This window comes from Kribbella sp. NPDC058245, assembly GCF_042882005.1.
Lineage (GTDB): Bacteria > Actinomycetota > Actinomycetes > Propionibacteriales > Kribbellaceae > Kribbella.
Genome location: NZ_JBHVWY010000003.1, coordinates 1 through 226801 on the forward strand (window position 1 = coordinate 1; position 226801 = coordinate 226801).

The 226801-nt window shown below is 67.5% G+C and carries 210 protein-coding genes, 1 pseudogene and 1 riboswitch (1 of these 212 cut by a window edge); of the genes and pseudogenes, 101 read left to right on the plus strand and 110 right to left on the minus strand.

Annotation, left to right across the window (positions count from 1 at the left end; translation table 11 throughout):
* Positions 1 to 393 (plus strand): annotated as a pseudogene (locus ACFVWG_RS06575) (transposase); the annotation flags it as partial.
* 198 nt (positions 394 to 591) lie between these two features.
* On the opposite strand, the gene ACFVWG_RS06580 reads toward ACFVWG_RS06575, so the two are convergent.
* From ACFVWG_RS06580 to ACFVWG_RS06600, 5 genes are all read right to left on the minus strand, one after another.
* Entirely contained in the window at positions 592 to 1602 is a 1011-nt protein-coding gene (locus tag ACFVWG_RS06580) for a hypothetical protein (protein ID WP_391542147.1), read from the minus strand.
* Positions 1603 to 1651: 49 nt separating this feature from the next.
* Positions 1652 to 2272, minus strand: a complete 621-nt coding sequence (locus ACFVWG_RS06585) for a class I SAM-dependent methyltransferase (RefSeq protein ID WP_391542148.1) — start codon at positions 2270 to 2272, stop codon at positions 1652 to 1654.
* Positions 2273 to 2448: 176 nt separating this feature from the next.
* Positions 2449 to 3756, minus strand: a complete 1308-nt coding sequence (locus ACFVWG_RS06590; RefSeq protein WP_391542149.1) for an MFS transporter — start codon at positions 3754 to 3756, stop codon at positions 2449 to 2451.
* 178 nt (positions 3757 to 3934) lie between these two features.
* Positions 3935 to 4315, minus strand: coding sequence for a hypothetical protein (locus ACFVWG_RS06595; RefSeq protein WP_391542150.1), 381 nt, complete (start codon positions 4313 to 4315; stop codon positions 3935 to 3937).
* Between the two features lie 55 nt (positions 4316 to 4370).
* A complete protein-coding gene (locus ACFVWG_RS06600; RefSeq protein WP_391542151.1) occupies positions 4371 to 4805 on the minus strand; it encodes a VOC family protein in 435 nt (144 codons plus the stop codon).
* Positions 4806 to 4981: 176 nt separating this feature from the next.
* Between ACFVWG_RS06600 and ACFVWG_RS06605 the strand changes: the two genes are divergently transcribed.
* Entirely contained in the window at positions 4982 to 6718 is a 1737-nt protein-coding gene (locus tag ACFVWG_RS06605; protein ID WP_391542152.1) for a BCCT family transporter, read from the plus strand.
* Here ACFVWG_RS06605 and ACFVWG_RS06610 read toward each other — a convergent pair.
* Together ACFVWG_RS06610 and ACFVWG_RS06615 are read right to left on the minus strand one after the other, a co-directional pair.
* The gene (locus ACFVWG_RS06610; RefSeq protein ID WP_391542153.1) at positions 6705 to 7274 is read right to left on the minus strand and encodes a GNAT family N-acetyltransferase; all 570 of its coding nucleotides are present in this window, start codon (positions 7272 to 7274) and stop codon (positions 6705 to 6707) included. The two genes, ACFVWG_RS06605 and ACFVWG_RS06610, sit on opposite strands and share 14 nt — an antisense overlap.
* The gene (locus tag ACFVWG_RS06615) at positions 7275 to 7946 is read right to left on the minus strand and encodes a TetR/AcrR family transcriptional regulator (protein WP_391542154.1); all 672 of its coding nucleotides are present in this window, start codon (positions 7944 to 7946) and stop codon (positions 7275 to 7277) included.
* A gap of 107 nt (positions 7947 to 8053) precedes the next feature.
* Between ACFVWG_RS06615 and ACFVWG_RS06620 the strand changes: the two genes are divergently transcribed.
* Positions 8054 to 8857, plus strand: a complete 804-nt coding sequence (locus ACFVWG_RS06620) for an alpha/beta fold hydrolase (RefSeq protein ID WP_391542155.1) — start codon at positions 8054 to 8056, stop codon at positions 8855 to 8857.
* An 808-nt stretch (positions 8858 to 9665) separates the two neighbouring features.
* On the opposite strand, the gene ACFVWG_RS06625 is transcribed toward ACFVWG_RS06620, so the two are convergent.
* Positions 9666 to 10010: a ClpX C4-type zinc finger protein gene (locus ACFVWG_RS06625; protein WP_391542156.1), complete on the minus strand. Its 345-nt coding sequence runs from the start codon at positions 10008 to 10010 to the stop codon at positions 9666 to 9668.
* Between the two features lie 228 nt (positions 10011 to 10238).
* On the opposite strand from ACFVWG_RS06625, the gene ACFVWG_RS06630 reads away from it, so the two are divergent.
* Entirely contained in the window at positions 10239 to 12449 is a 2211-nt protein-coding gene (locus ACFVWG_RS06630) for a carbohydrate-binding protein (protein WP_391542157.1), read from the plus strand.
* Positions 12450 to 12521: 72 nt separating this feature from the next.
* Here ACFVWG_RS06630 and ACFVWG_RS06635 read toward each other — a convergent pair whose 3' ends face one another.
* The 7 genes from ACFVWG_RS06635 to ACFVWG_RS06665 all read right to left on the minus strand — a co-directional run bounded on the left by ACFVWG_RS06635 (position 12522) and on the right by ACFVWG_RS06665 (position 21908).
* On the minus strand, positions 12522 to 13307 hold the full coding sequence (locus ACFVWG_RS06635; protein ID WP_391542158.1) for an NPP1 family protein: 786 nt from the start codon (positions 13305 to 13307) through the stop codon (positions 12522 to 12524).
* 94 nt (positions 13308 to 13401) lie between these two features.
* Entirely contained in the window at positions 13402 to 14199 is a 798-nt protein-coding gene (locus ACFVWG_RS06640; protein WP_391542159.1) for an NPP1 family protein, read from the minus strand.
* An 83-nt stretch (positions 14200 to 14282) separates the two neighbouring features.
* Positions 14283 to 17168, minus strand: a complete 2886-nt coding sequence (locus tag ACFVWG_RS06645) for a carbohydrate-binding protein (protein WP_391542160.1) — start codon at positions 17166 to 17168, stop codon at positions 14283 to 14285.
* Between the two features lie 47 nt (positions 17169 to 17215).
* Positions 17216 to 18091, minus strand: coding sequence for a carbohydrate ABC transporter permease (locus tag ACFVWG_RS06650; protein WP_391542161.1), 876 nt, complete (start codon positions 18089 to 18091; stop codon positions 17216 to 17218).
* Positions 18088 to 18975 (minus strand): carbohydrate ABC transporter permease, encoded by an 888-nt coding sequence (locus tag ACFVWG_RS06655; protein WP_391542162.1) that lies wholly within the window; start codon positions 18973 to 18975, stop codon positions 18088 to 18090. Before ACFVWG_RS06655 ends, ACFVWG_RS06650 begins: the two co-directional genes overlap by 4 nt.
* Positions 18976 to 18978: 3 nt before the next feature.
* Complete coding sequence (locus tag ACFVWG_RS06660; protein ID WP_391542163.1) at positions 18979 to 20328, minus strand: ABC transporter substrate-binding protein; 1350 nt, start codon at positions 20326 to 20328, stop codon at positions 18979 to 18981.
* A 2-nt stretch (positions 20329 to 20330) separates the two neighbouring features.
* Positions 20331 to 21908: a glycoside hydrolase family 13 protein gene (locus tag ACFVWG_RS06665; RefSeq protein WP_391542164.1), complete on the minus strand. Its 1578-nt coding sequence runs from the start codon at positions 21906 to 21908 to the stop codon at positions 20331 to 20333.
* Positions 21909 to 22005: 97 nt separating this feature from the next.
* On the opposite strand from ACFVWG_RS06665, the gene ACFVWG_RS06670 reads away from it, so the two are divergent.
* Entirely contained in the window at positions 22006 to 23031 is a 1026-nt protein-coding gene (locus ACFVWG_RS06670; protein ID WP_391542165.1) for a LacI family DNA-binding transcriptional regulator, read from the plus strand.
* Positions 23032 to 23959: 928 nt separating this feature from the next.
* Here ACFVWG_RS06670 and ACFVWG_RS06675 read toward each other — a convergent pair.
* The 3 genes from ACFVWG_RS06675 to ACFVWG_RS06685 all read right to left on the minus strand — a co-directional run bounded on the left by ACFVWG_RS06675 (position 23960) and on the right by ACFVWG_RS06685 (position 27019).
* A complete protein-coding gene (locus tag ACFVWG_RS06675) occupies positions 23960 to 25240 on the minus strand; it encodes an ABC transporter ATP-binding protein (RefSeq protein WP_391542166.1) in 1281 nt (426 codons plus the stop codon).
* Between the two features lie 135 nt (positions 25241 to 25375).
* On the minus strand, positions 25376 to 26278 hold the full coding sequence (locus ACFVWG_RS06680) for a GTP-binding protein LepA (protein ID WP_391542167.1): 903 nt from the start codon (positions 26276 to 26278) through the stop codon (positions 25376 to 25378).
* A gap of 414 nt (positions 26279 to 26692) precedes the next feature.
* Positions 26693 to 27019 (minus strand): hypothetical protein, encoded by a 327-nt coding sequence (locus ACFVWG_RS06685; RefSeq protein WP_391542168.1) that lies wholly within the window; start codon positions 27017 to 27019, stop codon positions 26693 to 26695.
* A gap of 240 nt (positions 27020 to 27259) precedes the next feature.
* Here ACFVWG_RS06685 and ACFVWG_RS06690 point away from each other — a divergent pair, with 240 nt between their 5' ends.
* From ACFVWG_RS06690 to ACFVWG_RS06700, 3 genes are all read left to right on the plus strand, one after another.
* A complete protein-coding gene (locus ACFVWG_RS06690) occupies positions 27260 to 30292 on the plus strand; it encodes a PQQ-dependent sugar dehydrogenase (RefSeq protein WP_391542169.1) in 3033 nt (1010 codons plus the stop codon).
* Positions 30293 to 31355: 1063 nt separating this feature from the next.
* The gene (locus ACFVWG_RS06695; protein WP_391542170.1) at positions 31356 to 32663 is read left to right on the plus strand and encodes an esterase-like activity of phytase family protein; all 1308 of its coding nucleotides are present in this window, start codon (positions 31356 to 31358) and stop codon (positions 32661 to 32663) included.
* 66 nt (positions 32664 to 32729) lie between these two features.
* A complete protein-coding gene (locus ACFVWG_RS06700; RefSeq protein WP_391542171.1) occupies positions 32730 to 34064 on the plus strand; it encodes an FAD-binding oxidoreductase in 1335 nt (444 codons plus the stop codon).
* 32 nt (positions 34065 to 34096) lie between these two features.
* Here the strand turns inward: ACFVWG_RS06700 and ACFVWG_RS06705 are convergent, their stop codons facing one another.
* The 4 genes from ACFVWG_RS06705 to ACFVWG_RS06720 all read right to left on the minus strand — a co-directional run bounded on the left by ACFVWG_RS06705 (position 34097) and on the right by ACFVWG_RS06720 (position 37499).
* The gene (locus ACFVWG_RS06705) at positions 34097 to 34459 is read right to left on the minus strand and encodes a cupin domain-containing protein (RefSeq protein ID WP_391542172.1); all 363 of its coding nucleotides are present in this window, start codon (positions 34457 to 34459) and stop codon (positions 34097 to 34099) included.
* 187 nt (positions 34460 to 34646) lie between these two features.
* Complete coding sequence (locus ACFVWG_RS06710) at positions 34647 to 35168, minus strand: gamma carbonic anhydrase family protein (RefSeq protein WP_391542173.1); 522 nt, start codon at positions 35166 to 35168, stop codon at positions 34647 to 34649.
* A 10-nt stretch (positions 35169 to 35178) separates the two neighbouring features.
* Positions 35179 to 35841 carry a response regulator gene (locus ACFVWG_RS06715; RefSeq protein WP_391542174.1) on the minus strand — a complete coding sequence of 221 codons (663 nt, stop codon included), beginning with the start codon at positions 35839 to 35841 and terminating at the stop codon, positions 35179 to 35181.
* Entirely contained in the window at positions 35838 to 37499 is a 1662-nt protein-coding gene (locus tag ACFVWG_RS06720; protein WP_391542175.1) for an ATP-binding protein, read from the minus strand. The genes ACFVWG_RS06715 and ACFVWG_RS06720 overlap by 4 nt, the downstream gene beginning before the upstream one ends.
* 296 nt (positions 37500 to 37795) lie before the next feature.
* On the opposite strand from ACFVWG_RS06720, the gene ACFVWG_RS06725 reads away from it, so the two are divergent.
* From ACFVWG_RS06725 to ACFVWG_RS06755, 7 genes are all read left to right on the plus strand, one after another.
* Positions 37796 to 38800 carry a Bug family tripartite tricarboxylate transporter substrate binding protein gene (locus ACFVWG_RS06725; RefSeq protein WP_391542176.1) on the plus strand — a complete coding sequence of 335 codons (1005 nt, stop codon included), beginning with the start codon at positions 37796 to 37798 and terminating at the stop codon, positions 38798 to 38800.
* Positions 38797 to 39309: a tripartite tricarboxylate transporter TctB family protein gene (locus ACFVWG_RS06730; RefSeq protein ID WP_391542177.1), complete on the plus strand. Its 513-nt coding sequence runs from the start codon at positions 38797 to 38799 to the stop codon at positions 39307 to 39309. Before ACFVWG_RS06725 ends, ACFVWG_RS06730 begins: the two co-directional genes overlap by 4 nt.
* Positions 39309 to 40805: a tripartite tricarboxylate transporter permease gene (locus ACFVWG_RS06735; RefSeq protein WP_391542178.1), complete on the plus strand. Its 1497-nt coding sequence runs from the start codon at positions 39309 to 39311 to the stop codon at positions 40803 to 40805. Before ACFVWG_RS06730 ends, ACFVWG_RS06735 begins: the two co-directional genes overlap by 1 nt.
* A 10-nt stretch (positions 40806 to 40815) precedes the next feature.
* The gene (locus ACFVWG_RS06740; protein WP_391542179.1) at positions 40816 to 41256 is read left to right on the plus strand and encodes an EVE domain-containing protein; all 441 of its coding nucleotides are present in this window, start codon (positions 40816 to 40818) and stop codon (positions 41254 to 41256) included.
* A gap of 112 nt (positions 41257 to 41368) precedes the next feature.
* Positions 41369 to 41641 carry a hypothetical protein gene (locus ACFVWG_RS06745; protein WP_391542180.1) on the plus strand — a complete coding sequence of 91 codons (273 nt, stop codon included), beginning with the start codon at positions 41369 to 41371 and terminating at the stop codon, positions 41639 to 41641.
* A 126-nt stretch (positions 41642 to 41767) separates the two neighbouring features.
* Complete coding sequence (locus tag ACFVWG_RS06750) at positions 41768 to 42337, plus strand: hypothetical protein (protein WP_391542181.1); 570 nt, start codon at positions 41768 to 41770, stop codon at positions 42335 to 42337.
* 19 nt (positions 42338 to 42356) lie between these two features.
* A complete protein-coding gene (locus tag ACFVWG_RS06755; RefSeq protein WP_391542182.1) occupies positions 42357 to 43634 on the plus strand; it encodes a winged helix-turn-helix domain-containing protein in 1278 nt (425 codons plus the stop codon).
* 105 nt (positions 43635 to 43739) lie between these two features.
* Here ACFVWG_RS06755 and ACFVWG_RS06760 read toward each other — a convergent pair whose 3' ends face one another.
* From ACFVWG_RS06760 to ACFVWG_RS06780, 5 genes are all read right to left on the minus strand, one after another.
* Complete coding sequence (locus tag ACFVWG_RS06760; protein WP_391542184.1) at positions 43740 to 43892, minus strand: hypothetical protein; 153 nt, start codon at positions 43890 to 43892, stop codon at positions 43740 to 43742.
* A gap of 160 nt (positions 43893 to 44052) precedes the next feature.
* Positions 44053 to 45267: an MFS transporter gene (locus tag ACFVWG_RS06765; RefSeq protein ID WP_391542185.1), complete on the minus strand. Its 1215-nt coding sequence runs from the start codon at positions 45265 to 45267 to the stop codon at positions 44053 to 44055.
* On the minus strand, positions 45267 to 46625 hold the full coding sequence (locus ACFVWG_RS06770; protein WP_391542186.1) for a GH1 family beta-glucosidase: 1359 nt from the start codon (positions 46623 to 46625) through the stop codon (positions 45267 to 45269). The genes ACFVWG_RS06765 and ACFVWG_RS06770 overlap by 1 nt, the downstream gene beginning before the upstream one ends.
* Positions 46615 to 47187, minus strand: a complete 573-nt coding sequence (locus tag ACFVWG_RS06775; RefSeq protein WP_391542187.1) for a YbjQ family protein — start codon at positions 47185 to 47187, stop codon at positions 46615 to 46617. The genes ACFVWG_RS06770 and ACFVWG_RS06775 overlap by 11 nt, the downstream gene beginning before the upstream one ends.
* A 15-nt stretch (positions 47188 to 47202) precedes the next feature.
* The gene (locus tag ACFVWG_RS06780; RefSeq protein WP_391542188.1) at positions 47203 to 50364 is read right to left on the minus strand and encodes a penicillin acylase family protein; all 3162 of its coding nucleotides are present in this window, start codon (positions 50362 to 50364) and stop codon (positions 47203 to 47205) included.
* A 126-nt stretch (positions 50365 to 50490) separates the two neighbouring features.
* On the opposite strand from ACFVWG_RS06780, the gene ACFVWG_RS06785 reads away from it, so the two are divergent.
* Complete coding sequence (locus ACFVWG_RS06785) at positions 50491 to 51579, plus strand: aminotransferase class V-fold PLP-dependent enzyme (RefSeq protein WP_391542189.1); 1089 nt, start codon at positions 50491 to 50493, stop codon at positions 51577 to 51579.
* 49 nt (positions 51580 to 51628) lie between these two features.
* On the opposite strand, the gene ACFVWG_RS06790 is transcribed toward ACFVWG_RS06785, so the two are convergent.
* On the minus strand, positions 51629 to 53674 hold the full coding sequence (locus tag ACFVWG_RS06790; protein ID WP_391542190.1) for a DEAD/DEAH box helicase: 2046 nt from the start codon (positions 53672 to 53674) through the stop codon (positions 51629 to 51631).
* A gap of 396 nt (positions 53675 to 54070) precedes the next feature.
* On the opposite strand from ACFVWG_RS06790, the gene soxR reads away from it, so the two are divergent.
* Positions 54071 to 54544: a redox-sensitive transcriptional activator SoxR gene (soxR, locus tag ACFVWG_RS06795; RefSeq protein ID WP_391542191.1), complete on the plus strand. Its 474-nt coding sequence runs from the start codon at positions 54071 to 54073 to the stop codon at positions 54542 to 54544.
* On the opposite strand, the gene ACFVWG_RS06800 is transcribed toward soxR, so the two are convergent.
* A complete protein-coding gene (locus ACFVWG_RS06800; RefSeq protein WP_391542192.1) occupies positions 54519 to 55028 on the minus strand; it encodes a hypothetical protein in 510 nt (169 codons plus the stop codon). The genes soxR and ACFVWG_RS06800 overlap by 26 nt on opposite strands.
* 209 nt (positions 55029 to 55237) lie before the next feature.
* Here ACFVWG_RS06800 and snpA point away from each other — a divergent pair, with 209 nt between their 5' ends.
* Complete coding sequence (snpA, locus tag ACFVWG_RS06805) at positions 55238 to 55906, plus strand: snapalysin (protein WP_391542193.1); 669 nt, start codon at positions 55238 to 55240, stop codon at positions 55904 to 55906.
* 120 nt (positions 55907 to 56026) lie between these two features.
* Positions 56027 to 56548: a hypothetical protein gene (locus tag ACFVWG_RS06810; RefSeq protein ID WP_391542194.1), complete on the plus strand. Its 522-nt coding sequence runs from the start codon at positions 56027 to 56029 to the stop codon at positions 56546 to 56548.
* On the opposite strand, the gene ACFVWG_RS06815 is transcribed toward ACFVWG_RS06810, so the two are convergent.
* On the minus strand, positions 56545 to 57564 hold the full coding sequence (locus ACFVWG_RS06815; protein ID WP_391542195.1) for a LacI family DNA-binding transcriptional regulator: 1020 nt from the start codon (positions 57562 to 57564) through the stop codon (positions 56545 to 56547). The two genes, ACFVWG_RS06810 and ACFVWG_RS06815, sit on opposite strands and share 4 nt — an antisense overlap.
* A 300-nt stretch (positions 57565 to 57864) precedes the next feature.
* Here ACFVWG_RS06815 and ACFVWG_RS06820 point away from each other — a divergent pair, with 300 nt between their 5' ends.
* Entirely contained in the window at positions 57865 to 58944 is a 1080-nt protein-coding gene (locus ACFVWG_RS06820; protein ID WP_391542196.1) for an ABC transporter ATP-binding protein, read from the plus strand.
* Positions 58945 to 59268: 324 nt separating this feature from the next.
* Here the strand turns inward: ACFVWG_RS06820 and ACFVWG_RS06825 are convergent, their stop codons facing one another.
* Both ACFVWG_RS06825 and ACFVWG_RS06830 read right to left on the minus strand, forming a co-directional pair.
* On the minus strand, positions 59269 to 60249 hold the full coding sequence (locus ACFVWG_RS06825; protein WP_391542197.1) for an ABC transporter permease subunit: 981 nt from the start codon (positions 60247 to 60249) through the stop codon (positions 59269 to 59271).
* On the minus strand, positions 60246 to 61169 hold the full coding sequence (locus ACFVWG_RS06830) for an ABC transporter ATP-binding protein (RefSeq protein ID WP_391542198.1): 924 nt from the start codon (positions 61167 to 61169) through the stop codon (positions 60246 to 60248). Before ACFVWG_RS06830 ends, ACFVWG_RS06825 begins: the two co-directional genes overlap by 4 nt.
* Positions 61170 to 61316: 147 nt before the next feature.
* Here ACFVWG_RS06830 and ACFVWG_RS06835 point away from each other — a divergent pair, with 147 nt between their 5' ends.
* The 5 genes from ACFVWG_RS06835 (at position 61317) to ACFVWG_RS06855 (ending at position 65692) form a co-directional block, all read left to right on the plus strand.
* Entirely contained in the window at positions 61317 to 61787 is a 471-nt protein-coding gene (locus ACFVWG_RS06835) for a DUF1348 family protein (RefSeq protein WP_391542199.1), read from the plus strand.
* 170 nt (positions 61788 to 61957) lie between these two features.
* Positions 61958 to 62269 (plus strand): metal-sensitive transcriptional regulator, encoded by a 312-nt coding sequence (locus tag ACFVWG_RS06840; RefSeq protein ID WP_391542200.1) that lies wholly within the window; start codon positions 61958 to 61960, stop codon positions 62267 to 62269.
* 26 nt (positions 62270 to 62295) lie between these two features.
* Positions 62296 to 62514 (plus strand): heavy-metal-associated domain-containing protein, encoded by a 219-nt coding sequence (locus ACFVWG_RS06845; RefSeq protein ID WP_391542201.1) that lies wholly within the window; start codon positions 62296 to 62298, stop codon positions 62512 to 62514.
* Positions 62511 to 63479 (plus strand): hypothetical protein, encoded by a 969-nt coding sequence (locus ACFVWG_RS06850; protein WP_391542202.1) that lies wholly within the window; start codon positions 62511 to 62513, stop codon positions 63477 to 63479. The genes ACFVWG_RS06845 and ACFVWG_RS06850 overlap by 4 nt, the downstream gene beginning before the upstream one ends.
* Complete coding sequence (locus ACFVWG_RS06855; protein ID WP_391542203.1) at positions 63476 to 65692, plus strand: heavy metal translocating P-type ATPase; 2217 nt, start codon at positions 63476 to 63478, stop codon at positions 65690 to 65692. Before ACFVWG_RS06850 ends, ACFVWG_RS06855 begins: the two co-directional genes overlap by 4 nt.
* Before the next feature lie 142 nt (positions 65693 to 65834).
* On the opposite strand, the gene ACFVWG_RS06860 is transcribed toward ACFVWG_RS06855, so the two are convergent.
* From ACFVWG_RS06860 to ACFVWG_RS06880, 5 genes are all read right to left on the minus strand, one after another.
* Entirely contained in the window at positions 65835 to 67379 is a 1545-nt protein-coding gene (locus ACFVWG_RS06860; protein ID WP_391542204.1) for a glycoside hydrolase family 13 protein, read from the minus strand.
* Positions 67380 to 67388: 9 nt separating this feature from the next.
* A complete protein-coding gene (locus ACFVWG_RS06865) occupies positions 67389 to 68258 on the minus strand; it encodes a carbohydrate ABC transporter permease (RefSeq protein ID WP_391542205.1) in 870 nt (289 codons plus the stop codon).
* Positions 68255 to 69205: a carbohydrate ABC transporter permease gene (locus ACFVWG_RS06870; RefSeq protein WP_391542206.1), complete on the minus strand. Its 951-nt coding sequence runs from the start codon at positions 69203 to 69205 to the stop codon at positions 68255 to 68257. Before ACFVWG_RS06870 ends, ACFVWG_RS06865 begins: the two co-directional genes overlap by 4 nt.
* Positions 69205 to 70578, minus strand: coding sequence for an ABC transporter substrate-binding protein (locus tag ACFVWG_RS06875; RefSeq protein ID WP_391542207.1), 1374 nt, complete (start codon positions 70576 to 70578; stop codon positions 69205 to 69207). The genes ACFVWG_RS06870 and ACFVWG_RS06875 overlap by 1 nt, the downstream gene beginning before the upstream one ends.
* A 176-nt stretch (positions 70579 to 70754) precedes the next feature.
* Positions 70755 to 71753, minus strand: coding sequence for a LacI family DNA-binding transcriptional regulator (locus tag ACFVWG_RS06880; RefSeq protein ID WP_391542208.1), 999 nt, complete (start codon positions 71751 to 71753; stop codon positions 70755 to 70757).
* A 66-nt stretch (positions 71754 to 71819) separates the two neighbouring features.
* Here ACFVWG_RS06880 and ACFVWG_RS06885 point away from each other — a divergent pair, with 66 nt between their 5' ends.
* Positions 71820 to 73085 carry a DUF4032 domain-containing protein gene (locus ACFVWG_RS06885; RefSeq protein ID WP_391542681.1) on the plus strand — a complete coding sequence of 422 codons (1266 nt, stop codon included), beginning with the start codon at positions 71820 to 71822 and terminating at the stop codon, positions 73083 to 73085.
* Positions 73086 to 74292: 1207 nt separating this feature from the next.
* Here ACFVWG_RS06885 and ACFVWG_RS06890 read toward each other — a convergent pair.
* Positions 74293 to 75060 (minus strand): SDR family NAD(P)-dependent oxidoreductase, encoded by a 768-nt coding sequence (locus tag ACFVWG_RS06890; RefSeq protein WP_391542209.1) that lies wholly within the window; start codon positions 75058 to 75060, stop codon positions 74293 to 74295.
* Positions 75061 to 75174: 114 nt separating this feature from the next.
* Complete coding sequence (locus ACFVWG_RS06895; RefSeq protein WP_391542210.1) at positions 75175 to 76374, minus strand: acyl-CoA dehydrogenase family protein; 1200 nt, start codon at positions 76372 to 76374, stop codon at positions 75175 to 75177.
* Between the two features lie 85 nt (positions 76375 to 76459).
* On the opposite strand from ACFVWG_RS06895, the gene ACFVWG_RS06900 reads away from it, so the two are divergent.
* The 4 genes from ACFVWG_RS06900 to ACFVWG_RS06915 all read left to right on the plus strand — a co-directional run bounded on the left by ACFVWG_RS06900 (position 76460) and on the right by ACFVWG_RS06915 (position 80689).
* Positions 76460 to 77044 (plus strand): TetR/AcrR family transcriptional regulator, encoded by a 585-nt coding sequence (locus ACFVWG_RS06900; protein WP_391542211.1) that lies wholly within the window; start codon positions 76460 to 76462, stop codon positions 77042 to 77044.
* Between the two features lie 17 nt (positions 77045 to 77061).
* Entirely contained in the window at positions 77062 to 78699 is a 1638-nt protein-coding gene (locus ACFVWG_RS06905; RefSeq protein ID WP_391542212.1) for an alkaline phosphatase D family protein, read from the plus strand.
* Between the two features lie 89 nt (positions 78700 to 78788).
* On the plus strand, positions 78789 to 79670 hold the full coding sequence (locus ACFVWG_RS06910; RefSeq protein WP_391542213.1) for a S1 family peptidase: 882 nt from the start codon (positions 78789 to 78791) through the stop codon (positions 79668 to 79670).
* A 143-nt stretch (positions 79671 to 79813) separates the two neighbouring features.
* Complete coding sequence (locus ACFVWG_RS06915) at positions 79814 to 80689, plus strand: S1 family peptidase (RefSeq protein ID WP_391542214.1); 876 nt, start codon at positions 79814 to 79816, stop codon at positions 80687 to 80689.
* A gap of 477 nt (positions 80690 to 81166) precedes the next feature.
* Here the strand turns inward: ACFVWG_RS06915 and ACFVWG_RS06920 are convergent, their stop codons facing one another.
* The 3 genes from ACFVWG_RS06920 to cysS form a co-directional block, all read right to left on the minus strand.
* Positions 81167 to 81622, minus strand: a complete 456-nt coding sequence (locus ACFVWG_RS06920) for a hypothetical protein (protein ID WP_391542215.1) — start codon at positions 81620 to 81622, stop codon at positions 81167 to 81169.
* Positions 81623 to 81684: 62 nt separating this feature from the next.
* Complete coding sequence (rlmB, locus tag ACFVWG_RS06925) at positions 81685 to 82644, minus strand: 23S rRNA (guanosine(2251)-2'-O)-methyltransferase RlmB (RefSeq protein ID WP_391542216.1); 960 nt, start codon at positions 82642 to 82644, stop codon at positions 81685 to 81687.
* 1 nt (position 82645) lies between these two features.
* A complete protein-coding gene (gene cysS, locus ACFVWG_RS06930) occupies positions 82646 to 84079 on the minus strand; it encodes a cysteine--tRNA ligase (protein ID WP_391542217.1) in 1434 nt (477 codons plus the stop codon).
* Positions 84080 to 84097: 18 nt separating this feature from the next.
* Here cysS and ACFVWG_RS06935 point away from each other — a divergent pair, with 18 nt between their 5' ends.
* The 4 genes from ACFVWG_RS06935 to ACFVWG_RS06950 all read left to right on the plus strand — a co-directional run bounded on the left by ACFVWG_RS06935 (position 84098) and on the right by ACFVWG_RS06950 (position 88216).
* A complete protein-coding gene (locus ACFVWG_RS06935; RefSeq protein WP_391542218.1) occupies positions 84098 to 85318 on the plus strand; it encodes a neutral zinc metallopeptidase in 1221 nt (406 codons plus the stop codon).
* 100 nt (positions 85319 to 85418) lie between these two features.
* Positions 85419 to 86252, plus strand: a complete 834-nt coding sequence (locus ACFVWG_RS06940) for a lysozyme (protein ID WP_391542219.1) — start codon at positions 85419 to 85421, stop codon at positions 86250 to 86252.
* Between the two features lie 39 nt (positions 86253 to 86291).
* Positions 86292 to 86849 carry a GNAT family N-acetyltransferase gene (locus tag ACFVWG_RS06945; protein WP_391542220.1) on the plus strand — a complete coding sequence of 186 codons (558 nt, stop codon included), beginning with the start codon at positions 86292 to 86294 and terminating at the stop codon, positions 86847 to 86849.
* Positions 86850 to 86926: 77 nt separating this feature from the next.
* Complete coding sequence (locus ACFVWG_RS06950) at positions 86927 to 88216, plus strand: peptidase C39 family protein (RefSeq protein ID WP_391542221.1); 1290 nt, start codon at positions 86927 to 86929, stop codon at positions 88214 to 88216.
* A 3-nt stretch (positions 88217 to 88219) separates the two neighbouring features.
* Here ACFVWG_RS06950 and ACFVWG_RS06955 read toward each other — a convergent pair whose 3' ends face one another.
* Positions 88220 to 89899: a DUF2207 family protein gene (locus ACFVWG_RS06955; RefSeq protein ID WP_391542222.1), complete on the minus strand. Its 1680-nt coding sequence runs from the start codon at positions 89897 to 89899 to the stop codon at positions 88220 to 88222.
* Between the two features lie 117 nt (positions 89900 to 90016).
* On the opposite strand from ACFVWG_RS06955, the gene ACFVWG_RS06960 reads away from it, so the two are divergent.
* Together ACFVWG_RS06960 and ACFVWG_RS06965 are read left to right on the plus strand one after the other, a co-directional pair.
* Entirely contained in the window at positions 90017 to 91237 is a 1221-nt protein-coding gene (locus ACFVWG_RS06960; protein ID WP_391542223.1) for a neutral zinc metallopeptidase, read from the plus strand.
* Positions 91238 to 91411: 174 nt separating this feature from the next.
* Positions 91412 to 93073, plus strand: a complete 1662-nt coding sequence (locus ACFVWG_RS06965; RefSeq protein ID WP_391542224.1) for a neutral zinc metallopeptidase — start codon at positions 91412 to 91414, stop codon at positions 93071 to 93073.
* Here ACFVWG_RS06965 and ACFVWG_RS06970 read toward each other — a convergent pair whose 3' ends face one another.
* From ACFVWG_RS06970 to ACFVWG_RS06990, 5 genes are read right to left on the minus strand one after another with little or no spacing between them, the layout of a single operon-like run.
* The gene (locus ACFVWG_RS06970; RefSeq protein ID WP_391542225.1) at positions 93074 to 94684 is read right to left on the minus strand and encodes an ABC transporter substrate-binding protein; all 1611 of its coding nucleotides are present in this window, start codon (positions 94682 to 94684) and stop codon (positions 93074 to 93076) included.
* Positions 94685 to 94714: 30 nt separating this feature from the next.
* Entirely contained in the window at positions 94715 to 95632 is a 918-nt protein-coding gene (opp4C, locus tag ACFVWG_RS06975) for an oligopeptide ABC transporter permease (RefSeq protein ID WP_391542226.1), read from the minus strand.
* Between the two features lie 15 nt (positions 95633 to 95647).
* Positions 95648 to 96598 (minus strand): ABC transporter permease, encoded by a 951-nt coding sequence (locus tag ACFVWG_RS06980; RefSeq protein WP_391542227.1) that lies wholly within the window; start codon positions 96596 to 96598, stop codon positions 95648 to 95650.
* Positions 96598 to 97596, minus strand: coding sequence for an ABC transporter ATP-binding protein (locus ACFVWG_RS06985; protein ID WP_391542228.1), 999 nt, complete (start codon positions 97594 to 97596; stop codon positions 96598 to 96600). Before ACFVWG_RS06985 ends, ACFVWG_RS06980 begins: the two co-directional genes overlap by 1 nt.
* A complete protein-coding gene (locus ACFVWG_RS06990) occupies positions 97593 to 98600 on the minus strand; it encodes an ABC transporter ATP-binding protein (RefSeq protein ID WP_391542229.1) in 1008 nt (335 codons plus the stop codon). Before ACFVWG_RS06990 ends, ACFVWG_RS06985 begins: the two co-directional genes overlap by 4 nt.
* A 131-nt stretch (positions 98601 to 98731) precedes the next feature.
* Here ACFVWG_RS06990 and ACFVWG_RS06995 point away from each other — a divergent pair, with 131 nt between their 5' ends.
* Positions 98732 to 99766 (plus strand): Lrp/AsnC family transcriptional regulator, encoded by a 1035-nt coding sequence (locus ACFVWG_RS06995; RefSeq protein ID WP_391542230.1) that lies wholly within the window; start codon positions 98732 to 98734, stop codon positions 99764 to 99766.
* A gap of 680 nt (positions 99767 to 100446) precedes the next feature.
* Here ACFVWG_RS06995 and ACFVWG_RS07000 read toward each other — a convergent pair.
* Positions 100447 to 102132, minus strand: a complete 1686-nt coding sequence (locus ACFVWG_RS07000) for a DUF2207 domain-containing protein (RefSeq protein WP_391542231.1) — start codon at positions 102130 to 102132, stop codon at positions 100447 to 100449.
* A 55-nt stretch (positions 102133 to 102187) separates the two neighbouring features.
* Here ACFVWG_RS07000 and ACFVWG_RS07005 point away from each other — a divergent pair, with 55 nt between their 5' ends.
* The 4 genes from ACFVWG_RS07005 to ACFVWG_RS07020 are packed head-to-tail and all read left to right on the plus strand — an operon-like array spanning position 102188 to position 109284.
* Complete coding sequence (locus ACFVWG_RS07005) at positions 102188 to 103267, plus strand: neutral zinc metallopeptidase (protein WP_391542232.1); 1080 nt, start codon at positions 102188 to 102190, stop codon at positions 103265 to 103267.
* Positions 103268 to 103322: 55 nt separating this feature from the next.
* Positions 103323 to 107261, plus strand: coding sequence for a Pls/PosA family non-ribosomal peptide synthetase (locus ACFVWG_RS07010; protein WP_391542233.1), 3939 nt, complete (start codon positions 103323 to 103325; stop codon positions 107259 to 107261).
* Positions 107261 to 108619: a M1 family metallopeptidase gene (locus tag ACFVWG_RS07015; protein ID WP_391542234.1), complete on the plus strand. Its 1359-nt coding sequence runs from the start codon at positions 107261 to 107263 to the stop codon at positions 108617 to 108619. The genes ACFVWG_RS07010 and ACFVWG_RS07015 overlap by 1 nt, the downstream gene beginning before the upstream one ends.
* Positions 108616 to 109284 (plus strand): hypothetical protein, encoded by a 669-nt coding sequence (locus tag ACFVWG_RS07020; RefSeq protein ID WP_391542235.1) that lies wholly within the window; start codon positions 108616 to 108618, stop codon positions 109282 to 109284. Before ACFVWG_RS07015 ends, ACFVWG_RS07020 begins: the two co-directional genes overlap by 4 nt.
* A gap of 270 nt (positions 109285 to 109554) precedes the next feature.
* Here ACFVWG_RS07020 and ACFVWG_RS07025 read toward each other — a convergent pair whose 3' ends face one another.
* The 4 genes from ACFVWG_RS07025 to ACFVWG_RS07040 all read right to left on the minus strand — a co-directional run bounded on the left by ACFVWG_RS07025 (position 109555) and on the right by ACFVWG_RS07040 (position 112217).
* Positions 109555 to 110421: a LysR family transcriptional regulator gene (locus tag ACFVWG_RS07025; RefSeq protein WP_391542236.1), complete on the minus strand. Its 867-nt coding sequence runs from the start codon at positions 110419 to 110421 to the stop codon at positions 109555 to 109557.
* A gap of 96 nt (positions 110422 to 110517) precedes the next feature.
* Positions 110518 to 110988 (minus strand): 2-C-methyl-D-erythritol 2,4-cyclodiphosphate synthase, encoded by a 471-nt coding sequence (ispF, locus tag ACFVWG_RS07030; RefSeq protein WP_391542237.1) that lies wholly within the window; start codon positions 110986 to 110988, stop codon positions 110518 to 110520.
* The gene (gene ispD / locus ACFVWG_RS07035) at positions 110985 to 111680 is read right to left on the minus strand and encodes a 2-C-methyl-D-erythritol 4-phosphate cytidylyltransferase (protein WP_391542238.1); all 696 of its coding nucleotides are present in this window, start codon (positions 111678 to 111680) and stop codon (positions 110985 to 110987) included. Before ispD ends, ispF begins: the two co-directional genes overlap by 4 nt.
* A 51-nt stretch (positions 111681 to 111731) precedes the next feature.
* Positions 111732 to 112217 (minus strand): CarD family transcriptional regulator, encoded by a 486-nt coding sequence (locus ACFVWG_RS07040; protein WP_012918679.1) that lies wholly within the window; start codon positions 112215 to 112217, stop codon positions 111732 to 111734.
* A 265-nt stretch (positions 112218 to 112482) separates the two neighbouring features.
* Between ACFVWG_RS07040 and ACFVWG_RS07045 the strand changes: the two genes are divergently transcribed.
* A complete protein-coding gene (locus ACFVWG_RS07045) occupies positions 112483 to 113127 on the plus strand; it encodes a hypothetical protein (protein WP_391542239.1) in 645 nt (214 codons plus the stop codon).
* Positions 113128 to 113226: 99 nt separating this feature from the next.
* Here the strand turns inward: ACFVWG_RS07045 and ACFVWG_RS07050 are convergent, their stop codons facing one another.
* The 3 genes from ACFVWG_RS07050 to ACFVWG_RS07060 all read right to left on the minus strand — a co-directional run bounded on the left by ACFVWG_RS07050 (position 113227) and on the right by ACFVWG_RS07060 (position 116249).
* On the minus strand, positions 113227 to 114261 hold the full coding sequence (locus ACFVWG_RS07050; RefSeq protein WP_391542240.1) for an iron-siderophore ABC transporter substrate-binding protein: 1035 nt from the start codon (positions 114259 to 114261) through the stop codon (positions 113227 to 113229).
* A gap of 96 nt (positions 114262 to 114357) precedes the next feature.
* Positions 114358 to 115035, minus strand: coding sequence for a winged helix-turn-helix domain-containing protein (locus ACFVWG_RS07055; RefSeq protein ID WP_391542241.1), 678 nt, complete (start codon positions 115033 to 115035; stop codon positions 114358 to 114360).
* A complete protein-coding gene (locus tag ACFVWG_RS07060; protein WP_391542242.1) occupies positions 115032 to 116249 on the minus strand; it encodes a sensor histidine kinase in 1218 nt (405 codons plus the stop codon). Before ACFVWG_RS07060 ends, ACFVWG_RS07055 begins: the two co-directional genes overlap by 4 nt.
* A gap of 196 nt (positions 116250 to 116445) precedes the next feature.
* Here ACFVWG_RS07060 and phoU point away from each other — a divergent pair, with 196 nt between their 5' ends.
* Both phoU and ACFVWG_RS07070 read left to right on the plus strand, forming a co-directional pair.
* Positions 116446 to 117156, plus strand: a complete 711-nt coding sequence (phoU, locus tag ACFVWG_RS07065; RefSeq protein WP_391542243.1) for a phosphate signaling complex protein PhoU — start codon at positions 116446 to 116448, stop codon at positions 117154 to 117156.
* Between the two features lie 541 nt (positions 117157 to 117697).
* Positions 117698 to 117946, plus strand: a complete 249-nt coding sequence (locus ACFVWG_RS07070) for a hypothetical protein (protein ID WP_391542244.1) — start codon at positions 117698 to 117700, stop codon at positions 117944 to 117946.
* On the opposite strand, the gene ACFVWG_RS07075 is transcribed toward ACFVWG_RS07070, so the two are convergent.
* Genes ACFVWG_RS07075 through mshA form a run of 3 tightly spaced genes read right to left on the minus strand, consistent with a single transcriptional unit; the run spans position 117927 to position 120408 of the window.
* Positions 117927 to 118673 carry a phosphoglyceromutase gene (locus tag ACFVWG_RS07075; RefSeq protein WP_391542245.1) on the minus strand — a complete coding sequence of 249 codons (747 nt, stop codon included), beginning with the start codon at positions 118671 to 118673 and terminating at the stop codon, positions 117927 to 117929. The genes ACFVWG_RS07070 and ACFVWG_RS07075 overlap by 20 nt on opposite strands.
* A gap of 10 nt (positions 118674 to 118683) precedes the next feature.
* A complete protein-coding gene (locus ACFVWG_RS07080; protein WP_391542246.1) occupies positions 118684 to 119172 on the minus strand; it encodes a YbjN domain-containing protein in 489 nt (162 codons plus the stop codon).
* Positions 119173 to 120408 (minus strand): D-inositol-3-phosphate glycosyltransferase, encoded by a 1236-nt coding sequence (gene mshA / locus ACFVWG_RS07085; RefSeq protein WP_391542682.1) that lies wholly within the window; start codon positions 120406 to 120408, stop codon positions 119173 to 119175.
* A 139-nt stretch (positions 120409 to 120547) separates the two neighbouring features.
* Here mshA and ACFVWG_RS07090 point away from each other — a divergent pair, with 139 nt between their 5' ends.
* From ACFVWG_RS07090 to ACFVWG_RS07105, 4 genes are all read left to right on the plus strand, one after another.
* Positions 120548 to 121531, plus strand: a complete 984-nt coding sequence (locus ACFVWG_RS07090; RefSeq protein WP_391542247.1) for a hypothetical protein — start codon at positions 120548 to 120550, stop codon at positions 121529 to 121531.
* A gap of 417 nt (positions 121532 to 121948) precedes the next feature.
* On the plus strand, positions 121949 to 122695 hold the full coding sequence (locus ACFVWG_RS07095) for an SDR family NAD(P)-dependent oxidoreductase (RefSeq protein WP_391542248.1): 747 nt from the start codon (positions 121949 to 121951) through the stop codon (positions 122693 to 122695).
* A 190-nt stretch (positions 122696 to 122885) separates the two neighbouring features.
* Entirely contained in the window at positions 122886 to 124748 is a 1863-nt protein-coding gene (gene typA, locus ACFVWG_RS07100; protein WP_391542249.1) for a translational GTPase TypA, read from the plus strand.
* 184 nt (positions 124749 to 124932) lie between these two features.
* Positions 124933 to 125472, plus strand: a complete 540-nt coding sequence (locus ACFVWG_RS07105) for a L,D-transpeptidase (protein ID WP_391542250.1) — start codon at positions 124933 to 124935, stop codon at positions 125470 to 125472.
* Positions 125473 to 125500: 28 nt separating this feature from the next.
* Here the strand turns inward: ACFVWG_RS07105 and ACFVWG_RS07110 are convergent, their stop codons facing one another.
* Positions 125501 to 126004 carry a macro domain-containing protein gene (locus ACFVWG_RS07110; protein ID WP_391542251.1) on the minus strand — a complete coding sequence of 168 codons (504 nt, stop codon included), beginning with the start codon at positions 126002 to 126004 and terminating at the stop codon, positions 125501 to 125503.
* A gap of 134 nt (positions 126005 to 126138) precedes the next feature.
* On the opposite strand from ACFVWG_RS07110, the gene ACFVWG_RS07115 reads away from it, so the two are divergent.
* The gene (locus ACFVWG_RS07115) at positions 126139 to 126930 is read left to right on the plus strand and encodes a L,D-transpeptidase family protein (RefSeq protein WP_391542252.1); all 792 of its coding nucleotides are present in this window, start codon (positions 126139 to 126141) and stop codon (positions 126928 to 126930) included.
* Between the two features lie 7 nt (positions 126931 to 126937).
* Here the strand turns inward: ACFVWG_RS07115 and ACFVWG_RS07120 are convergent, their stop codons facing one another.
* The 5 genes from ACFVWG_RS07120 to ACFVWG_RS07140 form a co-directional block, all read right to left on the minus strand.
* Entirely contained in the window at positions 126938 to 127288 is a 351-nt protein-coding gene (locus tag ACFVWG_RS07120; protein WP_391542253.1) for a DUF2516 family protein, read from the minus strand.
* A 101-nt stretch (positions 127289 to 127389) separates the two neighbouring features.
* The gene (locus tag ACFVWG_RS07125; protein ID WP_391542254.1) at positions 127390 to 127944 is read right to left on the minus strand and encodes a hypothetical protein; all 555 of its coding nucleotides are present in this window, start codon (positions 127942 to 127944) and stop codon (positions 127390 to 127392) included.
* A complete protein-coding gene (locus ACFVWG_RS07130) occupies positions 127944 to 128444 on the minus strand; it encodes a helix-turn-helix domain-containing protein (protein ID WP_391542255.1) in 501 nt (166 codons plus the stop codon). Before ACFVWG_RS07130 ends, ACFVWG_RS07125 begins: the two co-directional genes overlap by 1 nt.
* Positions 128445 to 128523: 79 nt before the next feature.
* Positions 128524 to 129480, minus strand: a complete 957-nt coding sequence (locus tag ACFVWG_RS07135; RefSeq protein ID WP_391542256.1) for an asparaginase — start codon at positions 129478 to 129480, stop codon at positions 128524 to 128526.
* Between the two features lie 59 nt (positions 129481 to 129539).
* Positions 129540 to 130532 carry a YgfZ/GcvT domain-containing protein gene (locus ACFVWG_RS07140; protein WP_391542257.1) on the minus strand — a complete coding sequence of 331 codons (993 nt, stop codon included), beginning with the start codon at positions 130530 to 130532 and terminating at the stop codon, positions 129540 to 129542.
* 109 nt (positions 130533 to 130641) lie between these two features.
* Between ACFVWG_RS07140 and ACFVWG_RS07145 the strand changes: the two genes are divergently transcribed.
* Positions 130642 to 131463 carry an LLM class flavin-dependent oxidoreductase gene (locus ACFVWG_RS07145; RefSeq protein WP_391542258.1) on the plus strand — a complete coding sequence of 274 codons (822 nt, stop codon included), beginning with the start codon at positions 130642 to 130644 and terminating at the stop codon, positions 131461 to 131463.
* 572 nt (positions 131464 to 132035) lie between these two features.
* Here the strand turns inward: ACFVWG_RS07145 and ACFVWG_RS07150 are convergent.
* Positions 132036 to 133394, minus strand: coding sequence for a cation:dicarboxylate symporter family transporter (locus tag ACFVWG_RS07150; RefSeq protein WP_391542259.1), 1359 nt, complete (start codon positions 133392 to 133394; stop codon positions 132036 to 132038).
* 133 nt (positions 133395 to 133527) lie between these two features.
* Here ACFVWG_RS07150 and ACFVWG_RS07155 point away from each other — a divergent pair, with 133 nt between their 5' ends.
* Complete coding sequence (locus ACFVWG_RS07155; protein ID WP_391542260.1) at positions 133528 to 134784, plus strand: sensor histidine kinase; 1257 nt, start codon at positions 133528 to 133530, stop codon at positions 134782 to 134784.
* Positions 134777 to 135454 (plus strand): response regulator, encoded by a 678-nt coding sequence (locus tag ACFVWG_RS07160; protein ID WP_391542261.1) that lies wholly within the window; start codon positions 134777 to 134779, stop codon positions 135452 to 135454. The genes ACFVWG_RS07155 and ACFVWG_RS07160 overlap by 8 nt, the downstream gene beginning before the upstream one ends.
* Before the next feature lie 237 nt (positions 135455 to 135691).
* On the opposite strand, the gene ACFVWG_RS07165 is transcribed toward ACFVWG_RS07160, so the two are convergent.
* Positions 135692 to 136186, minus strand: coding sequence for an FABP family protein (locus tag ACFVWG_RS07165; protein ID WP_391542262.1), 495 nt, complete (start codon positions 136184 to 136186; stop codon positions 135692 to 135694).
* A 166-nt stretch (positions 136187 to 136352) separates the two neighbouring features.
* On the opposite strand from ACFVWG_RS07165, the gene ACFVWG_RS07170 reads away from it, so the two are divergent.
* Entirely contained in the window at positions 136353 to 136715 is a 363-nt protein-coding gene (locus ACFVWG_RS07170; protein ID WP_391542263.1) for a DsrE family protein, read from the plus strand.
* An 8-nt stretch (positions 136716 to 136723) separates the two neighbouring features.
* Here the strand turns inward: ACFVWG_RS07170 and ACFVWG_RS07175 are convergent, their stop codons facing one another.
* Entirely contained in the window at positions 136724 to 138352 is a 1629-nt protein-coding gene (locus ACFVWG_RS07175) for a hypothetical protein (RefSeq protein WP_391542264.1), read from the minus strand.
* Positions 138352 to 138909, minus strand: coding sequence for a hypothetical protein (locus ACFVWG_RS07180; protein ID WP_391542265.1), 558 nt, complete (start codon positions 138907 to 138909; stop codon positions 138352 to 138354). Before ACFVWG_RS07180 ends, ACFVWG_RS07175 begins: the two co-directional genes overlap by 1 nt.
* A 208-nt stretch (positions 138910 to 139117) precedes the next feature.
* Between ACFVWG_RS07180 and ACFVWG_RS07185 the strand changes: the two genes are divergently transcribed.
* Together ACFVWG_RS07185 and ACFVWG_RS07190 are read left to right on the plus strand one after the other, a co-directional pair.
* Positions 139118 to 140188: a molybdopterin-dependent oxidoreductase gene (locus tag ACFVWG_RS07185; protein WP_391542266.1), complete on the plus strand. Its 1071-nt coding sequence runs from the start codon at positions 139118 to 139120 to the stop codon at positions 140186 to 140188.
* On the plus strand, positions 140185 to 140640 hold the full coding sequence (locus ACFVWG_RS07190; RefSeq protein WP_391542267.1) for a hypothetical protein: 456 nt from the start codon (positions 140185 to 140187) through the stop codon (positions 140638 to 140640). Before ACFVWG_RS07185 ends, ACFVWG_RS07190 begins: the two co-directional genes overlap by 4 nt.
* Here ACFVWG_RS07190 and ACFVWG_RS07195 read toward each other — a convergent pair.
* Positions 140577 to 141407 carry a 3-keto-5-aminohexanoate cleavage protein gene (locus tag ACFVWG_RS07195; protein WP_391542268.1) on the minus strand — a complete coding sequence of 277 codons (831 nt, stop codon included), beginning with the start codon at positions 141405 to 141407 and terminating at the stop codon, positions 140577 to 140579. The two genes, ACFVWG_RS07190 and ACFVWG_RS07195, sit on opposite strands and share 64 nt — an antisense overlap.
* Before the next feature lie 95 nt (positions 141408 to 141502).
* Between ACFVWG_RS07195 and dtd the strand changes: the two genes are divergently transcribed.
* Both dtd and ACFVWG_RS07205 read left to right on the plus strand, forming a co-directional pair.
* Entirely contained in the window at positions 141503 to 141928 is a 426-nt protein-coding gene (dtd, locus tag ACFVWG_RS07200) for a D-aminoacyl-tRNA deacylase (protein ID WP_391542269.1), read from the plus strand.
* Between the two features lies 1 nt (position 141929).
* Positions 141930 to 142820, plus strand: a complete 891-nt coding sequence (locus ACFVWG_RS07205; protein WP_391542270.1) for a GIY-YIG nuclease family protein — start codon at positions 141930 to 141932, stop codon at positions 142818 to 142820.
* 100 nt (positions 142821 to 142920) lie between these two features.
* Here ACFVWG_RS07205 and ACFVWG_RS07210 read toward each other — a convergent pair whose 3' ends face one another.
* The 7 genes from ACFVWG_RS07210 to arfB form a co-directional block, all read right to left on the minus strand.
* Positions 142921 to 144144 (minus strand): choice-of-anchor P family protein, encoded by a 1224-nt coding sequence (locus tag ACFVWG_RS07210; RefSeq protein ID WP_391542271.1) that lies wholly within the window; start codon positions 144142 to 144144, stop codon positions 142921 to 142923.
* Between the two features lie 291 nt (positions 144145 to 144435).
* Positions 144436 to 144732, minus strand: a complete 297-nt coding sequence (locus ACFVWG_RS07215) for a DUF1416 domain-containing protein (protein ID WP_344159514.1) — start codon at positions 144730 to 144732, stop codon at positions 144436 to 144438.
* Position 144733: 1 nt separating this feature from the next.
* The gene (locus ACFVWG_RS07220; RefSeq protein ID WP_391542272.1) at positions 144734 to 145582 is read right to left on the minus strand and encodes a sulfurtransferase; all 849 of its coding nucleotides are present in this window, start codon (positions 145580 to 145582) and stop codon (positions 144734 to 144736) included.
* Between the two features lie 14 nt (positions 145583 to 145596).
* Positions 145597 to 146052 (minus strand): DUF4395 domain-containing protein, encoded by a 456-nt coding sequence (locus ACFVWG_RS07225; protein ID WP_391542273.1) that lies wholly within the window; start codon positions 146050 to 146052, stop codon positions 145597 to 145599.
* A 277-nt stretch (positions 146053 to 146329) separates the two neighbouring features.
* Positions 146330 to 147262 carry an RDD family protein gene (locus ACFVWG_RS07230; RefSeq protein ID WP_391542274.1) on the minus strand — a complete coding sequence of 311 codons (933 nt, stop codon included), beginning with the start codon at positions 147260 to 147262 and terminating at the stop codon, positions 146330 to 146332.
* 50 nt (positions 147263 to 147312) lie between these two features.
* A complete protein-coding gene (locus ACFVWG_RS07235) occupies positions 147313 to 147741 on the minus strand; it encodes a TlpA family protein disulfide reductase (RefSeq protein WP_391542275.1) in 429 nt (142 codons plus the stop codon).
* Between the two features lie 60 nt (positions 147742 to 147801).
* Positions 147802 to 148230 carry an alternative ribosome rescue aminoacyl-tRNA hydrolase ArfB gene (gene arfB, locus ACFVWG_RS07240; protein WP_391542276.1) on the minus strand — a complete coding sequence of 143 codons (429 nt, stop codon included), beginning with the start codon at positions 148228 to 148230 and terminating at the stop codon, positions 147802 to 147804.
* A gap of 46 nt (positions 148231 to 148276) precedes the next feature.
* Between arfB and ACFVWG_RS07245 the strand changes: the two genes are divergently transcribed.
* Genes ACFVWG_RS07245 through ACFVWG_RS07255 form a run of 3 tightly spaced genes read left to right on the plus strand, consistent with a single transcriptional unit; the run spans position 148277 to position 150077 of the window.
* Complete coding sequence (locus ACFVWG_RS07245; protein ID WP_391542277.1) at positions 148277 to 148906, plus strand: hypothetical protein; 630 nt, start codon at positions 148277 to 148279, stop codon at positions 148904 to 148906.
* On the plus strand, positions 148903 to 149469 hold the full coding sequence (locus ACFVWG_RS07250) for a hypothetical protein (protein WP_391542278.1): 567 nt from the start codon (positions 148903 to 148905) through the stop codon (positions 149467 to 149469). The genes ACFVWG_RS07245 and ACFVWG_RS07250 overlap by 4 nt, the downstream gene beginning before the upstream one ends.
* Positions 149466 to 150077: a hypothetical protein gene (locus ACFVWG_RS07255; RefSeq protein ID WP_391542279.1), complete on the plus strand. Its 612-nt coding sequence runs from the start codon at positions 149466 to 149468 to the stop codon at positions 150075 to 150077. The genes ACFVWG_RS07250 and ACFVWG_RS07255 overlap by 4 nt, the downstream gene beginning before the upstream one ends.
* On the opposite strand, the gene ACFVWG_RS07260 is transcribed toward ACFVWG_RS07255, so the two are convergent.
* Positions 150040 to 151410, minus strand: a complete 1371-nt coding sequence (locus tag ACFVWG_RS07260; protein ID WP_391542683.1) for a hypothetical protein — start codon at positions 151408 to 151410, stop codon at positions 150040 to 150042. The two genes, ACFVWG_RS07255 and ACFVWG_RS07260, sit on opposite strands and share 38 nt — an antisense overlap.
* A gap of 44 nt (positions 151411 to 151454) precedes the next feature.
* A complete protein-coding gene (locus tag ACFVWG_RS07265; protein WP_391542280.1) occupies positions 151455 to 152168 on the minus strand; it encodes a winged helix-turn-helix domain-containing protein in 714 nt (237 codons plus the stop codon).
* Positions 152169 to 152299: 131 nt separating this feature from the next.
* Between ACFVWG_RS07265 and ACFVWG_RS07270 the strand changes: the two genes are divergently transcribed.
* Both ACFVWG_RS07270 and ACFVWG_RS07275 read left to right on the plus strand, forming a co-directional pair.
* A complete protein-coding gene (locus tag ACFVWG_RS07270; RefSeq protein ID WP_391542281.1) occupies positions 152300 to 152539 on the plus strand; it encodes a MoaD/ThiS family protein in 240 nt (79 codons plus the stop codon).
* 144 nt (positions 152540 to 152683) lie between these two features.
* The gene (locus tag ACFVWG_RS07275; protein WP_391542282.1) at positions 152684 to 152989 is read left to right on the plus strand and encodes a hypothetical protein; all 306 of its coding nucleotides are present in this window, start codon (positions 152684 to 152686) and stop codon (positions 152987 to 152989) included.
* A gap of 55 nt (positions 152990 to 153044) precedes the next feature.
* On the opposite strand, the gene ACFVWG_RS07280 is transcribed toward ACFVWG_RS07275, so the two are convergent.
* Entirely contained in the window at positions 153045 to 154802 is a 1758-nt protein-coding gene (locus ACFVWG_RS07280) for a bifunctional metallophosphatase/5'-nucleotidase (RefSeq protein ID WP_391542283.1), read from the minus strand.
* 145 nt (positions 154803 to 154947) lie between these two features.
* Here ACFVWG_RS07280 and mshD point away from each other — a divergent pair, with 145 nt between their 5' ends.
* Positions 154948 to 155880, plus strand: coding sequence for a mycothiol synthase (gene mshD, locus ACFVWG_RS07285; RefSeq protein ID WP_391542284.1), 933 nt, complete (start codon positions 154948 to 154950; stop codon positions 155878 to 155880).
* 430 nt (positions 155881 to 156310) lie between these two features.
* Here mshD and ACFVWG_RS07290 read toward each other — a convergent pair whose 3' ends face one another.
* Entirely contained in the window at positions 156311 to 157366 is a 1056-nt protein-coding gene (locus ACFVWG_RS07290) for an alpha/beta hydrolase (RefSeq protein WP_391542285.1), read from the minus strand.
* A 76-nt stretch (positions 157367 to 157442) separates the two neighbouring features.
* Between ACFVWG_RS07290 and ACFVWG_RS07295 the strand changes: the two genes are divergently transcribed.
* The 16 genes from ACFVWG_RS07295 to ACFVWG_RS07370 all read left to right on the plus strand — a co-directional run bounded on the left by ACFVWG_RS07295 (position 157443) and on the right by ACFVWG_RS07370 (position 176892).
* Positions 157443 to 159602, plus strand: a complete 2160-nt coding sequence (locus tag ACFVWG_RS07295; RefSeq protein ID WP_391542286.1) for an RNA degradosome polyphosphate kinase — start codon at positions 157443 to 157445, stop codon at positions 159600 to 159602.
* A gap of 9 nt (positions 159603 to 159611) precedes the next feature.
* Positions 159612 to 160490, plus strand: coding sequence for an NUDIX domain-containing protein (locus ACFVWG_RS07300; protein ID WP_391542287.1), 879 nt, complete (start codon positions 159612 to 159614; stop codon positions 160488 to 160490).
* A gap of 150 nt (positions 160491 to 160640) precedes the next feature.
* Positions 160641 to 161105 carry a bifunctional nuclease family protein gene (locus ACFVWG_RS07305; RefSeq protein WP_391542288.1) on the plus strand — a complete coding sequence of 155 codons (465 nt, stop codon included), beginning with the start codon at positions 160641 to 160643 and terminating at the stop codon, positions 161103 to 161105.
* Between the two features lie 109 nt (positions 161106 to 161214).
* Positions 161215 to 162483, plus strand: a complete 1269-nt coding sequence (locus ACFVWG_RS07310) for a hypothetical protein (RefSeq protein ID WP_391542289.1) — start codon at positions 161215 to 161217, stop codon at positions 162481 to 162483.
* A gap of 114 nt (positions 162484 to 162597) precedes the next feature.
* Complete coding sequence (locus ACFVWG_RS07315) at positions 162598 to 163866, plus strand: hypothetical protein (protein ID WP_391542290.1); 1269 nt, start codon at positions 162598 to 162600, stop codon at positions 163864 to 163866.
* Between the two features lie 137 nt (positions 163867 to 164003).
* The gene (locus tag ACFVWG_RS07320) at positions 164004 to 165284 is read left to right on the plus strand and encodes a hypothetical protein (RefSeq protein ID WP_391542291.1); all 1281 of its coding nucleotides are present in this window, start codon (positions 164004 to 164006) and stop codon (positions 165282 to 165284) included.
* Between the two features lie 68 nt (positions 165285 to 165352).
* Positions 165353 to 166615: a hypothetical protein gene (locus tag ACFVWG_RS07325; RefSeq protein ID WP_391542292.1), complete on the plus strand. Its 1263-nt coding sequence runs from the start codon at positions 165353 to 165355 to the stop codon at positions 166613 to 166615.
* A gap of 112 nt (positions 166616 to 166727) precedes the next feature.
* Positions 166728 to 168014 carry a hypothetical protein gene (locus ACFVWG_RS07330; RefSeq protein WP_391542293.1) on the plus strand — a complete coding sequence of 429 codons (1287 nt, stop codon included), beginning with the start codon at positions 166728 to 166730 and terminating at the stop codon, positions 168012 to 168014.
* Between the two features lie 11 nt (positions 168015 to 168025).
* Positions 168026 to 169294, plus strand: a complete 1269-nt coding sequence (locus ACFVWG_RS07335) for a hypothetical protein (RefSeq protein ID WP_391542294.1) — start codon at positions 168026 to 168028, stop codon at positions 169292 to 169294.
* A gap of 1 nt (position 169295) precedes the next feature.
* Positions 169296 to 170552: a hypothetical protein gene (locus ACFVWG_RS07340; protein WP_391542295.1), complete on the plus strand. Its 1257-nt coding sequence runs from the start codon at positions 169296 to 169298 to the stop codon at positions 170550 to 170552.
* An 18-nt stretch (positions 170553 to 170570) separates the two neighbouring features.
* Positions 170571 to 171851 carry a hypothetical protein gene (locus ACFVWG_RS07345; protein WP_391542296.1) on the plus strand — a complete coding sequence of 427 codons (1281 nt, stop codon included), beginning with the start codon at positions 170571 to 170573 and terminating at the stop codon, positions 171849 to 171851.
* A 225-nt stretch (positions 171852 to 172076) separates the two neighbouring features.
* Positions 172077 to 173207 carry a phosphate ABC transporter substrate-binding protein PstS gene (gene pstS, locus ACFVWG_RS07350; protein WP_391542297.1) on the plus strand — a complete coding sequence of 377 codons (1131 nt, stop codon included), beginning with the start codon at positions 172077 to 172079 and terminating at the stop codon, positions 173205 to 173207.
* A 129-nt stretch (positions 173208 to 173336) separates the two neighbouring features.
* Entirely contained in the window at positions 173337 to 174503 is a 1167-nt protein-coding gene (pstC, locus tag ACFVWG_RS07355; RefSeq protein WP_391542298.1) for a phosphate ABC transporter permease subunit PstC, read from the plus strand.
* Positions 174500 to 175420, plus strand: a complete 921-nt coding sequence (gene pstA / locus ACFVWG_RS07360; protein WP_391542299.1) for a phosphate ABC transporter permease PstA — start codon at positions 174500 to 174502, stop codon at positions 175418 to 175420. Before pstC ends, pstA begins: the two co-directional genes overlap by 4 nt.
* 21 nt (positions 175421 to 175441) lie before the next feature.
* Positions 175442 to 176218, plus strand: a complete 777-nt coding sequence (pstB, locus tag ACFVWG_RS07365; RefSeq protein ID WP_391542300.1) for a phosphate ABC transporter ATP-binding protein PstB — start codon at positions 175442 to 175444, stop codon at positions 176216 to 176218.
* Positions 176219 to 176322: 104 nt separating this feature from the next.
* Complete coding sequence (locus ACFVWG_RS07370) at positions 176323 to 176892, plus strand: hypothetical protein (RefSeq protein WP_391542301.1); 570 nt, start codon at positions 176323 to 176325, stop codon at positions 176890 to 176892.
* A 65-nt stretch (positions 176893 to 176957) separates the two neighbouring features.
* Here the strand turns inward: ACFVWG_RS07370 and ACFVWG_RS07375 are convergent, their stop codons facing one another.
* Entirely contained in the window at positions 176958 to 177386 is a 429-nt protein-coding gene (locus ACFVWG_RS07375; protein ID WP_391542302.1) for a DUF2752 domain-containing protein, read from the minus strand.
* Positions 177387 to 177441: 55 nt separating this feature from the next.
* Between ACFVWG_RS07375 and ACFVWG_RS07380 the strand changes: the two genes are divergently transcribed.
* Together ACFVWG_RS07380 and ACFVWG_RS07385 are read left to right on the plus strand one after the other, a co-directional pair.
* On the plus strand, positions 177442 to 178083 hold the full coding sequence (locus tag ACFVWG_RS07380; protein ID WP_391542303.1) for an RDD family protein: 642 nt from the start codon (positions 177442 to 177444) through the stop codon (positions 178081 to 178083).
* Positions 178080 to 178574, plus strand: coding sequence for an RDD family protein (locus ACFVWG_RS07385; protein WP_391542304.1), 495 nt, complete (start codon positions 178080 to 178082; stop codon positions 178572 to 178574). Before ACFVWG_RS07380 ends, ACFVWG_RS07385 begins: the two co-directional genes overlap by 4 nt.
* On the opposite strand, the gene ACFVWG_RS07390 is transcribed toward ACFVWG_RS07385, so the two are convergent.
* Complete coding sequence (locus ACFVWG_RS07390) at positions 178539 to 179093, minus strand: hypothetical protein (RefSeq protein WP_391542305.1); 555 nt, start codon at positions 179091 to 179093, stop codon at positions 178539 to 178541. The two genes, ACFVWG_RS07385 and ACFVWG_RS07390, sit on opposite strands and share 36 nt — an antisense overlap.
* Complete coding sequence (locus ACFVWG_RS07395; protein WP_391542306.1) at positions 179090 to 179692, minus strand: transposase; 603 nt, start codon at positions 179690 to 179692, stop codon at positions 179090 to 179092. The genes ACFVWG_RS07390 and ACFVWG_RS07395 overlap by 4 nt, the downstream gene beginning before the upstream one ends.
* Before the next feature lie 262 nt (positions 179693 to 179954).
* Between ACFVWG_RS07395 and ACFVWG_RS07400 the strand changes: the two genes are divergently transcribed.
* Positions 179955 to 180938, plus strand: coding sequence for an alpha/beta hydrolase (locus tag ACFVWG_RS07400; RefSeq protein WP_391542307.1), 984 nt, complete (start codon positions 179955 to 179957; stop codon positions 180936 to 180938).
* Here ACFVWG_RS07400 and thiC read toward each other — a convergent pair.
* Positions 180917 to 182539, minus strand: a complete 1623-nt coding sequence (gene thiC, locus ACFVWG_RS07405; RefSeq protein ID WP_391542308.1) for a phosphomethylpyrimidine synthase ThiC — start codon at positions 182537 to 182539, stop codon at positions 180917 to 180919. The genes ACFVWG_RS07400 and thiC overlap by 22 nt on opposite strands.
* Positions 182532 to 182651, minus strand: a riboswitch (TPP riboswitch). It overlaps the preceding gene by 8 nt.
* A gap of 29 nt (positions 182652 to 182680) precedes the next feature.
* Between thiC and ACFVWG_RS07410 the strand changes: the two genes are divergently transcribed.
* Both ACFVWG_RS07410 and ACFVWG_RS07415 read left to right on the plus strand, forming a co-directional pair.
* Positions 182681 to 183427, plus strand: a complete 747-nt coding sequence (locus tag ACFVWG_RS07410) for a lysophospholipid acyltransferase family protein (protein ID WP_391542309.1) — start codon at positions 182681 to 182683, stop codon at positions 183425 to 183427.
* Between the two features lie 102 nt (positions 183428 to 183529).
* Positions 183530 to 184054: a hypothetical protein gene (locus ACFVWG_RS07415; RefSeq protein WP_391542310.1), complete on the plus strand. Its 525-nt coding sequence runs from the start codon at positions 183530 to 183532 to the stop codon at positions 184052 to 184054.
* A gap of 21 nt (positions 184055 to 184075) precedes the next feature.
* On the opposite strand, the gene ACFVWG_RS07420 is transcribed toward ACFVWG_RS07415, so the two are convergent.
* From ACFVWG_RS07420 to ACFVWG_RS07460, 9 genes are all read right to left on the minus strand, one after another.
* Positions 184076 to 184309, minus strand: a complete 234-nt coding sequence (locus tag ACFVWG_RS07420) for a hypothetical protein (protein ID WP_391542311.1) — start codon at positions 184307 to 184309, stop codon at positions 184076 to 184078.
* 13 nt (positions 184310 to 184322) lie between these two features.
* Entirely contained in the window at positions 184323 to 185459 is a 1137-nt protein-coding gene (locus ACFVWG_RS07425) for an anion permease (RefSeq protein WP_391542312.1), read from the minus strand.
* A gap of 89 nt (positions 185460 to 185548) precedes the next feature.
* A complete protein-coding gene (locus tag ACFVWG_RS07430) occupies positions 185549 to 186547 on the minus strand; it encodes an anion permease (protein WP_391542313.1) in 999 nt (332 codons plus the stop codon).
* A 2-nt stretch (positions 186548 to 186549) separates the two neighbouring features.
* Entirely contained in the window at positions 186550 to 187182 is a 633-nt protein-coding gene (locus tag ACFVWG_RS07435; protein ID WP_391542314.1) for a DUF47 domain-containing protein, read from the minus strand.
* A 140-nt stretch (positions 187183 to 187322) separates the two neighbouring features.
* Complete coding sequence (locus tag ACFVWG_RS07440) at positions 187323 to 187631, minus strand: DUF202 domain-containing protein (RefSeq protein ID WP_391542315.1); 309 nt, start codon at positions 187629 to 187631, stop codon at positions 187323 to 187325.
* A complete protein-coding gene (locus ACFVWG_RS07445; RefSeq protein ID WP_391542316.1) occupies positions 187628 to 187963 on the minus strand; it encodes a YidH family protein in 336 nt (111 codons plus the stop codon). Before ACFVWG_RS07445 ends, ACFVWG_RS07440 begins: the two co-directional genes overlap by 4 nt.
* The gene (locus tag ACFVWG_RS07450) at positions 187963 to 189186 is read right to left on the minus strand and encodes a glycoside hydrolase family 3 N-terminal domain-containing protein (protein WP_391542318.1); all 1224 of its coding nucleotides are present in this window, start codon (positions 189184 to 189186) and stop codon (positions 187963 to 187965) included. Before ACFVWG_RS07450 ends, ACFVWG_RS07445 begins: the two co-directional genes overlap by 1 nt.
* On the minus strand, positions 189186 to 189647 hold the full coding sequence (locus tag ACFVWG_RS07455) for a MarR family winged helix-turn-helix transcriptional regulator (protein WP_391542319.1): 462 nt from the start codon (positions 189645 to 189647) through the stop codon (positions 189186 to 189188). Before ACFVWG_RS07455 ends, ACFVWG_RS07450 begins: the two co-directional genes overlap by 1 nt.
* Positions 189626 to 190549 (minus strand): DMT family transporter, encoded by a 924-nt coding sequence (locus tag ACFVWG_RS07460; protein ID WP_391542320.1) that lies wholly within the window; start codon positions 190547 to 190549, stop codon positions 189626 to 189628. The genes ACFVWG_RS07455 and ACFVWG_RS07460 overlap by 22 nt, the downstream gene beginning before the upstream one ends.
* A gap of 38 nt (positions 190550 to 190587) precedes the next feature.
* Between ACFVWG_RS07460 and ACFVWG_RS07465 the strand changes: the two genes are divergently transcribed.
* Positions 190588 to 191232, plus strand: coding sequence for a TetR/AcrR family transcriptional regulator (locus ACFVWG_RS07465; protein WP_391542321.1), 645 nt, complete (start codon positions 190588 to 190590; stop codon positions 191230 to 191232).
* On the opposite strand, the gene ACFVWG_RS07470 is transcribed toward ACFVWG_RS07465, so the two are convergent.
* Entirely contained in the window at positions 191229 to 191615 is a 387-nt protein-coding gene (locus ACFVWG_RS07470; RefSeq protein WP_391542322.1) for a potassium channel family protein, read from the minus strand. The genes ACFVWG_RS07465 and ACFVWG_RS07470 overlap by 4 nt on opposite strands.
* A gap of 17 nt (positions 191616 to 191632) precedes the next feature.
* Here ACFVWG_RS07470 and ACFVWG_RS07475 point away from each other — a divergent pair, with 17 nt between their 5' ends.
* Positions 191633 to 191812, plus strand: a complete 180-nt coding sequence (locus ACFVWG_RS07475) for a hypothetical protein (protein WP_391542323.1) — start codon at positions 191633 to 191635, stop codon at positions 191810 to 191812.
* A gap of 70 nt (positions 191813 to 191882) precedes the next feature.
* Here ACFVWG_RS07475 and ACFVWG_RS07480 read toward each other — a convergent pair whose 3' ends face one another.
* Complete coding sequence (locus ACFVWG_RS07480) at positions 191883 to 192401, minus strand: acyl-CoA thioesterase (RefSeq protein WP_391542324.1); 519 nt, start codon at positions 192399 to 192401, stop codon at positions 191883 to 191885.
* Positions 192402 to 192529: 128 nt separating this feature from the next.
* Between ACFVWG_RS07480 and ACFVWG_RS07485 the strand changes: the two genes are divergently transcribed.
* Positions 192530 to 193462: a hypothetical protein gene (locus ACFVWG_RS07485; RefSeq protein ID WP_391542325.1), complete on the plus strand. Its 933-nt coding sequence runs from the start codon at positions 192530 to 192532 to the stop codon at positions 193460 to 193462.
* On the opposite strand, the gene ACFVWG_RS07490 is transcribed toward ACFVWG_RS07485, so the two are convergent.
* On the minus strand, positions 193455 to 194327 hold the full coding sequence (locus tag ACFVWG_RS07490) for a phosphotransferase family protein (RefSeq protein ID WP_391542326.1): 873 nt from the start codon (positions 194325 to 194327) through the stop codon (positions 193455 to 193457). The genes ACFVWG_RS07485 and ACFVWG_RS07490 overlap by 8 nt on opposite strands.
* A 67-nt stretch (positions 194328 to 194394) precedes the next feature.
* Here ACFVWG_RS07490 and ACFVWG_RS07495 point away from each other — a divergent pair, with 67 nt between their 5' ends.
* The 3 genes from ACFVWG_RS07495 (at position 194395) to ACFVWG_RS07505 (ending at position 196900) form a co-directional block, all read left to right on the plus strand.
* Positions 194395 to 195018 carry a flavin reductase family protein gene (locus tag ACFVWG_RS07495; RefSeq protein WP_391542327.1) on the plus strand — a complete coding sequence of 208 codons (624 nt, stop codon included), beginning with the start codon at positions 194395 to 194397 and terminating at the stop codon, positions 195016 to 195018.
* Positions 195019 to 195128: 110 nt separating this feature from the next.
* Complete coding sequence (gene mgrA / locus ACFVWG_RS07500) at positions 195129 to 196163, plus strand: L-glyceraldehyde 3-phosphate reductase (protein ID WP_391542328.1); 1035 nt, start codon at positions 195129 to 195131, stop codon at positions 196161 to 196163.
* Between the two features lie 89 nt (positions 196164 to 196252).
* Positions 196253 to 196900, plus strand: a complete 648-nt coding sequence (locus tag ACFVWG_RS07505; protein WP_391542329.1) for a hypothetical protein — start codon at positions 196253 to 196255, stop codon at positions 196898 to 196900.
* A 175-nt stretch (positions 196901 to 197075) separates the two neighbouring features.
* Here ACFVWG_RS07505 and ACFVWG_RS07510 read toward each other — a convergent pair whose 3' ends face one another.
* Together ACFVWG_RS07510 and ACFVWG_RS07515 are read right to left on the minus strand one after the other, a co-directional pair.
* Positions 197076 to 198053, minus strand: coding sequence for a TAXI family TRAP transporter solute-binding subunit (locus ACFVWG_RS07510; RefSeq protein ID WP_391542330.1), 978 nt, complete (start codon positions 198051 to 198053; stop codon positions 197076 to 197078).
* Positions 198050 to 200044 carry a TRAP transporter permease gene (locus ACFVWG_RS07515; RefSeq protein WP_391542331.1) on the minus strand — a complete coding sequence of 665 codons (1995 nt, stop codon included), beginning with the start codon at positions 200042 to 200044 and terminating at the stop codon, positions 198050 to 198052. The genes ACFVWG_RS07510 and ACFVWG_RS07515 overlap by 4 nt, the downstream gene beginning before the upstream one ends.
* Positions 200045 to 200192: 148 nt before the next feature.
* Between ACFVWG_RS07515 and ACFVWG_RS07520 the strand changes: the two genes are divergently transcribed.
* Together ACFVWG_RS07520 and ACFVWG_RS07525 are read left to right on the plus strand one after the other, a co-directional pair.
* Positions 200193 to 200858 carry a response regulator transcription factor gene (locus ACFVWG_RS07520; protein ID WP_132414253.1) on the plus strand — a complete coding sequence of 222 codons (666 nt, stop codon included), beginning with the start codon at positions 200193 to 200195 and terminating at the stop codon, positions 200856 to 200858.
* A 36-nt stretch (positions 200859 to 200894) separates the two neighbouring features.
* On the plus strand, positions 200895 to 202238 hold the full coding sequence (locus ACFVWG_RS07525) for a sensor histidine kinase (protein WP_391542332.1): 1344 nt from the start codon (positions 200895 to 200897) through the stop codon (positions 202236 to 202238).
* Between the two features lie 33 nt (positions 202239 to 202271).
* Here the strand turns inward: ACFVWG_RS07525 and ACFVWG_RS07530 are convergent, their stop codons facing one another.
* A complete protein-coding gene (locus ACFVWG_RS07530; RefSeq protein WP_391542333.1) occupies positions 202272 to 203318 on the minus strand; it encodes a TAXI family TRAP transporter solute-binding subunit in 1047 nt (348 codons plus the stop codon).
* Between the two features lie 204 nt (positions 203319 to 203522).
* On the opposite strand from ACFVWG_RS07530, the gene ACFVWG_RS07535 reads away from it, so the two are divergent.
* A complete protein-coding gene (locus ACFVWG_RS07535) occupies positions 203523 to 206543 on the plus strand; it encodes an alpha-mannosidase (RefSeq protein WP_391542334.1) in 3021 nt (1006 codons plus the stop codon).
* A gap of 264 nt (positions 206544 to 206807) precedes the next feature.
* Here ACFVWG_RS07535 and ACFVWG_RS07540 read toward each other — a convergent pair whose 3' ends face one another.
* Entirely contained in the window at positions 206808 to 207641 is an 834-nt protein-coding gene (locus ACFVWG_RS07540) for an SGNH/GDSL hydrolase family protein (RefSeq protein ID WP_391542335.1), read from the minus strand.
* Between the two features lie 99 nt (positions 207642 to 207740).
* On the opposite strand from ACFVWG_RS07540, the gene ACFVWG_RS07545 reads away from it, so the two are divergent.
* Positions 207741 to 208958, plus strand: a complete 1218-nt coding sequence (locus ACFVWG_RS07545; protein WP_391542336.1) for a PucR family transcriptional regulator — start codon at positions 207741 to 207743, stop codon at positions 208956 to 208958.
* A 14-nt stretch (positions 208959 to 208972) separates the two neighbouring features.
* Positions 208973 to 210298 carry a cytochrome P450 gene (locus ACFVWG_RS07550; RefSeq protein ID WP_391542337.1) on the plus strand — a complete coding sequence of 442 codons (1326 nt, stop codon included), beginning with the start codon at positions 208973 to 208975 and terminating at the stop codon, positions 210296 to 210298.
* Between the two features lie 111 nt (positions 210299 to 210409).
* On the opposite strand, the gene ACFVWG_RS07555 is transcribed toward ACFVWG_RS07550, so the two are convergent.
* Positions 210410 to 210913 carry a DUF5709 domain-containing protein gene (locus ACFVWG_RS07555; protein ID WP_391542338.1) on the minus strand — a complete coding sequence of 168 codons (504 nt, stop codon included), beginning with the start codon at positions 210911 to 210913 and terminating at the stop codon, positions 210410 to 210412.
* Positions 210914 to 211047: 134 nt separating this feature from the next.
* Here ACFVWG_RS07555 and ACFVWG_RS07560 point away from each other — a divergent pair, with 134 nt between their 5' ends.
* Positions 211048 to 212232 carry an aromatic acid exporter family protein gene (locus tag ACFVWG_RS07560; RefSeq protein ID WP_391542339.1) on the plus strand — a complete coding sequence of 395 codons (1185 nt, stop codon included), beginning with the start codon at positions 211048 to 211050 and terminating at the stop codon, positions 212230 to 212232.
* A gap of 419 nt (positions 212233 to 212651) precedes the next feature.
* Here the strand turns inward: ACFVWG_RS07560 and ACFVWG_RS07565 are convergent, their stop codons facing one another.
* Together ACFVWG_RS07565 and ACFVWG_RS07570 are read right to left on the minus strand one after the other, a co-directional pair.
* Positions 212652 to 213095 carry an OsmC family protein gene (locus tag ACFVWG_RS07565; RefSeq protein ID WP_391542340.1) on the minus strand — a complete coding sequence of 148 codons (444 nt, stop codon included), beginning with the start codon at positions 213093 to 213095 and terminating at the stop codon, positions 212652 to 212654.
* A gap of 7 nt (positions 213096 to 213102) precedes the next feature.
* On the minus strand, positions 213103 to 214257 hold the full coding sequence (locus ACFVWG_RS07570) for a phosphatidylinositol-specific phospholipase C1-like protein (protein WP_391542341.1): 1155 nt from the start codon (positions 214255 to 214257) through the stop codon (positions 213103 to 213105).
* A 100-nt stretch (positions 214258 to 214357) separates the two neighbouring features.
* On the opposite strand from ACFVWG_RS07570, the gene ACFVWG_RS07575 reads away from it, so the two are divergent.
* Positions 214358 to 214975: a TetR/AcrR family transcriptional regulator gene (locus ACFVWG_RS07575; protein WP_391542342.1), complete on the plus strand. Its 618-nt coding sequence runs from the start codon at positions 214358 to 214360 to the stop codon at positions 214973 to 214975.
* A gap of 53 nt (positions 214976 to 215028) precedes the next feature.
* On the opposite strand, the gene ACFVWG_RS07580 is transcribed toward ACFVWG_RS07575, so the two are convergent.
* On the minus strand, positions 215029 to 215451 hold the full coding sequence (locus ACFVWG_RS07580; RefSeq protein WP_391542343.1) for a DUF3592 domain-containing protein: 423 nt from the start codon (positions 215449 to 215451) through the stop codon (positions 215029 to 215031).
* Positions 215452 to 215582: 131 nt separating this feature from the next.
* Positions 215583 to 217427, minus strand: a complete 1845-nt coding sequence (locus ACFVWG_RS07585) for a DUF5107 domain-containing protein (protein WP_391542344.1) — start codon at positions 217425 to 217427, stop codon at positions 215583 to 215585.
* 78 nt (positions 217428 to 217505) lie between these two features.
* On the opposite strand from ACFVWG_RS07585, the gene ACFVWG_RS07590 reads away from it, so the two are divergent.
* Entirely contained in the window at positions 217506 to 219161 is a 1656-nt protein-coding gene (locus tag ACFVWG_RS07590; protein ID WP_391542345.1) for an FAD-binding dehydrogenase, read from the plus strand.
* 10 nt (positions 219162 to 219171) lie between these two features.
* Here ACFVWG_RS07590 and ACFVWG_RS07595 read toward each other — a convergent pair whose 3' ends face one another.
* Positions 219172 to 220047 (minus strand): serine protein kinase RIO, encoded by an 876-nt coding sequence (locus tag ACFVWG_RS07595; RefSeq protein WP_391542346.1) that lies wholly within the window; start codon positions 220045 to 220047, stop codon positions 219172 to 219174.
* An 827-nt stretch (positions 220048 to 220874) separates the two neighbouring features.
* Positions 220875 to 221456 (minus strand): NIPSNAP family protein, encoded by a 582-nt coding sequence (locus ACFVWG_RS07600; protein ID WP_391542347.1) that lies wholly within the window; start codon positions 221454 to 221456, stop codon positions 220875 to 220877.
* Between the two features lie 60 nt (positions 221457 to 221516).
* On the opposite strand from ACFVWG_RS07600, the gene ACFVWG_RS07605 reads away from it, so the two are divergent.
* On the plus strand, positions 221517 to 222380 hold the full coding sequence (locus ACFVWG_RS07605; protein WP_391542348.1) for a hypothetical protein: 864 nt from the start codon (positions 221517 to 221519) through the stop codon (positions 222378 to 222380).
* 18 nt (positions 222381 to 222398) lie between these two features.
* The gene (locus tag ACFVWG_RS07610) at positions 222399 to 223262 is read left to right on the plus strand and encodes a Ku protein (RefSeq protein ID WP_391542349.1); all 864 of its coding nucleotides are present in this window, start codon (positions 222399 to 222401) and stop codon (positions 223260 to 223262) included.
* On the opposite strand, the gene ACFVWG_RS07615 is transcribed toward ACFVWG_RS07610, so the two are convergent.
* Together ACFVWG_RS07615 and ACFVWG_RS07620 are read right to left on the minus strand one after the other, a co-directional pair.
* Positions 223259 to 223891: a hypothetical protein gene (locus ACFVWG_RS07615; RefSeq protein WP_391542350.1), complete on the minus strand. Its 633-nt coding sequence runs from the start codon at positions 223889 to 223891 to the stop codon at positions 223259 to 223261. The genes ACFVWG_RS07610 and ACFVWG_RS07615 overlap by 4 nt on opposite strands.
* A 122-nt stretch (positions 223892 to 224013) precedes the next feature.
* Entirely contained in the window at positions 224014 to 225297 is a 1284-nt protein-coding gene (locus ACFVWG_RS07620; protein WP_391542351.1) for an MFS transporter, read from the minus strand.
* Between the two features lie 135 nt (positions 225298 to 225432).
* Between ACFVWG_RS07620 and ACFVWG_RS07625 the strand changes: the two genes are divergently transcribed.
* Positions 225433 to 226801: the 5' portion of a thiamine pyrophosphate-dependent enzyme gene (locus ACFVWG_RS07625; protein WP_391542352.1), read on the plus strand. The gene runs 737 nt beyond the window's last position; 1369 of the gene's 2106 nt are visible here — the first part of the coding sequence; it begins with the start codon at positions 225433 to 225435; the stop codon falls past the right edge of the window.

Below are 226801 nucleotides of genomic sequence, written 5' to 3' on the forward strand. Positions count from 1 at the left end.
CACCGCGCCTACCTCCTCAAAGAAGGCCTCCGCCACGTCTTCAAACTCGGCGGCGACGACGGCAAACACGCCCTCAAAGCATGGCTGGCCTGGGCAGCCGCTGCCGCATCGACGTCTTCGTCCAACTCGCCCGCAGAATCCGCCGCCACCTGCCCGCCATCCACGCCACCCTCGAGCACGGCCTCTCGAATGCCCGGATCGAATCGGTCAACACCAAGATCCGCCTCATCACCCGCATCGCCTACGGCTTCAAAGACCCCCACGCCCTCATCGCCCTAGCCATGCTCACCCTTGGCGGATACCGACCACCCCTCCCCGGCCGAAACTGACCCACACATCAGTCAGGAGAGCCGGATATCCCTTCAAGTGGCCGGTTCTCTGCTCAAAATTTGAAGGGAGAACCAGCGACTTGAGGGGAGATCCCCTCATTTTCCGCGCGGCGTCCACCGCCGGAAGCTCGGGCCTGGCCCGGCGACACGAGGCTTGGTCACCACGGTTAACGTCCGAAGGATCGGAGAGCGTGTCTTCGGTTTTTCGGACGTTAGCTTCGCGACGGTGGGATGACTCGGCCACTCGGCTTGGGGGGTGGGGTTAGTAGGTTTGGTAGTAGATGAGTTGGCCGGATTCGCCGGGGGCGGCGCCTTCGCTGGGGATGAAGAGGGTGATGACGAAGGCGTTCTGGCCGTTGGGGGCTTTCAGGGCGGTGATGCTGGGGTTGGCGAACGCCGTACTGCCGCCGTTGGTGCGGATCGTCGTACGGTCGGCGTTGCCGGTCTGGTAGTCGTAGACGAAGGTGCGCCAAGAGCCGAAGTCGCCCTTGGTGTACTGGCCTTCGATCAGGCCGAAGCTGTAGCCGCGGAAGGTGGTCTGGTCGCGGTCACCGATGTTGCCGCCGACGTTCCAGTAGAGGAGGGCGTTGTCGAAGTTCGGCTGGGCAGCGGTGGTCCAGGAGTTGAAGTTCTTCACGGTGCCGCGTTGCTGGCGGTCGCGGTCGCAGTTCCACCAGTAGTGGCCGCCGATGTCGATCGTCGAGTGATCGATGTCGGGTGACAGCGTGACGCTGTAGATGTTCGGCGTACCTTCGGCGCAGGACGACAGGCGGCGAGGTGCGTCGAAGGAGCGATTCACCTTGCCTGCCAGGAGATCTGCCCGGTTGGCGAAGTATCGGAAGGCGAGATGGTTGTTGCCGCCACCGGGCTGCTCCTGCTCCCAGGCCAGCACGAAACCGCCGTTCGACGCCTGCACGATCGTGGGCTGCGAGGCCGGTCCGGTGTTGCTGCCGGCGAGCTCGCGCACCCAGTGCCAGTTGAGCAGATCGGTCGAGGTCGCCAGGTTCACCCGGAAATGGCCGTCACTGGCCATGTGGTGGGAGACGGCGAGGTATCCGCCGGTGCTGTCCTGGATGATCTTCACCGTGTCCATCACGTGGCCGGCGTCGTCCTTGGCGCTGTAGCGCTTCCCGGTCGCACCGGCCACGTTCTCGACGATCCCCCGTAGCTCGGCGCGGGCTGGATCCGATGCGGCGGTCGTGGTCGCGGTCGCCGTACCGGCGCTCAGCACGGCGAGTGTGGCGGCGAGCAGGACAGCAAGAGCTCTGGGCATGGGCGGCACCCTTCGCAGTCAGTTGTGCAAGGCCCTCAGGCTAGCGAGGTCAGGGCCGCCCTGCCCAGATCAGCGTGTGCCCGCTGTCCGCTTCCGGAACGAATTCCGCCCGCTCCACGACCAGCCCGGCCGCCTCGATCCACGCCCGGGTGGCGTCGGCGTCCGCGTGGCTCCACCACATCGGTACGTCGCCGCCCAACCAGTTCTCCTCCGCACCAGTCCACGCGGCAGATCCGACCGTCGCCACGAACATCCCGCCCGGTCGCAACCACGTGCCGATCCTTTGCAGCAAAGCCTCCTGCTCATCCACCGGAATGTGGATCAGCGCGTAGAACGACAGCACCGCATCGAACTCACCCGCCGGCAACTCCAGTGTCGTCACATCAGCTTGCAGGAACGTCGCGCCCGGTACGCGCTCCCTCGCTCGCGCAACTTGCACCTCGCTGATATCCACGCCGGTCACCTGATGTCCGGAATCGGCCAGCACCTTTGCCACCGGCACGCCCGCTCCACACCCGAGATCAAGCACCCGGGACCGCTCGGGAAGCCGAGTCAGCAGCTCACTCAGCCAGTCGCCGTACTTGGTGTCGCTGCCGAACGCCTCGTCGTACTGCACCGACAAAGCGTCATACCCCCGCCGTACCAGCTCCTTGGCTTCCGCACTGTCCATCCCGCCACCCTAGGCACCCGCCACCCACCCCGCGACCGAATACCCCCGTGGGCCAACCCTCCAACTCGGTGGATATCCCCTCACCTGGAGGGTTGCCCCCTCACATTTCAAGGGGGCAACCCCCCAACTCGATGGATAACCCCTCAGGTGGAGGGTTGTGCGGCGGGTGGGGTGGGTTAGCGAGAGGGGCGACGGGCGTGGTGGAGGGTGGCGGCGGAGAGGAGGCAGACGGCGGCGGGTACTAGGAGGGCTGCGGTGGGGGTGAGGAGGGTGGCGGCTCCGGTGGCGGCGGCGAGGGTGAGGGTTTCGACGGTCATGCGGGTCGTGCTGAAGAGGGCAGCGCCGGCGCCGCCTCGGTGGGCGGGGACGTGTTTGAGGGCTTGGCCGTCGGGGACGCCTTCGGTGAGACCCAGACAGACGCCGAGGACACCGGCCCCGATGAACAAGACCAGCGGAGCGTCGGTGAGTTGGAGGGCCAACCCCGTGGCGGCGCAGACGACTAGCGCGGTTGTCACGAGCGGAGCTGCCCAGCGGCGGGCGATGCGGGAGGCGACGAGTGGCAGCAAGGTCGAGGGGATGGTGAGCAGGCTCAGGAGGAGGCCGACTTGCCCCGCGCCGAGGTGGGCGCCGAGTTGGGGCAGGACGGTCAGTCCGACGACCAGGACTCCCATGAAGGCACCCGTGCCGAGGGCATAGGCCCGGTACGCCGGGATGCGCAGCAGGTCGAGCGGAATCGCCGGATCCGCCGTACGGCGTTCCACCCGGACAAGCAACGTGAACCCGCCAGCGGCGCTGAGCAGCAACCCGACTGTCGCCCAGACCGGTAGCGCGAATCCGAAGGCGGTGACCGCGGCGGCGATCGTGAATCCGAAGATCACCGCACCGGCGAGGTCGAAGTCCTTTGGCAGCTCATTGGTACGAAGGCTTGGCAGACCGATGGTCGCCAGTACGGCGATCCCCGCGACCGCGGCCGGTACGACGAAGACCATCGGCCAACCGCCGACCGCCATCAGGCCCTGTGCTGCGAACGGGCCGAGGGCGAGGCTCGTGCCTAGTACGGCGCCGACGTACCCGTAGACGCGGTGGCGATCCTCGGGTGGATAGACGGCGAGCACCATCGCCGAACCACCGGCGGCACACATCGCCGCGCCGACGCCGGCCAGCACGCGGAGGGCGACCAAGGTGCCGAGGTCGGGAGCCAACGCGGACAGTACGCCGGCGACGGCGACCACGATGTTGCCTAGAGCAAAGAACTTCGTGCGTGAGGTGCGATCGGCCAGGACACCCGCCAGCAGCAACGCGGCGGCGAAGAGACCGTTGTACCCGACAACGATCCAGGGGCCGAGTGCGTGCGACCCCGAGAGGTCGGCGGTCGCCGCGGGGACGACGGCGGTCGAGCCGGTGATCGCCAGCGGGAAGACCGCGGTGGAGATGAGGTCGGCGACGAGGATGCGTCGACGATGACGGACAGACAGATGAAACACGGTATGCGCTCCGGAGTCAGCAGATTCCGAGCGCCACGAGGGCGCTCCCGACATGAGGCCGGGAACGACGGCGAGTACTGGTTGCTATGCGCCGCCGCTCTCAGCGACGGCGCACCGTGTCTGTCTTGGGCACGCGCCGAGGGTAGCAACGGGCGGTCCGGAAAGGCGCGGGGTTTTCTTACCAGAGTGAGCCGGTGGCGTCCCAATGCCCTTGCGGGCGGTCATCCGTGAACGGCACCAGCCACTCGATCGGTACGGTCAACGTCTGCACGCGCGGCAGCACGATCGGCGTACCGTCCGCGGTTCTGAGGTTGCCGATGATCTCGTACACGCCCTCCGGCAACCCCAGCTCGAGGCACTGCTCAGCGGTCAACGTGATCGCCGTCGTCGGGCTCAGCACCGACCGGATCCCCTCGACCTCGGTCCCCTCCAGCGTCGTCACCGTCAGCGGAAACGTCGCCCCACGCAGCGCACCAAAGGTCAGCCGATGGTCCGCTTCCAGCACATGGGGGACCTCGACCAAATACGTCGTACCGACCTCGACCTCACCACTGCGCACCCCACCAGGCTCCGCGCTCCGCCCCCGATTTGTCCAGCGAAAGACCATCCTGTGGTTACTCGCGGCCGGGGAGGCGGGTGGTGATTTCCTGGAGGATCCAGGTGTTGTTGTCGGGGTCGGGGAAGGTGGCTCGGGTGCTGTAGGTGGCGCGGTGGGGGTCGAGGCCGGGGGTGAAGCCCTCGGGGGTGCGGTGGAAGTAGTCGGTGACCGGGACGCCGGCGGCGACGAGGGCTTCGCGGGCGGCGACGATGTCGGCGACGACGAGGTACGCCGTGGAGGAGCCGGGGGCGGCGGGAGTGAGGGCGGGGCCGAACTGGACGGAGGTGGCGGAGCCGGGCGGGGTGAGCTGGACCACCCAGGGCGGGGTGACGTCGAGGCGCCAGCCGAGGCGGACGTAGAAGTCGCGGGAGCGATCGACGTCGGAGACCGGGATGACCAGTACCTCGATGCGCTGGTCGAAGTCGCCGAGGCCGGAGGCGTCAGTAGGCATGTGCCTAGCGTCGGGCGGCTGCCTGGGGTTCGCACCAGGGAAAGTCACTGGAGCGGACGCCGGTGTGGCCGAGACCACGATAGTTGCGTTTCGCCACGATCTCCGGAAAGGTCGAAGGGCATCCCTGCGACCCGAGTAGAAGATGGAGGCGCGCCGAAGCGAGGCGTGATTCAGCTGTGGCGATCGATTTCGACAGCCAGCAAGCAAACCCCGACCACGCAACCGAGCATCCCGCGCTCGCGGCACCGCCACCGCCCGGCAGCCGAAGTTCCGGCTCCGGCCTCGACCGAGTCGTCTTCGGTGTCACCGCTGTGATCGCCTTGGCCTTTGTGGTCTGGGGATTCGTCGGGGCAACAAGCCTCGGTACGGCGTCGACGTCGGCGCTGACGTGGGTCGAGACCAACACGGGCTGGCTGTTCGTGTTGCTCGCCTCGGGATTCGTCGTGTACGTGTTGTGGCTGGCGGCCGGGCGGTACGGGCGGATCCCGCTCGGGGCGGACGACGAGGAGCCTGAGTTCAAGACGGTCTCGTGGGTCGCGATGATGTTCAGCGCGGGCATGGGAATCGGGCTGATGTTCTACGGCGTGAGCGAGCCGTTGTCGCACTTCATGAAGCCGCCGCCGGGCACGGTCGAGGGCGGTACCGATGCGGCACTGCAGACGGCGATGGCCACGACGCTGTTCCACTGGACGTTGCACCCGTGGGCGATCTACGCCGTCGTCGGCATAGCGATTGCCTATGGCACCTTTCGGCGTGGTCGTTCGCAGCTGATCAGCTCGGCGTTCGCGCCACTGCTCGGCAAGCGGACCGAAGGACCGATCGGCAAGGTGATCGACAGCCTGGCGATCTTCGCGACTCTGTTCGGCTCGGCGGCCTCGCTCGGCCTCGGCGCGCTCCAGATCGGATCCGGGGTGCGGATCCTCGGCTGGCTCGACAAGACCGGGAACGCCGTACTGGTCGGGATCATCGCCGTACTGACCGCGGCCTTCGTCGCGTCGGCCGTGTCGGGTGTTGCCAAGGGCATCCAATGGCTGTCGAACATCAACATGGTGCTCGCGGTGGTGCTGGCCGCGTTCGTCTTCGTCGTCGGGCCGACCGTACTGATCCTGAACCTGGTACCGACCGCGATCGGCGACTACCTGCGCGACATCGCCGACATGGCGGCCCGGACCGAGGCCAGCGGTGGGGACACGATGGCCACCTGGCTGTCCAGCTGGACGGTCTTCTACTGGGCATGGTGGATTTCGTGGACGCCGTTCGTCGGCATGTTCATCGCGCGGATCAGCCGCGGCCGGACGATCCGGCAGTTCGTCACCGGTGTGCTGCTGGTGCCGTCAATGGTCAGCCTGGTCTGGTTCTGCATCTTCGGCGGCGCCGCGATCGACACCCAGCGCCACGGCGTCGACATCGCCGGCCAGTCCACCACCGAGGGCCAGCTCTTCGGCCTGCTCGACTCCTACCCGCTGGCGTCGGTCACCACGATCCTGGTCGTCGTACTGGTCGCGATCTTCTTCGTCTCCGGAGCGGATGCCGCCTCGATCGTGATGGGCACGCTGTCGCAACGCGGCGCGATCGAACCCCGCAAACCGCTGGTCGTGTTCTGGGGTGTGTTGACCGGAGCGGTCGCCGCGGTAATGTTGCTCGTCGGCGGAGGTGGCGCGAAAGCCTTGCAGGGCTTGCAGAATCTGACCATCGTCGCCGCACTCCCCTTCGCGTTGGTGATGGTCGGCCTGGCCGTTGCCCTCGCCAAGGATCTGCGCACCGATCCGCTCATGCTGCGTAAGGCGATGGGCACCGAGGCCATGGAGGCCGCGGTCATTGAAGGCGTGAGCACCCACGGGGAAGACTTCAGCCTCGTCGTCACCGGCACCGTCACCGGCAACGGAGAGGATTCGCCGGTCAGGAAGGTCTGACCGTGCGGGTCACCACCCAGCGGTGGGGTGCGATCGGGCGCGTGCGCTCGAATCCGTGGAGCTCGAAGGCTGCCATCGGCCCGGTGTGCAGGAACGAGCCGGAGACCTTGCGGTCGTCGGTCTCCTCGGGATAGCCCTCGACCACGCCCCCGCCGTACTGGGCGATCTGTTCGAGGGCACCGGCCAGGGCCGCGTTGGCGACGCCCTGGCCGCGGTAGCCCTTGCCGGTGAAGAAGCAGGTGATGCGCCAGTCGGGCAGGCCGGTCAGGCCCTTGTCGTACAGGCGCTTGCTCTTGATCTCCGGGAGCTCGTCCGGGCTGCCGAACTGGCACCAGCCCACACATTGGTCGCCGTCGAAGACCAGTGCGTTGTGCGTGGTGCCGTCGTGGGCCCGACGCTCCTTCTCGGCGCGGTTCTCGGCCGCAGTACGGCCCTTGAGCTTCAGATGGAAGCCCACGCACCAGCAGCCGCCCCACACGCCGTTGTTCGCCTCGACCAGCGCCGCGAACGCTGGCCAGGTGTCGGCATCCAACGGCCGAACGCTCAGCTCACTCATTCAGTCAGTATGGCCACGCCAACCGACAAGTCGCAGTGCATACGTCGCGTACGTCGTCTTGAGGTCCTCGATCGAGCGAGATTTCCCCATCCAGCTCTGGACCTCGGCGGCGTAACCGTCGTCCGCGTCGGCGGTGTCGTCCGGCGGGCGGTACCAGACCGCGAGCCGGATGCCGAAGCCGGCGATGGCCGCGATCGCGGTCCAGGGATCGGGGCAGTCGAAGCTGCCGAGGTCGTTGCCGCGATCGATGACGGCTCGCATCAGGTCGATCGCCTCCTTGCGGCTGGCGGTGACGTGGTGCAGCGCGGACTCGGTGAGCATGGCGAAGTCGTTGTGCGCGATCGTCGCGAACAGCGGGTACGTCGTGTGGAACTCGACGTTCGCGTGGACGAGCGCGGCCAACTGCGCGTCGGGCCGCGGATCGCTCGCGAGCAGCTCGGAGCGCATCCGGTTCCGGATCTCCTCGTTGGCCAGGAACACCAGCTCGCTGAACAGGTCGGCCTTCGAGGCGTACTTCGCGTACAGCGAGCTCGGTTGGACGCCGAGATGCGCGGTCAGATCCCGGACGGAGACGCCGTGATACCCCCGGGCCGCGAACAACTCGACCGCCGCCTCCAGCAGCCGCCCCTTCGCGCCATCGGCCGCCAGTTGCGGTGGCAGCAGTGAATCCATCTCACCTTCCTTAGAACGATCGATCCATAAGCTAGCAGAATTTGCGCTTGACATCAGCTCGATGGATGCTCAGAGTAATGTAACGAGCGTTCCACTGGAGGGGTTGGATGCGCACATCGGCAGGAATCTGGTGGGAGAGCACCGGCGCGGGGGCGCCGGTGCTCCTGATCAACGGATTGGGGTCAACATCAACGTCATGGTTCCGACTGCTCCCGGAGCTGCACGACTTCCGGGTCATCACCTTCGACAACCGCGGTGTGGGGCGTACCGGGTCTTCCCCGGAACCGTTCGACCTCGCCACGATGGCAGCCGACGCGGTCGCCGTCCTCGATGCAGCACAGGTCGACCGAGCACACACCCTCGGCCTTAGCCTCGGCGGTCTGATCGCCCAGGAACTGGCCCTCAGCTACCCCGACCGCACCGAGTCCCTGATGCTGGTCAGCACCCACGCCGGCATCCCACATCTGACGGTCGCAGCCTCAGCCGTGGCCACGGTCGCCGCGCTGCCGCCCGGGGAACGCAGTCGGGCCCTCGCCCCGATTCTGTACGCCAAGCAGACGCCGGCTGCCGAGATCGCCCGCGACGAGGAAACCGCGAGCGTGATCCCGACCACCCCGGAAGGGCTTCGGAGCCAGTTGCTCGCCAGCACCACGTGGGACCGGTACGCCGATCTCCACCAACTCGCCGTACCAACTCTCGTCCTGCATGGCCGTGAAGACCGCCTAGTGCCCCTGTCCGCCGGCGAGAAACTAGCGGCCGCCATCCCTCACGCCGACCTCGTCATCATCGACAACGCCGGCCACCGACTCTTCACCGACCAAACCACCACCTCAGCCGCCGCCCTCAAGTCGTTCCTAGCCCAAACCACCTTGAGCACGGCTCAACCACCTCAGCCCCCGCCACGTGGTTGATCGGCGCACAAAGTTCTCGCCACATCAGCCGGTACGACGTTGTGCACCGCTCAGCCATCTACCCGGCCGGAAAATGGTTGACGGGTGCACAAGGTGAACCGGCGCCGCGACCTTGAGCACGGTTCAACCGTTTTGGCGGGCGTGATGTGGTTGACGGGTGCACAAGGTGACCCACGGCCTTGGTCGGAGTGGTTGGGGTTGCTGGGTGCGTTAGTGGTGAGTTTTTCGGCGCCTGGACCCGAAAAACTCACCGATAGCGCAAGGCCGAGCCTCACGTGCCTCCGCCACAGCCCGTCAGCCCCAGGCAACGTGCGCCTCGGTCGCCGACCGAACCATCCCCCTCAGCCACCTGTTCGGTGCACCCGAAGGTTTCAGTCGAACGCCGGAGGCGGTTGAGTGGCACGGCGGCCAGGTCTAAGACTCGGCCGGAAGGCGTCGCGCTGTGGCTGAGGTCGGCTGCGGCCGATCAAAGACGGACGGCTGAGCAGGGCGGTAGCTGAGGGGGATGGCGAGGTCGGCGACCGAGGCACACATTGCCTGGGGCTGACGGGCTGTGGTTGCGGTCAGTAGCGAGGTGGCTGAGGGGGATGGCGAGGTCGGCGACCGAGGCGCACGTTGCTTGGGGCTGACGGGATGTGGTTGCGGTCGGTAGCGAGGAGGCCTGGAAGGAGACTCGTTGCGGTGGGTTACAGCGGAGGAGGCTGGTTGGGGTTCGCTAGTTGGTGGATTTTCGTCACCGAGTCCCTAAAAGTCGGCAATTAGCGCGGCCAACCCCGGAAGCCCGGCCGACCGCCGGAGGCGGTGGGGGTCACTCTTCGCCGGAGAAGCGTTCCCAGGCGGATTGGCGGCTCATGTTGAGGGCTTCGCCGATTCTGGCCCAGGTGACGGAGCGGGAGCGGAGGTGCTGGACGCGGTCGCGGACGGCGGTCTCGACCTGGCCGCGGGAGAGGTTGAGGCGGGCTACGTCGGCGAGCAGTTCGTCGTCGGTTTTGCCGTCCAGGGGTGGGAAGGACGAGGTGGGCCGGCCGCTGAGGATTTCCGCACTGAGGCCGACGCATTCGTTGCAGATGAAGACGCCGGGACCGGCGATGAGCCGTTCCACCTCACTCTTGTCCTTCGCGCAGAACGAGCACCGCATCGCTGTTTCCGGCATCGCCAACCTCCAGTCTGTCAGGCGCTTCCTGACATACCCGTCAGGCTATGCCTGACAAGCGCGGGGGTCAAGGCAGCAAAACCAGTCATGGCTGGCGGCATGACGCGGTCGGCCTGCGCGGCCTCGAGGCCTAGGAAGTTCCGGAACCGGCGAGGGGGTGTGCATGCGCATTCCGGCGCGTAGGGTTCGCGGCTAGTAAGCGCTTTCCTGGGATGCTGGGAGGATTTTGTGAGGCGAAGTGTTGGGGTGGCGGTCACGGTCGGGGCGTTGGGCGTCGGGCTGCTGACGGCGGGTGCACCGGCGAGTGCTGGGCGGCCGGACCATGGGGCGGTGGTGACGGGGACGTACTCCAGTGGGTCGGTGCAGAAGTGGCAGCCGTTGCCTTCGGCGTATGTCGGGAACGATCGCGGTACGACGCCGGACGCGACCGTGGTGGTCGACCCGAGCACGTTGCGGCAGAAGTATTCGGGGGTTGGGTTCTCGCTGGACGAGACCAGTGTTTCGAACCTCTGGAAGCTCACCCCGGCCGAGCGGGACAAGGCGATCCGGTTGCTCGTCGACCCGAAGAGCGGCGCGGGGCTGAACCGGTTCCGGTTGACGATCGGCAGCCCGGACCTGATCGAACACCTGCCGTTCTGGTCGTACGACGAACTCCCGGCCGGTGTCACCGAGGACTTCGGGCTGAAGTATTTCTCGATCAAGCGTGATGTGGACGCGCACATCGTCGACACGGTCAAGCTGATCCAGCACTACAACCCGAAGGCGACGTTCTTCGCCTCCGCGTGGAGTGCGCCGGCGTGGATGAAGACCAACAACCGGTTCACCGGTGAGGTCGCGCTCAAGCCCGGCAGCACCACGTCGTACTACCAGGTGGGCAAGCTGCGCGACGACTGCATCGATGTCTTCGCGCGCTACTACGTCAAGTACGTCGAGGCTTTCGCCAAGCAGGGCATCAAGGTTGACGCACTCACGCTGCTCAACGAGCCCGGCATCGACGTGGTGTACCCGGCGATGGACATCAGCGTCGAACAGCAGCAGAAGCTCGCGATCGCCGTGAAGCGGGAGGTACGGCGGGCCGGCCTGCCGACCCAGCTCTACGTGCACGACTTCAACTTCTGGGACTGGCGCGACCCGAACAGCACCGCGACCAAGAACTACTACCGGATCTTCAACGACCCCGCCACGAAGAACGCGAGCGACGCGATCGCGTTCCACCCCTACTGGGGCGACCCGACCGTCATGCGGGACGCGTACGAGCAGACCGGCAAGCCGGTGCACATGACCGAGACCAGCGACCTCAACCCGGCCACGATCCTGAGCTACTTCCGGCTGGACGCGTCGTCGTACGTGATGTGGGCGCAGACGACGGATCAGGACGGCGGCACGCTGCACTGGACACCGGCGCGAGACAACAACCTCGACTGGGACGAGGTCGGCCGGACGACGAAGTGGCCGAACCGTCTCGTCAAGGTCGACACCACCGCGCGCACCTTCACGGTCCGGGACGAGCTGTACGCGATGGGCCAGTTCGCGAAGTACCTCACCCCGGAGCACACGCGCGTCGAGTCCGGTACGACGGCCAACGGGATCAGCAATGTGGTCTTCAAGGACCGCGGCGACAACTTCGTCGCCATCGTCGGCAACTCGAACGCCACCTCGAGCCAGGTGCGCGTGTTGATGGCCGGCAAGTCGTTCACGGTGACGGTTCCGGCGAAGTCGTTCGCGACGTACCGCTGGCACGGTGATGTCCCTTCACAGCATGGCAATCACGCGCCCGTGCTGAACGACGTACCGGATGTGGTTGCTGACCAGTACGGCGTCGCCCAGGTCCAGCTCAAGGCGACAGATCGGGATCGTGACCAACTCGCGTACTACGCCACTGACCTACCGGGTGGGGTCAGCCTCGACGCCAAGACGGGGCTGCTCACGCTGCGCCCGACCACTGCCGGGGCGCAGACCGTCAAGGTTCGCGTCACTGATGGCGCGGCCAGCGACGAGACAACGATCAAGATCACGGTGACGCCGCACGGTACGCCGGTTGGCCAGAACATCGAGGCGGAGTCGTACGTCGGCCAGAGCGGCTGGACCGAGGGCGGCGCGAACTTCGTCGAGTCCAACCCTTCGGCCAGTGGCGGCAAGAACATCGGCTGGACCGACAAGGGCAAGTGGCTGCAGTACCGCGTCGACCTCACCAAGGCCGCGACCTACAACCTCGAACTGCGGGTGGCCAACGGCACCGGCGCGGTCGCTCCGGACGCGATCTCGATCCGGGACGCGTCGGGCGCCGTACTGACGAAGGTCTCGGTGCCGGACACCACCGGGTGGGCGACGTACCAGTCGGTCAACACCCAGGTGACGCTGCCGGCCGGCGATCAGATCATCACGGTGTACTGCGAGAGCGGTGGCTTCAACCTGGACTACTTGAAGCTCACCGAATGACCGGGATGGGGAGGAGCCGGCGGGGCTCCTCCCCATCTCTCTTCAATCAGCGGAAGTCAACCAGCGAAAGCCTTAGGCCCAGGGGTCGAACGGGATGCCGCCCGGCTTGGACGCGTTCAGCAGGTTGCGGAAGCGGTCGTCCTTGTCGGTGATCTTGATCGTGGCCGAACCGAAGTTCGCGTTCATCAGGATGTCGCGCAGGCCCGTGCTCGGGTAGCCGTCCCAGCCGACGAGCGGCGGGTAACGCCAGTTGTGGTAGTGGTTTTCCGGCGGTTCGTCGTTGTTGTTGGCGAGCCGGTAGAAGTGCGTGCTCGCTCCGTCTTTGTGGTAAACGACCTTCGGGTGCGAGCCGTCGAACCGCACCTGCGAGCGCGGGTAGGTGACCTGGCTGGAGTGCTGCGTCGTGGTCACGTACTCGACCTGGTTGGACGACTGGTTGATCCACGAGATGACGTGTTCCCAGTCGTGCCGGTGGCCGCCGAGGCCGCTGCCGGCCACGGCCTGGTCCTTCTCGAAGTAGCCGGCGTAAACGACCGCACACCAGCCGTTGTTGCACTTCGAGCGTGAGTAGGTCTGGGAGTTGTCGAGGTCGGACTGGTCACGGCAACTGCCGTTGACCGCGCCGGTGGTGTTGAGGCCCGGGTTCAAGGTGCCGTCGGCACCGATCGCCGGTACTTGGTAGCAGCCGTCACCGTCATAGTCGAAGGCCGGGGAGAAGGACTGCTCGTAGCCGTTCGCGTTCTGCGGAAGACTCGGCGGCGGCGCTGCGAAGGCGGCAACCGTGGTGGCCACCAGCAGCGTCGCCGTACCAAGCGCCACACCGATCAACCGTCGGCGGGCGCGGGAATGATCTGTCATCGTCACTCCTTCGGGGCGGAAGAACAACGTTCCCGACGATGACAGGTCATCCCCATGTGCGTACATACTTCACCGGCGAAAAAATGAGCAAACTTCAGGCGTACGCGTCGAACGGGATTCCACTTGGTTTGGACACGTTGAGCAGGTAACGGAACCGGTCGTCCTTGTCGGTGATCTTGATGGTGGCCGACCCGAAGTCGGCGTTCATCAGCGTGTCGCGCAGACCGGTGCTCGGGTAGCCGTCCCAGCCGACGATCGGCGGGTAACGCCAGTTGTGGTAGTGGTTCTCGGGCGGTTCGTCGTTGCTGTTGGCGAGCCGGAAGAAGTGCGTTCCGACGCCGTCCTTGTGGTAGACGGCCTTCGGGTGCGAGCCCTCGAACAGGACCTGCGAGCGCGGGTAGGTGACCTGACTGGCGTGCTGGGTCGTGGTCACGTACTCGACCTGGTTGGACGACTGGTTGATCCACGAGATGACGTGCTCGAAGTCGTGCCGGTGACCACCGAGGCCGCTGCCGTCGACAGCCTGGTCCTTCTCGAAGTAGCTCGCGTAGACGACGGCACACCAGCCGTTGTTGCACTTCGAGCGTGCGTAGGTCTGAGAGTTGTCGAGGTCGGACTGGTCGTGGCAGTTGCCGTTCACGGCACCTGTCGTGTTGAGACCGGGATTGAGGGTTCCGGTCGGGCTGATCGCGGCGACCGGGTAACAGCCGTCGGTGTCGTAGTCGTAGGCGGGCGAGAAGGACTGCTCGTAGCCGTTGGCGTTCTGCGGCAACGTGGGGAGTTGGTCGGCGTAGGCCGTGACCGCGGTGCTCACCAGGAGCGTCGCGGTCACGAGGGCGACGCCGAGGAGGCGGCGTCTGGTCCGAGGGGCGGGCGGAAGCAGATCTGTCATGGTTGCTCCTTCAGGCGGATGACAACGCCCGAACCGTGACAGATCCACCCCCCTCTGGTAAATACTTCACAGGATAAAGTTTTCTAGAAACCTGAGTTTCCCGCACCCCGGTTGAGAGTGAAGCCGAGGGTGTTGTTCAGGCCGCCCGACGGCGTCCCGCTGACCGTGACGTAGGTGAAGGTGCCGCTGCCGGCGACCTGTACGTCGATCCCGTATGTGCCCGTGTTCTGCACCTTGACGTGATCGAAGGTGATGCCGCTGACCGTCTTCTGCCAGGTCATCAGGATGCCTTGATAGGTGCTGTCGATGATGTCGACGTCCTTGATCAGGATCGGCGCGGTGATCTCCCGCGCCTCGGCGTAGATCCACAGTCCGCCCTGACTGCTGTTCCAGTCGGTGTTGAAGCCGCCGGCCCTGGTGATCGTGTTTCGCTGGACGACCGTCGTACCGGCGAATGGTTGGGCCGAGTGCCAGGTACTGAGCGTGATGCCGGAGGCCGTGTAGACCGTGTCGGACAACAGGTTGTCCTCGATGCGGTTGTTCGCGCCGCCGTAGATCGCCGCCGTGTTCGCCAGTGTGGGAAGCGTTGCGGTGTTGAAGGTGAAGGCACAGTCGGAGACCGCGCTGTTGAAGGACCACATCGCCATCGCGTCGTCGCCGGTGTTCCGGAACACGCTCTGGTCGACGCGGGTGTTGCGGACCGGGCTGCCGTCACCGCTGAAGGTGTTCAGGTTGAGGCCGTCGGCAAACATGTCGCGGACGCGAACGCCGACGACGTACAGGCCATTGGTGCCGCTGTTGGCCCAGATACCGGTCTTCGAGTGTTCGATCCAGACGTTGTGGATGAGCGAGCCAGTGCCGAAGTTGCCTTCGATCGCGGAGTCCGTGGTGACTGAGCCGTCGGGATCGCGGTACCGGACGTCCGCCGCCAAGGTGAAGTCGGCCAGTTGCACGTTGTTGCCGGTAGCAAAGAAACCACCGCGACCGGCATTGCCACGGATCGTCGAGTACCACATGCCGGCGCCACGGATCGTGACGTTGTCGACGTTCACCCGGGCGGTCAGGTCGAAGGTCCCACTCGGAATCCACAGTGTCTTGCCCGCCGACTTCGCCGCGGCGACCGCCGAGTTGAACGCTGACGTGTCGTCACCGCCGCCGGAGACTGCCCCGTACGACGTGAGGTCGACCGAGTTCGCGGGGATCGGGTACGCCGGGGCAACCGTCTCGGTGTCGATCAGGTCGATCGTGATCGGCGTGGACGTGTCGTTCTGCAGGCGCAGGACGGTTCCGGCCGCGTACGACGGGAGCGTCGTACGGGCTTCGTCGTAGAACCGGTGTCCCCCGCCCAGTCCCGGGTCGTTCGGGAACGGGTAGCTGCCGTAGACCCAGCTGTACGCCGAGGTGAGGGACAGGTCCTTGACCTTCGAGCCGCCGGTGTAGATGCCGAGCGGCGCGGTGATGCCCGTACCGGCCGCGTTGTCGGGGATCGAGTAGCGGACGACGATCGAGTTGGCCGGCTTGGTCAGCGTGAAGTCGACGTACTTGCCGGCGTTGTCGAGGCGGACGGCGCGACGGCCGGAGGACTCGGAGGCGACGGTCTTGTAGGTTCGATCAGGACCCAGTACGACGCCATTGGTGCTGGCGTTCTCTGCTTCGTACTCGGTGTAGGAGACCGTGGCGCCGCGGGTCGCGAGATTGGCCGAGCCCGTGACGGTGAGGTCGTCTAGCTCCACGTTGCCGCTGTCGCCGGCGTCGTACTGGTAGCCGATCAGGTTGAGGCCGGCTCGGAGGGTCAGGGATTGTTGCGTGGTGGCCCAGCCGGTGGTTGCGGGGAGGGAGAGTTGGCCGGCCTTGATGCCGTTCGCGTAGGTGCTGAGGGTCTTGGTGCTGCCTGTCGAGTTGTTGTAGCGAAGGGTTGTGGTGGCCGCGCCAGCCGCGATGATGTTGACGGTGCGGATCGCGCGGGCGCCTACGGCGGTGAAGCCGGTGACGTAGCCGGTGCCTGCGTAACCGGCGATGGCAGCAGCGGCGGTGGTGCCGCCAGAGAGGAAGGCGTTCTCGAGGGCGGGACCGCCTGATGGCGGCGGTTCGGTGACGTCGGAGACCGTGACGTTGTCGACGTTCACGTTGCCGGAGTCGGTGGTGTCGAACTTGTAGGCGACGGTGTTGCTACCGGCAACGAGCGTCACTGCTTCGGAGGCGGTTCCCCAAGTATCCCAGTTTGCCGTTGCGGGGAGGGTGATCTGGCGCAGTCTGGTACCCGCGACGTACAGGGAGAGCGTCATGGCTGTGCCAGTGCCGTTGGCGTAGCGCAGGGCCAGGGACTTCGAGCCAGCGGTCGCGGTGATGGCGTAGGTGATGCCGGCATTGCCTTTGTTGGCGTCGGTGAGACCGCCGACGAAGCCGCTGCCGGTGTAGCCGGGGTGATCCGATTGGGCGACCGCTCCACCAGAGAGGCTCGCCGATTCGGCTTCGTAGACACCGGTTGTGGGGGCAGGGGCAGAGTCGACGACGACGCGGTCCAGGTTGACGTTGCCGGAGTCGGTGCTGTCGAAGCGGTAGGAGATGCTGTTGCTACCAGCAACAAGCGTGACCGCCTCGACGGTTGTTCCCCACGTGTCCCAGTTGGCCGTGGGCGGCAGGCTCAGCTGTCGGAGTTTCGAGCCGCCGAGGTAGAGCGAGAGGGTCTTGGCCGAGCCGGTGCCGTTGGCGTAGCGGAGGGTGAGAGTGGAGGAGCCGGCGGCGGCCGAGACCGTAGTGGTGACGGCCGCGGCGCCCTTGTTGGCGTCGGTGAATCCGCCGACGAAGCCGGAGCCGGAGTAGCCAGGGTGGTCGGTCTCGACGACGGCACCACCAGCGCGCGTGCCGTTCTCGAGCTCGTAGGTGACGGGGGCGGCGGAGGCCGGGGCGACGAACAGCGTGGCGATCGCCGTGAGGACAGCGAGGAGAGCGAGGCGGGATCTGGACATGGCGGGCCCTTCTACTGGGCAAGCGGGGCGGGAAAGGCGGGCCGGGGTCAGCCCTTGACAGCGCCTTGGAGGGCACCTGACTTCAGGAAGAAGCGTTGAAACACTGCGAACAGCACCACGGGGATGACCGTGGAGATCGCCAGCGCGGCAAGGAAGACGTCCAGTTCGACGAAGCGTTGCAGGGCGGGCAGCCGGACCGACAGCGGTTGCAGATCAGGATCCGGCAGGACGAGCATCGGCCAGAGGAAGTCCTTCCAGGCCGCGATGATCGCGAACACCGACACGACCCCGAGGATCGGCCGGGACATCGGCAGCACGACCGACCAGAACAGCCGGAACGGACCGGCACCATCGACCCGCGCCGCCTCGAAGACCTCGCGGGGCAGGTTGTCGAAGAATCGCTGCACCAGCAGGATGTTGAACGCGTTCGCGCCGGCCGGCAACCAGACCGCCCAGAACGAGTTGATCAGCGAGACCTTCAGCAACGGCGGGTCAACAATCGTGAGGTAGAGCGGCACCAGCAACACGACCGACGGTACGAAGAGTGTCGCCAGCACGACACCCGTGATCACCTTCCCGTACCGAGGCCGCAGTACAGATAGAGCGAAGCCAGCCGTCGTTGCCACCAGCAACTGCACCAGCCAGGAGCCGGCTGCAAGGGCGACGGTGTTCAGGAAGTACTTGTCCACCTCGACACGAGTCCAGGCCGTCGCGAGATTGGCCCAGTCCATGCCGTGCGGCCACAGCGCCAGCGGCGACCGCAGCGTGTCCTGGGTCGGCGTGATGGCCGCCTTCGCCAGCCACAACATCGGCCCGAGGCCAATGACGAACAACAGCGCCAGCAGTACGGCGTGCAACCCGCGGGTCGTCCGCCGGATGCCCGGGCGAATCCATTCACTCGGCGAGAGGATGCCCCGACTCATGCTTTGCTCCAACCACGCGTCAACCGGAAGTACACCGCGGAGAGCAACCCCAGGACGACGGCCAGCATGATGCTCAACGCCGTGGCCATCCCGTACTGGCCGCCGAGGCTGTTCGCGAAGGCGTAGTCGTAGATCAGCAGCAACAAGGTGGTGGTCGAGTTCGCGGGACCGCCGCCGGTGAAGAGGAACGGCTCCAGGAAGACCTGCGCCGTACCGACGATCTGCAGGATGAACGTGATCAGCAGAATCCCCCGCAGTTGCGGCAGCGTGACGTGCCAGACCTTCCGCCAGATCGAGGCACGATCGATCTCGGCGGCCTCATACAGATCTGTTGACACACCTGTGAGCGCTGCCAGGTAGATGATCACCGTTCCACCCGCTGCCGCCCAGGTAGCCTCCAGAACCAGTGACGGCATCACGATCGACGAGTCCTGCAGCCAGGCGACCGGCCCGATCCCCACCACTCCGAGGATCGTGTTGAAGACCCCGGTCGGCCCGGCGTCGTAGAAGAACTTCCACAGCAGTACGGCAACCACCGGCGGAATGACGACCGGTAGATAGGCCAACGCGCTGTACAACCCTTTGAACCGCCGAACCTCACTCATCAGCACCGCCGCCAGCAGCGGCACCGGATAACCGAAGAGCAGGGCGAGGAACGCGAAGTACAGGGTGTTCTTGATCGCCGTCCAGAGCAGCGGATCAGCCAGGACATCGCGGAAGTTCTGCGGCCCGACGAAGGTGGACGGCGTGACCAGGTTCGTCTCCTGGAAACTCATCACGACCGCCCGCCCGATCGGGATCCAGGAGAAGATCCCGAAGACGAGCAGCAGTGGCAGCAGGAAGACGAGCGTGCTCAGCCCGCCGCCACGGATACGAGAGGCCATCGGTCAGTTCCGGTCCAGCAATGCCTGCGCCTCGGCGTCGGCGTTCTTGAGCAGCTTGGCGATGTCCGCGTTCTTGTCGGTCAGCACCGACTGCACGACCGGGTCGAGCAGCTTGTAAACCTCCTGGGTCGACCGCACCGGCTCGGTCACCAACTGCTGGTCGAACATCTTGTCCGTGTAGGGCTTGAACTGCTCCAGCGGCACGTTCACGTACTGCTTCACCCAGCCGAGAGATTCGTCGTACGTCGCCCTGTCGAACACCGGCAGTTGCGGAGCGCCGACCGGCTGCTTCGAGGCCGCCGTGGTCTTCGCATCCAATGCGGCAGCGTTCTTGTCCGTGAGCTTGTTCAGATAGAAGAAATCGATCCACTTCACCGCTGCTGCTTTCACAGCCTCGTTGGCTTTCGCACTGACGGTGGCCAACGTCCCACCACCCAGTACGCCGGCCTCCGGCTTGTCTGCGAGCGGAAGCACCGTGACGCCGTAGTCGGCCGGCTTCAACGCGTTCTGCGTGACCAGCGAGCCGTAGTTCCCACCACCCGACACGTACATGCCAACCTGGCCGGAGGCGAACGCCTGGTTGATGCCACCCCAGTCGTAGAGGAAGTTCGAGCCCATGCTGTTATCGGTCCAGCGCAGATCCTTCAACCACTGCAGGACGGACGCGAGCTCCGGAGTGTCGAGCTCTGCAGTCGCCTTGTCACCCTCGAGCTTCTCGGTGCGACCGCCGTACGCATAATCCAACGTGGTGAGGATCCAGCCGCCGGTGTTGTCCGTGGTCAGCTGCGCATATCCGGCCTTGCCGGTCTTGTCCGCGATCTGCTTGGCATCAGCCCGTACGTCGTCCCACGTGGCCGGCGGCTTGTCCGGATCGAGACCGGCTTGCTTGAACAGCGCCCGATTGTAGTGCAGAGCTTGCCCGTACGCCGCGATCGGGACGGCCCACATCTTGCCGTCCTCGGCCTTCCCGGCCTTGGCCACGTTCTCATTGAACTTGCTTGCGTACGGCAACGTGGAGACCAGGCCACTGATGTCGGCGATCTGCTTGCGCTCGATCAGCCCACGCCCATCGGTGAACGGGACCGTGAACACGTCGGGCAGCGTGCCACCAGCAAGCTGCGCGGTGAAGGTCGTCGCGGTCCAGTTGTACTCCTGCGGCGCGATGTCGATCCCCGGGTTCGCCTTCTCGAACTGGGCAACCCGCTCGTCGAACGCCGCGATCGCCCCCTTGTCGAGACCAGGGTCCCGAGCAACCTTCAACGTCACCGGACCGTCGGCTTTGGGCTGTTCACTTGAGCCGGAACACGCGGTCAAACCCGCCGCCAGAGCTAACACCACTGCGATGGTTTTCATGGTCATTCTCCTTGCAGCCGCACCCACGCGGCGGTGTCGGTGGGCAGATCGCCCGTCAGGGGAGAGCTGGCGAGCAGGACGGTGGAGCCGGTCGGCAGCGGCCGAGGGGCACCGAAGTTCACCAGGCAGAGCACATCGCCGCGAGTGAAGGCGAGCAGATCCTCGCCGTTCAGCGGATGCCAGGCGAAGGACTCGTCCAGGTCCTTGCGCGCGGCAAGCATCGATCGGTAGAGCGAGAGCATCGAGTCCGGGTCGCCGGCCTGTGCCTCGACCGACCGAGACCCCCAGTCCGCCGGTTGCGGCAGCCACGGTCCGAAGCCGTGCGAGTTGAAGCCGAAGGTCGAGCCAATTGTTGTCCAGGGCAACGGCACACGGCAGCCGTCGCGCCCTGGGTCGGTTCCTTCGGACCGATAGAAGATCGGGTCCTGCAGAGCAGCCGTCGGAAGGTCTTCCACCTCAGGCAGGCCGAGCTCATCACCTTGATAGATGTAGAGCGAGCCAGGCAGCGCCCCGGTGAGCAGCGCCGCAGCCCGCGCCCGGCGAGTACCAAGGTCAAGATCAGTCGGTACGCCGAAACGCTTCGTCTCGAAGGAGAAGGACGTATCCGCTCGTCCGTACCGGGTGACCGGGCGGGTCACGTCGTGATTCGACAGCACCCACGTCGCCGGCGCATCAACAGGTGCGTGCGCGGCGAGCGTCGTACGGATTGATTCTCGGAGTGCGGAGGCGTTCCACGGGCGACCCATCAGGTCGAAGTTGAACGCGGTGTGCAGCTCATCGGGACGTAGGTAGCGCGCGAAGCGCTCGGGGTCCGCGAGCCAGATCTCGCCGACGAGCATCCGCGGCGGATCGTAGGAGTCGGCGACCGTCCGCCAGCCTGCGTAGATCTCGTGCAGGCCGTCGCGGTCGACGAACGGGTGGTCGGTCGTCGTACCGAGGTCGGGGAACGAAGGGTCCTTGACCGGCATCGTCGCGCTGTCGATCCGGACCCCGGCCACCCCGCGATCGAACCAGAACCGCAGTACCTCCTCGTGCTCCCGCCGTACGTCGGGGTGGTTCCAGTTGAGGTCGGGCTGCTCAGGTGTGAACAGGTGCAGGTACCACTCGCCCGGCGTACCGTCCGGGTTCTTGGTGCGGGTCCAGGTCTCGCCGGAAAAGCTGGAGATCCAGTTGGTCGGCAACTCCTCGCCGCCGCGGAACCAGAACCGCTCGCGCTCCGGCGAACCCGGGCCGGCCGCGAGCGCGGCCTTGAACCACTCGTGCTCGCTGGAGACATGGTTCGGGACGATGTCGACGATCGTGCGAATGCCCAGGGCGGTGGCCTCCGCGATCAGCTGCTCGGCCTCCTCCACCGTCCCGAAGGCCGGGTCGATGGTGCGGTAGTCGGCCACGTCGTACCCGCCGTCGGCCAGCGGGGACAGGTACCACGGCGTGAACCAGAGCGCGTCGACGCCGAGCTCCCGCAGGTACTTCAGGCGCGATCGAACCCCGGCCAGATCGCCGGTCCCGTCACCGTTGCCGTCCGCGAAACTGCGCGGATAGACCTGGTAGATCACCGCGTCCCGCCACCACTGATCCATCCCGGAATCCCCTGCTCTCATGGTAGGTTTAGCGCTCCACCTTCACCGGAAGGTAATCTCCGGGAAACGGAACTGTCAACAGGTCAGGGGAGGCTGCGTGCGGGTCACGCTGAAGGACATCGCGGACGAGGCCGGCGTCAGCATCATGACGGTCTCGAACGTCGTGAACGGCAACCGGGCCCGCGTCTCGGCCGAGACGATCGAGCGGATCCAGCGCATCGTCGCGGCCCGCGGGTACGTGCCCAGCGCGTCGGCGCGCAGCCTCGCCGCGAAGTCATCGCGGATGATCGGGCTACTGGTCCCGGCCGCCGACGAGGACAGCCTGATGATCAGCCCGCACAACGTGGCGATCCTCGGCCAGATCGAGCGGCAGTTGCGCAAGAGCGGCTACCACCTGCTGCTGCGCGGGATCGCTCAACCGAGCGAGGTCGGCGAGGCGCTCAAATCGTGGAGCCTCGACGGCGCCGTCCTGCTCGGCTTCCTCGACGAGGACGTCGACCGCCTCACACCAGGTGCCGTCGGCAACGTTTCGCTGCTCGCCGTCGACAGCTACTCGGACAACCCGCTCACCACTGGCGTCCGCTCCGACGACTACACCGGCGCGCTCCTGGCCGCCCGCCACCTGATCGGCCTCGGCCACCGCGAGATCGTCTTCGCCGGTCCGCCGTTCACCGGCGCGGGCGTCGTCCATCAGCGGTACGACGGCTTCCGCGCCGCGTTCACCGAAGCCGGCCTGACCTGGACCGAGCGCGTGGTCACCGTCGAGACCACCACTCACAGCACCGGCCGCGACCTCGGCCGCCGCATCCCCACCGACCACCCCGACGCCACCGCAGTCTTCGCCACCGCCGACATCCTCGCCATCGGCATCATGGAAGGCCTCGCCGACACCGGCCACCCGGTCCCCGACCGGTTCTCCGTCGTCGGGTTCGACAACCTCGACTTGAGCGAGTACGTCACGCCCAAACTCACCACCGTCGCCCAAGACATCCCCCAAAAGGCCGCCCTCGCGGTCGAGCGCCTACTCGCCACCATCGAGAAGCAGCAGCACCCCGACTCCCCCATCACCCTCGACGTCCAACTGATCGAACGAGCCTCCACCGCCCCAGCCCACACCGCCTGACTCGGTACGACGTTGAGCACGGCCCAGCCATCTCCCCGCCCCAAAAGTGGTTGACCGGTGCTCAAGGTGGACGGACCGTCGGACTTTGAGCACGGCTCAACCACTCCAGCGGGCGTCGCGTGGTTGATCGGTGCACAAAGTGAGTCCACTGGGTTGTCGGCCGCGTCATCCACAGGCAACGCAAAGCGCGGTCGGTGAGTGCGAGGGTCTTTGCGGGAGTCGGTACGACGTTGAGCACGGCTCAGCCATTTCCCCGCCCCAAAACTCGTTGACCGGTGCTCAAGGTGGACTGACCGCCGGACGTTGAGCACGGCTCAGCCACTCCAGCGGGCGTCGCGTGGTTGAACGGTGCACAAAGTGAGTCCACTGGGCTGTCGGCCGCGTCATCCACAGGCAACGCAAAGCGCGGTCGGTGAGTGCGAGGATCTCCGCGTGAGTCGGTACGACGTTGAGCACGGCCCAGCCATCTCCCCGCCCCACAAGTGGTTGACCGGTGCTCAAGGTGGACTGACCGCCGGACTTTGAGCACGGCTCAACCATTTCGAAGACCGCTCGGTGGTTGAGGGGTGCACAAGGTGATTCGGGACGAGGCGGCCCCTCCCCACACGAACGCCAAGCACACCCCAAAGCCCGTTGGGCAAGGGGTCGGCGTCATCACGCTGCCGCGGTGCCTAACGTCCGAACGATCGGAGACGGGGTGTGCGGTTGTTCGGACGTTAAGACGGCGGCGCTCTAACGTCCGAACGATCGGAGACATGGCGTGCGAGTCCTTCGGACGTTACGGACGGCGGCGCTCTAACGTCCGAAGGACCGCTGACGTGGTCTTCGGTTGTTCGGACGTTACGGACGCCAGACCCCTAACGTCCGAAGGACTGCAGACGTGGTCTTCGGTTGTTCGGACGTTAGGGACGGGGTACGGCGGGGGTGGTTAGCGGGTTACGCGGTCGATGCGGAGGCCGTGGCGGTCGAAGAGGTAGACCCGGTTCATGTCGACGGCGAAGCTGACCTGATCGCCCGGAACGTGCGGCGTACTGGAGTGCAGTTCGACGACGAGGTCGGCGCGACGGTGGGTCGGTGTGGAGATCTCGGCCATGGCCTGCTGGGCGAAGCTGCGGCGGTGCAGGAGGCCGGAACGCTTCGTGGCCCGACCGGCCCGGCGCCAGAACGACCGCCGGGAATGGTTGCTGAGGCGTTCGGGCTTGTGGCGGCCGATCAGGTCAGGGTTGACCATGTCGATCCCGGCCTCGACATAAGCGATCCACTGGTGGCCGTGGTATTCGAGCGTCCGCAGCCTGCCGGAGAGCCGGTTCGCCGATTCACCGTCGAGGGTGAGCGCGTCGCTGCGGACGCCGATGATGATCTCCTCACCACCGCGACGGAGCAGCAGCGTCGTACGGCGATCGTCCGGGTCGAGGTGGAGCGCCTGGCCGCCGCCGAGCACCAGGCTGACCCGGCCGTTGTCGGCGCGGACCGAGCTGGACAGCAGGTTGATCCGCGGTACGCCGAGGAATCCGGCCACGAACGCGGTGGCGGGGTCGTCGAAAACCTCGGCCGGGGTGCCGACATCCTCCAGCCGGCCGTCGCGCATGACGGCGATCCGGTCGGCGAGGGTCAGCGCCTCGACCTGATCGTGCGTGACGTAGACGGTGGTGATGCCCAGGTCACGAGTCATCGCGCCGATCTCCTGGCGGAGCTCGGTCCGCATCGCAGCGTCCAGGTTCGACAGCGGTTCGTCCATCAGGAACGCCGAGGGCTGCCGCACGATCGCGCGCCCGATCGCGACCCGCTGCCGCTGACCGCCGGACAGCGTCTGCGGCAAGCGATTCAGCGTCTGCTGGATCCCCAGGACACCGGCCAACTGATGGGCCTTCTCGTTGGCTTCCTCGGGTTTCTCGCCGGCCATCTGCAGCGGAAAGGTGATGTTCCCGCGGACCGTCTTGTTCGGGTACAAGGCGCCGTTCTGGAAAACCATCGCGACGCCGCGATCTCCCGGCGCCATCCAGTTCGCGTGCTCCTCGCCGAAGTACAGGTCCCCGGCAGTGATCTGCTCCAGCCCGGCCATCATCCGCAGGACGGTCGACTTCCCGCACCCCGACGGCCCGAGCAGGACCATGAACTCCCCATCGGCCACGCTCAGCGACAATTTGCTGACGGCAAGGTGTTCCCCGTCGTACGACTTCGTGATCGAGTCGAGGCGGATCGAGCTCATCAACGAACTCCAGTGGGGGCGGCAGCTTAACGGGGGCCTAACGTATAGCTGAGCCTCCACCCACTGTCCAGAGCAAAGCAAGCGATTCGCCGGGACCACTCCGCTACGCAACGGAGTCGAAACAGTCCGTACTGATCAGCTGCGGCGGTAGAGCCGGAAGGCGCTGCGGAACGAGTCGAGGACATAGCTCGGCAGCCGCAGTCCCTGGCGCTGCGCGAAGAGCAGCTCGAGCTCGACCTGGCCGACCTGCTGCGCATACTTCCGGATGCCTTCGTCACCCTCGGCGGTGATCCCCAGGTCCTCCATCACGCCGCCGAACTCGGCCCGCTGGCGCTTGTTGTACGCACCGACGACCTCGAACGACTGTTTGCGCAAGAGCCGGGTCAGCCACTTCTGCCACGGGGCCATCTCTTCCCACAGGCCGCGGGCGGCGATCTTGTAGTACGCGAAGTGACCGGGCTCCTGGCGACGGATCGGCGCGATGATCGTCGACGCGACCGCGCGCTCGTCAAGATCCAGCAGCCCCTTGTGGAGCAGGTTGTAGGCCAGGATCGCGGACTTCTCGGTGGCGACGCCGGTCAGGTAATAGAGCATCCGGCTGATGTCCTGGATCACCGGCAGATGCGCGAGCGCACCCAGGAACCGCAGCTGGAACGAGATCTTGTCGACGTTCGGCGCCGAGACCGGCAGGCCGGCCAAGGTCTGCAACCGGTCCAGCAGCAGGCCGTGGTGGATCTCCTGCGGCGACCAGACGTCGGCATAGAAGAGCTTGTCGACCGGCGGCGGGTCCGGGAGCAGCAGGTTCAGCTCGAGCACATTGCGCTCGACCTCGAGCTCGACCCGGGTCATGTAGGCCAGCACACCACCGAACCTGCTGGCCAACAGGTCTGGTCGTTTCATGCTGAAGTCCGCGCTGTCCAACGGGATCGGCGGATGCTCGTCACCCAACCGGTTGACATGCTCGAGCAGCCGCGCCTCGACGGTCTCCGCCCGGCGCGGGCGCCGGTACCGGACCCGCGAGGTCTCCGCGGCGGTCATCGGGTGTCCACTGCGCCAGCCGGCTCTTGCCAGCCGCAACATCCGTTGTTGTCCCGGCCATTCACCACGACGGATCCCCACCCCTTCGGGCCACAGCCACTGCTCGGTCAACGACGTCCCTGTCCAGGCTAACCGCGCCGGGCCCGGGATCGACTGCCCTTACGAACAAACCTCGTGTGGCCTTGACCTCACAAGGCGGCGCCGGTGTCCGGGAAGTGCAGCCAGCTTCAGCGTACCGGCAACGGCGGACAGAATGCCGTGCTGCGCAGCACGCAACGAGTCGCCAACGGTCAGATCGATCCACAACCTCCCTTCGGCGCCGACCCGTCGCCGGATGGCCGCAGCTCGGAAAGTCACAGCGAGTAACCGACTGCGGTCGCCCTCAGCCCGGTCGACCTGCTCCGGCGTACCGGGTCATAAGTTGCCTGAGGCAACACTGGCAGTACGGATACCGGCGGCCGGATCGCCTTCGTGGTAGACCCGTTCGCTGGGCTCGATGTTGTCGAGGAACTTCTGGTAGAGCACCGCGCCGTAGAGCGGCGCGATCACCGCCATCGGGGCCAACGCGCGCAGCGGATCGCTGTCGCGGAGGTGGCGCTTCCAGGCGGCTGCCCAGACGGTGGCGACGTGGTCGCGCTTCTCCGGTGGCAACCAGTCGTAAAGGCGGCGCAGGTCGGCTGCGGGATGACCGACGAAAGCGTCGGCCAGTCGACGATCGTTCGGGTCGTCCCGTCCGAGCACCCAGTTGCCGGGTGGAAGTCACCACACCCGATCCACCGTCGAGGGAAGCGACGTACCGACGTACCGATCCCCCACGGTCACCACCGCGACAACAGTCTTCGTCTCCACGTCCACATTCTCCTGACGTCAACGCTGAGCGGACCGGTTCGGCGATACCCCCTTGCGCAGTTCGGACCTGAGGCCGCATTCTGACGGGGCTCACGGGGGCGTGGGGATTAGTGTGCACTGGGGGCTTTTGTTATGCGTTTTTCCGCCGATGCGCTGCGGCGGGTGCTGGCTGTGATCTGTGTGTCACTGCTGGTGCCGCTGGTGGCGACAGGGTCGGCGCGTGCCGTGGCCGCGCCGAGTGGGTTCAGCGAGCAGACCGTGTTCAGTGGGCTGAGCAACCCGACGAACGTCGCGTTCTCGCCGGACGGCCGGGTGTTCGTGGCCGAGAAGAGCGGGCTGATCAAGGTCTTCGACTCGCTCGACGACCCGACGCCGAGCGTGTACGCCGATCTGCGGACCGAGGTCTACAACTTCTGGGACCGCGGTCTGCTCGGGCTCGCGCTGCACCCGAACTTCCCGGCGGACCCACGGATCTACGTGCTGTACACGCACGACGCACTGATCGGCGGGCAGGCACCCAAGTGGGGTACGGCGGACGCGACCGACGACCCGTGTCCGTCGCCGCCCGGTCCGACCAGCGATGGTTGTCAGGCGAGTGCGCGGCTGGCGGTGCTGACGCAGACCGGGTCGACGGTCTCCGAGCAGGTGCTGGTCGAGGACTGGTGCCAGGTCTTCCCCAGCCACTCGATCGGCACGATCGAGTTCGGTCCCGACGGCATGCTGTACGCCGGTGGCGGTGACGGCGCGAGCTTCATCTACGCCGACTACGGCCAAGACGGCGATGAGACGGCCGACGCGACCCCGGACAACCCTTGCGGCGACGGGCCCGCGCCAGTCGGCGCCACCCTCACGCCTCCCACCGCGGAAGGCGGTTCGCTCCGGGCTCAGGACCTCCGCACCAGCGGCGACCCGGTCACGCTCGACGGCTCGATCATCCGGATCAACCCTGACAACGGCCAGGCCGCACCCGGCAACCCATTGCTGTCCAGCCCCGACCTGAACGCCCGTCGGATCGTCGCCGAGGGTTTGCGCAACCCGATGCGGTTCACCTTCCGTCCCGGCACCAACGAACTGTGGGCCGGCGATGTCGGATACCAGGTCTGGGAGGAGATCAACCGGATCACCGTCCCGACCGCCGGCGTCACGAACTTCGGCTGGCCTTGCTACGAGGGCGCTGGGCGGCTGAAGTCCTTCGACGCGGCCAATCTCAACATCTGCGAGAACCTGTACGCCGCCGGCCCGGCCGCGGTCGCCGCGCCGTACTACGCCTACAACCACTCGGCGCACGTCGTACCGGATGAGACCTGCACGGTTGGCAGTTCCTCGCTCACCGGCCTGGCGTTCTATGCCGGAGGCAACTATCCGGCCGAGTACAAGGGCGCCCTGTTCTTCGGCGACTACAGCCGGCGATGTGTCTGGGCGATGCTCGCGGGCAGCAACGGCCTGCCGGATCCGGCGCACATCGTGCAGTTCGCGTCCGGCTACGGATCGACCCGGCTGGTCACCGGCCCGGGTGGCGACCTGTTCGCGGTCGACTACGACAACGGTGCGATCAAGCGGTACGTCTACAGCGCGACGAACAACCCGCCCACCGCGATGATCCAGTCCGACCGAACCAGTGGGAACGCGCCGCTGCAAGTCACCTTCGACGGCACCGCCTCCAGCGACGCCGACAACGATCCGCTCACCTATGCGTGGGACCTCGACGGCGACGGCCAGTACGACGACTCCACCGCCGCGAAGCCGCAGTACACCTACCCGAGCAACGGTCCCGTGACTGTTCGGCTGAAGGTGAGTGACGGCAAGGGCGGTACGACGACAACGTCGACCCAGATCAACGTCGGCAACACGGCACCGACCGCCTCGATCACGTCCCCCGGCCCAGCGCTCACCTGGAAGGTCGGTGACACGATCTCGTTCTCCGGCTCGGCATCGGATGCGGAACAGGGGTCACTGCCGGGTTCCGCGCTGACCTGGTCACTGATCATGCATCACTGTCCAAGTGATTGCCATGAGCACCAAATCACCTCGACGACCGGTCTGAGCGGTTCCTTCGCAGCACCGGATCACGAGTATCCGTCGTACCTGGAGCTGCGGCTGACCGCGAAGGACGCCGGTGGGCTGACCGATGTGAAGAGCGTCCGGCTGGACCCGAAGACGACCAAGCTCAACTTCGCGACCCAGCCGACCGGACTGCAGGTCACCTATCTGGACAAGAACCTGAAGGCCCCGGCGACCGCGACCACGATCACCGGGTCGAGCGGTTCGGTGTCGGCGGATCCGGTGCAGCTGGTGGGCCCGGGTCTGTCCAAGTTCGCTTCTTGGTCTGACGGCGGCGCTCGGAACCACAACTTCCTCGCGCCCGAGGCGGAGTCGACGTACACGGCGACGTACGTGCCGAAGCGGAACCTGGCGTTGAACCGCCCGGTGACGACTTCGAGCGTCTACGGCAATCGGCCCGGATCACTCGCGGTCGATGGCAACGCGGCGACCTTCTGGTCGAGCGCGCGCAGCGATCCGCAGTGGTTGCGGGTCGACCTCGGACGGGTCCAGGTGGTCAACCGGGTACTCCTGAACTGGCTGTCGACGTCGTACGCGAAGGCGTACACGATCCAGGTGCTCGAGAGCGGCCGGACCTGGAAGACGGTCTACTCGACCAAGACCGGCGACGGCTTCGTCGACAGCCTCGGCTTCACCTCGGTGAAAGCCCGGTTCGTGCAGATCAACATCACCGCGCGAGGCGTGGCCGGCAGCTACAACGGCCTGTGGGAGATGGGCGTCTACACCGACGAGGGCGACGTGACCGGCATCGCCGGCAAGTGCACCGACGTACCGCAATCACAAACCGCGGACGGAACCCAGGTCCAACTGTGGGCCTGCAACGGTACGACGGCTCAGCGCTGGCTCGTCCTCGACAACGGCACCATGCGCTCATCCCTCGGCAAGTGCCTCGACGCCCGCAGTACGGCGCCCAACAGCCCAGCCGTGCTGTGGACCTGCGACAACAATCCCGGCCAGAAGTGGACACCCCGAGCCGACGGCACCCTCCTCAACGTCCGCTCCGGCCTGTGCCTGGAACCCGCCGACGGCAAGTCCACCGACGGCACCAAACTAGTCATCAACGCCTGCAACGCCCTACCGATCCAGAAGTTCCTGCTGCCGTAAACGGCCCTCCCCGGCCGCCGCTCGGCTGCGGCCGAGGACGTCCACGGTGGTTGATCGCCGCTGCGGCCGATTTGCTGACAGCAGTGTGGCGGAGGCGGTCTGTGGTTGAGGGGGATGGTGCGGTCGGCGACCGCGGTTCCCGTTGCTTGAGGTACCGGGCTGTGGCTGAGGTCGGTGGTGCGGAGGCCGCCTAGCTGACCGCCCGGGTGGTTTGCGTGGGTGGTTCGGTAGGGGCCGGGGTGCGGTACTGACCTGTATCGACAGGCAAATGTCCCCAGCCTTCTGCGACGGTCACCTATCCAGCGACGGCACCACTACCTCAGCCACAGCCCGTCAGACCCAGGCATCGTGAACGCGATCGCCAACCGCACCACCCGGCTCAGCCACAAGCCGCCGCAACCCGAAGGCTTCAGTCGGCCGCCGCAGGTGGCCGAGCCGCCCGCACACCCTTTGCGTGGAGTTACTGCCAAATAGCGGCAGCAATCATCCGCAAACCCAGCACAATCGCGCCCAGCGCCGCTAACGTCCGAAGGACCGGAGACGGGCCCTCCGATCGTTCGGACGTTAGCGCAGCGTTCCTCGCAACGTCCGAAGAACCGGAGACGGGCCCTCCGAACGTTCGGACGTTAGCGCAGCGTTCCTCGCAACGTCCGAAGAACCGGAGACGGGCCCTCCGAACGTTCGGACGTTAGCGCAGCGTTCCTCACAACGTCCGAAGAACCGAAGACGGGCCCTCCGATCGTTCGGACGTTAGCGCTGTGCCCCTCGTAACGTCCGAAGGACCGGAGACGGGCCCTCCGATCGTTCGGACGTTAGCGCTGGTAGCGGGTGAACCCCGAGGCCGCGCTGCTGATCCGGCAGCATTTGGGCGGATATCCCTTGAAATGCACCCTTTTCCCCTCAAATTTTCAGGGGAGAAGGGTCGAGATCAGGGGATAACCGTTCGAATGTCTGGCGCGAATCGGTTGGTGAGCGCGCTGAAGGAGTGCCTGGGCTGACGGATTTCGTCCAGGTTCACCACCAGGCCAACCGGTGTTCACCGGTTGCGGCGAGGGTCTGGCTCATGTTGAGTCGGATCGCGTGGGTGGGGGCTGCGGCGTTGACCGCGGCGACGTTGGTGGCAAGCGGGGCGCAAGCGCATGAGCGGCCGCCGGTACAGGCCAAGGTGGTGGGGACGGCGACGCTGCCGGACATCAGCCTCGGGGCGTTCTCCAACTCGTTGATCCGGCACTCGGTCGGCAACGACCGCAAGGTCGACCTCGGCGGGATCGGCAGCGACATCTTCCCGGCCGGCCGGCCCGGTGAGTTCTGGACCATCACCGACCGCGGACCGAACGGCCAGATCAAGATCGACGGCGCCAACCGTCGCACGTTCCCGGTGCCCGGGTTCGACCCGGCGATCGTCCGGGTCAAGGTCGACGGCACCAAGCTTCGGGTGCTGTCGGCGATCCCGATCACCACGCGCCACGGCGACCCGGTCACCGGGCTCTCCAACCAGGAGAGCCGCGACGAACTGCCTTACACGTACGACGCCTCGACCCGGCTGGCCGTCAACCCGAACGGGCTGGACACCGAGGGCATCGTCCGCGCGAACGACGGCACCTTCTGGCTGGTCGACGAGTACGGGCCGTCGCTGGTGCACATCTCGTCCCGCGGCCGGGTGCTCGCACGGTACGTGCCGAAGGGCCTGAACCTGACCGGGACCGACTACCCGGTGATCGAGGCGTTGCCCGCGATCTTCCTGACCCGCAAGATCAACCGCGGCTTCGAGGGTCTGGCCCAGCTGCCCGGCGGAGATCTGGTGCTGGCGCTGCAGAGCCCGTTGCTCAACCCGAGCAAGAAGATCGGCGAGGCGTCTCTCACCACGCGGCTGGTCCGGTTCTCACCGCACCGCGGCAAGGTCACCGCTGAGTACGTCTACCGCTTCGACCCGGTCGGCGTCGTCGACCCCGGCGAGGACAAGACCACCGAGCTGAAGATCTCCTCGGTGATCGCGGTCGGCCACGAGACCCTGCTCGTCCAGGAGCGCACCGACAACGCGGCTCGCCTGCACCGCGTCGTACTGCGTGATCGCGACAACGTGCTCGGCACCAAGTGGGACGACACCGCGACCGCGCCTTCGCTGGAAGCACTCGCCGACCCGGTTGCGTCCGGCGTACCGGTGTTGGCGAAGAAGCTCTTCCTGGACCTGAACACGGTCGCTGGTGCTCCGAAGAAGATCGAGGGTGTCGCGCTGACCTCGAAGCACACGCTCGTGGTCATCAACGACAACGACTTCGGGATGACCGACGGCCCGGCCGCCTTCGACGCTGCCTGCAACCTCGTCGACAGCAACATCGAGACGACGTTGGTGACGATCCGCCTCCCCTGACCTGGATGTGCGCTGGGTCACATCGCGAGGTTGTCACACGGATCGTCTCGCCGGCGTCACGTGGGCATGACATTTGATGAGCTACGGCGTGAGTTCGGTGGGGAGATTGTTGAGGCGGGTTCGGCCGAGTACGACGCGGCCAGCCGGACCGTGTTCGGGACCGGCCGACCGGTTGGCGTGGTGCGGCCCCGGAGCGTGGCGGACGTCCAGGCGGTAGTGCGGTTCGCGGTGGACACGGGGCTGGCGTTGGCGGTGCGCGGCGGCGGGCACGCGTTCGCGGGATTCGGTACGAACGATGATGGCGTCGTACTGGATCTCAGCGGGCTGGCCGATGTGCTGGTGCTCGACGAACGGCTGGTGCGGATCGGCGGTGGCGCGACCTGGGGGCAGGTGGCGGATGCGCTGGCGCCGTACGGGCTGGCGATCTCGTCGGGTGACACGCGGAGTGTGGGCGTCGGCGGGCTGACGCTGAGTGGCGGGATCGGGTGGAAGGTCCGGAAGTACGGGCTCGCGCTCGACCAGTTGGTGGCCGCGGAGGTGGTGACGGCCGACGGGGACGTCGTACGGGCGTCGGCCGACGAGCATCCGGAGCTGCTCTGGGGGTTGCGCGGTGGCGGGGGCAACTTTGGAGTGGTGACGGCGTTCGAGTTCGCGGCGCATCCGACGACCGAGGTTCTGCACGGGAAGATCGCGTTCCCGGCGGCTGAGGCGGCGAGCGTGCTGCAGGGCTGGGCGGACTACGTTCGTACGGCGCCGGACGAGCTCACGTCGATCGCGACCTTCGCCAATCCCTTCCTGGGTGGGCCGAACGCGCCGGTCGAGATTCAGGTCACCTGGGACGGTGATGACGCGACGGCGCTCGACCCGATCCGCGCGCTCGGCACGGTGATCGCGGATGACGTCACACTGACGCCGTACGCGGAGATCCTGGTGGCTGGCCAGACACCGCCGCCTGGCATCGAGTTCGTGACCCGAAGCGCCTTTGTGGACAAGGAGTCCGTCTCCGAGGTGCTCAGGATCCTGGCCGAGTCCGGGGCGACCGCGGGTTCACCGATCATCGCCGTACGGAGTGTGGGTGGTGCGGTCGCGCGCGTTGCCGCCGACGCCACGGCGTACCCGTATCGGCAGGCTGAGTTGATGTTCGTGACCACGAACATCGGACCGGCCTCAGCGATCGCGGCCGCACGGCCGGCGCTGGACGCGCTCTGGGAACGGCTCGCGCCGCACAGCACCGGCGCCTACGCGAACTTCTTGTCCACGATCGAGGTCGATGCGGTCTACCCGGCGCAGACCTACGAGAAGCTCGCCGCGCTGAAGCGACAGTACGATCCCGGCAACCTGTTCCGCGGCAACCACAACATCGACCCGGACTACGATCGGCCAGGTGACGCTGGAAGATGAGATCCGGGCCGCCGCCTTCACCCTGGGCTGAGCTACTCCAGCCAGGTGGTTTCGAAGGTGGCGTTGGCGTGGATGTGCAGCGCCTCGTAGCCGCCAGGACCCGTGCGGAACTTGTGCGGGGTCTCGGCCGGTACGACGAGGATCTGGCCGGCGTGGGCGACCACCTGCTGGTCAGCGACCGTGAAGGTGGCCGATCCGCGCCGGATGATGAACGTTTCGGCGTACGGGTGCAGGTGCAGGCGAGGGCCGGCACCTTCCTTGGTGGTGGATTCGAGAATCAGTGACACACCGGCACCACCCGGTAGCTCGGTGTAGTTTTCTTCCCAGCCGTCACCGTCGTCCCGCCCGTCGGCGCGATCGACGACGAAGGCCCCGGTGTTCGCGATCTCGGTCATGGAACCCCTCCCTCGGTTGTCTCGACACCGTAGCTTCGCGGGAGGTTCTTTCAGAGTGCTTTCACAGCAGGGTGCTTTTCAAAAGCAAGGCCGTGGGTACCTGAGTTTTGACGGGTTGAGCAGCCAGCCCACGGTGGGGCCCTCGGGGCGCTGACGCATCGCGCCCCGAGGGCCCACCGACCAAAGGTCAGTCGACTTGTACGGCGGTCTCCGCGTGCCGGCGGGCCAGATCGTGGTACACGGTCGCGTTGTGATCGACGAAGAATTTGGCCGTCCCCTCCAGCGGGACGATCTTCTTCGCCGGGCTCCCCATCGCCACCGACTCCGGCGGGATCACCGCTCCCGGAGTGACGGTCGCCCCGGCCGCGATCAACGTGCGGGCGCCGACGACGGCGCCGTCCAGCACGATCGCGCCGTTCCCGACGAGGGCCTGCTCGCCGATCACGCAGTCGTGCACGAGGCACAGGTGCCCGACCGTCGCGTTCACCCCGACCTCACACCCGGTGTGCCCGGCGTGAATCACGGTGTTGTCCTGGATGTTCGCCCCGGCCCGGATCGTGATCGTGGCCAGGTCGGCCCGGATCACCACGCCGTACCAGATCGACGCCCCGGCCTCGACGACCACATCACCCACCAGCGTCGCGGTCGGCGCGACCCATGCCTCCGGGTGCACGGTCGGACTCTTACCTTCGAACGAGAACATCGGCATGCCAGGCACTCTATGTGTGCCAGCGATAGCGGCGTTCCGGACGGCCCGTCGAACCGTACCGGAGGGCAACGACCGCCTGGTTCCGTGTGCAGAAGAACTCAAGGTAGCGGCGGGCGCTGACCCTGGACAATCCGACCTGCTCAGCACACTCCGCCGCGGACAGGCTGTCGGCGGCCTTGAGCGCGGTGGACACCAGCTCGGCTGTCTCCTGGCTGAGTCCCTTCGGCAGCCGATTGCCGGCCGGTCTCGTCGGCGTGAGCACCCGATCGACGTCCGCCTGGCTGGTCACCTGATCGGGCACGCTGGCCCGCTGCCGCGCATACTGCTGCAGGCGCGACCGCAGATCCTCGAAGCCGAAGGGTTTCAGCAGGTAGTTCACCACGCCCTGCCGAACAGCACCCCGTACGGCGTCCGCCTCGCGCGCCGCGGTGATCACCAGGATGTCGCAGTCCGGCTGCGCGGATCGCAACTGGGCGATCAGGTCGATGCCGAACGTGTCCGGCAGGTAGAGGTCGAGCAGCACGAGATCCGGGCGGAGCTCGCGGATCGCGGTCAACGCCTGCTCGCCGGAGTTCGCCGTACCGACGACCTCGAAACCGTCCACGCGCTCCACGAAGCCGCGATGGATCCGGGCCACCATGAAATCGTCGTCGACCACCAGCACCGTGATCATCGGGCTCCCTCCGGCAACGGCTGCACGGACATCCGGGCCACGAACGCGGCACCGCCGTCGTCGAGGTTGGTGACCGCGACCTCGCCGCCGCGGCGCCGGCAGATCAGCCGGATCATCGCGAGCCCGATCCCACGCTCACCTTCAGCCGCGGCCTTGGTGGTGAATCCGTGCGCGAACACCTCCTGGGCCAGCTCCGGCGCGATCCCGGGGCCGGAGTCGCGGACCTCGATCTCGATACTGGCGGCATCCTGCCGCAGCTCGACCTCGACCCAGGCCGGCGACAGCGGCGTCCCGGACTGGGCGGCGGCATCGACCGCGTTGTCGACGAGGTTGCCGACCACGGTCGCGATATCGGCCGACAGCTCCGGTGCGAGCCGCTGCACCGTGGTCCGTTCGGAGACGCGGAGCTCGACGCGGCGTTCGGCAGCGACCGAGGACTTCGCCATCAGCAGCGCGGCGACCGCGGTGTCGTGGACCCGGCGGGTGAGCGTCAGGTCGAGTGACTCGCGGTAGCGATTGAGCGCACCGACGTACGCGACCACCTCGTCGTACTCACCGATCTGGATCAGTCCGGAGATCGTGTGCAACTGGTTGGCGAACTCGTGGGTCTGGGCGCGGAGCAGTTCGGCCGAGCTGCGGAACGAGCCGAGTTCACGCTCCAGCTGGGCCAGTTCGGTCCGGTCGCGCAGTGTGGTGACCGAGCCGAGCGAGCGGCCGTCCTTGGCGACGTCCATCCGGTTCATCACCAGCACGCGCCCGCGCCGGACGACGACCGCGTCGCGAGCGGCATCGCCGTCCTGCTCACCGGCCAGCACCTCGCGCAGCCGGCCCTCGATGCCCAGCTCACGCAGGCTGCGGCCGACCGCGTCGGCCGGCAGGTCGAGCAGCCGCCGGCCGACGTCGTTCACCAGCGTCACCCGCAAGTGGGGGTCGAGGGCAACGACTCCCTCGGCGAGGCCGTAGAGCATCGCCTCGCGGTGTTCGGCCAGGCCGACGATCTCGCGCGGTTCGAGGCCGAGCGTCTGGCGCTTGATCCGGCGCGCGAGCAACCACGAACCGAGTAGGCCCAGCAGACAAGCGATCCCGAGATAGATCGCCAGGTACGACGATGCCCCGCGCAGCCGTTCCAGGACCGATGGCACGCGTTCGCCGACCATCACCGTGCCGATCCGCTCGCCCAGTGAACCGTCCGGCAGATTGTTCGCGTCCACTCCCTGACTGAGCACCGGGACCTGGGAGACGAGCTCCTGCTCGTCGTCGATGCGCAGCTCACCGGACCAGCCGCGACCATCCGCGACCCCCGGATCACCCAACGTCATCGCGCCATCGATGGTGGTCAGGTTGGTGGCCGCGATGATCCGGCCGTCCGCAGCCGCGACGGTGATCGAGGTGACGCCGGACTGCGTGAGCGTGGTCGTCAGCAGCGGGGCGAGTACTTCGGCCGGTACGGGGTGCCGGATTCCGAACCGCAGCGTCTGGTTGCCGGCCAGCTGCTCGGCCAGCGCGGTCACCCGGCGGCCCTCGACCCGGTTGAAGGTGGCGGCCGACTGGGCGAGCGAGACCGCGGCGACGGCGACCAGCACCACCACCACGATCGCCAGCTGCAGCACCAGCAGCTGGCCGGCCAGGGTCGGCCGCTTCCCGATTCGCAACGCCACGGCCGCATGATCACTGGTGGAACCCCGTGAAGGCCACCCTTCAGCCCGGATCGAGTCGTGACCACAATGAACTCAACCACCGCTGCGGTCACAACGCAGACGCCGTACCGTCCCTCCCCCCACCATCAACCCCAAGCGCGCCCCCTCTCCCCGACCCCCATTTCGCTGGCTAGGCACCGAGATTGGGGGTTCTGCACCGATATTCAGGGTGGAGAACCCCCGATCTGCGTGGCTAGGCAGTCAAATGGGGCGGGTGGGTGGGCGCGGTGGCTGGTGGTTCGGGAAGGGAATGGGCGATGCGGGCGAAGATTTGGGTGACGGCCGGTGCGGCGCTGGTGCTGCTGGCCGGTACGGCGTGTGGGGCGACGGCGGAGAAGAAGGATTCGGCGGCGCCTGGCGGTGGGAAGCCGGTGAGCGGGTTGCGGCTGATGGTGCCGAACACGGCCGGTGGTGGGTACGACACGACGGCGCGGGTGGCCGCGAAGGTGATGGACGACGCGAAGATCACGTCCGGCCTGCAGGTCTTCAACCTGCCGGGTGCCGGTGGGACGGTCGGGCTGCAGCGGACCGTCAACGAGAAGGGGAACGGCAAGCTCGCGCTCCAGATGGGGCTCGGGGTGGTCGGGGCGACGTACACGTCGAAGTCCAAGGCGACGCTCACCCAGACGACCCCGCTGGCGAAGCTGATCGAGGAGGCCGGGGCGATCGTGGTCCCGAAGAACTCGCCGTACCGGACGATCGGTGACCTGGTCGCGGCCTGGAAGGCGAACCCGAAGCAGTTCCCGGTCGGTGGCGGATCGTCGGCCGGCGGACCGGACCACCTGCTGCCGATGCAGCTCGCGCAAGCGGTCGGGATCGACCCCAAGCAGGTCAACTACATCTCGTACGACGGCGGCGGCGAGCTGCTGCCGGCGTTGCTGGGCAGCAAGATCTCCTTCGGGGCGAGCGGGTTCGGCGAATTCCTGGACCAGGTCGAGAGCGGGCAGGTGCGGGTACTGGCGGTGACGAGTGAGCAGCCGGTGGATGCGCTGAAGGACGTGCCGACGCTGAAGGGATCGGGGATCGATCTGGTCTTCACCAACTGGCGCGGGATCGTCGCACCGCCGGAGATCAGTACCGCCGACAAGCAGGTCTGGATCGACGCGCTCACCCGGATGCACGACTCGGCCGAATGGAAGGCCGAACTGACCAAGCATGGCTGGACCGATGCCTTCCTGACCGGCGACGCTTTCGGCGCCTTCCTGGCCGAGCAGGACAAGGCGGTCGCGGACGTCCTGACCAAGCTGGGCCTCGGGGCATGACGGTGGTCGACGCGACCGTTGGACGCCGTACGGACAAGGCGCAGTACGGCGTTTGCGGGTTTCTGGCGGCGGTCGGCGGCCTGGTGATCGTCGATGCGCTCCGGATCCAGCACATTGCCAACAGCAACGATCCGATCGGGCCCAAGCCGGTGCCGGTCGTGCTCGGGGTGCTGCTGCTGGTGATCGCGGTCCTGTACGCCGTCGACGTGGCGCGCGGGGGAACCGGCGAGGCGGAAGGTGGTGAGGACGTCGACCCCACCTCCGCGGTGGACTGGAAGACCGTGCTGCTGCTGATCGCGTCGTTCGTGGTGAACCTCGTGCTGATCGAGCCGGCCGGCTGGGTGATCAGCGGGGCGGTGCTGTTCTGGGGTTCGGCTTACGCCCTGGGCAGCCGGCACTACCTGCGGAACCTGCTGATCGCGGTCGCACTGTCGCTGATCACGTTCTACCTGTTCGCGATCGGGCTCGGTGTGAACCTCCCGGCCGGCGTACTGCAAGGGATCTTGTGATGGGGAACCTCGCGAATCTCCTGACCGGGTTCGGTGACGTGCTGACCCCGATGAACCTGCTGCTCGCGTTGCTCGGGGTGACCGTCGGTACGGCGGTCGGCGTGCTCCCGGGGATCGGGCCGGCGATGACGGTCGCGTTGCTGCTGCCGATCACGTACGGGCTGGAGCCGGTCCAGGCGTTCATCCTCTTCGCCGGGATCTTCTACGGCGGCATGTACGGCGGCTCGACGACGTCGATCCTGCTGAATACGCCGGGCGAATCGGCGTCGGTGGTGACGGCGATCGAAGGCAACAAGATGGCCCGGTCCGGCCGGGCCGCGCAGGCCTTGGCGACCGCCGCGATCGGGTCCTTCGTCGCCGGGACGATCGGGACGTTGCTCCTGGCCCTCGTCGCGCCGCAGGTGGTGAAGTTCGCGATCAGCCTGGGTGCGCCGGACTATCTGGCGATCATGCTGCTGGCCTTCGCCGGGGCGACGTCCGTGCTGGGCTCGTCACGGATCCGTGGCTTCGCGTCATTGCTGCTCGGACTGGTGATCGGGCTGGTCGGCATCGACAAGGTGACCGGTCAGCAGCGGCTGACCTTCGGCATCCCCCAGCTTGCCGACGGCATCGATGTGGTGGTGGTTGCCGTGGGCATCTTCGCGGTCGGCGAGGCGTTGTGGGTGGCCGCGCATCTGCGGCGTACGCCGGGAACGGTGATCCCGGTCGGCCGGCCGTGGATGGGCCGGTCGGACTGGCGACGATCGTGGAAACCCTGGTTGCGGGGGACTGCGTTCGGGTTCCCGATCGGGGCCCTGCCGGCCGGCGGCGCGGAGATTCCGACCTTCCTGTCGTACGCGACCGAGAAGAGGCTGTCGAAGCACCCGGAGGAGTTCGGGCACGGCGCGATCGAGGGTGTGGCCGGGCCAGAGGCGGCGAACAACGCGTCGGCGGCCGGGACCTTGGTACCGATGCTGGCGCTCGGCCTGCCCACCAACGCGACCGCCGCGGTCATGCTCGCGGCCTTCACGTCGTACGGGATCCAGCCGGGGCCGCTGCTGTTCCAGCGCGAGTCGCGCCTGGTCTGGGCGCTCATCGCCAGCCTGTTCATCGGCAATCTGATGCTTCTGCTGCTGAATCTCCCGCTGGCTCCCGCCTGGGCCAAGCTGCTGCAGATCCCCCGCCCCTATCTCTACGCGGGCATCATCTTCTTCGCCTCCATGGGCGCGTACGCCGTGAATGCCCAGCCGCTCGACCTCCTGCTCCTGCTGCTGCTCGGGCTGCTCGGCTTCGGCATGCGCCGCTTCGGACTCCCGGTGCTCCCGCTGATCATCGGCGTCATCCTCGGCCCGATCGCCGAACGGCAGGCGCGGATGTCGCTGCAACTGTCCAACGGTGAACTCCACGGTCTGGTCGGCGGCCCCGTCTCGTACGTCATCTACGCCGTCCTGCTGCTGCTCCTGGGCTGGCCGCTGATCTCCAGATATATGACGAAACGTGTCACCTATTCGTCGTGACACTGAGGTCATGACAACAATCGACAGGGCCTGGCTGGGTGTCGTCTCCGCCGACCACACGCGACGTGCGGTCGCCGGCGGCTTCATCCAGCTCAACCACGGCAAACGCCCCGGCGTAGCGCGGCTCCGACGAGGCGACGGCTTCGTCATCTACTCCCCCACCGACCTGTACGGCGACAAGACCCCACTGCGCGCCTTCACCGCCCTCGGCATCGTCGCCGACACCGAGCCCTACCAAGCCGCCCCGATGGACATGGGCTCCCACGGCACCGTCCAACCCTGGCGCCGCCACATCACCTTCGCCGAGGTCGTCCCCGTCGCCCTCACCGAAGTCAAAGACGCCCTCCACCTCACCACGCAGGCGAACTGGGGCTACCAGCTCCGCCGCGGCCTCGTCCCCCTGACCCCCCAAGACTTCACCACCCTCCAAAGGTTCATGGATCGTCCGTAGAACAGGAGGTAGTCGCCTACGCATACCGCCCAACACGCTCACTCCAGGCCGACAGCAGCGCCGATTCCCCGACACCTCCTGTCCTTCGAGCGAACCGACCTAGCATTGGGTGATGGACGAGATGAGGGGCCCGAGGCTGCGTCGCATCGCCTCAGCGGGGAACACCGTCGTACCGGCAGTGCTCGCACTGGAAGCCGCCGGGTTTCGGATCAACGAGTTGAGTGGCGGTCTGCTGGAGGCGGTGTCGTCCGAGGAGCGTTATGTCGCCCAGGATCCGGTGGAGCTGCTCGGGCTCATCAAGCTGATCGAACTGCGGGGCTGGTCGTGGCGGGCCACGGACGCGCAGATCGACGAGGTGCTGGAACGGTTCGGTTGGGGCGATTGACGCATCGCTCGGCTAGCTTCGGTGTGCCCTTTTGGGTGGGTGATTTCTGGAGCCAACTTTTGTCGGGAGGCGTGCGTCTTAGCTCGCGTCAGGCCAACTGGGGCCGGCACGTGAGGGGGTAGGACGATGAAGAAGAACGTGATGGCTCGGGTTCTGGCCAGCGCCGCGGTGGTTGGGGTTGCGGGGGTGCTCGCTGGGGTGATGCCCAGTGACGCGGCGGCGCCGAGCTACGCGTACAAGTGCTGGGGGACTTCGGCGGATCACTGCAACGTGGCGGTTCAGGCGCCGAAGGGGTGGAAGTTCACGCAGCTCGACAAGTTCCAGGCGAAGTTCACCAAGTCCAACGAGATGCTGCGCATCGACGGCATCTACGCGAAGGTGAGCCCGAAGGCTCAGGTCGCGCGGAAGACCGCTGAGCTGAAGAAGGTGCCGGGGCTCAAGATCCTGTCGCAGTCCAACGGGGTCACGCCGTCGGAGATCCAGTGGAACAACAAGAAGGTCGTCTTCTACGACGTGAAGTACACCTACACCGACGGCGCCCGGGGGCAGCGCGTCGTCACCACCCGGTACGCCGACACGCTCGACGGGGGCAAGCGGGCATACCTCGAGCTGACCGTGGGTGGGAGCGCGAAGGACCAGGCCGAGCTCGACGCGGTGCTGCGCAAGGCGACGCAGTCGGTGACGCTTGTCGGCTGAGGCCGGTAGCTTCTGATTCATGAAGCTTGCGGGGGACGACGTACCGGTCGCTGCGGCTCGACGGATCGCGCTGGGGGCGCAAGGGTTCGCGAGCGGGCGACCGGTAGGTCGGATCGATGTACGGCGGATGCGGGCGGCGATCCGGGATGCCGGCGTACTGCAGGTTGATGCGGTGAACGTGTTGACCCGCGCGCACTATCTGCCGTTGTTCTCGCGACTGGGGGGCTATTCGCGAGACCGGCTTGACGATTTGAGCTGGGGGCCGAAGCGCGAGCTCTTCGAGTACTTCTGGGCGCACAAGGCTGCATTGCTGCCGGTGGAGTACTTCCCGCTGCTCAAGCATCGGATGCGGGCGGCTGAGCAACAGGACTGGAGTGCCGAGCTCGCGCCGGAGATCACTGCGCCCTGGGCGGTGGTGGTGGGGATGCGGCGGTTGCAGGCCGAGCGGCCCGGGTTCGTCGACCAGGTGCTGACGACCATTGCCGAGCGGGGACCGCTGGGCGCCGGCGAGATCAGTCCGGACGAGGTACGGCGGAAGCGCACCGACCCGGATCCGGACCCGAGCACGGGCACGATGTGGAACTGGCAGGATGCCAAGATCGCGGTCGAGTACCTGTACTGCGCCGGCCTGGTGACCATCGCGGGCCGCCGGAACTTCGAGCGGCTCTACGACCTCACCGAGCGCGTGCTACCGGCCGCCGTACTGGCTGCTCCGGAGCCCGACGATCCGCAGCGCGAGCTGGTCCGGGTCGCCGCACGTGGGGTCGGGATCGGTACGGCGGCCGACTTCTGCGGCACGCGCGGTCACTACAAGTTGCCCACCGCAACGGCTCGCCGGATCATCGCGGAGCTCGTCGAGGCCGGTGAACTCATCCCGGTCCAGGTCGAGGGCATCAAGAAACAGAGCTACCGCTGGCACGAGGCCGTGGATCGCCCGGTCGACGCGCGAGCCCTCCTGTCGCCGTTCGGTCCACTGATCTGGAACCGCGACCGCACTCACCAGTACTTCGACTTCTTCTACCGGATCAGCATCTACACCCCCGCCGCCGAACGCATCCACGGCTACTACGTGCTCCCGTTCCTCCTCGGTGATGCGCTGGTCGCCCGCGTGGACCTCAAGGCCGAGCGCTCCACCTCGACCCTCCTGGTCCCCACCATCACCCCCGAACCCGGCGCTCCCGACCTCACCGAGCCCCTCCTCGCCGAACTCCGCCTCATCACGACCTGGCTCGGCCTCACCAACCTCCGCATCACCGCCACCACCCCCCTCGCCCGCTCCCTAACCGCCGCCGGCTGACAACCGCACCTCCACCCTCATCCGGCGGCCCCCATCTGATGGGTTCACCCATCAGGTTGTGGGTTCCCCCACCGCATGCGGGTCAGGAACCCACAACGCGCTGGGTCAACCCATCAAACGCCGCGGGTCACGACACCCGCCGTACAGGTGCACGCGCGCGGCAGCCCGCGTCGCCGTACAGGTGCACACGCCCGGCAGGCCGCGTCGCCGTACAGGTGCACGCGCGCGGCAGGCCGCGTCGCCGTACTCGAGCACCACGGGCCAGCACCTTGAGCACCCATCAACCGCGTAACGCCCGCAGGGATGGTTGAACCGTGCTCAAGGTCGAAGGGGCCGCACACCTTGAGCACCCCTCAACCACATTTGGGGCGAGCAGATGGCTGAGCCGTGCTCAATGTCGTAGGGGGTCGTCGGGTGGTTAGCGGACTGAGCGGACTTTGCTGACTAGTACGCCGGCCAGGGCTGTGACTACTGCGGAGAGGAGGTAGAGGACTGGGTAGCCGCCGAAGTGCTTGACGATGGGAGCGGCGACGACGGGGGCGAGGACTTGGGGGAAGGAGTTGGCGATGTTGATGACGCCGAGGTCCTTGGCGCGGTCGCGGGCGTTGGGGAGGACTTCGGTGATGAGGGCGAAGTCGACGGAGAGGTAGACGCCGAAGCCGATGCCGAGGACGATCGCGCCGGTGATCGCGCCCGGCCAGGTGGGCCAGAACGCGAGGATCACGCCGGCGACGGCCATCACCAGACCCGAGCAGATCACGAAGATCTTGCGGCGGCCGGTGCGGTCGGACCAACTGCCGAAGGCGATCGCGGTGGTCAGCGTGCAGACGCTGTAGATCGCGGTCAGGATCAGTACGGCGGTCGCCGCGTCAGGAACGCCGACCTCGTCCTGCAGGTAGTAGAAGAGATACAGCAGACCGATCGAGTTCCCCACGTTGAACAGGAACCGCGTCAGCCACGCCCACCCGAAGTCCGGGTAGCGCCGCGGGCTGATCCAGAAGCCGCGCAGGAACTCGCGCAGTACGAACGGCGGCGGTTGCACGGACAGGGGCGCGTCATGGGCACGCACCGCGTACGGTACGACGGACAGCACCATGAAGACGGCACAAGCGCCGTACCCGAGGGTGATGCCACCGGCGATCGTCGCGAGCGCGGTGCCGACCAGTGCGCCAGGGACCTGGGCGACGGCGACCCATCCGCCGACGACGCCGCGTTGGGCGACCGGCACCCGATCCGGGACCGTCGCGGTCTGAGCAGCCAGTACGGCGTTGCCGAACAACTGCACGAGGCACCAGCCCACGAGCATCAGCGCGACACCCTGTGCGCCGGACAGGACCAACAGGCCGGCGGCGGCACCGAGTGCACCGCCGAGCGTCCACGGCATCCGGCGGCCGAACCGCGAGGTGGTCCGGTCCGAGACAGCGCCGAAGACCGGCGCCGCGACCACCGAGACCGCCGCACCGATCCCGGTGACCAGTCCGAAGACGAACTCTTTGTTGCCAGGAGCAACCGCCTCGGACTGCTTGGCCAGCAGCACCTGGATCGGGCCGAACCAGGCGGCGAACACCCCAACGTTCGCGAGCACCACGGCGGCGGTCCAGGCTGGCCTGACCCGCACCGTGGGCTCGGTCATCATTTCTTGGCGATCACGTCGCGATACCAGTGGTACGACGCCTTGGGCGTCCGCTCGAGGGTCTCGAAGTCGACGTGCACCAGCCCGAACCGCTGCGAGTAGCCGGCCGCCCACTCGAAGTTGTCCAGCAACGACCACTGGAAGTACCCGCGCACGTCCACGCCGTCATCGATTGCCGACCGCAACGACCGCAGATACCCATCCAGGTAAGCGATCCGGCGCTGGTCGTCCACCACCCCGTCAACCGGTCCGTCGTTGATCGCGCACCCGTTCTCGGTAATGTAGATCGGGGGCAGGCGATCGCCGTACCGGTCCTTGAAGGTGCGCAGGACCTCCCCGAACGCGTCCGGCACGATCGGCCAGCCGAAGTCGGTCTTCTCGTACCCCTCGGTCGCCCGCGGCTCGAACGGCAGCCCCGGCGGCAGCGGAATACCGTCGGTCGCACCAACATCCGCGCGGCCAGTCGCCGCTCCGACCGTCACCGGTGCGTAGTGGTTGAGCCCGAACCAGTCGAGCGGGGTCGAGATGATCTTCAGGTCGTCCTCGACCGGACCCGGCATCGCGGCCTCGTACCCGGCCGGATACTTCCCGAGCAGGACAGGGTCGGCGAACAGCCGGTTGATCAGGTTGTCGTAGAGCTCGGCGGCCTCGACATCCTCGGCGCTATCGCTGGCCGGCCAGGTCGGCGCGTGGTTGCTGGCGATGCCGATGTTGACCGCACCGCCCGCCCGCAGAGCCTGTACGGCGCGACCGTGCGCGAGCAGCTGGTGATGCGCGACCGGCAACGCGTCGAACATCAACTCCTTGCCCGGGGCATGCGCACCGAGCGAGTAGCCCATCAGCGTGAGCACCATCGGCTCGTTGATGGTCATCCACATCGGCACCCGGTCCGCGAAGTGCCCGGCCAGCACCGACGCGTAGTCGGCGAACCGGTCGGTGATGTCGCGCGACAACCAACCGCCCGCGTCCTCCAGCGCCTGTGGGGTGTCCCAGTGGAACAGCGTCGGCGCCGGCTGGATCCCGGCGCCGAGCAATGTGTCGATCAGCCGGTCGTAGAAGTCCAGACCGGCCGCGTTCCCCGGCCCGGTCCCGTCGGGCTGGATCCGCGGCCAGGAGAACGAGAACCGGTAGGTGTCGACCCCGAGCTCACGCATCAGCGCGACATCCTCGGCGTACCGGTGGTAGTGGTCGCACGCGACCGCCCCGGTCTCGCCGTTCAGAATCTTGCCGGGTTCGGCGCAGAAGGTGTCCCAGGTCGAAGGACCGCGGCCACCCTCGGCCACGGCGCCTTCGATCTGGTACGCCGAGGTGGAGACACCCCAGCGGAATCCGGGCGGGAAGTTCAGGTCAGCTGTCACTCACATCATCCTCGTCGGGAGTGGTCTCAACCTTGTGGACGATCACCGCGGTGCCGTAGGCCGCGACCTCGCTCATCGTCTGCGCGATCTCGTTGCAGTCGAACCGCATCGCGAGGATCGCGTTGGCGCCCATCTGCTGCGCCATCTGGCACATTCGCATCACGGCGACGTGCCGCGACTCGGCCAGCATCTGGGTGTACTCCGGCACCTCACCGCCGCCGAGGGACCGGAAGCTGGCGGTGAAGTTCGACCCGAAGTCGCGGCTCCGCACGGTGAGGCCGAAGACCTCACCGAAGACGGTGTCCGCGACGTACCCGGGCAGGTCGTTCATGGTCGAGACCAGCACCGGGTACGGCGATCCCTGCGGTACGACGCGCGGCGCGTTCTGCGGCGCCGGCGGCGCTGGTGCGTACCCCGGACCCGGCTGGCCGTAGCCCTGCGGCGGCGGCCCCTGCTGATACCCAGGCGGCGGGGGCTGGTAGCCGGGCGGCGGGCCCTGCTGGTACCCCTGCTGCTGCGGCGGGTAGGGCTGGTTCGGGTTCGGGGGATAGTTCTGCGTCATGCACTCATCCTGACATCACTGCCGAAATGCCTGCAGCTCATACAGCGAATACCCGTACGACGTCGCCCGCTGAGTGCCCGTCACCTTCACATATCGCGCTTGGGCAGCCGGGAACCGCACCACGTCTTCACTGCCGTTCCCAGCCGTCGTGGCATACACCTGTTTCCACGTAGACCCGTCCGTGGAGACCTCGACGCGGTAGCCCTTCGCGTACGCCGCCTCCCAGTTCAGCACCACCCGGCCGACCTGCTGGGCGCTGCCGAGGTCGACCGACAACCACTGCGGATCCGACCAGTCACTGGCCCACCGCGTGCTCGGGTTGCCGTCGACCGCGTTCTGCGGCGGCGAGTTGTACAGGCCCGTCTCGTGGCTGCTCGCCGTCGCCGTCTTGCCCTGGGCAACGTTGCTCACGTCGTCGCCCCGGTGCGCCGGGAACTCGACCACCTGCTGGTATGTCGGCCGGTTGACCCATGCGATCCGGTCCTGCGTGATGCCGCCCATCGGCTGGTGCTCGATCTGGTCGGCGCAGAACTGGTCACCCGCCGCACATCCTGCGGTCGCCGGGTACGTCGTCGTCGCGGGCACCTTGGTGGCCGCCAGCAAGGAGTCGGTGAGCACCGAGCGGCAGGCCGCCAGCGCACCACTCCCGCAGTACGTCACCGGCTGGGCGGCCTTGACCGGGTCGCCGAGCACCTTGCGGAGGTCGCGCTGGACGAAGCCCCACCAGCCGCTCTGGAACGACGAGCCCTGTGCACTCGGCCGCTCGTCGATCTTCAGGTTCGCGACCAGAGCGCCGTACAGGTCGGGGCCAAGGTCCTTGAACTGCGCGGGGACGAGGATCGGCCACCACGCGTCGAGGATCCGGATCGCCTCGGCGTTGTCATAGGTCTTCGAGGATGCGTTCGGTGTCTTGCGATGACTGCCGGACTGCTGCCAGGCGGTCAGCTTGGCGACCGCGTCCGCAACTGCCGGGTCGGTGATCGGCGCGCTCTTCAACACGCGGAGCAGATACGGCAGCACGTAGTCGGCGCGCAGGTCGACCGTGGCCGCGCTCTCCATCGCCTCCACCAATTCGCCGCGGGTGAACTTCCCACCGCCGTTGATGACCGCCTTGATCCGGTCGTCGAGCGGCTGGTTGCGGTAGATCCCGTTGTAGCCCCACTGGCCGTCCGCGGCGGAGAAGCCGGGCGCCTGCTTGTTGTTCCAGCTGGTCAGGTAGTCCTGATTGACGACCTGCGGATGCTCGGCCGGCGGCGTGTACGTCGCCCGGTTGGTGGCCGAGTTCCAGCCCTTCCACTCGTAGGTGCTCCAGGTCGGCAGGTTCGGGTCGGCCCCGGCCGCGCGGACCGGGTTGTCACCGGAGTTGTAGTACGCGATCGAGTTCTTGTCGGTGTAGAACCAGTTGAAGGTGTAGCCGATGCTGGCCGCCGCCTTCTTGAAGTCGGCCGCGGACTTCATCTTCTCCGGGTCGTTGAACTGCATGAACCCGAGCGCCGAGCCCGCGTCGTTGCCGTAGGTCGACCGGTTCTTGGTGAACAGCACCGGTTTGCCGCCGACCGTGCCGCGATGCGTGACGATGCCGAACTTGGTGCGCAGGGCAACCAATGTGTACGAGCCCGCCGGTTCGGAGGACCCGAGGCTGGAGTACCACGCGTTGTTCCGCTCGAGCCGTTCGATCGGCGTGCACTCACCCCGGAAGACGTAGTACGACGAGCTCTTCGTCGGCGTACCGCCGTTCGGCTCGCAGAGCGGGACCGCGAAGGTGTCGGTGATGTCCTGGCCGGCCGACGTCGCGCTCCAGGAGTAGTCCGGTCCGCGGCCGATCAGCGTGTAGAAGTTGAGGCCGGAGAACGCGATGCCGCGAGTGCTGACGCCGGGGCCCTGAAGCTCTTGCCGCATCAGGAGCTGCGGTGCGAAGTAGCCGGTCTGCGGGCCGTAGACCGCGACCGGGTTGCCGCTCTCGGTGTGCGCGCCGGAGACCAGCAGCGCGTTCGACATCGCCTTCTTGCCGTAGCCCTCGGGGAAGACGCCACCGTTGAAGATGCCCTTGAGACTCTCGGAGCCCTTCGGTGCTGCCTTGGGTGCCGCCGTCTTGTTGACGGTCTGGTTGATCACCTCGGGCTCCGGCGTGACCGAACCGCGGTCAGGCATCGCGCGGCCGGCCGGGTTGGGACCGGTCGTGCCGTACGGGAAGGACGTGCCGTCGTGCACCGTCGTACTGGCTTCGGGGTCGTTCTGCGAGCGGAAGGACTCCCAGACTTTGGTGCCCTGGGCAACGCCGTACTTGGCCTGGGCTTCCAGCAGGGCAAGGGCGGAGGTGACCTCCGAGCCGCCGCCGGTGCCGAAGATGCCGGCCACCACGGCCGCGGTGGCGACCACGTCGGTCACCTTCCACGGACTCGTCGGCCACTGCAGACCGAGCGCCACGTATTCACCGGGGTACGCGATGCCGATCGTGTTGATGTAGTGGTTGACCCCGTCGACCCAGGCCTGGATGTCCTGCTGCATCTTCACGCCTTCGGCGCCGTACAGCTCGTCGGCGTCGTCGAACTGACGCTGCAGGTCGGCCTCCGTGTACGGCGCGGTCCGCCAGAACTCCTGCTCGAACGCGCGGTTGGCCGCCGCGCCACCAGCGAACGGCGTCAACTGGCCACGACCGAGGTGCCGGAACACGTCCATCACGAACAAGCGGTCCTGCGCACCGGCGAAGCCGGCCCCGAACATGGTGCCGAGGCGTGTCGTACCGGTGATGTGCGGGATCCCGCGCGACTTGTCCCGGACGATCGTGACGTCCGCGCGCGGCTGGATCGTGCTCGCGACATCATCCGGCTGCACGCCGAACGAGGCGTCGTCGAAGTACGGCGCGAGGCCGTCGTCCTGGATGCCCTGGGAGTTCCAGACCAGGTCCTGGTAGGGCTTCACGGTGTCGCTGAAATGCGGCGGCCGGATCCCTAACGCCTTGAAACCAAGGAGATCCGTGAAGGTCGCGTTGCCGTTCTGTCCGGGCGGCAGGATGTCGCGGCACTGGTTCGCGCAATAGTCCACCGGTGCGGCAGCGGGCGCTGCCTGCGGGACAGCTTGGGTCGTCGGCACGGGCAGAGCGGCCAGTACGGCGGTAGTCGCCGCGACTGCGATCGCTGTCCGAAGGGTGCGGGTCCTGGCTGCGGGGCGGGGCACGGAGTCCTCCCTTGGTCGAAGAAAATGAGAATGACTCACTAGTAGCTTCGGGTCAAGACTTCGGAGAATAGGGTGGGGTCGTGCACTGTTCAAGCACGGACAGTGACCACTACTGTGTCGATCACCATGAGCATTCATGACCGTTATCGGCTGAGTGCGGTGATCAACGCCAGGGGCACGTACACGCCGCTAGGGGTGTCGCGGAGCTCCGACGGGGTGGCGGACGCCGTCGCACAGGCACTACCCGAGTTCTTCGTGATGGCCGAACTCGGTGACCGGGCGAGCGAGACGATCGCCCAGGTCACCGGCGCCCAGGCCGGCGCCGTCGCGCACTGCACCGCGGCCGGACTCACGCTCGCCGTCGCGGCCACCATGACCGGTATCGACCCGCGCCGGATCGCCTCGTTGCCGGACGCAACGGACATGCACAGCCGGGTGGTGATGCCAGCCTGTCACGTGGTCGACTACGGCCACTCCAACCTGCAGGGCATCCGGCTGTCCGGTGCCCAGGTCGACCTCGCGGGCGCCGAAAACCGTTGCAGCATTGAAGATCTCGAGGCCGAGCTCGACGGACCGGACGTTTGTTGCCTGGTCCTCGTATCGTCCCGGCTGACCGATGGTCCCCCGATCGACCTGGTGGCGGCGGTCCGCGCCGCGCACCGTCGCGGCGTACCGGCAATCATCGACGGGGCCGCGCAGTTCCCGCGGGTGGCCGATCTGATCGCCACCGGTGCGGACCTGGTACTGGTGAGCGGGCAGAAATATCTCGCGTCGCCCACTGCTGGTCTGATCGCGGGGACCTGGCCGTTGGTGCAGGCGGTTCGCGCCCAGGAGAAGGGCATCGGGCGCGGCATGAAGCCGACCAAGGAAGCGATCATCGGAGTGATCGCCGCCCTTGAAGAATGGCAGGCCCGCGACCGGATGAAGTGGGAGGCCGACGAGCTGTCGAAGGTGACCGCCTTCGCCGAGGCGGCAGCGCGAATCCCTGGCGTGACGGCGGACGTCGTACCGGATCCGACTGGTCTGCCGGTTTCGCGTGTGGTGCTGACCGTGCCCGACGCCCACCACGTCGCTACCGAACTCGAAGCCGGCAGCCCGTCCATCTACGTGATGACCGATCAACTGGCCGACGACCAACTGATCCTCGAACTCGTCCCACTCGGCAAGGACGAGGTGGCCACGATCCTGGCGAGGCTTTGGTCCTTGCTGACATAGCAAAAGCCCCGACCTCCTTCGCAGGAGATCGGGGCTCTTCGCTTTTATGTCAGTGCTGGTACGACTTGCGGGGACCGCTGCTGCTGTCCCGACGGGGGCCGCTGCTGTCGCGACGCGGGCCGCTGTTGCCACGGCGCGGGCCGCTGCTGCCGCCGCCGAAGCGACGACCGCCACCACCGCTGCCGCGCTGCGGCTTCGGGGCCGGGAGGCGGACCGGGTAGCCGGACGGCGTCTTGCCGCCGGTCAGCTCGGTGACCAGCTCGTCGCCCGGACGGGCGCGGACCGGCTTGGCCTCGACACCGGCGGTCTCGGCCATCCGGATCATGCCCCGACGCTGGTGCGGCAGGAGCAGGGTGACAACCGCACCCTTGCCACCGGCGCGAGCCGTCCGGCCGGCGCGGTGCAGGTAGTCCTTGTGCTCGGCCGGCGGGTCAGCCTGAACGACCAGGCCGACGTCGTCGACGTGGATACCGCGCGCGGCGACATCCGTTGCCACGAGCACCGGAACCGAACCGTCCTTGAACTGGTCCAGGGTGCGGTTACGCGCGCCCTGGGTCAGGCCGCCGTGCAGCGCCGCGGCCATCACGCCACGGTCGCGCAGCTGGGTGGCGACGCGGTCGGCGCCCAGCTTGGTGCGGACGAAGACGATGGTGCGGCCGTCGCGGCTGGCCAGCTCGGCCGTCAGCGACTGCTTGTGACCCGGCTCGATGACGAGCAGGTGGTGCTCCATCGTGCTGACCGAGGCCTGGCCGGACTCGGTCGAGTGCTGTACCGGGTCCTTCAGGTAGGTCTTGACGATCTTGTCGACGTCGTTGTCCAGCGTCGCCGAGAACAGCAGCCGCTGACCGGTGGCCGGCGTCATGTCCAGCAACGTGGTGACGGCGGGCATGAAGCCCATGTCGCACATGTGGTCGGCCTCGTCGAGGACCGCGACCTCCACCGCACCGAGGTCGGCAGCGCCCTGCTCACACAGGTCGATCAGCCGGCCGGGGGTGGCGATCAGCAGGTCGACGCCGCGGCGCAGCGACTCGATCTGCTTCGGGTAGGGCAGCCCACCCGCGATCAGCTTGAGCGTCACACCCATCACGTGGGCGAGCGGCTCGAGCGCGTCGTGCACCTGCATCGCGAGCTCACGCGTCGGGACCAGGATCATGCCGCGCGGACGACGCGACTCGGTGTGGCCACCGGCCAGCCGCATCAGGGTCGGCAGACCGAAGCCCAGCGTCTTGCCGGAACCGGTCTGGCCGCGGCCGAGCACGTCGCGACCGGCCAGGGCGTCCGGGATGGTCGCTTCCTGGATCGGGAACGGCGCGGTGATGCCGTCGCGGGCCAGCCGCTGGACGAGCCGCGGCGCGAGACCGAGCGCGGCGAACTTGTTGTCCTCGGCAACGGTGCCCAGGTCTTCCGGCACCACTTCCTGGCTGCGGTTGTCCTGGTAGGCGGGGCGTTCACGATTCACGTAGGGCTTGTCCTCACGGCGCTGCTGGAACGAGGGGCGCTCGTCACGCTGCTGGTACGACGGCTTGTCGTCCCGGCGCTGGTACGACGAACGATCGTCGCGCTGCTGGTACTGCGGGCGGTCGCCGCCGCGGGCGCGGTCATCGCGCTGCGGGTAGGACGGCCGGTCATCACGCTTCTGGTACGACGGACGCTCGTCACGCTGCTGGTAAGCAGGCCGGTCGTCACGACGCTGGTACGACGGCTTGTCGTCCCGCTTCTGGTACGACGGACGCTCGTCACGCTGCTGGTACGCAGGCCGGTCGTCACGCTTCTGGTACGACGGACGCTCGTCACGCTGCTGGTACGCAGGCTTGTCATCACGACGCTGGTACGACGGGCGGTCGTCGCGGCGGGGCGCCGTACTCCGGTCGGAGCGGTAGCCCTTGGCCGGCGGACGGCTGTCGCCACGGCCGGCGCCATCGCGCTGCCCACGGTCGGAGTACTGCGAAGGTCCGCCACGACGCTCGGGGCGGTCGTCACGTGCTACCGGCGCGGTCGAAGGGGTGTCACCCATCCGCTCGCCGAACGACTGGTTCTGGAATTTCTTGTGCCGCGGCTTCTTCGAACCCGCGTCGTCAGGGTGGTGCTGAGTCACAATCTCTCTCTCGAAAATCGCGGACGACACCCCGAGTGGCCCGCACGCAGTGCCGGGCAGCATTTTGCTGACCGGACTGAACGAACAGGCAGGAGATAGGCATCGACCTGCGGGTGCTATCGCGTTGCACCCTCGGCGCCGGACATTTCAGCGGGTGCTGAAACCGACGGGTCGGAGCGCCTGGAAAGTACTCTGGTGACGCGACTCGCGCACCGACACCTGACAAGTGTACAGGAAACGGGCCCTACCCCTGACCATGAGACCGATCACCAGACCAGTAACGCAACTGGGCTCTCGTGAACGCCACCCTCCGCACGGCAGGTCACGGGGCCCCCCGTAACAGGACCGTACTTCAAGCGAGCTTGAGTTCTTGGAGTGCGGTTCTAGGGTGGCGGTATGGCGGAGGAGAACGTCCCGAGCAAGGACCACTGGCTGTCCATCGGGGAGATTGCTCATCGGTCCGGGGTAGCGGCATCGGCGTTGCGGTTCTACGAGGACCAGGGCCTGATCGACTCCCGGCGGACGGCGGGCAACCAGCGGCAGTACCAGCGCAGCACGCTGCGGCGGATCGCGTTCGTGCAGGCGGCCCAGCGGGTCGGCCTGGCGTTGGCCGAGATCCGCGAGGCTCTCGACTCGCTCCCCGACGACCGCACCCCGACCCGGTCGGACTGGAGCCGGCTGTCGAAGGGCTGGCGCAGCCGGCTCGACGAGCGGATCACCGAGCTCGAGCGGCTCCGCGACGACCTGGACGGCTGCATCGGCTGCGGCTGCCTCAGCCTCCAGCGCTGCAACCTCTACAACAAGTCCGACCGCCTCGCCGAGCGCGGTCCGGGCGCCCGCATCCTCAACGTAGGTATCCCCGGCGAATAGGCGGCCGGTTCAGGCGCGGCCGGATGAACAGGTAGTACGTCGGCGGCGCCGCCACGATCAATCCAGCCACCCCCATCTTCCAGCCGTAGAACCAAGGATGCTGCGGCCGCTGGTCCAGCGGAATCGTGGCCACCACCGAGTCGACGTACTGCTGAATCACCGCTCTGTCGGAGGTGTCTATCCCGTCGGCTCCCAGTTGTTCGGCCGACTTCACCAGGTGGTCGTCCTGCTCCTCGGTGAACCCCGGCAGCTTCTGGTGACTCCCGCCGTACCCGCAGGTGAGCGGTGCGCCGGAGTCGACACTGAAGGCGACCTTGTTGTTGCCACACTGGTCCCCAGGATGCTTGAACCCGACCTTGTACGTGTAACTGTCGGCGTACTGGCTGACGAACCCCCAGAACGCGAGCGTGATGCCGCCACCGAACCAGGCCATCACCGCGAGGATGCCGATGAGAAACAGCAGGAACTTCCCCAGCCACCGCATGGAGGCAGCCTATGACGGGCGGCCGGGACCAGTCCCGGCCATAGGCGCGGGGTTATGGACGGCATACGACCGGGAGCGGGTTTCGCGGGTTAACCCCCGAGTATTTCCCGAACAGGTGCGGAAAAAGAGCGGGCGGGGCAGGCTCCGGTCTGTAGCGATCCGTAGCCCACTGGTCGCTTTCCGCCACTGATCCGGAGTGAGGCCCTCCCATGTCGCATCGCCGTATCCTGTCCGCTCTCGCAGGACTCGCCGCCGCCGCACTCGCCGTACCGGCCCTTGCCGCCGCAGCCCCCGCCGCCGCCCCCGTGAACGTGTCGACCGAGGCCTCGCGGGCCGCCTACATCGGTTCGCCGCAGGACGAGGCAGCCACCAAGGCGTTCTACGACGCGGTCATGAAGTCCGTGCGCGCCAAGCAGGCCAAGGCCAAGGCGGCCGGCCAGAAGCTCGACGCCGTCACCGTCACCTACGCCGTCGATGCCCCGACCTTCGCCGGCCAGATCAGCTCCAGCACCCAGATCTGGAACTCGTCGGTGAGCAACGTCCAGCTCGTCGAGGGCAGCAACTACGACTTCTACTACACCGAGGGCAACGACTCCCGCGGTTCGTACGCCTCCACCGACGGCCACGGCAGCGGCTACGTCTTCATCGACTACGCCCAGGCCCAGCAGTACGACAAGACCAGGATCGTCGCCCACGAGACCGGCCACGTCCTCGGCCTCCCGGACCACTACTCCGGCCCCTGCTCCGAACTGATGTCCGGCGGTGGCCCCGGCCCGTCCTGCACCAACCCCAACCCGGACGCCAACGAGCGCTCCCAGGTCAACTCCCTGTGGGCCAACGGCAAGGCGGACACCACCGCCTTCCACATCGCCCGCTGACCCACTCCCATCTCTCCGGCTCGACCTTCCCGGCAGGGGCAAGGTCGAGCCGGAGTGTCTTTTGTTGCACGAAGTGGCAACGGGCCCCACCCAGCCACGTCAGCGCCGTACGCTGACGAAATGCGGAGATGGGTGGGGATCTTTCTCGCGGTGAGCCTGGGGGTAGGGGCGCTGACGGGTTGTGGTGTGCCGGCCGGTGGGGTGTTCGGAATGCTGGCCGACGGGACTGCCGTCGTACAGATGTGTGAGGGGCAGATCGACGGGGCCACCCTGTATCTGCCGGACCCGCACGTCTCTGAGGGCGAGGAGCCGCACGACGAGACCATCGGCAAGTGGATCGCGGATCCGGCTGTCTCCGGGTTCTCGCAGTTCAGCCTGGCGAAAGGCGGGAACGGCTGGACGCCGAACGGTCGGCTGAAGCCACGCGATCCGAAGAAGCGCTACTCGATCTACGGCTGGTCCTACGACAACAAGTGGTCGGCGGCCGGTATCGACTTCAGCCTGGAGGAGCTGGCGAAGCTGAAGCCCGGCGAGTTGGTCAGCCTGCCGACCGACATCCCGGAGGAAGACGTCGACGTGCCGAACCGGGTCTGGACGTTGACGGACTTCAAAGCCAACGCCTGCAAGGCGTACGGCTACTAGCGCGCCGGTCCGGTCGTGTTGCGGACGACCAGCTCGGGGCGGAACAGGAACTCCGTTTTGGGAGTCGCGTGACCTCGAACCTCTTCGAGCAGCGACTGTACGGCGGCCAGTGCCATCGACTGGACCGGCTGGCGAATCGTGGTCATCGGCGGATCGGTGAACTCCATCATCGGAGCGTCGTCGTAGCCGACCACCGACAGATCGGCCGGGACCGTGAGACCGCGTTGACGGGCCGCGCGGATGACGCCGAGCGCCATCATGTCGGAGCCGCAGACGATGGCGCTGGCGCCGGCATCCAGGAGCGGTTGGGCGGCAGCCTGGCCGCCTTCGACGCCGAACATGCTCAACGAGACGAACGGGTCCAGGTCCTCGTCGGTGACGCCGAGCTGGGCCTTCATGGACGTGCGGTAGCCGGCGAGTTTGCGCTGGACGACGATGAACCGCTCCGGACCGGAGGCGAAGCCGATCCGACGGTGGCCGAGGGCAACCAAATGCGAGACGGCGAGCTCCATCGCGGCGTTGTCGTCCGAGGAGACGAAAGGCGCCTGGACCTCCGGCAGCCAGCCGTTCACGAACACCACCGGTAGGTGTCGCTCGACCAGCGACTGATAGCGCTCGTGGTCCGCGCCGGTGTCCGCATGGAGACCCGACACGAAGATGATCCCGGAGACACCGCGCTCGAGCAGCATCTCGACGTACTCCTCCTCCGTTGCGCCGGAGGGAGACTGCGTGCACAGGACCGGTGTGAAGCCGCGCTGCGACAGCGCCGACTCGATCACCTGGGCGAACGCCGGGAAGATCGGGTTGATCAGCTCCGGCATGACAAGTCCGATCAGGCCCGCCGACCGGCGCCGCAACCGGGTCGGACGCTCGAAGCCCAGCACGTCGAGTGCCGTCAGTACCGACTGTTTCGTGTCCTCCGCAACCCCCGGCTTGCCGTTCAGTACCCGAGAGACCGTCGCCTCACTGACCCCCGCCTTGGCCGCGATATCCGCCAGCCTTGCTCTCGTGCTCATTCCTCCGCCTCGCTTCGCTCAGCTCCGGATCGAGCAAAGACGCTGTGTTGTCTGGTTCGCTCGCTCCGCTCGCTCACGCGGGCACGATACAGACCGTCTCCTGACATTGCAGCAAGAAGTTGCAAGAAATTGCAGGCTGAGACTGCGCGGGAGTGTCCGGTTGGTGAACAGAATGGACACGTCACACCCCGCATCCCTTGTCAGGAGGAGCCAGCCGGGCGAGGATGAGCGCACCCCCGCCCGGGGGCCTTTACTCGGATCGTCCGGCACGTTCCTGCCGGTGAAGGGATGTACCCAGTCATGGCTACTGTGTCTTTCAAGGCCGCCACCCGGATCTACCCCGGTGGTGACACCCCCGCCGTCGACAAGCTCAACCTCGAGATCGAGGACGGCGAGTTCATGGTTCTCGTCGGCCCGTCCGGATGTGGCAAGTCCACCTCCCTGCGGATGCTGGCCGGCCTCGAAGAGGTCAACGAGGGCTCGATCTACATCGGCGACCGCGACGTCACGCACCGGCCGCCGAAAGAGCGCGACATCGCGATGGTGTTCCAGAACTACGCCCTGTACCCGCACATGTCGGTCGCGGACAACATGGGCTTCGCGCTGAAGATGCAGGGTGTCTCCAAGGAGGACCGCGCCAAGCGCGTCCTGGAGGCCGCCAAGCTGCTGGGCCTCGAGGAGTACCTGGACCGCAAGCCGAAGGCCCTGTCCGGTGGTCAGCGTCAGCGCGTCGCCATGGGCCGCGCCATCGTGCGTAACCCGCAGGTCTTCCTGATGGACGAGCCGCTGTCGAACCTCGACGCCAAGCTCCGCGTCCAGACCCGCACCCAGATCGCCGAACTGCAGCAGCGCCTCGGGGTCACGACCGTGTACGTCACACACGACCAGGTCGAGGCCATGACGATGGGCGACCGCGTCGCCGTACTGAAGGACGGCCTGCTCCAGCAGGTCGACACCCCGCTGAACCTGTACGACAACCCGAAGAACCTGTTCGTGGCCGGCTTCATCGGCTCCCCCGCGATGAACCTGCTCAAGGGCGACCTGGTCGAGGGTGGCGTCAAGCTGGGCGACTACACGATCCCGGTCGCGCGCGACATCCTGGCCAAGGCCGGTAGCGACAAGACCGTCTCGATCGGCGTCCGTCCGGAGGCCTTCAAGGTCTCCGACAACGGCCTGCCGGTGAAGGTCGCCGTCATCGAGGAGCTCGGCGCCGACGCCTTCCTCTACGGCACCGCCGAGCACGACGGCAACCACCAGCAGATCGTCGCCAAGATCGGCGCCCGGATGAACGTCGAGAAGGGCTCCCTGATCCACCTCGAAGCCCAGACCGACAAGCTGCACCTCTTCTCCTCCTCCACCGAAGAGCGCCTCACCGCCTGACCCACCAGCCCTACCGAAAGGCCCCGGAGCTTCCGCTCCGGGGCCTTTTGCCTGCAACGGTTCGCTACGGGCTGCGGCCGGGGTCGTCCGGCGGTGGCTGGTCGCCGCTGCGGCCGTCCTATGGGTGAGTTTTTCGGGTCCAGACGCCGAAAAACTCACCCAGAGCGAGCAGACCGACCGCGGATCTGGTGGGTTACCCCATGAGATTGTGGGTTCTGGACCCACATGCGGGTGCAGAACCCACAACCTGATGGGTGAACCCATCAGATGCGGACGCATCGGAGCGCTCCGGAGGTGGCGATCCGGAGTGTGCGGGTGGGGCTGTTAGTTGACGTCTCGGCGTTGGAAGACCAGGGCGCCGATGGTGATGAAGACGAGGGTGAGGATGCCTAGGTACCAGGCACCGTGTTCGAAGGTGAGGGTCTTCTCCAGTTGGTCGCAGATGTAGTTGCCGTCGGACTGCGTGGTGCATTTGTTGACGTTGTAGGTGGTGTCGTGGAGGACGAAGGCGTCGAAGTTCTTGCCGAGCAGCCATGGTTGGGCGCTTTGGAGGAAGCTGCCGAAGACGCCTTCTACCAGGACGATGTAGCCCATGACGAGACCGATCGCGGCGGCGGTGTGGCGGAGGACCAGGCCTACGATCGCGCCGAGTACTGCGCCCATTGCGGTGGTGACGACGACGCGGACCGCCGTACCGATGATGTGGCTCCAATCGGTGCCTGCGGTTGAGCCGAGTTGGGCGGCGACCACGTAGGTGCCGAGGGTTACCGCGGCGGTGATCACCACGCCGAGTGGGACGAACCAGAGGCCGGCGGCGGCGATCTTGCTGCCGTACACGCGCATCCGGCGTGGTTCGAAGGTCAGCCAGTTGCCGATGGCACCTGAACTGAACTCGGCCGCGACGAAGCTGGCACCGATCAGGAACGCGGCGAAGAGCAGGAAGTACGACGAGCCCTGCAACAGGTTCGGGATGAGTTGGGCGAAGACCGCCTGTGGTTTGCCGAACTCGGAGGCCTTGGGCTCGGGGTAGCCGCAGACCTCGTTGACGTTCGCGCCGGGGTTGGCGTTCGGGTCCCAGCTCTCGCGGCAGTCGGCCTCGTTCTGGACGTGGTGCGCGACCCAGTCCTTGTGCGCACTCTCGAACTGCAGTTGGGACTGCTGCTGCTCGACCGCCGAGAGCGGCCGGGCCTCGCGCCAGCTGACGAACAGCAGGAAGGCCGTGATCAGTACGACGCCGGCCACGCCGATCAACGTGATCCGGCGCGCCGTCAGCCGGCGTAGTTCCACTCCGGTCAGGCGGATCACGCCAGCCCCTCCCCTGCGGTCAGCTCCAGGAACACCGACTCCAGGTCGGCCCGGATCGGGACCAGTTCGTTCACGTACAACTGCGCGTCGGCCAGCCGCTTGGTCAGCTCCGCGGGATGTTCGACCCCGTCCACGAGCAGATAGTTGCCATCGGCCCGTACGGCGAGTCCGGCCGCGGTCAGCACCCGGGATGCTTTCTCAAGATCAGTCACACCGACCTTCACCGTGGTCGTCGTACCGCCACCGATCACTTCGGCGACCGTGCCGGAGGCGAGCAGTCGGCCGTGGCCGATGATCGAGACGGTGTCCGCGACCTGCTCGACCTCGGCCAGGATGTGGCTGCTGACCAGGACCGTCTTGCCTTGGTCACCGAGCCCGCGCATGGTCTCGCGGATCTCCCGGATACCGGCCGGGTCGAGGCCGTTGGTCGGCTCGTCGAAGATCAGCAGGTCGGGATCCTTGAGCAGGGTGGCGGCGATCGCGAGCCGCTGCTTCATGCCGAGCGAGTAGCCCTTGAAGCGGTCCTTGCCACGCTCGGCCAGCGACGTCTGCTCGAGCACCTCGGCGACCCGCTGCTTCGGGGCCCCGATCGCCGCGGCGAGCAGCTCGAGGTTCTTGCGGCCGGTGAACGCCGGGAAGAACTTCGGCGACTCGACGATCGCACCAACCCGCCCGACCACCTCGGGAAGTCTCGCTGGTACCGGCCGGTCGAAGACCGTCATGGTGCCGGCGTCGGCGCGGATCAGCCCCAGCAGCATCCGGATCGAGGTGGTCTTCCCCGAACCGTTGGGACCGAGGAAGCCGTGCACACCTCCGACCGGAACATCCAGGTCGAGTCCCTGCACCGCAACCACGGTCCGGCCGCGCCGGGTCCGGTACGTCTTGCGCAGACCGCGCGTACTGATCGCCAGGTCAGGCATGCCACCCCTCTCACGTCGTCCCCTGGGCCAGGGGACGAACATCCTTGCAGAGAGAGACTCCGCCCACGGGTGTTTGGTTGATTCCTCGCCGTGGTTGCCGGTTTGATGCAGGATTGAACGGATACAGTCGACGCCTCGAGGAGCCCCGTGAACCCCCGACCTCCACTGCCGCCGTTCACCGCGGAGACCGCCGTACAGAAGGTCCGTGCCGCGGAGAACGCCTGGAACAACCAGAATCCCGAGGCGGTCTCGCTCGCCTACACGCCGGATACGTACTGGCGGAACCGGGACACGTTCGTGAACGGCCGCGAGGAGGTCGTTGCCTTCCTCACCCAGAAATGGGCGCGCGAACTGGACTACCGGCTGATCAAGGAACTGTGGGCGTTCACCGGCGACCGGATCGCGGTCCGGTTCGTCTACGAGTGCCGCGATGCCGACGGACAGTGGTACCGCTCGCACGGCAACGAGAACTGGGAGTTCGACGAGAACGGGCTGATGCGGGTCCGCCGGGCCAGCATCAACGACCAGCGGATCGAGGAGTCCGAGCGGCTGTTCCACTGGGACGCCCCCGGACCGCGTCCGGACGATCACCCGGGGCTGACCGACCTCGGCCTCTGACCCAACGTCCGAAGACCCGCCGTACCTGGTCGGCGTGTTTTCGGACGTTAGCGGTAGGGATACCCCCTCTAGGTATTGATGCGGACTTGCATTGGATACCGGGAGGGGGTACTTTTTTGCCTGTCGACATACCCCATAGGGGTAGCAGTTCGTGAGAGAGGGCCACCGCCATGACCGAAGAGCACACCGCCGACGGACACGTTCACGGGTACACCTCGGAGAAGTCCAGCCACCTGAAGCGGCTGCGCCGGATCGAGGGCCAGATCCGCGGTCTGCAGCGGATGGTCGAGGAGGACAAGTACTGCATCGACATCCTGACCCAGGTGTCAGCGGCTACCAAGGCGCTGCAGTCGTTCTCGCTCGAACTGCTTGACGAGCACCTGTCCCACTGCGTGGTCGAGGCCGCGCAGAAGGGTGGCGCGGAGGCCGAGGAGAAGGTCCGCGAGGCCTCCGACGCGATCGCCCGCCTGGTTCGTAGCTAACACATCTCTGTTTCGAGGAGCCACATATGACCACCACGACCTACTCCGTCAACGGCATGACCTGCGGGCACTGCACGTCGGCCGTCACCGAGGAGCTCACCAAACTGGACGGCGTCACCGAGGTGACCATCGACCTGAACGCCGGCGGCACCTCCGCCGTGCACGTGACCAGCGAGACCGCTCTCGACGAGACCGCCGTACGCGAGGCTGTCGACGAGGCGGGCTACGAACTGGCCGCGTCGTGACCCGGGCCGTCGCGCTCCGGCTCGGCGTGTTCGCCGGTGCGCTGGCGCTCGCCTTCGGGGCGGCGTTCGCGATCGGCTCCGCCGTCGACCCGGTCGCGGCGGCCGATCCGGCCCCCCAGCCCGACGGTATGGCGGACATGGGCGGCATGGGTGCACACAGCGCGGCCGGTGGACAACTGCCCGGGCTCGCGGTCTCCGATGCCGGCTACACGTTCGCACCCGCGACAACGTTCTTCACCGCCGGCGCCAAGACTGTGCTGCGGTTCCAGATCAAGGGTCCGGACGGGAAGCCGGTCACCGGCTACACCCCGACCCACGAGAAGGAACTGCACCTGATCGTCGTACGGCGGGATCTGTCCGGCTTCCATCACGTGCACCCGACGCGGGACGCCACTGGCACGTGGTCGATTCCGTTCACGTTCACCGCCGGTGGGACATGGCGCCTGTACGCCGACTTCCAGCCGGCCGGCCTCGACCGCAACCTGACACTGGGGACTGACGTCAACGTGTCCGGGCTGTATGTCCCGGTCCCGCTGAACGAGCCGGCCAGCAGCTACAGCGTGCACGCCTACGACGTGACGCTGGCCGGGAATCCCGTTGCAGGGAAGGAATCCGAGCTCACGTTCAAGGTCAGCAGTGGCGGCAAGCCCGTCACCGACCTGCAGCCGTATCTCGGGGCGTTCGGGCACCTGGTGTCGTTGCGCAGCGGCGATCTCGCCTACCTGCACAACCATCCGGCTCAGCACGCCGAGGTGGGGATGAAGGGCGGGCCGGAGATCAAGTTCGCGACCACCTTCCCGACGAACGGGACGTACCGGCTGTTCCTGGACTTCCAGCACGCGGGTGCGGTTCACACGGCCGAATTCACCGTGGAGGTCGGCAGCGACGGAACGCAGATCGTGCCGACCGCACCTCCGGTCGAAGAGACCCCGCATAGCCACGGAGAGGAGACGCAACACTCATGAGCGAATCCGTTGAACTTGTCATCGGCGGCATGACCTGCGCCTCCTGTGCGATGCGGGTCGAGAAGAAGCTGAACCGGATGGACGGCGTGACCGCGACGGTCAACTACGCCACCGAGAAGGCCAAGGTGACGTACGACGACGGTGTCACGACCGATGATCTGGTCGCCACCGTGGAGAAGACCGGGTACACCGCTGCCCTTCCCACTCCGACTGTTGCTTCGGGCAACGAGATCGAGGTGGACGAGCTGCGGCCACTGCGCGAGCGATTGATCGTAAGCGCCGTACTGGCTGCGCCGGTGATTGCCTTCGGCATGATTCCGGCCCTGCAGTTCAACTTCTGGCAGTGGGCGTCGTTGACACTCGCGTTCCCGGTCGTGACATGGGCGGCTTGGCCGTTCCACAAGGCGGCCTGGACGAATCTGCGGCACGCGGCCGCAACGATGGACACGCTGATCTCGGTCGGCGTGCTGAGCGCCTTCGGCTGGTCGCTGTACGCCCTGTTCCTCGGCTCGGCCGGTGCGCCGGGGATGAAGATGCCGTTCACGCTCATCCCGTCGCGGGGTGGTGGCGCCGAGGAGATCTACCTCGAGGTCGCGGCCGGTGTCACGACGTTCATCCTGGCCGGCCGGTACTTCGAGGCGCGGGCCAAGCGGCGGTCTGGCGCTGCCCTGCGTGCACTGCTTGAGCTGGGCGCGAAAGACGTTGCTGTACTGCGGAATGGGGTCGAGACCCGGATCCCGGCCGAGCAGCTGATGGTTGGCGACGAGTTCGTCGTCCGGCCGGGCGAGAAGATCGCCACCGACGGCGTGGTCGTGACCGGGAGCAGCGCGGTCGACGCGTCGATGCTGACGGGTGAATCGGTGCCGGTCGAGGTCGGTGCGGGTGATGCTGTTGTCGGCGCCACCGTGAATGCGGGCGGGCGGCTCGCGGTCCGGGCGACGCGGGTCGGCGGAGATACCCAGCTGGCGCAGATGGCGCGGCTGGTCGAGGACGCTCAGAACGGTAAGGCCGCCGTACAGAGGCTTGCGGATCAGGTGTCCGGGGTATTCGTCCCGGTCGTGATCGGGTTGGCCCTTGCCACGTTGGGCTTCTGGCTCGGCAACGGTTCGCCGGTCGAGGTCGCGTTCACGGCGGCGGTCGCCGTGCTGATCATTGCCTGCCCGTGCGCGCTCGGGCTGGCCACGCCGACCGCCTTGCTGGTCGGTACTGGGCGCGGCGCTCAGCTCGGCATCCTGATCAAGGGTCCCGAGGTGCTCGAATCCACGCGTCGCGTCGACACAGTGGTCCTCGACAAGACCGGCACCGTGACCACGGGCCGGATGGAACTGGTCGACGTACTGCTGGCTCCTGGTCAGGATCGCGGTGAGGTACTGCGGCTGGCCGGAGCGCTGGAGCACTCGAGTGAGCACCCGATCGCACAGGCCGTCGCCCGCGCCGCTTCGGCCGCGGGCAAACTGCCCGAGGTCGAGGACTTCGGCAACGTCGAAGGCCTAGGCGTCCAAGGCATCGTCGACGGTCACGCGGTCCTGGTCGGCCGCACCCAGCTCCTGGAGGAGTGGAGCCAGCACCTCCCCGAAGACCTGGCCCATGCCAAAGAACACGCCGAAGCCGAAGGCAGTACGGCGGTCGCCGTCGGCTGGGACGGCAAAGCCCGAGCCGTCCTCGTGGTCGCCGACACCGTCAAGCCGACCTCAGTGCAAGCCATCAAGGACCTGAAGGCACTGGGCCTTCGCCCGGTCCTGCTGACCGGCGACAACGAAGCTGTTGCACAGAAGGTCGCGGCGGAGGTTGGGATCACCGAGGTCATCGCCGAGGTCCTTCCCGCCGGCAAGGTCGACGCCATCAAGCAACTGCAAGGCGAAGGGCGCGTCGTCGCCATGGTCGGTGACGGCGTGAACGACGCAGCTGCGCTGGCCCAAGCAGACCTAGGGCTCAGCATGGGGACGGGCACAGACGTGGCGATCGAGGCCAGTGATCTCACGTTGGTCCGTGGTGATCTGCGGGCGGCAGCGGACGCGATCCGACTGTCCCGCAGCACCCTCCGAACCATCCGAGGCAACCTCTTCTGGGCCTTCGCCTACAACGTGGCGGCCCTGCCGCTAGCCGCCGCCGGCCTCCTCAACCCCATGCTCGCCGGCGCCGCCATGGCCCTCAGCTCCGTCTTCGTCGTCTCCAACAGCCTCCGCCTCCGCCGCTTCCGCGCCCTCAGCTGATCCCCATTTGGTGGGCTGACCCATCCGCTTGTGGGAGGGCCAACCGCACGCGGTTGGCCCTCCCACAACCCCGTGGGCGGGCCCACCAAATGGGGACGGGCGGACGGGCGGACGGGCGGACGGGCGGGGGACGGGTGGGTGGTTAGCGGAGCCAGGCTGTGGTGTCTGGGGGGAGTTGGCCGTTGTCGAGGGGGCTGCTCGTCAGGAGGAGTTCTGTGTGGGGTGGGAGGGGTATGGGGGACGCGGACAGGTTGGTGATGTTGGTCAGGTGTTCGCGTTGGAAGACCAGTACGCCGGGTTCGGACGGTTGCCAAGTGAGGGATCCGTCGCCCAGGTGGTGGCGGCGGAGCGCTAGGCCGTTGCGGTAGAGGGCGAGCATGGAGTTCTGGTCGGCTTGCTGGGACTCGACCGTCAGGTTCTTCCAGTCGGCCGGTTGCGGGAGCCACGGCGTACCGGATCCGAAGCCGAAGGGGGGTTCCTTGCCTGACCAGGGCAGGGGGACCCGGCAGCCGTCGCGGCCGCGGTCGGCGCCCAGCGAGCGGGCGAAGATGGGGTCCTGGAGAAGCGCGTCGGGCAGGTCTTCTACCTCGGGGAGGCCTAGTTCTTCGCCTTGGTAGACGTAGACGGCGCCGGGCAGGGCCATCGCCAGCAATGCGGCCGCGCGGGCTCGGCGTTCGCCGAGGACCAGGTCGGTGTGCATGCCGTGCTTGCGGTCCTGGTGCGAGAACGACGTGTCCGGGCGGCCGTACTTGGTGACCGGGCGGGTGACGTCGTGGTTGGAGAGGACCCAGGTGGGCGGGGCGCCGATCGGGACGTGGGTGGCGAGGGTGAGGTCGATGGAGGCCTTGAGCTCGTCGGCTTCCCAGGGGCGGGAGAGGAAGTCGAAGTTGAAGGCGGTCTGCATCTCGTCGGGGCGCAGGTAGAGGGCGAACCGTTCCTGGTCCGGCATCCAGATCTCGCCGACCAGCATCCGGTCGCCGTCGTACGTGTCGGTGATGCGGCGCCAGTCGCGGTAGACGTCGTGCAGCTCGTCGTGGTCGGTGTAGGACTCCTCGACGCTGTCCAGGTCCTTGAACAGTACGGCGGCGCTGTCGATCCGGATGCCGTCGACGCCGCGGTCCAGCCAGAAGCGGAGGATGTCGTGGAACTCCTCGACCACCTCCGGGTTGCGCCAGTTGAAGTCGGGCTGCTCGGGGGCGAACAGGTGCAGGTACCACTCCCCGTCCGGTACCTGCGTCCATGCCGGGCCGGCGAAGATCGACTGCCAGTCATTCGGCGGCAGGTCGCCGCGCCCCGGGCGGAAGATGAAGCGCTCGCGCTCCGGCGAACCCGGACCGGCCTGCAGGGCCTGGACGAACCAGTCCTGCTGGTCCGACCCGTGGTTCGGGACGATGTCGATGATGGTGCGGATGTTCAGCGCGTGCGCCTCGGCGATGTACGCCTCGGCCTCGGCCAGCGTGCCGAACGCCGGATCGATCGCGCGGTAGTCGGCGACGTCGTACCCGCCGTCGGCCATCGGCGACGGGTACCACGGGTTGAGCCAGATCGCATCGACGCCGAGCTCCGCCAGGTACGGCAGCTTGGCGCGGAGACCGGCGAGGTCACCGATCCCGTCACCGTTGCCGTCGGCAAAGCTGCGCAGGTAGACCTGGTAGATCGCTGCGCCACGCCACCATTCGTCGGCCATCGAAGCTCCTTAACCTTTGAGGGAACCGGCCGTGAGGCCGGCCATGATGCTGCGCTGGAACACGAAGAAAACAAGGATTGTCGGCAGGCTGGCGATCACCAGCGACGCGATCAGCACGTTCTGCGGCATCTGCGCGGACAGCGACGCGATGCCGACGCTGATCGACATCTTGTCGGTCTCCGGCAGTACCAGCAGCGGCCAGACGAAGTCCTTCCAGACCGTTACCACGGACAGGATCGAGACCACGCCGAGGATCGGCCGCGACACCGGCAGCACGATCGACCAGAGGATCCGCATCGGCGACGCACCGTCGATCTCGGCCGCCTCCAGCAGCTCCTTCGGGATCGAGTCGAAGAACCGCTTGAGCAGGAACACGAAGAACCCGTTCGCTGCCGCCGGCAACCAGATCGCCCAGGGGGTGTTGAGCAGGTCGAGGTGGAAGATCGGCAGATCCTTGGCCACCAGGTACGTCGGTAGCAGGAGCACCATCGGCGGGATCATCAACGTCGCCAGCATCAGCGCGAGCACGACCTTGCCGAACATCGGCCGCAGCTTCGACAACGAGTACGCCGCGGTCACGTCGACGGCGAGGGTGAACAGCCACGCGCCCCCGGCGTACAGGGCGGTGTTCTTCAGGAAGACGCCGAGCTGGAGCTGGTTCCAGGCCTCGGCGTAGACGCCGAAGTCGAAGCTCTTGGGGAAGAAGCTCGGCGGGATCTGGGCCAGCTCGTCGGGTGACTTCAGGGCGCCGGTGATCATCCAGTACAGCGGGAAGACGAAGGCGCCGGTGAAGCCGACCACGGTGATCACGAGGATCGTCCAGTAGAGGGCCTTGCCGCGCGGGTTCTGCAGGGACAGCGGGGACACCAGGGTTCTCATCGCTCCGCCTCCCGGGAGACTCGCAGGTAGATCGTGGAGAACACCATCAGCACGATCATCAGCATCAGGCCCAGGGCGCTACCGCCACCGAAGTCACCGAAGTTGAAGGCGTACTGGTACATCAGGTAGGCGACCGTGACGGTCGCGTTCTCCGGACCGCCGCCGGTCAGCAGGTACGGCTCGATGAAGACCTGCATGGTGGCGACGACCTGCAGGAGCAGCATCACCAGCAGGATCAGCTTGGTCTGCGGGATCGTCACGTGCCAGACCCGCCGGAACAGGCCGGCACCGTCGAGCTCGGCGGACTCGTAGAGATCGCCGGGGATGCTCTGCAGCGCGGCCAGGTAGATGAGGGTGCCGGTACCGAGGTTCATCCAGGTCGACACGAGCACGAGGCTGATGAGCGCCGTACTGGTCGAATCCAGCCAGCTCAGTGTCGGCAGGCCGACGGAGTCCAGCACCTGGTTGAACAGGCCCGCGCCCGGGTCGTAGAACCACTTGAACAGCAGTACGGCGACCGCCGGCGGCAGCATCACCGGCAGGTACACGACGAACCGCAGGTAGGCCTTCGCGTGCTTGAGCTCGTTCAGCACGATCGCGAGTACGAACGGAACGGCGTACCCGACGACAAGCGCCAAGCCGCTGAACACCGCGGTGTTCAGCCAGGCCTGCCGGAACGCGGGATCCTCGATGACGTTGCGGAAGTTGTCGAACCCGACCCACTTCCCCGGGTCCACGAAGTTGTTCTCCTGGAAGCTGAGAACGACCTCCCGGATCATCGGGTACCAGGAGAACAAGGCGAAACAGATCAGTGCGCCGCACAGGAATCCGTACGCCGTGAGGTTCCGCCCGACCGCGCGTTTCAAGGCGCCGCGGGGGTCCTCGTCCGGGCGCGGGCCCGCCGCCCTCGACTGAGGACGGCGTACCCGCTCTTGGGTGACAGTCATTACGTGTTCTTTGCCAGGATCTTGTTGGCCTTGGACTCGGCGTCACTGAGCAGCTTGTCGATGTCGGCGTCCTGACGAGTCAGTACGGCGGACATCGCGACGTCGAGGACGGCGTACAGCTCCTGGGCCTTCGGCGGCTCGAGCTTGTTGGTGATGCTCGCCTGAGCCGTCACGTACGGCGTGAAGTGGTCGACCGGGACCGTGGCGTACTGCTTGCGCAGGGCAACGATTTCCTTCCCGGGGGCGGAGTCGCCGTACAGGTCCGGGATCGGCAGCCCGACCGGGCGGCCCTGTTCCTTGGCGCGCTGGTAGTTGAACTGGCCCTGACCCGGCGTCAGCTCGTGGTACTCCAGCCAGAGCAGACCGGCCTTGATCTTCTCCGGGGTCGCCTTCGGGTTGAACATGTAGCCGTCACCACCGCTCAGCGACGACTTGCCCTCGGACTCCGGTACGGCGGTCACTCCGTAGTCGTCGAACTTGCCCTGGAAGTCGTTGTTCACCGACTGCACCACGTCCGGTGCGCCGATCATCATGCCGAGCTTGCCGGAACCCATCATGCGCATCAGATCTTCCCACTGCAGCAACTGCTTGCTGCCCATGGAGTTGTCGTTCCAGCGCATCGCCTTCAGGTTCTCGAGCACCGCCTTGCCCTCGGGGCTGTTGAACGCGGCGGTCTTGCCGTCGTCGCCGACCATCGAGCCGCCGCGGGCGTAGAGCGACGCGGCGAAGTGCCAGCCGCCGGTGTTGCCTGCGGAGTACTCACCGAAGCCGACGTACCCGGCGCCCAGACCGGCGATCTTCTTCGCCGCCGCCTGCACCTCGGCCCACGTCTTCGGCGGGCTGTCCGGGTTCAGACCGGCCTGGGTGAACAGCTTGCGGTTGTAGACCAGGCCCATGTTGTAGTTGTTGCGGGGCAGGCCGTAGGTCTTGTCGCCGTCCTTGAAGACGCCCTGGACATCGGGGCGCAGGTCCTTGGTCGCCTTCACCGAGCCGACGTACTGGCTGATGTCGGCGGCCTGGCGGGCCTTGATGATCTTCTGCACGTCGGTGTAGTAGACGTAGAACACGTCCTCCTGGGAACCGCCGGCCAGCTTCGCCTGGAAGGTGTCCGGGTTGATGCAGGGGAACGCGTCCTTGCTCTGGATCGTGATGTTCGGGTGCAGTTTCTGGAACGCGACGACGTCGGCGTCCCAGCCTTCGCGTTCCTTCGCGTTGCTCTTCGGCGGCTGACAGCCGACCGTGATCGTCACCGGTCCGTCCGCTCCGCCGGAGCCCTGGGCCCCTGGCTTGTCGTCCCCCGACCCGCAGGACGCGGCCACCAGCCCGAGTCCCATCACCAGCAACAGGCTGAGCCCGCGGCGCCTTGTCGTCATTGTTGAACCCTCTCCCTCGACTCTGCGCCACACCGTAGGGTTGTCGACACATGAGCGCAATACTTCAAGAGAAGATTGCAAAAACGTGACTTACTTCAGAATCTACCCCGCCTGAACGCACGAATGCCCCGTTCACCTGGGGGTGAACGGGGCATTACAGGCAGTGAGCTAGGCCACTAGGGACGCGGGCGGGCCCTGGCGGTCGAAGCCCGGACGACGAGCTCCGGCTCGAAGAGGAGTTCGTCAGCGGCGACAGCGGCGCGCTCGATCAGCGCCATCAGCATCTCGACGGCCGCGCGGCCCATGGCGTCGATGGGCTGGCGAACGGTGGTGAGAGGCGGGTCGGTGCAGTTCATCATCGCGGAATCGTCGTACCCGATCACCGAGACATCACCCGGTACGTCGAGTCCGGCCCGGCGGACCGCGCGGATGGCCCCGAGGGCGAGGATGTCGCTGGCGCAGACGATGCCGGTGACGCCGGCGGCGACCAATCGGGTGGCGGCTGCATGACCGCCCTCGAGCGAGAACATCGTGTGCTCGACCAGCTTCGGATCCGCCTCCTCGGAGGCGAGGAACGCGTCGAGCTTGCGCCGCGACGGGATGTGGTCGCGCGGCCCGAGAACCATGCCGATCCGCTTGTGACCGAGCGTGCGCAGGTGCCCGATCGCCATCTCCGCGGCGACATGGTCGTCCGACGACACCTGCGGGAAGCCGAGGTGATCGACCGCCGCGTTCACCAGGACGGTCGGCAGCTTCCGCTCCTGGATCAGCTCGTAATGGGCATGCGGCGCATCCGCCTGCGAGTAGAACCCACCGGCGAAAACGACCCCGGAAACCTGCTGCTGGAGGAGGAGGTCGACGTAGTCCGCCTCGGACACACCACCGACCGTCCGGGTGCAGAGCAAGGACGTGAAACCTTGCTGCGCCAACGCTCCCCCGACGACCTCGGCGAACGCCGGGAAGATCGGGTTCTGCAACTCCGGCAACACCAGACCGACCAGCCGGGCACGGTCTCCCCGCAGCTGCGTCGGACGCTCATAACCCAGGACGTCGAGCGCCGTGAGCACCGCTTCCCGGGTCGCCTCGGAAACTCCGGGCTTGCCGTTCAGCACCCGGCTCACGGTGGCCTCGCTGACGCCGACCTTCTTGGCCACCTCTGCAAGTCGTCGAGTCATAACGCAAACTCTACGCCTATCTACGCAATTTCTTGCAAGGACTTGCGTGCTCGCTGAAGTCTCAACATTCCTGACAGACTGTCGGTCGTGCCTCGCTTCGTCGCCACTCGTCCGGACACCGGTCTGCTGTCGCTCCCGTGGGACGTCCCGCTGGAGGACTGGCCCGAGGAGCAGCTGGTCGCGCTGCCCCGCGGTATCTCGCGGCACGTGGTCCGGTTCGTCCGGGTCAACGGCACGGTCTACGCGATCAAGGAGGTGCTCGAGCACCTCGCGCTGCACGAGTACCGGCTGCTCCGCGACCTCGAGCGGCTGGAGTCGCCCTCGGTCGAGCCGGTGGGCGTCATCACCGACCGCATCGACCGCAACGGCGAGCCGATCGACTCGATCCTGATCACGCGGCACCTGCAGTTCTCACTGCCCTACCGCGCGTTGTTCTCCAGCACGCTGCGACCGGACACGGTCAACCGGCTGATCGACGCATTGGTCGCGCTGATCGTCCGGATGCATCTCCTCGGCTTCTTCTGGGGCGACTGCTCGCTGTCCAACACGTTGTTCCGACGAGACGCCGGCGCGTTCGCGGCGTACCTGGTGGACGCCGAGACCGGCGAGCTGCACCAGGAGATCTCCAGCGGCCAGCGCGCCCACGACCTCTACACCGCCGAGATCAACCTCTTCGGCGAGCTGTCCGATCTGGAGGCCGGCGGCCTCCTCGACGAGTCGCTCGACCCGCAGGAGATCGTGCAGACGATCCAGGACCGGTACGAGGCGCTCTGGGCGGAACTGACTGCCCCCGAGGAGTTCGCCACCGACGAGATGCACCGGCTGGACTCGCGGATCCGGCGGCTCAACGAGCTCGGCTTCGACGTCGCCGAGATCGACATCATCACCGACTGGGACGGCAGCCAGGTCCGCATCCAGCCGAAGGTCGTGGACGCCGGTCATCACACCCGCCGCCTGATCCGGCTCACCGGGCTCGACGTCGAGGAGAACCAGGCCCGCCGCCTGCTCAACGACCTCGACTCGTACGCCGCCGCCACCGACCAGCAGAACGAGGACGAGGAGATCGTCGCCCACGAATGGCTGACCGACGTCTTCGAACCGGTCGTCCGCTCCGTCCCGCGTGATCTGAAGCGCAAGCTGGAGCCGGCCGAGGTCTTCCACGAGGTCCTCGAACACCGCTGGTTCCTGTCCGAACAGGCCGGCCACGAGGTCGACACCATGGAAGCGGCCCGCTCGTACGTCGAGAACGTCCTGAGCGCCAAGCCCGACGAGAAGCTGGCGCTGCCGCCCGCCCCACTCCCCGGCAGCACCCTCGACCCGGATCTCGACTGAGCCAGGCTGGACATCCTCAGGAGCGGACCGCACAGCCCCACCGACCCGGGCCAAATGTCCTTACCGCCCTATGAGGTCATCCCTCCGCAGCGCTAGCGGCCCACCTTGCCTGATATCTGGCAAGCTGCCTGACGATGGCGAGATCGCCTTTGTGGTAACAAGTTTCCCGTGGGCGCACTTTTGTTTCCACAAAGCGATCAGACCCGCGATCCACCCGCGATCACCCCGGCTAACGTCCGAAAGATCGGAGGCGTGGTCGCCGGATCGTCGGACGTTGACTGCTCGCGGGTCCCCATTTGGGGCTCTTCTGACTCACTCGTGGGTGGTGCGGCGTACCGGTCTCTTCCCCGTGTGGTGGGGCAGTTGACCGGCGTGCTGGTGGGCTGGCTGGGCGCTGTTTCACCATGGGCAGTAGGTGACCTGGTTGCAGTTGCTAGGGGTGTGGACAGGAAACGGGGACTGTGAACAAGGCATAGCTTGTTCAAGGTCCCCGCGGGGTGTGCGCACCCCCGGGATATATCCGGCGCTCCCCGGATATCGGACCTGTGCCACCGTCTAACCTGCCGCGCGGCTGCTCGTGCAGGTGATGCTGAGCGTGAAGTGTCCGAGCCGCGCAGAGTTAGACGGTGCTGGCGGTCCGCCCCCGGCCACCCCACACCAACTCTCCCCGCATCCTCCGCCCCCCGGGCGAGCACGGTGGGTTCAGTCGGCGTGCAGAAACAGCGGTCCGACGTCGAGTGGAGGGAGATTGCCGCCAGAAATCGATGTCAGCAGCACGGTGCGTCCAGTCGGCGACGCACCCCCCACTCGCCGATCGCATCGCCTGAGACCCTGCGATCGGACGGCAACCCGCCGGTCCGACAACGCGCGAACCACCCACACCTACGTCACAAGCGCCACTTTTTGGGGTTCTCGCGCTCAATGTGGTGACCCGGCGTTGCCGGGGCTGCGGCCGCTCCGGCGCCTGTGATGGATCCGCCGGTTTGCGTACACACCGACTGTTAATACGCTTACCAGCAGCCCTCTTCGGCGCCTGCGTCACCCTGCAGCACGCCCGCTCCGCCGCCTACCAACAGTCGGTCTGTACAGCCCGATCACCCCCCCGCCCCCATTTGGCTGGCTGGGCACTGGGGTTGGGGGTTATGCACCCGTATTAACGGTGCTTAACCCCCGATTTGCCTGGCTAGCCAGGCAAATGGGCGAAGTGTTAGCGCGGGGGCATGCGGAGGGCGCCGTCGAGGCGGATGACCTCGCCGTTGAGGAGTTGGTTGTCGAGGATGTGGGCGACCAGGGCGGCGTATTCGGAGGGGCGGCCCAGGCGGGAGGGGTGCGGGACCTGGGCCTCGAGGACGGTGCGGGTCTCCTCCGGGAGGCCCGCGAGCATGGGGGTCTCCATGGTGCCGGGGGCGATCGTCATCACGCGGATTCCCTTGTCGGCAAGGTCTCTCGCGGCGGAGAGGGTGAGGCCGACGATGCCGCCCTTGCTGGCTGCGTACGCCGCTTGGCCGACCTGGCCGTCGTACGCGGCGATCGAGGCGGTCATCACGATGACGCCGCGGTCGCCGGCGTCGGCGGCGTCGAGGGCGATCATTCGCTCGGCGGCCAGGCGCATGACGTTGAAGCTGCCGATCAGGTTGACCTCGATCACCTGACGGAAGGTTGCTAGCGGCAACGGTCCTTTGCGGCCGACGACGCGGCCGGGGGTGGCGATGCCGGCGCAGGTGACGACCACGCGCAGGTCGCCGAGCGATGCCGCCGCGTCGAGGGCTGCGGTGACGGCGGCTTCGTCGGTGACGTCGGCCGGGGCGAAGACGACCCGGTCGCCGAGCTCGTCCGCGACCGCCTTGCCGGCGGACGACGGGAGGTCGACGATGACGACCCCGAGACCATCCGCGGCCAAGCGCCGTACCGTCGCTTCTCCGAGCCCGGAACCGCCACCGGTGACGAGTGCGACATCGGACGGGCTGAACTTCATGAAGCGCTCCTTGGTGGTGTGGATCGTCGGGTGCTTGAGTGCTGGTGGTGTCCAGGTGGGTGCAGCGCAAGGCAGAGGAGGTGCCTCGATGCGGTGTTCATCGTGGCATCTCCTCTAACGCAGCGATGTGCCCGCCTGGGCGCCGCCAGCGCCAAGCAATCGGCGATCCACACCACCTAGCAAATCGCGGCTGATCACCAGTCGCTGGATCTGGTTGGTTCCTTCGAAGATCTGGGTCACCTTGGCCTCGCGCATGTAGCGCTCGGCCGGGAACTCCCGCGTGTAACCGTAGCCGCCGAGGACCTGGACGGCGTCCGTGGTGACCTTCATGGCGGCGTCGGTGCAGATGAGCTTGGCGATCGCGGCCTGCTGGGTGAAGGGACGGCCGAGGTCGCGGCGACGGGCGGCCTGCAGGTACGTCGATCGGCCGGACTCGACCGCGGCCGCCATGTCGGCGAGCAGGAACTGGATGCCCTGGAAGTCCGCGATCGCGTGGCCGAACTGCTCCCGCTGCTTCGCGTACGACGCTGCTACGTCGAGCGCGGCCTGAGCCAGCCCGATCGCACAGGCGGCGATGCCGAGGCGGCCGGAGTCGAGCGCGGACAGAGCGATGCGCATCCCGTCGCCCTCGGCGCCGATCAGATTCTCGGCGGGGATCCGGACCTGGTCGAAGTTCACCAGCGTCGTGGTCGAACCGGTCAGGCCCATCTTCCGCTCGGGCGCGCCGAAGCTCAGGCCCTCGGCAGGCGCCGGCACGTGGAAGGCGGAGATGCCGCGCTTCGGGTCGGGCGACGTACGGGCGAAGGTCGTGTAGAAGTCGGCGTGCGAGCCGTGGGTGATCCAGGACTTGGTCCCGGTGAGCACGTAGGAGTCGCCGTCGCGGACCGCCTTGGTGGTCATCCCGCTGATGTCGGAACCGGCTTGCGGCTCGGAGAGCGCGTAGGCGCCGAGCAGGTCGCCGTCGACCACGTCGGGCAGCAGGCGGGCCCGCTGCTCCTCGGTTCCGAAGGTCGCCAGGGCGTAGCTGGCCATGGTGTGGACGGACATCCCGACGCCGACCGACATCCAGGCGGCCGCGATCTCCTCGAGCATCTGGAGATACACCTCGTACGGCTGCGCAGCACCGCCGTACTGCTCCGGGTAGGGCAGGCCGAGCAGGCCCGCCTTGCCGATCGTGCGGAACGCGTCCCGCGGGAACGACTCGGTCTCCTCGGCCTTGGCGGCGAACGGCGCGAGCTCGTGCTCGCACAGGTCACGGACCAGGGCGAGCAGATCAGTGGATTCCTCGGTCGGCAACGGGCGATCGACGCTCATCAGGCACCCCTCCCCGGGTCTGCCGAAATGATACCAGCAATGATACTGACGGCCATACTTCAGTATCGTTCTATGCTATCTCGTTATGACGACAGTCGTGCCGGGGCGCCGCACGCGCAGGCAGAGCGAACTGCTCGACCGCCTCCTGTCCCTCTTCCTCGACCAGGGCTTCAGCCGGTTCACCCTGGACGACCTGGCCGCCGAGCTGCGCTGCAGCAAGACGACCCTGTACGCGCTCGCGCCGAGCAAGGAACAGCTCGCCGTCGAGGTGGTGAAGCACTACTTCAAGAACGCCACCGCGCAGGTCGAGTCCGCGGTCGCCCGGCAGACCCGGCACGACCGCCGGATCGCGGCGTACCTGAACGCGGTCGCCGACGCGCTGCGGCCGGCCAGCCGGACCTTCCTGGACGACGTCGCGACCTTCGCCCCGGCCCGCTCGGTCTACGAGCGGAACACCCGGATCGCCGCCGACCGGGTCCGGACGCTGATCGAGGACGGCATCAACAGCAAGACCTTCCGGCAGGTCGACATCGCGTTCGCCGCCGAGATGATCGCGCACACGATGCAGGCCATCCAGCGCGGTGACATCGCCCGCCGTACCGGCCTGAACGACGCCGAGGCCTACCGGGAGCTGGCGTCCTTCGTACTGCATTCGCTGCGGTTGGACTGAGTCGGTAGGTTTTCTGGGTGGAACTCAGGCTGGGCCCGTTGCTGCGGTACGTCGACGAGACGCGGGCGACCGTCTGGGTGGAGACCTCCTCGCCGTGCTCGGTCGAGGTGCTGGGTCATACGGCGCAGACCTGGTCGGTGCACGGGCATCACTACGCGCTGGTGCTGATTGACGGGCTGGAGCCGGACAGCGTGACCCCGTACGACGTGCGGCTGGACGGTGCGGTGGTTTGGCCGCTCGCTGACTCGTCGTTCGGGCCGAGCGTGATCCGGACGCCGCGGGCGGACGGGACGTTCCGGATGACGTTCGGGTCGTGCCGGCGGTCGGCGCCGTTCACAGCCGAGGGGTTCAAGCAGTTCGGGCCGGATGCGTTGGTGGCGCTGGCCAACGGCTTGGAGGAGTTGCCCGATGCGCTGCTGCTGCTCGGGGACCAGGTGTACGCCGACGACCCGTCTGACGCCGTACTGGAGCGGCTGCGGGACGCGCATGGCGGGCGGCAGGGCTCTGAGGTGGCCGACGAGATCGGGAACTTCGAGGAGTACACCTGGCTGTACGACGACGCCTGGCTGAACCCCGCTGTGCGGTGGCTGTTCTCGACCGTGCCGCTGTGCATGCTGCTCGACGACCACGACCTGCGCGACGACTGGAACACGTCACTGACCTGGCGTCGCTGGGTGACCGCGCAGCCGTGGTGGCGGGACCGCGTGGTGGGCGCCTACGCGTCGTACTGGGTCTATCAGCACCTGGGGAACCTGTCGCCGGAGCAGCTCGCCGAAGACTCGACGTACAAGGCGATGCTGACGCTGCCTGATGATGCGGAGCGGACGGCGTACCTGGAGAGCTTTGCGTGGGCTGCGGACGAGGATTCAGTGACGGCACGCTGGAGCTTCTACCGCGACTTCGGTACGGCGGCGCGCGGCGTACGGCTGGTTGCGGTCGACTCGCGGTGTTCACGACACCTGGAGCCGACTGAGCGCGCCATGGTCGATGCGCACGAGTGGTCGTGGGTGCGTCGCGTTGTGCTGGACGCTGGGCGACCGATTCGCCATGTACTGCTGGCATCGACGCTGCCGTTCCTGCTGGCGCCAGGGCTGCATCACTTGGAGGGCTGGGACGAGGCGATCTCGTCGGGAGCGTGGGGACCGCGCGGGGCTCGTGTTGGCGAGCGGATCCGGCAGGGGATGGACCTGGAGCACTGGGCGTCGTTCCGGAAGTCGTTTGATGATGTGACCGAGCTGCTCGGCGCACTGGTGAGTGGTGAGGACCCACCGGCGTCGATCCTGATGCTGTCGGGTGATGTGCACTGCAGCTACGTCGCTGAGGCTTCGCTGCGGGAGGTGGAACACCCCGGTACGGCGATCCGCCAGCTGACGATGTCGCCGTTCCGGAACCCGGTGCCCCGGCACGTGCGGTGGGCGAACTACCTGCTCGACACTGGGTGGATGACGTGGCTACTGCACCGGCTGGCGCGGTCGGCCGGCGTACGGGATGTGGCGGCGGACTGGCGGCTCGCGCACGGGCCATGGTTCGGGAACGGTGCGATGACGGTACGGCTGTCCGGAGACAGCTGGGCGGTCGACGTGGACCACGCCGTACTGGATGGTGACCAACAGCGACTGGCCCGCACGCTGAGTTACCCTCAGTCCAGCGCCTGACCGGGGTGGTGGGGCGGGGAAGGTATTAGGTAAGGCCATAAGTTGCCATTCGCGCCCGGTGGGCCCCTTGTCATGGGAGGTTGATCGGCATGAGATCTTCGACCATCCGCCGCAGCGCCGCTGCCCTTGTCGCAGCTGCGCTCGCCGTCACCGCCGTACCGGCCGCCCAGGCCGAACCGGTCAAGCCGCCGCGACTGTCCGCAGCCGCCATCACGTCCGCGCTCGCGAGCGACGTGACCACGCCGGGCACCGCCTGGCAGACCCAGCCCGACGGCACCGTTCTGGTGTCCTACGACTCGACGGTGACCGGCTCCAAGCTGACCGACCTCACCGCGAAGACGCGCCGTCTCGGGGATGGCGTCGTACTCGAGAAGCTGCCCGGCAAGCTGCAGAAGTACTCCACCGGCGGTGAGGGGATCTACGGCGGTGAGTACAGGTGCTCGCTCGGCTTCAACGTGTACCGCAACGGGCGGTACTCGTTCCTGACCGCGGGACACTGCGGCAACATCGCCTCGACCTGGTACGCCGACGCGGACCACCAGGTGAAGATCGGTACCCGCCAGAGCTCCAGCTACCCGGGGAACGACTTCGCGCTGATCAACTACCCGGTGGGCATCAAGAAGCCCGGCGGCAGCGTGTACCTGTACAACGGGAAGTCGCAGGACATCACGCGGGCGACCACGCCGGCGTTCGGGACCTACGTGTACCGGGCCGGGGTGACCAGCGGGCTGCACAGCGGGACGGTGCGCGGGCTGAACGCGACGGTGAACTACGGCGACGGCCAGATCACCGGGCTGATCCGGACCAGCGTGTGCGCCGAGCCGGGTGACTCGGGTGGTCCGCTGTTCAGCGGGCGCAGCGCCTACGGGCTGACGTCGGGTGGGACCGGTGACTGTAAGACACCGGGTGGCGTGACGTACTTCCAGCCGGTGACCGAGGCCCTCGCGGCGTACGGGGTTGTCGTGTACTGACTTTTCCGCCGGAGCGTGCGGGTTATCCCTCACGCTCCGGATCTAGCTGAATACTCAGCGGTTGACGCGGGTAGGAGTGCTCACGGTTGAAGTCAAGGACGCACCCGCCCCGAGCGCGTCCTCATCGTGAGGAGGCTGAAACCGTGAATGTTTCCCGCCGTACCACCGCCATCCTGGCAGCCGCCGGGCTCGCCGCCGCCGGACTGCTCGCCACCGGGCAGGCCTCGGCCGCACCCGCCCTGCCGTCCCCGGCCGCGATCACCTCGACACTGAACTCCGAGGCCCGGATCCCGGGTACCGCCTGGCAGACCAACCCCGACGGCCGGATCATCGTGTCGTACGACGACACCGTGACCGCGTCGAAGCTGTCCGCGCTGACCAAGGTCACCGACCGGTTCGGTTCCGCGGTCACGCTCGAGAAGATCCCCGGCAAGCTCACCAAGTACATCGCCGGTGGGGACGCCATCTACGGCGGGCAGTACCGCTGCTCGCTCGGTTTCAACGTGCAGGACAACGCCGGCGCCTACTACTTCGTCACCGCCGGCCACTGCGGCAACATCGCGTCCAGCTGGTACGCGAACTCCGCCAAGACCACGCTGCTCGGCACCACCTACGGTTCGAGCTTCCCGGGTAACGACTACGCGATCGTCAAGTACAGCACGTCGTACACCAACCACCCCGGCACCGTGGACCTCTACAACGGTTCCAGCCAGGACATCACCTCCGCCGGTAACGCCTCCGTCGGCCAGGCCGTCAAGCGCTCCGGCTCCACCACGGGCGTCCACTCCGGCACCGTCAACGCCACCAACGCCACCGTCAACTACGCCGAAGGCACCGTCACCGGACTCATCCGCACCAACGTCTGCGCCGAAGGCGGCGACTCCGGCGGCGCCCTCTTCGCCGGCACCGTAGCCCTCGGCCTCACCTCCGGCGGCTCCGGCAACTGCTCCTCCGGCGGCACCACCTACTTCCAGCCCGTCACCGAAGTCCTCTCCCGCTACAGCGTCCACGTCTACTGAGTAACCGCGGGAAGAAGTGAGAACTGGCGGTCAGGTGACCACTCACCTGACCGCCAGCTCGCGCCATCAGTGGTGGCAGGAGACAGGAACTGGTGGGCGGAGACCCCGTGCCACAGGTCTCTGGCCACCACTTCTTGTCTCCGGTCCACCTACCCGCCTTCCTCGGCGCCCCCCATTTCGGTGGTTATCCCCCCAGTTGGGGGGTTGCCCCAGTGAAATGTCAGTGGGGCAACCCTCCAACTCAACAGGCCAGCTGGGCCGCGCTGAACACCACCAACCAAATTTCCGCGGCGGGAATGGTTGGTAGGTGCACAAAGCAAGCCACGCAGTGCCTGTACGCCGCTGAGTGGGCGGAGTGTGTCATCGACTGTGCGGACCGTGTCGTCGGCAATCGGTTGCCAGCGACAGTCTTCGCACAGTCGACGAAGGCGCCCGCGATGTGATGACTAGGAGCCATCATGTGCAAAGGCACGGCGCTCACGCCACGAAGGTGTGCCAGACGTCGACGAAGTACTCGCGCTCATCGTCCTCGACCGGCGCATCCGCGAGTTCGAGTTCCGACCAGGCGATGAAGCTGGCGGCGTTCAGGAAGTCGTCCACCACCTGTTCGAGCGGCACGTGCCGAACCGTTGCCCCGAACAACAATCTGTCCGGTGGCAACGAGGTGATCGAGGAGCGCAGCTGTCCCGCTTGCTCGTCATGCCAGACGTAGAAGACCGCAGGCGTCGCCTGCCCAGCCTCCGCGAACCTCACCCGCAAGGCAGCAACACACGTCTCGTACGCCGCAACAACCTCCGCCACGGCCAGCTCCGCCCGCTCCTCCTCCGGGCTCTCGAGCAGCCAGGTGTTGTCACGAGTCTCCTGCAGCGAATCAGCCGGATCGAGCCGATACTCCTCAGTCGCCAGTTCGCCAATGAACCGCAGCAGGCTCATTGGCGTCTCCATCTCCGATTGCCCGTTATTTCGGGCATATGCCCGTTTTTGTGGGCATAGGGTCAGGCTTGGCGGCGGCGGGAGATTTCGTAAAGGGCTACGCCGGTGGCGATGCCGGCGTTGAGGGATTCGGTGGCCGACGTCATGGGGATGGAGACGATGAGGTCGCAGTTCTCGCGGACCAGGCGGGCCAGGCCTTTGCCTTCGGAGCCGACGACGAGGACCAGGGGTTCGGTGGCGGCTTCGAGGGCGGGGAGTTCGACCTCGCCGCCCATGTCGAGGCCGATGACCAGGAGGCCGGCGTCCTTGTAGGACTTGAGGGCCCGGTTGAGGTTGGTGGCCCGGGCTACCGGGATGCGTGCGGCGGCGCCGGCGGAGGTTTTCCAGGCGGAGGCCGAGACGGAGGCGGAGCGACGCTCGGGGACCAGGACGCCGTGGGCGCCGAAGGCGGCGGCGGAACGGGTGATGGCACCGAGGTTGCGGGGGTCGGTGACGCCGTCGAGAGCGACGATCAGGGGGACCTCGTGGGCGTTGTAGGCCCGGTCCAGCAGGTCGTCGGGATGGGCGTACTCGTACGGCGGGATCTGCAGCGCGACACCCTGGTGGGCGCCGCCGGCGGTGACGCGGTCGAGCTCGGGGCGCGGGACCTCGAGGACCGACATGCCGTGCTGGGTGGCGATCAGGAGGGCCTCGCGCAGGCGGGCGTCGCGCTCGGTGCCTTCGGCGATGTGCAGGGCAGCAGCCGGTACGCCGGCGCGCAGCGCCTCCACGACCGGATTGCGCCCGTAGACCCACTCGACGATCGAGTCGAGGTCCTTGCGGGCCGGACGGCGGCGGGTGTCGCGCTCCTCGGCGCGCTCCTTGGCCTTGGCCCGCTTGTGGGCTGGGTGCTTGGTGCGGTCGACCGCCTTCGGCGTCGGACCGCGGCCCTCCAGGCCCTGGCGGATACGTCCGCCGGACCCGGCTGTCGGGTTTCCGCGCTTCTTCCGGATGGCGCCCTTGCGCTGGCTACTGCCTGGCACGTCAGTTTCCTTCGATCGTGGTCGGCGCCGCGAGCGTCCAGCGCGACCCCTGGGGTGTGTCCTCGACGACAACGCCGAGCGCCTTCAGCCGGTCGCGGATCGCGTCCGACGCGGCGTAGTCCTTGCGTGCACGGGCGGCCTGACGCTGCTCCAGCAGCGCCTGTACCAGCCCGTCGACGACCTCGGTGAGCTCGTCGCCGGCCGCGGCGCGGGACGCCCACGGCTCCGCCAGCGGGTCCAGCCCGAGCACGCCGAGCATGCCCCGAACCGCCGCCAGCGACTCCCGCAACGCGGCCGAGTCGCCGTCGGCGACCAGCTTGTTCCCGTCGCGGACAGTGTTGTGCAGTACGGCGACCGCGGCCGGCGTACCCAAGTCGTCGTCCATCGCCGTCACGAAATCCGACGGCAGGTCGACCGCAGGTGCGACCCCGCCGGTCACCTCGGTCGCGCGGGTGACGAACCCGTCGACGCGCTGGAAGCTCTTCGCGGCCTCGTCGAGCGCCTCGAACGAGAACTCCACCACCGAGCGGTAGTGCGACTGGACGAGGTAGTAGCGCAACTCGATCGGGCGGACCCGCTCGACGACGTTCCGGACGACGGCGCTGTTGCCCATCGACTTCGACATCTTCTCGCCGGCCGTGGTGACGAGCGCGTTGTGCATCCAGGTCCGGGCGAACTTCTGGCCGACCGCGGTCGCCTGGGCCAGCTCGTTCTCGTGGTGCGGGAACCGCAGGTCCAGCCCGCCGCCGTGGATGTCGAACTCGTCGCCGAGGTACTTGCCGGCCATCGCCGAGCACTCCAGGTGCCAGCCCGGGCGGCCGCGGCCCCACGGGGTCGGCCAGGAGGCCGTCCGCGGCGTGCCCTCGGTGTAGCCCTTCCAGAGCGCGAAGTCGCGCGGGTCGCGCTTGCCGCGCGGGTCCGCGTCCTCGGCGGCCTCCATGTCGGCGATCTTCTGGTGCGAGAGCGCCCCGTACGCCGGCCATGACTTCACGTCGAAGTAGACGTCACCCGATCCGTCCGGAGCGACGTACGCGTGCCCGGCCTCGATCAGCTGGTCGATCATCTCCAGCATCTCCGGGACATGCCCGGTGGCGCGCGGCTCGTACGTCGGCGGGCGGCAGCCCAGTACGTCGTACGCCCAGTGCAGCTCGCGCTCGAACTCGTACGCGTGCGCCCACCACTGGACGCCCCGTTCGGCCGACTTGGCCAGGATCTTGTCGTCGATGTCGGTCACGTTCGCGATGACCGTGACCTCGTAGCCCGAGCGCTCGAACCAGCGCCGCAGGACGTCGAAGACGACCTCCTTGTAGATGTGCCCGACGTGCGGGGCACCCTGCACCGTCAGCCCACAGTGGTAGATCCCGACCTTGCCCGGATGGACCGGTACGAAATCCCTCACTGTTGCCGTCGCGGTGTCGTACAAGCGAAGTGTCACCGGTCAAGAGTACGGGAAATGGCACTTCTCCTTGACAAGATGTCCGGAGCACCCCCAGGAGGACCCTTGTCGAACCAGTACGGCCCACCCCCGCAGCAGTACGGCCCACCGCCCGGCCCGCCCCCGCAGTACGGCCCACCGCCGCAGCAGCAGTACTGGGGACCTCCGCCCGGCCCGCCGCAGTACGGCCCACCCATGGGCCCACCGCCGGGAGGACCTGGCTTCGGCTTCGGAGGGAACGGCTATCCGCCGCCGAGGAAGAAACGGAGCAAGGCACCGTTCATCGTCGTACCGGCCGTGCTGCTGTTCGCGGGCGTGGTCTCGCTCTACCTGTTCGCACTGCATGCCAAGCAGGAGCGCAACAACTACTCCAGCCCGTCGCCGACGTACACGTCGTCGTACTCGCCGAGCGAGGACCCGTCGTACTACCCGAGCAGCACCCGGCCGACGGTGACGCAGCCGACCGTGGCGCGGCCGACCCAGCCGCGGCCGACCAAGACCACGCCGCCGCCTCCGTCGGACCTCGACCTGACCGCGCGGAACAAGCTGTACAAGACCGGCGTCCAGAAGTCGGTGAACTGCCGTGCGCCCAACTTCGTCCCGACCAGCGAGGCGAACGCCCGCAAGTACTACGCGGCCGTCATCGCCTGCCTGAACAAGGCGTGGCCGGCGCAGATCCGTAAGTCCGGCGTCCAGTGGGAGGGCGTCAAGATGACGACCTACTGGGGCACGGGCTACAGCCCCTGCGGCAGCCGGACCCTGCGCTCGTACTACTGCAGCTCCAACAACACGATCTACATGGACGCGAAGTCCGATGTCGACGCCTGGAAGAAGTACACCAACTTCGCCGAGGGGCGGAACTGGGTGCGGGCCAAGATGATGGACACCCCGGCCCACGAGTACGGGCACCATCTGCAGGACATCACCGGCATCCTGGACGCCAACTACCGGCTCAAATACCAGAAGAGCGGCGACAAGGCGCTCGAGCAGAACCGGCGGATGGAGATCCAGGCGACCTGCTTCGGCCACGTCTTCCTGGGCGCGAACCGCAAGACGATGATCAGCAAGGGCGTCCGCAAGGAGATCGACTACCTCAACCACAACTCCGGCGACGAGTACGACACGATCCGCGACCACGGCAGCAAGGCCATCCAGCCGTACTGGGCCGACCGCGGGTACAACACCCGCAACCCGGCCTTCTGCAACACGTTCACGGCCAGCCCGCGGCTCGTCCGGTAAATACTCACGGTAACTCTGATCCGAAAAGGTTGATTCTTCCGATACCCGGGTAAACCTCTGCCGAGCGCTCTGTCCGCCCCTCGCTCTGTGGAGGTTCACCGTGAAGTCAGTTCTCACGGGTGCCGCCGTCACTCTTGGCCTGCTCCTGGCCTCGATCGGCTCCGCCCAAGCCACCGCCGGTACGCCCGGCAGCACCGCCGCACACCAGCCCACCCCGCAGGCCCGGCAGCACGGCATCGACCGTGCCGGCGACGCCTACGCCGGCTGGTTGCAGAACACGACCACCAGCGCCGCACCGACCGAGATGGCGCCCGCCGCCTCGGTCGAAGGCATCGACGTGTCCGGACACCAGGGCAACGTCAACTGGTCGGCCCAGTGGACCGCCGGCAAGCGGTTCGCCTACGTGAAGGCGACCGAAGGCAACTACTACACGAACCCGTACTTCGCCCAGCAGTACAACGGTTCCTACAACATCGGCATGATCCGTGGCGCGTACCACTTCGCCACTCCCAACGACTCCAGCGGCGCCAACCAGGCCACCTACTTCCTGGCCCACGGCGGCGGCTGGTCCCGCGACGGCAAGACGCTCCCCGGCGCCCTCGACATCGAGTACAACCCGTACGGCGCCACCTGTTACGGACTGAGCGCGTCCGCCATGGTGAGCTGGATCCGGGACTTCGTGAACACCTACAAGAGCCGTACCGGCCGCGACCCGGTCATCTACAGCAACCTCGACTGGTGGAGCCAGTGCACCGGCAACAGCACTGCCTTCAACTCGACCAGTCCGCTCTGGGTGGCCCGGTACGCGTCCGCGCCCGGCACACTGCCTGGCGGCTGGCCGTTCTACACCATCTGGCAGTACAGCTCGTCGCCGATCGACCAGGACCGCTTCAACGGCGACATGTCCCGCCTGACAGCGCTCGCGAACGGCTAGGCGCCCTAAACGGGTTGCACGGTCTCATAGTCTCGATTGGTGACCTACACGTTGCCAATCGAGACTGACCGTCTCACCCTGCGCCGCTACGTTGCCACCGACTACGACGACCTGCTGAAGCTCCAGTCCAACCCGGAAGTCACCCGCTTCCTGCTGTACGACCCGAAGACACCGGAGCAGGTCCAGGAGTCCCTGGCCGGCCGGATGGCCGACGTACCGATGGACGGTCCGGACCAGGCGCTGACCGTCGCCGTCATCCTGCGGGAGACCGGGCAGCACCTCGGTGAGGTGACGTTGTTCGTCGAGAACTTCGACCACCAGGGCGGCGAGCTCGGCTTCGTCTTCCACCCTGAGTCGCACGGTCACGGGTACGCCGGGGAGGCGTCGGTCGAACTGCTGCGGCTCGGGTTCGAGGAGCTCGAGATGCACCGGATCATCGGCCGGCTGGACGCCGCGAACACCAGCTCGGCGAAGCTGCTGCAGCGGCTCGGGATGCGCCAGGAGGCGCACTTCGTCCGGAACGAGTTCCTCAAGGGTCAGTGGACCGACGAGGCCGTCTTCGCGATGCTCCGCGACGAGTGGATCAAACGCTCGTAAGTAAATAACCGATTACACCCGCCTTCGCGGCACGCGTTCACCGCGACAACCGTAGAGGCCGGGTCTACGGTCGGAAGATGACCGCCCCCCGTACCCTCACCGCCCTGTTCGCCGGTGTGGTCGTGCTGACCTCGGCAGTGCTGCCGAGCGAGGCCGTGAAGGTAGCCCCACCGCGACAGATCGCCTTCCACACGTGGACGTCGGACGCCGACTTCCTCGCCGGTGCGCACTCCGGCACCACTGTCACCGACGGTTCGCTGACCTTCGGCCAGGCGACCGGCAGTACGGCGTACGTCGATCCGTTCGGCGACGGGACCGCCAGGAACTACGACCAGGCCAGCTGGGTCTCACCGCCGGTCAGCACCGGCTTCGGGGTGACCGAGCTGATCGCCTCCTGGAACGCGACCACTCCGCCCGGGACCTGGGTCGAAGTGTCGATGGCGGCCAAGACGAACCTCGGTGCGACCACCAAGTGGTACGTACTCGGCCGCTGGACCGGTGGTGACGACACCGGCGCCGGTGACATCCACCGGACCTCCGTACCGAGCCAGGGCGATGCCGACGGCCGCGTAGCCGTTGACACCTTCGTCGCGGCCAAGGACCGCTGGATGGACCGCTGGCAGCTCAAGGTGACGCTGTACCGCTTGAGCGGTTCGACCCAGGCGCCGCTGGTCCGCTCGGTCGGCGCGGTCTCCTCCCGGCTGCCCGCCGACGCGAAAGTTGCCGTCAGCCCCCTTGGCGGCGCGGAGGGCGTCGTACTGGATGTGCCGACGTACTCGCAGGAGACGCACATCGGCCACTACCCGCAGTGGGACAACGGTGGTGAGGCCTGGTGCTCGGCGACCTCGACCGCGATGGTGCTGGACTACTACGGCGCCGGTCCGACGGCTGCGGAGACCAGCTGGGTCGATCCGACCGACGCTGACCCGCAGGTCGACCACTCGGCCCGACATGTCTTCGACTACGCGTACGACGGCGCTGGCAACTGGCCGTTCAATACCGCGTACGCCGGTAGTCGCGGCGTCGACGCGTTCGTCACCCGGCTGCGATCCCTGACCGAGGCGGAGCAGTTCATCAAGGCCGGTATCCCACTGGTGGCCTCACTGTCGTTCAAGAAGGGCGACCTTCCCGGGGCGGGCTACGGAACCAACGGCCACCTGATGGTGATCGTCGGCTTCGCCCCGAACGGCGATGTGGTCGTCAACGACCCGGCGTCGCACCTGATCAAGAGCAACGACGCCGTCCGTACGACGTACGACCGGGCCGCCTTCGAGAACGCCTGGGTGCCGCACTCCGGCGGACTGGTCTACGTCATCCATCCCGCCGGTACGCCGCTCCCACCGCATGAGCCGCAAGCCAACTGGTGATACCTACCGAGCGAACAGTGCGCCGGTGAGGTTGGTGGTGAGGTTCCGCAGCGAGTCGGGCAGGTTCTGCAGGTGCCAGCCTCGCGGACCGCGGTACCAGCTGAAGCCTTCGTCCTCATCGGCGTCGTCGTCGGTCGCGACCAGTGCATCGATCCAGCGCTCCGAGCCACCGAGCACCACTGCGTACGGGAGAGCCCGTGCGCAGAGCTCGGCGTGCTGGTCGACCGGCAGCTCGCTGACGTCCATCTCCGCCAGCTCACCGCGGATCGCAGCGATCTGGCCGAGGACCCGACCGGCCGCCGGAGCCTTGGCCGGCATGTGCCGACCGATGAACAGCAGTCCGACGCCCACTGCGATCACCGCGAGGCCGACGAGGCCCCAGCTGGTGAGCAGTGCGAGCAAAAGAGTCAGCACGAGGCCGGCAACGGTGGTCCCGATCCCAACGGTCGTCCACAGCGAGCGGGTCCGGTCCGGGCGCTCGTTGAACCACCCGCGCTTGACCACTCCGTCGTACAGGGCGTCTTGCACCTGAGCCAGGTTGGCCCGGACCTGGCGGCCCAGCTCGGAAACCAGCACCGAGTCGGAGTCACCGAAGATGGCGCGGATCAGCACGTTCTCGTAGCGCTGGAGCTCCTCGGACGGAGCGTTCGACACCCGGCGCAGCTCCCAGTCGGGACGCGCGTATTCACTGCGGTGCTCGAGCTCGACGATCGTGATGTGGCCGCGGACAGCCAGGTCGATGATGGACGCGGTCACGTCCACCGGGTCGATCCGCTCGTCGATCAGCGTGCCGACCTCACCAGGTCGCAGGTCTGACGGCGGCGTGAAGTCGATGCGCGCATCCTGTCCAAGGCTGAACAGCGAAGCCGGTACGACGCGTCGCGGGTCGACCTCGTCGCGGCCGCGGACGCGGTAGAGGAGCAGCAGCGCCAGCGCGCCCAGCACGAGCAGACCGACCGCGGTCAGCAGCTGTGCGGTGTCAGTGGAGAAGGCCCGCGAGAACGTCCGGCGGTACTCGACGATCGAGTTGGCCGCGATCTTGCCCTCGGGGAAGCCGATCGTCATCCGGACCGTGTTGCCCGGCGGCAGACTGGCCTGCTCGAACGTCGGGCCCGACACCTCACCGGTCTGGGCCAGCGTGCACGGGGTGTTGCTGTCGATCGAGCCGACGAAACACGAGATGTGACTGGTCTCGGGCACGCTGTACTCGACGTGCACCGACTGGATCGTCAGGTTGATCCCGCTCAGCGGGGAGAACTGCATCTCGGTGCCGTTCAGCGTCTTGGCGACCGCACCCTTGACCGTGTAGGTGACGTCGAGCTGGGTGTCGCCGCTGAGGTCACCGACGGCGATCGAGGTGACGTCACCGTCCTGCTTCTGCTCGATCTTCCGGTCCGTGCCGCCGGTCTTGACCTTGACGTCCTCGACCTGCTGCACGTGATCGATGTTGTCGGCCAGGTGCTGCCGGGTGAGCAGGAACCGGCTGAAGGTGCCGGTGACGTTGGTCAGCTTCCAGGTCTCCGAGACCCGGAGCAGCCCGTCCTCCTCGACCCGGACCTGGGCCGCGTAACTGGTCACGACCGGATCGGCCGAGGTATGGGTGGTTGCTGCGCCCGCCGGTACGCCGGTCAGGGCGGCAAGACCGAGAGCACACAGGGAAGTCCCGAGGAGACGTAGACGCATCGACCAATCACACCGTAGAGAGAGGGTCAGTGGACCCGGGCACCATACCGTGACGGGGGCCTCCGGCCGTGTTCGTGCCGGTGGCAACGACCCCACGGCTCCGCTACCGTCTGGCGGGTGTCAGGCAATCAGTGGGGCCCACCGCCGGGCCAGTACCCCCAGCAGCCGCCACAGGGTCAGTACCTGCCACCCGGACAGCCCTGGCCGCAGCAGCCTCAGTACGGCGCTCCCCAGTACGGCGCTCCTCAGTACGGCGCTCCTCCTGGGCAGCAGTTCGGCTGGGGCGCGGGTGGTGGCCCGCGGCCGCCGCAGAAGAAGGGTGGCGGCGCTAAGTTCGCCCTGACCGTGGTGGGCGTGATTGTCGCCGGTGTGGTCGGACTGGTCGGCGTCTCGACCTTCCTGAAGCACAACGGCAGCAGTGACGGGCCGTACACCAGCCAGCCCGAGCCGACGTACACGACCAGCTACAGCCCGTCGTACTCGCCGACGGGCTACACACCGTCGGCCCAGCCCTCGACGCGGCCGTCAGCCACCCAGCGACCCACGACCACGAAGCCGGTCCCGAAGCCGACGGCGCCTCGCTCGACCCGGCCGACCAAGAAGCCGGTGGTCGTGACGGACCTCGACATCGTCGCGCGGAACCGCCTCTACAAGTCCGGGGCGATGCGGTCGGTCAATTGCAAGGAGTCCTCGGCCCGGCTGGCCACGGCCGCCGGTGCCACGACGAACTACCGGAACCTGTGGAACTGCCTGAACCGGGCCTGGCCGTCGCTGGTCACCAAGTCCGGCGCGAAGTTCCGGCCGCCGAGTGTGCGCACCTTCAGCGGCACCATCAACACCCCCTGCGGCACTTGGTACGACAGCGGGCCGCCGTTCTACTGCGGTTCCACCGAGACGATCTACATGAACCTGACCGAGGACGTCGGTGGCTACAACCAGTACCCGAACCAGTCGTCGAAGGTGCTGGCCCGGATGTGGATGCTGCACCAGTTCGCCCATGAGTACGGTCACCACGTGCAGGAGCTGACCGGCATCTTCGACGCCGCGCACCAACTCCGGTACGACGCTCCGTCGACCGCGAAGGAGCTGGAGGTCAGCCGCCGGATCGAGCTGCAGGCGTCGTGCTTCAGCGACATCTTCATCTCCGCCAACCGGAACAGCTACCCGATCTCCGGCCAGTCGGCCGTCCAGTGGCGCTGGCTGATCGGGAACGTCACCGACAAGCAGAACGACCACGGTGACGCGGTGAACCACAAGTACTGGGCGCTGCGCGGCTACAACACGCGCAACCCGGCTTCGTGCAACACCTACGTCGCGTCGCCGAAGAAAGTGCAGTAACTCACCGACCGGCCGTGGTGGCTGGCGCCAGACCCCAGGATCACGCAGAGTATGTCCCGGGGGCGTACGGCGGCTGTCCGGGGGGACGATGGACCGTGCGCGGCTTCGGCACCCCGAGAAGCGCCGGAAGCAGTTTGTCGACGGCTACACCCAGCAAGGTCGTGAGGAGTTTCGATGTCGGACAGCGGGAACCCACCACGGGGGGACGAACCGGCGGACGGCGAGAACGCCGCTCCCCCGGAGCGCGGTGACGCGTCGTCGCCCAAGTGGTGGACCGGGAGCGAGGCGAAACGTGAGTTCCAGGACCCGTCGGGGTCCGAGGAGCCGCGCCCGGCGAACAACTGGTTCGGCGACGGCTGGACCGCCCGCCGCCCCGACGAGACGACCCCCGGCCGCTCCACCCCGCCCCCGCCGAACCGCCCGACCCAACCCGCGCCGAACCAGACGGGTCCTAACCAGCCCGGCCCTGGCCAGGCTGGTCGGCCGAGCCAGCCCGCTGCCAGACAGCCGAGCCGCCCCAACTCGCCGCAGCCTGCACCCGGCCCGGCCCGTCCTCCCCAGTCAGGTCCCGCGGGACCTGGTCGGCAGCAACCGCCGTACTCGGCTCCCCCGCAGCAGTCCGCACCCCAGGCCCGCGCACCGCAGCAGCCGCCCGGCCATGGGCGTCCGGTCCAGTCCGGTCCCGCACAAGGCGGTCCGCCGCCTCAGCAGTCCGGAGGCTCCTACCTGTGGAGCCCGCCTGAGCCGCAGGCTCAGCAGTCGAGTGGGCCTCGCCACGCCGCCGGTGGCGGTCCGGTCGGGCCGATGGGTCAGCCGGTGCAGCAGCCGCCGACCTGGCAGTACCCGCCGATTCCGATCCCGCAGCCCCCGGGCGCCGGCCGCCGTCGCAAGCCGCGCAAGACACCACGCGCGTTGCTGATCGGTCTGGTCGTGCTCGCGGTCGTCGTGGTCGGTACCGGTATCACCCTGCTGATCGGCAACCTCAGCGACGACGAAGCGGCCCCACCGCCCGCCAACCCGCCGGTCGCCGAGACCCCGTCGACCAACCCGTCACAGCCGGCCGAGACCCCGTCGGAGGACCCGCAGCCGTCAGCGACCCCGACCGGTCCCGACACCGCGGCCGCCGACAAGGTGGTGACCAACAGCAACCTGTACGCCGTCGGTCTGCTCGCACCGTCGAAGTGTCCGGAACCCCCGTTCGTGCCGACCAGCTTCGCGCTGGCGACGAACTACTACAACCGGCTACTGGCCTGCGTGAACGCCACCTGGGTCCCGGCGATGAAGAAGGTCAAGGTCAAGTACCGCGGCCCCAAGGTCGCCGTCTACAACGGCAAGGTCGCCTCCCCCTGTGGCGTCCAGCGCAGCGTCCGTGCGGCGTACTGCGGTGCGAACGAGACCATCTACATGCCGTTCGCCGTCGACGCCCGCGCCTACCGGTCGAACCCGCTCTACGCCCGCGCGCTGATGCTGAGCACGTTCGCCCACGAGTACGGGCACCACGTCCAGAAGCGGACCGGCATCCTGGCCGCCTCCCTGGAGCGCGCCCAGAACATGAACGCCGGCCAGAAGCTCGAGGAGAGCCGTCGCCGCGAACTCCAGGCCAGCTGCCTGGGCGCGGCGTACCTGGGCATCAACTCGGGCTTCATCCCGATCACCGGGCCGCTGTTGCAGGCCTACCGTTCCCTGATCTCCAACAGCGGCGACGACTTCGCCCGCCCCCGCGTCCACGACCACGGCAACAAGGCCAGCAACTACCAGTGGAATATCGCCGGCTTCAACACCAAGCGCCCCGGCAGCTGCAACACCTTCAAAGCCGGCCAAGCCCGCGTGGCCTGATCAGTTCGTGCCTTCGAAGGCCCATTGACCGATGTTGGCGACCGTTCCGCCCCAGAACGGCGCCACGCCGCCCACTGCGATCGACTTGTTGGTTGCCGCCACCGAGTGATCGGAGTACAGGGTCAGGACCGGTAGGTCGTCCTGCCAGAGTTTCTGCAGCTGGTTGTAGATCTTCTGGCGAGCGGCGAACGCCGGTTCGGCCTTGCCGGCGGCCAGCAACTTGTCGCTCTGCGGGGAGTTGTAGCCGGTCAAGTTGAAGGATCCGTCCGACCCGTACATCGACGACACGTCCGGGTCGACGTTGAAGTTCAGGCCCATCAGCACCATGTCGTGATCCTTCGCGCGCGCCTTCGCCAGCGTGGTCGGGAAGTCGTAGTTCGTCTGTACGACGTTGAGTCCGATCGCCTTGAAGTTCTGCAGCATGATGTCGGCCGAGCGTTCCCGGATCTCGTTGCCGGTCGGCACCACGAAGTTGATCTTGGTCGCGAAGTTCCAGCCCGCCTCGGTCAGCAGCTTCTTGGCCAGCGCGGGATCGTAGGTCAGGTTCTTCAGATCCTTGTTCAGGTAGGGACTCTGGCTCGTGTACGGCCCGTCGACCACTTCACCGTTGCCACGCAGCAGTTCGTCGACGATCTGCTGCCGGTTGATCGCGTGCGCCAGGCCCTGGCGCATCCGCGGGTCGGGGAACTTCTTCACGTTGAACTGGATCGTCTGGAAGCCGATGTTCGGGTTCACCTTGGTGTTCACGCTCTGAATCCCTTGAACCGTCTTCAGGTCCTGGAACGGGATGTTCCCGATCCCGCCGCCGGAGTTCATCAGGATCGCCCCGGACTGCAGCTCGCCGGCGAGATTGGCGGCCGGCATGATCTTCATGATCACGCTGTTGATCTTGGGTGCGCCCAGGTAGTAGCCGGGATTGGCGACGTACTCGATGCTGGCGTTGGCGGTGTACTTCGAGAATTTGTAAGGCCCACTGGTGACATCGGGGAGCTGGGCGAACTTGCTGTCGTCCACCTTCGCGGGCTCGATCTTCCCCAGCACGTGCTCGGGAACGATGACGACCTTGGTCCCGATCAGTTCCTTGATGTAGTTGGGATCCACCGGCGACTTGGTGGCGAAGACCACCGTGGTGTCATTGGTTGCCGACAGCCCCGGAATCTTCGTCTGCCCCTTGGGCAGCTTCCCGGTCGCGTCGACGCCCTGCAGCGCGGAGACGTTGCTGCCGAGGCTGGTCAGCGAGTCCCGGTTGGCGATCAGGTTCAGCGTGAAGACGACGTCCTTCGCGGTGATCGGCTGGCCGTCGCTCCACTTGGCGCCCGGGTGCAGCTTGACCGTGAACGTCTTGTTGTCCGTGGTGGTGATCGAGTCGGCGAGCTTGGGCACGAACTTCAGCGGCTCGGGCTGATCGACCAGCGTGTCCATCGCGAACCGGACCGCCCACTGGCCGCCGATATCGGCCTGGTTGATCGGATTCATGCTGGCCGGTGGATTCACGGTGCCGATGTAGAGCGTGTCGCCGGCCCCGCTGGTCCCCGAGCCGCCGGAACAACCCGCAGCGATCAGCAAGGCGGCGGTGGTCAGAGATGCGATCAGGATCTTCGGTGCTCTCACGGTGGGTTCCCTATCTGTCCGGCGGGAGGGTTACTTGTACGAGCGGGACTCGAGCGAATCGCGGAGTCCGTCGCCGACGAAGTTGATCGACAGCACGGCGAGCAGGATCATCAGGCCGGGTGGGATCCAGATCCAAGGCTGGCTGGAGAGCACGGTGATCGACTGGGCGTCGCTGAGCATGTTGCCCCAGCTCGCCGCCGGCGGCCGGACGCCCATCCCGAGGAAGCTCAGCCCGGACTCGAGGATGATCGCCTGCGCCACCCCGAAGGTCGCGTTCACGATGATCGGCGACAACGCGTTCGGCAGGATGTGCCGGAACAGGATCCGCGGTGTGCCGTAGCCGAGCGTCACCCCGGCCTGGACGTAGTCGGTCCGCTTGATCGACAGCACGCTGCCCCGGACCAGCCGCGCGATCATCGGCCAGGCCAGCAAGCCGATCACGGCGATGATGGTGAGCAGGCTCGGGCCGAGGATGCTGACCAGGATCAGGATCACCATGAAGTACGGGAAGGACATGAAGATGTCGGTGACCCGCATGATCACCGCGTCCACCCAGCGACCGTAGTACCCGGCGAGCAGGCCGAGCAGAACCCCGATCAGCACGTAGACGGCGACCGCACCGACGCCAACGCTCATGGAGACCCGGGCGCCGTAGATCAGCCGGCTCAGGACATCACGACCGACCGCGTCCGTGCCCAGCAGGTGATCCGCCGACGGTGCTGCCTCGAAGGATCCGAAGATCTGGTTGGGATCGTGAGGTGCCAGCAACGGCGCGATTGCCGCCGTCAGCACCATCAGCGCCACGAGCACCAGCCCGGCGACCGCCATCCGGTGCCGCAGGAAACGCCGTACGACCAAGCCTGCCGACGATCGCTCCCGGCCCAACGCGGCCGCAGCACTATCCGGTACGACGGACTCCGGCGTACCGGGCCTCAGCGTCACTGTCATGGCATCTCCCGGAGCTCAGGCATAGGTGACCCGCGGATCCACCACGGCGTAGGCGATGTCGGTGAGCAGGTTGGCGCCGAAGACCGCGATCGCGGCGATCAGGTTGATCCCCATCAGGACCGAGTAGTCGCGGGCCCCGATCGACTGGATCGTCAGCAGCCCGATCCCGGGCCATTGGAAGATCTGCTCGGTCACGATCGCACCGCCGATCAGGGCGGAGAGATCAACGCCGATCACCGTCACGACCGGGATCAGCGCGTTCCGCAGCGCGTGCTTGTTGGTGATCACCGACCGGCCCAGCCCCTTGGCCTTCGCGGTCCGGATGTAGTCCTGCCCGAAGGCGTCGATCATGCTCGAGCGGACATAGCGGGTCATGTTCGCCGCCGTCGCCGTGGCCAGTACGGCGACCGGCAGGATCAGGTGGTTGACCCGATCGGCGAACCCGCCACCACGGCCCAGCGTGATCATGTTCCCGGTCGGCAGCCAGCCGAGCTGCAGCGCGAAGACGAAGATCAGCACCAGCCCGAGGAAGAAGTGCGGCACCGAGATACCGAGGAAGGCGGCGCCGACCACGCTGTAGTCGGTCGGACTGTTCTTCTTCCGGGCCGCCAGGATCCCGATCGGGATCGCGATCAGGTAGGCGACGACAAGCGACGTACCCATCAGCAGGAGGGTCGGTCCGAGCCGCTCGCCGAGGAGGTCGGTGACCGGCGCCCTGTTCTGGAAGGAGACGCCGAGATCACCGTGGAACAGGCGAACCAGCCAGTGGAAGTACTGGACGAAGATCGGCTGGTCGAGGCCCAGCTCGGCCTGGACCCGGGCCACGTCCGCCGATGTCGAGGTCGGAGTGAGGTAGAGATCAGCCGGGCTGCCCGGTGCCAGGTTGATGATCAGGAAGTTGATCAGCGTGACACCGATCAGGACCGGGATCCCGATCAGGAGCCGCCGGATCAGGTAGGCGCCCATCAGCCCACCACCTCCGCTGTTTTGCTTACAGACAAGGGGAAATGGCACGCCACCGGATGCGCTTCGTTGCTCAGTCGCGGAATCTCGCTCCGGCAGATCGCTTGTGCGGAAGGGCATCGGGTGTGGAAGACACAACCGGCGGGCGGCTTCGCCGGGCTGGGGACGTCACCCTCGACGATGATCCGCGGCCGGTCCCGCAGATGGGGATTCGCCTCGGGATAGGCGTCGAGCAGGATCTCCGTGTACGGGTGCCGCGGTCCGGCGAAGATCTCCTGCGTCGTACCGACCTCCATGACCTTGCCGAGGTACATCACCACGATCCGGTCGCTGATGTACTTGATCGCGCCCAGGCCGTGCGAGATGAAGACATAGGTCAGCCCGAACTCGCCCTGCAGATCCTTGAGCAGGTTCAGGACCTGAGCTTGGATCGAGACGTCCAGCGCCGAGACCGGCTCGTCGCAGACGATCAGCTTCGGTTCGAGCATCAGGGCCCGAGCGATTCCGACCCGCTGCCGCTGGCCGCCGGACAGCTCGTGCGGGTAGCGGTTCAGGTACAGCCGCGGCAGACCGACCACCTGGATGATCTCGGCCGCTTTGGCGTGGGCGCCTGCTCGCTTCATCCGGTGATGCGCGATCAACGGCTCGGCCAGGAGATCGCCGATCCGGATCTGCGGGTTGAGCGACGAGTACGGGTCCTGGAAGACCATCTGGAGATCGGTGCGGAGCCGTCGCATGGTGCCGGCGGAGAGGGTGGCGATGTCCGCGCCCTCGAAGATCACGGAGCCTGCCGTCGGCGTCTCGAGCCGGAGGATCGCGCGGCCGGTGGTCGACTTCCCACAGCCGGATTCGCCGACGATGCCGAGCGTCTCGCCCGAGTACACGTCGAAGCTGACATCGTCCACGGCGCGCACTTGTCCGACCGTCCGGGCGATCACGCCTTTGCGAATCGGGTAGTACTTCTTCAGGTTCCGCACCTGAAGCAACGGGACGCGCGTCATGCCGACGCCTGCTCAGCCGGTACGTCGTACAGCCAGCAGCGGACTGTGTGATCACCCGGTCCGTCGGCGATCTGGAGGAGTTCGGGACGGTCGTCGCGGCAGCGGTCCATCGCCTGCGGGCAGCGTTCGTGGAACCGGCAGCCGGTCGGCATCTGCAGCAGGCTCGGTACCGAACCGGTGATCGAGGTCAGCCGGTCGCCGGGTGGGGCGGTGATGTGCGGGACCGATCGCATCAACGCGATCGTGTACGGATGCTTCGGCTCGTCGAAGAGCGTGAAGACATCGGCCTGTTCGACCACCTGACCGGCGTACATCACCGCGACCCGGTCCGCCATCTCGGCGACCACGCCGAGATCATGCGTGATCAGGAGCATCGCCGTACCGGTCTCTGCACTCAGATCCCTGATCAGCTTGAGGATCTGGGCCTGGATCGTCACATCCAGGGCGGTGGTGGGTTCGTCGGCGATGATCAGCTTCGGCGCACAGCTCAGCGCCATCGCGATCATCGCGCGTTGCCGCATCCCGCCGGACAACCGGTGCGGGTAGTCGTCGACGATCTCCGCCGCCCGCGGGACACCGACCTTCGTGAGCAGCTCGATCACCCGCTCCCGCGCCTGCGCCTTGCTCAGCCCGAGGTGCAGGATCATCGTCTCGGAGAGCTGGTCGCCGATGGTCAGCACCGGGTTCAGCGAGGTCATCGGCTCCTGGAAGATCATCGCGATCGAGTTGCCGCGGATCCCGCGCAGCTGCCGCTCCGGCAACGTCGCGAGGTCCTGGTCCTCGAACCGGACCGAGCCGGCGGTGATCCGGCCGTTGTCGGCCAGCAGCCCCATGATCGACAGCGCGGTGACGGACTTGCCGCTGCCCGACTCACCGACCAGGCAGAGCGTCTCCCCGGCCGCCAGGCCGAAGCTGACCTCGTCGACGGCCGTGACCGCGCCTTGGTCGGTACCGAACTCGGTCTTGAGGTTGCGGACCTGGAGCAGTGCCGGGGTCGTCGACAAGCGGATCCTCCGGGGCAGATGGGAGATCGCGGTAGCCCAAATGGTCCCCAGCGCGCCTATTCAGTCATATTTTCTCGAAGAGGTTGCAGGGAACTTGCATACGGTGCGTCCTCGTGCAGTGATTTTGCGTTATGGACGAAGTAGATTTCGCGCTGGTGAACGCCCTGCAGATCAGTCCACGGGCCGGCTGGTCCCAGCTCGAGGCGATTGTCGGGGTGGATGCGACCACGCTGTCCCGGCGCTGGTCACGCCTGGTCGACAGCGGTCTGGTGTGGAGCTCCTGCTTCGCCGTCACCCCACCGGAAGGACCCCGGCGGTCGAGCGGGGTGATCGCGCTGGTCGAGGTGTCCTGCGTGGCCGGCGAACGCGAGAACGTGCTCGACCGGATCGCCCCGAATCCGTCCGTCCTGACCATCGAGTGCACCTCAGGGTCGCGCGAGCTGATCCTGACCCTGTCCTTCCTGTCCGTCGCCGAGGTGGACCGGTACGTCGCCACGGAGCTGGCCACGGTGCCCGGTGTCCTCGCGACCAGGACGCACTTCACCCGCACGTTCTTCAAGGAGGGAACGAGTTGGCGGCTCGGCGTCCTTAACCAGAGCCAGATCCGCGCTCTGAACGCACTACCGGCCAGCGGTATCGACGCACCGGCCCGGCCGACTCCCCTGCACGAACAGGTGATCAACGGCCTCGCCGGCGACGTCCGCCGCTCGGCCACCTCCATCGCCGACGAGATCGGCAAGAGCGTTGCCACGGTGACACGTGCGATCGGCCAACTCCTGTACGCCCCCTGGGCCCGGACCCGCGTCGACCTCGCCCACAACGTGGTCGGCTACAACGCGTCCGTCATGGTGTGGTTCAGCGTCCCGCACCACCAACTGGAGACTGTCGGCGCGGGCCTCGCACTCCTGCCCGAGACGCGCATGTGCTGCTCGGTCATCAACAGCGCGAACCTCACCGCAGTCCTGTGGATGCGCGACCTGCTGGAGTTCGACACCCTCGAGGCAAAGATCGCCCGCGCCTTCCCCACCGCTCAGATCGAGGACCGCTGGATGCTCCCCCGCTTCGCCAAGCGCCTGGGCCACATCCTCGCCCCCACCGGCCGCCACGCCAAGTTCGTCCTCCCCAACCCCCCAGCCCTCCCCTCCAACTGGCACGACCTCCCCTAGCCCACCCGCCTTTACGGGTACTCGCTGCCGCTATCAGCCCGCCGCCATTTGAGGGGGTATCCGCTCAATGTGCTGGTTCTCTGCCCAAATTTCGAGGGGAGAACCAGCAACTTGAAGGGAGATCCCCTCATTTTCCGTGCAGCGCCGACGACCCGAACCCCAAGCAACCTTCACCTCTGATCGTCGGCCGCAGCGGTTGACCGCGCCAGGGGCGGCGCTGGGGAGTTCCACCTGTCGACTCCGGTCTGTAGCGCACCCCAGCTCGGCCGCTATCCCCCTGCCGAAATTTGAGGGGGTATCCGCTCAATGTGACGGTTCTCCGGTCAAATTTTGAGGGGAGAACCAGCAACTTGAAGGGAGATCCCCTCATTTTCCGTGCAGCGCCGACGACCCGAACCCCAAGCAACGTTCACCTCTGGTCGCCGCCTGAACCCACAACCCCAGCCACAGCCCGGAAGCTCAGGCGGCGGGAACGTGGTCGCCGACCGAACCATCCGGCTCAGCCACAGACCCGCCCCGCCACTCGTCTCTGTAAGCCGGCCGCAGCGGCGCCCGGCCACCGCGTACGCCGCCGGCCGCATCCGAGCGGCGGGAACTCCCGGTGCACCACATTCCGCCCGTGGATCGCATCGGCGCGGGACCACGTGGGTGCCGCGCCAAAGGCGCCGGAGGCGGTGGCTCTAGAAGAGGCGGCGGGCGGTGGCTAGGGAGCCGCCGAAGGAGGTGACGAAGTTGCTGAGGGACTCTCCGATGTCGGAGAGGTGCCAGTTCTCGGGACCGGAGTACCAGCCGATGCCGGCGTCCGGGTCGTCGTCATCGTCGGTGGCTGCGATCTCGGCGGCCCACTTCTCGGTCAGGCCGAGGACAGCGGCGTACGGGAGACAGCGGGAGGCGAACTCGAGACGGTGGCTCTGTGGGAGCGAGGCGGACGTCTCGTCGGTCAGGTAGCGCTGCAAACCGGCCACGCGACCTAGGACGGCCGCACCGCGTGCAGTGCGGGCCGGTGCGGCCTGACCGGCCAGTGCGAGCGCCAGACCAGCCAGCATCACCGCAAAGCCAACCAGCCCGAACTTGCTCACCACAGCGAGCACAATCGTCAGTACGACGCCCGCCCCGAGCAGCACGAGTCCCGCAGTGGTCCAACGACCCCGTACGGCGTCTGGCCGGCTCGCGAACCAACCCTGCGTCACCACGTCGGCGTACAGCTGCTCACGCACCAGGTTGAGCCGCGGCCGCAGGGCCGAGCCAAGCTCAGACACGATCACCGTGTCACCGTCCGCGAAGACCGCGTCCAGCAAGGCCTTCTCGTACGACAACAGCTCCGGCCCACCCTGGTGCTGGCGGCGCAGCTCCCAGTCCAGCTTGCCGAACTGGGACTGTCGCGGCAGCTCGACAATCGTCAGGTAGTTGCGGACAGCAAGGTCCAGCAGCGTCGCGGTGATGTCGACGACATCTGCCGTCTCATCCACCACAGTCCCCACCTGCCCGGGACGGATCCCGTCCGGCGCAGCAAACTGCGGACCGTCCGCACCATCAAGGACCGGACGCTCAGGTGCGCCCTCGCCCACCTTGGCCGCGTCCCGGCCGCGCAAGAACCACAGAGCCGCAGCACCGAGCAGTCCGATGCCCAGCACGATCACAGCAAGCCCGATGGTGCTGGAGTCGACACTGAACGCCCGCCCCAGCGACCAGCGGGTAGCGAACGCCGCGTTCGGCTGCACAGTCGCCTGGTCACTCAGACCGGTCAGGAACGTCAACCGCCCACCAGCCGGTACGCCGTTCTGTGTGATCTCCAACGCAGCGGACTCCGCCAGCTGAGACGACGTACACGGCATGCTCGACCCGACACGACCGGCGAAGCACGTCACCCAGGTGGCGAACGGAACGCTGACCGACAGCGTCGCCTTCGGGACCGCCGTCGAGAACCCCTGCACCACCGGCCAGCTGACCTCACGGCCCTCGACCGACTCCGCCACCACGTTGCCGACGGTGTAGCTGTAGACGACCGTCGTCTTGCCGGACGCGTTCACCGTGATCCGGCGGCCGTCGTCGATGCCCTCGTTGACCAGCCCCTGCGCCGGCTGACCGTTCACCGTCGCGGTCACGTCACTGACGTCGTACGTGCGGTCCCGCTCGGCGTCGGCGCGGACCCGGGTGGTCAGGGTCCGGCTGAACGTCGAGCCGCCGGCGGTCAGGTCGACGGTCTCCTTGATCTGGAGCTTGCCGTCCTTGGTGAGCGTCGCATCGGCGGAGTAGCCCGAGATCTGATCGTCCGCAGCCTGTGCGGGCAACGTGCTCAAGGCAACGATCGGTGCGGTCAGACAAATCATCAGGGCGGCCGGGAGGACGCGGCGCTTCAGTGACATGGGTTGAGAGTAGTCTCGTGCCGGTTCGTCGAGCGAAATCAGGAGGGCAAGTCCGGTGAGCAGCCCGTACGGCGGTCCCCAGGACCGGATCGGTCCCCCACCCGGCGTGCTCCCGCCGCCCCAGGCCACGCAATGGCAGGGCCAGCCCCAGTACCAGCAGCAGTACCAGCAGCCCGGTCAGTGGGCGCAGCCGTACTACGGATCGCCCGGCGGACAGTTCAACGGCTTCCAGCCACCGAAGCGCCGTGGCGGCGGACTCCGGCTGATCGTGTTCAGCATCTCCGTGCTGATGTTCCTGGGTGTGTCACTGGTCGTCATCGTGGCCCTGCTCGGCCGCGGCAGCGACACCAGCGCCGATCCGGGTGTGAGCGGTCCGTCGATCGTGCCGACGCCCACCACCAAGCCGGCGCAGGGCACTGCCGAAGACTTCCTGCTCAACGCGAGCATCTACCGGACCGGTCCACTACCGGTGCAGGACTGCAAGGCCGAGAACCTGGGCAACGGCAGTCTGGCCTCCCAGAAGGTCTACTACCAGAAGCTGTTCGCCTGCCTGAACGAAGCGTGGCGGCCGATCTTCAAGGAGCTCGGCAAGAGCGACCCCGACCCCGGCCTGGTGGTGTTCGACAAGCCGGTAGACACGCCCTGTGGCCGCTTCGCTCCGCTGTCCGGTCGCGTGCTGGCCTTCTACTGCTACGGCAACCATGTGATGTACACCGACGTACTGCAGATGAACAAGGCGTTCGGGTCGAAGCAGGACCTCGCGTACCTGATGACGATCGCGCACGAGTACGGCCACCACGTGCAGGGCGAGAGTGGTTTGTTCTACGCCCGTGCGGTCTATCTGCAGGACCACCCTGAGCAGAAGCTGGAGTCGTCGCGGCGCAACGAGCTGCAGGCGTCCTGCTTCGCCGGTGTGTTCAGCAAGGCCGTGGAGCAGTCCTACCCGCTGACCAACCGGCTGGACGAGTTCAAGGAGCAGTCCAGCAACAGCTTCGGTGAGAGCCCGGACACGCCCGAGGACGAGCGGACCCACGGTCTGGCCACCAGCCAGGGCTTCTGGATCCAGAACGGCTTCAACATCGGCGCGAACAAGGCCTGCAACACGTTCGCCGTGAACACCGACCTGGTGAAGTAGTCCACTGGCTGCTTGACGTTCCGGCGGCGTTAACCGGGCGGCGTATCATCCGCCCGTGACGTTGCGACGCGGGGACCTGGCGCCGTCGGCGCGGACATTGGTGGACGTGCTGTCCGAAACAGCCACCAAGTACGCCGACGAACCCGCGCTGGACGACGGCAGTGTGAGCCTGAGCTATCGCGAGCTGATGGTCCAGGTGGAGAAGTTCGCCGCCCGCCTCACCGCGGCCGGCATCGGGCCCGGCGACCGCGTCGGCGTCCGGCTCTCGTCCGGCCACAACGACCTGTACGTCGCCATCCTCGGCACCCTGCAGGCCGGCGCGGCGTACGTGCCGGTCGACGCGGACGACCCGGAGGAGCGGGCTGAGCTGGTGTTCGGTGAGGCCGCGGTCGCCGCGACCGTCGCCGACGAGCTCGAGCTCACCATCCTGCGTGAGCAGCCGGCTCCGCTCGTGGAGAACGACAACGACAACGCCGACGGCTACTACGACTACCCCTACTCGGCCCGGATGGACTCGACCGAGGTCGCGCCAACCCGTCGTACCGGAGAGGGCCCGGAGCCTAGCGACGACGCGTGGCTCATCTTCACCTCGGGCTCGACCGGCGTACCGAAGGGTGTCGCGGTGTCCCACCGGTCCGCGGCCGCGTTCGTGGACGCAGAGGCGCGGATGTTCCTGCAGCAGGAGCCGATCGGCCCGGACGACCGCGTGCTGGCTGGACTGTCGGTCGCGTTCGACGCGTCCTGTGAGGAGATGTGGCTGGCCTGGGGCCACGGCGCCTGCCTGGTCCCCGCGCCGCGCTCGCTGGTCCGCAGCGGCATGGACCTCGGCCCGTGGCTGGTCGCACAGGGCATCACGATCGTCTCGACCGTGCCGACGCTGGCCGCGCTCTGGCCGGCCGATGCGCTCGACCAGGTCCGGCTGCTGATCTTCGGCGGCGAGGCCTGCCCACCTGAGCTGGCCGAGCGGCTCGCCGTCGACGGCCGAGAGGTGTGGAACACCTACGGCCCGACCGAAGCGACCGTGGTCGCCTGTGGCGCGCCGCTGACCGGTGAGGGTCCGGTCCGGATCGGCCTGCCGTTGGACGGCTGGGACCTGGCCGTAGTCGATGCCGACGGCAACGAAGTACCCGAGGGCGGGATCGGTGAGCTGATCATCGGCGGCGTCGGCTTGGCCCGCTACCTGGACCCGGCCAAGGACGCGGAGAAGTTCGCGCCGATGCCGTCGCTGGGCTGGGAGCGCGCTTACCGCAGTGGCGACCTGGTCAAGAACGAGGCGGCCGGTCTGCTCTTCCAAGGCCGGGCGGACGAGCAGATCAAGCTCGGTGGCCGGCGGATCGAGCTGGGTGAGGTCGACGCGGCCCTGCAGGCCCTACCGGGAGTGTCCGGCGCGGCCGCCGCCGTACGGGCGTCTGCGGCCGGCAATCAGCTTCTGGTCGGGTACGTCGTTCCGGACGAGCCGGAGGCGTTTGACCAGAAGGGCGCGACCGAGCGGCTGCGTGAGGCTCTGCCCGCCGCACTGGTACCCCTGCTGGCGGTTGTCGACACACTGCCCACCCGCACCTCCGGCAAGGTCGACCGCAACGCACTGCCCTGGCCGCTGCCCGGCATGGACTCTGACAGCCCTGCTGCCGAGCTAGACGGTACGGCGGGGTGGCTGGCCGAGCGCTGGACCAAGGTGCTCGGTGCCACGGTCACAGGGACCGACAACGACTTCTTTATGCACGGCGGCGGCAGTCTGGCCGCAGCACAGCTGGTGTCCGCGCTGCGCGAGCGCTACCCCGAGGTGACCGTCGCAGACATCTATGAGTACCCGCGACTGGGCGCACTGGCTGATCGGCTCGACGACTCCACTCAAGTACTGGCGGAGCCGGTCGAACTGCGGGACATCCGGCCGACACCGCCGGCCACTCAGCTGCTGCAGACCGCACTCACGCTCGTGCTGCAGACCGTGGTCGGTGTGCGCTGGCTGGTCTACCTGTTCACGCTGAACAACCTGCTCGACCAGTTCGCCGGTCCGCTGCCGTGGATCCGGACTGTGTCGTGGTGGTGGATCCTGGCCGGCTGGCTGCTGCTGATCACCCCGGCTGGCCGGATGGGGATCGCAGTGGTCGGCGCTCGGCTGCTGCTGCGGGGGCTGAAGCCAGGCACGTACCCACGCGGTGGCAACGTGCACGTCCGGCTCTGGGCCGCGGAGAACCTCGCGGACGCAGCCGGTGCGGCCAACCTGGCCGGTGCGCCCTGGATCGCGTACTACGCCCGCGCACTCGGCGCGAAGATCGGGCGCGGCGTCGACCTGCACACTCTGCCGCCGGTCACCGGCATGCTGACCATGGGTCGTGGTGCCTCGATCGAGCCCGAGGTCGACCTGTCCGGCTACTGGATCGACGGCGACCAACTGCTCGTCGGTGCGATCACTGTGGGCGCGGATGCGGTCGTCGGCTCGCGTTCGATGCTGCTACCCGGTGCTGAGATCGGCCGCAGCGCCGAGATCGCGGCCGGTTCCGCTGTGTCCGGCAAGGTCCCCGCGAACGAGCGCTGGTCCGGCTCGCCCGCCTCCCGCGTCGGTCGCGCCCGGCACCCCTGGCCCGACGAGCGCCCCGCCCGCGCGCCCTGGTGGGTAGCGGCGTACGGCGCTCAGTCCGCAGTGATGTCGTTGCTCCCGGTCGCCGCTGCCGCCGCAGCGCTGGTCGTACTCGGCCGCGCGCTGCACGGCACCGAGACGCTCGGCCAGGCTGCACTACGGGCGCTTGGCGCGGTCCCGTTGATGACACTGGTCGCCTTCGTGACGCTCGCCGTACTGACCCTGATCGGCGTTCGTCTGCTCGGGATCGGGCTCAAGCCCGGTCACTACCCAGTGCGGAGCCGGGTCGGCTGGCAGGTGTGGGCGACCGAACGGCTGCTGGACACCGCCCGGACGCTGCTGTTCCCGCTCTACGCGAGTCTGGCGACACCGTGGTGGCTGCGGGCGCTCGGCGCGAAGATCGGCAAGGACGTCGAGGCGTCGACCGTGCTGCTGCTGCCCAAGATGACCACAGTCGGCGAGGGCGCGTTCCTGGCCGACGACACGATGATCGCGTCGTACGAGCTCGGTGGCGGCTGGCTGCACGTGGCCGGCGCGAAGGTCGGCAAGCGCGCGTTCCTGGGCAACTCCGGGATGGCCGCGCCCGGCCGGAACGTCCCGAAGAACGGACTGGTCGCCGTACTGTCTGCGGCTCCGAAGAAGTCCAAGGCCGGTACGTCGTGGCTGGGCTCGCCGCCGGTGAAGCTGCGGCGGCAGGCGGTCGAGGGCGATCAGAGCCGCACGTTCCACCCGCCGTACAAGCTCAAGGTCGCGCGGGCGTTGGTCGAGCTGTGCCGGTTCGTCCCGATGATGTGCACGGTGCTGATCGCACTGGGCGTGCTGTTCGGGCTGCAGGCGCTCGACATCTGGCTGGGCCCGTGGGCAGCGCTGCTGCTCTCCGGCGCGGTCATCCTCGCCGCTGGCGCGGTGGCGGGCGGAATGGCGACGGTGGCCAAGTGGGTGATCGTCGGGCGCACCCGCGCGGTCGAGTACCCACTGTGGAGCTCCTTCGTCTGGCGCAACGAGGTGGTCGACAGCTTCGTCGAGCTGGTCGCCGCACCCTGGTTCGCCAACGCAGCCGCCGGTACGCCGGTGCTGGCGCTCTGGCTGCGGTCTCTCGGAGCCAAGATCGGCAAGGGCGTCTGGTGCGAGACGTATTGGTTCCCGGAGGCCGACCTGATCACCTTGGGCGACGGTGCCACGGTGAATCGCGGCTGCGTGCTGCAGACGCACCTGTTTCATGATCGAGTGCTCTCCATGAGCACAGTCACCTTCGGGCCGGGAGCAACGCTCGGACCGCACGGCATCGTCCTGCCTGCGGCGTCAGTAGGTGCAGGGGCTACTATCGGCCCGGTGTCTCTCGTGATGCGCGGTGAAGGAGTGCCCGACGGAACCCGTTGGGCGGGCAACCCGATCGCCCCCTGGCAGGGCTGATGGTTCTGCGTGGTCACGGACAGCCAGGAGACTCGTCCGCCGGTGATCCCTACACGCCGCACCACGGCAACGGCGGGTACCACGTCGAGTCGTACGAGCTCGATCTGGACTACCGCGTCAACAGCAACCGGCTGTCCGGCAAGGCCAGCATCACTGCGGTCGCCGAGCAGGCGCTGACCCGGTTCGCCCTCGACCTGTCCGGACTGCGCGTCTCCAAGGTGGCAGTCAACGGCCGCCGGGTCTCTCGCTACACGCACCGCGCAGGCAAGCTGCACATCACCCCAGCGAGCACTCTGATGGACGGTGCCGAGTTCACCGTCGACATCCAGTACGCCGGGAACCCGAAACCGGAGGACAGCCCGTGGGGCGGTCTGGGCTGGGACGAGCTCACTGAGGGTGTCATCGTGGCCAGCCAGCCCAGTGGGGCGGCCACGTGGTTCCCCTGCAACGATCACCCGGCTGACAAGGCGCACTACCGGATCACGATCACCACTGACTCGCCGTACTACGCACTGGCTAACGGACGCCTCGTCTCGCGACGTGTGAAGGCCAGCCGGACCACTTGGGTCTACGACCAGGCTGCACCGATGGCGACGTACCTGGCGACAGTGCAGATCGGCCGGTACGACGTACAGGACCTGGCCGCTGCTCCGGTCACGACGCGGGCGCTGGTACCGCCGGGTGAGCTGCGCGAGTTCAAGCACGACTTCGGTCGACAGCAGGACATGATGAAGCTGTTCTGCCAGCTCTTCGGCTCATACCCGTTCGGCGGCTACACGGTTGTCGTGACCGACGACGATCTGGAGATTCCCCTGGAGGCACAGGGCGTCTCGATCTTCGGCAGCAACCACGTGGACGGACGCCGTACGTCAGAGCGGCTGGTAGCACACGAGCTGGCACACCAGTGGTTCGGCAACAGCCTCACGCCGTCGGCCTGGAAGGACATCTGGCTCAACGAAGGCTTCGCCTGCTACGCCGAGTGGCTGTGGTCAGAGGAGTCCGGCGGTCTGAGCGCCGACCAGCAAGTGACCAAGGCTCACACGCGTCTGCGCGGTCTGCCGCAGGACCTGCTGCTGTCGGACCCAGGTCCCGAGCTGATGTTCGACGACCGGCTCTACAAGCGCGGTGCGATCACTCTGCACGCCGTCCGGCAGTACCTAGGTGACGAGGCCTTCTTCGACCTGCTGCGCACCTGGACCAAGACCTACCGGCACGGCTCAGTCAGTACGGCGGACTTCCGGTCACTCGCGACCACGTTCGCCCCGGATGCCGACGTACTGGATGCATTGTTCACGTCCTGGCTGGATGGCTACGAGTTGCCGGCACTGCCGAGGGCTGCGAGGAAGCGGCGTTCGTGAAGTACGTCCCGCTGGAGTTCTTCGCCGGTGTCACCGCGATCCTCGTGCTCGCGATCATCGCCGGGAAGCCACTGCGGCGGCGCGGGACGCCACAAGGCCCGGTCTGGCGCTACATCGGGCTGGGCGCGACGCTGTTCTTCCTCGCCGGCGTGCTCTACACGTTCCCGCCGCACTCGGTCCTGCTGGCGGTACTGGTCATGCTGGCCGGCGTCGTGTTCTTCTCGTTCGGGATCGCGATTCTCGGCGGCGGGAACTTCGGGTACTTGGGCGCACTGGCGAGCGGTCTCGCGGCGGTTCCGTTCCTGATGACGCCGACCCCGGTCGCGCTGGCCCATGTCGGGACGCGGATCAACTGCACGGTGCGCGACTACCACCACTTCGGCGTCTCCGACTTCACCGCGGACTGCCCTGATGGCCACAGCTACGACTTCAAAACCTCGAAGCTGCACGAGTTCCCGGGCGGCCAGGTCCAGGTGATCGTAGACCCGCACGGCGTCCTGCGCGCCCAGTTCGTCGGCCAGGAACACGTCACGCGCGATCTGGTCGCCGGCATCGGCGGCCTGGTCGTTGCCGCCGGCATCGTCGTCGCGGCCGCTCTGCAGCGCCGGCGACGACACGGACACGTCGACCACGTAGTCAGCCCCCGCTACACCTCCGGCCCCTAGCCCCGCCGCGCAAGCTCCCCGAGTAGCGTCCGAAAACCCGGAGACGGGCCCTCCGATCCTTCGGACGTTAGCGGTCAAGCTGCCGGGATCGCGGCTGGCGGCATCACGGCTGGCGGGATCGCGTGGGGCCGGGCCGGCGGTTGGGGTTGCCGCACGGAAAATGAGGGGATCACCCTTCAAGTTGCTGGTTCTCCCCTCGAATTTTGACCAGAGAAGGTCAACTTCAACGGATAGCCCACCAGATGTCGAAGGCCGACGAGCGCCGGCGGGTCAGGAACTGCGGGCGACCTCGGCGGCGGCTTTGAGGAAGCGTTCGGTGAGGGGCGTGCGGGTGGACCAGGCAGCGCCGATCCACCAGGTAGCTGCACGGCCGGGCAGCGGGACGAGGCGGACCTCGCCCGGGGCGATGCGTTCAGCAGACAGCGGTACGACGGATGGTCCCGCCCCGGCCGCGGTGAGGGCCAGCATCGTCTGCAGGTCGCCCGCCTCCTGAAGCACTTGCGGGTGGCAACCGAGTTCGGCGTACAGGCCGTTGATCTGTGCGGTGAGGCCGGGACCGCGACCCGGTGCCAGGCGGACCAGCGGGCGATCGTCGAGCCAGCTGGCGAGGTCGCGGGGTACGGCCTGGTCGATCGGCAGCGCCAAGGCCAGGCGGTCCTTGCGGAGCCGGAGATGTTCGAGGCCGGCCGGGACCGGCAGGCGGACGAAGCCGATCTGCAGTCGGCCGGCTTGGAGGCGCTCGTACTGCTCGGCCGAGGACAGGTCTTCGAGTGACACGGAGACCCTCGGCCACTGGCTGCGGAAGAGGGCGACCGCTCGCGGTGCCAGCTCGATCCCGGACAGGCCGAAGCCGATCGTGAGAGTTCCCTCGACCCCTGCGGCGACCTGGGCAGCACGCCGTTCGAAGGCCTCCGAACGCTCGATCAGTTGCAGAGCATCAGGCAGCAGCAGTTCACCCTCCGGAGTCAGGCGGGCGCCGTGCCGGCCGCGGACGAACAGCACCGAGCCGAGTCGCCGCTCCAGGACCTGGATCTGCTTGGTGAGCGCGGGCTGACTGGTCGCCAGCTCGTCGGCCGCAGCCCCGAACGTCCGCAGTCTGGCGACCGTGATGAAGGCACGCAGCAATCGCAGGTCCATAACCCCAGGATATGGACAATCGATAAACATGGACAGATTGTGATGGATGGTTGGGCGTGCGAGGGCCCCGCGACTGGGTGCCGTGGGCAACCGGCGTCAGTAGATGAGGGCTGTTGCCATGGCGACGATGCCTTCGCCGCGGCCGGGGAAGCCCAGGCCGTCGGTGGTGGCGGCGCTGACCGAGACCTCGGCGTCGCACGCGGCGCTCAGCACCTTCTCGGCCTCTTCGCGGCGGACGCCGATCCGCGGCCGGTTGCAGACGATCTGGACCGTCACGTTGCCGATCTCGAAGCCGGCCGCTCGGACCCGCCGCGCAGCCTCGGTCACCAGAGCGACCCCGGCAGCCCCGGCCCACTCGGGCTCGGCCGTGCCGAAGTTCGATCCCAGATCACCAAGCCGGGCAGCGCTCAGGAGCGCCGTACAGATGGCGTGGGCGGCGGCGTCACCGTCCGAGTGGCCGGCCAGCCCAGCGGGCTCGTCCGGCCAGTGCAGTCCGGCCAGCCACATCGGCCGGCCCTCCTCCAGCGGGTGGACGTCGATGCCGTTGCCGACCCGGGGGATCTTCACACCACTCGCCTCTCCGCCAGCAGAGCCTCTGCCAGCAGCAAGTCCTGGGGTCGCGTCACCTTGAACGCGTCCGGCGACCCTTCGACCGTCAGCACGGTCACTCCAAGCGCCTCACACAGCATCGCATCGTCGGTCGCGCCGACCACACCGGCCGCATGCGCCCGCCGCAGTACGTCGGGCGCGAAGCCCTGCGGAGTCTGGACAGCAACCAGCGTCGACCGGTCTGGCGTGGCAACCACTTCACCGGACGGCCCGACTTGCTTGATCGTGTCCGTCACCGCAACAGCCGGTACGACGGCCTGCGCGCCGGCGCGGACAGCCGCGACCACACGCTCGATCGCGTCGACCGGGACGAACGCCCGGGCCGCGTCATGCACGAGGATGCAGTCGATCCCCTCGACCGGGACCAGCTCGAGCGCGGTCCGCACCGAGTCGGAGCGCTCGGCGCCTCCGGCAACCACGAGCAGCTGGGTATCCCCGACGTACGGGGTGAGCTCTTTGGTGACCGTCTCCTCGGTCCCCGGCGGGACTGCGATCACCAAACAGACAAGGTCGGCGGCGGACGCTGCCTTCAGTCCACGAACCGCGTGGACCAGCAGCGCGTCGCCACCGACCTCTCGAAATGCCTTCGGGGTCTCACCACCGAGCCTCAACCCGAGACCTGCCGCCGGAATGATCGCCGCCGTACTCATGACGGGACGGATTCCGACAACAGGATCACGGGTGCAGACTCGACCTGTGGATCAGGACGCGAGAACCTCGTCGAGGATGGCTTCCGCCTTGTCCTCGTTGGTGTGCTCGGCCAGCGCCAGCTCGGAGACGAGGATCTGGCGAGCCTTCGCCAGCATCCGCTTCTCACCGGCCGACAGACCACGGTCACGCTCGCGGCGCCACAGGTCGCGGACGACCTCTGCCACCTTCATCACGTCACCGGAGTGCAGCTTCTCCAGGTTCGCCTTGTAACGTCGCGACCAGTTGGTCGGCTCCTCCGTGTGCGGAGCCCGCAGCACGTCGAAGACGCGCTCCAGACCGGCCTGATCCACGACGTCACGCACGCCGACAAGATCGAGGTTGCACGCGGGGACCCGGACGACCAGGTCGTTCTGAGCGACGATCCTCAAGACCAGATAGGTCTTGTCCTCACCTTTGATCTGACGGGTCTCGATGTCCTCGATGACGGCCGCACCATGGTTGGGGTAAACAACCGTCTCGCCGACTGTGAAAGTCATATGTCACGTGCCCCTTTCCGAGTCCTATCCTACCACGCAGTCGCTGGTCCGGTTCGGACGTTTGTGCTGGTCAGAGGCCATTTCCCGCCTTGACAAACAGTGTCGGCCATGCCTTGTACGCGCGAGAACCGTTGCCCAGGGCCCACCCGGCTGCGAGCGTTCCGGGCCCGGGCACTACGCTGTGCTGCGCCGGAGGCCGTGCACCGAATCCAGGACTCGGACACCGCCGAAGGGCCCCGAAACAGCTTGCAGGAGAGGGATTCCAGTGCCGATCACGTTGTCCGCGCGGTCCGTCCGGCGCGCCGCGCTGGCGGGCGCCGCCGCCACTCTCAGTATCGCCCTGGCGGCCTGTGGCGCGAGCTTCAGCGCCCAGACCTCCCAGCCGTACCAGGCGGCCGAAGGCACCAACGCCTCCTCCGGCGGCATCGTGGTCCGCAACCTCCTGGTCCTGGCCTCCGAGGACGGCAAGGGCGAACTGCACGGCGTCGTCGTCAACAACGGCACCGCCACCGACACCCTGGTCTCGGTCACCCAGGCCGCCCCCGGCACGCCCGACGGCCAGGACGGCAGCGACCAGCCCGGCGTCGTCACCTTCGGCAAGTTCGAGGCCCTGCCCCTCCAGGTCGGCGCCGCCCTCACGCTCCCGCAGACCCCCGGCGTCGAAGCCCCCGCCACGACCCCGAGCACCACGCCGACCGCCGTCCCCACGGACGCCCCGACCGCCACCCCGGCCACGCCCACCGCGGCCCCGGCCAAGCCTTTCTCGGTCACCGGCGCCAAGCCCGGCCAGATGGTCAACGTCACCCTGACCTTCGCCAAGGCGGCCCCCATCACCACCTACGTCCCGGTCCTCACCGAAGACCACTACACCCCCACCCCGCGCGACGACGCCCCCGCGGGCGAGCACTAGTCCCACAGGGGTTCCAGACAGGCCGAACGGGCCGCTCCCGGCGCGGGGCGGCCCGTTCGTCGTACCGGCGGGGCCTGTGGCCGAGGTCCCGTCGGACGTTCAGTTGGCGGCTTGGGCAGCCTTGGCGAGGTTGGGGATCATCTTGTCGAGGACCCAGGGGACGCTCAGGACGCTGACCGAGCTCATGCCGGAGATCAACTGCTGGTCGTCGAGGGCGTAGGCGCTGCCGCGCTTGACCGCACCGAGCGAGGAGTAGATCGGGTCGGCGGCGAACTTCTGCGGGCCGAGGCCGTCGACGTACGCGATCAGGACGTCGGCATCGGCGTCGGCGATCTTCTCCTTGCTGATGGTGACCGCGAACTCCTTCTTGGTGTTCGCCTTCTCCAGGGTCTCGACGCCGGGGGCGTTCACGAAGCCCATCTGGTTGAGGATCTGCACACGCGGGTCACCGGGCATGTAGATGTAGTTGTCCTTGCCGAAGGAGCCGACCGTGATGGTCTTGCCCTTGAACTCGGGGTGCTCGGCGGCGACCTGCTTGACCTTGTCGTTCAGGCCGGTGATCAGCTTCTCGGCCTCGGCCTTCTTACCGAGGGCCTGACCGACCAGCAGGGTCTGGTCCTGCCAGGTGGTCTGCCACGGGGCGCCGGGATACGCGACGGTCGGCGCGATGCCGGACAGGGTGTCGTACGTCGCCTTGTCGAAGCCCTCGTACGGCGCCAGGATCACGTCGGGCTTCAGGGCGGCGATCTTCTCGAACGGATACTTGTCACCGGTGTCGAGGAGCTGGGTCTTGGCAGGGTCGAACCAGTCGGCGTCCCACGCGCTCACGCCGGCCGCGGTCGGGCCGTAGGTGACCTTGGGGATCGCCACCGGGGTCTCACCGAGGGCGTGGACGATGTCCTGGGCGTTCCAGCCGAGGGTGACGATGCGCTGCGGCTTCGCGGGAACGACGGTGTCGCCGAAGGTGTTCTTCAGCGTCACCGGGAAGCCGGTGGACGCCGTACTCCCCGGTCCTTGCGGCTGTGCGTCGTCGCTGTCACCGCACGCGACGAGCAAGCTGGATGCGATCAGTACGCCGGCGGCCGCACTGATCACCCGGCTTGCCCTGATCGCAGGGAAGGGGGGCCATGCCATAGGAACTCTCCTCAGTCGGATCCTCAACTAAGGACAGCCTAAGCTAACTGCAACGGTGATGGCACCCGCGGGGCCATGACCCAGGACACAACCCGGTCAGGAGTCGAACTTGTAGCCCAGGCCGCGGACGGTGACCAGGTGCTGCGGGTTCGACGGATCCTTCTCGAGCTTGGACCGCAGCCGCTTCACGTGGACGTCGAGGGTCTTGGTGTCACCGACGTAGTCGGCGCCCCAGATCCGGTCGATCAGCTGCCCACGGGTGAGCACCCGCCCGGTGTTGCGGAGCAGCATCTCGAGCAGCTCGAACTCCTTCAGCGGCAGCCGGATCTCGGCGCCACCGACGGTCACGACGTGCCGCTCGACATCCATCCGGACCGGCCCTGCCTCAAGGGTGTCCGGCAGCAGCTCAACGTCCTGACCCCGCCGCAGGACGGCGCGGATCCGGGCCAGCAGCTCGCGCGGACTGTAGGGCTTGGTGACGTAGTCGTCCGCACCCAGTTCCAGCCCGACCACCTTGTCCACCTCGGTGTCCTTGGCACTGACGATGATGACCGGGACGTTGCCCCGGCTGCGCAGCGCCCGGCACACCTCGGTACCGGACAGGCCCGGCAGCATCAGGTCGAGCAGCACGATGTCCGCGCCGGCCCGGTCGTACTCGTCCAGCGCGTCCGGCCCGGTCTCCGCGACGGCGACCTCGAAGCCTTCCTTGCGCAGGACGTACGACAACGCGTCGCTGTAGCTCTCTTCGTCTTCGACGACCAGCACTCGGGTCACGAAGCTGTCTCCTTTGTGATCTGCCCTGACGGGGTAGGCGTCAGAGTGACGGCCGGCTCCTCCTGGCTGGGGGAACCGGTCTGGCCCTCCGCGGAATCGAGCCGCAGTGGGAGTCTCACGGTGAATGTGGAGCCTTGCCCTTCGACACTCCACACCCGTACGTCGCCGCCGTGAATCGAGGCGATGTGCTTGACGATGGACAACCCGAGCCCGGTGCCGCCGGTCTCCCGGCTGCGGGCCCGGTCCACCCGGTAGAACCGCTCGAAGATCCGCTCCAGGTCGCTGGTCGGGATCCCGACCCCCTGGTCGCTGACCGTCACCTCGACCAGGTCACCGATCGGGTGCGCGGCGACCGCGACCCGGGTGCCGTCGGGGCTGTAGTTGACCGCGTTCTCCACCAAGTTGCCGATGGCGATGGACAGCTGGTCCTCGCTGCCCATCACCTCCAGGCCGGGCTCGGTCTTCACGACGATCTTGATGTCGCGGTCCTCGGCGTCCACCCGGCAACGGTCGACGGCGGCGTCGATCACCTCGTTGATGTCGACCGAGTGCGGGTGCTCGAGCGGGTCGTCGCCCTGCAGCCGGGACAGCTCGATGATCTCCTTGACCAGGCGGCTCAGCCGGGAGGCCTCGATCCGCATCCGGTCCGAGAACCGCTGCACCGCCTCCGGGTCGTCCGAGGCCTCGGAGACCGCGTCGGCGAGCAGGATGAGCGCGCCGACCGGGGTCTTCAGCTCGTGACTCACATTCACGGTGAAGTCGCGCCGGATCGCCTCCAGCCGCCGTTCGCGCGTGCGGTCCTCGACCAGCACCAGCACCAACTGGCTGCCCAGCGGTGCCACCCGGGCGCTCACGTACTGCGTGGCGCCGAGCCGGCCGCGGACGATCTCCAAATCCTGCTGGCGAATCTCGCCGTCGCGGCGGACCGAGCGGACCATCGTCAGGATGTCGTCGACGACCAGCCGCTCACCCCGGACGATGCCGAGCACGTGCGCCGGAGCGCTCGCCTGGAGCACCTGGTCCTCGGGACCCATCACGACCGCGGACGAGCGCAGTACCGACAGAACCGTCGCGACTCCACCCGGTACGGCGGGGTCCGGGGACTCGGGGATCTTGCGCTGAGAGCGTTCGGAAAGCATCATCGCGCCGAGTGAAAGGAGGGCCAGGGCTGCGCCAATGACGCCGCCCAGCACCGCAGCCAGCGTGGGATCCACAGCACCGATGCTACGCGGGCAACCAGCAGGGAAAGACCGAATGAGCACCGGATGACCGGGACACGTCTCAACTGTTCATCAGGCGTTCACCACTCGTCGCCGACCGGCAACCTCGACGGCATACCGTCACCGTTGGGCGGGTACTGGCCTGTCCGGCACCGGGCCACGGGCACACCACAGATCGGAAACGAACACAATGCGTGACAGTTACCACGAGCAGCTCGACGACATCCTCGCCGAGCTCGAGCGGATGACCCGGACGGTCTCGACCGCTGTCCGCCGGTCCACCGCCGCCCTGCTGGAAGCCGACATCCGGCAGGCCGAGGACGTCATCGCCGCCGACATCCAGCTCGACGCCGCCGGTGAGGGTGTCGAGGAGAAGGTCTTCGAGCTGATGGCCCGCCAGGCCCCGGTCGCCAACGAGCTGCGGATGCTGGTCGCCGCCCTGCGGATGGTCGCCGACCTCGAGCGGATGGGCGACCTCGCCGCCCACGTCTCGAAGATCGCCCGCCTGCGCTACCCCTCCCCGGCCATCCCCGCCGAGCTGCACGACGTCATCGCCGAGATGGGCTCCGTGGCCGGCCAGATGGTCGACGCCGCCGGTGACGTCATCAAGACCCGCGACGTCGACGCCGCCACCAAGCTCGAGGCGACCGACGACGAGATGGACAAGCTGCGCAGCAACCAGTTCCGCCAGATGATGGACGACAGCTGGCCGCACGGCGTCGAGGTCGCCGTCGACATCGCCCTGCTCGGCCGCTACTACGAGCGCATCTCCGACCACGCCGTCTCGATGGCCCGCCGCGTCGTCTACCTCGTCACCGGCGAGCTCCCCGTCGCCATCGGCGGTACGGCGGCCGGCTCCGGCGCCGGTGCCTCCACCCCCAACCCCAACGGCAACAACTGACCCACGCCGTACAAAGTAGCCCTCGGCAACCACTTGGTCGCCGAGGGCTTCTCGTTGCGCGGACCCGTCTCGGCCCCCTGCCCGGCTAACGTCCGAAGACTCGCGGGGCGTGGTCGGCGTGTCTTCGGACGTTAGCGCTCATGCGATCAAGCCCGTACGACGTTGAGCACGGCCCGACCACCTCGGGGCGCGAAATGTGGTTGGTGGGTGCACAAGGTGTGCTGCCCGTAAGACCTTGAGCACCGCTCAGTCATCTCCGCGGGCAGGAACTGGTTGGTGGGTGCTCAAGGCGACCCGCTTCCACAAACCACACCTTCGGCCGCCCGAAAAGCCCCATTTGATGGGCTGACCCATCTCGTGACGGGAGGGCTAACTGCATGCGGTTGGCCAACCCGCCACCAGACTAGTCAGCCCACCAGATGCGTTCTGCTGACTAGCACAGTCGACGCCGAATCACCCCGCCCCAGTAGCAGGGAGGCGGTTGTCCACAAGGAAAAAATCGGCGGCTGGACTGGGTGGCCGGCTGGATACGTTCTTTGGCATGAACGCATCAGATATCGCCGACCTGCTGGCCAACCCCTACGATTTCAAGGATCCGACATCGCTGACTGGTCCGGAGTTGCTGGCCGAGTTGGACGCGCTCCACGCCCGACAAACGTTACTTCTCTGGATACAGCTCCGGCTGCTCGAGAGCAATCCGGAGGTCGTCGCGACTCATCCCGACCTCCAGGACAAACTCGACTTCCTTCGGACGCTCGACCTCGAGGAGGTCAGCGGCCCTGGTTCTTGACGGCTTCGATGGCTTCGGCGGCGGCCTTCGGGTCCAGGTATTCGCCGCCGGGGGTGACGGGCTTCAGGTTTTCGTCGAGTTCGTAGAGGAGGGGGAGGCCGGTGGGGATGTTGAGGCCTACGACGGTGGGCTCGTCGAGGTTGTCGAGGTGCTTGACGAGGGCGCGCAGGGAGTTGCCGTGGGCCGTCACCAGGACCGTCTTGTCGGCGCGGAGGTCGGGGACGATGGCGTCGTACCAGTAGGGGAGCATCCGGGCCACGACGTCCTTGAGGCACTCGGTGGCGGGGATGATCTCCGGGGCGAGGGCCGCGTAGCGGGGGTCGCCGGCCTGGTCGAACTCGGAGCCGCGCTCGATGGCGGGCGGCGGGGTGTCGTAGGAGCGGCGGAAGAGCATGAACTGCTCCTCGCCGAGCTCCTCGAGGGTCTGCTTCTTGTCCTTGCCCTGCAGGGCGCCGTAGTGGCGCTCGTTGAGCCGCCAGGAGCGGCGGACGTCGATCCACTGGCGCTCGGCGACCTCGAGGGCGATGTTCGCGGTGCGGATCGCCCGGCGGAGCACGGAGGTGTGCAGGACGTCGGGGAGCAGGCCGCGGTCGCGGAGCAGCTCACCACCGCGGTGCGCCTCCTCGACGCCCTGGGCGTTCAGGTCGACGTCGACCCAGCCGGTGAAGAGGTTCTTGGCGTTCCACTCGCTGTGGCCGTGGCGGAGCAGGATCAGGCGATAGGTCATGAGGCGAAGCCTACTTGGGCTCCAGCCAGCCCTTGAAGGCGTCCAGATTGCGGGTGGATTCGCCGCGCGAGATCCGCCAGTCGTACTCCTTGCGGATCGACGTGGCGAAGCCGAGTTCGAGGATCGTGTTGAACGACGAGTCGGCATACTCCAGTACGGCGCCGAGCAGGCGGTCGACCTCGGTCGGGGTGATCGCGTGCAGCGGGACCCGGCCGTCCAGGTGGATGTCGCCGAGGTGGTCGATCGCGAAGGCGACGCCGTACATCTTCAGGTTCTTCTCGAGCAGCCAGCGGTAGACGGTCTCGTGGTTCTCGTCGGGGTGCCGGGCCACGAACGCGTGCACCTGGACCGCCTGGGCGCCGACCGTCAGCGCGACCGTGGTCTTGAGCTTGCGCTCGCCCGGCAGGTCGGCGCTGAACACGCCTGGGGTGGTCTCGGTGAACTCGATCTCGTTCTCGGTCAGCACCTGACGGATCACATCCGCCGCGGACACTCGCATTCAGAACACCTCAGCAGCCATCGTCTCCGCCGCGGTCCGGTACGCCGCCAGCGTCTTGCGAGCGGTCAGTTCCCAGCCGAAGCCTTGCGCATGCTTGACCGCCGCCCGGCTCATCGTCTCGCGGGTGACCGGATCCGTCGCGATCCGGGCCAGCGCGTCGGCGAAGTCGTCGACCCCGTGCCCGTCGACCAGCAGCCCGGTCTGGCCATCCGCCACCGCAGTCGTCAGCCCACCCACGGCCGCCGCGACAACCGGCGTACCGCAGGCTTGAGCTTCTAACGCGACCAGACCAAAGGATTCCGAGTACGACGGTACGCAAACGACCGACGCGGCTCGGTACCACTCGGCGAGACCACTGCGCTCCATCGGCTTCACGAACCGGGTCACGTCGTCGACCCCGAGCGCCCGCGCCAGCTCGGCATGCGCTTCCGGGTGCTCCATCCCGTTCCCCGACGGACCGCCGATGATCGCCACCACCAACCGAGAACGCAGCGACGGGTCCCGCTCCACCATCCGAGCAGCAGCGCGGATCAGCAGGTCCGGCGCCTTCAACGGCTGGATGCGCCCGACGAACGCCAGCACGATCGCGTCCTCCGGTACGCCGACCGTGCGCCGGGCCGCGGCCTGATCGCCAGGGACGAAGACCTCCAGATCGACGCCAGGGTTGACGACTTCGACCTTCCCCGGTTGAGCGCCGTACAGGCTGATCAGTTCCTGGGCCTCGTCCGGAGTGTTGGCCAGCAGGCGATCCGCGGACTCGACCACCTGTTCCTCGCCGATCAACCGAGCGGGCGGCTCAGGTACGTCGCCCTCGGCCAGGCTGGCGTTCTTGACCTTCGCCATCGTGTGCATGGTGTGCACGAGCGGGATCGCCCAGCGGTCGCGCGCCAGCAGACCGACCTGCCCGGACAACCAGTAGTGCGAGTGGATCACGTCGTACCAGCCGGGCTCGTGGATCGCCTCAGCGCGCAGCACGGCGCGGGCGAACGTGCACAGCTGGGCCGGGAGCTCGTTCTTCGTCAGGCCCTCATAAGGACCGGCAGCCACGTTGCGAACCGTCACGCCAGGCAGCAGCTCGACGCGCGGCGGGAGCGCCGAGGTGGTCGCCCGGGTGAAGACGTCGACCTCGATCCCGAGCTCCGCGAGCTGTTTGGACAGCTCCACGACGTACACGTTCATGCCGCCGGCATCACCGGTCCCCGGCTGGTCCAGCGGCGAGGTGTGCAGACTGATCATCGCGACCCGCCGCGGCGGACGGTCGGCGGACGGCGGCAGACTCACTCCGCCAGCGTACGCCGGTAAGTAGAGCTACCTCCCCCATGGGAGGCGGACTGAGCCCACTGTGCTGCGGGCCGTGCGCCGAAAGCATGAAGACATGCACAAAGTCCTCGCCGAAGTACGCACGTGGCATCGCCCGCTGATGCTGATGGTCTCCGCCATGGCCGCCCTGGTCCTCGTCGCCGCCGTCGGTCTGCTGGTCGACAACCGCACCATCCTGAACGAGTCCGTGTGGCTCAAACCGTTCAAGTTCGGCATCGCCTTCGTCCTGTACGGCGCGACGCTCGCCTGGCTGTTGTCCCGGCTGCGCAAGGCCAAGCGGTTCGGATGGTGGGTCGGGACCGTGTTCGCGGTCACCGGCGTGATCGACGTCGGCTTCATCGCGGTGCAGGCCGCGCGCGGCACGTTCAGCCACTTCAACTCCAACGCTGACACGTTCAACCAGGTGGGGCAGCAGGTCTTCATGTCCGGAGTGCTCGGCCTGTTCGGCGCGAGTCTCGTGGTCGCGATCATGCTGCAGTTCCAGCGGGTCGGCGACGCACCGCTGAACCGGGCGATCCGGACCGGCATCGCGCTGGCCGTGGCCGGCATGGGCCTGGCGTTCTACCTGGTCGGCTCCACCGGCACCAAGACCCAGACCACGGATGCTTACGGCAACCCGGTCACCCTGTCCGGCAGCCATGGCATCGGCGTTGAGGCGGGCGGTCCCGGTCTGCCGCTCACGCACTGGAGCACGGTCGGTGGCGACCTGCGCGTCCCGCACTTCATCGGGCTGCACGCGATCCACGCGCTGCTGGCTGTCGTCGTCCTGCTGAGCCTCCTTGCGGCCCGGGTGACCTGGCTGCGTCCGGAGCGGGTTCGCGCCCGGCTCGTCGGTGCGGCTGCCATCGCCTACACCGGTCTGATGGTAGCGACCAGCACGCAGGCCTTCCGCGGCCAGTCGGTGATCCATCCGGACGGTCAGACGCTGGGGATCTTCGGTGGATTCGTCGCAGTCGCAGTCGCCGTAGTAGCGCTCGCGATCACGACAGCCCGTCGTACCGAACGTCCGGTCACCGAGGAGCGGGTGCTGGTCTCTTGAGACCGATACCACGAGTGGCGAGCCAAGGCCGCGTGCTGTCCCGCGCCTCTCGCCCGAGTGTCGGAAGCGTGTCCTCGAGTGGAAGGACCGTGTTGCCAGATACCGATTGCCAGCGGCAATCTCCTCCCACTCGCCGTCGCCACACCGGTTCACAGAACCCTGCCGCCATCCACCGGACAGCTGATTTGGTCTCACGCCACCAGTGGTGGCGTGAGACATCTTGTGACTGCCGGAGACCTGTTGCCAGAGGTCTCCGGCCCCAATTTCCTGTCTCCGGCCGCAAGTGGTGGCTTGGGACAACAGCAACCCCGGCCCGTCTGCCGCTGCACTGGTCACCGGGGGTGGTCCTGCTCCGGCCAAGTGGGCGTGGGTGAGACGGGCGAACCGGATGCGCCGGACGTTTGCGAGACTGAAGGTATGACTGCGAACCGTCCTCTTGCCGTGGTGACCGGAGCGAGCAGCGGGATCGGGGCGGCGACCGCCCGCCGGCTCGCCAAGGATGGCTTCGAGGTGATCGCCGCCGCCCGGCGGCTGGATCGGATCGAGGCGCTGGCCAAGGAGATCGACGGCCGTGCGGTGCAGTGCGACGTCACGTCCGCCGAGGACGTGGCCGCACTGGCCGCGACGGTCGGTGACCGGCTGGATCTCCTGGTGAACAACGCCGGCGGCGCGTTCGGCGCCGAGCCGGTCGCGGAGGCCGATCTGGACGCGTGGCGGCGGATGTTCGAGGTGAACGTGATCGGCGTCGCCGCCGTCACCAAGTCGTTGCTCCCGGCCCTTATCGCCGGGCAGGGCACGATCATCGTGATGGGTTCGACGGCCGGTCAGGTCGCCTACGAGAACGGCGGCGGGTACGTCGCCGCCAAGCACGCCGCGAAGGCGGTCGTCGACACTCTGCGGCTGGAGCTGTTCGACCAGCCGGTGCGAGTGAGCGAGATCGCGCCCGGCATGGTGAAGAGCGAAGGCTTCGCGCTGACCCGCTTCGAAGGCGACCAGGCCAAGGCCGACGCCGTGTACGCCGGAGTCGCCGAACCGCTCACCTCCGACGACATCGCCGACATCGTCAGCTGGGTCGCCGGCCGCCCGCCGCACGTCAACCTCGACCGCATCACCGTCCGCCCCCGCGCCCAGGCTGCACAGCACAAGGTGCACCGCGTGCAGTGAAGCGTGGCCCGCGGATCATGGACCGGCAGGCGCCCGCCAGGCGACGTTTTCGTGGATACGAACGGTGACCGGTAGGATAGAGCTGCTGTGCCTTGCGTCGAGTGGCCGAGATCTCGTGACTCACCAAGACGATTCACGACACACCGTAGCCACCGCCTGACACCCAGTCTACTGCTTGGAGCGCTTCCCCATGCCTGTCCGTAACGACCTGCGCAATGTCGCGATCGTGGCCCACGTCGACCACGGCAAGACCACCCTGGTCGACGCGATGCTGTGGCAGTCCGGCGCCTTCGGCGCCCACCAGCACGTGGACGAGCGGGCGATGGACTCCGGTGACCTGGAGCGCGAGAAGGGCATCACGATCCTCGCCAAGAACACCGCCGTCCGGCACAAGATGGCCAACGGCGAGCAGATGACGCTGAACATCATCGACACCCCCGGCCACGCCGACTTCGGTGGTGAGGTCGAGCGCGGCCTGTCGATGGTGGACGCGATCGTGCTGCTGGTGGACGCCTCCGAGGGCCCGCTGCCGCAGACCCGGTTCGTGCTCCGCAAGGCGCTGGCCCGGCGGATGCCGGTGATCCTGGTGGTGAACAAGGTCGACCGTCCGGACTCGCGGATCTCCGAGGTCGTCGACGAGACCTACGAGCTGTTCATGGACCTGCTCGACCACGACGCCGACCAGAGCGCCCTGGACTTCCCGGTCGTCTACGCCTCGGCGCGCGCCGGCCGGGCCTCGCTGACCGCCCCCGCCGACGGCACCCTGCCGGACTCCGAGGACCTCGAGCCGCTGTTCGAGACGATCCTGGCCAACGTTCCGGCCCCGGAGTACACCGAGGGCGCGCCGCTGCAGGCCCACGTGACCAACCTGGACGCCTCGCCGTTCCTCGGCCGGCTCGCGCTGGTCCGGGTGCACGAGGGCACGCTGAAGAAGGGCGCCCAGGTCGCCTGGTGCCGCCACGACGGTTCGATCCAGAAGGTCAAGATCACCGAACTGCTGGTCACCGAGGCGCTCGAGCGCGTCCCCGGCGACTCGGCCGGCCCGGGTGACATCGTCGCGATCGCCGGTATCCCGGAGATCATGATCGGCGACACCCTGACCGACCCGGACAACCCCAAGCCGCTGCCGCTGATCACCGTGGACGAGCCGGCCATCTCGATGACGATCGGTACCAACACCTCGCCGCTGGCCGGCCGGGTCAAGGGCACCAAGGTGACCGCCCGCCTGGTCAAGGACCGGCTCGACCGCGAGCTGGTCGGCAACGTGTCGCTGAAGGTGCTGCCGACCGAGCGTCCGGACACCTGGGAGGTGCAGGGCCGTGGTGAGCTGGCGCTGGCCATCCTGGTCGAGCAGATGCGCCGCGAGGGCTACGAGCTGACCGTCGGCAAGCCGCAGGTGGTCACCCGCGACATCAACGGCAAGAAGCACGAGCCGGTCGAGCGGCTGACGATCGACTGCCCCGAGGAGTACCTGGGCACCGTCACCCAGCTGCTCGCGGTCCGCAAGGGCCGGATGGAGCAGATGACCAACCACGGCACCGGCTGGGTGCGGATGGAGTTCCTGGTCCCGGCCCGCGGCCTGATCGGCTTCCGGACCGAGTTCCTCACCGACACCCGCGGTACCGGCATCGCGCACCACGTCTTCGAGGCCTACGAGCCGTGGTTCGGCGAGCTGCGCACCCGCCCGTCCGGTTCGCTGGTCTCCGACCGCACCGGCGCCGCGACGACGTACGCGATGATCAACCTGCAGGAACGCGGCACGATGTTCTGCGAGCCGGGCACCGAGGTGTACGAGGGCATGATCGTCGGCGAGAACTCGCGCGCCGACGACATGGACGTCAACATCACCAAGGAAAAGAAGATGACCAACGTCCGCTCGAACGCGGACGAGTTCGAGAAGCTGGTCCCGGCCCGCAAGCTCTCGCTCGAGCAGTCGCTGGAGTTCTGCCGCGAGGACGAGTGCGTCGAGGTCACGCCGGACGCGGTCCGGATCCGCAAGGTCGCGCTGACGCAGATCGAGCGCGCCAAGCTCGGCCGCAAGAACAAGGCCTGACACGTCTTTTCGCAACACGGTTCGGCAACGTCGGTCCTGAGGACGCGCGCTGAAATACAGGGGTGTGATACACCCTTTTTCGGCGCGCTCCGGAAAGTTTCTTCCGGATCGTTACCAACCAGACGTCCGCTGCCGACGTCTGACTCTGTGAAAAGCAAAACTTCAGTTGGGGGAAGGAAAGACCATGGGCATTCTGCGTAAGCTCGGCGCCACCATGACCGCCGTCGCATTCGTGGGGGTCGGCGCTCTCACCGCCGCCACGACGGCCGAGGCCGCGACCGTGGCACCCAAGACCGCCGTGGCCGTGCCGCAGAAGGCAGTCGCCAAGACCAAGTACATCGGTCGCTACCACCTGGACCCGCGGTGCATGAAGGGCCGCACGATGTGCATCAACAAGAAGACCCGCAAGCTGGTCTACCTGGTCAACGGCAAGACCGTGTACGTCCTGGACGCCCGCTTCGGCACCAGCAAGACGCCGACCCGCAACGGCGCCTTCAAGGTGCAGCGCAAGTCCAAGAACCACGTCTCGACGCTCTACAAGTCGAAGATGCCGTACGCGATGTTCTTCAGCGGCGGCCAGGCCGTCCACTACTCGTCGGACTTCAAGGCCCGCGGCTACAACGGCGGCTCGCACGGCTGCGTCAACATCCGTGACAAGGCCAAGCTGGCCAAGATCTTCGCCCAGATCAAGGTCGGCGACAAGGTCGTCGTCTACAGCGGCTGATCCACAGCACTCTCACAGCGGCCGGGGCCTACGCCTCGGCCGCTGTTGCTTTCCCGAACGCCTTGTACAGCCGCGGTTCCACCAGACAGAACTTCGCCGTGACCACCCCACTCGCCGTACGACGAAGTGTCCGCACGGCGATGTCCGCCGCGGACTGGGCCGGCCAGCCGAAGATCCCGGCCGACACCGCCGGCAGCGCCAGCGTCTTCACGCCGAGCTCGTCCGCGATCCGCAACGCATTGCGGTAACACGACTCCAGCAGCGCCGGATCCTGTTGCCCAGCGGTGTAATTCGGCCCGACCACATGGATCACGTACGACGCGGGCAGCCGCCCGGCCGTCGTCCACGCCGCCTCACCCGGTGCTGCTCCCCGGGGGTAGCGCTCGATCAGTTCGGCGAGGATCTCCGGACCGCCCGCTCGGTGGATCGCGCCGTCGACGCCGCCACCGCCGCGCAGGGCGTGATGGGCGGCGTTCACGATCGCGTCGGCGCCCACCGTGGTGATGTCCGCCGTACTGAGAATGATGTCCATGCGGTGCTCCGGTCACGAGTTGCACACAAAGGGTGCGGTTGGCCTGGTGGGCAATTTACGCTGGGGGGTCAACAAAATTGGCTGTGAGGACGTCCTACGGGGTAACGGGGACAAGGTCGACGGAAGGATGTCCGATGCGCGCGCTGATCATTCGCAACGTGGTGGCCGGGCTGGTGGCCGGGGCGACGGTGGTGGCGGTGGCTGGGGCCGGAGTGGTGGCCAAGGCCGCGTCCGTCGAGGTCAAGGCGGTGCCGTTCGAGGTCAGTGGGCAGCTGCCGATCTATCCGAAGGCCGTCTACAAGTACGGCGCTGTCAGCGTGAGCGTGCGGAAACTGGAAGCCCGCTTGATCCAGTTGAAGCTGCTCGACAAGCAGTACCTGGACAACGAGTACGGGACGATGACCCGGAGTGCTGTGAAGAAGTTCCAGCAGTCCAAGGGGATTCCGCCGCTCGGGTATGTCGACCAGAACACCTGGGCCAAGCTCACGGCCGCCACGAAGGAGCCGACCCAGAAGGAGCTCTACCCGCCGGTGCCGGTGGTCGACGGCCGCAAGCTGGACGCCCGCTGCTCGACCGGGGTCGCGCTGTGCATCGACAAGACGACGCGCAAACTCCGGTACGTCGTCGATGGCGTGGTGAAGATGCAGATGGACGTCCGCTTCGGTGCCGTGAAAACGGCGACCCGCGAGGGCGGCTTCACGGTCGGCTGGAAGAGCCGTGACCACGTGTCGAAGCTGTACGACTCGAAGATGCCGTTCGCGATGTTCTTCAGCGGCGGCCAGGCGGTGCACTACTCGTCGGACTTCGCGGCCCGCGGCTACAACGGTGCGTCGCACGGCTGCGTGAACGTCCGGGACCTGGCCAAGATCAAGATCCTGTTCGACCAGGTCCACGTCGGCGACAAGGTGATCGTCTACCGCTCGTAGGCAGCCCTCAGAGCGGACGGGGGCCGCGCCGGCGGCGAATCCCCCAGCCGCCCCGGCCACGGCCGGTGGCGGCGCGCAGGGCGGGCCGGGCGTCGACCAGGTAGACCCCGGCGGCGGCGATCCCGATCAGGCCGAAGAAGCTCAGCCATCCCTGGAAGAGCTGGCTCAGCGAGAAGACGACCAGGATCAGCACCCAGCCGGGCTTGGTCAGCTTGTCCGCGGCGATGAACACCGCCCGCGGCCGGAAGGCCGCATCGACGAGCGCGACCAGCTTCAGCGCGAGCAGCACCCACCAGATGATCTCGAACGGGCCCGCGAACCCCGGGAAGAGGTTCGGGAACGTGGCGAGTGGGAGCATGCCCCGAGCCTAGCCGAAAGACCGGGCGGCCCACCCCTGTGATCCACAGGTGCGGGCCGCCCAGGCGCAAACATTTACCCAATGAGGGGTGACTACTACGCTCAGTCGCCGATCTTGGCGGCGGCGTCGGTGGTGGCCCTGGCGGCCGTCTTCGCGGTCTTCTTCGCGGCGGTGGTGGTCGCCTTGACGTTGCGCTGCGCGGTCTCGGCGGTCTTCTTCACCGTGGTCCGGGTGGCCTTGGCCTTGCTCACCGTGGTCTTCGCGGCGGCCTCCAGGTCCTCGGTGGCCTTCTGCGAACGGATCCGCTCGACCAGCTCCTTGCCGCGGCCGGCCAGGTCCTCGTAGGTCTCCTCGGCCTGGCCCAGAACGGTGGTCAGACCGGCCTGCGCGACGGCCGGCAGCTCACGGAGCTTGGCCGGTGCGGTGCGGGCGTCGGCGACGAGCGCCTCGAAGCGCTTGGTCAGCTCGGCCTGGCGCTTGGTCAGCTCAGCGGTGAGCTCGCTCTGCCGCTTGCTGAACTCGGCCTGCACGGTCTTCTGGTCCAGCTTGGCGAACCGGGTCGTGACGTCCTCGCTGACCGCGCGGAACTTCTCCACGGCCAGGTCGCCGGCGCCGGCGATCGCGTACAACGGGGTGACAGGGGTGCGGGTAGCCATCAGGCTTCTCCTTGAATTTTCGGCGAGTGGGTACTGCGGGGTCGTGCAGGGGTCTTCTTGGCCGTCGCGGCCGCCTTCTTCTTCGGCGGCGCTGCGACAACGGTCTCGTCGGCGGGTGTGTTCTCACGGACGAAGGAGCCGTACACATCCAGCAGGACCCGCTTCTGGCGCTCGTTGAGCGCCGGGTCGAGCAGGATCGCGTCGACCACACCGGAGGCGCGCCGACCATTGGCACTGCCGTCCGAGCTGTCGTCCGGATCAAGGATGCCGGCCCGTACGTACAAGGTCTCCGCAGAGATCCGCAACGCCTTCGCGAGCTGCTGCAGCACATCGGCCGACGGTTTCCGCAGGCCGCGCTCGATCTGGCTCAAGTACGGGTTCGACACACCTGCCAGGTCGGACAGCTGCCGCAACGACAACTGCGCCTGCCGCCGCTGCTCGGCAAGGTACTCACCAACGGAGCCCACCGAACCGGCAACACGATCACTCAACCTGGCCATGTCCCCAGTGTGCTAGCAGTCTGCTTGCAATTGCAAGCAGACGCGCCGTGACCTCACTCACGCACTGGGTAATGCGCCGTTAACCGAGCGCGGGAGCGTGCGGCCGAACCGACCCCACCGGTACGCCGCCACCCAGCAACGGGAACTCCAACTGCTGCTCGATCACCTCGTGCTCGATCCCCAGCTTCCGCAGCACTGCTGCCATCACCACGGCCCGTGCCCGCGGCGTACCGTCGTCGATCTTGACCGCGATCCCACGACCGTCCTCGAGACCCACCGCATACACGGCCTCGGCACCCACCTTGCAGAACAGGCCCGGGATCGCGCGCATCAGCGCGGTCTCGTCGCGCATACTCCCGCTGGCGTACTCGGGGTACGCCCGGCAGGCGTCCTTCACCTTCGCCTCGAGGGTCCCGGGCGCGGCAGCGGCGAACAGACCGAACGACCGCGCCAGGCCGGCCAGACTGATCGCGAGGATCGGCGCACCACAGCCGTCGACAGCGACGTACGAGACCTTCTCCCCCGCGGTGTCCTCGACCGCTGTGCGGATGACCTGCTGGAGTGGGTGATCGGGAGCGCGGTAGGTGTCGAGCGGCCAGCCGTTGACCACGCAGGTGAGGAGCATCGCCGCGTGCTTGCCCGAGCAGTTCATCGCGATCGATTCCTGGCCGTGCCCGGCACGCACCCAGGCGTCGCGTACGGCGTCTTCCAGCGGGTACGCCGGAGGGGTCTGCAGCGCGGACTCATCCAGCTTTCCAAGGGCGAGGATCTCGCGGACACCGTCGATGTGGAACGGCTCACCCGAGTGGGAGGCCGCTGCCAGCGACAGCAGTTTCCCCTCCAGGGGAAGGCCGTGGCGGAGCATCCCCAGTGCCTGCATCGGCTTGTTGGAGGAACGGGGGAACATCGGCTGGTCGGTGATACCGACCGACCAGGAGACACTGCCGTCGGGGTCGGTGACCACGACGGAGCCTCGGTGGTGGCCTTCGACGAAACCACTGCGGACGACATCGGCCAGGATCACAGGTTCGCTCACGGCACGAACTGTACGGCCTGGATGTCAGGTGCAAAAAGCGATCTTGCGAATGATCCGGCTCACAGCCGGGAGCGGACGTGCAGGCCGACCTCAGGGTCGACCAGGAGCTCCTGGGTCGCGGTGACCGTCGGCTGGTCCACGGCGACCACCTCGAGGATGGCTTCGGGGTCGACGTTGCGCTTGACCAGTGCGAGCGCGATCGGGCCGAGCTCGTGGTGCCGGGCCGCGGAACCGATGAACCCGATCTGCTTCTCACCGGCCCGTACGGCGTACCCGTGCGTCGGCAGGTGGTCGACCGAACCGTCCAGCAGCAGACGCACCAGGCGGCGCGGCGGGCGGCCGAGGTTGTGCACGCGGGCGACCGTCTCCTGGCCGCGGTAGCAGCCCTTGTCCAGGTGGACGCCGACGCCCAGCCAGCCGAGCTCGTTCGGGATCGCTCGCTCGTCCATGTCCAGGCCGAACCGCGGATGACCGGCCTCGATCCGGAGCGCCTCGTACGCCCAGATGCCGGCTGCCGGACCCTCCAACGCTGCGAGCTCTGCCCGCGGCAGGAAGACCTCGTGTCCGCCCAGCGAGTCCGCGCCGGAGCGGGTCAGATGCTCGCCGGTAGCCGGTCCCGGCCGCCAGACGATCGCGTAGTCGTCCGTCACGTCGGTGATCTCGACACGGGACATGAAAACCATCTTCTGCAGCCACTCGATGAGCGCGACCGACGCACCCGGTTCGGTGTGCACCCAGAACGTTTCGCCGTCATCGACGCCGTACATGGCGTGCTCGACGTGGCCGGTCGGGGACAGCAGGAGCGCGGTGGTCGACGTACCGGGCTTGAGGCCTTCGAAGTACTGGGAGGTGATCGCGTGCAGCCAGGTCAGCCGGTCCGGGCCCTTGATCGTGACGACGTCGCGGTGCGACAGGTCGACGAAGGCCTCCCCCGCGACGATCGCGCGTTGCTCCCGCAGATCCGAGCCGTAGTGCGCCGCGACTCCGGCGTCGAGTCCATCGGCCTCGACGGCGGCGGGCCGGTCGAGCAGGGGGCTGCGGGTCCGTGACATGTCACCAGAGTACGTCGCCCGGCGTAGGGCGATCGCCTCCCTCCGTGGGATGTGGACAGGGTGGGCTTGCGGCCAGGCTGTGGGTAAACACAGTGGAAGGAGACAGACGATGAGCGACAGGCGATTCCGGTTCGGGGTGGCGGGTAGCCCGACGAGCGGCGCGGAGTGGATGACGACGGTACGGCGGGCGGCGGAGCTGGGGTATTCGACCGTGCTGATGCCGGACGGGCTGCAGCTCCCGTCGCCGTTCCCGTCGCTGGCGATGGCGGCCGCGGTGGCTGACATCCGGGTCGGCACCTTCGTGGCTGCCGCGCCGCTGCGGACGCCGCGGCAGACCGCTTGGGAGGCGCACACGCTGACCTTGCTGACCGACGGGCGGTTCGAGTTCGGGATCGGTACCGGACGGCCGGTCGCCGAGAAGCAGACGGCCGACGTCGGTCTGCACTGGGGTACGGCTCGCGAACGCCGTGAGCAGGTCATCGAGACGCTGGAGATCCTGCGCGAACTCGACGGCGAAGTCCGGACGCCGATCATGCTCGCGGCCGGCGGCCCCAAAGCCCTCGCCCTCGCAGCAGAACGCGCCGACATCGTGTCCCTGGCCAAGGACGCCACCACACCCCGCGAGGAGGTCGCCGCCCTGGCCGCCGAACTCCGCATCCTGGCCGGCTCCCGAGCCGACGACATCGAACTCGCCATGAACCTGCTCGCCGCCGGCACCCGCCCCCTCCCGCCCTGGACCAAACGAGCCGCCGGCGTAGACGCCGACACCCTCGAGTCCATGGACTCCCTGATGCTCCTCCGCGGCACTCCCCAAGAGATGGCCGACGAACTCCAACGCCGCCGCGACACCATCGGCGCCACCTACATCTCCGTCAACGCCGGCTACCTGGAAGACCTGGCCCCGGTGATCGAACTCCTGGCCGACAAATAGCGGACCGCCCCCACTGACCAACCTCCCCCACCAGGTCTCCCCACGCTCACCACCCACCGAATCCACCCCGCGCGCGGAGGTTGGACAGTGGTGGGCGTCCGCACCCACCCCAGCACCACCCTCAGTTGTGGCGGCCTGGCGGTCCGCGGCGATCGCCGTACAGACGGTCCGCGATCGTCGTTCAGCCCTGCCGGGCGCAGCGAGCGTCGTACAGGCGGTCCGCGGCGACCGCCGTACCGGCCTGCGGGCCGCGGCCATCGTCGTACGGGCCTGTGGGCCACACTCCGCCGCGACGACGCACCTGCCCCTCCGCGCATTTCAGGGGATCTCCCCTCAAGTTGTCGCTTCTCTGTTCAAAATTTGAGGGGAGAACCGGCAATGTGGAGGGATATCCGTTCAAATGCCGCCGGGGCGGGCTGACCGGACCGGGTGGGCGTGATCCCGGGACAAGGACCGGGTGGGATCAAGGCGGGGGGTGCGATCAAGCCGGGGGTGCGATCAAGCCGGGGTGGGCAGGGCACTGCCCGCCGGGCTGTGGCTCCGGCGGGCAGTGTGGGGGGGTGGAGGGGTGGTCAGGAGGTTTTCGGCTCGGCCGGTTCGGGGACGTCGCCGGCGTGGGTGTCGCCGGCGGCGAAGGCGGCTTCGTCGAAGGGGTCTTCGCCGGCGAAGACCTGGCGGGCCTGGTCCTTGTCGAAGTCGCCGACCCAGTGGCCGACCAGGACGGTGGCGACGGCGTTGCCGGCGAAGTTGGTCAGGGCGCGGGCCTCGGACATGAAGCGGTCGATGCCGACGATCAGGCCGACGCCGTCGACGAGTTCGGGGCGGTGCGACTGGAGGCCACCGGCCAGGGTGGCCAGGCCGGCGCCGGTGACACCGGCGGCACCCTTGGAGGCGATGATCATGAAGACCAGCAGGGAGACCTGCTGCCCGAGCGAGAACGGCGTGTTCATGGCCTCGGCGATGAACAGTGACGCCATCGTCAGGTAGATCGCCGTACCGTCCAGGTTGAACGAGTAGCCGGTCGGGACGGTGATACCGACGACGGACTTGCCGACGCCGAGATGCTCCATCTTCCCGATCAGTCGCGGCAGCGCGGTCTCCGACGACGAGCTGGACACGATCAGCAGGAACTCGCGGCCCAGGTACTTCAGCAGCTGGAAGATCGAGATCCCGGTGACCGACTTGAGAATGGTGCCCAGGACAACGATCACGAAGAGCGCGCAGGTGATGTAGAAGGCCACCATGATCTTCAGCAGGCTGACGAGCGCGGTCGAACCGGCCGCACCGACGACCGCGGCGAGGGCGCCGAAGGCACCGATCGGGGCGGTCCACATGATCATCGACAGGATCTTGAAGACCAGCTTCTGGATGTGCCCGATCCCGACGAGGACCGGCGTGCCCTTGGAGCCCAGTGCCTGGAGTGCGAAGCCCACCAGCAGGGCCACCAGCACCGTCTGCAGCACCTGCCCCTCGGTCAGCGAGGACAGCAGCGACTTCGGGATGATGCCGAGGATGAAGTCGGTCGTCGTCGCATGTGCACCGGCGACCTGCTTCTGGCCGGTCTCGCGGAGCTTGTCGGTCAGGTTCAGGCCGGAGCCGGGCTGGACGATGTTGCCGACCAGCAGACCGATGGCGAGCGCGACCGTCGACATCACCAGGAAGTAGACGAGCGCAAGGCCACCGACCTTGCCGACCGACGCCGCCTGGCGGACCGAGCCGATGCCGATCACGAGCGTGCAGAAGATGATCGGGCTGATCAGCATCTTGATCAGGTTCACGAATCCGGTGCCGAGCGGTTTCAGCTCGACCGCGAAATCCGGGAACAGCAGTCCGACACCGATGCCGAGCAGAGCGGCGACGATGACGGCGATGTAGAGGAAATGGGTCCGGTCGTTACGGACCGGGGTGGTGCGCGGTTCGGGGCTCGCCATGGTGGGACTCCTGTATCGGCCGGGCGGGCAGTGCGGGGCTTTGAAGCTACCGGGAGGGGTTTAGTAACTGTGACGTGACGCACAGGAGAAGTGCGCGTTTCGTTCATATCGTTCTCGGTGCAGACTGTCCGGTGTGAAACACCGGCCGTGGGAACTTCGTCGCCAGGTTCTCTGGCTGCAGACGGTCACGGTCTCGATCCTGATCGTGATGGTCTGGGCGTCCCTGGTCAGCCGGTCCCGCGCCCAGGCCCACCGCGACGCGGCCGCCGCCGGTACGACGCCGGAGGGCTGGTGGGACCTGCTCCGTTCCGACGTCCGCCCGATGCTCGGCATCGCCAGCTTGATCCTCGGTGTCGCGATCGCCGGTAACGCGCTCGTCACCTGGCGGGTCCGGCAGGCCACCCGCGGCATCGGCACCCAGGCGCTGGCCCGGATGCTCGACTTCTACGAGGGCGTCCTGCACGCGGCTCGGGAAGGCCTGATCCTGCTGGACTCCGACGGCCGGGTGCAGCTCGCGAACGACGAGGCGCTCCAACTCCTCGGCCTCAGAGCCGTCCCACCTGGTACGCCGATCGAGGAGCTCCACCTCGGCACGCCCCTGGCGGAACTGCTCCGCGACGGCAGGACGGCGTACGACGAACTCCACCTCGGCGCCGGCGGCGTACTGGTCGTGAATCAGCAACCGTCGCGGTCCGGCCGGATCGTCACACTGCGGGACCACACCCAGCTGCAGCGATTGTTGGGTGAGCTGGACGCGGTCCGCAGCCTGGCCGAGTCGCTGCAGGCCCAGAACCACGAGGCGTCGAACCGGCTGCACACAGTCGTCAGCCTGATCGAGATCGGCAAGCCCGAACGGGCCAGGGAGTTCGCAGTGTCGGAGTTGCAGTTCGCCCAGGCGATGACGGATCGAGTGGTCGGCACGGTCGGCGACCCGGTGCTGGCCTCGCTGCTCCTCGCCAAGCTGGCCCAGGCCCAGGAGCGCGGCGTCACGCTCACCCTCGAACTCGGCCACGAGGCGCTCAACACCCGGCTCCCGGCCCAGGACGTCGTCACCGTCGTCGGCAACCTGCTCGACAACGCGATCGAGGCCGCCCGCGGCGGACCGGCACCCCGCCGCGTCGAGCTTCGAGCCGGTACGACGGCCGACGCGATCGACCTGATCGTCACCAACACCGGCGCCGAACTGGGTGCGACCGAGCTGGCGCACATGTTCGAGCGCGGCTGGACCACGAAGGCCGAGCCAGGTCATGGCCTCGGCCTCGTGCTCGTCCGCAGTACGGTCGAGCGCTGGCAGGGCACCCTGATGGTCGACCCGGATTCCGAACTGGCCGACGTACCGGCGCTGACCGTGCGCGTCCGGCTGCCGCGGGCGGTGAGCGCGAGTGCCTGACCTGCGGGTCCTCGTGGTCGAGGACGACCCGGTCGCGGCCGAGGCCCATCGCACGTACGTCGATCGCCTGCCCGGCTTCACCTGCATCGGCATCGCCGGTACGGCGGCCCGCGCGCTGCAGGTGCTGACCCGGCCCGGCGTGGACCTCGTGCTGCTGGACATGAATCTGCCGGATGGTCACGGCCTGGACGTGGTTCGCCGAATGCGGGCCCAAGGCAACCAAACCGATGTGGTCGCGGTCACCGCGGCCCGCGAGGTCGCGGCAGTACAGGCGGCGGCGCGGATCGGCGTGGTGCAGTACGTGCTGAAACCCTTTGCCTACGAGACATTGCGTGACCGGCTCACGGCGTACGCCCGGCAACGCCGCGCGGCCGAGGCCGGCCAAGTGGTCGCCGACCAGGACGAGGTCGACCGTTTGTTGCACCCGGCAAGGACTTCATCAGTCCCGAAGGGCCTGGCCGGTTCCGTCCTCGACCGCGTCGTACAACTACTCGGCAACCGCGAAGGCTGGACCGCCGAGGAGATCGCCACCTCACTAGGCACGTCCCGCATCACCGCCCGCCGCTACCTCGAGCACCTCGCGGACCAAGGCCAAGCCCTCCGCACCCAACGCTACGACGGCCGCTCCGGCCGCCCCAAAGTCGAGTACTCCTGGGTAGCCGAAAGCTAACGTCCGAACGATCGGAGGGCCCGTCTCCGGGTTTTCGGACGTTACGTGGTCCGGGAGCTAACGTCCGAACGATCGGAGGGCCCGCCTCCGGATCTTCGGACGTTAAGTGGGTCCAGGAGCTAACGTCCGAAGGATCGCAGTACGTGGTCGGCGTGTTTTCGGACGTTGCGAATCGCTCGAGATTAGCGTCCGAAGGGGTGCAGTGCGTGGTCGGCGTGTTTTCGGACGCTAGGAAAATCAGGAGCGGACGAGGGTGGCCCAGAGGTGGGGCTGGAGGGGCTGGCCTTCGGCGGCCATGTCGTAGGCCCACATGAGCTCGCCCTTGACCAGACCGTAGAGGCGGTGGCCGGCGGTGACTTCCTTGGCCGTTTCGGTGCGGGCGACCACGTCGGTGCGCATCTCGACCTTGGCGCCCTCGATCTCGCCGTACCAGATCTCGGCGAAGCCGGTCGGGTGCGCGAGGATCACCTCGAGCTTGTTGTCCGGCTTCGGCCGCCAGAAACCGGTCTCGAGCGCCAGCGGACGCTCGCGCTTGCCGTCCTCGCCGACCACGTAGGTCTGGCTGACGTAGTGCAGGAACGGCTTGCCGTTGTGGCTGAAGTCGATCTGCTGCCCGAACTCGAACTTCTCGATGGTCGGGTAGTCACCGTGCCCGCGGCCCTCCCAGCGACCGAGCAGCCAGGCCAGCGGCATCAGGTCGGGGTGCAGGTTCTGCGGGATCTCGAACGCCATCGGGGTCGCTCAGCTCGCCTGGCGGCCGCGGAACAGCCGGTAGACGACGTAGGTCGAGAACCAGCCCATGAAGAGCGTGACCAGGACCAGCAGCGTGGTGAAGATGACGTGGAGCACGATCCCGAGTCTAGAGGATGGTTCGCGGGCCTTCGGCTACCGTGGCGTGATGTCCCGCACGCTGGTGATCAAACTGACCGCAGGTGCCGAAGAGGCCGAGCGCGCCAACCAGGCCTTCACGGTCGCCGCCACGGCGGTCGCAGCCGGTGCAGAGGTGTCGCTCTGGCTGACCGGTGAGGCGGTCTGGTTCGCCGTACCGGGCCGGGCCGGGGCCTTCGAGCTTCCGCACGCGGCACCGCTCGCCGACCTGCTCGCAGCGGTCCTGGAAGGCGGTCAGCTCACGGCGTGCACGCAGTGCGTGAAGCGTCGGGACCTGACCGAGGCCGACCTGCTCCCCGGGACCCGGATCGCCGGAGCGCCCACGTTCACCGAGGAGATCCTGGCCGACAACGCCCAAGCCATCGTCTACTAGCACCGCGTCTACTGACCTCTGCTCAGCTCGGGGCCGTCCTTGCCGCGACCACCGCGGTTGGTGGCTCTCTCGTGAGCACGGCCGGGGTTGTCGCCGCCGCGACCGCCCAGCGCCTCCGCGTCGGGCCGGCCTTGTACGGCGCCACTCGGGTTCGGCGCACCGGAGCTGTACTTTTCCTGGGCCTGGCGGATCTCGTCCGGTGACATGCCGCTCCGGCTCGACCCGTCCTGGGGGTTGGCGCCCTGCTGGTTCTCCCGGTCGATCCGTTCCCGCTCCAGCACCTGATCGACTGCCTGCACGCGTCCGTCGGGCTCCTCCGCCTGCTCGGCCGCCTGGTCCGCCACCTCGTGGTCACCGCCGGTCGCGAAGGCCTCCCCGGTGCCGACGTCAGCCTGCTCGCGGTCCTCGTCCTGCCGCTCGGTCTCCTCCTCGCGCCGGCTCTCCGGCCCGTCACCGTCCCGGCCCTCCTGCTCGGTCGACTCGGTCTGCTGCTCGCGCTCTTCCCGCTCCTGCGGGTCGCGCTCCTCCTGCTCGCGGGCCTGTTCCTGCGTCTGCTCCTGCGTCTGCTCCTGCGCGTCCTGAGCCAGGCCGGGCTGCTCCTGCTGGGACTCCTGAGCCTGCTCCTGGCGCTCTTGCTCCTGCCGGGCCTGCTCGCGCTGCTCCTGCTGAACGCGCTCCTGCTGGGACTGTTCCTGCTGGACCGGCTCCTGCTGGGACTGCTCCTGCTGGGACTGCTCTTGCTGGGACTGCTCCTGGAGCGGCTCCTGGCGGGTCTCCACCGGGTCCTGCCCCTGCTGGTCACCGGCCTGCTGCTCGTCGACCTCACGCGGCGAGAGCTCCCCACGCTGCTCGGCCTCGGTCCGGGCCTGCTCCATCTCGTCGCTGAAGCCCAGACCGTCCCGGTTCGCCTCGAAGTCGGAGCGCATCTGCTCGCTCTTGGCCTCGAAGTTGTCGTGGATCTGCTGGCTCTCGGCCTCGAACTCCTGCTCCATCTGCCGGGCGTCGCGCTCGTAGTCCGCAGCCGCAGCAGCCCCCGCCGCGTCGACTCCGACCGCCTCGGCCGGTACGTCGGCCCCCGGCGTACCGGTCTCGCCTTCGCGCTCGCCGCGGCTCTCCTCCTGCTCGCGCCGCTTGCGCTCCTCTTCCTCGCGACGGCGCTCCTCTTCCTCCTGGCGCTGCCGCTCCTCCTCTTCGCGCTCGCGCTGCTCCTGCTCGTCGCGCTCCCGCTCGTCCTGCTGCTCCTGCTCGTCCCGCTCGTCGCGGTCGTCGGTGACCTCGTCGCGCTCGCCCCGATCGTTGCGCGAGTCGTCGGGGTTCCCGTCGCGGTTCAGATCCTGGTTCGCCTCGAGCTCCCGCTGCCGGTCGTCGAGCTGGCGGCGCAGGTCGGCCTCGCGCTGCCGCAGCACCTGCAGCTGCTGCTCAACGCGTCCGTACTGATCGGCCGGAGCCCGGTCGTTCATCGCCCGATCGATGTCCGGGTGGTGCTGCCGGACGTTCCGGATCTCCTCCATCAGCGAGCGCGGCATCTGCGCCTGCCGGTTCCGCTCGAGCTGCTGGCGGAAGCTGTTCAGCTGGCGGGCAAGCCGCTGGACCTGCTTCAACAGGATTTCCAGCATCTCATCGGCTTCATCAGCCATCAGGCGACCTCGCTCGCATAGACGGAGTACCCGAAACCGGCCTGCGGGGTCTCCGCATCAGGTTGCGTGGCATACAGGTGGAACTCGGCGCCGGGCTTCAGCCAGACGGCCAGATGCCGCCGCCGGTTCCGCCACTCCGGCGGCACCCGCGGATCCGATCCAGGTCCGACGTACACCGGGGCGCCCCAGTGCCGGCGGCCACGCTCGATCTCGGCCGGCCAGTACTCGTCCAGGCCTTCTTCGGCCAGCTCGAGCTCCCCCGGTCCGATCTCGTACGCCGACCAGCCACTGCGCGGGCTCTCCGGCAGTACGGCGTCCGGCAGCAACAGCATGACCGTCTCGCGCGGGGTGACCAGGCCCCAGGTGAACCGCTCGGGGTCGATGTTCCCCGGCGCCCACGGCTGCCAGCCAGTGACAGCGGTGACCCGCAGGACGCGCTGCCGGATCGCTTCCGGGCCGGCCCCGGGCGGTCCCCACACCGAGGTCCAGTCGGACACCTCGGCCAGGTCCGCCATCGCGCGTTCGTCGTCCTCGGACGACCGCTGCTGCGTCTGCACCTGCCACTCACTCCTCTCGCCTGATCTGACCCAGCCTATTGCTTGAACGGTCCGTGCACCCCCTCGATAGACGTGCCGGAAGGTGCAACGGATCCCGTTCGCGAGCAGTAACCGTTCAGCGCCGCTCAGCCGCCGGGATCTGCGGTGTAGTTGAGTCATGAAGCTTCCGGCCCCTCCGACATTCCGGTCGCCGCTGCACCATCCCCGGGTGGCCACGGTGATCGGGCGCTGGCTGGCCGTCGCCGTACTGGTCTGCTTCCTGACCGGTCTGTTCAGCCATTTCCAGCAGCAAACGCCTACCTGGCTGCACATCCCGAGCCGCCCGGCGTCCCTGTACCGCGTCACGCAGGGACTGCACGTGCTGAGCGGGACAGTCGCCGTACCGTTGCTGCTGGCAAAGCTCTGGACCGTCTACCCCAAGCTGTTCAGCAAGCCCGACCTCAAAGGCATGCTGGAGAAGGCGTCGATCCTCGTCCTCGTCGCGGCGATGGCCCTCGAGCTGTTCATCGGCTACCTCAACACCCTGCAGTGGTATCCGTGGCCGTTCCCCTTCAAGGAAACGCATTACGCGCTGGCCTGGATCATCATCGGTTCCCTGCTGGTCCACATCGCCGTCAAGCTCCCGCTGATCCGCACCCATTGGCGCCGTACGGCGGAAGTCGTGGCCGAGTCGTTGCCTCCAGCAATCACCGGGCTGACCCGGCGCGGGCTGTTCCGCACGGTCGCGGGCGCCGCATCGCTGGTCGGTCTCAGCACGATCGGCCAGTCGGTTCCCGCCTTCGGCCCGGTCGCCGTCCTCGCGCCCCGCAAGCCGAACGTGGGCCCGCAAGGTCTGCCCGTCAACCGGACCGCCCACGATGCCGGCGTCGTCGGTATCGCCGCCGACTGGCGCTTCACGATTAGTGGCCCTCAGCAACTGTCCTACACGCTCGACCAGCTGCAAAGCCTCCCGCAAAGCCGTTCCGACCTGCCGATCGCCTGCGTCGAAGGCTGGAGCCAAGGCGCCCGCTGGGAAGGCATCCGGATCCGCGACCTGCTGCACCTCTGCGGCGCCCCAGCGACATCCCGCGTCCGCGTCGTCTCGATGGAGAAGGGCGGCTTCTACGCGACCACCGAACTTCCGCCCGAGTACGCCGCCGACCCGCTCACCCTGCTCGCGCTCCGGCTGAACGGCGCTGAGCTCGCGCTCGACCACGGCTTCCCTGCGCGCATCATCGCGCCCAACCGCCCCGGCGTCCTGCAGACCAAATGGGTGCACCGACTGGAGGTCATCTCATGAAGACCCGCGCCGCCCTGGCAGCCGTCGGCGTCGGCTTCGGCCTCTGGGGCGTCTGGCTGATGTTCCAGTCCTTGCAACTGCCGCAGCTGATCCGCTTACCGCTCTGGCTCGGCGGCGTGGTGATCGCGGACGACTTCTTCCTCGTCCCGACCACCGTCGCCATCGGCTGGCTCGTCACCCGCTGGTCGATCGGCCCCGGCCACCACCGCACGGTCGGCGCGGTCCGAACCACCTTGCTGTACGTCGGTATCACGACCCTGATCGCGATCCCGCTCCTGCTGCGGCAGGGCAAGGGCGCCAACCCGACCGTCCTGCCCCGCGACTATCTCCGCGACTGGTTATTGCTCGAAGCAACGATCATCGTCAGCGGGACCGTCATCTTCCTGCTTCAGCGATCGCGCTTGACGTTCAGAAGGTCACGGGCCTCGTCCGGCGACATCGGCGGCCGCTGAGCCATCGTCGCGAGGGCGGCGGCGCGCTCGACCAGTTCGGCGTTGTGGTTCACCGGCTGCCCCTTCGCCAAGGTCAGGGTGTCCTCCATCCCGACCCGGAGGTGGCCGCCCTTCGACAACGCGGCCAGGGCGACCGTGATCGCCGTACGCCCGATGCCGGTCGCGGACCAGGACGTCACCGCGGCCGGCAATGCGTTCACCGCGGCCACCAGAGCGTCCGTCGTACCGGGCATGCCACCGGGGACGCCCATCACCAGGTCGCAGTGCACGCGACCGCCGTACGGGAGGCCGAACTTGTCCAGCAACCGGTGCAGCGCGGCGACGTGGCCGAGATCGAACAGCTCGAACTCCGGGACGATCTCGCGCTCCTGGCTCAGCTGATAGAGCTCGGTGACGAACGGCCACGGGTTCATGAAGACGTCGTCGCCGAAGTTCACCGTGCCCATCGTCAGCGAGCACGAGTCCGGCTCGGCGTCGAGCACCCGCAGCCGGTGGTCGTAAGGATCGGTGACCGCGCCGCCGCTCGAGAGCTGGACGATCAGGGCGGTGTTCGCCCGGATCGCGGCGACCGCCTCGGTCAGCCGGCCGACGTCGAGCGTCGGGCGGTGCTCACCGTCGCGGATGTGCAAATGGATCATCGCGGCCCCGGCCGCCTCGCAGCGCTTGGCGGTCTCGACCAGTTCGTCGAGTGTCGTCGGGAGCGCGGGGCAGTCCGCCTTCGCCGTCTCGGCGCCGGTGGGGGCAACGGTGATCATCGTCGAGGCCATGGAACAAATACTGCCAGATCATCGGCCGAGGCGGGATATTCAGCGGCCTGACGACAGACTCGCAGGATATCTTCCGGCACGGCAGGATAGAGGCCATGAGAGCAGTGGTGCAGCGAGTCAGTCAGGCCTCCGTCACCGTCGACGGGGCCGTGGTCGGCGCGATCGACGAACCGGGCCTGCTGGTCCTGCTCGGCGTGACCCACGACGACACCCCCGCGACGGCGAAGACCCTGGCCGCCAAGATCTGGACCCTGCGCATCCTCCACGACGAGCGCTCCGCCGCCGACGAGCAGGCGCCGATCCTCGCCATCAGCCAGTTCACCCTGTACGCCGACACCCGCAAGGGCCGCCGCCCATCCTGGAGCGCGGCCGCACCCGGCCCTGTCTCCGAACCCCTGTACGACGCTTTCTGCGCCGCGCTGGAGGAGTTGGGCGCCAAGGTGGAGCGCGGCCGCTTCGGCGCCGACATGAAGGTCGCCCTGGTCAACGACGGTCCCGTCACCCTGATCCTCGACGCCTGACATGAACCAGGCCCGTCTGGTCGCCCGCCGACTGCCACAGGCGCCCGGTGTCTACCGCTTCCGCGACGACCGCGGACGGGTCCTCTACATCGGCCGCGCGGTCAACCTGCGCCGCCGCGTGCTGTCGTACTGGACCCATCTCGGCGATCGGCCGCAACTGGCCAGGATGGTGAACCGGATCGCCCGCGTCGAGGGCGCCTGGTGCGACTCCGACCACGAGGCGGCCTGGCTCGAGCGCAACCTGCTCGAACACACCAAGCCGCGCTGGAACATCTCCGAAGGCGGCTCGGAGGTGGTCGGGTACATCCGCTTCGACGCGGACGGACCGCGGTTCACGCACGACCTCGGCTCGACGAGCAAGCACTTCGGCCCCTATCTGGGCGGCCTGCGCGTGCGGCAGGCGATCTCGGCGCTGCAACGCGTGATCCCGTTGCACTACACGACCGACGCCACCGGGTCGGTGCGAGAGTTCGCGAAGCTCTTCGGCGTCGGCCCCGATGATCGGGAGACGCTCACGCAGGCCGCGTACGCCGTACTGGATCGGGAGCCTGCTGCGGTGGAAGCGGTTCGGGGCGAGTTGATGCGGCGGCGCGACCTGGCGGCGGGAGCACTGCGGTTCGAGTTCGCGGGGAAGTTGCAGGACGAACTCGCGGCATTCGAGTGGATCGTGGCCGAGCAGAAGGTGTCGCGGCTGACAGCCGACGACGCCGATGTGTTCGGCTGGGCCGACGGGGTCATGGTCGGCTTCGGGCTGCGCGACGGGCGGGTCCGGACCTGGACCCAGCAGGCGATGACCGAACGCACCGCTCGCAACCGGGTGGCGGCGACTCCGGTCGGGTGGCAGTTGTTTGCCCAACGCAACGCTGAGCTCGCTGCGCTCCTCTTGAGATAAACACAGCCCGGCATGAAGAAAACCACCCCAGACCTTGACAGGCCCGGGGTGGTTCTCAAATTTCTGAGACGGTGAGGTTCGACTCAGACAGTTGGCTGAATCAGCCGATGACGCCCGCGGCGGAGTGGCCGACGACAACCTTGGTGTTCAGGCTGTAGACGTCGATCACGAGCGCGTTCACGGAGATGTACCGCTGCTGCTTCTTGACCTGGTTGAAGGTCAGCTTGGCGATGCCGGGGATGTCCAGCGTGGAGTTCACGCCGGTCTTGACCGGGTAGGTCTTACCGTTCACGGTGATCGAGGCGATGTTCGACTTGTAAGCAACGGCGTACTTGCCGTCCTTGGTCTTCGAGGCGTAGGCCTCGGAGTTGATCGCACCGATCGACAGGTTGCCGACCTTGACGCCCGCGACGTGCGAGGTGAAGGTGACGGCGGCCTTGTTCTCGTTCTGGTAGCCGTTCTTGGTGGTGTACGCGGCACCGACGTAGGCGACCTTCGGGATGACGACCTCGCCGACTGCCTGGCGAATCGTCTTGCCCTCGGTGCCCTTGCAGGTGGCCTGGTACGACGTCGGGCCGGAGACGACCAGCTTGTCGACGTTCGCCTTGGTCACGTAGGCGTCACCGAAGACGACCGCGGTGGCCGGCTTGGAGATCTCGGCGCGGGTCTTCAGGACCGCGACCTCGATGCCCTCCGGGATGTACTTGTTCTTCACGTTCGCGAAGAGCACGACGCCCTGCGCGTACGAGTAGATGCCGTTGGCGGACTTCACGCCACCGACCCGGTTCAGCACGATGTAGCCCAGGCCCGGAACCGCGACCTTGGTGTTCGGAGCCGGCTTCAGCAGCGACGGCACCGAGATGTTGCCGATCTTCACGCCCGCGTAGGTCGTGTTACCGGTGTAGGACAGCTTGCCGTTCTTGTAGACCGCCGTGGTGGTCGTCTTCACACCCGTCAGGTGCAGCAGGTCGCCCACCTTGACGTCGACGGCGGACGCGTTGCTGGTGACGCCGTTCCCGCTCTTGTCGTTGAAGGCGTGGGTATCGGTCCGCACAGTGCGCGCGATGGCCTGGTTGTTGACGTTCGCCGCGGCGACGTCGTTCGACATCTTCGCCGAAGAGTCCGTGGTGCAGCTGATCGTGCTGACGGTCTGCGCGCCACCGTTGACGATGCCGCCCTTGGCCTCAACGCCGATGCCGTATCCGCTGTAGCCGAAAACCGGCGACGCGGACGCCGAGCCTGAAGTCAGCGCGATCGTAGAAGCGACGCCGACGACCGCCGCTACACCGACGGCGGCGAGCTTCTTGTTGATGCGGGGTCCCATGACCCCTCCTCCCTGAGTGATGACATGACCCGTAGCGCGGGCCAGGACACAGAGCACAACTCGGGCGGTTGCGGTAGGTAACGAGCCTGATGCGCTCCGAGACCAAACCGTGACCTTCGAGGTCGTTGCCCCGGCAGCCATAACCCCGGTCGAATGACCGCGGCCGCCTTGTCCACAAGGGTTTCCGGGCATACCGAAGGGCCCGGACGCGCAAGGTCCGGGCCCTTCGGGAACTGCCTCAGGGTGGGCTACCGTCCCGTGACGGCGGCACCTTCAGTAACGAGCGAGATGTCAGACGGTAACGGCCACTTCCGCGACCGCGCCATACTGGGCGACAACCTGGCGGTCGACCGGGTCGGCCTTCGGCGCCAGCGTGCGCAGCGTCCACTCGCCCGGCTTGGCGAAGAACCGGAAGTGCCCGGTCGCCGACGTCGGTACCTCGGCCGTGAACTCACCAGTTGCGTCCAGCAACCGCACGTAGGCGCCGCCGACCGGCTCCTCGCCGCGCAGTACCTGGCCCTGGATCACGGCTTCCTTGTCCACATCGACGCCCTTGAGATCAAGGCCGCCCTTCTTGGCTCCGCACATGTCAGGCCTCCCCGGGCTCGTCGCCGAGGGCGACCGGTACGCCGACCAGCGAGCCCCACTCGGTCCACGAGCCGTCGTAGTTCTTGACGTTCTCCTGGCCGAGCAGCTCGTGCAGCACGAACCAGGTGTGCGCCGAGCGCTCGCCGATCCGGCAGTACGCGATGGTGTCCTTGCCGAAGTCGACCCCGGCGTCGGCGTACAGGGTCTTCAGCTCGTCGTCGGAGCGGAAGGTGCCGTCGTCGTTGGCCGCCTTGCTCCACGGGATGCTGGCCGCGGTCGGGATGTGACCCGCACGCTGGGCCTGCTCCTGCGGCAGGTGGGCCGGGGCGAGCAGCCGGCCGGCGTACTCGTCGGGGCTACGGACGTCCACCAGGTTCTTGACGCCGATGGCCTCCTGCACCTCGTCGCGGAAGGCGCGGATGTTCAGGTCCGGCTCTGCTGCGACGTACTCGGTGGCCTCGCGCTTGACGGCCTCGTCGGTCAGCTCGCGGCTGTCCAGCTCCCAGCGCTTGCGGCCGCCGTCGAGCAGGCGGACGTCACCGTGGCCGTAGAGCTTGAAGTACCAGAAGGCGTAGGCGGCGAACCAGTTGTTGTTGCCGCCGTACAGCACGACCGTGTCGTCGTTCTTGACACCGCGACCGGAGAGCAGCTCCTGGAACTGCTGCTGGTTGACGAAGTCCCGGCGTACCGGGTCCTGCAGGTCGTCCTTCCAGTCCAGCTTGATCGCACCGGCGATGTGGCCGGCGTCGTACGCCGAGACGTCTTCGTCGACCTCGATCAGGACCACGTTGGCGTCGTTCTTGTGCTCTTCGACCCAGTCGGCCGAGACGAGCGCGGATTCCCTGCTCATGTGTGCTGCCTCTCTTAATTGGTAGCGGTGGTTGGCGTACGAATGCGTTGGATCAGCAAAAAGGCCTCGCAGCCGAGGCAGAGCCCCACTGCCGCGTTCACGAACGCGGCGACCAGGGCGAATCCGGTGGCGACCACTCCGAGCACGGTCGCGCCGCTCAGGTAGCCGATCAGGCCGGCGATCGCGAAGATCAGCCCGACCAGCTGTGCGAACCGCGGCGGCGCCGCGTCCTCCAACTCCTTGGGCGGTGCCAGCCGCGGACGGATCAGCCGCTTGAACAGCTGCCCGTACGGCGACGCCTGGACACCGAACACGACACCGATCGCGAAGACCAGCGTCTGGACCGCCAGGATCCACGGATTACCGAGGATCAGGGTCAACGCCAGCAGAACCGCGGTCACACCGGCTGCGAACCGGAGCCCTCGCGGGTCCACCTGGGGAGAGGCTTGCTTGGCCGTCTGGTCGGACATGACGACTCCTGGAGGAGGAGTGGTTCGAGCCGGACCCGCCCGTGCTGTGCGGGGGAGACGACGTACGCGGAACCGTGCTCAGATGCCGGTTCCGCAGCGCTCGGGACGCCGCCTGGTCAGCGGCAACGACACAGCGACGAGCGCATGCGGCAGTTGTCCACTGCGCGGCGCTTGGTCAGCAAGGTCGTGTACTCCACGGTCCGAGAGTACGGACATCGTGACGGCCGGTTCACGGTTGTCCCACTGGGTGAGACAACTGTTCACCATGCGGATGGCGTTACGTGCGAACGACGTTCGTCTCAGCGACCTTGTCGTGCAGCGCCTGCTTCTTGTCGTCCCACAGCGGCCACAGATCGTCGAGCAGTGAGACCAGCGCGAGCAGAGTGCCGACCACCGGGATCAAGCTGAGCAGGCTGATCGCGGCGAAGAAGCCTGCGCGCTTGGCGATCGCCACGTTGCTCGGCAGGCCCGGGCGTTCCCGCATCCGGACAGCGATCCCCAGGGCCATCTTGCCCGGGGTCGCACCCTTCTTGGTCAGGAAGAGGAACTCGTACGCGAACGAGACCGCGATGCTGATCAGCGTGATCGGAATGATCCACTTGTAGACCTCGGGCGGAATTGAGGAGGTCGGCGGCGGCCCACCGGCCTGCGCCGAGTCGAGCACGTCCTGGAAGTAGTCCAGCGCCCATTGCATGTACTGCCAGATGAAGTAGCCCGTGAACGGCAGCGCGACGATGCCTGCAAGGATGTTGTCGATGATGCGGGCGGCAACGCGGCGCCACCAGCCCGACAGCGGCTGGCCGTCCGGAGTCGTGAAGCGGTTCTGGCCGGGGTAGCCATAGCCGCCTTGCTGCTGCGGATAGGCCCCGTAACCCTGCTGCTGCGTCTGCGGGTACGCCGGGTAGCCCTGCTGGCCCGACTGACCGAACTGGGCCGGCTGACCGTACTGAGGCGGCGGCTGCTGGGGACCAGGCTGCCCGTAGACCGGCCGGTCCGGCACAGGAGGCTGCGCCTGGCCGCCGCCGTACACCTGGCCGTGCTGCGCGGGCTGCCCGTACTGCGGCTGGCCCTGCGCGGGCTGCCCGTACTGGCCCTGGTACGGCGACGGCTGCTCCCGCGGACGGCGCTGATCTGTCCAGACACTGCCGTCCCAGTAACGCTGCTGGGTGGGGTTCTGTGGGTCGTCGTACCAACCTGCTGGGAAGCTCACGGGCAAAGCATTGCCCACCAGCAGGGCAAAGCGCCATCCAGGTGCAGGTATCAGTTTGGCTGGTGGTCGATCGCGGTAGCGAGGGCCGCGATCACATCCGGCTTGCGCGGGGCACCGCTCGCGCGCTTGACCACCGCTCCGGTGCTGTCGAGCACCAGCGTGGTCGGCGTCCGCAGGATGTCGAGCTTCCGGACCAGGTCCAGGTGCGACTCCGCGTCCAGCTCGACGTGCCGGACTCCTTCGACCATGCCCTCGACCTCGGCCAGCGTCCGCCGCGTCACCCGGCAGGGCGCGCAGAAGGCGGAGGAGAACTGCAGGAGAGTGGCCCGCTCGCCGAGCTCGACACCTACGTCGGCTGCGGAGATCCTGTCCACTTCACTCGCCTTCCCCCGGAATCGCCCGTCGATCCAGGATTTGAGCACGCTGAGGACCACTCCGGCGACGAGCGCGCCGGCCAGCACCCACAGACCTAGGCTCACAACAAACCAGAGTACGTCGGTGGTTTTTGAGCTCCACCCGCTGTATCACTAGGTGGACAATCAGTCCTCGGGGCGGGACCGCAGGCGCTTGGTCTGGCCGCGGCGGGTTTTCGCATCCAGCCTCCGTCGCACCGAACCCTTGCTGGGCTTGGTCGGCCGCCGCGGTGGTGGCGGGGGCGCGATCGACTCCCGCAGCAGCGCCGCCAGCCGGGCCCGGGCAGCTTCCCGGTTCCGCCACTGCGACTTGTACTCCGAGGCCGCGATCGTCAGCACCCCGTCCACGAGCCGGGACTCCAGCCGCTCCAGCGCGCGCGTCTTCAGTACGCCGGACAGAACCGTCGTACCGGCCAGATCGAAGCTGAGCTCGACACGGCTGTCGGTGGTGTTCACCGACTGCCCGCCCGGCCCGCTCGACCGGGAGAACCGCCAGCTCAGCTCTCCCTCGGGGATCACCAGCCCCGGTCGCACGATCAGCCCCGTCTCCTCCACAGGCCTATTAGACCGTGTTGCCCCTGATCCTCGTTACCCTTTTCCCGTGCAGGAGACGGGGCGGGCGGAGCAGGAAGAGCCCGAAGAGCTTCCGGAGCTGGCGAACTTCAAGGTCCGCGGGCGTTCGGTGAAGACATGGGTGATCGGTGCGGCCGCCGTACTGCTGGCGGTCTCGGCCGCTTTCGGCGGTCTGGGCAAGGCTTCGGCCGAGGTTCCGCCGCTGACCGCTGGTACGGCGGTGGATGCCGGCCAGTTCGCCGTGACCGTCGACCGGGTGGTCACGGTGAAGGATCTGAAGCCGCTGTTCCAGCCGGAGCCGGGTGGCGCGCTGATCGCGATCGTGGCCCGGATCAAGGTCACCGACCACATCGGGACGACTCCGCCGTCGGACCTGTTCCGGCTGGTCGGCGTACCGGGGATCAAGGAGACCGAGGCGCCGATGGGGACCACCACCATCGACGACGAGACGATGAACCCGGTACTCACCCCGGACACCGAGCAGCAGGTGGCCTTCGTCTGGAAGCTGCCGAAGCTCTCCGAGCTGCCGACCGAGGTCAAGGTCACCGTGCAGGGCTACGAGCACTCCGACGAGTCGATCCTGGACCACCACGAGAAATGGTTGCCGGACGCAATCGCCGCCGAGGGCACGATCAAGGTCAAGGACAACACGAAGTGACCGGCCGCAAGCTCCTCAACGGCGTCCTGACCGTCGCCGTCCTGGTCGCGATCATCGGCCTCTACCGGCTGACCCCGACCCAGAAGGACATCCAGGACCCGACGCCGGTGAACGGCATCGTCGGTCGCGCGGTGGACGCCGGCCGGTTCAAGCTCACCGTCGACGCGGTGCGGGTCGGCAAGACGCTGAAGATCCCGAACAGCGCGCCGGACCGCAAGACCCCGACCAGCTTCGTCGTCGTGGACGCGACCGTCACGGCGACCCAGGAGCCGATCCACCTGAACCGGGTGCAGATCCGCAGCTCCGACGGGATCACCTATCTCGGCGCCAACCGCAGCGGCCTGGACCGGGTCGACCTGACCGGGTTCCAGTTCGCGCCGGGGATCCCGGCGCACGGTGCGTTCGTGGTCGAGATGCCGGCCGACAAGTTGCCGGGAGCAACCTTGCAGGTGATGGAGAAGTCGATCATGAACGACCTCGAGCCCGAGGTGAACATCCCGCTCGACGTGAAGAACCCCACCGTGGGCGCGGTCGTCACCTTCACCAAGGCGAGCGACTCATGAGCAGCGCACGCCGCGCCCGCCGGGGCTGGTTCAGCAAGAACGTCGCCGCTCTCGCGTCGCTCGTCGTCACCGTGCCGCTGGCCGGGTGGTGGACGACGCAGTCGGACTACAAGTCCTGGTACGACGCGGAGCCGCGTGACGCGGTCGTCGTCGCGGACGGTGGAACGCCGTACGAGGGAGCGGTTTGGTACGCCGCCAGTGTCGAGGAGAACCCAGAGCCCAAGCGGGCCGGTGCGGCTGATCCGCTGCCGCCGGGCACCACCCGGATCCGGGTGCATTTCCGGCTCAAGCTCGACGACCTGAAGGTCCTGGACGAGCCGGGTCTCGGCGGCTGCCAGGTGCACCTGCGCGCGCCGGACGGGCGGATCTGGGACGAGGACATCCTCGCCGACGACTACCAGGACCGGCCGAACGGCTGCACCGGCGGGTACGACGAGAAGCCGGAGAGCTGGCGTGGTCCGCTCGCCCAGTACTACGTGAAACCGGTCGCCGGGAAGCCTTACGAGACCGTGGCAGTCTTCGTCGTACCGAAGTCGGTCGCGGCCGGCGTGCAGCCGACGATCACGTGGGCTACGGAACTACCTGAGTATCTGGCATTCCCGAGGTAGCGGCGGTCAGGTCGGCGACGCCGCCCTGCTCGCTGTCGGCCTGCTCGACGACGGCGTGCGTGCCGCGATCGAAGTACCCGGCCAGGCCACCGATCATCCGGTCGTACGCGGCCGCGAGCAGGCTCACCTGCAGCATGATCTTCAGGCCGTCGGTCAGCAGGCTGAGCGGCTCGTCGATCACCAGCCAGAACGGCAGCGTGTGCGGGCCGAGCACCCAGAGCTTCAGCGCGATCCACACCCCGCTGGCCGCGAACGTGACGATCGCCCAGGCCAGGAAGTAGCCGAGCATCGGGCGCAGCCCGGACCGGATCACCAGCCGGAACGCGTTCACCACCGGCGTCCAGCGGTCCTTCCAGTCCGCGACGACGGAGTTGCCGGCCGCCTGCACGAAGCGCGGCGTCTGCTGCCAGCGGTTCGTCAGCCGGTCGAAGCGCCAGCGCGGTTCCTTGTGCGCCTTGTGGACGGCGCGGCCGTAGATCACCGCGGTCATGGTGATCCACATCAGCGGTAGCACCGCGGCGCTCCACAGGTCACCGACACCGGCCGCGATGAACCCGGTGACGGCGTCCCAGATCTCGCGGACCTGGTTCACACCCAGCGCGTGGTCGAGCACCCAGATGTAGGCGTCGTGCCCCCACTGCCAGATCTGCCGCCCCTCCAGCCACTGCTTCGGCGAGGGAACGTACGACGTGGCCTGGTAGGCGACGACGAAGATCCAGAGTGCCTCGAGGTAGGTGATGAACAGCTTGCGGACCGGGCCTTCGTTCTCCCGCTTCCACTTCTTGAACACGAAGCGCAGCAGGTAGGCCACGACACCGAGGCCGATGAACAGCCAGGTCGACAACGACTGCAGCCCTTGGGACGGCTCGGAGACGGTTCCGCCACCGAGCATCTTGCCGAGGGTGTCGTTCGCCTGGTGCACGGCCAGCTTGTACTCGTAGTCGAGCGCCTCGGACTGCAGGAACTTGTACGCCGCGTAGAACGCCAGGAACGGCAGCAGCGCCGCGGCCAGTGCGTCGACCGGGCGGCTCTCCTTGCCGGGCTCGACGCCGTCCGGGGCAAGCATGCCCTCGGCAACGGCCCGGCGGTGGAACGGCAGTTCACCGCGCAGCACCAGGAACATCCCGACGTACATGGCCAGTGAGACCACGACGATCAGCGCCAGCACGGCGAGACCGGCCGCTTCGGCCTTGGCGCCCGCCTGGACCGCCACCCACTGCAGGCCGCGGTGCGCGAGCTGGGCGACCAGAAAGACCGCCAGCAGCCTCGGCCACGCCTTGCCGAACAAAACCCCCGCGCGGCCCACCGTGGTGAGCAACGACCCCGACTCCATCGCCACGCGCTGAATCTACCTGCCCATAGGGGCGTCGCTCGTGCTCAGGCGGGGGCTTCGGCCGTTTCGCGCTGGGTGGTGGTCGGCGGGACCACGAAGCGGTAGCCGACGTTGCGGACGGTACCGATCAGCTGCTCGTGCTCCGGGCCGAGCTTGGCCCGCAGCCGCCGGACGTGGACGTCCACAGTCCGGGTGCCGCCGAAGTAGTCGTAGCCCCAGACCTCCTGGAGGAGCTGCTCCCGGGTGAACACCCGCCCGGGGTGCTGCGCCAGGAACTTGAACAGCTCGAACTCCTTGTAGGTCAGGTCGAGCGCGCGCCCGTTCAGCTTCGCGGTGTAGGACGCCTCGTCGATCACCACGTCACCGGTACGGATCAGGCTGGTGTCCGGGTCCTCGTTGCGGGTCGCGGCCAGCCGGCCGATCACCAGTCGCAGCCGGGCCTCGATCTCGGCCGGGCCGGCCGTGTCGAGCAGCACGTCGTCGGCGCCCCAGTCCGCGTTGACGGCGGTCAGGCCACCCTCGGTGACGACGAGGATCAGCGGTACGTCGATGCCCGTCGTACGGATCAGGCGGGAGACGCCGCGGACGGCGACCAGGTCCCGCCGCGCGTCCAGCAGGACGGCGTCCGCATCGGGGGCGTCCACCAGGGCGGCGACCTCGGCGGGCAGGATCCGGATCTGGTGCGGTAACAACGCGAGCGACGGCAGCACCTCGGTAGAGGCCTGCAGTGCGTTCGTCAGCAGAAGCAACGTGCTCACGTTGTCCCCCTGTGCCGGTCATGGTGCGCGGCAGACCCAAGGGCGTCATTGCCGGGGCCCGCGACACTGGATAGCAACAGCAAGCTGACATAATAGCGGAAGACTTAACCGATTAGTGAGGTCGCCTCCACATGCCGGAAGTCACCATCAGGTACTTCGCCGCCGCGCGCAGCGCTGCCGGTGCGGCCACCGCGACCGCGCAGGCTGCTTCGCTCGGCGATCTGATCACCACCGTGTCGGCCGATCGCCCCGAGCTGGCACGGGTCCTCTCGCTGTGCACCTTCCTGCTGAACGGTGAGCGCGCCACGCCTGCCACGCTGCTGCCCGCGGGCGCTCAGGTCGACGCCCTGCCGCCCTTCGCCGGAGGCTGAGCGGGGCTGGACTCTCAGCCGATCTAGACCGGTGCTGTGACACGAGAAGTGTGGTGTGACTGGTGAGGCGACGGTCTTTTACGACTGTCAAGGATCCTGCTACCTTGCGTATTCCGTCGTTCCACGGAAGGTCACCGATCCTCGATGGCGCACGTTGCTCCGACCTCGCATCGCCGCGCGACCCGCGCTTCGCACCGCGGTCACCGCACAACTGACGGACCGATCCGCCGGTCCACCTGGCTCGGCCTCACCTTCGCGATGATCCTCGGTCTCGTGCTCAGCGGCCGGGCGCACGTCGGCATCCATGCGGCCGGCGTCACACTCCTGGTGATGCTGGTCCCGCTCACGCTGGCCGTCTTCGGTGCCGCCTTCCGGCGCGGCTTCGGCGGCCTGTCCGCGATCACCACCGCGTGCGCGCTGGCCTTCGTGCTGCTCAAGTTCTTCCTGTAGCACTCCGCTTCCGGCGAGTGCGCCGCGCTGAGGCGACGCACTCGCCGGCGTCAGGTCAGGAGCCGATCGAGATGCGGTCGGTCGCGCCCGGCGTGTACGGGTCGTGCGCGGTCAGGTAGTTGGCGAAGGCATCGATGTCGAGCCCGCCGAAGACCTTGTTCGTCGCGGTCTTGAACGCCCCGAACCCGTCGCCACCATCGGACAGGAAGTTGTTCGTGACGATCCGGTACGACGTCGCGTCCACCAGCGGCTGTCCGGCGATCTTCACCGAGCCGGCCACGATCTTCGACCCCGCCGCGGCGGCCGGGTTCCAGGTGTAGGTGATGCCCGCGACCTGGAGCACCTTGAACTTGCCGGCCTCCGGACCGTTCAGCCCGGCGAACTGCTGCTCGAGCAGCGCCGTGATCTGCGCGCCGGTCATGTCCATCGAGACGAGGAAGTTGTTGAACGGCTGCACCGTGAAGGCCTGCCCGAAGGTGACCTCACCGGCGTTCGACGCGAGGTCGGCCCGGATCCCGCCCGGGTTCATGAACGCCGCCACCGGCGCCTTGCCGCCCGACACCACCGACGGGTCGGCCAGCTGACCGTCCGCGATCAGGTTGCCCAGCGGGGACTCCAGCGAGTCGTCCGGGGTCCGCGACACCGCCGTACCGGTGATGTGACCGATGACCTTGTTCGAGATCGGGGCGACCAGCGTCTGGTACTTGCTGACCAGCTCGCTGACCCGGCGGTCGGCCGGCACGTCACGGGTGACGATCTCGTTGTTGGCCAGCGTGTTCAGCCGGTCGACGTCACCGGTCGCGTTGTCGATGCTCAGCCGGACCTCGGTGATGAGGCGGCCGAACGACGAGGCGCTGGTGACGAGCCGCGGCTGACCGGCCTTGTCCGGCAGCGAGCAGTTGTAGCCCTGGTGGGTGTGACCGGAGATGATCGCGTCGATCTCCGGGTCGAGCCCGGCGTTGATGTCGACGATCGGGCCGGAGATCCCCGGGCAGCTGTCGTACGCCTTCGGGTCGGCCGGGAAGCCGCCCTCGTGCAGCAGCACGACGATCGACTCCACACCCTTCTTCTTCAGCTCCGGGACCAGCGCGTTCGCCGTCTCGACCTCGTCCTTGAAGGTCAGCCCCTCGACGCCGGACTTGGTGACGATGTTCGGCGTGTTCTCCAGCGTCATGCCGATGAAGCCGACCTTGCGGCCGTCGTCGAAGGTCTTGATCGTGTACGGCTTGAACAGCGTCTTCTTGGTGTTCTCGTAGAACACGTTGGCCGACAGGTACTTGAAGTCGGCGCCCTGGAACGGGTGCTTCTTGTCCGGGCAGGAGTTCTGGTTGTTCTGCCCGTCGCCGTCCTTCAGGCAGCCACCGCTCTGCATCCGGAGCAGCTCACGCCAGCCCTCGTCGAACTCGTGGTTGCCGACCGAGGTGGCGTCCAGACCCATCTCGTTCATCGCTTCGACGGTCGGCTCGTCGTGGAACGCGGCCGACAGCAGCGGCGACGCCCCGATCAGGTCACCCGCCGCGACCGTGACCGAGTCCTGCCCCTTCGCCTCGGCCTCGAGCCGCAGGTCCTTCAGGTGCGTGGCGAGGAAGGCCGCCCCACCGGCCGGAACCCCGTTGATGTTGCCACTCGAGCCGGTCGGTGCCTCAAGGTTGCCGTGGAAGTCGTTGATGGCGAGCAGCTGGATCTGGGTGTGCGTCGGCTTCGGTCGTGCCGGGTGTGCCTGGGTCACGGTTCCCCCCGTGGCCAAGCCGAGCACCGCAACCGCGCCGACGGTGACCAGGCCGACGGCCCGCCGTCGGTTCAGCCACTTCATGTCTCGTCCTGTCAAGGCCATGTCAACTCCGTCGTTGTAGCGAGCACCGCGAGATTTGCCGCGCAGTCCCGAGAAATTACCTGAGGAGTCGTTGACCTTCCAAGGACTTGAGCATGAACTGAGCCGGACCTTTTACGGTATTCCCGTGACCCTCGAAGCAGTTCCCTCACCGTTGCCCCCGGCTACCGCCTCCGCCGTCACAGAGCTCGCTCACACGGCCGCACAGAGCGACGGCGTGAACCCGCTCGACGAGCGCACCCTCCTGCACCTCGACGGCGAGCATCCCGGCGACCTGCACGTCCTCGCCTACGACGGACATCTCGGCACCATCGAACCCACCACCCGCAACCTGATCGGCTACGCCGCCCTCTCTCCCGAAGGCTCAGCCGAACTCGTAGTCACCCCCGCAGCCCGCCGCAAAGGCACCGGTACGGCGCTCCTCCGCATGCTGCTCGACCACGCCGGCCCCCGCCTCGCCGTCTGGGCCCACGGCCGCCTCCCCGGCGCCGACGAACTCGCCGCCCGCCTCGGGCTCGAGGTATCCCGTGAACTCTTCTTCCTCCGCCGTACCCGCGCCGACCTCCCCGCCCCGGTCTGGCCCGACGGCATCACAGTCCGTACCTTCGTCCCCGGCCAGGACGACGCAGCCTGGCTCAAGGTCAACAGCGAAGCCTTCGCCACCCACCCCGAACAAGGCTCCTGGACCCAGTCCGACCTCACCGACCGCCTCCACCAGCCCTGGTTCGACCCCGAAGGCTTCTTCCTCGCCATAGATGCCGAAGGCAACCTCGCCGGCTACCACTGGACCAAGGTCGAAGACGGCGTCGGCGAGGTCTACGTCGTCGGCGTCTCCCCCACCCACCAAGGCGCCGGCCTAGGTAAAGCCCTCACCCTCCAAGGCCTCACCCACCTCCAAACCACCCGCGCCCTCGACACAATCACCCTCTACGTCGACGGCACCAACACCCCAGCCCGCCACCTCTACGAAACCCTCGGCTTCACCACTGCCGCCCAGCACGTCCAATACACCCCCGTGACCGACGCCACACCGAGTTCACCCTCTCACTCCGCGTCATAATCCCCACGCCCACCCGTCCCACCACCAACCAGGAGCCGTCCGCGCCTCTAACCCCCCAGCCGGACGGCTCCTGGCCTTATCCACAACCTCGCTGACGACCGCGCGTTGCGGCGTACCGACGAACGGGTAGTCGTCGGCCGTACCGCGGACATCACGGCGTACCGGGTGTTCCCAGATGCCGCCTCACAGCGACCACTACCCGTTGATCCGTACGCCGCCCGCACCCCGGCTTCGCCGCGCCCGCGCCTCCGCCCTCCGCCCTCCGCCCTCCGCAATTTCAGCGGATCTCCCCTCAATGTGCTGGTTCTCCCCTCAAAATTTGAGCAGAGAACCGTCCACTTGCGGGGATATCCGTTCAAATTGCCCCGGCTGGTACGGCGGTGCTGGCGCGAGCGTTGCCCCGGCTGGTACGGCGGTGCTGGCGCGAGCGTTAGTGGAGGGCGGTTCGGAGGTGGGTGGTTAGGGCGGTCAGGGCGGCGGCGGTGGCTCCGGGGATGGTTACCAGGTTGTAGTGGCCGTGGGGGAGGGTGTTGTGGGCCAGGTGGGTTACGTCCACGCCTGCGGACTTGAGGGCTTCGGCGTACTCGACGCCTTCGTCTCGGAGGGGGTCGAAGCCGGCGGTGGTGATGAGGGTGGGCGGGAGGCCGGTGAGGTCTTTGGCGAGGAGGGGCGAGACGACGGGGTCGGGGCGCAACAGCGGGTCAGGGGTGTAGAGCTCGCGGTACCAGAGGATGTCTTCCTCAGTGAGGATGAGGTTCTCGCCGAAGAGGTCTCGGCTGGGGCGACGGCCGACCAGGTCGACGGCGGGGTAGAGGAGCACCTGCAGCGCCGGTCGGGCGAAGTCGCGAGCGACGGACTGCTGCGCCACCACAGCGGCCAGGTTCCCACCGGCGCTGTCGCCACCTACCGCCACCAGAGCAGGATCGACACCCAGGTCCTCGGCGTGCTCGACAGCCCAGGTGAAGGCCGCGATCGCATCCTCAGCGGCAGTAGGGGCCGGAGCCTCCGGAGCCAGCCTGTAGTCGACCGACAACACGCGGATGCCGGCGTCGTCGGCAATGATGCGGCACAGCGAGTCATGAGTGTCGAGGTCGCCGACGACCCAACCGCCACCGTGCAAGAAGACCAGCAGACCACGCCCGGCGTTGCGGGGAACGTAGAGCCGCGCACCGAGCTGACCATCCGCGCCGCGGACGGTGAGATCGGTCACACGCTGTAGCTCCCGTGGGTGACCGGCGATCAGCTTGTTCACGCTCCGGAACGACGACCGGGCCGCGGCCGCCTCCGATTTCGTTGTGCCGGGCAACAACCCGTCCACGCGCACCAGCAGCTGGATCTCGGGGTCCAGGGTGTTCCCGTCGATCTGGATCGGGGCGCCGGCGAGGCGCCGCCGGACGGCGGTGGGCAGCGCGTAGAGCGGTGTCAGCGCGTTCGCCTGTACGGCGGACACGGTGCTGCGGAGCAAGGCGTCCAGTCGAGGGTTCACAAGGAGTGACGCTAGCAACAAGATCCAGGCCGGTGCCGACATGCCCTCCGCCACCTCGTGTTCACCAAAGGATGGGATGCTGTCCAACGTGGCTGGAGATTTGCTGGCGTCCCATAATCGCGAGTACGACGTCGAACCGCCGTACGACATCGCGGCGGCCGGTGATCTCCCGGCGGATCGCTTCTCCGATCGCGAGCTGAGCTGGCTGGCGTTCAACCAGCGGGTGCTGGAGCTCGCCGAGAACGACACGGTCCCGTTGCTCGAGCGGGCCAAGTTCCTGGCCATCTTCGCCAGCAACCTGGACGAGTTCTACATGGTCCGGGTGGCCGGTCTGAAGCGCCGGATCGCGGCCGGAGTCGCGGTGAAGGCGGCCAGTGGGCTGCTCCCCCGCGAGGTGCTCGACCGCAGCCTGTCCCGCAGCCGCGAGCTGATGGACCGGCAGGCCGACACCTGGCGCAAGGTGGTCCAGCCGGCGCTGACCGAGCAGGGCATCGACATCCTGCGCTGGGTCGATCTGGAGCACAGCGAGCGCGAGGAGATGACCCGGTTCTTCCGGGAGCGTGTCTTCCCGGTGCTGACCCCGCTGGCGGTCGACCCGTCGCACCCGTTCCCCTACATCTCCGGCCTGAGCCTCAACCTGGCCGTCGTGGTCCGCAACCCCGACACCGGCGGTGAGCACTTCGCGCGAGTGAAGGTGCCGCCGCTGCTGCCGCGGTTCGTGCAGGTGGCCGAGGGCCGTTTCGTCCCGCTGGAGGACGTGATCGCGGTCCACCTGGACCAGTTGTTCCCGGGCATGGAGGTCACCCAGCACCACACCTTCCGGGTGACCCGCAACGAGGACCTCGAGGTCGAGGAGGACGACGCGGAGAACCTGCTGGCAGCGCTCGAGAAGGAGCTGCTGCGCCGCCGGTTCGGGCCGCCGGTCCGGCTCGAGGTCGAGGAGTCGATCGACCCGCAGGTGAAGGCTCTGTTGCTGTCGGAGCTGGGGATCAAAGAGGCTGAGGTGTTCGAGCTGCCCGGTCCGCTGGACCTGCGTGGCCTGTTCACGATCGCTGGTCTGGACCGCGCCGAGCTGAAGTACCCGGCGTTCGTCCCGTCCACCCACCCGCACCTGGCGGAGGTGGAGACAGCCAACCCGGCGGACATGTTCTACGCGCTCAAGCAGCGCGACGTCCTGGTCCACCACCCGTACGACTCCTTCTCGACCAGCGTGCAGCGCTTCATCGAGCAGGCGGCCGCCGATCCGCATGTGCTGGCGATCAAGCAGACGCTGTACCGCACCTCCGGTGACTCCCCCATCGTCGATGCCCTGATCGACGCGGCCGAGGCCGGCAAGCAGGTGCTGGTACTGGTCGAGATCCAGGCCCGTTTCGACGAGACCGCGAACATCAAATGGGCCCGTCAGCTCGAGCACGCCGGCTGTCACGTCGTGTACGGCGTGATCGGGCTCAAGACGCACTCCAAGCTGTCCATGGTGGTTCGGGACGAGCCGGACGGCCTGCGCCGCTACGTGCACATCGGCACCGGCAACTACCACCCCAAGACCGCCCGGCTCTACGAAGACCTCGGTCTGCTCAGCAGTGACAAGGTGGTCACCGAGGACGTCGCCCACCTGTTCAACCACCTGTCCGGCTTCGCCCGCAACGCCGGGTACCGCCGGATCCTGGTGGCGCCCCAGTCGGTACGGCGTGGTCTGATCGAGCGCATCGACCGCGAGGTCCAGCATCACCACGCCGGTCGTCCGGCACGGGTCCGGATCAAGGTGAACAGCCTGGTCGACGAGGCTCTGTGTGACGCGCTCTACCGGGCGTCGCAGGCCGGCGTACCGGTCGACCTGTGGATCCGTGGCATCTGCACCATCCGGCCGGGTATCGAAGGGCTCTCGGACAACATCCGGGTCCGCAGCATCCTGGGCCGGTTCCTCGAGCACAGCCGGGTGTTCTGGTTCGAGAACGGCGGCGAACCCGAGGCCTGGATCGGATCGGCCGACCTGATGCACCGCAACCTGGACCGCCGCGTCGAGGTGCTCGTGCAGCTGAAGGAGACCGACCACATCGCCGAGATCCGCGAGATGTTCGACATGGCGCTCGACGAGGGCACGCAGTCGTGGTGGCTGCAGCCGGACAACACCTGGGAAGCCCGATTGACCACGCCGGAGGGCGAACCGCTGCGCGACCTGCAGGAAAGACTGATCGCCACCCGTGGCCGCCGCAGAACTGCCGATCCGATTACGTAGGTTAGAGATATGAGCAACCCAGCGACCGTCATCGCTGCGGGTGGTGTGGTCTGGCGTGAGCGCCGCGGCACCCGCGAGGTGCTGCTGGTGCACCGCCCCCGGTACGACGACTGGTCCCTCCCGAAGGGCAAGCTCACGCAGCACGAGCATGTGCTGCTGGCGGCCCGACGGGAGATCGAGGAGGAGACCGGCGTACAGGTGCTTCTCGGCCCCCCACTCGGTGTGCAGCGCTATCCGATCCGCAAGAACGGCAGCGAGGCGGAGAAGCTGGTGCACTACTGGTCCGCCGTACCGACTGCGGACGGTGCCTTCCAGCCGAGCGACGAGGTCGACCAGATCGAGTGGTTGCCAGTGAAGGACGCGCGTGCGCGCCTCAGCTACCCCCGCGACGTGGACATCGTGGACACGCTGGACGGCATGGCGCCTGTCGAGTCCACGTTGGTGCTTGTGCGCCATGCGGAGGCAGTGAAGCGCAAGGACTGGGACGGCAAAGACACCCTCCGCCCACTCACCTCCACCGGTACGGCGGTCGCCACGCGGCTGAGCGACGTACTGGCTGCTCTCGGCGCCGACCGGCTGATGAGCAGTGACGCTGAGCGCTGCACGTCCACACTGCTCCCGTACGCCAGTGCGATCGAACGGCACATGCACCTCTGGCCAGAGATCTCAGAGCGCGGGTACGACGCCGATCCGCACGCCCTGCGTGGTCTGCGCGAGCGGGCCTGGAAGGCCGGCCGGGTGACCGCCGTGTGCTCGCACCGGCCAGTGCTGCCCGCACTCCAGCGCGAGCTGGGGCTGAAGGTGGGCAAGTTCGCCCCTGGCGCCTTCCTGGTCGCCCACCGGCTGACCGACGGCCGGCTCCTGCACGAGCGGTTCCGCGCTCCGTAGCGTCTCGCAACACCAGAGACACGGCTCGGTGTCGATCCAGGCACAGCCGCAGGGGTGTCCGGGGGACACTGGAAGCGACGGGTATGTTCCTACCGAGGAACCGGCGCCCCACCGGGTGCCGGTCTGAGGAGAGGTCGCACCATGACGATGATGCGAGAACTGACACTGATCGGGATCCGGATGGAATCGCCCAACCGGGCCCCGGTGATGATGCTGCGCGAGACCGAGGGCTACCGCTACCTGCCGATCTCGATCGGTTCGGTCGAAGCGACCGCGATCGCGTACGAGGAGCAGGGCCTGCGCCCGTCCCGGCCACTCACCCACGACCTGATGCGGGATCTGATCGAGGCCTGGGGCGTGCACCTGGAGGCGGTCGAGATCGTCGAGCTCCGGGACGCGGTCTTCTACGCCGAGCTCCTGCTGGACAACGGCGCCCGGGTGTCGGCACGACCGAGCGACTCGGTGGCGCTCGCGGTCCGTCTGAACACCCCCATCCGCTGTACCGAGCAGGTCCTCCTCGAGGCCGGCGTGGCCACGCCGGAGGAGGAGCAGGCCGAGCTGGAGCGCTTCCGCCAGTTCCTGGACGGCGTCGCCCCGGAAGACTTCTCCAGCTGAGCGGTTGCGCAGCACAACGGGTTTTCCGGTCTACACCGTAGAACTGTTACCTTCTGAGTCACGTACTGGCGGCAGGGGTGATCGTCAGGCGTTCTCACCTGGGGATCAGATGCGTAAATTTGCCCTCGCGGCGACGGCTGTCGCTGCCCTCTCTGTCGGTCTGCAGACCCCCGCCTTCGCCGCGGCTCCGGACGCACCGACCGACTTCAAGATCTCGTTGGTGGACATGCACGTCCACCTGACCTGGGCGGACGACAACGCCAAGAACATCGTGTACGTCGAGCAGGAGGGCCAGGCGCCGTACGCCGCCGCGACCGTCCTCGAGACCGCACCGAACGACCTCTCGCTGCCGGCCTTCCGGATCAAGGAGTCGGACAAGACCCGCCTCATCGTCAAGAGCGAGGTCGGCGGTGAGCTGAGCGAAGGCGCCGTGTCGGACTGGTTCGACACCCACCGCCCCGCCGCGCCGGCGCTCAAGGACGCCAACCTGGCCGCGAACCTGACGACCACGCTGAGCTGGACGCTGGGTGCGGTCGCGGACTCGACGCCGAACGACCCGCTGGACGTCCCCGGCGACGGCGCTGTCACCGCTGATGTGGACCTGCCGGGCGCGAACGGGGCCACCGTCAACTTCGACCGCGGTGCGACGTCGGGCACCATCGCGCCGCAGGCACGTCCCGCGGCGATCAAGCTGAGCGCCTACAACGACTGGGGTTACGGCCCGTCGGACACCAGGATCGTCCGCCTCGGCACCCTCGGCGCCGGCGTCACCGTTCCGGCGAGCGCGGTCTACGGTTCGCGCCTCGGTATCAAGAGCACGCTGGACCTGTTCACCAGCGAAGGTCGCGAAGAGCGCGCCAGCGGTATCCCGGTCGAGCTCCAGGCTCGCGCCACGGCCACCGCCCCCTGGAAGACCTACGGCCGGTACGCCGGTAACACGACGGCCGCCTTCGACACGGGCATCGCGTCCTTGGGCAACCGTCAGTACCGCCTGTGGGTCCCGGCCCGCAAGGCCGTCAGCGCGAACACCATCGCCCTGACCCCCGCCATCTCCACTTCGGCCAAGTCCTCGAAGACGCTGATCAAGTTCGTCAGCAACGGCTTCACGCCCGGGACGGCCAGGCCCGGCGCCAACTCGGACCTGACCGCAAAGATTCAGCCCGCCTCCACCGTGAAGGGTGTGCTGCAGGAATGGGGCGGCAAGACCTGGGGCAACGTCTTCGCGGTCCAGTTCAGCAAGGGATCCCTGGTCGTCCACGGCAGCGCCGGCACCGACCGCGGCACCTACAAGTTCCGCATCAGCCTGCCCGCGGTCACCGTCAACGGCCTGACCCTGAGCCCGACCACGAGCGGTGCCTTCACGCTCACCGTGCGCTGATTGCACGAAGCTGCAAGCCGTCGGCTTACCTGATCCGCCAGTACGTAGGCTATTTTTTCCTTCGCGTACTGGCGGCAGGGGTGATCGTCAGGCGCTCTCCCCTGGGAAAGACACATGCGCAAAATCGCAGTAACGGCGGCTGCCGCCGCCGTCCTGACCGCCGGCCTGCAGGTACCCGCCTGGGCCGCGGCCCCCGCCGCTCCGACCGACGTCACCGTCGGCTGGTCCAGCGGAAAGATTCAGCTGACCTGGAAGGACGCCGGCGAGGCCAACAACGTCTACGTCGAGTACCCGGGCACCTCGGTGGTCACGCTCCTCGCGTCGGTGCCCTCGACCGATGCGAACGACGTAGTGCTGGCGACGACCCTCGGAAACACCGATCGGGCCCGGCTCGTCGTCAAGTCCGTCACCGGAAGTGAGCTGAGCGAAGGCGCGGCCACGCCGGAGTTCGACACTCAGGTCCCTGGGCAGCCGGTGCTTCAGGACGCCAGTCTGGCCACGAACCTGACGACCCAGCTCAAGTGGTCGCAGCCGGCCGTCGTGGACCCGAACCCGGGTGACCCGCTGGACCTGCCCGCAACGGGCGAGACGCTCAAGGCGTTCGTCGACCTGCCTGGCGCCGCCACGAACAGCTACGACCTCGACAAGAGCGCGACGTCGGCCACGATCCCGGCGCAGGCTCGGCCGGCATCGATCCAGCTGCTCGCCAGCAACGAGTGGGGCACGACCCGGGCCACCAAGAGCGTGCGGCTCGGCACCCTCGGCGCCGGTATCACCGTGCCGTCGAAGGCGCTCTACTCGGACCGGCTCGGCATCAAGAGCACCATCGACCTGTTCACCAGCGAAGGCCGCGAAGAGCGCGCCAGCGGCATCCCCGTCGAGCTCCAGGCCCGCGCCAAGACCACCGACGCCTGGAAGACCTACGGCCGGTACGCCGGTAACACGACCGCCGTGTTCGACACCGGCATCGCGTCCCTGGGCAACCGCCAGTACCGCCTCTGGGTCCCGGCCCGCAAGGTGGTCAGCACCAACGTCATCGCGCTGACCCCGGCCACGTCGACCTCGGCCAAGTCCTCCACGACCCTGGTCAAGTTCGTCAGCGGCGGCTTCAGCCCGTCGGTCGTCCGGGTTGGCGGCCGCTCAACCTTCTCGGTGAAGATCGCACCGGCCGTGACCGTCAAGGCGCATCTGCAGGCCTGGACCGGGAGCAGCTGGGTCCCCGTCGTCGACGTGCCGCTCACCAAGGGTTCGTACGTCGAGCGCGGTGACATCGAGACCGACCGTTACACCCTCCGGGTCCGCATCGTCGTCCCGACGATCGGCGTCAACGGCCTGACCGTCAACGCCAACACGAGCCCTGCTTACAACCTCACCGTCAAGTGACCGGGCTCGTTGCACTAGGCACCATTGCACGAAGCTGCAACGAATAAGCCTTGCATGATCCGCCAGTGCGTGCGCTACTTTTCCTGCACGCACTGGCGGCAGGGGTGATCGCCAGGCGCTCTCACCTGGGGTTCCACATGCGAAAGATTGCTCTGACCGCGGCCGCTGCCGCCCTCCTGACCGCCGGCCTGCAGGCACCCGCCTGGGCCGCCGCTCCCGACGCACCGACCGACATCACCATCGCCTGGGCCGACAGCGAGAACATCAAGCTGACCTGGGCCGACGACGGCTTGGCCAACGCGGTCTACTGGCAGTTGCCGGGCGGCGACGAAGTCAAGTACGTGGATCTCTCGTCCACCCATACCAACGAGGTCCTGATTCCGGCGAGCGCTCTCGCTCCGTCCAAGGATCACGTGAAGCTGATCGTCAAGTCTGCCAACCCCGATGGAGAAAGCCCCTCGGCTCCCTCACCCGAGTTCGACACTCTCGTCCCGGCCACGCCGGTGCTGCAGGACGCGAACCTCGCGGCGAATCTGTCGACTCAGATGAAGTGGGCGCAGGCCGCCACCACGGACGGCACGCCGAACGACCCGCTGGACAATCCGGCGTACGAAGGCGTCGAGATCTCGGCCCTGCGTTACGACGGCACGTCTGACAGCCTTGGCCACTGGGATACCAGCACCACGTCGGCCACCGTCGCGCCGCAGCCGCGGCCGACCACGCTCACCTTGAGCTCGACCAGCCCATGGGGCAAGGCCAAGGGCGCCAAGACGGTGAAGCTCGGCACGCTCACTGCCGGGATGACGGTTCCCGCATCGGCGCTGTACTCGAGCCGGCTCGCCATCAAGAGCTGGCTGTTCATGCACAGCACTGGGAGCATCGTGGAGCGCGCAAGCGGTATCCCGGTCGAGCTCCAGGCCCGCGCCAAGTCCACCGACGCCTGGAAGACCTGGGGCCGCTACTCCGGGAACACCACGGCCGCCTTCGACACCGGCATCGCCTCGCTCGGCAACCGCCAGTACCGGCTCTGGGTCCCGGCCCGGAAGGTTGTCAGCAGCAACATCATTTTTCTGACTCCGGCGGCCTCGACGGGCGCCAAGTCCTCCAAGACCCTGGTCAAGATCGTCAGTGGCGGCTTCAACCCGACCGTCACCCGGCCCGGCGCCCGCTGGACCTTCTCGCTCAAGGTCCTGCCGGCCGTGACCGTCAGGGGCACCTGGCAGTACTGGAACTGGGACACCAACACCTGGTACAGCGACGGCAAGATCCAGATCACCAAGGGTTCCTACTACTACCGCAGTGACCCTGACTCCGAGCTCGGCACCATCCGCCTCCGCGTCGTCGTCCCGACGGTCGTCGTCAACGGCCTGACCGTCAACGCCAACACGAGCCCCGGCTACAACCAGACCGTTCGCTGATCAAGCCCTCCCCACACACCGCCACAGCACCTGCTGCCGTGGCGGTGTGTGCTTTTGAAAGGTTCCCCATGCGCAAATTCGTCCTCGCGGCGACCGCCGTCGCCGCTCTCTCCGCCGGCCTCCAGACCCCGGCCTGGGCCGGGGCGCAGGACGCACCGACCGGAGTCACCATCAGCTGGACGACCGATCGAACGATCCAGCTCGAGTGGGGTGACCAGGGCGAAGCCAATATCGTCCGGGTCGAGTACGAGAGCTCGCATCGGATCGAGTGGCTCGCCGGCACGGAGGCTCAACAACTCAACCGGGTGATCCTGCCGCCGACGCTCGACGCAGCGGATCGGGTCCGGCTGCTCGTTTCCAACGGCGACGACTTCAGCAATTCGACTCCGACCGGCTGGTTCGACACCCGGCGCCCGTCGGCTCCGGGTCTGCGCGACGCCCAGCTGACCGACCAACTGAAGGTCAACCTGTCGTGGACGACCCCCAGCACGGCGGACCCGACACCGGGCGACCCGATGGACCTCCCCGTCGCCGTGACCTTCGAGGCCCAGGCGACCCTCCCCAACGGCGCTTCCGACAGCTTCGGCTTCGCCGCCGGTACGACGTCCGGCGTCGTACCGGCGCAGGTCCGTCCCGCGGCCATCAGGCTGGTCGCAAGAAACGAGTGGGGCGAAACCCCCGACACCAAGATCGTGCGAGTCGGCACGATGGGCGCCGGCATCAGCGTCCCCGCGAGCGCGGTGTACTCGTCGCGGCTCGGCATCAAGAGCACGCTCGATCTCTTCACCAGCGAAGGCCGCGAAGAACGCGCCAGCGGCATCCCCGTCGAACTGCAGGCCCGCGCCAAATCCACCGACGCCTGGAAGACCTACGGCCGGTACGCCGGTAACACCACAACCGCGTTCGACACCGGGATCGCCTCACTCGGCAACCGTGAGTACCGGCTCCTGGTCCCGGCCCGGAAGGTTGTCAGCGGCAACGTCATCGCCCTGACCCCGGCCACCTCCACCTCGGCCAAGTCCTCCAAAACGCTGATCAAGTTCGTCAGCAAGGGCTTCACCCCGGCGCACCCCGCCCGCCACGCCCGCGTGGACATCACGGCCAAGATCCAGCCCGCCGCCACCGTCCGCGGCACCCTGCAGGTCCTGCTCAAGGGCAAGTGGAACAACGTCTTCCCGGTCCAGTTCACCAACGGCACCATGCTCACGCACGCCAACGTCGGCAACGACGTCGGCTCCTTCAGCTACCGCATCGCCCTCCCCGCCGTCACCGTCAACGGCCTCACCCTCAACCCCACCACCAGCTCCCCCTTCCCCATCACCATCGGCTGATTGCACGAAGCTGCAATCAATTCAACTTGCACCATCCGCCAGTGCGTGCGCTATTTTGCAAGCACGCACTGGCGGCAGGGGTGACCACCAGGCGTTCACACCTGGGGATCCCATGCGCAATCTCACGGCCGCCACGGCTGCCGCCGTCCTCCTGACCGCCGGCCTGGCCAGCCCAGCCTGGGCCGAGGTACCGCCGCGACCGACCCAGGTGCGGGTCTCGTGGGTCGGCGACCAGATCCGGGTGACCTGGCAGGACCAAGGCGAGGCGAACATCCTTCGCGTATACGGCGGGGGCAAGGCGGTAGTGCTCGGCAGGCCTGCCATCACCGACCCCAACGAGATCCTGGTGTCGCCCGGCATCTTCCCCGAGGATGAGAGCACTCAGGTCTCGGTAACCTCAACCGATGCCGACGGCTTTGAAGGACCGAGGGGCGGGAGCACGTCCTTCGACACCCGGCGACCGTACCGGCCGGAGATCCGTCAGCCATCGATGCGGCCGGATCTTTCGGTCGCGCTGGTGTGGTCCCAGGAGCCGATCGTGGATGCCAACCCGGGCGACCCGCTGGATCGCGACGATGCGACATGGGTCAAGGCGACTGTCACCGGACCCGGCGCCGAGCAGCCACAGCACTATCCGATGCCGCTCGACGACGACCTGCCTTTCGACGTTCCGGCCCCGCCGCAACTGTCGACGATCACGCTGTCCGCAGGGAACGAGTGGGGTACGTCGCCCGGCGCGGGACCCGTCCGCGTCGGCATCACCCGCATGGACTCGAAGATCCTTCCCCAGCAGGCCTACAACACGGACTTCGTCGGAGACGTCACGCTGCACCGCTACCTCTGCGCCTGCCCCGAGGACCTCACGCCGGATCAAGACGCTGTCGAGGCAGAGGTGCAGGCACGGCCGAACAGTGCGGCCCCCTGGAAGACGATCTACCGCAACGCAAGAACGCCTGGGACGCCGATCCCCATGTCTGCCCTCTCGAAGGGCAGCCAGCAGTACCGCATCTTCGTACCGGCCTACACCACCAGGTCCTGGATCAACCGGCCGCTCGTGGTCATGCGACCGGTTTCGAGCTCGGTGAAGACTTCACTGACGCTGGCGCTCTTCGGCAAGACCGGGTTCTTCCCGGCCTCGGCACCGGTGAGCGCGACCACCAAACTGATCGTGCAACTGTCGCCGCAGGTCGACATGAAGGCCGCGCTTCAGCGCTGGGACGGCAAGCAGTGGCGCTACGCCCGCGAAGTCGCACTGGCCAAGGGCCACGCGGACATCGCGATCCGCGCCGCCGGTCGCGGCACCACCACGAAGTACCGCATCCTCACTCCGCGAGTGATGGTCAAGGGTCTCCCCGTCGAGGCCAGCACCAGCTCCCCCTTCACTCTCACCGTCCGCTAGGAACTCAGCACATGCGCAAAACACTGGCCACGACGGCCGCCGTCGTTCTCCTCACCGCCGGGCTGTCCGGCACCGCCTGGGCCGCTGCCCCGGACGCACCGACCGACGTACAGGTGTCCTGGGCCGATAACGGCAAGGTCCGCGTCACCTGGAAAGACAACGGCGAGGCGAACCGGATCTTGGCGGTCTATCCGGATACCGGGTACCTCGTGGCCGAGACGACGGCCAGCGCGTCCAACGAGGTCTTCCTGAACCCAAGCTCCTTCGAGGCCGGGAACCAGGTTCGTATCTCGGTGCGGTCGGTGGGGGCAGATCAGACGTACAGCGAGCCGGCCCACAGCCCACTGTTCGACACCCATCGTGTGCCCAAGCTGGTGATCAACAGGGCCGAGTCGCTGTCCACCACCTCGGTGCGGGTGTGGTGGCAGCGGGACACCTTCGTGGACGAGACCCCGAACGATCCGCTCGACCAGCCGGCCGGCACCTGGGTGAAGGCGACCGTGACTGGTCCTGCCGCGGGCCAGCAGACGGAGTATGTGGTGCGGGGCGTGACGACGGCCGATGTCCCGGTGCGCCGTGGTCCGCTGACGATCAAGCTCTCCACGGGTAGCGAGTGGGGACCGACACCGGCCGGCGAGTACCAGACCGTGCGCGTCGGAACCATGAGCGCGACCTCGAAACTGTCCCCGCCGGCCCGTTTTACGGCCACCAACTGGGACAGCAAGCTGCTGGCCACCTTCCCCGAGATCATCCGCAACGAGGTCTTCGAGGTCGAGGTCCAGGCTCGTCCGAACAGCTCCAGCCCCTGGAAGAAGGTCAGCCGGAACGGCGGCCAGATCGACGGCAAGCTCTTCTTCACATCCGCGGGCGCGGCGGGCGCTCAGGAGTACCGGCTGTGGGTCCCCGCGGGTTTCCTGTACCGCGACGACGTCATCCTGCTCACTCCGCCGGCCTCGACCGCTGCGCAGTTCGTGCGGAAGTACGCCGAGATCGGCACCAGCTACGCGGCGGACACGGCGCGGGTCGGCGTGACCGTGCATCGGAAGATCATCGTTTCGCCCGCGCTACCGCTCAAGGCCGCGCTGCAGAAGTGGGACGGCAAGCAGTGGCGCTACGTGCGCGCTGTACAGCTCGACAGCAAGGGCAAGGCCGACCTGGCAATCCGCGCCGCCGGCCGCGGCACGATCCAGAAGTACCGCATCGCGACCCCCGCCGTGAAGGTCAACGGTCTGCCGGTCGAGTTCACCACCAGCCAAACCTTCACCCTCAAGGTCGTCTGAGATGCGTAAGTACGCCGTACTCGCGGCTTCCGCCGTACTGATGACTGCAGGTCTGGCTACGCCTGCTTGGGCAGCCTCGGAGGCGCCTACCGATGTGCAGCTCAGCTGGGACGACGGCAAGATTCGGGTGACCTGGAATGACGACGGGGCGGCGAACAGCATTCGGGCCGTGTACCCGCGGACCGGTACGAGTGTCATCGTCGGTGGCCGGATCGAAGGCGAGACGAACGAGCTCGTACTGACGCCCGGCAAGCTGCGCTTTGACGAGGACCAGGTTCAGATCACTGTTGCGAGCGGCCCGGCTGGCAACTGGGGGACGCCGACCGCGTCCGCGGCATTCGACACACGGCGGCCGGCTTCTCCGGACGTTTACGACGCCGAACTGCTGGCCGATCGGTCGGTCCGGGTGCGGTGGCGGCCGACGGTGGCCGAGGACAAGACGCCCGGCGACCCGCTGGATGGTGCGGCGGATGTGTTCGAGGCACGGGTCGAGAAGCGGTACGGCGGGGATCCCCTCGGCACGTATCCGGTGGCGAACGGGGTCACCTCGGTGACCGTTCCGGCGCAGTCTCAGTTGGCCACGATCGACATCTTCACCAGGAACAACTGGGGCGAGCTCTACCCCACCGGGCGCGCGGTCTACGCCGGGACCCTGAAGGTGGGGATCGCCGTACCGGCGCAGGGGATTTTCAGCGAGCGTCTGAAGATCGAGAGCACGCTCGTCGGCACCAGTGAGAACATCGACTTTCCGGTGGAGCTGCAGGCGCGGCCGACCAGCACTGCGGTGTGGAAGACGGTCGGCCGCTACACCGGCGGCACGCAGGTCGCCTTCGAAACAGGGATCGCGTCGCTGGGTGGACGCCAGTATCGGCTGTGGGTTCCGGCCCGGAAGAAGATCGGCGGCAGTGCGATCGAGCTGGTACCGGCCGGCTCGACGTCGGCCAAGTCGTCGCAGACCATGACACGGTTCGCGGTCGCCGGGTTCACCCGATCGACGGTCCAGGTCGGGGTGACAGTCAACCTGTCGGTGAAGATCCAGCCGGGCCTGACCGTGCGCGGCACCTTGCAGCACTGGGCCAACGGCGCCTGGCGCACGGGCCCCGCCGTACAGATCAAGAACGGTACGGCGCTTGTCCCGTTCAAGGCAGCGGGTCGTGGCACTACCACGCGCTACCGCGTGACCGTACCGAAGCTGGGCTATAACGGACTGCCGTTGGCTGCGTCCGTCTCCAAGACCTTCACTCTTACCGTTCGCTGATCGAGCTAGGAATCCCTCATGCGCAAGATCCTCACCACCGCCACAACGGCGGCCCTCCTCACCGCAGGCCTCTCGACCCCAGCCTGGGCAGCCGCTCCGGACGCACCCACCGACGTACAGGTCGCCTGGGTGGGTGACAAGATTCGCGTGACCTGGAAGGACAACGGCGAAGCGAACGTGGTCCGGGCGGAGTACGTGAACGAGGGTCAGAGGTTCACGAAGGCCACGCCGGCGGCCGGCGCGGACAACGAGGTCGTGCTGAGCCAGACCGCCTTCCTCAACCGCGACCGCATCCGGGTCACAGTCGAGTCGAAGGGCGCCGATCAGACCCTCAGTGCCGCCGCTGTGAGCCCGTTGTTCGACGCTGTCGTTCCGGTGTACCCGATCGTCGAGGACGCGGACCTGCTGGCCGACGGATCGGTGCGGCTGGCCCGGTGGACACAGCCCACGATCGCGGACCAGACTCCCGACGACCCGCTGGATCGACCAGCCTCGGAAACGTATCTGGGAGCCCAGATCGTCGTACCGGGCTCACCCAGCGAGCGGATGTTGATTCCGGCCGGGGCGACCTCGTTCACGGTGCCGCCGCGACCGCGGCCTGCCACGATCACCCTGTACGCCGGGAACGAGTGGGGCGAGTCGTACTTGTCGAACGGCGACGGCCCATGGCTGGAGCGCAGGGTCCTGGTGGGGACGATGTCGGCCTCGACCGCCGTGCCCGCGATGGGGATCTACAGCCTGCAGATCGGTATCAAGACCACACTCAAGTCGGACCTGGCCAACATGCCGGTGCCGGTGCAACTGCAGGCCCGCCCGAACAGCGCGTCGCCGTGGAAGACCTACGGCCGGTATACCGGGAACCTCCGCGACCCGTTCTTCACCGACATCGCCTCGCTGGGCGAGCGTCAGTACCGGGTGTGGGTGCTGCCGGCGAAGCAGATCACCCAGTCGGCGATCAAGCTGACGCCGGCTGCCTCGACCACTGCCCGGACCTCGAAGTCGACCGCGAACGTCATCACCTACGGCATCGAGCCCTACGACACGGTCGCCGGGCGCATGGTCACGCTGAAGGTGTGGGCTCAGCCTGCGGTCAGCATGAAGGCGGCACTGCAGCGACGCGAGGGCAAGACCTGGAAGTATGTTCGCGAACTGCCGCTCACGAACGGGAAGCTCACGCTCCAGTTCCGTGCCACGCGCCAGAACCAGACGTGGTACCGGGTCATCACACCGCCGGTGAAGGTGAACGGTTTGCCGGTGCTGGCGGGGACTTCACTCGAGTACCCGTTCACAGTGCGCTGAGCGTTACCGAAATGTGAGCAAATGGTCGTTTTCCGGCACGGAGAGTGACGAGCGCTAACTCAGTTCACCTGATGGCTGCCTGGTGGCACGCCGGGCGTCGTTTACGGTGCCGGAACCGTTCACCGGTCGTTTACCGGCGACGGGCCACCCAGTCATCTGGTCTCCCTACCGTCTGTGGAAGTTCAGAAGTCTTGATTCCCGCAGAAGGGCAACACTCTCGTGTTCGTGAATCGCCTGCTCCGCGTCGGCTCCGTCGCCGTGGCATCCCTCGGTGTGCTCGCTCTGAGCGCCTGTGGCAGTGACCCGGAGCCGTCCGGCTCCTCGAGCCCGAGCACGGGTTCCTCCTCGACCGGCGCGGCCGACTGCCCGCAGGGCACGCTGAACGCCGAAGGCTCCTCGGCGCAGAAGAACGCGATCGAAGAGGTCATCAGCAAGTACAACGAGACCTGCGACAAGGTCACGGTGAACTACAACCCCACCGGTTCCGGCGCGGGCATCAAGCAGTTCAACGCCAGCCAGGTCGACTTCGCCGGTTCCGACTCGGCACTGAAGACCGAGTCCAAGGACGGCGGCGAGACCGAGGCCGCGCAGGCCGCGAAGCGCTGCCAGACCAACCCGGCGCTGAACCTGCCGATGGTCATCGGCCCGGTCGCGATCGCCTACAACCTCGACGGCGTGCAGAAGCTCGTCCTCGACGGTGCGACCGCCGCGAAGATCTTCCAGGGTGACATCAAGACCTGGAACGACCCGGCGATCGCCAAGCTGAACGCGGGCGTGACGTTGCCGACGGCCCCGATCTCGGTGTTCTTCCGTTCGGACGAGTCCGGCACCACGGAGAACTTCACCAAGTACCTGAAGGCCGCCGGTGGTGGCGCCTGGAAGGGTGAGCCGGCCAAGAAGTGGACCGGTACCGGCGCGGGCAAGGAGAAGTCCGCCGGTGTCGCCGAGGGCGTCAAGAGCACCAAGAACTCGATCACGTACGTCGAGTGGTCGTACGCCGTCGACAACAAGCTCGGCGTCGCGCAGATCGACAACGGTTCGGGCACCCCGGTCGAGCTGTCGGCCGAGTCCGCCGGTAAGGCGCTGGCCGCCGCGAAGCCGGCCGGCACCGGGTCCGACCTGGCGCTGAAGCTGGACTACGCGACCAAGGAGGCCGGGGCCTACCCGATCATCCTGGTCACCTACGAGATCGCCTGCAGCAAGGGCCTGCCGGCCGAGAAGACCGCGCTGGTGAAGAGCTTCCTGAGCTACTTCGCCGGCAAGGACGGCCAGGGTGCGCTGACCGAGCTGAACTACGCGCCGCTCCCGGAGGAGATCCGGGCCAAGGTCGACGCGGCCATCCAGACGATCAGCTGAACCAGCCGATCCGCTGAGTAAGAACCTGCAGTGATGCGAGCCCCGGCCGGTCCGAAAAGGACGGCCGGGGCTTCGCCTCGTCGGACCGATCCCCGCAGTCCATGACCCAAGGCGCTTGGAGCACCATCGATGAGTAGTCCAGACGGCACGGCCCCGCCCGACCGGCCGGAGGAGCCGGCCGCCGCCGGAGCAGAACCACAGATCGAGGATCTGGTCGTCGGGCCTACCGGCCCGGCCCCGCACTTCGACGCCATCGCCACCGCGCACGCCGACGGCGAGACCCCCAAGACTGCCGATGAGACCGGACCGAAGCTCGAGCTCGGCCCGGTCGGTCATCTCGGCGACCGGTTGTTCTCCGGCCTGGCCCGCGGTTCCGGCGCCCTGGTGGTCGCGATCGTGGCGTTCGTCGGCATCTTCCTGCTGGCGCTGGCGATCCCGTCGCTGGCCGACAACAACACGAACTTCCTGTTCTCCCGGGTCTGGGAACCGGGCGGTTCCGATCCGAGGTTCGGGATCGCCGCGCTGTTCTACACCACGGTGATCAGCTCGATCATCGCGATGCTGATCGCCGTACCGGTCGCGATCGGGGTCGCGCTGTTCGTCACGTACTACGCGCCGAAGCGGATCGCCACCCCGGTCGCGCACGCGGTCGACCTGCTGGCCGCGGTGCCCTCGATCGTGTACGGCCTGTGGGGTCTGCTGTTCTTCGCCCCGATCCTGCTGCCGGTGATCAACGGCATCTCGGCGGCACTGGGCTGGATCCCGGTGTTCGAGAAGCCGATCGGCGACAACGTCGGGGTGATCTTCACCGTGTCGGTGGTGCTGGCGATCATGATCCTGCCGGTCGTCACGGCGATCAGCCGGGAGATCTTCGCGCAGACCCCGATCGCGCACCGCGAGGGCGCGCTGGCGCTGGGCTCCACCAAGTGGGAGATGATCCGGATGGCGGTCCTGCCGTACGGGCGCTCCGGGGTGACGAGCGCCGCGATGCTCGGCCTCGGCCGCGCGCTCGGTGAGACCGTCGCCGTGATGATCATCCTGACCGTGCCCAACGGCAACGACCCGTGGAACTCGTCGATCTTCGCCGGTGGCGAGACCTTCGCCTCGAAGATCGCCAACAACGCCGCCGAGTTCGACACCCCGGAGAAGACCGGCGCGTTCATCGCGGCCGGCCTGGTGCTGTTCGTGGTCACGTTCCTGGTCAACTCCGCGGCCCGCATCATCGTCGCCCGCAGCGCCCCCGGCGCCAAGCGTCCGCGCCGCAACCGCCGCGCAGGAGAAGGAGCGTCCGTATGACGGCCATCGTCGAGAACCGCCCGGCCTACGACGGCAAGGAGCTGGACCTCACCGGCAAGTCCGGTGCGCGCGCCTTCAAGAACGTGCTGGCGACCGTCCTGATCGTGGCCGCCTTCGTGATCGCGCTGATCCCGCTGGTGTGGATCCTCTGGACCGTTGTCAGCAAGGGTTATCACCTGCTGCTGAGCGCCGACTGGTGGAGCCAGTCGCAGCGCGGTATCACCGTCCGCCGCGAAGGCGGTGGCGCGTACCACGCGATCATGGGCACGCTGATCATGTCGCTGATCACGGCCGTGATCGCCGTACCGATCGCGGTGCTCGGCGCGGTCTACCTGGTCGAGTACGGCAAGGGCACGAAGGCCGCGCGGGCGGTCAGCTTCATGGTCGACATCCTGACCGGTGTCCCGTCGATCGTCGCCGCGCTGTTCATCTACGCGGTCTGGATCACGATCCTCGGCTTCAACCGGGTCGGGTTCGCGGTGTCGCTGGCGCTGGTGCTGCTGATGCTGCCGGTCGTACTGCGGTCCACCGAGGAGATGCTGAAGCTGGTACCCGACGAGCTCCGGGAAGCGTCGTACGCGCTCGGGGTGCCGAAGTGGAAGACGATCCTCAAGGTGGTCGTGCCGACCGCGTTCGGCGGCATCGTCACCGGCGTGATGCTCGGTCTGGCCCGCGTGATGGGTGAGACCGCACCGCTGCTGATCCTGGTCGGCTACTCCAAGAACATCAACACCAACCCGTTCAACGGCTTCATGGGCGCCCTGCCGACGATGATCAACCAGGACCGGACCGAGCTGGCGCTGCAGCCGGCCGCGGACCGGGTCTGGGCGGCGGCCCTGACGCTGATCCTGCTCGTTCTTGTTCTCAACATCCTGGCCCGGCTGGTCGCCCGGTTCAGCACCATCAAGTCGAAGTAACCAGAGAGGTTCTGAGTCGATATGGCAAAGCGCATCGAGGTCAGCGGCCTCAACGTCTACTACGGCGATTTCAAGGCCGTCGAGGATGTGTCGATGACGATCGAGCCCCGCTCGGTCACGGCGTTCATCGGCCCGTCCGGCTGCGGCAAGTCCACCTATCTGCGGACCCTGAACCGGATGCACGAGGTGATCCCGGGGGCCCGCGTCGAGGGCAAGGTGCTGCTGGACCAGCAGGACCTGTACGCGAACGGCGTCGACCCCGTCGCCGTACGGCGGGTTGTCGGCATGGTGTTCCAGCGGCCGAACCCGTTCCCGACGATGTCGATCTTCGACAACGTCGCGTCCGGCCTGAAGCTGAACGGCGTCAAGGACAAGAAGAAGCTCACCCAGGTGGTCGAGGAGTCCCTGAAGGGCGCCAACCTCTGGAACGAGGTCAAGGACCGCCTGGACAAGCCGGGTGCCGGTCTGTCCGGTGGTCAGCAGCAGCGGCTGTGCATCGCCCGGGCGATCGCGGTCGAGCCCGAGGTGATCCTGATGGACGAGCCCTGCTCGGCCCTGGACCCGATCTCCACGCTGGCGATCGAGGACCTGATCGAGAAGCTCAAGGACAAGTTCACCGTGGTGATCGTCACGCACAACATGCAGCAGGCGGCCCGCGTCTCCGACCAGACGGCGTTCTTCAACCTGGCCGCGACCGGCAAACCCGGCCGGCTGATCGAGATGGGCGCGACCAAGGCGATCTTCTCCAACCCCACCGAGAAGGCCACCGAGGACTACATCACCGGCCGCTTCGGCTGAGTCGTCGAGGTCACGTACCCGCGCCCGGCGGCGCGGGTACGTGACCCTGAACCTGTGGCCCGGATAGTCTGCAGGGATTCTTCGACGTTTCAGAAGGGACAGTGGTGAGCACTCCGACGCCTCCCGGCGATGACCAGAACGACCCGCAGGACACCCCGGGCCAGACTCCGGGCGGCCAGCCGGGACAGTACGGCCAGCCGGGCTCACAGCCTGGTTACGGCCAGCAGCAGCCCGGTTACGGGCAGCAGCAGCCGGGCTCCTACCCAGGTCAGCCCGGACAGTACGGCCAGCAGCCCGGCCAGCCCGGCTACGGCCAGCAGCCGCCGCAGGCACCTGGCTACGGCCAGCAGACGCCGGGCGCCTACGGGCAGCAGCCCGGCCAGCCCGGCGCCGGTGCGGGCGGCTACGCCTCCTACCCGGGCGGCCAGAACTCTGGCTACGGGTACGGCGCCCAGGCCGCGCCGAGCAACACCCCGATGATCCTGTCGATCATCGGCATCGTCTGCTGGTTCTGCTGCTCCCCCGCAGCGATCGGCCTGGGTCTGTTCGCGCAGAGCAAGTATCGCGAGCAGGGCCAGTCGGACACGCTGGCCAAGGTGGCCTGGATCGGCGGCATCGCCTTCCTGATCCTCGGCATCATCGGCTACGCCACCGGTCTGGTCGGCAACCGCTGACGTTCAAGGCTTGACGGTCGCCGGGTGGCTCACGCTGCCCGGCGCCAGTCATTTCAGGGATGCAGTCAGTTCAGGTTGCGGGCGAAGCCGTACACGATCAGCAGCGCGACGACGGCCTTGGTGAGCCAGTCGACCACCCGCGGGTTCATCGTCAGCCGTGGCAGCCGCACCAGGCGCAGGGACTCCAGCGCCCAGGACAGCACCTGGTAGCCGACGGCAAGGCCGATCAGCGGGCCCAGCACCAGTACGACGGGGTTGAAGTGCCAGGCGGCGTTCAGATCGCCACGGAGCAAGGCCGCAGCCATCCGGGTCGACCCGCAGAGCGGACAGTTCAGACCGGTGGTGGCGTGCAGCAGGCAAGGAATGCCGAGCCCGGTCAGCTGATAGACCCCAGCCAATGCGAAACCACCGACACCGACCATCGCGAGCCCCTGCACGCGCCGGTCCACCGGCTCGACCGGTCCAGCGGGGCGGAGTACGACGCCATGGCTCACCGCACCACAGTAACCTGCCTTGCAGCCCGTAGTTGAGCACCAGAGAGGAATTCAGGTGACCACCCCTCCGTCCGGCCCGTACGACGGTTCCACGCCGCCCGGTCAGCCCAACCAGTACCCGCCTGGCCAGCCGAACCAGTTCCCCCCGGGGCAGCCGAACCAGTACCCGCCCGGCCAGCCCGGTGGTGGGTTCCAGCCCAGCGGGCACATCCAGCCCGGCTACAACCCTTATGCGCAAGGCTCTTCGGGACAGGGCGGCTACCGCTTCGCACTGCCCGGTCAGCCGGTCGGCTACACGACGCGGGTGGGCGCCTCGCTCATCGACAGCGTCCTGCAGGGTTTCCCGACCGGGATCGCCCTGATCGTCACCATCTCGATCAGCACCAACCCCAAGTACTCGGACAGCGCCGGGCTGCCGCTGACGCTCGGCTTCATCGCCTCAGCGGTGATCTGGTTCCTGAACCGGGTGGTCCAGCAGGGCCGCACCGGCCAGTCGCTGGGCAAGAAGATGACCGGGTCGCGGGTGATCAGCATCCAGACCGGTGAACTGATCGGCTTCGGCCCGAACCTCGGTCGCGAGATCTGCGCCTACTTCTTCAACTACCTGTGCTTCATCAACCTGCTCTGGCCGTTGTGGGACGAGAAGCAGCAGACCTGGCACGACAAGATCGTCAACGACATCGTCGTCAGCACATGAGCGTTCCGTACGGCTACACCCCCGTGCCGCCGCTGGCGGAGTGGCTGCCGCGCGTCGGCGCGGCTTTGATCGACAGACTGATCGAAAGCGTCCCGGCCGTCATCGGCTACACCTTGTTCATCGTGAACGTCTTCTCCCGGATGGATCTGGAGGACGACGCCCCGCAGGCCTGGTCCGTGATCGCCTTTCTTCTCGGTATGGCCGTCTCCTTCGGCCTGTGGCTCTGGAACCGGGTGTTCCGGCAGGGCAATACCGGGCAGAGCGTCGGCAAGAGCGCACTGAAGCTTCGGCTGGTCGACGGTGCCACTCTGCAGCCGATCGGCCCCGGCAAAGCGTTCGGTCGGGACGTGCTGGCCGCAGTCTTCGCCTACGTCCCGCTGATCGACTCGCTCTGGCCGCTGTGGGACGAGCAGAAGCAGACCCTGCACGACAAGGTGCTCAACACCTACGTCCAGTCAGTGGGAGAGCAGGAAGCCGGCGCAGGTTACTGACCAGAGCACACTGGTGAAGGTGCCGATGATGAAGCGCTCGGCCACCGCTTGCGGTGTGACGGAGGCAGGCTGGTCAGGACTGCGCAGCTCGGGGTAGCGGGCCAGTCCCTTGATTGCCAGCACGATGGCCAGCCCCTCCGGCCAGCCGGCCACCAGGGCCGCGAAGATCGCACCACGCTCGAGAGAACCGATCAGAGCGCCGCCACGCAGCACCTCACCGGCCTTCTGCGTGGACTGGGCCCTGGTGTTGCCCCGGTCCGCCAAAGCAAGCACAGAGGTCGTCAGCGGGCCGCCGCCGGTCACTGCGAGTCCTCCGGCCAGCAGGAGCAGCACATTCCACCAACGCTCGTCCCAGCCGACCACACCGTGCCCGTAGAGCAGCACCAGACCAGCAGCGATCAGACAGGCCAGCATCAGGCCGCTGAGCACGATCTCCAGCGTCGCACCAGCCTTGGGCACCCACGCCAGTACGGCGAGGATCAGCCCGGCTCCGGTGAGCGCCAGGACAAGTGCCGTCACGCAGCGACCTCGACGCGGCCGAGCAATTCGGACGCCAGCAACCGTCCACGCTGCTCCTCGACCACTCCGGCCGCCTGAGCCCGTTGGGTTACCGCAGATTGGCTGATCCCCAGTTTCACGCCGATCTCCCGTCGTGTCAGTCCCTCTGCCAGCAGGTCGGCAACAGCCCACCCGCGGTCGCTGCGCCGTCGCAACACCGACGCCAGCAACCAGAGCACAGTCTCCACCTGATCGGCCAGCAGCGCGTCCGACCCGCACACGTTGACGTGGTGCGGGCTGGCCTTCGCCTTCGTCACCGCATCCCGGGCGTGCACGAACGCGTCACCGTTACCGGCTCGCGTACTGCGCGGCAGGGGATCGAAGACGTCGCCGATCCCGAGGCCGACGTACCAGTGGTCCCGGCGGATCAGGTCGACGATCAGGTCGATCGTTGCCGTGGCCTCCGACAGGATCCCTTGGACTTCGTCGCCCGCGGTCCGCTCGAACTTGCGGAGCAGGCCGGGCTGCCGGGGCCGGCGATTCAGATTTTTCAGTAGCTCGGGTACGAGATCACCGCTGATTCGGCTGCCGCGCTGATCTACCGTGAGAACGAAGACCACTGCCCTGCACCTCCTTGCCAACGGGTTAAGGCTACAGTCTTATTCACGCTGAGTGAAGGCAAAAACCTGAATCGGTTCACCCGATCACTCCCCGTAATCACCCCGCAAGGCAGCCGATTCCCCAATTCTCCGCTCAATCGGGGCACTTCCGCATCTCGACGCACCCACCGATTTCACTCCGCGTAAGGCCGAAAAGCTCACTTTTCCTGCCCCAAAGGCCCAGAAACCGCCGTACCGGGCCCCCTCGGCCTACGGTGCCAAGGTGGCGATACGAACCCGGCGGAAAATCATCCTGGTGGCGGTTCTGGCCCTTCTGGCCGCACTACTCGGCGCGGGCGTCGCCGCGGCGACCGTCCCGTGCTCGTTCCCGACCCCACCGGCCCCTGGTTTGATCTCCGACGGAGTCGGCACGCTGCCGGCCACACCGAGTGGCGCGGTGACCGCTTCGGACGGCGTGCAGCTCGCGTACTACGCCGAGCTCCCGGCCCATCCGACCTCGACGCTTGTCTTCTTCCACGGCTCCGGCGCGAACAGCCGAGCCGGCTATCTGCCGCTGGCCCGGCAACTCGTCCGGTACGGCGTCGCGACGTACCTGGTGGATATCCGCGGCCACGGCGCCTCCGGTGGTCCACGTGGCGATGCGCCTTCCCCACAACAGGTCTGGCAGGACACGGCCGACGTGATCGGTTTCGTCCACGACCGCTGGCCGGGGCTCCCGGAATTCGCCGGCGGACATTCGGCCGGGGCCGGATTGATCCTCAACAGCCTGAACCGGTTCCCCGACCCGATCGCCGGGTACGTCTTCCTCGCTCCGGACTACGGACTGCATTCCGACACCGAGAAAGTCGATCGGGGCAGCAACTTCGCGACCATCTGCACCCGGATCTTCATCGCCAATGCCGTCACCGGCGGCCGGATCGACGGTCATACGAAGGCGCTCGGTTTCGCTTACACCACAGCCGAGCTGCGGGAATCCGGGATGGTGAACCGGTACACGGTGAACATGGCGCTCGCCCAGAATGCCGACCAGGCAGCAGATGACCTGCAAAGCATCAAGGTTCCGGTCGGTGTTTGGGTCGGCGCCGACGACGAGGTGTTCGATGCGACCAAGCTGGCCGAGTTCTCCCGGCAGGCACCGCACGCGGACGTGACGATCCTGCCGGGAGAAACCCACCTCAGCCTGCTCGACACCTCAGCAGCTCAGGTCGGACCCTGGATGCAGCGTCAGTCGGCCAGTGGTAGATAGACCTTGCTGTCATTGGCTTTGAAGGTCTCGGACATCTCGTTGAAGCCGGCCTCGATGGCTTCGGTCGACGTCAGCCCGCGCTCCTCGGCGTACTTGCGGATGTCGGCGGTGATCCGCATCGAGCAGAACTTCGGACCGCACATCGAGCAGAAGTGCGCGGTCTTGGCGGGCTCGGCCGGCAACGTCTGGTCGTGGTACGACCGAGCGGTGTCGGGATCCAGAGAAAGGTTGAACTGGTCCTCCCAGCGGAACTCGAACCGGGCCGTCGACAACGCGTCGTCCCAGGCCTGCGCACCCGGGTGACCCTTGGCCAGATCGGCCGCGTGGGCAGCGATCTTGTAGGTGATCACCCCGGTCTTGACGTCATCGCGGTCCGGCAGCCCGAGGTGCTCCTTCGGCGTGACGTAGCAGAGCATCGCCGTACCGAGCCAGCCGATCTGCGCTGCCCCGATCGCGCTGGTGATGTGGTCGTAGGCCGGCGCCACATCAGTTGCCAACGGCCCCAATGTGTAGAACGGCGCCTCACCGCACAGCTCCTCCTCGAGCCGTACGTTCTCCGCGATCTTGTGCATGGGCACGTGTCCGGGACCTTCGATCATCACCTGTACGTCGTGCTCCCAGGCGACCTTGGTGAGCTCCCCCAGCGTCCGCAGCTCGGCGAACTGGGCTTCGTCGTTCGCATCCGCGATGCAGCCCGGCCGGAGCCCGTCACCGAGCGAGAACGTCACGTCGTACTCGCGCAGGATCTCGCACAACTCGGCGAAATGCGTGTACAGGAAGGATTCCTGGTGATGCGCGAGGCACCACGCGGCCATGATCGAGCCGCCACGCGAGACGATGCCGGTGATCCGTCGCGCGGTCAGCGGCACATACCGCAGCAGTACGCCGGCGTGCACCGTCATGTAGTCGACGCCCTGCTCGGCCTGCTCGATGACGGTGTCGCGGTAGACCTCCCACGACAGCGCAGCCGGATCACCCTTCACCTTCTCGAGTGCCTGGTAGAGCGGCACGGTCCCGATCGGTACCGGCGAGTTCCGCAGGATCCACTCGCGGGTCTCGTGGATGTTCTTCCCGGTGGACAGGTCCATCACCGCGTCCGCGCCCCAGCGGGTGGCCCAGACGAGCTTCTCGACCTCGTCCTCGATCGAGCTGCTGACGGCGGAGTTGCCGATGTTCGCGTTGATCTTCACCAGGAACTTCTTGCCGATGATCGCGGGCTCGACCTCCGGATGGTTCCGGTTGACCGGGATGACGGCGCGACCGCGCGCCACCTCGGACCGGACGAACTCCGGATCCATGTTCTCCCGGAGCGCGACGTACCGCATCTCCTCGGTGATGGTGCCGGCTCGAGCATGCGCGAGCTGGGTCAGGTTCGTCCGCCCAGCGATCCACTCGCGCCGCAGCGCGGGCAGACCAGACTGTACGTCGATCTGCGCCGACGCGTCCGTGTACGGCCCGGACGTGTCGTACAGGTCGAAGGACTCGCCGTTGGTGAGGTGGACACGACGCGCCGGAACTCCCAGTTCGCCGCGATAGATCTTCTCGGAGCCCGAGATCGGGCCGGTGGTGACAGTCGGTCGTACGGTGCCGATAGTTGTCACTTGCTGTGCTCCCTACGCCGGAATTACCCGGACAGGTTCGGCGGTCGGCGGCGCCGGATCGATCCAGCCGCCCTCTCAGCCCACTACGGTGCGAGCTCCCGCGATCTCCAGTTATCACCAATACCTTAGTAGGCTCCTACGATGCGCGACTTTGTGTACCCGCCTGTCGTCGGTTTCGCCCGTACGGCGTTCAAGGTGCTGGAGGTGAACTTCCAGCTGTCCGGGACGGAGAACGTGCCGCGGACCGGCGGCGCGGTGATCGCGCTGAACCACATCAGCTACGTCGACTTCGTCCTCGGCGGGTACGGCGCTGTGCCGAGCAAGCGGCTGGTCCGGTTCATGGCCAAGGAGGTCCTGTTCCGCAACCGCTGGTCCGGCCCGTTGATGCGGGGCATGCACCACATCCCGGTCGACCGCGGTGCGGGCGCGGCGTCGTACGAGCAGGCTCTTGACTATCTGCGGGCCGGTGAGGTGGTCGGGGTGTTCCCGGAGGCGACGATCAGCCGGTCGTTCGAGCTGAAGGAGTTCAAGTCCGGCACGGTCCGGATGGCGGCCGAGGCCGGCGTACCGGTGATTCCGCTGATCCTGTGGGGTACCCAGCGGATGCTCACCAAGGACCACCCGAAGGACTTCTCCCGGCACCGCACGATCGCCATCACGGTCGGTACGCCGATGACCGTCACCGCGGACGACGATCCGGTCGCGGCGACCGCCGTACTGCGCTCGACGATGGCCGAGATGCTCGACGACACCATCCGCGCCTACCCGGAGCAGCCGCCCGGCGCCTGGTGGCTGCCGGCCGCGTACGGCGGCTCCGCGCCGACGCCGGAGGAGGCGGAGCGGATGGACCGCGAGGAGCTCGCGCGGCGGGCGCGGACAGGGCCTTGACCCCCACCGGCGAATGGGGGTACGAAGGGCTCTTGTTATTGACAAGGCAGGAATCTGGGGGGTTTCTGTGCTGCTTGCCTTGTGCTGGGCGGGGGAAGGTTTTTGTTCGATTCACCGGAAGAACTGCGACTGTTCGAACCCGGGACGCTGGTGGTGGCGCCGCACGTCGCCGAGCATCTGCCGGATGCAGGCGCTTACTTCATCGACTGGTCCACCCGAGACCTGGACGGCGAGCGCGCGCGTGAGGTCGAGGCCGCCGTCAACGGCCGCCGCTGCGCCAACGGCTGGTTCCCGCTGGAGAGCCTGGACAGCATCGGCCACCGCGGCTTCTGGCGCGGTCCACTGACATACCTGGCCCAGATGACGTGCGAGGACGCAGCCATCTTGCAGGACTGGGCTGCCCGCGGCCTGACCGGCGAGGACCGGCAACGCATCCAGGCGACCGTCAATCACCTGCTGCACCAGCAGGGTCACGCTGCCGCTGCGACGTGGGCGGTCGCCGTTCGGCCCCAGGCTGGTCTGGACGCGGCCGAGCTAGGCGACCGGCTCTTCACAGCCTGGGAACAGAACCTCGACGCCGTGCGTACCAAGGACGTGGCCAAGGCAGTACGCCGCTGGAACCGCTAAGTGGTTAATGGCTGCGCTCTTTTAATGAAACTGCGGGATGATCAGGTAGAGCCCGTACAAGACCGCGGCGAGGCACGCCGCGAAGCACAGCGACGCCACTGCGGTGTCCACCATCGGTGCAGGCCGCTTTTCGTCGATAGCTGCTGCCCGGCGCGCCATAGCGGTCACACCGAAGGCGAACACCACCGCCAGCCCCACTCCGAAGACCAGGCTGACCAGGGCGACCTCACCGAGTGCACTCCAGTTGATGTGCATGCCCGTCCTCCGCTCAGACCGCCGCGGGCGCCGAGGTGGCGGCCGGGGTGCTCGGGTACTCGTTCACGTTGGTCGAGGTGACCGGCGTCCGCCGCGAGGCGAGGTAGATGCCACCGCCTGCGGCCACAGCCAGTACGGCGATGAGCGCGACCCCGAGGTTGCCAGAGTTCGCCACCCGACCGGACAGTGCACCGACGAGTGCTGCGGCCGGCAGGGTGAACAGCCAGGCCAGAGCCATCCGGCCGGCGACCGTCCAGCGCACCTCTGCGAGCCGCTTGCCCAGACCGGCACCCAGGATGCTGCCGGAACAGACCTGCGTGGTCGAGAGCGGGAAGCCCAGGTGGGACGAGGCCAGCAGCACTGCGGTCGAGCTGGTCTCCGCGGCGAAGCCCTGCGGCGACTCGATCTCGGTCAGGCCCTTGCCCATCGTGCGGATGATCCGCCAGCCGCCCAGGTACGTCCCGGCGGCGATCGCCAGACCCGCGGCGAAGATCACCCAGATCGGCGGGCGCGAGCCCTGCGCCAGGCTGCCGGAGGTGATCAGGACCAGCGTGATGATGCCCATCGTCTTCTGCGCGTCACCGGTGCCGTGTGCCAGCGAGACCAGCGAGGCGGACGCGATCTGACCGGCACGGAAGCCGTCGTCGACGCTCTTCTTCCGGGCCCGCGCGGTGATCTTGTAGGCCAGGTAGGTGCCCAGCAGGGCGACCACTCCGGCCACGACCGGTGCGGCGACCGCGGGGATGATGATCTTCTGCACCACGGTGCCGAAGTTGACCGCACCGGCGCCGGCCGCGATCCAGGTCGCGCCGATCAGGCCGCCGAACAACGCGTGCGACGAGGAGCTCGGCAGACCGACGTACCAGGTCAGCAGGTTCCACAAGATGGCGCCGACCAGGCCGCCGAAGATGATCGGAACCGTGACTTTCGTATCGTCGACCAGCCCACTCGAGATGGTCTTGGCGACTTCGGTGGAGACGAACGCGCCGGCCAGGTTCAGGACGGCGGACAGCCCCACCGCGACCTTCGGTTTCAGCGCGCCGGTGGCGATCGATGTCGCCATCGCGTTAGCGGTGTCGTGGAAGCCGTTCGTGAAGTCGAACACCAGTGCGGTGACGATCACCACGACGACGAGAAACGACAGATCCATCCCGATCACATCCCTCGGCGGACGAGTTGTGGCACTCGACCGACCGTAGGGGTGGTGGATGAATTCGAAATGAATGCGATCCGGGGATCTCACTCCAGGATCAGATGGACTACCCCGTAGACGCCGGCGGCGACCAGGCCGGCGGCGGGAATGGTCAGCACCCAGGCAGTGACGATGCCCTTCGCGACGCCCCAGCGGACGGCCGACAGGCGCTTCGTGGCGCCGGCGCCCATCACGGCGCTGGTGATCGTGTGGGTCGTGGAGACCGGGGCGTGCAAGCCGATCGCCATCACGTAGAGCACGGCGGCCGCGATCGCCTCGGAGGCGAATCCGCGGGCCGGGTCGAGGTGGATGATCCGACGGCCCAAGGTGCGCATGATCCGCCAGCCGCCGGAGTACGTGCCCAGGGAGATCGCGGTCGCGGCGGAGAACTTCACCCACAGCGGGATGCCGTCGTCCTTGTCCGCGTGCCCGGTGGTGAGCAGCGCCAGGAAGATCACGCCCATCGTCTTCTGGGCGTCCTGCAGACCGTGCCCGAGCGCCATCGCGGCGGCCGACAGCGACTGCGCGAGCCGGAAGCCCCGGGTGACCTTGCCGGGGTTGCGGCGCCGGAAGATCCAGAGGATCGCGACCATCAGGAGGAACGCACCGACGAAGCCGATGGCCGGTGACAGCACCATCGGGATGACGACCTTGTCGACGATCCCTTTCCACAGCACCACGCTGGACGACGCCAGTCCGGCGCCCACCAGACCGCCGATCAGCGCGTGCGACGACGAGCTGGGCAGGCCGAAGTACCAGGTGATCAGGTTCCACGTGATGGCCCCGATCAGCGCGGCGATCACGATCACCAGGCCGTGCTTGCCGGCCGGAGCCGTGATGATGCCCTTGCCGACGGTCTCGGCGACCTCCGTGCCGGCCAGGGCGCCGAGGAAGTTGCAGACCGCGGCCATCGCCAGCGCCACCCGCGGTGTCAGCGCGCGGGTCGAGATCGAGGTCGCGATCGCGTTCGCCGCGTCGTGGAAACCGTTGGTGTAGTCGAAGGCCAGTGCGATCACGACGACCGCGATGACGAGCGCGAACTCCACGCTCAGCTCTCCTTGACGGCGATCTGCTCGACCGTGTTGGCGACGTGCTCGAACGCGTCGATGGCAGCCTCCAGCAGGTCGACCACGGTCTTCAGCTTCAAGACCGTGAGGGTGTCGTACTCGCCGCTGAACAGCTTGGCGATGATCCGCCGGTGCACCGCGTCGCCGGTGTTCTCGAGCCGGTTGATCTCGATCCAGTACTCGGCGAGGTCCTTCATCGTGCGCAGCCGCGGCATCGTCTCGGCGGTCAGCTGAGCCGCCCGCTGCAGCACCTCGATCTGCTCGGCGACCTCCTCCGGCAGCTTCTCCAGGTTGAAGAGGTGGATCGTGTCCACCGCCTCCTCCATGAAGTCCATGACGTCGTCGAGGTCGGAGGCCAGCCGGTAGATGTCCTCGCGGTCGAACGGCGTCACGAACGTCGAGTTGACCCGGCGGATGATCGAGTGGGTCGTCTCGTCCGCCGCGTGCTCGGCGTCCTTCATCTGAACAGCGATCTGATGACTGGCCGACAGCCCACTGCCGGCCGTACTGCCGAGCAGTTCGGCAAGGATCCGGGCGCCGTCCACGAGGTGGTTGGCGGATTCGGTGAAAAGGTCGTAGAACGTCGGGTCGTTCGGACGCAGACGTAACGGCACTTCAAGCTCCGGGTGAACGAGGGACAAACCGTGGATCATGCTAGGGCGAACAACCGGCTGGGGTTGCATCGCCCGGGTCAACGTAGCGCGTAAGGGTGAACTAGTTCACTAGGAGGTGACTACCGAGTAATCAATTGGTATCAGCGCGTGATCACGGCGTACAGGTCGAAAAGACCGACCACCAGCACCAGTCCGGCGGCGATCCGGAGCACCCGGTCCTGGCCGAGAGCCTGTACGGCGGCGCCCCGGGAATGGCGGTAGACAGCGCTCACGGCCGCCCAGCAGCCCAGTGCGAGCACCAGTACGACGATGCCCAGGCCGGTGCGGACGTCGGACGAACCGTGGCCGGAGGCAAGCAGCAGAATGCCGTTGGCGACCAGCCCGAGGGATGTCCGCCGCCAGGCGAGCAGGGTCCGCTCGGGTTGGAGACCGGGGTCACGTGTGCTCATCGCCACAATGCGAAGATCAGGCCGATCACACCGGCGCCGGCAATGGTTGCCGCGAGCATCAGTGGCAGTCTGGTCACCGGGAGTGGCTGACCGCGACGCATGGCGATCAGATTCTGCTGCCAGCGCCGGAGTGCTCCGGCAGTGGTCACGAGCCCGGCGGCGACCAGGATCAGTCCGATGATCCGGGCCGGCCAGCGATCGTGCCCGAGGTCGAGGAACTGCACTGCCGAGAGGCCACCGGCATAACACGCCAGTGATGTCCGCAGGTAGGCCAGATAGGTTCGCTCGTTCGCCAGAGTGAACCGGTAGTCGGGCTCCTGCTCCTCCTGCATCAGCAGGTCACCAGATCGTGCTTCTGCTTGAGGGCGAGCACCCGCCGTACGCTCGCGTCGAGCTTCGCGGCGAAGGCCTTGTCCTGCTGGGCTTTCACCACCAGCGCGTTCACCATGGCGGAGGTGAGGTTGGAAGCGCCGTTGATGACGATGTCTCCGCCGGCTGCGATCACCCGGGTGGCCCGCTGACCGGCCGGCACCTTCGCCACGTTGGCCGCTGCTCCGACATCGTCGGTGATCACAACACCGCCGTACCCGAGGTCGCCGCGGATCATGCCGTCGATGACGATCGAGGAGAACGCCGCCCGGTTCTTGGGGTCGATCTTGGTGTAGGTGACCGTGGAGACCATCAGCATCTCGGTGCCGGCCGCGATGCCGTCCGCGAACGGCTGCAGGTCGTCGTCACCGCGGACCGTCACGTTGTCGATCACATCGGCGGCGAAGTCCGTGTTGCCGCGGACCTTGCCGATGCCGGGGAAGTGCTTGACCGAGGTGATCACGCCACCCTTGGCCATCCCGCGGACGAAGGCCTGAACCGGCGGTCCGACCTTGGCCGGCGTGTTGCCGAACTCGCGGTCCAGTTGGCCGATCGGCGCGTTCTGCTTCTTCAAAGACGCCGGTACGACGTCGGCCACCGGACTGAGGTCGGTATTGACCCCGGCCTGCTTGAGCTGGCTCGCCCACTGCGTAGCCCGGGCGGTGAGCTTGTCACTCGTCCACGTGCCCTGAACCGTTGCCGATGGGATGCGAGTGAAGCCGGAGCCCTTCAGACGCTGGATCTGACCGCCTTCTTGATCCGCAGCCATCAGCGGCTTGATGCCGTCGACCGTGGCCGCGGTTGTCGCCGCGGCGGTCGCCGCCTTGGTGTGAGCGAGGCTGCCACCACTGCCGAGCAGGAGGACGCCGCCTGGCTTCTGCTTCTGGACGATCGGGCGCTGGGCGGACGTCATGCCATTGGCGCTGATGCCGGTCATGATCAGCTGAGCGGCGCGCTCTCGGAGTGTGAGGTCTTCGAGCTTGGCGTCGATGCAGCCAGTAGTGGGCGTCGACGTCGGCGTGGCCGACGGTGTCGGAGTGGTCGGCTGGTCCGTGGTCTTCGGCGGCAGCGGTACCGACGACGACGGGACCGTGCTCGGACCGGCTGTCGGCGGAGACTGGCTGTCGTTGCAACCAGCAAGCAGCAGAGCAGACAGTACGACGAGAGCTGTGGCTCGTGCCCGCATCAACGCTCCTGGCTGGTGTGCTCGGCCAGAGCCGTGCAGACGGCGTACAGCTGGTCGACCTGCTCCTCGGAGAGAGCGTCGAAGATCGCGCTGCGAACCTCTTCGACGTGACCCGGCGCGATCTCCACCAGCTTCTCCCGGCCGGCGTCGGTGATGATCGCCACCTGACCGCGACGGTCGGACTCGATACCTTCACGGCGCACCCAGCCGTACCGCTCGAGGCGATTGACCGCGTGCGAGAGACGACTGCGCGACCCCATCGTCGCGACCGCGAGCTCGCTCATCCGCAGCCGGCCCTCCTGCGCTTCCGACAGCCGCACCAGGATCTCGAAGTACGTGTGCGGAATCCCGGCGTCACGCTGCAGTTGCTGCTCGATCCGGCTGTTCACCACGCGTTGGGCCGCGATGAACGCGCGCCACGCCTGCTGCTCTTTCTCGTTCAGCCATCGGGGTTCCGCCATGTCGGCAGCGTAGCGGGCAGCCTGATCAGTGCGACGGCAACGGCACAGACCAGCATGCCGACCGCCGCCAGGGCTCCGATGCTCTCGTCCAGCACGAAGTACGCCAGCAGCATCGTGGTCGGCGGCACCAGGTAGAGCAGACTGCTGACTCTGGTCGCACCGGAAAGCTTCAGATTGACCAAGAACAAGCCCCAACCGCCTCCGGTTGCCAACAGCACCAACCAGAGCACAGCACCGTAGAACCCGGGCTGCTGCGGCACGCTGAGCTGATGTGTCGAGGCCGCCAACGTGACGAACAGCACTGCGGACACCATGCTCTGAACGCAGACCGCATCGAGTGACTTGACCGCCGACTTGCTCCGGCGATCCAGGCAAGTGCCCGCGACCAGGCCGAGCAGACCGATCAGTGGAATCAAGAAGAGCAGCAACGAGCCGTGGCCCGCATGGAGATCGTCGGCGACCACGAGGGCGACTCCCCCGAGTCCGATCACCAGACCGATCCACTGGCGTCTGTCGACCGGCTCTCCGAGCAAGGGACCGGCAACTGTCGCGATGAGCAGTGGTTGCAGCGATCCGATCAGCGCGGTGGCTCCGGCGGTGATGCCATGGTCGATGCCGGTGAAGATGGCGCCGAGGTAGATGAACTGGGTGAGGACCGCCATCGCGATCTGGATGAGCAGGTCGCGACGAGTCAGGCGGGGACGACGGATGCTCAGGATGATCGCGCCGAGCAGGCCGGCCAGCAGGAAGCGCCAGGCGAGCAGGTCGAACGCGTTCGTGTAGCGCGTCCCCCAGCCGGCGCCGATGAAGCCGGAACTCCAGAACACGACGAACCCGGCTCCTGCGGCCAGGGTCACCAGGCGCAGGTTCGGCGTACGTCGTACTGGCGGGGCGATGGTCATGGCCCGAGAGTAACCACACCGGTCGGTATACTGTCAGTATGCCTGTTCAGCAGATGAGACTGCTCGTCGATCGCGGAGTGCCCGCGGCGGACCGGCTGACCCCGGCCGGGGCGCGGATCCTGGCGGCGGCGTCGACGCTGTTCTACGAGCAGGGCATCCGGACCGTCGGGGTCGACGCGATCGCGGCGGCCGCCGACGTGACCAAGAAGACGCTGTACGACCGTTTCGGGTCCAAGGATCGGCTGATCGCGGCGTACCTGGAGCACCGGAACCGGGTGTGGCACGAGTTCCTCGATGAGCAGTTGGCGGAGCGCGCGCCTGGTTCTCCCGAGGAGGTGGTCCTAGCGCTGTTTGCTGCGCTGACCGACTGGCTGGCGGGGTCGCGCAACGGCTGCGGCTTCATCAACGCGAGCGTCGAGCTCGCCGCGCCTGATCACCCGGCGATGCCGGTGATCGTCGGGCAGAAGCAGTGGATGCGATCCGAGTTCGAGGCGCAGGCGCGGCTGGCCGGGATGGCCGACCCCGGCGAGTTGGCGGATCGGCTGCTGCTGCTCCACGAAGGTGCGCTGGTCAGTTATCGGGTCGCGGCGATGGCAAACGCGACCGAAGTCGCCGCTCGCGCCGCCGCCGACCTGCTCGCCGGCTGGCCGCGGCTTGGTGCTGGCGACACAGTGACGTCTTAGGTTGTACGGCGGGAGATGGTGAGGCCGACCAGGCGGGAGACGACCATCGCGACGTAGCCGAGGCCGGCGAGCTGCTCGATCATTACTACCGAGCGGCCCCAGCTGGAGATCGGGACGACGTCGCTGAGCCCGGTGCTGGACAGCGTGGTGAAGCTCAGGAAGAGCAACTCCATCCAGGTACGGTCGTTGCTGGGGGCATCTGCTGCGATGAAGCTGCCCGGGACGAGGACCTGGACGAACACGTACAGGTAGGCGAATCCCCAAGCCACCAAGGTGAACGTGGCACCGGTCGCGTAGAGCTCGTCGGTGCTGACGTCGTGGTCCGACAGCATGTAGCGCAGCAAGCTGTAGGCCGCGTAGAGGTAGAAGGCCGCGTGCAACACAGACGAGACGGCTAACCGTGTCGCTCGAGTTGTACACGTCGACAAACGAGAGCGCGACGGCCGGGATTCCCAGCCCAATGCTGACCCAGGTGAGTCCCGGCGTCGATCGCACCGAGAACACGGCGAGCACCAGTACGACGATCCCGAAGGTCTCGAAGGCGAGCCGACCGCCTCGCGAACCTTCGGTCAGCGGGTAGATCAGCACGCCCAGCAACTGCACGACCAGCAGGACCGCCGATGGCTGCCGCCGCGCCGCGGAGTACCAGCTCATCCGGCGGACCGGTCCTGCTCGCGCGATGCGATGATCGCCTGCCGTCGCGCCAGCCGGTGGCTCCGGCGAATCTCCGCCTCCCGCATCCGCCGCAGCTCCTCGTCGGTCTCCGGCACCACCTGCGGTACCTCACGCGGCTTGCCATCCGCGTCGACCGCCACGAACACCAGGTACGCCGAGGCCACGTGTACCTCCGGTCCCACCGCGTCCCACCGATCCGCGGTGATCCGCACCCCGACCTCCATCGAGCTCCGGCCGGTCCAGTTCACCTGACTGCTGAAGTGCACGACATCGCCGACCCGAACCGGCACCAGGAAGACCATCTCGTCCATCGACGCGGTCACCGCAGCCCCACCCGAGTGCCGCGCCGCGACCACGCCCGCGACCGAGTCGACCAGCGTCATGATCACCCCACCGTGCACGGTGCCGAGCAGGTTCGTCTCGTGCTGCGCCGTGATGTGCGACAACGACAGCCGAGTCACCGAAGTCGGCCGTGACGCCGGAGTGCTGGACATCTGGTCCTCCTGTTCCGGACCGGATTCGGTCCCCGCGCCGCAGAGTACCGAGCAAGTTGTCCACAGGTTCGAATCGACCGGCTGGAACGGGGGCGAATCCTCGTACTTTCTCTGTCGAGGAGGTGCCCATGACAACCACCGAAACTCCCACCGATCCGCATCTGAGCCCCTTGACCGCGCCACAGGTCGACCGTCTGGTCGCCCTCGCGCTCACCACCTGCCGCGAGCTCGGCTTCGACCTTCAGTACGAAGCAGGTGCCCTGATCCCTGCAGCCGTCCTCGACGCGCTCGACCCGGACGCGCCTGGACCGATTCTCGGTCTCACCAACCTGGCCCGGGCGATCGCCCAGGAGGATCCCGACGACTGGCCTCAGTTCGTCGACACCCACTTCGCCGAGCTCCTCCGCCGCCTCGACGAAGGTGCACCCGACCCGCCCGACGATCCCGCCCGCGAGCTGATCCAGCGTCTGGTCCCACGCACGTCACTCCCACCGCACTGGGTCGCCGACCGTCCTGACGTGATCCCAGGCCTGTTGTCCGTGCCCGCCACGCTCCACGACACGACCGTCACGATGTACCTCGACCCGACCGACCTGGGCCTCACCTGGTCGGCCGCCGAAGCCCTAGGCCTCGCCAACCTCCGCCGCCGTGCCGACCACCTCGAACTGCTGGAAGAGGACGGCGTTCAGCTGGCGCGCCTCACCGGCGACTCGTTCACCGCATCCCGTGCCCTTGTCCTCGACACAGTCCTGCGCGAAACCCTCCAGCTCCCCGACCTGCCCTCCGCAGTCCTGGCCGCAGTCCCCGCCCGCGACCTCCTGCTCATCCACGTCATCCGGGACCTCAAGGTCCTTCCAGCCCTAGGACTCCTGCTCCACCTCACCGCCCGAGCCCACACGCAAGCCCCCGGCCCGCTCTCCCCCGACGTCCACCTGGTCACCTTCACCACCACCGGCCACCCGACCTGGCACCCGGCCACCACCTCAACCTCCCCCACCACCCTCGCGCTCTCCACCCAACTCACAACCCTCATCACCTCTCTTCCAGCAGAGGTCAGGTGAGAGTCGACCAGGGGTACGGCGGAGTGGCGGTGAAGAAATGCAGCAGACTCGCGAGGCGGCTGGCTGGTGGGGCAGTCCAGTGGCGCTGACCGGGCCACGGGTCGGCCTGGAGCTTGCCCACTCCCCAGGACAGGTGCAGATAGAGCACACCTGCGGCCAACTCATCCTCCGCGAGCGCCGAGTCGGACAGTTCGCGCACCACGGACAAGTACTCAGGAAGGAGCTGGACGACCTCGGTCAACCGCAGCTTGGCGAAGTCGAGAGCTCGCGGACCCCACGCCGCGTCGCCCCAGTCGATGACAGCCTGGAGGCTGTTGTCGCTGCCCACGAGAAGGTTGTGCGGGGCAACATCTCCGTGGACCAGTACGGCGGGCGCCGACCGATCGAACCGCTGTTCCAACCGGGTGAACCACCCGGCCAGCCAGCGCGCGGTCTCCGCGTCCAGGTAGCCGCGATCGGCCAACTCGCCAACTGCGACCCGCGGTTCACCCCATCCGTCCACAGGAACCTCCGCGAGGGCCCCGCGCCGTACGGTATGCAACCGCGCAAGGTCGACGACCACCGCTGCCGGGGTGACCTCAGGTTCGGTGCCGTGGACACGTTCGACCACAACGTACGGCGCTCCCAGGTGCGCGTCACTCGGGTCGTACTCGAGGATCGCGGGGGTTCGCACGCCGGCATCCCGAGCCACCGGTACGACGACGGTCTCCTTCCGCAGGTCCGCTTCGAACGTGGGGCGTGCCACCCGGACGAACAACCGTTCCCCGAGCACGAACCCCCGGTTCGCCACCCCACCCGGCACCTCCCGCACCTGATCGGCCGTGACGCCGTAGCTGTGTGCCAGCAGGCGAATTGCGTCAACCATCGCGTCCATCCCGTTGATCCTCGTAGGGGTGCAGGGGCGGTGTCCATCGGTTTGATCTACTACCAGAATGCGAATCGAGCTGGATCCGGATCAGGTCGGACCGCGGGAGATCTACGCGACGCTGAACTCGGTGGTGGTGCCGCGGCCGATCGCCTGGGTGTCGAGCCGGTCGGCGGACGGCGTGCTGAACCTGGCGCCGCACTCGTTCTTCACGGTGTCCTGTGTACGGCCGCCGATGGTGCAGTTCACCTCGGTCGGCCGGAAGGACAGCCTGAACAACGTCGAGGCGACCGGGGAGTTCGTGGTGAACTTCGCGGCGGAGGCGCTGTTCGAGCAGGTCAACGCGTCGGGGACGAACTTCCCGCCGGAGGTCTCGGAGTTCGAGGCGATCGGCGTGACGCCCGAGCCGTCGCGGACCGTCGGCGTACCGCGGGTGGCCGAGTCACCGGTGGCCATCGAGTGCACGCTGCACACCACGCTCGAGCTCGGCGACTGCACAGTCGTGATCGGCCAGGTCCGTTCGATCGCGATCGACGAGTCGGTGCTGGCCGACAACCGCCCCGAGGTCCGGCTGCTGCGGCCACTCGCCCGGCTCGGCAAGGACGAGTGGTCCACCCTCGGCGAGATCCGCGAGATCTCCCGGATCCCCCACACCGACTGGCCTGGCCACTTCACCCCGCCCGCGCACTGAGATCAGCCGCGCACCGATCAAGAAGGCGCGGTTCTCGGTGTCAGATGTGGCGTTTCTTGCGCAGAACAAGGGGTTTTGCGCTTGTTACGACATGGTGCAGACTGAGGTTCGTGACTGACTACGTGGCTGCTCAGGACCGGTACGACGACCAGATGGTGTATCGGCGGACAGGCCGGAGTGGCCTGCAGTTGCCGGCGATCTCGCTGGGGCTGTGGCACAACTTCGGGGACGACAAGCCGTTCGAGACGCAGCGCGACATCCTGCGCCGGGCGTTCGACCTCGGGGTGACGCACTTCGACCTGGCGAACAACTACGGCCCGCCGTACGGCGCGGCCGAGACCAACTTCGGCACGCACTTCCAAAGGGACTTCCAGAAGTACCGCGACGAGCTGATCCTGTCGAGCAAGGCCGGGTACGACATGTGGCCGGGTCCGTACGGTCAGGGCGGTGGCTCGCGGAAGTACGTGCTGGCCTCGCTCGACCAGTCGCTGCAGCGGATGGGCGTCGACTACGTCGACATCTTCTACTCGCACCGCTTCGACCCGGACACCCCGCTCGAGGAGACGATGGGCGCTCTCGACACCGCGGTCCGCTCCGGCAAGGCCCTGTACGCCGGAATCTCGTCGTACAGCGCGGAGAAGACGCGGGAGGCGGCGAAGATCCTGCAGGAGCTGGGGACGCCGCTGCTGATCCACCAGCCGTCGTACTCGATGCTGAACCGCTGGATCGAGGAGGACCTGCTCGACGCCGTCGGTGAGCTGGGTGTCGGGGTGATCGCGTTCTCGCCGCTGGCGCAGGGCGTGCTGACCGACCGCTACCTGGACGGCATCCCGGAGGGCTCGCGGGCCTCGCAGGGCAAGTCGCTGAACCCGGACTCGCTGACCGAGGACACCCTCAAGCACGTCCGCGCGCTGAACGAGATCGCCAAGGAGCGCGGCCAGTCCGTCGCCCAGCTCGCCCTCGCCTGGACGCTGCGCGACGACCGGGTCACCAGCGCGCTGATCGGCGCCTCCAGCGTCAAGCAGCTCGAAGGCAACCTCGAGGCCGTCCGCAACCTCAAGTTCACCGCTGCCGAGCTCGAGGCAATCGACGCCGACGCGGTCGAGGCCGGCATCAACCTGTGGAAGAAGAGCTCCGACCACTGACCCATCCGTAATATTACGGATGGTTCCAGGGTGGTTGCGTTGTGCAGTGGCCGGGCGCACGCTGAGAGAGACACCTGGAGGTGGTTGTGATGACCTCTTCGACCCTGGACATGGCGCTGGGCTACGAGCACGAGCGGATCCGGGAGCTGGCCGTACCGGCCGGCCACCCGGCCGCCGCCCACCCGGATCGCAGGCACCGGACGGACTGGTTCTATGCGATCGCCGCGCAGCACCTTTCGGCAGCTGAGGACGTGCTGCTGCCACAGGTGCGGCGGCTGCCCGACGGTCCCGCGCTCGTCGCACAGTACGTCGGCAACGCCAAGAGCCTGGAGCGTTGCCTGCGCTCCCTCAAAGGACGCCAGTACGGCGACAGCCGCGTACTGCACCTGGACCCGCACGACGTGCTGCGCGCGATCGACCGGCTGCTGACCGAGCATGAACGGCTCGAGACCGACTACTGCCGGCAGCTCAGCGACCAACTCGATCAGCACGAGATGAACTCGCTGACCGAGAGGCTGGTCGAGGCCGAAGAAGTGGCCCCGACCCGTGCCCATCCGAACTCACCACACACCGGCCGCGCCGGTCGGCTCGCCCACCGCATGTGGCGATTGGCCGACAACGCGTGGGACAGCGCCGAAGGGCGCGTCGTACCGACGAAGTATCACGTGCATCCCAAACGCGATTCGGCCTTGTCCCACTACCTGTACGGGACGCCGATGCCCCCGACAGACAGGTGACCGGGCCCGGGTCCCTCGGATGCCTCCGAAGGGCCGGGCCCGGCCGACCGGCTCACACTGCGCCTGGTTGTGCGAGCCGGCAGGGTCCCACTCCGCTGCGCCTGGTGTGCGGGGCGGGGCCCGACGTCCTCCCCCGCTGCGCCTGGTGTGCGGGAGAGGACGGTTCAGGGGATAGCTACTTCAAAGCGTCCAGTGCCTTCTGAGCGCCCGGGTGCAGCGGCACCGGGTCGGTCTTGGCCGCGTCCTCCTTGGTGATGCCCTTCGCGGCGGCGTTCACCGCGATCAGTGCGTCGAGGTTCTCGTACAGGGTCTTGGTGAGCTGCTCAGCCAACTCGTCCTTCATGTCCTTGCGGACCAGCAGCACGTTCGGTACGACGATCGTCGCGACGTCGGCCGGCTGCTTGTACGTCGCCGCCGGGATCGGTGCCGCAGAGTAGACCGAGCCATACTTTTCCGTCATTTTGGGCAGCAGATCGGTGATCGGCAACAGCTTGACCCCCTTGCCGAGGCTGGTGGTCAGATCGGTGATGCCGCCGGTCGGCAGCCCGCCCGACCAGACCAGCGCGTCGATCGAGCCCGACTTCATCGCGTCGACCGACTCCGGCAGGCCGAGCCGCTGGGCGGTGACGTCCTTGGCGGCGTCGAGCCCCGCGGCCTCGAGCAGCCGCCGGGCGATCACCTCGGTCCCCGAGTTCGGCGAGCCGGTGGAGACGCGCTTGCCCTTCAGGTCGGCGATCGAGTTGATGTTCGCCGACGTCCGGACCGCGACCTGCGTGTAGTTGTTGTACAGCCGGGTCAGCGCGACCACGTCCTGCTTGGACTGGAAGCTGTTCTCGCCCTTGACCGCGTCGGCCGCGGTGTCACCGAGGGAGAAGGCGATGTCGTAGTTGCCGCCCACCAGACCCTGGATGTTCTGCACCGAGGCGCCGGTCTCACTCGCGGTGGCCCGGTAGCCGGACACCTTCTGCGAGATCACCGAGGCCAGCGCGCCACCGAGCTGGTAGTAGACGCCGGTGGTGTTGCCGGTGGCAATGGTCAGCCGGCCACCGGCCGCCGTACCGGATCCGGAAGGATCGCGCTGGCCGCCACAGGCGACCAGTGAGGCGGCAGCAGCGAGCGCCACCACGACAGTGGGGAGGCGACGGATTCTCATGATCTGGCGGATCCTTCCGTGGGTGCGGCCAGGCGTTGCCGCCGGACCACATTGATGACGACGGCAACAAGTAGCAAACAGATTCCGACGCTGATGGTTACGGGCGCGAGGTAAAGCAGCAGCAGCGCGGCCGGCACGCACAACGCACGCTCGATCCAGGTCGTCGCGACCACGATCCAACCGCCTGTCACGACAGCAAGTGCGGCCACCGCGAGCATCGATACGGCCAGCGTCCAGACCATGCCGATGAACGATCCCTGACCCAGCAGATGGGCGCCGTTGTCGGTGAGCACGAACGCGAACGGCACCAGGAACGCAGGCAGGGTGTACTTCCACGCCTGCCACATCGTCGGCATCACCTTGCCGCCGGTGATCGCGGCCGTCGCGACCGCGGCCAGCGCCGTCGGCGGCGACACCTCGGACAGCACGGCGTAGTAGAAGATGAACATGTACGCCTCGGCCTGCGTCACGCCGAGCTGCACCAACGCCGGCGCGATGATTACCGCGGCGATGATGAACGACGCCGTGACCGGCACCGCAAGACCCAGCACCAGTACGGCGAACGCCGACAGCACGACCGTCAGAATCAGCACGACGGTGTGGTTGTCGGTGAGTCCACGCGCCGCACCGACGATGATCTCGGCCAGGTTCAGACCGAGCCCGGTCTGGGTGGTGACGGCAACGATCACACCGGCCGTCGCACAGGTCGCCGCGACCGGCAGTACCGAACGGGTGCCCTGGGCAAGCGCTTTGAACAGCGGCCGTCCGGTCAGCCGGTGTTCCTTGTCCAGGAACGAAAGGCCGAACTGGATGATCACCGCGTAGACGACGGCCTTGAACGGCGGCACGTCGACCGCCATGAAGCCGATGATCACGAACAGCGAGAGGAAGTGGTACCCGAACCGGAACAGCAGCTTGCGGGCGGACTGCGTCGACGTCTCGGCCGACGTCGTACCGTGCCGGCGGGCGTCGATCTCGATCGCGAGCAGGATGCCGAGGTAGTAGAGGATCGTCGGGATCACGGCGTACCCGAGAACAGTCAGGTACGAGACCTGCAGGAACTCGGCGATGATGAACGCCGCCGCGCCCAGGGTCGGCGGCGACAGGATCGCACCGATACCCGAGGCCGCGAGCATGCCGCCGGCCGGTTCGGGCGGGTAACCGGCCCGGCGCAGGATCGGCCACGACACAGTGCCGAGGGATACGGCGGTCGCCGTACCGGAGCCGGAGACGCTGCCGAGCAGGAAGCCGGCCAAGGTGACGGTGCGGCCCGGTGCAGTGCGGCTCCGCCGGAAGGCTGCGAAGGACAGGTCGATGAAGAACTTGCCGGCACCGGAGTAGTCGAGCACTGCGCCATAGATCGTGAACAGCACGATGTAACTCGCAGCGACACTCAACGGTGTTCCGTAGAAGCCTGCGGTCCCCATCGTGAACTGACCGATGATCGCGTCGAAGTTGAAGCCTTGGTGCGCCAGCGACCACGTGTAGGGCAGGTAGCCGCCGTAGTACGCGTAGGCGATGAACAGCAGGCTCACCACCGGCAGCACCCACCCCGTCGTACGACGGCAAGCCTCAAGCAACAGGACGAGCAGTACGGCGCCAGTCAGTACGTCGAGAGTGGTCGGGGCCTGACGCCGTTCCAGGTAGCCGTCGAAGTCGAGCAGCGGGTACAGACAGACCACGAGCGCGATGAGAGCCAGCAACCAGTCCGACAGGCCAGGGTCGTCATGCGAGCGCGCCTTGAACGGATTGAGGACCGCAGGGACCTTCCAGCCTCTGTAACACAGCAGCGTGATCGGCAGAACGGCTGCGAGAAAGATCACCAAGTAAAACTGCGTGCCCTGTGGTAATGGGAAGAACACCTGCGCCAGGACGCCGACGCTGACAATCGCGCACCAGACCGAGATGATCACATCCAGGGCAGGGCGAAGCCGCCGAGCGGGCCGCTCCTGCTCGTACTCGGCGAGCTCTTCGTCGGAGGGCGTGCTCACGCCGCCCCCCGTTCCGATACCGACAGTCATCGACCGGTTCCCTCCTGTGTGCGGAAGGCTAATGTTGCCGAACACTGCGTGGAGTCGCGTGATTACGTCTTTACCAAGATCTGACACATCAGGGCGTCACCTGGCCTACGATCACCGCATGAGTGGCGCCGTCAGGATTTTGCTGGTCGAAGACGATCTCGATATCGCCAATGCGCTGATCCCCGCGTTGCGGCGATACGGCCTGATGGTGACCCATGTGCGGACGGCGGCGGACGCCCTTGCGGCCGACCCCGGCGACCTGGTCCTGCTGGACCTCGGCCTGCCCGACGGGGACGGGATCAACGTGTGCCGGCAGATCCGTTCGGTCTCCGACGTACCGGTGATCGCGGTCACCGCGCGCGGTGAGGCGGCCGACCGGGTCCGGGGGCTGCGCAGCGGCGCGGACGACTATGTGGTGAAACCCTTCGCGATTTCCGAACTCCTGGCCCGGATCGATGCTGTACTGCGTCGTACCGGGCTCCTGCAGCCCCGCCCCCGGGTGACTGTCGGTGACCTCACCGTGGACATCGAGGCCCGGACCGTCCAGGTCGCTGACAAGCCCATCAGCCTGACCCGCAAGGAGTTCGACGTGCTCGCAGTGCTGGCCGCGCACCACGGCCGGGTCGTCCCGCGCGAACAGGTCGCCCTGTACGCCTGGCAGTCGGTCTTCGAGGCGTCCTCGCGCACCATGGACGTGCACGTGGCCAGCCTGCGGGCCAAACTCGGCCGTCCGGAACTGGTCCAGACGATCCGCGGTGTCGGCTACCGCCTGGGTTCGGACTGACCGTTGCGCCGTCGCCTACTGCAGTCCCTCGTTCCGATGGTGGTTCTGCTCGCCATCATCGCCACCGTCCCGCTGGCGAACTTCATCGCCACCGGCGCCTCCCGCACCCTGTTCCTGTCGCGTAGCAACGACGCGGACTGGTTCGCCACCATGGCGGAGGCGCCGCTGCAGTCCGGTGACATCGCCAACCTGCGCGAGATGGCCGTCCGGTACGACGACCTGTACAGCACGCCCGTCTTCATCGTCGACGACAACAACAAGGTGGTCGCCACCTCCAAGTCCGGTGTCGACGTCACCGAGCCGGACATCGCGGTCGCTCTGGGCAGCACCCTGGCGGGCCGGCTGCCGGCCGAGCCGCCGGCGCTCTGGCCGTGGCAGAGCGGCGAGATGGTCGTTGCCCGCCCGGTCGCCAACAACGGCCGCGTCCTGGGCGCCGCCGTACTGCGGGTACCCACCGAGAACCCGCGCATCGAGGTCCGGGGCAGCCTGATCCTGCTGCTGATCGGACTGCTGATCAGCATCGGCGCGATCATCGCCGGCATCGTCCGCCCGATCAGCAAGTCGGTGATCAAGCCGCTGAAGGACCTGGACAACGCGACCCACCAGATCACCCGGGGCGCGCTGGACACCCGAGTCTCCACCGACGGCCGAGCACCGGAGCTGCGGCGACTCGGCGACAGCTTCAACTCGATGGCCCTCAGCCTGCACCAGGCCCGGCAGCGCGAGCGTGAGTTCGTCGCCGACGCCTCGCACCAGCTCCGTACGCCGCTGACCTCGGCGCGGATCCACATCGAGGGCCTGTCCCGGCTGTCCCCGACCGCGCGCTTCGCGCTCAGCGACATCGACCGGCTCGGCCGGATCGTCCAGCGGCTGTCCAGGCTGGCCGGTTCGGACCGCCCCGGAGCCGATGCCGAGGGCAACAGCGAGGAGCCACTGGACCTCGCGCAGGCGGTCAAGGAACGGCTCGTCGGCTGGAAGGCCGTGTATGCCGCCGACGACCTCGAGCTCATCATCGGCGACATGGTCCCGGGCGGCGTCGGCCCCGAGCTGGAGGTCGACGACATCCTCGACGTCCTGCTCGACAACGCCTCCAAGTACGGCGCTCCGCCGGTCGAGGTCTCGGTCACTCGCGACAACGACGAGGTCGTGCTGTCGGTGCGCGACCACGGTCTCGGCCTCGGTTCGCGGGACCTGAAGAAGGTCGGCGAGCGGTTCTGGCGCAGCGCCCACCACCGCGAGATGCCGGGCACCGGCCTGGGTCTCGCGATCGTCCGCTCCGAGGCGGCCCGGGTCGGCGGCCGCGTCGTCGCCCGACCGCCGATCGGCGGCGGTCTGGTGATCGAGGTCCGCGTCCCCCTGATCGACGACTACGAGCTCTGAGCGACCACGAGCTGAGTACGGCGTTCGCCGTACTCAGATGTGGTTGTTGCGGTACCAGCGCTCGGCGGCCTGGTGCAGCGGCACCGGCATCGTCGCGATCGCCGATCGCGGGTCCAGCGCACCGGCCTCCGGGTGGTAGTGCTCCTTGTCGGCCGGGTTGCCGATCAGGTCCTTCTGGCGGCGGAACAGCGTGTTCACGATCCACCAGGCCCAGGAGTCGGACAGGGTCTGCCGAGCGATCAGGTAGTTCGGGATCGTCAGCGTCGGGACGGCACTGGCCAGCCCGTAGGTCTTCGGCGGGATCGAGGAGACGATGTAGCCGCCGAACTGCTTGAGCGCGATGGTCTGGGCCACCTCGCCGATATCGAGCAGCCGGAAACCGACGGTCGCCTGCAGCGCTGCGATCGGCCCCGTGGGCAGACCGCCGCTCCAGATCATCGCCTCGATCTCCTGGCCCGGCTTGGGCTTGTCGTTCAGCGCATTGGCCGCATCTTCCAAGGACAGCGTCTTCTCGATGACGTCGACCCCGGTCTTACCCTTGCTGTTCTTGGCCGTCTTGAGAATCATGTCGGCGACCAGCTTGGTGCCGGAGTTCTCCGGCCCGACGCTGACCGGCCTGCCCCCCAGGTCCGCGAGGGTCTTGATCTTCGACGCCATCGGCACCACGACGTGCACATAGTTGTCGTAGGTCCGGCCGAGCGCGGAGAACTTCAGCGATCCGCGCCCGAACTCCTCACCGAGCCCCTCATACGCGGCGTACGCCGAATCCGAGGTGGTGAAGCCGACGTCGTACGTCCCGCCCGCGACCTTGCGGAGGTTGTCGATCGACCCGGCCGTCACGACCGGGGTCAGCATCATGCCGGTGACCTCGCTGACCAGTGCCGCCAGCCCGGTGCCGAACGTGTTGTAGACGCCGCCGAGGTTCCCAGTCGCGAGTTTGGCCGGAGCGGACGGCGCGGGCTCGTCGGAGCGGCCCCGCGAGCACCCGGGCACCATGAAGGCGGCCGCGGCGGCCGCGCCCAGGCCGAGCACACTGCGCCGGCTCATCGATTCGGGCATGATCAGGCGGGGACGATCCATGCAGGACAACCTATGCGGCAACCGGGCCGGATCGGTAGCCACGTGCGCCCGCCGCTACCGAACCGCTACCCGCAGCCGCCACCCGGCAAGTTCGCACAAACTGTGTCTGGACGGGCCCCCGGTCGGTGTGACAGCGTTGTCATCACGCGCCCGCGTGGGTTGCGTGACTGAACCCCAGTGACACAGGCCCCGGAGGATGATTTCGTGCACGACGACCGTCAACTCATCGAGGAGCGGCTGCAGCGCGCCCTGCGGGAGCGGATCCGCCCCGCGGTCTACGGCGCCGCGGTCCCGCTGGACATCGAGGTGTGGCACGCACCTGGTGAGCCCGTGTCACCCGCCGAGGCCCTCGCGCAGACCTACGAGCCGGCCGCCATCGGGCTGCCGTGGGGTCCCGCCTGGGGTACCGCCTGGTTCAAGTTCAGCGGCCAGGTCCCGGCCGAGTGGGCCGGCCGTGAGATCGAGGCGGTCATCGACCTCGGCTTCAGCGGCGGTCCCGGCTTCTCCGCGGAGGGCCTGGTGCACACCACCGGCGGCCGGCCGCTGAAGGGCCTGCACCCGCGCCAGACCTACGCGCCGCTGTCGATTCTCGGCCCGGACGGTACGGCGGCCGCGGCCGGCGACTCGATCGAGTTCTACGTCGAAGCGGCTGCGAACCCGGAGGTCCTCGGTGACGCCGGCGGCTTCTCGCCGACAACGATCGGTGACAAGCCCGAGCCGGGCGGCAAGCCGATCTACCAGCTCACCCGCGCCGACCTGGCCGTGTTCAACGCCGAGGTGTGGGACCTGATCCTCGACCTCGAGGCGCTGGACGGGCTGCAGCGGGAGCTGTCGCTGCAGGAGCCGCGCCGCCGCGAGATCCTGCGCGCACTGAGCCGGTCCCTGGACGCCCTGGACTACGAGGACGTCGCCAAGACCGCCGCCGATGCCCGCGCCCAGCTGACCGACGTACTGAGCCGTCCGGCCCATGCCTCCGCGCACCAGGTGTCCGCGGTCGGCCACGCGCACATCGACTCCGCCTGGCTCTGGCCGCTGCGCGAAACCCGTCGCAAGGTCGCCCGGACCGTCTCGAACGTCGCCACGCTGGCCGAGGAGTACCCGGAGCTCGTCTTCGCGTTCTCGCAGGCCCAGCAGCACGCGTGGGTGAAGGAGAACTACCCCGAGGTCTGGGAGCGGCTGAAGAAGGCCGTTGCCGAGGGCACCATCGTTCCGGTGGGTGGCATGTGGGTCGAGTCCGACACCAACCTGCCCGGCGGCGAGGCGCTGGCCCGGCAGTTCGTGCACGGCAAGAGGTTCTTCCTGGACGAGTACGGGATCGACACCCAGGAGGTCTGGCTGCCGGACTCGTTCGGCTACACCGCGGCCCTGCCGCAGCTGGTCAAGCTGTCCGGCTCGAAGTGGTTCCTGACCCAGAAGATCTCCTGGAACAAGGAGAACAAGTTCCCGCACCACACCTTCTGGTGGGAGGGCCTGGACGGGACGCGCATCTTCACGCACTTCCCGCCGATCGACACCTACAACTCCGACCTGTCCGGTCGCGAGCTCGCGCGTGCCCAGCGCAACTTCCAGGAGAACGGCGCCGCGACCCGTTCACTGGCCCCGTTCGGGTACGGCGACGGCGGTGGCGGCCCCACCCGTGAGTTCGTCGCGACCGCCCGCCGGGTCGCGAACCTGGAGTCCTCGCCGCGGGTGACCATCGAGTCCCCGACCGAGTTCTTCAGCGCCGCCGAGGAGGAGTACGCCGAGCAGGCACCGGTCTGGTCCGGCGAGCTCTACCTGGAGATCCACCGGGCGACGTACACCTCACAGGCCAAGACCAAGCAGGGCAACCGCCGCAGCGAGCACCTGCTCCGCGAGGCCGAGCTCTGGTCGGCAGCAGCCGTGGTCGCGGGCAAGCTCGACACCTACCCGTACGCCGAGCTGGACCGGATCTGGAAGGCCGTGCTGCTGAACCAGTTCCACGACATCCTGCCCGGCTCGTCGATCTCGTGGGTGCACCGCGAGGCCGAGGAAACCTATGCCAGGTTGGGCGCAGAGCTGGAAGCGATCATCGCCAAGGCCCAGCAGGCGCTGGCTGGCGACGGCTCCTCGTCGATCGTGTTCAACGCCGCGCCGCACACGCGCAACGGCGTTGCAGGGCTGGGCGCCGCGGTCGCGGCTGCTGCCGAGACCCCGGTCTCCGTGGCGAACGGCGTACTGGACAACGGCGTCATCCGGGTCACCATCGACGAGCGCGGACTGATCACCTCCCTGTACGACGTCGAGGCCGCCCGCGAGGTCATCGCACCAGGTGCCGTGGGCAACCTTCTCCAACTGCACGTGGACACCCCGAACCAGTGGGATGCCTGGGACGTCGACTCGTTCTACAAGAACAACGTCCGGGACGTCACCGAGGTCGACTCGGTCGACTTCAGCACGGTCGACGGCGTCGCGACGGTCGTCGTGAAGCGCTCCTTCAACCGCTCCACGGTCACCCAGACCCTGCGCCTCGAGCCGGGTGCGAAGCGGGTCGACATCGAGACCGAGATGGACTGGCACGAAGCCGAGAAGTTCCTCAAGGCGTCGTACCCGGTCGACGTGCACGCCGACCGCTCGGCGTCGGAGACCCAGTTCGGCCACATCTTCCGCCCGACCCATCAGAACACCTCGTGGGACGCGGCCAAGTTCGAGATCGCCGCCCACCGCTGGGTCCACGTCGCCGAGGCCGGCTACGGCGTCGCCGTCGTCAACGACTCGACCTACGGCCACGACATCAACCGCACGGCGCGCCCCGACGGTGGCACCACCACCACGATCCGTACCTCGCTGATCCGCGCTCCGCGTTACCCCGACCCGAAGACCGACCAGGGGGTGCACACCGTCAACCACGCCCTGGTCGTCGGCGCCGGCATCCCCGAAGCGATCTCCGAGGGCTACCGCATCAACCTCCCTGAACGCGTCGTCACCGGCGCCGAGGGCGTAGCCCCCCTGGTCACCATCGACAACCCGAACCTCGTCGTCGAAGCCCTCAAGCTCGCCGACGACCAGTCCGGCGACGTCATCGTCCGCCTCTACGAATCCACCGGCGGCCGCTCCCGCGGCACCCTCACCCCGTCCTTCGCGACGACGTCGGTCACCGAAGTAGACCTCCTTGAGCGCCACCTCGCGGACCGGGACCTGGACGGCGGGGTCGCTCTCGACCTCCGCCCCTTCCAGATCCTCACCCTCCGCCTCAAGCGCTCCTAACCCCCAGGGGCACCACCTCCCCCCACCCCGGTGCCCCTCCCCGCGCCCGCTGCCAACCCAGGCAGCGGGCGCTGGTTCGTCACCCCTCGCTGCCTCCTCCGTCCCCTCCATCCCTAACGTCCGAAAACACGCCGACCACGTGCTCGGATCCTTCGGACGTCCGCGGGGCTGACGTAACGTCCGAAAACACGCCGACCATGTGCTCGGATCCTTCGGACGTTGGCTCGGCGGTGGTGGGCCTCGGGCAATGCCCTGACCCCCGGCCTATTTGGCGGCGGCGGCGACCAAGGTGCCGAAGGCGGCCATGCCTTGGCGGCTGGGGTGGAGGGGAGCTGCGTCGGAGCCGGGAATGAGGCCTTCGAGCCAGCGTTGGCTTTCGGGGGCACAGGTGTCGTGGCCGGTGCTGGGGGTGCGGAGGTCTACGTAGGTGGCACCGTGAGCGGCGGACTGGGTGGCGATCATGCGGTTGAGGTGGTCGATGGTGCCTTGGAGGTAGTCGCCGTCGACGGGCCAGACGGGGACCTGGGGGAAGCAGCCGCCGGGGCGGAGGTAGGTGCCGTAGCCGGTGACGAGAATGCGCGCGTTGGGGGCGAGGGCGTGGATGCGATCCAGGGCCTTGCCCAAGGCGGGGCCGGTGGCGTCGATGCTGGCGGCCAGCTGGTCTTTGCCGCCAGCGGTGTAGCGCGCTTTGCAGGAGACTCCGGCGGGTGCGGGCAGGAGGTTGATGCAGCTGAGGGCGGCCTGGAACAGACCGGAGTCGTTCGCTCCGATGGCGACCGTCACCAGGTCGGTCGTCGGCTTTAGAGCGTCGTACTGCGGGGGCACGAAGCCGAACTGTTTGCCGCTGAAGTCCGGGATCGCGGCTCCCGAACACGTCACGTCCGTCAGCCGTGCGCCGAGCTTGGCGGCGGCGACGTGCGGGTAGTTGGCCGCGGACCGCGTGCAGGGCAGGTCGATCTGCGGCAGGATCAGCGGCCCGGCCGCCGAGGAGTCACCCAGGGCGACGTACTCCAAAGGCTCCGAGGCTGCGTGGGCCGCCAAGGGGCTGAGCAGGCCGGCCACCAGCACTCCCACGGCCAGTAGTACCCGTTGTTTCATGTGATCACCCTTTGCGGTCGGTCGAGCACTACTTCTGGGTAGTAATGTTCGACCCCAAACCGGCTGCCGGTCGCTGGGGCCACGCCCAGAGTTCAAGGGATGATCGTTGTGACAGATCACAAGGAGCTGCGGTCCGGCGGCGTACCCGTGCATGAGCTGGTCCGGTCAAGGCTCCCGCGGCTGGTCGACGACGTACTGGCGCGGCTGGTCGCGGAGATCCCGCTCTACGCTCAGTTGCCGGCCGAGGAACTGCAGGGCGACATCCGCCGCATCACCGATCAGAGTCTGCGCGCGTTCATCGAGACCTTCCGGACCGGCGTCGTACCGACTGGCGACGTACTGGCGCCATTGAGAGAGTCGGCCCGGCGCCGGGCTGAGGAGGGCGTGCCACTCGAGGCTCTGCTGGCGGCGTACCACCTCGGCGGCAAGGTCTGCGCGAATAACGTTGCCGAAGGCTTCCGGCCCGAGGAGCTGCCCGACGCGATCGCGCTCAACCGGCTGATCCTCGACTTCCTGCAGCACGTGACCGCGGTCGTCTCCGCGAGCTACTTCGAGGAGCGGCAGTCGATCGCGGGTGAGGACCAAGCGACTCGGCAGGCAGTGCTCGCGGCATTGCTCGACGGCCGAGCGGTCGACGAGGCCGCACTGCGAGCCGGCGTACGGCTGCCAGCCGAGTACGTCGTCGCCGGGCTCGCGTTCGGCACGCACCCCGACGAGCTCGAGCCCGGAGTCGATCCGCAGATCGTTGCCCGACGCAAGCTTCGGCGGATCCGGGTCGAGCTCGACCGACTCGCGGGCAGCATGGCGAGCCTGTCGGTCGACGGCGGGATCGCCTTGCTGCCCTGTAAGAAGAGCGACGTCGATAACCTCCGCACGAGACTGAGCCGAGTCGCCGGAGTAGACCTCACCTTCGCGATCACGACCAGCGCGCCGGCCGACGTACCGGCTGCGGCCGCACTGGTACGCGACCTGCTCGACGTCATCCGCATCCACCGCCATCCACCCAACGTCTACGAACTCGACGACCTCGTGCTCGAGTTCCAGCTGAGCCGCCCCAGCCCGGCCCGCGACCGCCTGGCACAACTACTCGAACCACTCAGCGATCGACCCGACCTGCTCCAAACCCTGCGCTGCTACCTCGCCAACGCCCGCAGCCGGCGACAGACCGCGGCCGACCTGCACATCCACGCCAACACCGTCGACTACCGCCTGAAACAGGTCGCCCGACTCACCGGCCTCGATCCGGTCAGTGACGATCAGTTGCCCAGGATCGTTGCTGCGCTTGTCGCGTACGACGCTCACCGTTCACCCTTGTGACGTAGCGTCAACGCATGGCTCCGACTCCACTGCTCGGTTCCCGCACGCTCGATCGGCAGACCGCCCGCACGCTGCCGCCCGGCCCGCGGCTGCCGACGCTCGTGCAGAGTCTGCTGTTCGCGAACCACCGCAAGACGTTCTTCCCCCGGATGCGCGAGAAGTACGGCGATGTCTTCACGATCCGCCTGGTCCCGTCGAGCCGGGTCTGCGTCGTGCTGAGCCGGCCGGACCACATCCGCGAGGTCTACGGCAGCTCACCCGCGGTCGTGCACGCCGGTGAGGGCAACACCGCGCTCGAGCCGGTGATGGGTTCGAGCTCGCTGCTTCTGCTCGACGACGAGGACCACGTCCGGATGCGGAAGCAGCTGATGCCCGCGTTCTCCGGCCAGGCCCTGCGTGGGTACGCCGACATGGTGCACGAGCTCGCGGTCGCCGAGATCGCGACCTGGCCGGTCGACAAGCCGTTCCAGATGCACCAGCGGATGCGGAACCTGACGCTGGAGATCATCCTGCAGGTCATCTTCGGCGTGACCGACGTCGACCGGCTGAACACCCTGCGCCCACTGATGGACAAGATCGTCTCGGTCTCGCCGGTGATCATGCTCGGCGGCTTCTACCCGGCGCTCCTCCGGATCCCGCCGTGGCGGAGCTTCCTGCGCGCACAACAGCAGGTCGACGACATCCTGTACGACGAGATCGCGCGCCGCCGCGGAAACCTTGCCGGACGCAACGACGTACTGACGCGCCTGCTCGCTGCCGGCGAATGGACCGACGTCGAACTCCGCGACCAACTGGTGACCCTGCTCCTGGCCGGCCACGAAACCACGGCCACCGCGCTGGCCTGGGCCTTCCACGACCTGGCCCGCAGCGAGAAGGACCTCGCCTTCGGCCAGAACGCAGCCGACCACAACGCCGACGGCGAACTGGAAGCCATCGTCAAGGAGTCCCTGCGCCTGCATCCGGTCGTCTACCAGGTAGGCCGCCGCCTCACCGAGACCACCGACCTGGCCGGCTACCGCCTCCCTCGCGGTACGACGGTCCTGGCCGCGATCGGCCTCGTCCATCGCGACGGCGAACACTTCCCCAACCCCGAGGAGTTCCGCCCGCAGCGGTTCCTCTCCGACGACCCGCCCGCCCCCGGCACCTGGATGCCCTTCGGCGGCGGCGCCCGCCGCTGCATCGGCGCCGGCTTCTCCCTGATGGAAGGCACCGAGATCCTCCGCGCCACCCTCGCCGCCTACAACCTGCAGGCCCCCGACCCCACCCCCGAACCGGCCCAGGCCAAGAACGTCACCCTGGTCCCCAAACACGGCACCAAAGTCACCGTCACCCCCCGCTAACGTCCGAAGCACCGGAGGACGTGGTCGGCGTGTTTTCGGACGCTAGATCAACCCCGAAATAGCGTCCGAAGACTCGCCATGCACCGTCGGCGAGTTTTCGGACGCTAACAATCAGTTCTCGGGGTCGGTGACGTCGCCCAGATCGACGTTCTCGTACGACGAGAGGTCGGTGTCGTCATCGTCGTCGAGTTCGAAGTTGTCCTCGTCGTCGACGACGTGAATGGCGGCCTCTTCGGCTGAGGCAGCGGCGCCGTCGAAGCCGACGTCCTCGGCGACGAGATCCGACTCGGAGTCGGAGTGCGCGCCTTCGTCAGGGGCGACGAGACGACCAGAACGCCGTACGCCGACCTCCGGGCCGCCGACGTCTTCGCCGTCCTCGGCGTACGGGTCGATGTCAGGCTCCTCCTGGGCGATCCGCTGGTCCAGCGTCTCGCCTTCGAGCGCCTCCTCGGCGGTGTTGCCGAATCCTTCCCCGGCGGACCACTTCTCGGGCGGCGAGTAGCCCTCGTCGAGCAGATCGTCCACCCCACGGTCGTTCAGGGTGTCCTCCGCCTGCAGCTGGTCCTCGTCGTCGACGCTGTAGCTGCCGTAGTCCTCGCGGTTGTTCTCCGTCATGCCTCCACCTCGCTAGCGCTCGGCTCCGTCATGACAAGAGACGTCACTGTACAAATTACTCGCTCGCTGCGCTCGCTCATGATCACACAGTGTCCCTTCAGCCCCCGATGAATCAAGCCGGGCACAATGAACGGATGGATCCGGTCAGGCTGACGCTCGAGCAGTTGCGGGAACTGCGCGACGACATCGCGCCGCAGGCCGCACGTCGTACCGGGGCTTCGGTCCGGCGGCGGCTCGAACGCTGGCGCGATCGGATCTTCTTCATTGCCCAGTGCGCGCTGGCCGCCGGTGTCGCCTGGGCGCTGGCCCGCTACGCCTTGGGCCACAAAGCACCGTTCTTCGCGCCCGTGGCCGCGATGGTCTGTCTCGGCTTCAGTTTCGGCCAGCGACTGCGTCGAGTCGCCGAGGTCATGGTCGGTGTGGCGGTCGGTGTCGGGGTCGGCGACCTGTTCGTCCGGTTCTTCGGTACTGGCATCCCGCAGATCATCTTCGTGGTCGCGCTCGCCATGAGCGTCGCCGTACTGCTCGGCGCCGGCACGTTGATGACCACCCAAGCCGGCGTCCAGGCGGCAATCGTCACCACCTTGCTTCCCAATCCGGGCGCGGGATTCAGCCGCTGGCTGGATGCGGCCCTCGGTGGCGTAGTCGCCCTCGCGGCGGCAACGATCGCCCCGGCCGCGGCGATCAGGCGTCCGAGGCAACAAGCCTCCGAGGTGCTGAACGAGCTCGCCGCGATTCTCGTCGAGACCGCCGAAGGCCTTCGTGACAAGACCGACCAAGAGGCGCACGACGACAAGCTCGACGAGCGCGAACTGACCGACGCGCTCCGACGTGCCCGCGCGAGCGAGGCCATGCTCGACGACCTCCGCAGCGCCGCCTCGGAAGGCGTAGCCGTCGTCCGCCTCTCCCCGTTCCGCCGCCGGCACCGCGGCCGGGTCCAGCAGATCGCCGACCTGGTCGTCCCGCTCGATCACGCGATCCGCAACATCCGAGTCCTGGTACGGCGCTGTGCGGTCTCGGTCTGGCGTGATGAGCGGATGCCCGACGAATACCCGATGCTCCTCGACCGCCTGGCCGACGGCACCCGGCTGATCGCGGAGTCCCTGTTCGAACCGGCCGCCAAGGTCGCCGCCCACCGCGTGCTGGGCGAGCTCGGCCGCCGTACGGCGGATATGCCGCTGCCGACCGGATTGTCCGCAGTGGTGGTGCTCGGCCAGATCCGGTCGACCGTCGTCGACCTGCTCGAGCTGACCGGGACGTCGTACGACGACGCCCGCAAGCTGGTCCCGCTCCGGCTCGACGGGCTGGACGAGAAGTAAGTCCGGACATAGTGGCCTAGGTCACATCGAGAAATTTCTCGAAATTCCCGTCATACCCCGGCCCGCGGTGCGTCTCACTGGCATGACGATCCACCGAATGATGACGGCACTGGCCACCGAGCTGGGCCGCACCGTCGAGACGACGACCCCCACAGACGACCGGAGCGACGCCGCCGCTGAGCAGTAACTGGCGCGAACCGGACGAACGGATCACCGGCGGCGCACCCGAACGGTCCTACCCACCGAGTTGGACCGCACGGATGACGCACACGAAACGCAGAGGCGCCCATGTGCAGCGCCACCGGATCCGTCCGATGCACCACCACAGAGGTGCATCGCAAAACCACCCACCGACTGTCCTGACGCCGCTTGCGCGAGGCTCAGGCCAGACCCGGTGGGTGGTTTTTTGTTGCCGTCAGCTACGAAGCGACCGTGACCGTCGTCGTCACGGAGTTCGCGATGAAACACTCCTGATGAGCCAGGTGATGCAGCCGGTCGAGCACCGCGGCGTCAGGCGAGGCGCCGCTCCAGACGATCTTCGGGCGCAGCGTCACCTCGGTGACCGCCAGCCGGCCGGCTTCATTCTTCGCCATCACACCGACCGCGTGGTCGTCGTACGAGTCGACGACCAGCCGCTTGCGGGCCGCGATCGCGAGGAAGGTGAGCATGTGGCACGACGACAGCGCGGCCACGAACGCCTCCTCGGGATCGACCGGGCCGGGACTGCCCAGGAACGCCGGATTGGCGGACCCGGGCACGGTGATCCCACCGTCGAAGCGCCACTCGTGGTCGCGGCTGTAGGTGTCATAGGTGAATTCGTGCTCACCACGGCTCCAGCTGACGTCGACCACGTGCTCCGACATGTTCAGATCACCTCTCCGCTACGCGTGCTCCAGGCTTGCCTGTTACCGGGTTCAAGCGTACGGGGGTGTCTCCGGGGAGCTCGGCGACGAAGTCGCTGTCGTACCGCGAGGCCATCCCGGCCACCGGGAAGTCGGTGCTGACGTACTGCGCACCACTGCCCAGCGCGATGCCGACCCGGCTGAAGTCCTTGTCCCGGATCGTCGCCAGCGGCTCGTCCGAACGGGTCCGGACCAGGTAGCCCTTCTTCACCAGGCGCTGGATCTCCGCCGTACCGGTTCCGCGCGGGTCGTTGACCTGCGTGACCGCGGCGTCGGCGTCACCCTCGGCGCCGCGGGTGAAGACCGCCCGGCCCTCCAGGCTCGGCTTGCCCTCACGGTAGATGTCGCGGATCGCGGTGCCCGGTCCGCCGTTGTCGAAGTAGAACATCACCTTGCCGGAGGCGTTCTGCAGCGTCGGCCAGCCCTTGGTGGTGACCGACTGCTCCAGCGTCAGGCCCGGCTTGCGCACGTCGTCCGGCGACAGCAGTTGCTGCTCGCCGAAGACCGAGCGGATCTCGGAGTCCACGCTGTTCAGGTTGCCGGCATCCCACGGTGGAGCCTTCACTCCACCCTGGGCGACGATCGCCGGGTCGGACTGCTTGAGCTCGAGGTTGATCACGATCGGCGCGGCGTGCGGGTGCGCGTCGGACCACGTCTTCACCTGCTGCAGGCACTGCACGAAGCTGCGGCAGACGGTGTTGTAGTCGACGTCGACGATGTGCATCACCTTGATGCCGGGCTTGGCCAGCTCCGGATCGGTGAGCGCCGGCAGCTTGGCGATCTTGCGGATCAGCGGGTAGGTGTACAGCCCGCCGGTCGGGTCCGGAAACAGGTCGAGCTCCAGCTGACGGACGTTCTGGTCCTCGAGCTGCTGACCCAGTGGGGCATGCGAGTACCAGAGGTCGACCGAGTCCGGACGCTGCGCGAACTGGATCTTCTTCTCGTCGTCGCTGACCTCGCGGTGGTAGGAGTTGTGCGAACCCATCACCTGGATCTGGTTCATCTTGAGCCCGGCCGTCGTACTGGCCTGAGAGCTTTGAGTGGTCAGGGCCGACCCGGCCAGACCGGACGCGGCGACCGCGGTGGTCGCGATGCCGGCGATCACCGATTTGCTGATACGCATGGAGTGCGTTCCCCTCCTCTGGAGTGCATGACGCAGATCTGACGGCAATCTGTCATACGAAGGTGGCAGCGTTGTCGACGATTCGGCGCACAATGGCCGAATGGTGACATCGGGGGCGTATCCGCTGCGCCGCACACCGACCCAGGACCGGGCCAGCCGCCAGGTCGAGCGCATTCTCGACGCGGCCTGTGCCGAGGTGGTCGAGCGCGGGTACGACGCGGCGTCGACGAGCGGGATCGCGAAACGGGCCGAGATCGCGGTCGGCAGCGTCTATCGGTACTTTCCGGACAAGCGCAGCCTGATCCAGGCGATCGAGCGGCGGAACCAGGCCCGCTACACCGAGGCGGTGAGTCTCCGGCTGGCAGAGGTGACCAGCTGGCGGCAGGCCGTCGACGTCACGATGAGCACGTTCCGCGAGATGCACCGGACCGATCCGGGCTTCCGGGCGGTCGTGCTGAGCGGATTGGGCGATCCGGATCTGGAGACCCAGCCAGGCGAGTACGACGATCAGCACGCGGGCGAATTCTCCGAGCTGCTGGCGGCCCGTTTCGGTGCGCGGGACAGCCGCGAATTCCGGCTGGCGGTCACCACCAGCATCGCCATGGGCGAGGCGCTGGCCCACCTCGCCGACCGGTTACCTGAGGCGGAGTCCGAGTCTGTGCTGAGGCAAGGGCTCCCAGCCCTCTACAGCCTGCTCGCTCCGCATTTCGCCGCCTGAATCACAAAACCCTCACCTGTGATCAGGTGAGGGACTCCGACGCGCGCGGGTCTTTACCGCTGGGGAAGCGGCTCTTCCGGAGAGGTCTGGCCGGCGCGCGGCCCGAGAGTGGGCCAGTGGGTGACGCGACCGGCGATCCGACCGCGACGTGGCGTGCGCACGTCGTACGCGACGATCACTCGATCGCCCTTCTGGTACGACGTCCTGCTGCCGACCGGAAGTTTGCGAGTGACCTCATAAGGTCCCTCACCCCGGCGGGTGTAGTACTCGACGTGGACCTCGGTGTAGATGGCCGGAGTCCCGTCCTGCAGGCGACCGTGCACCGGGCCGCGCACCCGGATCACCCGCCCCGCGGTCTTTTCCTCACTGCCCGAAGAGTTCGCCTCACGCCGGGAACCGCTGACCACATCCGCCACGATCATGGCGGTGACCAGCAGCACCAGGCCGAACCCACCGAGTAGAACGATGGTCAACATGGCACTCACCCCCGACGCGTCGCCCGCGAGCGACGCGGTCGTTGTCGAAATGACTGCGCGGCCTTTGCCGCACGACGGTGAGACGCCAGGAAGATCTACTCGGTTCCGGGTTCGGAGAAGAATTTGTCCCGTCAGCTTCCGCTCATGCCGAACTGGTACTCGGGAGGCACCGGGCGACCGGTCCCCAGGGCCTCCTCCGTCGCCAGCCAGTAGTCGGTCAGTGGGTTCGCACCCTCGCGCACCGTCGCCAACTGAATGCCTGCCGCCAGCAGTTCGTGGGCGGTCTGCGGGTCGCCGGACTCGAGCGCGGCCCGCACCCGGAGCAGCTGGATCCGCGGATCATCCGGCGCGCCCTCGAACAAGGCCGGATCCAATGACAACGTGAGTGCCTCGACCCGCAATTCGACGAGGTCCGGACGCAGCTCAACGGCACGTCGATAGGCGTCGAGGTCACCCGTCACGAACCCGATGTTGCGCAGCGCCCACGGGTTGTCCCCGGACTCACGCCACGCCTCCAGCGCGCCCGCCTCATCACCGGCGTAGTACCGCGCAACTCCGCGGTGATACCAGACCAGCCAGTTGTCCGCCGCCTTCTCCAACAGTTCCCGCCACGACACCAACGTCCCATCCGGTACGGCGTCCGCAACCGGCAACTGTCCATCCAGCAACGGCAACCATGCCCGTTCCCGCGCGGTCATCGTGTCCGGATCGAACGGCGTTCCCGCCGACACCGTCCACCCGGTCCGCGCCAATTCCAACGCGCCCCAGCCCGACCCGACCGCCAACCGCTCGGCCGGGACCGCGTCCACGACGGTCGACCACTCAGCCTCGCGCTCCGGCATCCCATCCAGAAGCGGACGCAACGCCGTACCGCCGGCTGCTCGTGCGACCTGCCAGTCGTCGTCGTGCGCCGCGACCGGGTCCGCCGACACTCGCCCGTACGCCTCCAGCCATTGCCAAGCAGTTGCCCCAGGCAACTTCAAGTGCTCCATCTGGGTCCGCGCCAGCCCCGCCTGGATCTCTGCATATCCAGGACCCTCGAGCCCCGGCGCCAGCCATTCCTGCCAGCGCCGACCGCCCGCGGCCTCACCCCAGACGAACAGCTTCCGGCCCTGCAAGCGCTCGGTCGACGCCTGCGCCAATCCGTTGCCCTCGGCATCGACTGACGCGATCCACGGCCGCTCGCCGGGCAGCGGCTCGAAGAAGAAGTCGACCGCCTTGTCGTGCCGGGTCGGATAGGTCAGTTCGCTCGTCACGTCGATCAGATCCAGCCGAGCGCCGTACCCGTAGCGCCACGCCTGATCCGCCGGCACCAGCACCCGCGTCCGCTCCGACTGCTCGACCGCGATGTTCGACCACCAGTACGCCGGTACGTCATGGTCGGCCGGATTCTGCAGCCGCACGCCGACGTACAGGAACTCGGAGTCGTCCGGCAGCCAGAAGTCGAGTTGGGTGATCAGGTTCCGCGTCCGCTCCAGCTCCCACAACCGCAGGATCGGCGTACCGTCCGGGCCCTCGACGCGGGCCGCGTGCATCGGAGAACACGTCCCGGTCCAGTGGCCGGTGCTCCCGACGTTCCACTCGACGCCGCCCGCGAACCACGCGTTGCGCAGCGCAAGGTTTGCCGCCTGGAAGACCGGGTTGCGGTAGAGCAGTTCCGTGTCGGTCGCCTTGTGCACGAGCGAGTAGAGCCGACCGCCAAGGCTCGGCAGTACGACGGCGCGGATGTGGTCGTTCTCCAGGACCAGCGACGGGAGCGCGGTCTCGACGAGCGTCCGGTCATAGCCGTCCTGATCCAGACACGGCAGGGTGCTGCGCAGGCCGCCGTACTGGATGTTCGCCTGCAGGTCGGGCGGCAGTTCGGCGAGGTTGCGGACCTCGTGCACCTCTTGATGGCTGCGCAGCGGCGGCAGCGGGTTCTCCCCGCCCAGGGCAGCGGCATGCAGCACGAGATCTTGCGCGGAAAGGATCGTCACACCCGACATTCTTGCAACTACGCGCATCAGAGTCCATGTCTACCTCAGGCCTGCCTACCGTCCGGTATACATGGGCGCATGGACGCCGATGTGATCGTGGTGGGGGCGGGACTGGCCGGGCTGGCAGCGACCGCGGAGCTGGCCGACGCCGGCAAGAAGGTGCTGCTGCTGGACCAGGAGCCGGAGGCGTCGCTGGGCGGCCAGGCGTTCTGGTCGTTCGGCGGGCTGATGTTCGTGGACTCGCCCGAACAGCGCCGGCTCGGCATCAAGGACTCGCACGAACTCGCGTGGCAGGACTGGCTCGGCTCGGCCGGGTTCGACCGGCTGGACGACGAGGACAAGTGGGCCCGGCAGTGGGCCGAGGCGTACGTCGACTGGACCGCCGGCGAGAAGCGGTCGTGGCTGCATGCCCAGGGTGTGCGGTTCTTCCCCGTGGTCGGGTGGGCCGAGCGCGGTGGGTACAACGCCGACGGTCACGGCAACTCGGTCCCGCGGTTCCACATCACCTGGGGCACCGGCCCTGGTCTGGTCGCGCCGTTCGAGCGACGCGTCCGCGAAGCCGTCGCCAAGGGCCTGGTGGAGTTCCGCTTCCGGCACCGCGTCGACGAACTGACTGTCACCGGCGGTGTCGTCGACGGCGTCTCCGGCAAGGTCTTGGAGCCGAGCAGCGTCCTGCGTGGGCAGGCGAGTTCGCGGACCGAGGTGAGCGACTTCGAGCTGTCCGCCCAGGCGGTCATCGTCACGTCCGGCGGTATCGGCGGTAACCACGATCTCGTCCGCGCGCAATGGCCGAAGCGGATGGGCGAACCCCCGAAGCGGATGATCAGCGGCGTACCGGCGCATGTCGACGGCCGGATGCTCGCGATCACCGAGCAGGCCGGCGGCCGGTACGTGAACCGCGACCGGATGTGGCACTACACCGAAGGCATCCAGAACTGGGACCCGATCTGGCCGATGCACGGCATCCGGATCCTGCCCGGCCCCTCGTCGCTGTGGTTCGACGCCACCGGGAAGCGACTGCCGGTCCCGCTGTTCCCCGGCTTCGACACCCTCGGCACGCTCGAGCACATCATGACCACCGGCTACGACTACACGTGGTTCGTGCTCACCCAGAAGATCATCGACAAGGAGTTCACCCTCTCCGGCCAGGAGCAGAACCCGGATCTGACCGGCAAGGACATCAAGGCCGTCCTCGGCCGGGCCCGCGGTGGACCGACGCCGCCGGTGAAGGCGTTCATGGACCGCGGCGCCGACTTCGTGATCCGCGACAACCTGCCCGCCCTGGTCCGCGGGATGAACGACCTGACCGGTGACAACCTGATCGACCTGGCCGATCTGGAGCGCCAGATCGTCGCCCGCGATCGCGAAATGACCAACACCTTCACCAAGGACCTGCAGGTCACCGCGTTGCGCGGCGCCCGCAACTACCGCGGTGACAAGCTGATCCGGGTCGCCACTCCACACCGGATCCTCGATCCCAAGGCCGGCCCGCTGATCGCCGTACGGCTGAACATCCTGACCCGCAAGTCTCTCGGCGGTCTGCAGACCGACCTGGACTCACGCGTCCTGCGCACCGACGGTACGCCGTTGCCCGGGGTCTACGCGGCCGGCGAAGTGGCCGGTTTCGGGGGTGGCGGCATCCACGGATACCGCTCCCTCGAAGGCACCTTCGTCGGCGGTTGCCTCTTCACCGGCCGTACCGCCGGCCGCGCGGCTGCCCAGGCCATCTCTTAACTCTGCTGCTCTAGAACACCATGCTGAGGAGATCGGCGAACAACTCCTGTTCGTCGATCTCCAAGCCCCGGCTGGTGAAGTAGGTCGCCATGTTGTGGCAGTCCCGGAGGAGGAACTCCATCCCCTTCGGGTTGCCGACGACATCGATCACCTGCGGCAGATCGATCATCACGATCCGCTCGCCCTGGGCCAGCACGTTGTACGGCGACAGGTCGCCGTGCGCGAGTCCGGCCCGGGCGAGTTCACGCATGGCGCCCCGCAGCTGCTCGAAGTACTCACCGAGCAGTTCCTTCGACGGGCGGACCTGGGCGAGCCGAGGCGCGGCACCGCCCTCACCGTCGTCGATGAACTCCATCAACAGCTCGGTCCCGTCGATCTGGACCGGGTACGGCACCGGAACCCCAGCCTTCCAGAGCTGGTTCAGTGCACCCCATTCGGCGCCGGCCCACTGCCCGGCCGCAACGCTGCGCCCGTGCTGGGTCTTCTTGGCCATGGCACGGCTGTCGCGGCTGTTGCGAGTACGACGGCCTTCGACGTACGACGTACTGCGGTGAAAGGACCGGTGTTCCTCGGTGCGGTACCGCTTGGCGGCGAGCAACGAGGACTGTGCGGGCGCATCGCCGATGGCTTCGACGGCGCGCTCGATCAGGAAGACATCAGCTTCCTTACCGGTTTTGAGGACGCCGAGCTCGGTGTCGATCGCGGCCTGTGCCGTCACCACCCACGAGGGGCGGGGCTCAGGCCCGCGAGAACCGCGCTCGACGTCCAGCCAGGTGGTCCAGCGCTGGTTGGGCGCCAGAGTTTCGTCGACCTGCTGGAATTCGAAAGAGTACTGATCTGAGGTAGCGAAGAAGTCAGATTCGGAACGAAAGACGTCTGAAGACAACGGAGGTGCTCCTGAAGCTCGAGGTGAGACTGACGCGGGCATGGCCCAGCACAGTGATAGCCATTCGTCAGCCCTCCTTAAGCCCAGGCAGCGCTCGTCGCCGCACGGTTCGCGATTCAGAATGCCTGGCCGCACCCAGGCGCGCAAACTATTTATCGACAGCCGAACACCAGCCCGCGCGCAGCGGCCTCCGCGCCGACTGTCCATTTGAGGGGATATCCGCTGAAGTTGCTGGTTCTCCCCTCGAATTTTGGGCTCTTCTGACTCATTCGTAGGTGGTACGGCGTACCGGTCTGTTCTCCGTGTGGTGGGTCAGTTGGCCGGCGTGCTGGTGGGCTGGCTGGGTGTTGTTCGACCGTTGGCGGTAGGTGACCTGGTTGCGGTTGTTGGGGTGTGGACAGGAAATGGGGACTGTGAACAAGGCATAGCTTGTTCAAGTCCCCGCGGGGTGTGCGCGCCCCCGGGTTGTATCCGGCGCCCGGGTGCCGGACCTGCGCCACCGTCCAACCTGCCGCGCGGCTACTCGTGCAGGTGATGCTGAGCCTGAACTGTCCAAGCCGCGCAGAGTTAGACGGTGCTGGCGGTCCGCCCTCGCCACCCCACACCCACTCTCCCCGCACTCGCGGATCGGATCGCCGGAGACCTTGCGATCGGACGGCAACCCGCCGGTCCGACAACGCGCGGACCACCCACACCTACGTCACAAGAGCCGATTTTTGGCTGGCGAAGGGCAGTTCGGGCGGATATCCCCTCAAGTTGTCGGCGCGATCAGCGCAGCTGTGATCGTGCGGTCGGCCCCAGCCGGAGCACCTGCCCATCCCACTCCTTCAAGACCCGTACGCCGAGTCGTCCGCGAACCGTGCAAGCCAGACGAGAACGGTGTCGTCGCGCAGCGGGAGCGCCGGGAAGTTGTTCGGTACGCGAAGGCTCCGGAAGATCGCGAGTGGGGAGATCCCCAGCTCGCCCAGCACCGGAAGCATCTCCTGCCGGAAGTGTTCCTCGAACCCGGCATCGGCCGGATGCACCATCCCCCCAACCACCGTGTTGGGAGCAACTGCAGTGCGCGGAGAGCTCACCTGCGGGTAGTCCGGGCCTAGGTGAATCGGCTCCAGCAACAGGGCGTTGTCGGAGTCGAGCATGGTTGCGTTGGCGGCTTCGGCGTGCGCGCGCCACGTTGGCCCGTAGTAGAAGGCCTTGAGGGCTTCGGCGCGGGCGTCCAGGCTGCGGAAGCCGCGGAGCCAGACGAACCGGTCAGGGTCGTCCAGGTCGCGGAACTGGCCGGCGATGTGCATTCCGCACACCTCCTGGCCTTCGACGAAGTGTTCGTCGAACAGATCGATCAGGGTGTCGCGCTGCCCTGGGTGCAGCGTGTACTGGCGGAGGTCGGCCACGGAGCAGCATTCGTTCACCGCGCGAGCCAACCACGTCAACCTGCCAGAACCTGTCAGCTTTCGGGTAGCGTCGGTCGGGTGGACTTCGAGGAGGCGGCGGACCAGCTGTACGCGAGCCCGGCGGCCGACTTCATTGCGACGCGCAACGAGCTGGCCAAGGAGCTGAAGGCTGACGGTGACCAGCTCGCCTCGACACGGCTGAAGGCGCTGCGGAAGCCGACCGTCGCCGCCTGGGTGACGAACCTGGTCGCGCAGCACGCGGCGGACGATCTGGACGACCTGATCGCCCTGGGCGACGAGTTCCGCGAAGCGACCGCGGACATGGACGGCGACCGGCTCCGCGAGCTCACACCGAAGCGCCACCAGTTGCTCGACAAGCTGGTCAAGGAGGCCGGTCGGCTCGCCAAAGAGGCCGGTCAGAAGGTCAGTGCGGATGTCACCCAGAAGCTCCGCGAGACGCTCGATGCCGCGCTCGTCGACCCGGCCGCGGGCGACGCCGTACGGGAAGGGCGTTTGAGCAGCGCGCTCCGGCATGTCGGTTTCGGGGTCGTCGACGAGAACGGTGAGCCCACCAACGTCACTCCGCTCACGGACGAGCGTCGCGAAGCGGCGCGGGCTCGCCGCAAGACCCAGCAGGCCGAGGAAGCCGCCGACACCAAGGCCGAGCAGGAAGAGGACCGCGCCCGCCGCGAGGCCGAGGAACGCGAGGCCGCCGCCCGCGCCGAGGCCAAGCAGGCCTTCGAGGCCGCGGTCAAGGAGGCCCAGGCCGCGGAATCGCGCGTCGAGGATCTCGACAAACAACTCGACGACGCCCGCGAGGCGCTCGCGGACGCGCAACAACTCGTGCACAACCTCGGGGCCGAGCTCGACGAAGCCCGCCGTACCGCCCGCGACGCCCAGAAGGAGAGCCGCGAGGCGCGCAAACGCTACAACCGCATGTGAGGTGGGTACCGGGCGCGCATGGCGCGTTCGATCTGGAGCGGTTACATCACCTTCGGGCTGGTCTCGGTACCGGTCGGGCTGTACAGCGCGACCGAGGAACACGAGCTGGACTTCCACCAGTTCCAGCGCGGTACGTCGGACCGGATCCGGTACAAGCGGGTCAACGAACGGACCGGCCGTGAGGTCGCGTTCGACAAGATCGTGAAGGGTCACGACCTCGGCAACGGCAAGTACGTCGTGGTCGAGCCGGCCGAGCTGGACGACATCGCCCCGGGCAAGTCACGCTCACTGGAGATCGACACCTTCGTCGACCTGGACGAGATCGACCCGATCCACTTCCAGAAGAGCTACTACCTGGGCCCGAAGGAGGGCGACAACGCCTCGTCGTACGGGCTGTTGCGGGACGCGCTGGCGAAGACCAACCGGGCCGGGATCGCGAAGTTCGTGATGCGCGGCAAGGAGTACCTGGCCGCGATCCGGGCGCAGGACAAGGTACTGGTCCTGGAGACGATGTACTTCGCCGACGAGATCCGCGACCCGGTGGCCGAACTGGAGAGCCTGCCGGCCAGGTCCCGGGCGGGTAAGCAGCTGACCATGGCCGCGGATCTGGTCGAGGCGATGAGCGGCGAGTGGAAACCGTCGGCGTACAAGGACACCTACACCGACCGGGTGAAGAAGCTCGTCGAGACCAAGCGGAAGGGCAAGGAGGTCGTCTACTCCGAGGAGGAGCCGGAGGCGACCACCCCGACCGATCTGGTCAGCGCGCTGCGCGCCAGCGTCGAGGCTGCCCGCAAGTCCCGCGCCTCGCGCACGACCAAGAAGAAAGCCGCACCCCGGAAGAAGGCTCCGGCGAAGACTTCCGCGAAGAAGAAGGCTTCTTAGGACCCGCGGGCCATCAGGTAGGTGGTCGGGTCGGGCGGTGCACCGGCGTCGAGCCAGCGCTGGAAACCGACCGGGTTCCGGCGCTCGAACTCGTCCAGGCAGATCCGCCGCACCTCGGCGACCGCCTGCCGATCGCGCATGTCCGCGCCCATCGCCAGCTGACCGGCCGTCTCGACCCAGACATCGCACAGCTCGCTGATGCTCAGCGGGCACTGCAGCGACGCGATCAGCGCCTCGTCCTGAAGGAACTGCTCCTCGGTCAACCGCCGGATCCGGCGCTGCCGCCGCGTCGGCCGCTCGCGACGCTCCGGTACGACGAGATCGATCAGCACGAAGACGACCGCGCCGACGAGCAGCGTCGCGGCACCGAACGCGCCGTCCGCGACCAGGCGCACGAGCCCGGGCAGGCACAGCACGCCCACCGCGGCGAGCCCGGCGACCGTGATCGCCGAATAGTCCGGGGTGTCGTCGACAACGTTCCGAATGACCGCGGCCAGCGGCCAGACGATCAGGAACACGACCCCGAGCAGCAGCGAGGCCCCCATCGGGCCAAGCAGCAGTACGCCGGTGAGTGCCCCAACCGTCCCGGCACCCAAACCGGCAGCAACCACCACCCGCTGCACACTCACAGTGACGCCCACCTCACGTAAATCCCACCCACTACTCCATAGAACGAGCGGCCCTATCCCACCGTTCCCCAAACAAAGACGTCTGGAACCTCGCGAAAGGTTGTCATGGCCGATCGTGCAGATCAGGCGGGCGCAGGCTCCGGAGCGGGATCGAGCGGGTTCGCCAGCTCGTCGGAGGGCAGGCGACCCCAGTAGACGACCAGGACGCAGATGAGCGCCGGCCCGACTCCGGCGATGACGAAGACGGCGGGGATCCCGATCAGCGCACCGGCGGGACCGGCCAGCGCCATCGAGACCGGCATCAGCAGCAGCGAGACGAAGAAGTCGAGGCTGGAGATCCGGCCGCGGAGCTGGTCGGGAACCCGGCGCTGGAGCAGCGTGCCCCAGATGACCATCGCCGCCGAGCCGGTCGCACCGACCAGCGCGGCACCGACCGCCATCACCCAGAGGTGCTGAGCCACGCCGAGGACCACGATCGGTAACGCACCGAAGCCCCACATCAACGTCATCACGGTCAGGTAGCGCCGCGGCAGACTGCGCGAGGAGATCAGTAGCGCACCGATCGCCCCGCCGATCCCGAAGGCCGCGAGGACCAGGCCGAAGTCACTCGGCCCGCCGCCTAGTTGATCCTTGACCGCGAACGGCAGCAGCACCTCCAGCGGACCGAGGATCAGCAGCACGAACACCGTGCCGAACAGCAGCGACGCCAGCAACCACCTCGTCCGCCGTACATAGGCCCAACCCTCTCGGAGATCTGCAGCCATCGCTCTCACGCCGGTCACCCGATCCTCGGCGGGCTCGGTCGGCTCAGACGCCGGGATCCGCATCGCCAGCACGCAGCCGGCGGAGAAGAAGTAGGTGAACGCCGTGATCAGGATCGCCAGCCCCGGCGACATCGCGGCGATCACCAGACCGCCGAGCGCAGGCCCGGTCGCCTGCTGCGCCAACGGCCGCAGCGTCCCTTCGAGCCCGTTGGCCGCCAACAACTCCTCGGCAGGCAGCAGCTTCGGCACGAGCGCCGTGTACGCCGGGATCAGGAACGCCTCGCCGGCCCCGATCAGCACGGCCGCTCCCGCCAGATGCCAAACCTCGAGCAGCTCAGTCAGCGCGAGCCCGGCCACGACCAGCAGCACGCACCCACGCACGACATCGGCCGCCACCATCACCAGGCGTTGCGACAACCGATCGGCCGCGACCCCACCGAACAGGACGCAGACAACCAGCCCGATGCTGTACGCCGTCGTCACCACCGACAGCTGAACCGGCCCACCACCGAGCTCGATCACCTGCCAGGCGAGCGCGACCAGCCACAGCCCGCTCCCGAGCAGCGCCACCGCCAGCCCGATCCAGAGCAGCCGGTAGTCGCGGTGCCGCAGCGGTCGAACCGCCTTCCACCCCGCGCTCATGATCGCCTCCTCCACGCTCTCCGGCCGATCGTGCCACCCGGCACCGACAGAATATGACCGGCCCGAGCTGTGGTCTCGGCGTTCTTCCCGGATCATGTATTCAATGAGGACCTTCACGCCGCGGGTGAGCACCCCATGATCGGCGTAGACGAGCGGTTCGCTGAGCGTGTGCGCGCCCTCAAACCCGCCCCTTGCGACTACTCCGCAGACCTGCTGCGCAGCCTGTACGACGCTCAGCTCGGCAGCCGGCACGCGGATCTCGCAGCCCGGTGGATGCAGGCACAGGGCCACGGCTTCTACACGATCGGGTCAGCCGGTCACGAGGGCAACGCAGCCGTTGCTGCAGCGCTGAGGCCGACCGATCCCGCGCTGCTGCACTACCGCTCCGGCGCGTTCTACCTGGCCCGCGCTGATCAGTGCGGGGTGAAGGACGGGCTGCGCGACATCCTGCTCGGGGTCGCCGCCGCGACCACCGAACCGATCTCGGGCGGCCGGCACAAGGTCTTCGGCCGCCACGACCTGGCGATCATCCCGCAGACCTCGACGATCGCGTCCCACCTGCCCCGCGCGATGGGGGTTGCGTTCTCGATGGCCCGGGCCGCGAAGCTCGGCGTACCGTCGCCTTGGCCCGCGGATGCGATCGTCGTGACGAGCTTCGGTGATGCGTCGGCGAACCACTCCACGGCGACGGGCGCGATCAACGCTGCTCTGCATACGTCGTACCAGGGCATGCCGATGCCGCTGCTGATGGTCTGCGAGGACAACGGGCTCGGCATCAGCGTGCGGACGCCGGACGGGTGGATCAAGCAGGCCTACGGGTCGCGGCCGGGGCTGCGATATTTCGATGCCGATGGCACCGATCTCGTCGCGACGCTGACGATGGCGATGGAGGCGGCCACCTTCGTACGGCGGAATCGGCGGCCGGCGTTCTTGCGCCTGCGGACAGTCCGGTTGCTCGGGCATGCCGGGTCCGACGTTGAGGCGGCGTACCGGAGTACGGCGGAGGTCGCGGCCGACGAGGTGTTGGACCCCTTGCTGGGGACTGCGCGTCGTCTGCTCGGCGCTGGGCTCAGCGCTGACGAGGTGATCGATCTCTACGAGGACAAGCGCTCCGAGGCGATGCGGATCGCGGCTGAGGTCTCCGGCCTGCCGCAGCTGTCTTCGGCCGAGGCTGTCGCTGCTCCGCTGCGCTTCCCCGATCCAGTGGCCGTCGCCCACGCACTGCCGCAGCTCACGCCGGCCACGGAGCGGTTGACGCTCAGCCAGTCCATCAATCGCGCCCTGAGCGACGTACTGGCGTCTTATCCGGAGGCGATGGTCTTCGGCGAGGACGTCAGTCGCAAGGGCGGCGTGTACGGCGTGACGCGTGGACTGCAGAAGACGCATGGCGCAGCCCGGGTCTTCGACACGCTGCTTGATGAGCAGTCGATCCTTGGGCTCGCACTCGGGGCTGGTGTGTCCGGGCTGCTACCGATCCCGGAGATTCAGTACCTGGCCTATCTGC

Excerpts from the sequence above, each read along its gene's own strand:
- ACFVWG_RS07510 (WP_391542330.1), bottom strand. The coding sequence starts at position 198,053 with ATGAGAATCCGTCGCCTCCCCACTGTCGTGGTGGCGCTCGCTGCTGCC.
- ACFVWG_RS07315 (WP_391542290.1), top strand. The coding sequence starts at position 162,598 with ATGCGCAAAATCGCAGTAACGGCGGCTGCCGCCGCCGTCCTGACCGCC.
- phoU (WP_391542243.1), top strand. The coding sequence starts at position 116,446 with ATGCGTGACAGTTACCACGAGCAGCTCGACGACATCCTCGCCGAGCTC.
- ACFVWG_RS07015 (WP_391542234.1), top strand. The coding sequence starts at position 107,261 with ATGGTTCTGCGTGGTCACGGACAGCCAGGAGACTCGTCCGCCGGTGAT.
- ACFVWG_RS06610 (WP_391542153.1), bottom strand. The coding sequence starts at position 7,274 with ATGAGTGAGCTGAGCGTTCGGCCGTTGGATGCCGACACCTGGCCAGCG.
- ACFVWG_RS06600 (WP_391542151.1), bottom strand. The coding sequence starts at position 4,805 with ATGCCTACTGACGCCTCCGGCCTCGGCGACTTCGACCAGCGCATCGAG.
- ACFVWG_RS07295 (WP_391542286.1), top strand. The coding sequence starts at position 157,443 with ATGCTGTCCAACGTGGCTGGAGATTTGCTGGCGTCCCATAATCGCGAG.
- ispD (WP_391542238.1), bottom strand. The coding sequence starts at position 111,680 with ATGAGTACGGCGGCGATCATTCCGGCGGCAGGTCTCGGGTTGAGGCTC.
- ACFVWG_RS07420 (WP_391542311.1), bottom strand. The coding sequence starts at position 184,309 with ATGCACATCAACTGGAGTGCACTCGGTGAGGTCGCCCTGGTCAGCCTG.
- opp4C (WP_391542226.1), bottom strand. The coding sequence starts at position 95,632 with ATGACAGTGACGCTGAGGCCCGGTACGCCGGAGTCCGTCGTACCGGAT.
- ACFVWG_RS06735 (WP_391542178.1), top strand. The coding sequence starts at position 39,309 with ATGGGGAACCTCGCGAATCTCCTGACCGGGTTCGGTGACGTGCTGACC.
- ACFVWG_RS07205 (WP_391542270.1), top strand. The coding sequence starts at position 141,930 with ATGAACCAGGCCCGTCTGGTCGCCCGCCGACTGCCACAGGCGCCCGGT.
- ACFVWG_RS07445 (WP_391542316.1), bottom strand. The coding sequence starts at position 187,963 with ATGCAGGAGGAGCAGGAGCCCGACTACCGGTTCACTCTGGCGAACGAG.
- ACFVWG_RS06620 (WP_391542155.1), top strand. The coding sequence starts at position 8,054 with ATGCGCACATCGGCAGGAATCTGGTGGGAGAGCACCGGCGCGGGGGCG.
- ACFVWG_RS06800 (WP_391542192.1), bottom strand. The coding sequence starts at position 55,028 with ATGCGGTGGCTGGGGAAGTTCCTGCTGTTTCTCATCGGCATCCTCGCG.
- ACFVWG_RS06910 (WP_391542213.1), top strand. The coding sequence starts at position 78,789 with ATGAGATCTTCGACCATCCGCCGCAGCGCCGCTGCCCTTGTCGCAGCT.
- ACFVWG_RS07195 (WP_391542268.1), bottom strand. The coding sequence starts at position 141,407 with ATGGCCTCGACGATGATCACCGTTGCCCCCACCGGCGCCGAGACGGCG.
- ACFVWG_RS07550 (WP_391542337.1), top strand. The coding sequence starts at position 208,973 with ATGGCTCCGACTCCACTGCTCGGTTCCCGCACGCTCGATCGGCAGACC.
- ACFVWG_RS07280 (WP_391542283.1), bottom strand. The coding sequence starts at position 154,802 with ATGAAGTGGCTGAACCGACGGCGGGCCGTCGGCCTGGTCACCGTCGGC.
- ACFVWG_RS06645 (WP_391542160.1), bottom strand. The coding sequence starts at position 17,168 with ATGTCCAGATCCCGCCTCGCTCTCCTCGCTGTCCTCACGGCGATCGCC.
- ACFVWG_RS07000 (WP_391542231.1), bottom strand. The coding sequence starts at position 102,132 with ATGTCACTGAAGCGCCGCGTCCTCCCGGCCGCCCTGATGATTTGTCTG.
- ACFVWG_RS07120 (WP_391542253.1), bottom strand. The coding sequence starts at position 127,288 with ATGCTCCCACTCGCCACGTTCCCGAACCTCTTCCCGGGGTTCGCGGGC.
- ACFVWG_RS06765 (WP_391542185.1), bottom strand. The coding sequence starts at position 45,267 with ATGACCGAGCCCACGGTGCGGGTCAGGCCAGCCTGGACCGCCGCCGTG.
- ACFVWG_RS06820 (WP_391542196.1), top strand. The coding sequence starts at position 57,865 with ATGGCTACTGTGTCTTTCAAGGCCGCCACCCGGATCTACCCCGGTGGT.
- ACFVWG_RS07540 (WP_391542335.1), bottom strand. The coding sequence starts at position 207,641 with ATGAAACAACGGGTACTACTGGCCGTGGGAGTGCTGGTGGCCGGCCTG.
- ACFVWG_RS07140 (WP_391542257.1), bottom strand. The coding sequence starts at position 130,532 with ATGTCACGGACCCGCAGCCCCCTGCTCGACCGGCCCGCCGCCGTCGAG.
- ACFVWG_RS07220 (WP_391542272.1), bottom strand. The coding sequence starts at position 145,582 with ATGAGCAGGGAATCCGCGCTCGTCTCGGCCGACTGGGTCGAAGAGCAC.
- ACFVWG_RS07410 (WP_391542309.1), top strand. The coding sequence starts at position 182,681 with ATGCGCGACTTTGTGTACCCGCCTGTCGTCGGTTTCGCCCGTACGGCG.
- ACFVWG_RS07090 (WP_391542247.1), top strand. The coding sequence starts at position 120,548 with ATGCACAAAGTCCTCGCCGAAGTACGCACGTGGCATCGCCCGCTGATG.
- ACFVWG_RS06705 (WP_391542172.1), bottom strand. The coding sequence starts at position 34,459 with ATGACCGAGATCGCGAACACCGGGGCCTTCGTCGTCGATCGCGCCGAC.
- typA (WP_391542249.1), top strand. The coding sequence starts at position 122,886 with ATGCCTGTCCGTAACGACCTGCGCAATGTCGCGATCGTGGCCCACGTC.
- ACFVWG_RS07270 (WP_391542281.1), top strand. The coding sequence starts at position 152,300 with ATGCCGGAAGTCACCATCAGGTACTTCGCCGCCGCGCGCAGCGCTGCC.
- ACFVWG_RS06865 (WP_391542205.1), bottom strand. The coding sequence starts at position 68,258 with ATGAGAACCCTGGTGTCCCCGCTGTCCCTGCAGAACCCGCGCGGCAAG.
- ACFVWG_RS06950 (WP_391542221.1), top strand. The coding sequence starts at position 86,927 with ATGACCGCCCCCCGTACCCTCACCGCCCTGTTCGCCGGTGTGGTCGTG.
- ACFVWG_RS07070 (WP_391542244.1), top strand. The coding sequence starts at position 117,698 with ATGAACGCATCAGATATCGCCGACCTGCTGGCCAACCCCTACGATTTC.
- ACFVWG_RS07300 (WP_391542287.1), top strand. The coding sequence starts at position 159,612 with ATGAGCAACCCAGCGACCGTCATCGCTGCGGGTGGTGTGGTCTGGCGT.
- ACFVWG_RS06730 (WP_391542177.1), top strand. The coding sequence starts at position 38,797 with ATGACGGTGGTCGACGCGACCGTTGGACGCCGTACGGACAAGGCGCAG.
- ACFVWG_RS06890 (WP_391542209.1), bottom strand. The coding sequence starts at position 75,060 with ATGAAGTTCAGCCCGTCCGATGTCGCACTCGTCACCGGTGGCGGTTCC.
- ACFVWG_RS07050 (WP_391542240.1), bottom strand. The coding sequence starts at position 114,261 with ATGGCATGGCCCCCCTTCCCTGCGATCAGGGCAAGCCGGGTGATCAGT.
- ACFVWG_RS07495 (WP_391542327.1), top strand. The coding sequence starts at position 194,395 with ATGCGAATCGAGCTGGATCCGGATCAGGTCGGACCGCGGGAGATCTAC.
- ACFVWG_RS07345 (WP_391542296.1), top strand. The coding sequence starts at position 170,571 with ATGCGCAAGATCCTCACCACCGCCACAACGGCGGCCCTCCTCACCGCA.
- ACFVWG_RS07210 (WP_391542271.1), bottom strand. The coding sequence starts at position 144,144 with ATGGGACCCCGCATCAACAAGAAGCTCGCCGCCGTCGGTGTAGCGGCG.
- ACFVWG_RS07175 (WP_391542264.1), bottom strand. The coding sequence starts at position 138,352 with ATGGCTGATGAAGCCGATGAGATGCTGGAAATCCTGTTGAAGCAGGTC.
- ACFVWG_RS06680 (WP_391542167.1), bottom strand. The coding sequence starts at position 26,278 with ATGACCGCCGCGGAGACCTCGCGGGTCCGGTACCGGCGCCCGCGCCGG.
- ACFVWG_RS06745 (WP_391542180.1), top strand. The coding sequence starts at position 41,369 with ATGGACGAGATGAGGGGCCCGAGGCTGCGTCGCATCGCCTCAGCGGGG.
- soxR (WP_391542191.1), top strand. The coding sequence starts at position 54,071 with ATGGCGGAGGAGAACGTCCCGAGCAAGGACCACTGGCTGTCCATCGGG.
- ACFVWG_RS06580 (WP_391542147.1), bottom strand. The coding sequence starts at position 1,602 with ATGCCCAGAGCTCTTGCTGTCCTGCTCGCCGCCACACTCGCCGTGCTG.
- ACFVWG_RS07570 (WP_391542341.1), bottom strand. The coding sequence starts at position 214,257 with ATGCGTATCAGCAAATCGGTGATCGCCGGCATCGCGACCACCGCGGTC.
- ACFVWG_RS07335 (WP_391542294.1), top strand. The coding sequence starts at position 168,026 with ATGCGCAAAACACTGGCCACGACGGCCGCCGTCGTTCTCCTCACCGCC.
- ACFVWG_RS07580 (WP_391542343.1), bottom strand. The coding sequence starts at position 215,451 with ATGTTGACCATCGTTCTACTCGGTGGGTTCGGCCTGGTGCTGCTGGTC.
- ACFVWG_RS07330 (WP_391542293.1), top strand. The coding sequence starts at position 166,728 with ATGCGCAATCTCACGGCCGCCACGGCTGCCGCCGTCCTCCTGACCGCC.
- ACFVWG_RS07545 (WP_391542336.1), top strand. The coding sequence starts at position 207,741 with ATGATCGTTGTGACAGATCACAAGGAGCTGCGGTCCGGCGGCGTACCC.
- ACFVWG_RS06650 (WP_391542161.1), bottom strand. The coding sequence starts at position 18,091 with ATGAGTCGGGGCATCCTCTCGCCGAGTGAATGGATTCGCCCGGGCATC.
- ACFVWG_RS06845 (WP_391542201.1), top strand. The coding sequence starts at position 62,296 with ATGACCACCACGACCTACTCCGTCAACGGCATGACCTGCGGGCACTGC.
- ACFVWG_RS07575 (WP_391542342.1), top strand. The coding sequence starts at position 214,358 with ATGGTGACATCGGGGGCGTATCCGCTGCGCCGCACACCGACCCAGGAC.
- ACFVWG_RS07450 (WP_391542318.1), bottom strand. The coding sequence starts at position 189,186 with ATGCGGGCACGAGCCACAGCTCTCGTCGTACTGTCTGCTCTGCTGCTT.
- ACFVWG_RS06700 (WP_391542171.1), top strand. The coding sequence starts at position 32,730 with ATGACATTTGATGAGCTACGGCGTGAGTTCGGTGGGGAGATTGTTGAG.
- ACFVWG_RS07340 (WP_391542295.1), top strand. The coding sequence starts at position 169,296 with ATGCGTAAGTACGCCGTACTCGCGGCTTCCGCCGTACTGATGACTGCA.
- ACFVWG_RS06935 (WP_391542218.1), top strand. The coding sequence starts at position 84,098 with ATGGCACTTCTCCTTGACAAGATGTCCGGAGCACCCCCAGGAGGACCC.
- ACFVWG_RS07150 (WP_391542259.1), bottom strand. The coding sequence starts at position 133,394 with ATGGCGAGCCCCGAACCGCGCACCACCCCGGTCCGTAACGACCGGACC.
- ACFVWG_RS06695 (WP_391542170.1), top strand. The coding sequence starts at position 31,356 with ATGTTGAGTCGGATCGCGTGGGTGGGGGCTGCGGCGTTGACCGCGGCG.
- ACFVWG_RS06900 (WP_391542211.1), top strand. The coding sequence starts at position 76,460 with ATGACGACAGTCGTGCCGGGGCGCCGCACGCGCAGGCAGAGCGAACTG.
- ACFVWG_RS07460 (WP_391542320.1), bottom strand. The coding sequence starts at position 190,549 with ATGACCATCGCCCCGCCAGTACGACGTACGCCGAACCTGCGCCTGGTG.
- ACFVWG_RS07455 (WP_391542319.1), bottom strand. The coding sequence starts at position 189,647 with ATGGCGGAACCCCGATGGCTGAACGAGAAAGAGCAGCAGGCGTGGCGC.
- pstA (WP_391542299.1), top strand. The coding sequence starts at position 174,500 with ATGACGGCCATCGTCGAGAACCGCCCGGCCTACGACGGCAAGGAGCTG.
- ACFVWG_RS07145 (WP_391542258.1), top strand. The coding sequence starts at position 130,642 with ATGAGCGACAGGCGATTCCGGTTCGGGGTGGCGGGTAGCCCGACGAGC.
- ACFVWG_RS07530 (WP_391542333.1), bottom strand. The coding sequence starts at position 203,318 with ATGGATCGTCCCCGCCTGATCATGCCCGAATCGATGAGCCGGCGCAGT.
- ACFVWG_RS06655 (WP_391542162.1), bottom strand. The coding sequence starts at position 18,975 with ATGGCCTCTCGTATCCGTGGCGGCGGGCTGAGCACGCTCGTCTTCCTG.
- ACFVWG_RS06635 (WP_391542158.1), bottom strand. The coding sequence starts at position 13,307 with ATGACAGATCATTCCCGCGCCCGCCGACGGTTGATCGGTGTGGCGCTT.
- ACFVWG_RS06740 (WP_391542179.1), top strand. The coding sequence starts at position 40,816 with ATGACAACAATCGACAGGGCCTGGCTGGGTGTCGTCTCCGCCGACCAC.
- ACFVWG_RS07255 (WP_391542279.1), top strand. The coding sequence starts at position 149,466 with ATGAGCAGCGCACGCCGCGCCCGCCGGGGCTGGTTCAGCAAGAACGTC.
- ACFVWG_RS07025 (WP_391542236.1), bottom strand. The coding sequence starts at position 110,421 with ATGGACCTGCGATTGCTGCGTGCCTTCATCACGGTCGCCAGACTGCGG.
- ACFVWG_RS07075 (WP_391542245.1), bottom strand. The coding sequence starts at position 118,673 with ATGACCTATCGCCTGATCCTGCTCCGCCACGGCCACAGCGAGTGGAAC.
- ACFVWG_RS07225 (WP_391542273.1), bottom strand. The coding sequence starts at position 146,052 with ATGTCCGACCAGACGGCCAAGCAAGCCTCTCCCCAGGTGGACCCGCGA.
- ACFVWG_RS06710 (WP_391542173.1), bottom strand. The coding sequence starts at position 35,168 with ATGCCGATGTTCTCGTTCGAAGGTAAGAGTCCGACCGTGCACCCGGAG.
- ACFVWG_RS06855 (WP_391542203.1), top strand. The coding sequence starts at position 63,476 with ATGAGCGAATCCGTTGAACTTGTCATCGGCGGCATGACCTGCGCCTCC.
- ACFVWG_RS06980 (WP_391542227.1), bottom strand. The coding sequence starts at position 96,598 with ATGGGCGCCTACCTGATCCGGCGGCTCCTGATCGGGATCCCGGTCCTG.
- ACFVWG_RS06920 (WP_391542215.1), bottom strand. The coding sequence starts at position 81,622 with ATGAGCCTGCTGCGGTTCATTGGCGAACTGGCGACTGAGGAGTATCGG.
- ACFVWG_RS07130 (WP_391542255.1), bottom strand. The coding sequence starts at position 128,444 with ATGGCCAGGTTGAGTGATCGTGTTGCCGGTTCGGTGGGCTCCGTTGGT.
- ACFVWG_RS07485 (WP_391542325.1), top strand. The coding sequence starts at position 192,530 with ATGACAACCACCGAAACTCCCACCGATCCGCATCTGAGCCCCTTGACC.
- ACFVWG_RS07095 (WP_391542248.1), top strand. The coding sequence starts at position 121,949 with ATGACTGCGAACCGTCCTCTTGCCGTGGTGACCGGAGCGAGCAGCGGG.
- ACFVWG_RS06785 (WP_391542189.1), top strand. The coding sequence starts at position 50,491 with ATGAGCATTCATGACCGTTATCGGCTGAGTGCGGTGATCAACGCCAGG.
- ACFVWG_RS07125 (WP_391542254.1), bottom strand. The coding sequence starts at position 127,944 with ATGGCTACCCGCACCCCTGTCACCCCGTTGTACGCGATCGCCGGCGCC.
- snpA (WP_391542193.1), top strand. The coding sequence starts at position 55,238 with ATGTCGCATCGCCGTATCCTGTCCGCTCTCGCAGGACTCGCCGCCGCC.
- ACFVWG_RS07170 (WP_391542263.1), top strand. The coding sequence starts at position 136,353 with ATGTCCCGCACGCTGGTGATCAAACTGACCGCAGGTGCCGAAGAGGCC.
- ACFVWG_RS06615 (WP_391542154.1), bottom strand. The coding sequence starts at position 7,946 with ATGGATTCACTGCTGCCACCGCAACTGGCGGCCGATGGCGCGAAGGGG.
- ACFVWG_RS07385 (WP_391542304.1), top strand. The coding sequence starts at position 178,080 with ATGAGCGTTCCGTACGGCTACACCCCCGTGCCGCCGCTGGCGGAGTGG.
- ACFVWG_RS07190 (WP_391542267.1), top strand. The coding sequence starts at position 140,185 with ATGAAGACCCGCGCCGCCCTGGCAGCCGTCGGCGTCGGCTTCGGCCTC.
- ACFVWG_RS06870 (WP_391542206.1), bottom strand. The coding sequence starts at position 69,205 with ATGACTGTCACCCAAGAGCGGGTACGCCGTCCTCAGTCGAGGGCGGCG.
- ACFVWG_RS06860 (WP_391542204.1), bottom strand. The coding sequence starts at position 67,379 with ATGGCCGACGAATGGTGGCGTGGCGCAGCGATCTACCAGGTCTACCTG.
- ACFVWG_RS06690 (WP_391542169.1), top strand. The coding sequence starts at position 27,260 with ATGCGTTTTTCCGCCGATGCGCTGCGGCGGGTGCTGGCTGTGATCTGT.
- ACFVWG_RS06875 (WP_391542207.1), bottom strand. The coding sequence starts at position 70,578 with ATGACGACAAGGCGCCGCGGGCTCAGCCTGTTGCTGGTGATGGGACTC.
- ACFVWG_RS06585 (WP_391542148.1), bottom strand. The coding sequence starts at position 2,272 with ATGGACAGTGCGGAAGCCAAGGAGCTGGTACGGCGGGGGTATGACGCT.
- ACFVWG_RS06985 (WP_391542228.1), bottom strand. The coding sequence starts at position 97,596 with ATGACGCGCGTCCCGTTGCTTCAGGTGCGGAACCTGAAGAAGTACTAC.
- ACFVWG_RS07310 (WP_391542289.1), top strand. The coding sequence starts at position 161,215 with ATGCGTAAATTTGCCCTCGCGGCGACGGCTGTCGCTGCCCTCTCTGTC.
- ACFVWG_RS06715 (WP_391542174.1), bottom strand. The coding sequence starts at position 35,841 with ATGATCACGGTGCTGGTGGTCGACGACGATTTCATGGTGGCCCGGATC.
- ACFVWG_RS06640 (WP_391542159.1), bottom strand. The coding sequence starts at position 14,199 with ATGACAGATCTGCTTCCGCCCGCCCCTCGGACCAGACGCCGCCTCCTC.
- ACFVWG_RS07565 (WP_391542340.1), bottom strand. The coding sequence starts at position 213,095 with ATGTCGGAGCACGTGGTCGACGTCAGCTGGAGCCGTGGTGAGCACGAA.
- ACFVWG_RS06830 (WP_391542198.1), bottom strand. The coding sequence starts at position 61,169 with ATGCCTGACCTGGCGATCAGTACGCGCGGTCTGCGCAAGACGTACCGG.
- ACFVWG_RS07555 (WP_391542338.1), bottom strand. The coding sequence starts at position 210,913 with ATGACGGAGAACAACCGCGAGGACTACGGCAGCTACAGCGTCGACGAC.
- ACFVWG_RS06675 (WP_391542166.1), bottom strand. The coding sequence starts at position 25,240 with ATGAGCTCGATCCGCCTCGACTCGATCACGAAGTCGTACGACGGGGAA.
- ACFVWG_RS07080 (WP_391542246.1), bottom strand. The coding sequence starts at position 119,172 with ATGCGAGTGTCCGCGGCGGATGTGATCCGTCAGGTGCTGACCGAGAAC.
- ACFVWG_RS06775 (WP_391542187.1), bottom strand. The coding sequence starts at position 47,187 with ATGACGCAGAACTATCCCCCGAACCCGAACCAGCCCTACCCGCCGCAG.
- ACFVWG_RS07320 (WP_391542291.1), top strand. The coding sequence starts at position 164,004 with ATGCGAAAGATTGCTCTGACCGCGGCCGCTGCCGCCCTCCTGACCGCC.
- ACFVWG_RS07275 (WP_391542282.1), top strand. The coding sequence starts at position 152,684 with ATGGCGCACGTTGCTCCGACCTCGCATCGCCGCGCGACCCGCGCTTCG.
- ACFVWG_RS07610 (WP_391542349.1), top strand. The coding sequence starts at position 222,399 with ATGGCGCGTTCGATCTGGAGCGGTTACATCACCTTCGGGCTGGTCTCG.
- ACFVWG_RS07505 (WP_391542329.1), top strand. The coding sequence starts at position 196,253 with ATGACCTCTTCGACCCTGGACATGGCGCTGGGCTACGAGCACGAGCGG.
- ACFVWG_RS07520 (WP_132414253.1), top strand. The coding sequence starts at position 200,193 with ATGAGTGGCGCCGTCAGGATTTTGCTGGTCGAAGACGATCTCGATATC.
- pstC (WP_391542298.1), top strand. The coding sequence starts at position 173,337 with ATGAGTAGTCCAGACGGCACGGCCCCGCCCGACCGGCCGGAGGAGCCG.
- ACFVWG_RS07305 (WP_391542288.1), top strand. The coding sequence starts at position 160,641 with ATGCGAGAACTGACACTGATCGGGATCCGGATGGAATCGCCCAACCGG.
- ACFVWG_RS06625 (WP_391542156.1), bottom strand. The coding sequence starts at position 10,010 with ATGCCGGAAACAGCGATGCGGTGCTCGTTCTGCGCGAAGGACAAGAGT.
- ACFVWG_RS07215 (WP_344159514.1), bottom strand. The coding sequence starts at position 144,732 with ATGTGCGGAGCCAAGAAGGGCGGCCTTGATCTCAAGGGCGTCGATGTG.
- ACFVWG_RS07525 (WP_391542332.1), top strand. The coding sequence starts at position 200,895 with ATGGTGGTTCTGCTCGCCATCATCGCCACCGTCCCGCTGGCGAACTTC.
- ACFVWG_RS06995 (WP_391542230.1), top strand. The coding sequence starts at position 98,732 with ATGGACGAAGTAGATTTCGCGCTGGTGAACGCCCTGCAGATCAGTCCA.
- ACFVWG_RS06815 (WP_391542195.1), bottom strand. The coding sequence starts at position 57,564 with ATGAGCACGAGAGCAAGGCTGGCGGATATCGCGGCCAAGGCGGGGGTC.
- ACFVWG_RS07590 (WP_391542345.1), top strand. The coding sequence starts at position 217,506 with ATGGACGCCGATGTGATCGTGGTGGGGGCGGGACTGGCCGGGCTGGCA.
- ACFVWG_RS06665 (WP_391542164.1), bottom strand. The coding sequence starts at position 21,908 with ATGGATCAGTGGTGGCGGGACGCGGTGATCTACCAGGTCTATCCGCGC.
- ACFVWG_RS07465 (WP_391542321.1), top strand. The coding sequence starts at position 190,588 with ATGCCTGTTCAGCAGATGAGACTGCTCGTCGATCGCGGAGTGCCCGCG.
- dtd (WP_391542269.1), top strand. The coding sequence starts at position 141,503 with ATGAGAGCAGTGGTGCAGCGAGTCAGTCAGGCCTCCGTCACCGTCGAC.
- ACFVWG_RS07115 (WP_391542252.1), top strand. The coding sequence starts at position 126,139 with ATGCGCGCGCTGATCATTCGCAACGTGGTGGCCGGGCTGGTGGCCGGG.
- mshA (WP_391542682.1), bottom strand. The coding sequence starts at position 120,408 with ATGATCAGTCTGCACACCTCGCCGCTGGACCAGCCGGGGACCGGTGAT.
- ACFVWG_RS07490 (WP_391542326.1), bottom strand. The coding sequence starts at position 194,327 with ATGGTTGACGCAATTCGCCTGCTGGCACACAGCTACGGCGTCACGGCC.
- ACFVWG_RS06965 (WP_391542224.1), top strand. The coding sequence starts at position 91,412 with ATGTCGGACAGCGGGAACCCACCACGGGGGGACGAACCGGCGGACGGC.
- ACFVWG_RS06810 (WP_391542194.1), top strand. The coding sequence starts at position 56,027 with ATGCGGAGATGGGTGGGGATCTTTCTCGCGGTGAGCCTGGGGGTAGGG.
- ACFVWG_RS07425 (WP_391542312.1), bottom strand. The coding sequence starts at position 185,459 with ATGGATCTGTCGTTTCTCGTCGTCGTGGTGATCGTCACCGCACTGGTG.
- ACFVWG_RS06750 (WP_391542181.1), top strand. The coding sequence starts at position 41,768 with ATGAAGAAGAACGTGATGGCTCGGGTTCTGGCCAGCGCCGCGGTGGTT.
- ACFVWG_RS07325 (WP_391542292.1), top strand. The coding sequence starts at position 165,353 with ATGCGCAAATTCGTCCTCGCGGCGACCGCCGTCGCCGCTCTCTCCGCC.
- ACFVWG_RS07040 (WP_012918679.1), bottom strand. The coding sequence starts at position 112,217 with ATGACTTTCACAGTCGGCGAGACGGTTGTTTACCCCAACCATGGTGCG.
- ACFVWG_RS06880 (WP_391542208.1), bottom strand. The coding sequence starts at position 71,753 with ATGACTCGACGACTTGCAGAGGTGGCCAAGAAGGTCGGCGTCAGCGAG.
- pstB (WP_391542300.1), top strand. The coding sequence starts at position 175,442 with ATGGCAAAGCGCATCGAGGTCAGCGGCCTCAACGTCTACTACGGCGAT.
- ACFVWG_RS07165 (WP_391542262.1), bottom strand. The coding sequence starts at position 136,186 with ATGGCGTTCGAGATCCCGCAGAACCTGCACCCCGACCTGATGCCGCTG.
- ACFVWG_RS06840 (WP_391542200.1), top strand. The coding sequence starts at position 61,958 with ATGACCGAAGAGCACACCGCCGACGGACACGTTCACGGGTACACCTCG.
- ACFVWG_RS07105 (WP_391542250.1), top strand. The coding sequence starts at position 124,933 with ATGGGCATTCTGCGTAAGCTCGGCGCCACCATGACCGCCGTCGCATTC.
- ACFVWG_RS07560 (WP_391542339.1), top strand. The coding sequence starts at position 211,048 with ATGGATCCGGTCAGGCTGACGCTCGAGCAGTTGCGGGAACTGCGCGAC.
- ACFVWG_RS07440 (WP_391542315.1), bottom strand. The coding sequence starts at position 187,631 with ATGAGCACACGTGACCCCGGTCTCCAACCCGAGCGGACCCTGCTCGCC.
- ACFVWG_RS06660 (WP_391542163.1), bottom strand. The coding sequence starts at position 20,328 with ATGAAAACCATCGCAGTGGTGTTAGCTCTGGCGGCGGGTTTGACCGCG.
- ACFVWG_RS07480 (WP_391542324.1), bottom strand. The coding sequence starts at position 192,401 with ATGTCCAGCACTCCGGCGTCACGGCCGACTTCGGTGACTCGGCTGTCG.
- ACFVWG_RS06725 (WP_391542176.1), top strand. The coding sequence starts at position 37,796 with ATGCGGGCGAAGATTTGGGTGACGGCCGGTGCGGCGCTGGTGCTGCTG.
- ACFVWG_RS06955 (WP_391542222.1), bottom strand. The coding sequence starts at position 89,899 with ATGCGTCTACGTCTCCTCGGGACTTCCCTGTGTGCTCTCGGTCTTGCC.
- ACFVWG_RS07260 (WP_391542683.1), bottom strand. The coding sequence starts at position 151,410 with ATGGAGTCGGGGTCGTTGCTCACCACGGTGGGCCGCGCGGGGGTTTTG.
- ACFVWG_RS07620 (WP_391542351.1), bottom strand. The coding sequence starts at position 225,297 with ATGAGCGCGGGGTGGAAGGCGGTTCGACCGCTGCGGCACCGCGACTAC.
- ACFVWG_RS06895 (WP_391542210.1), bottom strand. The coding sequence starts at position 76,374 with ATGAGCGTCGATCGCCCGTTGCCGACCGAGGAATCCACTGATCTGCTC.
- ACFVWG_RS07110 (WP_391542251.1), bottom strand. The coding sequence starts at position 126,004 with ATGGACATCATTCTCAGTACGGCGGACATCACCACGGTGGGCGCCGAC.
- ACFVWG_RS06755 (WP_391542182.1), top strand. The coding sequence starts at position 42,357 with ATGAAGCTTGCGGGGGACGACGTACCGGTCGCTGCGGCTCGACGGATC.